The sequence below is a fragment of the Brevibacterium sp. 239c genome, from assembly GCF_900169365.1.
Taxonomy (GTDB): Bacteria; Actinomycetota; Actinomycetes; order Actinomycetales; family Brevibacteriaceae; genus Brevibacterium.
Genome location: NZ_FXZH01000002.1, coordinates 171,112 through 345,851 on the forward strand (window position 1 = coordinate 171,112; position 174,740 = coordinate 345,851).

Genomic DNA, 174,740 nt, shown 5'->3' on the forward strand with positions numbered 1-174,740 from the left:
TCTCGCTCCATCAGAGTCCGCTGATCAACGTCGGTTCCGAGGGCTCGGAGCTCCGAGATCATCGCGGTGAACTCCTCGCGGCGGGTGGCCTCGAGGTTGGCGGCCGCCTTGCGTGCGGCGATGGGTTCGAGGACTTCGCGCATCTCGGAGATCGTGCTCAGGTCGGTGAGATCGACGTTCGAGGCGAAGGTGCCGCGGCGCGGGAACGAGACGACGAGGTGATCGCTCTCCAGGCGTTTGAGCGCTTCGCGGATCGGGGTGCGACCGACATCGAGCTCATCGCTGAGCGTGGCCTCGTTGATAGCGTCGCCGGGTGCGATGTCGAGCATGATGAGCCGATGACGGAGAGTCTCGTAGGCGTAGTCGGAGAGAGACCCTCGGTTCGACTTCGGGGCTGCCGATGTGCGCATGGCTCAACTCCTGAAAAAGCTGTTGCATTCGGTGACTGACACTGCTTAGAATACAGGAAGACAACTGATATATTAGTTGATGATCAATGATCGAAGGAGATCACATGACACAGCAGATTGCAGAACGAGTCGAGCCCTCAGGTGTCTCCGTCGGCAACGCCGACGCCGGTTTCCCCAGCCGGGAGCCCGTCGAGCTGAGTACGTCCATCGCCGAACTCGATCCTGAGATCGCCGGCTTCATCGACGCCGAGCTCGGTCGTCAGCGCGGGGGCCTCGAGATGATTGCCTCCGAGAATCACACCGCGGCCGCAGTCATGGCCGCGCAGGGTTCGGTGTTGACGAACAAGTACGCGGAGGGGTATCCCGGTCGTCGCTACTACGGCGGCTGCGAGCATGTCGACGAGATCGAACGCATCGCAATCGCCCGGGTCAAAGGGCTGTTCGGAGCCGAGTTCGCGAACGTCCAGCCGCACTCCGGGGCGCAGGCCAACGCCTCGGTGATGCACGCACTCATCCGCCCCGGCGACACGGTGCTCGGCCTCGATCTCGCCCACGGAGGTCACCTCACCCACGGGATGAAGATCAACTTCTCCGGACGCCTCTACGACATCGTCGCCTACGGCGTGCGCGATGACACCCATCGTGTCGACATGGCCGAAGTCGATCGTCTGGCCCAGGAGCACCGCCCCCAGCTCATCGTCGCGGGCTGGTCGGCCTACTCACGTCAGCTCGACTTCGCCGAATTCCGTCGCATCGCCGACTCCATCGGCGCCTACCTGATGGTCGACATGGCCCACTTCGCCGGTCTCGTCGCCGCCGGTCTGCACCCTTCGCCCGTGCCGCATGCCCACGTCGTGACGTCGACGACGCACAAGACCCTCGGCGGGCCGCGTGGCGGAATCATCCTGTCGAATGACGCCGCCATCGCCAAGAAGATCAATTCCGCGGTCTTCCCCGGCCAGCAGGGCGGGCCCCTCGAACACGTCATCGCGGGCAAGGCCGTGGCCTTCGGACTCGCCGCCACAGAGAACTTCGCCGACAAGCAGCGTCGCACGCTGGCCGGTGCGGCGGAACTCGCCCGCCGCCTCGGCGAGTCCGACGTCTCCGAGCGGGGCATCTCGATCGTCACAGGGGGCACCGACGTCCATCTCGTTCTCGTCGACCTGCGCAACTCCGTGCTCGACGGCGGACAGGCCGAGGACCTCCTCGCCGAGGTCGGCATCACCGTCAACCGCAACGCCGTGCCCAACGACCCGCGACCGCCGATGGTGACGTCGGGCCTGCGCATCGGCACTCCGGCCCTGGCCAGCCGCGGATTCGGCTCGGACGCGTTCGCGGAGGTCGCCGACATCATCGCAGAGACCCTCATCGCCGGAACCGCAGAGAGCGGAGCCGCCGCCGAGACCATCGCTGAACTCGGCGCCCGTGTCTCCACGCTCGCCGCCGCCCACGCCTTGTATCCCACCATCGCAGAGATCGGAGCACCCTGATGGCCGACCAACTCCCCGAACATCCGGACTTCCTCTGGCGCAACCCCGAGCCTAAGGCTTCGTACGACGCGATCATCATCGGCGGCGGCGGCCACGGTCTCGCGACGGCCTACTACCTCGCGAAGGATCACGGCATGACGAACATCGCCATCCTCGAACGCGGATGGCTGGCCGGGGGCAATATGGCCCGAAACACGACGATCATCCGCTCGAACTACCTCTGGGACGAGTCCGCCGCGATGTACGAGAAGTCCCTCAAGCTCTGGGAGCAGCTGCCCGAGGAACTCGACTACGACTTCCTGTTCTCCCAGCGCGGAGTCCTCAACCTCGCCCACACCCTGCAGGATGTGCGCGAGTCCCAGAGGCGTGTGAATGCGAACGCGCTCAACGGCGTCGACGCCGAATGGCTCGACCCCGAGCAGGTCAAGGAAGTCTGCCCGATCATCAACATCGGCGATGACCTGCGATATCCGGTCATGGGCGGGACCTACCAGCCGCGTGCTGGCATCGCCAAGCATGACCACGTCGCCTGGGCCTTCGCCCGCAAGTGTGACGAAATGGGCGTCGACATCATCCAGAACTGCGAGGTCACCGGCATCGAGCGCATCGGCGACAAGGTCATCGGGGTCCAGACCACTCGCGGCAACATCGCCACCGAGAAGGTGGCCATGTGCGTGGCCGGCGACTCCTCGGTCCTGGCCGACATGGCCGGGATCCGACTGCCGATCCAGTCCCATCCGCTGCAGGCGCTGGTGTCCGAACTCTTCGAACCCGTCCACCCGACCGTCGTGATGTCCAACCACGTCCACGTCTATGTCTCCCAGGCGCACAAGGGCGAGCTGGTCATGGGCGCCGGGGTCGACTCGTACAACGGATACGGACAACGAGGCGGCTTCCACGTCATCGAAGAGCAGCTCGCCGCCGCGGTCGAACTCTTCCCGATCTTCGCCCGCGCTCATGTGCTGCGCACCTGGGGCGGCATCGTCGACGTCACCCTCGACGCCTCACCGATCGTGTCGAAGACCGAAGTCGCAGGACTCTACGCCAACTGCGGATGGGGCACCGGAGGCTTCAAGGGAACACCTGCCGCCGGCTACACCTTCGCCCACACCATCGCGAACGACGAACCGCACCCGCTCAACGCCCCCTACGCCCTCGACCGGTTCGAAACCGGCCACCTCATCGACGAGCACGGCGCGGCCGCTGTGGCCCACTGACCGGATCGACTCAGGAAGGACGACCATGCTTCTCATCGACTGCCCGCACTGCGGGCCACGCGACGAAACCGAATTCCACTACGGCGGACAGGCTCACGTTGCCTACCCAGCCGACCCTCACGCACTGAGCGACCGGGAGTGGGCCGAGTTCCTCTTCTATCGCGACAACGACCGCGGCCTCTACGCCGAGCGGTGGAGCCACAGCCTCGGCTGCCGCAAGTGGTTCAACGCCGTCCGCGACACCGTGACCTATGATTTCACGGCCATCTATCCCATGGGTGCTCCACGCCCGACTCCAGCAGAAGGCGAGGCCGCACGATGAACTCCCTACATACGAGCTCCGCGGACGCCGGCGCACGGCGCCTGCCGCAGGCCACCGGGATCGACTCCTCGCGTCCTTTGCGCTTCACCGTCGATGGGCGGGCCTACGCGGGCTTCGCCGGCGACACGATTGCCAGCGCGCTCATCGCCGCGGGCCGCATCGACTGCGGTGCTTCGACGTACCTGGGACGATCTCGCGGGATCCTCAGCGCCGGCATCGAGGAGTCCAACGCCCTCGTCCGCGTCCATCCGCGCGTGGCCGGCGACGTCAGCGAATCAATGCTTCCGGCCACCCGTGTGCCTATCACGGACGGTCTCGAGGCCGATTATCTCTCGGGTCTGGGCATCCTCGACCCCGGTCAGGACGAACTTGTCTATGAGCACAAGCACGTCCATGTCGATGTTCTCATCGTCGGTGCCGGGCCCGCTGGTCTGGCCGCCGCGCGTGAGGCCGGCCGCTCCGGAGCCAGGACGCTCCTGCTCGATGACCGGTCCGCTCCCGGCGGGTCGCTGCTGGCAAGCTCGGGACGCACCGTCGAGGGAGCCCTCGACGAGTCCATCGACGATGTCCCCGCGGCGGAGTGGATCGAGACCACTGTCAACGGCTTCGCCGAGGCGGAGGAAACCACTTACCGTCCGAACACGACCGTCTTCGGCAGCTACGATTCGAACTTCTTCGTCGCTCTCGAAGACCGGACACGCGAACACGTCGAGACCGAGGGCTCGGGCGCGAGCGTCGGCTCTGCGGACAGCGACCGCGACGGCACCGCCTCCCGCGCGGGCACCCGGCAGCGGGTGTGGCACATCCGAGCCAAGCAGGTCGTGCTCGCCACGGGAGCACATGAGCGCCCCATCGTGTTCGCCGACAATGACCGACCGGGCATCATGCTCGCCTCGGCCGTGAGGACCTATCTCAACCGCTTCGGCGTCGTCGCCGGTCAGCGCATCGCGATTGCGGCGACGAACGATTCGGCCTACGAACTGCTGGCCGATCTGCACGCGGCCGGAATCGACGTTCCGGCGATCATCGACTCCCGGACCACAGCCTCGGCGATGGCAGAGAGGGTCGTCGGCAGGACGGGAACCCGACTCATCCTCGGCTCCACGGTCACCGGCACCGCAGGCGAGGGCCCGGCGGGGCGCATCAGCCGGGTCACCGTCGCACCCCTCGATGAGGATGCTGTGGCGGCCGAGTACGGCGAAGACATCGACGTCGACCTGCTCGCCGTGGCCGGAGGGTTCTCCCCGGTCATCCACCTGCACGGACAGCGCAGGGGCCCAATCGTTTGGCGCAGCGACATCGCCGCCTTCGTTCCGAGAACACCGGTGCGCGACCAGTTCACCGTCGGCGCGATCAATGGTGACTACGCTCTCGAAACGGCTCTCAAGGACGGTGCCGAGGCGGGCAATGCGGCAGCCGACCGCACCGGCTTCGCCGCCGCGCTCACCGTTCCCAAAGCCGCGGCGATGACCTACGCACCGGCGCGCCCACTGTGGCTGGTCACCTCGGCCGAGGCCGATCACACGGCGCTGACCACGCACTTCATCGACTTCCAGCGCGATCAGAGTGTGGCAGACGTGCAGCGGGCGATGAACGCGGGCATGCGCTCGGTCGAGCACGTCAAGCGCTACACCTCGATCTCGACAGGAGGCGACCAGGGCAAGACGAGTGCGGTCAATGCCATCGGCGCCATCGCCAGCATCCTCGGCGAGACCGACCTGGGCGCGGTCGGGCACACGACCTTCCGCGCTCCCTTCGCCCCAGTGCCCTTCGCAGCATTGGCTGGCCGCAGGAAGGGTGAGCTGTTCGATCCGGCACGCATCACCGCGATCCACCCCTGGCACGTTGCCCACGGAGCCGAGTTCGAAGACGTCGGACAGTGGAAGCGGCCCTGGTACTACCCCCTGCCGGGCGAGGACATGGAGGCAGCGGTGCTGCGCGAGGGCAAGGCCGTGCGTGAATCGGTCGGCTTCCAGGATGCCTCGACGCTGGGCAAGATCGAGATCCGGGGAACCGACGCCGGCGAGTTCCTCGGCCAGATCTACACGAACGGCTTCAAGAAGCTCAAGGTAGGCAAGGGCCGCTACGGTCTCATGTGCAAACCCGACGGCATGATCTTCGACGACGGCGTCACCCTGCGCGTGGCCGAGGACCGCTACTACATGACCACGACCACCGGCGGTGCCGCGACCGTGCTCGAATGGCTCGAGGAATGGCACCAGACCGAATGGCCCGAACTCGACGTCGTCTTCACCTCGGTGACGGAGCAGTGGTCGACAGTCGCGGTCGCCGGCCCGAAGTCGCGAGACGTCATCGCCAAGATCGCCCCGAACCTCGACGTGTCCAATGAGAACTTCGAGTTCATGGGCTTCCGCGAGACGACCCTGGCCAACGGGATCCCGGCGCGCGTCTGCCGGATCTCCTTCTCCGGTGAACTGGCCTTCGAGATCAATGTCGAGAACTACTACGGCCTGGCCGTGTGGGAAGCCGTCGCCGAGGCGGGAGCCGAGTTCGACATCACCCCCTACGGCACCGAGGTCATGCACGTCCTGCGTGCCGAGAAGGGCTTCATCATCGTCGGTCAGGACACCGACGGGACCGTGACCCCGCAGGATGCGGGCATGGAGTGGATCGTCTCGAAATTCAAGGACTTCATCGGCAAACGCTCCTACTCACGGATCGACACGGCCCGCGAGGACCGCAAACACCTCGTCGGGGTCCTTCCCGTCGACGGCACGACCCGGCTGGCCGAAGGCGCGCAGCTCATCACCTCGGGCACCCCGGTGACTCCGGAGGCCGGGCCCGTGCCGATGATCGGCCACGTCACCTCCTCCTACATGTCGCCGAGCCTCGATCGCCCGATCGGTCTCGCCTTCGTCGAGAACGGCCGGAACCGGACGGGTGAGATCATCCAATCTCCGGTTGCCGGCTGCCTCGTCGACGTCGAGATCACCTCGCCCGTCTTCTACGATCCAGAAGGGAACCGCCGTGATGGCTGAAACCACCCACACCACCGAGCAGCGCCAGACTCAGCTGCGCAACGTCGAGTCCTCCGCTGAGGCACTCGATGCCCTCCGCGTCTCACCCGGTGCCCACCTCGCCGAGGAGATGGCCACCGCCACCGCTGTCGGCGGAGACGCCGTGGGGCTGCGGGAGCGAGCGTTCGCCGTCCAGCTCGGGCTGCGAGCCGCGCCGGGAACCGCCTCGGCCGAGGCGCTCGAGTCTGCTCTCGGGATCACCTTGCCCAAGCAGGTCGGCGAGGTCACCGGTGACGAAGCGGGACTGTATGCGCTCTGGCTGGGTCCCGACGAGTTCCTCGTCGTCGACGTCTCCCGGCGTCAGCGGCCCGGGGAGACACTCATCGCCGAAGCCTCTCTCGAGGGGTTGCCGGGACAGGCCGTGGATCTGTCCGCGAACCGCACGATCCTCGAACTGACCGGGTCGAAAGCCCGTGAGGTCCTCGAGAAGAGCGTGCGTACCGACCTCCACCCGCGGGCTTTCGGCGTCGGCACGGCGATATCGGCCCAACTGGGGCCGGTGCCTGTCATCGTGCACCACTGTGCGGCGCTGACGTACCGCATCTACCCGCGGGCGAGCTTCGCGGACTTCACGGTCCGCTGGCTGCTTGACGGAATGGCGGAGTTTCTCGCCGACGGTAGTGCCGTGGGAGTCGTCGGCAGCGCGAGTGCCGAGGCCGAGAGCAGCGACTGATGGCACTCGGTGTTCTCGACCTCTTCTCCATCGGCATCGGCCCTTCCTCCTCACATACGGTGGGTCCGATGCGGGCGGCGGCCCGGTTCCTGACCGACCTCGACGAATCCGGGGACCTCGATCGAGTTGAGAGGGTCCGGGTCGGACTCTACGGATCTCTGGGTGCCACCGGCATCGGCCACGGCTCCGACTCCGCAGTGCTGGCCGGGCTGTCGGGTCACGAACCCGAGACCCTCGACCCGGACATCATGGCACCGCTGGTCGCCGAGGTGAGCGCTCAGAGATCGCTCAACCTCGGCGGGCGGAGGCCGATCGTCTTCGACCCGGAGACCGACTTGGTTCTGCATCTGCGCGAATCGCTGCCCGGTCATCCCAACGGGATGCGTCTGAGCGCCGAGGTTGCCGGCTCCGTGATCGAACGCGACTACTATTCGATCGGGGGCGGCTTCGTCCTCACCGCCGACGAGATGGGAGGCGATTCCGACGTCTCACGCGACCGCTTCCACTTCTCGTCGGCCGATGAGCTATTGGCGCTCTGCCGGGACAACGAGCTGAGCATCGCCGAGCTCATGGCGCTCAATGAGCGGGAGCGACAGGCCGAGAGCGAACTGCGCCGGCAGGTGCTCGAGATCTGGGCTGTCATGCGCGATTGCGTCGATAACGGGTGCTCCCGCACCGAGAGGCAGCTTCCGGGTGGGCTGAAGGTCAGGCGTCGTGCTCCCGAACTGCGCGCCACGCTCGAAGCGGCCGAGTACCGGGCGTCGGGGTCCCTCGACGCTCTCGAATGGGTCAACCTCTACGCGCTGGCCGTCAACGAGGAGAACGCGTCCGGAGGGCGCATCGTCACCGCTCCGACGAACGGTGCTGCGGGGATCATTCCCGCAGTGCTGCACTACATGGACCGGTTCGTGATCAGCGATGACGAGTCACAGCAGTTCAGAGACGAGGCTGTGGTGACGTTCCTGCTCACCGCCGGCGCGATCGGGATCCTGTTCAAACGCAATGCCTCGATCTCCGGGGCAGAAGTCGGCTGCCAGGGTGAAGTCGGCTCCGCCTGCGCGATGGCCGCCGCAGGGCTGTGCGCCGTGCTCGGCGGGAGTCCCGAACAGGTTGAGAACGCCGCGGAGATCGGCCTCGAACACAATCTGGGCCTGACCTGCGATCCGGTCGGGGGACTCGTCCAGGTCCCGTGCATCGAACGCAACGCTATCGCCGCAGTGAAGGCGATCAACGGCGCTCGGCTGTCGATGCACGGCGACGGCAGCCACCGGGTCAGCCTCGACCAGGCGATCGAGACCATGCGTCAGACCGGTGCGGACATGAAGTCGAAGTACAAGGAGACCTCACGGGGCGGACTCGCCGTCAACGTCGTCGAATGCTGAGTCGCGGACTGGCGAACGGTGATAGCTGCGAGGGGCGGCTGCGAGGCCTGACGACCTGCGTGAAGTTGACCAGCACGACCAACCCGCCAATGATTGAAGACACCCACCGAGTAAGGAAGCAGCGGACATGCAGGACTACATCTTCACCCTTGAATGCGACGAACGACCGGGCATTCTCCATTCCGTCACCGGTGCGCTGCTGACTCATGGGGGTGACATCAAGGAACTCAAGCAGTTCGACGATCAGTACACGCAGCGCCTGTTCTTGCGCATTGATTTCAGCGTCGAGGACGAATCGAGCGCGGCGATCGATGGTCTGCGCAGCGACTTCGAGGCCATCGGCACCGAGTTCGGCGCCAGCTGGCAGCTGTGGCCGCAGGGAGAGAAGCGTCGGGTCCTCATCATGGTCTCGAAGTTCGAACACTGCCTCAACGATCTGCTCTTCCGCGCCCAGATCGGCGAACTGCCCATCGAGATCGCGGCCGTGGTGTCCAACCACCCCGACCACCGCGAACTCGTCGAATGGCACCACATCCCGTTCTTCCGCATCCCGGTGACCAAGGAGACGAAGCCCGAGGCCGAAGCGAAGCTGCTCGAACTCGTCGACCGCTTCGAGATCGACCTCGTCGTCCTCGCCCGCTACATGCAGGTCCTCTCCGATGACCTGGCCCGCGAGCTGACAGGCAAGGCCATCAACATCCACCACTCGTTCCTGCCCTCGTTCAAGGGCGCCAAGCCCTACCACCAGGCATGGGAACGGGGAGTCAAGACCGTCGGGGCGACCGCACACTTCGTCGACAGCGAACTCGACGAGGGCCCGATCATTGCCCAGCAGCTCGTCGAGGTCGACCACTCCTTCGGCCCCAAAGACCTTGTTGCCGCTGGTCGTGACGCTGAGTGCAAGGCCCTGTCCAATGCGGTGAAGTGGCACTGCGACGGTCGCGTGTTCCTCTCAGGGAAGCGGACCGTCGTCCTGCGCTGAGTGAGCGGGGCCGGGGGCGCCGGGGCCGAGGCACGGTCGCGGTGCCGCTGCATTTCATCGCGGGGCTACCTTAGCTTCGAGGGCAGAGAGTAGAGAGTGCGCGCTCGAAGCTAACCTGCACTCTCGGCGATCTGGCGATCACGGCGCTGGGCGACCACGGCGCGCTCAGCCGGCCGCAGGTTTCTCGGCCACGACGCTGAAGGTGTCCATCCTCGAATCCTGTGCTCCGCGGACATACCCGGAGGGAGCAGCGGCAGTGGCACGAAGGAAATCGACGACCTCTGCGCTGAGTACCTCACCGGGCAGAACGTTGGGCACACCGGGCGGGTACGCGGCCAGAGCATCGGCCGAGACTTGGCCGACCGCCTCGGCGAAGGGGACGGTCTGCGGCGTTGCAAAATAAGCATCGCTGATCTCCAGGTGCTTCTCGCAGCTGCCCGGAAGAACGATGGGACGCTCCGGCTCGGCCTCCGAGCGCGGCAGTTCCTGCAGCGCCGTCCAGAAGCGATCGACGTCGACGGGCGAGGTGGCGCCGATGAGCAGCAGCAGCGCCGAGGGCGTGGCCAGCTCGCAATAGATCCGGTGATCCCGAATCAGCTGATACTGGGCCTCGGCGCCTGTGATTCCCGCACCCCGGGTGTCGATGACGACCTTGAACGGATCGTTGCCGATCGCATCATGCCCGCCGAGGATGTCAGGAGTCGCGTCGCGGAATCGGGTGTCGTTCTTGACCCGGGTGCGGATCTCCTCGGCAGTGGCCAGCGCCTGGTCGATCGCCTCCGGATGGGTGACCAGGTGGCGGCGCGCCTCGTCGAGGGAGGACAGCAGGATCGCACTCGATGACGTCGACTGATAGGACTTCACGACTCGATCGACCAGGGTCTCGATGCGTCTGGCCTGCGTGCCGTGGCCCAGGTGGATCATCGCGGACTGCGCGAGCGAGCCGGCGCCCTTATGGGTGCTGGAGATGACGAGGTCGGCGCCCAGGCGTACAGCGTTGACTGGCAGCTGCGGGTGCAAGCCGAAATGGGAGCCCCAGGCCTCATCGACGATGAGGGGAACATCGTGAGCGTGGGCCACCTCGGCGATGGCGGCGATATCGGACACGGCACCGAAGTAGCTGGGGGAAACGAGGTAGACGGCGGCGGACTCCGGATGCTCGGTCAGGGCGTACTCGACCTGGGCCGGAGTCACGCCGTGGGAGGAACCGAGTCCAGGATCGACGCGACCGTGGATGAAGTGGGGGCGCAGTTCGGCGTGGGTGACACCGTCGATGACCGAGGAGTGGACGCTGCGTTGGAGCACGAACTCACGGCCCAAACCGCGTACGACGGTGGTGGCGATGTGATTGCCGCCCGATGCTCCGTTGGTGATGAACCAGGTGCGGGACGCTCCCCAGGCCTCGGCGGCGAGCTGCTGCGCGGCCATGATCGGGGTGACGCGATCGTGGTTGATCATGCGCCAGTTCTCTTGGTCGACGCCGCTGAAGAGCATGGGGAAGTCGATGCTCATGCCGGCCTCACCGACGACCTCGGCGAGTCCGGGAGCATGCGAGCGGCTGCCCTGATGGGCGGGCACGTGCAGTCGCTGCCAGTCCTCGGCGGCCAAGGACCGCAGGGCCTCGGCATAGGGCGCGGTGTGCTGACGGGGGTCGATAGCGGAGTCTGCCTGTGCAGGCGCGGAGCCGATCGCGGTGGAGGACGCTGGGTCTGGCGCGGACGTTGAGTCGGCGTTCGCAGGGCGGGTCGCGGTGTCTGGGTGCAGATGGGTTTCGGCGAGCATGTGTCCCACACTAGGGATCACAGGCCGCCTAGGATATAGCAAGAAATCGTCCACAGTGTCATAGTGTCTATACTATGATGAATCTGCAGCAGTTCCGGGTGCTTCTGGCCATTCGGGACGAGGGAAGTCTCAATCGGGCCGCCGAGGTGCTCGAGCATGGAGTCCCGACCGTGACCCATCATCTGCGCACCCTCGAATCCCATCTGCGGGTCAAGCTCGTCGACCGCTCCCGAAACGGAACCCGTCTGACGCCTCTGGGCGAGTCCTTCGCCGAAGAGATCGAACCGGTCCTTGCCCGCATCGACCGGGCCGAGCAGCTCGTCACAGCCCAGCGCGATGCCGGTGTCGTCTCCCTGCGCATCGGGTCGTTCTCCTCGATCGGTTCGCGCCTCCTGCCGGCCGCGATCGCCGAGCTCCAGCAGCGGACGTCCGTGCGCGTCGAGGTCATCGAGGCCGAACCCAGTGAGGTGGTGAGGATGCTTCACAGCGGTGAGGTCCACGCCGGCCTCATCTATGACATTCCCGAACTGCCCGAGTTCGCGGGACCTGAACTGCGTCTGCGCACCCTCCTCGACGAGCCCTACCGGGTGATGGTCGCCCGCGACGGTGAGCTCGCGAGGCATGAGGTCCTCGACTTCGCGACGATGAGCGAGGTCGATTGGGTGCTCAGCCACAACGAATCCGAGGCTTCGGTGCGAGTGCTGCGACGGATCTCCCGCGGCCTCGGCTATGAGCTGCGCGAACTCATGCGCAGCGACGATCTTTACATGATCCATGGGCTCGTGGCCGAAGGCCTCGGATGCGCCCTGACCACCGAGGTGGCCGTGGACACCGACTTCGACGTGGTCTTGCGTCCGGCGAAGCAGGACCTCGGCCAGCGTCGAGTCTCCTTCGTCACCAGGCCGGGAGCAAACCCCGCAGCCGTGGGCTGGCTGGGCGAGATCCTGAGCTCGGTGGCGGCGCGACTGGGGGCCGCCTCGGCGAGGTGATCAGGGATCTGCCTGCGTGCTCAGCGCCTCGGTGATGGCGTTGGCTTCGCGGCGGAGTAAGGCGACGAGGCGTTCGACGCGGGATCCGGTGACACGATCGGCGATGCTCGCGATCGACAGGGCTGCGCGGGGTCGGCTGCCGCGGATCTTCAGTGGCACGCCTACAGCCCAGGAGCCTTGGGCGAAGAGGCCGGGATTGTGCACGAAACCGTCGACGCGGGCCCGGTCGATGATGTCGCGCAGGGCCGCGACGGAGACCTTGGGGTAGCGTTCGGCGAAGATCTGGGCGTTGGCCTCGAAGTGGGCATCCACCTCGGCGGGGGAGAGTTCGGAGAGGATCGCGAGGCTGCCGGCGCCGATGCCCAAGGGGTGGCGATCGCCTACCGACAGAGCGTTGTTCAGTATTTCGCCGAAGCCCTCTTCGCGCCGGGCACAGATTGAATAGCTGCCGGTGCGCAGGGTGAGGAAGGCCGTGTCCTGGCTGAGCTCGGCCAGGCGCAGCAGGCTCGATTCCGACTCTGTGACCAGGGGGTCCACGGATTTCTGCGCCAGCTGGCCCAATATCTGCGACTGCACGCCGAGTCGATATCCGCCTTCGTCGAGGCGTTCGACGTAACCCATGGCGATGAGCGCTTGGAGCATGCGGTGGACGCTGGCCTTAGGGCGTCCGCTGATCGAGGCGACCTCGGAGAGGCTGGCACCGGTTCCGCGCTCGCCGGCGATGAGTCCGACGAGGTTGAGCAGGGACAATGCACGCTGGATGCTCTGGGCGCCCGTGCCGGGTTCGAGATCATCGACGGCATGAGCGACGTTGAAGGACGCCGAACGGCGCAGGATCTTCCCCCGCATCTTCATCCGGTGTTCGTCTTGAGGATCGGCGCCGTTGTACATGCCTCTATTATGGTCCCGCTCGATGGCCGCAGCTGCAACGGGTCTGGTCATCATCGGCGACTGGGCGCACACTGAGTGCACCGCCTGAGTGCACCGCATCCGCTCTGGGAGGAGCAATCATGACTGCCACCTATACCTTCGACGTGTTCTCCAGCTTCGATGGGTTCGCATCGGTCGGCGCCGATGGCGACTGGGGAGGCTACTGGGGCAAGCAAGGTCCCGAACTCCTTGAACATCGGCTCGGACTCTACAGTGGCGAGAACCGCCTCGTCCTCGGCGCAAACACCTATCGCGATTTCGCCTCTATGCTCGCTGACTCCGAGGTCTACTCCGACGTGCTCGATCCGTGGGTCACTGCAATGCGCAACTGCCCGACCACGGTCGTCTCGAACTCGCTGACAGAGCCGCTCGACTGGCCCGACGCGACGCCGGCTGCCGGTGACGCTCTCGAGGTGGTGGCGCGGATGAAAGAGGAATCCGATGTGCCGATCCGCTCGCATGGAAGCCTGTCGATGAACCGCGCCCTCATGGATGCAGGGCTCGTCGATCGCCTGCAGGTCACGGTCTACCCGGTCATCACCGGCCGCACAGGCACCCAACCCATCTTCGCCGGAACACAGGACTTCGACCTCGAGCTGCTCGAATCCACACTGCTCGACGGGAGAACTCAAGAGCTTATCTATCGACCGAGACTGCACTGAATCCAGGATGTGGAACATGGTTCTGCCGGGCCAGGTCCACCTTCGCGACACCGGGACCTAGAATCGACAACGGCTCCGTACGGGAGTCGGCCCCGAGTGGAGCCGAGCGACCTTGACCTGGTCGGCCGAGTGGCCTCGACGTGGAAAGAGAGTGTGGACGACGTGGGAACGACTGTCCTGAAACTGGACGAAGTGACCTTCCGACGTGGGGAGACGAAGATCCTCCACGGCATCGATCTGGAGATCGGGCAGGGCGAGCACTGGGTCCTCATCGGCCCCAACGGCGCCGGGAAGTCGACGATCCTCAGCTTCGCTTCCGCACAGGTCTTTCCCACCTCCGGAACGGTCGACATCCTCGGACAGCGCATGGGCCGGGTCGAACTCCAGGCCCTGCGCCGCCACATCGGACACGTCAACCCACGCCACCCCCTGCGCTCGAACCTGTCCGTGCGCGAGGTCGTCCTCACCGGCCTGACCGGAACGATCGAACGGCCACTGCGATGGGAGCCGACCCCGGACGAGATTGCGAAAGCCGATGATCTCATCGCCGAGGTGGGTCTGAGTTCCCGTGCGGACGCAGGCTGGAAGGTGCTGTCCCAGGGTGAACGGGGGCGCGCACTCGTGGCCCGATCTCTCATCGCTGATCCCCAGCTCCTCCTGTTCGACGAGCCGACCACTGGTCTCGATGTGGCCGCCCGCGAGCAGCTGCTCGAGACCATCGACTCGCTCTCGGTCACCTCGCCGCAGCTGACGACGCTGCTGGTCACGCACCATCTCGAGGAGATTCCGGAGTCGACGTCCCACGCGATGCTGATCTCCCACGGCCGGCTCACCGCGGCAGGTGAGATCGCCGAGGTGCTCAGCACCGAGCAGGTCAGCGCCGCCTTCGAACACCCCATCGACGTCGGTTTCGCCGACGGTCGCTGGTCGGCCCGCGCGATCCGGCAGCGTCAGGCTGCGGTGCTCTAGTCTGCGAGCAGGCCCACCAGGTCATCGGCGATCGCCGTCATCCCTGCCTGATTCGGGTGAAACGATCCGCCGATCTTGTCGAGAGCGGTGTGCAGAGGCTGAACCCACGGATCCGCTGAACCGAGGCTATGACCTCGGCCCAGCTCGGACGCGAGCAGCAGATCGACGTCTCTGAGTGCGGCGGCCTCGGCGAAGACGCGCTCAATCGCTGACTGGAGTGCCAGCAGTTTCGACAGCTCTTCAACTGTGAACGGCGTCGCTTCGGGCGTGGAGATGTCTGCTTCCAGCACGGTGAGATAGTCGACGAGAACGACCCGAGCAGTGGGTGCCTGTGCCCGAATCCCATCGATGACGGCGACGAGACTTCGGGTCGCCTCGGCGATGACATCTTCTGAAGCCGGCGGAATCCCGTTGGGGAACATGAGCCCCATCATCTCCAGGAGCGGACTGCTGGGTTCTGCGTGTTTCAGCGCCGTGTAGAGCATCGACCCTGAGAATTGGAGATCGTTGCCGCCAACCGTCACGGTCACCACATCCGCGTTGCCGGGCAGCCCCTCCAGTTGGGGCGGAAACTGACCCGGTCCGATCTGTGACTGCTGCGGGGTGTCGACAACATTGGCCGATGTCGCACCGCTAACGCTGAGGTCGCTCAGCTGCCAGCCGAGTCGCCGAGCCAGCTGATGAGCGTAGTTGTTCGACGATCGCATCGCCTGGACGTCGGCGACCGGTTCGATGCCGGGACCAGCGGCGAAGGAGCTTCCGAGCGCGACGAGGTGCTTTGCCGTGGTCATGGGCTCATCTTCCCATGGTGAGACTGCGCAGCGGGGGTGATGCAATCGATGATTGCGCGCCCACTCCGCGCGGCTTAGTCTTGAGGTATGAAGATGAGTACCGTATGGAGCATCATTGGCGCAATCATCGCCATCATCATCGCGTGGTGGGTGGTCAACGTCGCGTTCTCGATCGCGTGGTTCCTCGTCAAAGCCATCATCGCCGTCATCGTCGCGGCCGCAATCTTCGGCCTCATCAAGGCCTCGCTGAAGTCCAAGGACAAGCAGCGCGGCTAGGGCAGCTTGCTGAGTCCTACAGGGTTGGTTGCTGCGTATTACACGGCTGGCTTCTGAGTTCTTCAGAGATCGCCGAGGCTGGTGTTCGCCCCGCACAGAACGACGCACACCTTCTCATCCGGTCCGGGAACGTAGCTCGCGGGACTGCCAGAACCTGAACTTGAACCTGAACCACCTGAGCCGTGGATTCCGGCCAGCGCCGTTGCCGCTGCATGTTCAACCGCCAAACGATGCTCGCTCCACAGGTGCTGGCGAGCGGAGATGATCTGCTCATCGGCGACGAACACCGAGGTGACAAGGTCACTCTGCGCGGCCGCCACCGCCAAGGACGTGGCTCGCCTGGCACCCAGAGAATCGGCGGCCACCGAATCGACCGGAACATCGACAGGCTCACCCGCAGCCAACGCAGCATTCAACGCCCGACAGTTCGCAGGCTCCACCACGACGGTGCGCACCCCGTGGAAGGTCGCGGCCGTCGCCACTCCGGCGAACAGGCCCCCTCCTCCGGCAGAGACGACGATCGTGTCGAGGTCGGGAATCTGGGACAAGATCTCGGTCATCAACGTGCCGGCGCCAGCGGCGATGAGCGGATTGTCATAGGCGTGTGAAGCCAAGGCACCGGAGGCTTTGACGAATTCCTCGCAGGCCAGGGCCGCCTCGGCGAATTCGGAGCCGATCAGGCGCACCTGCGCACCATAGCCGCGCAGTCGCTCGACCTTGACGGCCGGCGCATTGGTGGGCAGGAACACGGTTGCCGGAACGCCGGCGTCGCGGGCCGCCCACGCGCACGCCAAGCCCGCGTTGCCACCTGATGCGATCGTGACTCCGGCTTCGGGGAAGGTGCCCTCTGCCAGATGTGTCTGGATGAAGTTCTGCGCGCCCCGAGCCTTGAATGAGCCGGTGTACTGCATGAACTCGAGGGCGAAGTGGACCCCTGAGCCAGCCGGGTCATGAGCAGGTGAGGCAGACCACGTCGCGGCCGTCGGCGTCGGTGCGGCGGGTGCCTGACCGGGCTGGGCGGAGGCCACCGTCACCGGACGCACCCGCCCGGAGATCCTGGTCGCCGCCGCTTCGATATCGGGGTAGGACAACTGCGTCACTGGAGCCTCCTCAAATTGTGCACTCTCAGTTGTTGAGACTGGACAGGCTGATCACTTTTGATGCACCGAGCCAGTCTGCAGACTGGTCTGCTGCACCAAAAGTGATCGGTTCCGACTCCACCCTACGGGCGTGCGCCTACGGGCGTGCGCGTTCAGCTCGTGTGCTTGAGAATTCCCAGTGGTGCGCCCTTGGGCTCCTTGACCAGGCTGACGGCGACGAGGGAGATGATGCAGACGACGATCATGTAGGCCGCGATCGACAGTGAGTTGCCGGTCCGGGCCAGCAGCGTTTCGGCGATCGTGGGGGCGAAAGCCCCGCCGAGGATCGCGCCGAGGGCGTAGCCGATCGAGACTCCCGAGTAGCGGACCTGCGGTGGGAACATCTCCGCATACATCGCCGACATCGGGCCGTAGGACAGGCCCATGCCGACTGTGAGGATGAAGATGCCGATGCCGTACAGCCAGATGTTGGCCTGATCGATCATGATGAATGTCGGGATGAGCCACACGATGAGGAGGACGTAGCCGATCTGGAAGGTGCGCACCCGACCCAGCTTGTCCGAGAGCGCGCCACCCCACATCGTGAAGACCAGCCAGCCGAAGCTCGCCAGGGTCGTGGCCAGAAGCACGGGGGCGCGGTCGAGGCCGACGGAGCCGCCCTGATCGAGAGGCCTGGAGGCGTAGGCAGCGAAGAAGGCGATGATCATGTAGCCCACTGCATTGTTGCCGATGAAGATGAGGGCCGAGAGGACGACCTCCTTGGTGTTCTTCTTGAACAGGGTGCCCAGCGGAGCGGAGGACTCGGCGCGGCGTTCGGCGAGTTCGGCGAAGACCGGGGACTCCTCGACCTGGCGGCGGATGTAATAGCCGACGATGACGAGCACGACGGAGAACAGGAACGGAATCCTCCAGCCGAAGCTCGCGAACTGGTCGGGGGTGAGGATGGTGGTCAGGATCCAGATCACGCCGGTGGCGAGGATCATGCCCACCGGAACGCCGATCTGTGGGTAGGCACCGAAGAGTCCCCGTTTGTTCACCGGGGCGTGTTCGACCGAGAGCAGTGCGGCACCGCCCCATTCGCCGCCGGCGGAGAAGCCCTGCAGGATGCGCAGCAGCGTGAGCAGGATGGGCGCACCGATTCCGATGGCCGCATAGTTGGGCAGGAGCCCGATGAGCGAGGTCGCGGCACCCATGAGGATGAGCGTGAGGACCAGCATCTTCTTGCGTCCGATGCGGTCGCCGAGGTGGCCGGCGATGATCGCGCCCAAGGGCCTGAACAGGAACGAGATCCCGAGCGAGGCCCACGCCATGATCTGACCGAGCGCCGGGTTGTCAGACGCCAGGGGGCCGAAGTACTGGACAGAGAGGATGAGCCCTGCCGCCTGGGCGTAGATGAAGAAGTCGTACCACTCGATGGTGGTGCCGACGAGGGTCCCGGCCAGGACTCTGCGTTCCTCGCGGGTGATCGAAGCCGGCACGGGTGCCGCGGGTGATGTTGTGGACATGAGTGGATCTTCCTTGGATGGCTGTCTGCAGGAGCCGATCTGCAGGTGACGTATCTGCGTTCGCAGGTCGAGCTGCGTGCGGCGAACGCGGTGGTCCTCGACTCTGAGTGATCGCCGGTGCGTACGCGCAAGTGACTGAATGGTCAGTAATTACTTTCGAGCATAGTGCAGATGGTGATCGCTGTCACTCGGGCGGCAGCTCAATGACAATAACCGACCAATTGGTTAGTATTGCCTTCAGGAAGCGGCAGCGGTGCCGATGTCGGCCGCCGTGCACCGGGAGACAGAGTTCGACCAGGGAGAGACGATATGACCGAAATTCTCAGTTCGTATGTGGCAGGCGACTGGCACACCCCCAGCGGAGACACGAGCAGTGCCCGAGCCGTCCATGATGCGACCAACGGGCAGCTCCTCCATCACGTCTCTTCGTCCGGCATCGACTTCAAGGCCGTTGACGATTACGCCAAGATCACAGGCATCGCCGAACTGCAGAAGCTGACCTTTCACCAGCGCGGCGTCATCCTTAAGAAGCTCGGCGCCTACCTCATGGAGCGCGCCAAGAACTATCACGAGATCTCGTTTTCCACCGGCACCACGAAACGCGACGGCTTCGTCGACATCGAGGGCGGCATCGGCACCCTCTTCACCTACTCTGGTGTGGCCCGTCGGCAGATGCCCAACTCCACGGTCCACCTCGACGGGGGAATCGAGCGCCTGTCGAAGAACGGCACCTTCGTCGGCCGCCACATCCTGACCTCCCGGCAGGGCCTGGCGCTCCAGATCAACGCCTTCAACTTCCCCGTCTGGGGCATGCTGGAGAAGTTCGGCCCCATGTTCGTGGCCGGCATCCCCGTCGTCGTCAAGCCCGCCACCGACACCGCCCACCTGACCCGCGCCGTTGTCGCGGATATGATCGAATCCGGACTGCTGCCCGACGGTGCCCTCCAGCTCATCAGTGGTGATGTCACCCCACTCTTCGACCACCTGGCAGAGCAGGACGCGATCGCCTTCACCGGCTCCGCGAACACAGCCAAGCACCTCGGCGGCCTGGACTGCGTACGCGATCGCGGCACCCGCTTCTTCGCCGAGGCGGACTCGCTCAACTTCTCACTGCTCGGTCCCGATGCCGGACCAGGCACCGAGGAATTCGACCTCTTCGTCTCCGGCGTCGTGGCCGAGATGACCGTCAAGGCCGGGCAGAAGTGCACTGCGATCCGCCGTACCTTCGTCCCCGAGCAGCACAAGCAGGCAGTCGCCGAGGCGCTCGTCACGAAACTCGAGACGCAGGGTGTCGGCGATCCTCGTGAGAAGGCGACGCGGCTGGGGCCGGTCGTCTCTGTCAAACAGCGTTCCGACGTTCTCGACGCCATCGACACGATCACCTCGGCGGGGGCACGCGTCCTCACAGGCGGACGCGAAGCCTCGGACGAACTGGCGAAGAACCTCGGCGGAGCCTATGTCGCGGCCACCGTGCTCGAGGTCGACGACCCCTGGGTCGACGCCGTTCACGACATCGAGGCCTTCGGCCCGGTGACCTCGCTGATCACCTATTCCTCCACCGAGGAGGCTGTGCGTCTGGCCGCCCGCGGACGCGGTTCCCTGGTCGGCTCGGTCATCACCCACGATGCCGAGTTCGCCACCGAATTCGTCCGTCAGGTCGCCCCCTGGCACGGACGCATCCTCGTCCTTGACCGCGATGACGCCGGGGAATCGACCGGACACGGCTCACCCCTGCCCACCCTCATCCACGGCGGGCCGGGACGTGCCGGCGGCGGCGAGGAGATGGGCGGCCTGCGCGGCGTCGAGCACTTCATGCAGCGCACCGCGATCCAGGCCTCCCCAGACATGCTCACCGCCATCGGCGGCGAGTGGGTGAACGGAGCCCAGCGCCGGGCCGGTCAGCACCCGTTCACGAAAACCTTGGCGGACCTGCGCGTGGGCGACGCCCTCGAATCCGAATGGCGTGAAGTCACGCTCGAGGATATCTCGCACTTCGCAGAGTTCACCGGCGACACCTTCTACGCCCACACCGACGAGGAGGCGGCGGCCGCGAACCCGTTCTTCCCGGGACGCGTGGCTCACGGCTACCTCATCGTGTCCTTCGCCGCAGGACTCTTCGTCCAGCCGGACCCCGGCCCGGTGCTCGCAAACTACGGTCTCGAAGGCCTGACCTTCATCACCCCGGTCTCACCAGGTGATTCGCTCAAGGTCACACTGACCGCCAAGCGCATCACTCCGCGTGAGACCGATGAGTACGGCGAGGTCCGCTGGGACGCTCAGGTCGTCAACCAGAACGACGAACCCGTCGCGAACTACGACGTGCTGACCCTGGTCGCGAAGGAATAATCGCCGGCGTAATTGTGTCGGGCCGGGCCGTGCTTCGGGCGTGTCCCGGCTGGGCTCAGTCCGGCAGACCCTCGGCAGATCAGCGCGGAACGCGGACCCGCAGCGCCGCTGGTCGGATCGAGAGTGTGGCGGGGGTGTGTGCGACGGCATCACCGTCGGCGACGATCTCGACCGGCGCGGCTCCCTCGCGGGCCGCAATGGACACCTCACGGGCGTGACGAAACGTGATATGCGGGTGGAAGGCGCGCAGTCCCAGCGAGAACGCTACGAGCTCGACGGCCAACCGCGGCAGCCACACGTCCCTGAGCAGCACCACATCGATGAGACCGTCGTCGATCTTCGCTCCCGGAGAGAGCTTCAGTCCACCTCCGTAGCGGCCGGAGTTGGCGAAGCCTGCCGTGTATCCGCGGAAGTCGACCTCTTCGCCATCGAGGATCAGTGACAGATCAATGCGCTGCGGCGCCAGGATTGCGCGGATGATGCCGTACAGATAGACCCAGTGTCCCTTGATTCGGTGCACCGAATCGGCATAGACCTGGACTGCGGAGTCCAGTCCGAGACAGACATTGCCCACCGATATCCGCCCGTTGAGGTCGATGACATCGATGGAGCGGTCGCGTCCCTCAGCGATGATGGCGACGGCGGCTTCGATTCCCTTCGGAATGCCGAGCTTGCCGATGAGGTCATTGCCTCGCCCTCCAGCGACGATGCCCAGAGCGGTCTGTGTGCCGATCAGTCCGGCAGCGACAGCGCGAACCATTCCATCTCCACCCAGAGAGACGACGAGTGCTGCATTCTGCGCCGCATAGTGTGCGGCCAGCTCTCCGGCGTGCTGTTCGCTGGTGGATTCGATCAGCTGCGCTGTCATCCCATTAGCGGCGAAGGCTGCTTTGACCGGTTCGATCCGCTTCCAGACTGCTCCATGACGGGCTGCCGGGTTGAGGATGACGGGCACCGACAGCGGCGGCGGTGCGGTGGTCATAGTTCCGTCGGTCCGTGCATGAGCTTTCCCGGATTCATGATTCCTTCCGGGTCCACTTCGGCTTTCGCTGCGCGCAGCATCTGCAACCACAGATCGCCGGTTTCCTGGGGCAGCCACGGTGCATGGTCTGCTCCGGTGCCATGGTGGTGGGTGATCGTGCCGCCGTTATTGACCGCAGCATCACTGGCCGCTGTCTTCAGCGCCTTCCACTGCTCCATCTCCTGGCCCTCCTGCTGCTGAGCGAACACGGTGTAATAGAGCGAGCAGCCGGAGGTGTAGAGGTGAGAAATATGGCACAGCACCAGAGCCGGCGTGCCGCGCTCGGCCGGTGATTTCTCGATGTCCTGCTTGATCGTCTCGTGCAGGTCCTCGATCCTGCTCCAGGGTGCGGCCGTCTCCATCGTCTCGACGATGATGCCTTCGGTCAGCAGCTGATCGCGCAGATATGGGGTCGAGAAGCGGTGCTTCTCCCACATGGTCTCGGGACTGCCGCCGACGCTGACGCCCCGGTGCCTCTTCGCGATTTCACGCCCGGTGGACCGGCGCACCCTCGCCTCCGCTTTGGGGCCGTCGTAACGCAGCACCAGCATGCAGGGGGTGGTGACTCCTCGAGCGCGAAGATAGGCCAGGAGGCCCTTGCGTTGGACGTCGCTGCCGAGCTGCGCCAGACCGAACGCAGTCTCGTTGACATCGGAGAGTCGCGCAATGTCGGGACGCAGTCCCTGTTGTTCCAGCTCACGCAGTGCCGTGGCACCCGAGTGGAAGTCGCGGAAGAACCAGGCATCCGGCAGCATCGCCTCGGGCAGAGACTTGATTCGCAACGTGGCCTGGGTGATGATTCCGAACGTGCCCTCGGACCCGACGAACATCTGACGAGGGTTGGGCCCGGCCGCTGTGGCGGGTGTCGAACGCAGTGTGATCGGGCCGCTTGGAGTCGAGGCACGCAGACCGAACACGTTGTCATCGATGCGACCGTAGCCGCTCGACTGCTGACCAGCCGATCGTGTGGCGACCCAGCCACCGACGGTGCTGAACTCGAACGACTGCGGGAAGTGGCCGAGTGTGAAGCCCTCAGACTGCAGCTTCTCCTCGAGGTCCGGGCCGAAGACTCCGGCTTGGGCAGTCACCGTCAAGGATTCCTCATCGATATCGAGGACCTCCTCGAGGCGAGCCAGACTGATGCACACGCAGCTGCGGAAGTTGGGGCGGAACGCGGCGATACCTCCGACGACGCTTGTGCCGCCACCGAAGGGCACGACCGCTATGCGCTCCGCCTGACAGATGGCCAACAGCTCGTCGACCTCGGTCTCGGATTCCGGGTAGAGCACGGCATCGGGGGCGAAGGGCATGGTGCCCCTGCGCAGGCGCAGCAGGTCCGGCAGGCTGCGTCCGGCGGCATGGGAGACGCGGGTCGCATGATCCTCGCGAACGTAGTCGGCACCCAGCAGCTCGATGAATTGAGCACGCGCCCGCCCAGGAAGATCGGGTTCGGGCAGCTGTACGGCGTCGAGATCGATCGGCGTGTGGTTGACACCTTTGGGCCAGCCGCAGGTTGCGGTCAGCATCTTCTTGGCGCCGGGCTTGACCGGGTCGTCATGGCCGTCCTCGCCCCAGCCCCACCAGCGCATCCTCGGTTGAGTCTTCTCCATGGGGGTCATCCTTCGTCCTGTGTGGTTCGTATGGGTCGTGTGGGCTGTGCGAGCCGCGCATTCTGTCCGGTCTCGGTCGGCTCGCTGGTTTCGAGAAGCTCTGGGGCGTGCTTGCGCACGGCAGCGGCAAGGTCGGCCCGATCAGCGTCGACGAGGCCCCAGCGGGTTCTGCGGTCGATGACGTCCTCAACGGTGACGGCGAGTTCGTGCTCGACGGCGAACCTGATCTCCGCGCGACTGAGCGGAATTCCGGCTCTGACCGGTTCACTCAGCGCAGGGTCATCGGCACTGTAGGAGGCGACCGCCTCGGCGTCGGTACCGTAGCGGCGGACCAGATGGCTGGGAAGACCTGCTCTCGGTGTGCCGGCGCCGACGAGGCTGAGCGTCGTGGTGCGGCACGGTCTGGCTGTCAACCCGCCGGCCTCGACCGCCGCATCCACGGCGTCTTCGGCCATGCGCCGATAGGCCGTGAGCTTGCCGCCGACGATGGTGAGGAGGTTGGTGGCTGAGTCTCGCAGCAGCGCGTGTTTGCGTGAGAGGTCGGCACCGGAGTCGGCCTTGCCCTTGAGCAGTGGCCTGAACCCGGCAAAGCTGCCCACCACGTCCTCGGGTGTGAGCGGGTTCTCCAGCACGGCGTTGATGGTGTCGAGCAGGAATGTCCGCTCCTCGGCGTCCGGGCGGGCTCGCTCGGGAATCTGACCAGTGTGTGGATCATCGGTCAGGCCGATCATGACGAGTCCGTCGTCCCAGGGCACCGCGAAGACGAACCTGCCGAAGTGACCGGGGACCGGCGCGGTCACGGCAGCGGTCGGATTGCCCATGCTCTCGGCCCGAACCAGCAGGTGCGAGCCCTTGGACGGAGCGAGCTCGACATCCTCGGAGAGTGAATCGGCCCAGACGCCGGCGGCGTTGATGATCTGCTTCGCACGAATGGTGTGAGGCTTCCCGGTGAGCCGATCGGTGACCTGGACTCGTCCGGATTCGACACGGGATTCGACGCCGGATTCGACCCCTGTGGCGGTGGCATAGGTGATGATGCGCGCCCCATGGGCCGCAGCCGTGCGAGCCATGGTCACCACGAGCCGGGCATCGTCGACGATCTGGCCGTCCCAGCTGAGCAGTCCACCGCGCAGCCCGCTGGAAGCCGTGGCCGGAGCGAGTCGGCAGACCTCGCCAGGCGAGATCCGGTGGGGGTGGGGCAGCAGTGATTTCGGGGTGCGCGCCAGCATTCTCAGCACATCTCCCGCGAAGAATCCGGTCCCCGTCAGTGCGGCATCAAAATGGCTGACGTGGGTGTGCAGCGGGAAGAGCATCTTGACCGGCCGGATCAGATGCGGCGCGATCCGGCGCATCAGATGGCCACGTTCTACCGCGGATTCCCACGCGATCGGAACGTCGAGCTTCGCCAGATAGCGCAGACCACCGTGGGCCAGCTTCGAACTCCAGCCACTGGTGCCCGACGCGAGATCCCCGCGCTCAACGAGCACGACGCTCAGGCCACGGGAGGCCGCATCGAGTGCAACACCTGTACCGGTGATCCCGCCACCGATCACCACGAGGTCGAAGGGTTCAGCGCCCGAGGCCTCCGTCTCTGCGAGTTCCGCGAGGTCCCGCGCCCGCCGTTCGGCGTTGAGCGCGGTGTTGCCTGGCGAGCTGGATGTCATTCCTGGCCTTTCTGGTACGGAGTCGTACCAGTTTGCGTTCGCTGGGCTTTGTTGTCAAGATCACATTGTGAGTGATCAGGGACGACCGTATGCCGGGGCCAGCCGGGAAGCGCGTGAGAGTGCACGTCGTGAGCAGCTCGTCACGGCTGGGATCTCGCTCTTCGGCACTCAAGGCTATCGGGCTGCAACGGTCGGTGCGGTCTGTGCGGAAGCTGGTCTCAACAAGCGCTACTTCTACGAGTCGTTCGCCACTCTGGAGGACCTCCTCTGCGAGGTCTATGAGCGAGTGGTCGCCGACCTGCGCGCCTCCGTCCTCGCCGGCGGCGGTGAGGATGCCGCGGCGGTGCTGCGAGGATTCATGGGCGGTTTCCTCGCCTGGGCCCAGGCCAACCCGGTGCAGGCCCGAGTCCACCTCTTCGAGGTTCTGGGAGTCAGTGCGCGCGTCGACGAACTCTATCGACGACAGGGTCGAACGATCGGTGATGAGCTCGCAAGTCGCCTGTCCGCGACGGCTGCCGGCCCCCAGCTGACCGCTGGCCAGCAGAGAATCCTCGGTGACATGCTCGTCGGCGCCGGCGTGCAGATGGTCGTCGACTGGGTTATCAGCGACTATCAGCCCCCGCGCGATGAGCTGCTCGGTCAGATGGACGCGACCTTGGGGTGGATCCTCGTGGCAGGCCTGGCAACCCTGGGCGAAAATCGAGGCGACTGAGTGTTCCTGCGGAGAACATCACCGTCGACAACCAGCCTCGTGCTGACGCGGTAGCGTGGGTGGCAGCAGTCCGTCGACAGGAGAGCACATTGAACGCACACCTCATCATCTTCGGAGCCACCGGTGACCTGGCAGGACGGTTCCTGCTCCCGGCTCTGGCGGAGCTCGCCGCCGTCGACGCGCTGCCGCAGGGCTTCTCGCTCATGGCGTCCGCCACTCGGGATATGAGCGAGGACGACTACCGCGACCACGCGGAGGCGAAGCTGAACGAGCACGGCGCCGACCATCCGGAATGCGCCCGCCGGTGGATCCTCGACCGAACGCGATACCGGTCCGCCGATGTCACCGACCCGGCCGATATGGCCGATCTTCTGGCAGAAACCGGCCGCGGACAGGATTCGCCGGTGACCGTCTACCTCGCACTGCCCACAGGACTCATGCCTGATGCGCTGCGTGCCCTGGCCGCCGCTGACCTTCCAACAGGCAGCCGGATTGCGATGGAGAAGCCCTTCGGAGATGACCTCGACGGTGCGCAGGAACTCGACGACCTCCTCGGCGAGCTCTTCGGTGACGATGCCGCTTCGATCGTCTTCAACGTCGACCATGCGCTCGGCATGGCTCCTGTGCAGGCGATGCTGGCGCTTCGATTCGCCAATCCGCTGCCCGAGGCCGTCTGGAACAGTGAACATATCGAGGAGTTCCGGGTGCTGTGGGATGAAGCCATCGCGCTCGAGGGCCGGGCCCGGTTCTACGACAGCACAGGAGCGCTCAAGGACGTCCTGCAGAACCATATGATGCAGGTGCTGACGATGAGCGCCATGGACCGGCCAGACGGGATCGAATCCGGATGGCCGAATGCGGCAGAGCTGCGAGAACGCAAGACCCAGCTCCTGTCTGCCGTCCGGCCGCTGTCTGCCGCTGACGTTGCGACCTCCACTCGCCGCGCCCGCTACACCGCGGGGACGCTGGCCGATGAGCCGGAGGCCGCGGCGAAGGCGGTGCCCGACTACATCGACGAGGACGGTGTCGATGGGACCCGCAATACCGAGACCTTCGCCGAGGCTGTCCTGCACATCGATTCTCCCCGCTGGGCTGGCACCCGGTTCCGTCTGCGCACGGGAAAGGCGCTCGCCCACTCGCGCAAGGGCCTTGAGATCCTCTTCCGCCCGGTCGGGTCCGCTCAGCAGGGCGCGCGACTGTGGATCGGCCTCGACGGACCGTTCGACGTTGAACTCGACCTCAATTCGAGCAGCTCCCGCGACAGGATGACTCCGATGAGTCTGACCGGTGAGCAGCCGCGGCCGGACTTCTCCCCGTACGGACACGTGCTCAAGAGCGCCCTCGAAGGAGAGTCAGATCTGGCGGCAGGCCCGGAGGAGTCGAAGCTGGCCTGGCAGATCCTCACCCCGGTCCTCGAAGCTTGGGAGGCAGGAACCGTGCCGATGGAGAACTATCCTGCGGGCAGCGCCGGCCCGGATTCGCAGCCGCCGGCAGGGCAGCAAACAAGTTCAGCGCACCAGTCGGAAGGAGCACAGTCATGAGGGCCGAACAGGTCACCGATCCGATCGTCTACCACGGCGAGGGGCCCGCGTGGTCGCCGTCCTGGGGCGGTCTGCGCTGGGTCGACATGCTCGCCGGTGACATCCTGACCTTGCGTGATGACGACGTCGAACGCCGTCACGTCGCCGAGGTCGCCGCGGCGGTCCGACCTCGCCGAGGCGGTGGCGCGGTCATCGGAATCGAGCGCGGTTTCGCCCTCGAAGGTCCCGATGGGCAGGTCACTGCTCTGCCTGAGGTCTGGGCTTCGCCGAGCATCCGCATGAATGAGGGCGGCTGCGATCCGCAGGGGAACTTCTGGTGCGGATCGATGGCCTACGACCAGAGTCCCGGTGCTGCCTCGCTCTATCGTCTCAGCCCCGAAGGCCGGGTCGACGTCATGCTCGAGGGAGTGACCGTATCCAACGGTCTGGAGTGGAGCCCTGACGGTTCACTCGCCTACTACAACGACACACCCACAGGGCAGGTTGGCGTCTTCGCCTTCGATCCCGATCAGGGACTGCTCAACCATCGGGTCCTCGTCGAACTCCCTGACGGCGGTCGCCCCGATGGACTCACCGTCGACAGCGAAGGCTGCGTATGGACGGCCGTGGTCAACAGGGGAGCGGTTCACCGCTACCGACCGGATGGCACCTTGGACGCAGTCATCGACGTTCCGGCCGGCAAGGTCACCGCCTGCACCTTCGGCGGGGAGAGCCTCGATCGGCTCTTCATCACCACATCGCAGGAGAACGTGGACACCGCTGAGGATCCCTTGGCGGGTGCCCTCTTCGTCGCCGAGGTGGGCGTGAGAGGACTGCCGCTGCGCGACTTCGCAGGGTAGAGCTGTCAGGCTTCGAGGCCGTTGAAGGCCATTGAGGTGACCGCGTCGGCGATCTTCTCAGGGGCGGCGGGGTAGCTGGGCCGATACCACTCGGTGATGGAGTTGACCATGCCGAAGAGCAGACGCGTGATCAGACCGGGTGTGAAGTCCGAACGCAGCCCGCCCTCCTCGATCGCCGCAGCGACGAGAACCCGGATCTTATCGTCGATCCTCCGTCGTGCCTCGAGGGCCCTGCGCTCGATGTCCGAATTTCCGCGGACCCGCAGAAGCAGGGTCACCGAGTGGTGGTATTCGATGAGGATGACCACGCTGGCATGGACGGCGGAGCGCAGACGTGTGAGGGCGTCCGACCCCGTCCGCTGGCTTTCGGCCTCGACCGCGGAATCAAGGGCGCGAATGCCGCGGTTGATCGCCAGGTGCAGCAGCTCTTCCTTCGACTTCACATGGTGATAGATCGCGGACTTCGTGATGCCGAGCTCACGTGCCACCGTGTCCATGGACGTACCGTCGTATCCGCGAGAGACGAAGACCTCTGTGGCCTTGTTGATCAGCGTCTCCCGGTCGTAACCGGGCCGTCCACGACGGGTGCGCTTGGGCTGGTCCGATGCGCCCGCCTCGGCGTCGGTGGGCTTCGTCGCTGCGTCCACGGCCGGATCGACACAGGACTCGAGGTCGGGTGTCGGCGCAGGTGAAGTCGTTTTCGGCATGCGCACCAGTCTAACCAGCCTGGACCGCGGCTGCCGCGTACGGCACCGCAGCCCGCCTCATGGGGGAGCTCATCTGAGGCCCTCACGGCGGTCGATGATGCGCTTGATCTTGCCCACCGAGCGAGGCAGCTCGCCCGGTTTGAGCACGGATACGGTCGAGGAGACACCGAGGCGTTCCTTGATCCGCGCGGCCACGAGCTTGTTCAGACCTTCGACTTCCGCGGCTCCGACGCCTTCACGGCACTCGACCTCGACGGTGACCTCATCCATCCGGCCGGGGCGAGTGAGCACCAGCTGGAAGTGGGGGCTGAGGTGTGCGAATTCGAAGAGCACGGACTCGACGTTGGCCGGGTAGACGTTGACGCCGCGGATGATGATGAGGTCATCGGAGCGGCCGGTGATGCGTGAGATGCGACGGAAGTTCGGGTTCGCGGTGCCCGGCAGCAGGCTCGCCAGATCGTGTGTGCGGTAGCGGATGATCGGCAGGGCCTCCTTCGTCAGCGAGGTGAAGACGAGTTCGCCTTCCTCACCATCGGGCAGGACCTCGCCGGTGTAGGGATCGACGATCTCCGGGTAGAAGTGGTCCTCCCAGATCGTGGGTCCGTCCTTGGTGTCCACCGACTCGCAGGCCACGCCCGGGCCCATGACCTCGGAGAGGCCGTAGATGTCGACGGCGTTGATGTTGAAGGACTTCTCGATCTCCTTGCGCATCTCATCCGTCCACGGTTCGGCGCCGCAGATCGCGGTCTGCAGGCTCGTTGTGGTGGGGTCGACGCCCTGTTTGTGGAATTCGTCGAGGATCGTGAGCAGATAGGTCGGGGTCGCCGTGATGATGTCGGGCTTGAAGTCCTGGATCAGCTGGACCTGACGCTGCGTCTGACCGCCGGAGATCGGGACGACTGTGAACCCGTGACGCTCGGCGCCATGGACGCCGAGGCCACCGGTGAAGAGTCCGTAGCCGTAGGCATTGTGCATCATCTGCCCGCGTTTGCCGCCGGCACCGAGGATGGAGCGTGCGATGAGGCTGCCCCACGAGTCGAGGTCGCCCAGTGTGTAGCCCACAACCGTCGGCAGCCCGGTCGTGCCCGAAGACGCGTGGATGCGAGCGACCTCTTCACGCGGAACTGCGAACATGCCGAATGGGTAGTTGTCGCGCAGATCCTGCTTGTTGGTGAATGGCAGCTTCGCAATGTCGTCGAGACTGGTGATGTCCGCCGGAGTCACGCCGAGGTCGTCGAAAGCCTTCTTGTAGAACGGCACCTTCTCGTACACCTTGGTGACGCTCGACTTGAGGTTGGCGAGCTGATCTGCGCGCAGCTCATCGAGGCTCATACGCTGTCCGGCGTCGCGATCATTGGCAGTCATCGTTGTCTCCTTGGTGAATCTTGTTGTGCTGAGCAATCTGTGGGGCGCCGAGGTGGGGCGCCGTGTCAGGGCCGTACCAGGGCCGCGGTGGGACCTCGTGTCAGGAAGTCGCGGGCTTTCGTGCGGGCAGCGTGCGGGAGCGGCCGCGGTAGGTCGCAACGATCTCGTCTCCGCGAGTGACTTCGATGTCGTAGATGCCCGAGCGGCCCTGTTTGACGATCTCTTTGCCGCGGGCGACGAGTGTGTCGCCGACGTAGGTGGGTTTGAGGAAGTCGATGTCTCCTCCCGAGGCGACGGTGATCGAGCCGGGATAGTTGCAGGCCATCGCGAAGGTGGTGTCGGCGAAGAGGAAGATGTAGCCGCCGTGGGTGATGTCGTGCCCGTTGGCCATGATCTCGGTGATCGTCATCGAGCACCGTGCCCAGCCGGGGCCGTGATCGTCGACCGTGATGCCCAGGTGCTGAGAGGCGCGGTCATTGGCGAACATCGCCGCGGCGCCGGTTTCGGGCTTAACGGCGGCACCAGTTTCGGGATCAACGTTCGCGCTGTCCGCAGACGCCGCCGTGCGAGCGGTTGTCGTTGCCTCGGGACTGGGCTCTCCCATGTCAGGCTCCTCTTCGAGTCGCTGATTGCTGTGGCGATCACTTGCCGGGCAGTGGTGAGCGCATGTGGACGATGGCTGTCAGCAGCCCGAAGCTCCCGGTCGCGGCACCTTCGAAGAATAAACGACCATCTGGTCAATAAATATGGTTGTGATCGGCGTCGCTGTCAAGTCGGACCACGGTATCGCGTCGCCTGCGGCCCGGTGGTGGCAGGTCAGTCTAGCCTCGCCGCGGACCGCGCGTTGCACCGAGACTCGGGGGCGCACGGGAGTGTCTCGGGGCAGCGTGCGGTTCTCGGTGAGGCCGCTGCGAGGCGAGTCTCGACGCGCGACCCGAGTGCCGATGGGTCATCCGCGGCCCGGAGACGACCTGGTGCTCCGGCGTTGCACCTCGGCGTGGGGTGTGCCACACTGATAGTGAACAATACAGAACAAACGGTCAGTAAATGGTTGTCCCGGGTCGACGGTCGTACGATGGTCGACCCGAACGCACAGTCCTCAGCGGTGCAGAATTTGAAACAGCGCACCGCCAGGAAGGGCGCATCCAAGGGTGGAGTGGTCATGACGACGCAAATCAACGAATCAGAACTCGAGGCACAGTTCGCCGCGACGATCGGAGCCAAGGACCGAATCGAACCGCGCGACTGGATGCCGGAGAAGTATCGCAAGACCGTCGTGAGGCAGGTTGCTCAGCACGCTCATTCGGAGATCATCGGCATGCAGCCCGAAGGCAACTGGATCTCCCGTGCGCCCTCACTGCGTCGCAAGGCGATCCTGCTGGCCAAGGTCCAGGACGAAGCCGGTCACGGCCTCTACCTCTACTCGGCCGCTGAGACCCTGGGCGCCTCCCGCGATGAGCTCACCGAGAAGCTCATCGCCGGCAAGCAGAAGTACTCCTCGATCTTCAACTACCCGACGCTGGCCTACACCGACGTCGGCACGATCGGCTGGCTCGTCGATGGTGCCGCGATCGTCAACCAGGTGCCCCTGTGTCGGACCTCCTTCGGTCCTTATGGTCGCGCCATGATCCGCGTCTGCAAGGAAGAATCCTTCCACCAGCGTCAGGGCTACGAGCTGCTGATGACGATGATGCGCGGCACCGATGAGCAGCGGGCCTCGGTTCAGGAGTCGGTCAACCGCTTCTGGTGGCCGGCACTTATGATGTTCGGCCCACCCGATGACGACTCGCCGAACACCGAACAGTCGATGGAATGGGGCATCAAGACCCACACCAACGATGAGCTGCGTCAGAAGTTCGTCGACATGTCCGTCCCGCAGGCCGAGGCCCTGGGCGTGACCTTCCCCGACGAGGGACTGAAGTGGAACGAAGAACGCGGCCACTACGACTTCTCGACCCCGGACTGGGACGAGTTCTGGTCCGTCGTCAAGGGCAATGGTCCCTGCAATGATCAGCGCGTTGCCCACCGCAAGCGTGCCTGGGACGAGGGGGCCTGGGTCCGCGACGCAGCACTGGCCTTCGCCGAGAACTCCGCCGTGGACTCCGCTCCCACCGATTCGCCCGAAACGCCGACAGCCGACACAGCTGACACCACCGCCGAGGAGGCCGCCAAATGAGCGCAGAGACCACACCGGGCACCGGCGCCGGATCCGCAGAGACCCGCACCCCGAGCGTCCGCGGCGAATGGCCCCTCTACGAGGTCTTCGTGCGCGGCAAGCGCGGACTCAACCATGTCCACGTCGGATCGTTGCACGCCCCCGATGACCAGATGGCCCTGCGTCACGCCCGCGATGTCTACACCCGCCGCAATGAAGGCGTGAGCCTGTGGGTCGTACGCTCCTCGTCGATCACGGCCTCCAGCCCCGACGAGAAGGACCCCATGTTCGCCCCTGCCGGCGACAAGGTCTACCGCCACCCCACCTTCTACGACATCCCCGACGATGTCCCCCACATGTGAGGAGACGGCGATCATGACGAACGAACCTTCCATCCACGTCGACCACGACGAAGCCGGAGCCAACATCGAGCACGGCGACCACGAGAACGCCTACTCCGGCCTGCTCATCAATGACGAGCACTGGGCCTTCGGCACCGACTTCGAGGACCCACTGGCCGGAGTCGACACGACCGTTCCCGAGGGCGTCAATGCTCAGGATCTCGCGGTCTACTGCCAGATGCTCGGCGACGACGCGCTGATCTTCTCCCAGCGGATCTCCGAGTGGTGCTCCAATGCGCCTGACCTCGAAGAGGACATCGCGTTGGCCAACATCGCCCTGGACCTGCTGGGCCAGTCCCGGTTGCTGCTCGCCCGCACGGCTGCCGCTGATCCGAGTCTGGTGCCCGAGCTGCCCGAGGGCTCACCGGTTCCCGATGAGGACCGTCTCGCGTTCTTCCGCGAGGATCTGGCGTTCCGCAACGTCCGTCTTGCCGAGGTGCCCAACGGTGACTTCGCCGAGGCGGTCGCGAAGATCCTCATCTACTCCACCTGGCGCCTGGCGATCTTCGAACGCCTCCAGTCCAGCCGAGACACCGTGCTTTCGGCCATTGCGGTCAAGGGTGTCAAGGAGATGTCCTATCACCGTGACTTCGCTGGTCGCTGGGTCCTCACCCTGGCCCGCGGCACCGAGGAGTCGAAGTCTCGCCTGCTCACCGCACTCGAAGGACTCTGGCCGCTGTGGGACGAACTCTTCGAAACCCACCCGGTCGAAGCCTCGGTGGCGGCGGCAGGCATCGGAGTCGATCCCGCCGAGGTGGCCGATGAGGCAGGAGTCATCCTCGACCAGGTCTTCGCGGCAGCCGGAATCGAGCGCCCCGAACGCGGCGCTCTGGCCGGTGTCCGAGGACAGAAGGGCCGCGACGGACTGCACACCGAAGCACTCTCGAAGATGCTCGCCGACATGCAGGTAGTCGCTCGCCAATACCCGAAAGGACAATGGTGACCGCAACACTTCAGCCCCACGCTTCCACCGTCCACGGAGACCGTGAGCACACTTCCGCCCGGTCGAACGGCACCGACGCCGAGGCGCTCGATCGTGCCCGCATAGCCGCGGCTCGCGTCACGGACCCGGAGATGCCGATGCTCACGCTCGTCGACCTCGGCGTGCTCCGTGACGTCGCGATCGAAGACGGACGCGTCGTCACGACCATCACCCCTACCTACTCGGGCTGCCCGGCGATGGCGACGATGCGCGATGATCTGCAGCGCGAACTCCAGGACGCGGGCTTCCCCGACGCCGAGGTGCGGGTGTCCCTGACGCCGGCCTGGACGAGTGACTGGATCACCGAGGAAGGGCGGAAAGCACTCAAGGGTGCCGGAATCTCCCCACCCGGGCAGGCGCCTCGGCATACGGGGCCGGTGGCTCTGACCCTGATGCCCACGAAGCGGGCCCTGGTCTGCACCTTGTGCGGGTCGGCGAATGTGAAGCTGTCCTCGGAGTTCGGGCCGACCGCGTGCAAGGCGATGTACCAGTGCAACGACTGCCTCGAACCGTTCGAACATGTGAAGGAGATCTGAGATGACCGAAACGATCAATCAGAGCGCCGAGGTGGCTTCCACGACCCAGCCGACCGACCCGGCCGTCAAGGGCGAAGGCGCCTCCCGATCGAGCTTCTACCCGCTGACCGTGAAGTCCGTCGACCACCTCACCGACGACTCAGCGGCAGTGACCTTCGACGTCCCGGACGAATACGCTGAGATCTTCGACTTCGCCGCAGGGCAGTCCCTGACTCTGCGCCGGATGATCGACGGAGCAGAACACCGCCGCTCCTACTCCATCTGCGCACCGGCCGGAACGAATCCGCGCATCGGCGTCCGCGAGATCCCCGACGGACTCTTCTCCAATTGGCTCGTCCGTGACGTTCGCCCTGGTGAGACCATCGAGGTTCAGCCACCCAGCGGAAGTTTCCAGGCCGACCCTGAGCTCGGCGGCCGGCACCTGTGCATCGCCGCAGGCTCGGGCATCACCCCGATGCTCTCGATCGCCACGACCGTTCTGTCGAACCCCGCCGCCTCGGTCACGATGCTCTACGGCAACCGGAACACGAACACCGTGATGTTCGCCGAGGAGCTCGCCGACCTCAAGGACTCCCGCAACCAGCAGCTCGACCTCATCCACGTCCTGTCCCGCGAGCCCCGGGAAGTCGATCTCTTCTCCGGTCGCCTCGACGAGGAGAAGCTGCGCCAACTCCTGACGAACCTGGTGCCCATCGGCGATATGGACCACGTGTGGCTGTGCGGGCCCTTCGGCATGCTCAGCGACGCCCGCGCGGTGCTCGCCGAGTTCGGTGTGCCCAAGGACAAGATCCACTTCGAACTCTTCTACGTCGACGAACCGCCACCAGAGGTCGTCCACGCGGACAAGATCGTCGAGGGTGCCACCAGTGACGTCACGATCGTCCTCGACGGACGACGGACCACCTCGGCGATGTCGCAGGGCAAGACGATCCTCGACTCCGCACAGGAATCGCGTTCGGATCTGCCTTTCGCCTGCAAGGGCGGAGTCTGCGGAACCTGCCGCGCCAAGATCTGCGGCGGCGAGGTCGACATGGTGCGCAACTATGCCCTCGAAGACGCCGAGGTGGAGGCGAACTTCGTCCTCACCTGCCAGACTTTCCCCGTCAGCGCCGAGGTCACGGTCGACTACGACTCGTGATCGCTGGGATCCTCAAGCGTCGATCTCTGTTCGAGATTAGGCTTGAGGATCATCGACGCGCCACCACACACCACACCTGAGGAGACCCATGCCCGAGGCATTCATCCTGGACGGACTGCGCACACCCATCGGCCGCTACGGCGGAGTACTCGCTGATCAGCGACCCGATGATCTGGTTGCGGCCACGCTCAAAGCCGTTGTCGAGCGGTCAGGCGTCGACCCGACCGACATCGACGAGGTGATCCTCGGCTCGGCGAACCAGGCCGGAGAGGACAACCGCAACGTCGCCCGCATGGCCGTGCTGCTGGCCGGTCTGCCCGAATCCGTGCCCGGCTTCACCGTCAACCGCCTCTGCGCCTCAGGACTGACCGCGATCACGACGGCCCGGCAGATGATCGCATCCGGCGACGCCGATGTGGTCGTGGCCGGTGGCGTCGAATCGATGACCCGTGCCCCATGGGTGACCGAAAAGCCTCAGCGGGCCTGGTCGAAGCCGGGCAGGTCCTGGGACACCTCGATCGGTTGGCGCTTCACCAACCCCGCCTTCGGCGAGGACACCACCCTGTCGATGCCCCAGACCGCTGAACGTGTGGCCGAGCAGTGGAAACTGGGCCGCGAAGAGCTCGATGCCTTCGCCTACGCCTCCCACCAGAAGGCGCTGGCCGCCCAGGAGGCAGGCAAGTTCGATCCCGAGATCCTGCCCATCGGCGATATCAGCGCCGATGAGGGACCACGTGCGGACACTACCCCGGAGAAGCTCGCGAAGCTGCGGGCGATCCACGGACCCGGGGGAGTCATCACCGCCGGCAACTCCTCCTCGCTCAACGACGGTGCCGCCGTCACGATCCTCGTCAGCGAACGCTATGCCCAGAAGCACGGTCTGAGCCCCAGGGCACGCGTAGTCAGCGGTGCCAGTGCTGGTGTCTCCCCGGAGATCATGGGCATCGGACCCGTCCCGGCCACCCGCAAGGTCCTTGACCGTGTGGGCTGGAACGTCGACCAGCTCGAGGCCGTCGAACTCAACGAGGCCTTCGCCTCCCAGTCCCTGGCCTGCATGGGCGATCTGGGGCTTGATCCGGAGACGGTCAACGGCTTCGGCGGAGCGATCGCGCTGGGCCACCCCCTGGGCTGCTCGGGCGCACGCATCACCCTGACCCTGCTCAACCGTCTCGAACAGGCCGATGCCAAGCGCGGACTGGCGACGATGTGCGTCGGTGTCGGCCAGGGCTCGGCACTCCTGTTGGAGCGAGTATGAGCGCCGGCGGCGGGGGCGCAGCGACCGACCCGGCCAGCGGTGCCGGCGGCGGGAATTCCCCGCTTGTCGTCGAACGCCTCCCGGATCGCGTCATCATCCGACTCAGCCGGCCAGAGGTGCGCAACGCCATCGACCAGGACATGGTCGATGCCCTCCATGAGGTGTGCGCCGAGCTTGAGGTCGAGCCGAAGGTCGCCATCCTCACCGGCTCGAACGGCGTCTTCGCCGCAGGGGCCGATATCGGGCAGCTGAGAAATCGCGGCCGCCAAGAGGCACTGGCCGGCATCAACTCGAAGGTCTTCACTCGGATTCAGGAACTGCCGATGCCCGTCATCGCTCTCGTCGAGGGCTTCGCTCTGGGCGGCGGTGCGGAACTCGCCTTCGCCTGTGACTTCCGGATCGGGACACCCACGACGAAGATCGGCAACCCCGAGACCGGACTCGGCATCCTCGCCGCGGCCGGCGCTGCGTGGCGTCTGCGCGAACTTGTGGGCGAGCCTCGGGCCAAGGAGATTCTGCTGGCCGGGCGCACGCTGCAGGCCGATGAAGCCAAATCGATCGGACTGCTCAACGACGTCGTCGACCCCGAAGACCTCGAACTCGCGGGTCAGGCTCTTGCCGATCGGATCGCGAGCTTCGCACCGCTGGCAGTGCGGCTCTCGAAGTCGGCGTTCCATGCTCCACGCGAAGCGCACCCGCTCATCGACAATCTGGCCCAGGCCGTGCTGTTCGAAACCGAAGAGAAGTACACCCGCATGGATGCATTCCTGGCCAAACGGGAAGCGAAGAAGCGGAAGAAGGCCGAAGCCGTGGCGACCCAGGCCATGGACGAACAGGCAGGACCGCGCACCGATCAGGCAGGACCGCGCACCGATCAGGAAGGCACCACCGAATGAGCGAGCAGACGCCGCAGCAGACTGAGGCTGCACACGAACCTGACGCCGTGCACACCCCGGAGGTGAAAAACTCCGCCCAGGTTCCAGAGACCGTCGGCGTCTACGGCGGCGGCCGAATGGGTGCAGGCATCGCCCACGCATTCGCCACCGCTGGGTCTCGCGTCATCATCATCGAGAACACCGATGAGACCGTGGCCGCAGCAAAGGAACGCGTCGACGCCTCGATCGAGAAATCGAAGTCCAAGGGCCTCGAGGTCAAGGGCAGCGTCGAGGTCGTACGAGATCCCACACTGCTCGATCAGGCACTGCTCGTCGTCGAAGCGGTCCCGGAGATCGTCGAACTCAAGCAGGAGATCCTGGCCGCCATCGCGAAGCACGCGCCCGCCGCGAGCATCGCCACGAACACGAGCGCTTTGTCCATCGACGAGCTCGCCGCCGGCCTGCCACGGCCCCAGGCGCTCATCGGACTGCACTTCTTCAATCCCGTCCCCGTGTCCGACCTCGTCGAGGTCGTCGTCGGCACCCACACCCGGCCGGAACTCGTCGACGTCGCAAAGTCATGGGTCGAGGGGCTGGGGAAGACGGCGATCACGGTCAAGGATTCGCCCGGATTCGCCTCCAGCCGCCTCGGCGTGGCTCTGGCTCTCGAAGCGGTGCGGATGGTCGAGGAAGGAGTCGCGAGTGCCGAGGACATCGACAACGCGATGACCCTGGGCTACCGCCACCCGGCGGGGCCGCTGAAGACCACGGACATCGTCGGTCTCGACATCCGCCTCGGCATCGCCGAGCATCTCGAAGCGGAGCTGGGACCCAGGTTTGCACCGCCACAGCTGCTCAAGGACAAGGTCGCAGCAGGTGAGCTGGGCCGAAAGTCCGGCCAGGGATTCTATACTTGGTGACCAGCTAGGCACCAAGCCTGCCTGCCGTTTTCATCTGCACCATTGTCATCTGCGAAGGAGCACACGTGACCGAGATCCGACTGTCCAACCGGGGAAACATCGCCGAGATCGTCCTCGACGGAGCCGAATCCCGCAACGCCTTGGATGCTGACAACCTCCGCGACCTCGCGGCGGCAGTGTCCAAGGTCGCCGAAGCGATCCCGAGCGTTCGCGCGCTCCTGATCAGGGGAGAGGGCAAGGTCTTCAGCTCAGGTCGCGACATCTCGGCCGTCGACGTCGAAACAGATGACGCGCACGCGTTCCTCGCCGAGATCTTCACCCCCGTCTTCCAGGCGATCCGTGCGCTGCCGATCCCCGTGATCTCGCAGGTCCAGGGTGCGGCGCTGGGGCTGGGCTTCGGGGTCGCGGCGGCTGCGGACATCATCATCGCAGCCGACAACGCTAAGTTCGGTTCGCCCTTCGCCGCGATCGGCGCGATGCTCGACTCGGGCGCCCACCATGTGTTCCTCGACCGCGTGGGGTATCACCGGACGATGGACCTCATCATCACCGGTGATTTCATGACCGGCGCCGAGGCTGCAGCCGCGGGCGTCGTGTCCCGCGCGGTTCCAGCCGAGGAACTGAGTGAGTTCGTCGAAGCGAAGCTGGCGAAGATCGTGAGTGGTCCGGCTGAGGCCTTCGCGATGGAAAAGGGCTTCGTGCAGAAGATCGCCGATGAGCGCCCGACTCTGGCGCAGGTGTTTGCCGAAGAGGCCAACCTCCAAGAGACCGCTCGTCAGACCCCGGACTATGCAGAAGGATTCAAGGCCTTCCAGGAGCGTCGGGCACCGAATTTCGGGTGACCCAAGGCCGGCGTTGAGCGGCTGAGCTGTGCCATAAGCTCAGCTGTTCGAGGCGTCTTCGCCTGTGTCAGTCCGGTCCGTCGGCTCAGCCTGTTTCCCCGGCTCTGACTGCTCAGCCTGCTGTGACTGCTCAGGTTGCGCTGACTTGGACGTCGAGTCCTTCTGCTCCGTCGAGCCCTTCTGCTCCGACTTCCAGCGGCGGAAGGTGAGGATCGTGAGCACGATGACCAGTGCCCACGAAATGGCGACGGCAGTGCCGGTGAAGACACCGGGGTTCCCGATGAATGCGCCGACGGCGACAAGGGACAGCTGGCCCGGCAGCGCTGAGACGATGGTGGCGATGAGGAACGTGCGGCTCCTGATGCCCAGCGCTCCGCTGCCGTAGTTCACCGGCCAGTAGGGGAAGCCGGGCATTAGGCGAAGCATGCACACCGCGTAGAAACCGCCGTTTGTCAGACGTGATTCGACGGCCTCGGCGTGATTGCCCAGCAGCCTCATCACGGTTTCTCGTCCCAGGCCGCGGGAGATCCAATAGCCTCCGAAACAGCCGGCCAGGACACCGATCATCGACAGGATTGTGCCGAATACGAGGCCGAACGCCAGGCCGCCTGCCACGGCCATGATGGTGACGGGGATCGGTGTGGCCGCGACGACCGCGTAGAGCAGAATGAAGATGCCGAAGCCCCAGAAACCGGCGTCGGCGATCTGCTTCTGGATTCCGTCGAGTGAGGGCAGGTGCACATTGAACACCAGCCACAGTCCCGCGAGCACGGCCAGGGCCAATGCCACATTGCGCAGAATCGATCCCCAGGGCACTCGAGATCCGCCGTGAGAGCTCTGGTGTGGTGCGGAGTTCTCGTCATTCGGCATGGAACGATCCTACGTGCCCGGACCAGCGGGCAATGAATCGGAGGGCCGCCTCGGGGAGGGTGCGGGTGGTTCTCAGCCGGTGAAGATTGCCACGGCCTTGATCACGGTCAGCGCCAGGCCCCAGAGGAGACCGCCGACCACGACGACCGTCAGGGTCGAACCGACCGCCTTGTATGTACTGCCGACGGGTGACTGCGGTGAGCCCTCGAGCGGGACGTGTGCAGTGGGTGTGGATTCGCTCATGGTCTTCCTCCCAGCCTTTCAGTTGTCGCCTTCGAGGGCGGCGGCCTGTTTGGCCTTGACGTCCTCTTCGCGTTCGAAGAATTTCTCCTTGACCGGACGGACGAGGATGTTGGCGATGAAGCCGATGGCCAGCGCGCCGACCATGATGTACATGCCCGGCGTGTAGAGCTCGGGCCCTGTCTTGCCGGCCTTCTCTCCGGCCTCGACGACGGAGTTGACGATGAGGGGGCCGGCCACGCCTGCCGCAGACCATGCGGTGAGGAGGGCGCCGTGGATCGCGCCGACCTGATAGACCCCGAACAGGTCCTTGAGGTAGGCGGGAATTGTTGAAAAGCCACCGCCGTAGAACGAGATGATGACCAGCGTCGCAAGGATGAACAGGACGATGGAGCTGCCACCGAAGAGCGCGACGATCAGGTAGAGCAGCAGCCCGAGGCCGAGGTACATCATGTAGTTGTTCTTCCGGCCCAGGTAGTCCGAGGTCGTCGACCAGATGAAGCGACCGCCCATGTTGCCGATCGAGAGGAGACCGACGAATCCTGCTGCGGCCGCGGCGGTGATGCCGAAGTAGGCCTGGATCATCGGCGCGGCATTCTCGAGGATGCCGATGCCGGCGGTGACGTTGAGGAAGAGGACCACCCACAGGAACCAGAACTGCGGGGTGCGGATCGCATTGCGAACGGAGACGTTGCCCTTGGTCTGCATGGGCTTGGTCGTCGCCTTGGCAGGATCGAAGCCCTTCGGCGACCACTCGGGGTGAGGGACTCGGATGACGAAGGCACCGGCGGCGATGACCACGGCGTAGACGATGCCGAGGGTGATGAAGGTCGGGGTCAGGCCTGCGACCAGGTTCTCCGGTTCCGTGCCGCCGCCGTACATGCTCATCAGCTGATTCGACATGGGGCTGGCGATGAGTGCGCCGCCGCCGAAGCCCATGATGGCCAGGCCGGTGGCCAGACCTGGGCGGTCGGGGAACCACTTCATCAGCGTCGAGACCGGCGAGATGTAGCCGATGCCCAGACCGATGCCGCCGATCACGCCGTAGCCGAGGTAGACGAGCCACAGCTGACCGGTCAGAATCCCCATCGACGCGATGAAGAATCCGACGACCCAGCAGGTGCCTGCGGCGACCATCGATGCGCGGGGGCCGTTCTTCTCCACCCACGGGCCGAAGACGGCCGAGGAGATGCCGAGCATGAGGATCGCGATGGAGAAGATCCAGCCGATGGAGACCTCACCGGCGTCGAAGTGCGACATGAAGGGGATCTTGAACACGCTGAACGCGTAGACCTGGCCGATGCACAGATGGATCGCCAGAGCGGCAGGCGGGATCAGCCATCGGTTGAAGTTCTTCGGCGCGACGATCGCTGACCGCGTGAGGACGGAAGCCATGCAGGAATCCTTAGATTGGTGTGCTCTGCGTGCGACCATCATTGGTCGCACGTGCTGTGAGGACGAACGTGTCTCGATAACACGCTTCTGTTCCCCTACACATTAGAGCGCACGCAGGGATTTGGCGAGGAACACTCCGAAATTCCCCAAGAATGAGACTCGGGCCGGTGCGCCCGAGTCTATTCAGCCGAAATCGGTGATCGTGCGGATCAGAGGTTGACCTTGACGTCGCCCTGCTTGCGAAGCTTCTTCGCGTACTTCTGAGTCGCCTCGGTCGACTTCTGGCTCTTCACCTGCTCCTCGAGCTGCGGACGCATCTCCTCAAGCGGTGGGACTTCCTGAGCCTGCTGGCCGCCCTGCTGGGCCATCTGCTCCTGCTGGCTCTTCGCCTGCTCATAGGCCTGGCCGATCTCTTCGCCGCTGGCCTTGAACTCGCCGTACTCATCCTTGATGAGGCCTTCGATGGACAGCTGGGTCTTCAGCTCGGAATGGACCTTCTTCTCGTCCATGCCCTGCTTCTTCATGGCGGCGAGGAAGTCCTTCTTGCTCATCTGGCTGGACTTGGCGGATTCTTCGAGCCCTTTGTCGACGTCCTTGTCCGAGACCTTGATGCCGCGCTTGTCGGCTTCCTGGCTGAGCAGCTCGGTGCTCACCAGGTTCTCAGCCGTCTGCGTCTTGAGCTGCTTCTCATCGACCTGCTGACCCGACTGCTGCGACTGCATCTGCATCTGCTGGTACTGGGTCTCATAGAGGGGGACGAAGTCCTTTTTGGTGATCTTCTCACCATTGACCTCGGCGACGACGTCAGGGATGCCCTTGGTGTCCGGCTTGCCTTCTTGTCCCTGGTCTTGTCCTTGTCCGGACGCGTCGCTTCCGGCCTCCTGCTTCGCCGAGGCGGATGTCTCTTGGGCTTTCGGCTCTTCCTCGGGGGAGCCGCAGGCTGCCAGTGATCCCACTGCTGTCGCGACGACGAGGCCCAATAACCATTTGCTCTTCTGCACACTCACTCCTGCTTTCGGCATCAGCCCGTCAGGCTAACAGGTTGACGTTGCCGCCGGCTGAGTGGACCTTGACCGTCGCTTGGCAAGACAGGACACTTGGATAACCCAAGCGGCAAAGGAGCCCGATCATGACTGCACGGTTCAGGGGAGTCTTTCTGACATGTCAGGACAGCGCGAAGACCGCGGCGTTCTATCGAGACCTGGCTGGTGTGCCGCTGGAGGAAGAGGGCAATGACGAGTACACGTACTTCGTACTTGAGGTCGAGGGAGTTCAGGTCGCCCTCCACGACGCACATGGCTTCGCGGACTACAGTTTTCCGCCGAACAGCGAGTCGAACCTCACTCACCTGTACTTCCGGATTGAGGATCAGGAGGCGTTCCTCGCCGATGTCGAGAGCGTGGGGGCGCCGCTGATCGATGTCGATGAGGTCGTCGTCACCGTTCAGGACCCCGATGGGCGGAAGGTGATGTTCGGTACGGCCTGAGGTGCCTCAGGTGAGCGGACTGTAGGCCGAGTAGACGACCCCACTGGGAAATGACTTCGACTCGAGCAGATGCAGCCTCGGTGCGGGAGCGCCCTCGGGAAAGAAGCCACGCCCGCGGCCCTGCCACACGGGATAGGTGAACATCCGGAACTCATCGACCACCTCGGCGGTGATGAGCGCATGCGCCAGGGTGATGCTGCCGGTGAGGATGACATCGCGGCCCGGTGCATCGCGCAGAGCTGTAACGGCTCGAACGGGATCGCTGCTGATCAGTGTTGTGTTCTGCCAGCCCGGATCACTCAGTGTCGTCGACACCACTCGTTTGTCGACCTGGTTGAGATGTTCGGCGACTCCGGTGGTGTCATCCGTCTGCAGCGGCCAATAGCCGCGGAAGTCCTCGAAGGTCTGTCGCCCGAGCAGCAGCACATCCTCGTGGGCTGATTGGCGCATGAGCTCGGCGGACAGTTCCTCATCCTGAGCCTGTGGGTCGAACCAGTCGTCGAGCATCTCAACTCGGCCGTCGAGGGTCATGTTCTGGGTGATGATGATGCGCACAGCGGTCTCCTCATCGAGTGGTCGCGTCACCGACCACGGTACGCATGCCGACGCCCGAGGTCCATGGCTCGAGGCCAGAGACCTCGGGCGTCGGGAACGATCAGGCGTGGGACTCGGCGTTCTCCGGGGTCTCGACGACATGCGATTCCGGCTTGCTGCGCTTGATCAGCAGCACGACGAGGGCTCCGGCCAATGCGGCCGCGGCACCGATGATGAAGCAGGTGCGGAAGGCCGCCTCGGCGGGGATCTGGGCTCCACCCACCGACACGGTCTGGCTCGTGAGCACGATCGCCATCACCGCGCCGGCCAGGGTTGTGCCCATCGACCGCATGAGGGCGTTGACGCCGACCCCGGCACCAGCCTCGGCGGCGGGGGAGTTCTCGAGGATGAGCGTCGGCATCGCTGCGTACCCGATGCCGACCCCCGCCGAGGCGATGCAGGTGGCGATCATGAGCTGCCAGGGTGCCCCGTCGAGGAAGACGGCGAATACATAGCCGCCGGCAATCACCGTGGCTCCGAGCGCAAGCGTCGGACGCCCGCCGATGGTTGAGAGGAGGCGACTCGAGATCGGGGTGAAGGCCAGCATCATCAGACCGGCCGGAGCCATCCACAGTCCGGCTTGGAGGATCGACTGGCCGAGTCCGTAGCCGGTGGCCTCGGGCATCTGGAGGAGCTGGGGGACGACGATCGACTGCGCCATCATGCCGAAGCCGATGAGGATTCCCGCGATGTTCGTCAGGAGGATCGGGCGTCGGACGGTGGTGCGCAGATCGACGAGCGGGTGGGGGTGTCGCACTTCGAAGAAGCCCCAGGCGATGAGGACGATGACTCCGCCGATGATCGCCAGCAGAGTTGAGGGGGCACTCCATCCCCAGTCATTGCCCTTCGAGATTCCAGCGAGAACGCCGACGATGCCGACCGCGAGCCCCACAGCGCCGAGGACGTCGAACCGTCCGGGATCCACTGGCGAGGTGTGCGGGAGAACGACGAGTGAGAGCACGACCATCGCCGCGGCGAGCACGGCCGAGAGCCAGAACAGCATATGCCAGTCGAAGTCCTGAGCGATCCAGGCCGCGATCGGCAGGCCGAGGGCGCCGCCGACTCCGAGCGTGGCGCTGATGCCCGCGACCGCTGAGTTGCGCATGGCAGGCGGAGTGATTTCGCGGACGAAGCTGATCGCCACCGGGATGTATCCCATGGCGAACCCCTGCAGGACGCGTCCGATGAGAACCGGGCCGATGGTCGAGAACATGGCGCAGATGACGGAGCCCACGAGCAGAATGATGGCCGAGGCGACGAGGACTGGCTTGCGGCCGTAGATGTCGGCGAGGCGACCGGCCACAGGCATGGCTACGCCTCCACCGAGCAGGGTGGCGGTGACGACCCAGGCCGCGTTGCTCGCCGAGGTGTTGAGCAGGTGCGGCAGCTCCGGCTGGATCGGGATCACCAGGGACTGCATGAGCGCGGCGCACAGGCTGGAGAAGCCGAGGACCATGACGATGAGCAGCGGTTTGGCGGCTGGGGCCGCTGGAGCTGCGGAGGCCGTGGTCGGATCGCCAGGGCTGTTGTGCTGATGGTTCAAACGAGTCTTCTTCCTGTCCCGTGCCGCGAGCTCCGCCCGAGGGGGATTATGTATGATACATATCGATCTTCTGTATAAACTATATAGCTATGAGGCCTCGACCAAAAACCGACTGGACAACCACTCGGAGTTCACGCGAGGAAGCAACCCTTCCCCTCGATTCAGACCTTCCTGATGATCGTAAGGTTGCCGCCCTCATCTCCCGACTCGATCGCGCTCAGCGGGAGCAATCGCGCACAATGGAGCTGGGCACGGCGGACCTGCGGATTCTGTGGATGTTCGCCGATGGGAAGTCTCGCACGCTCAAGGAGATCGCGGCTGAACTGTCTCTCGAGCAGTCAACCGTGAATCGGCAGATCAATGCGGCGATGGCCGAAGGGCTCCTGCAGCGTTCGCGGCGTTCAGGGGATTCCGCCCATGAGATCTCGCGAACGGAGAAGGGGGCGCGGATCTTCGAAGACGACGTCGCGACAGCCCTCACCGCGTTCGCCTCCGGCCTGGACGCCCTCGGTGATCGGGTCGATGACTTCCTTGAGGATTTCACCCGGTTCGTCGCCGCCTATGGCTCTGCGGTCAGGCCCGATGACTCTGCAGTCGGATCCGATACACAGTAGGGACTGTCATTCAGCTCGGCTCGAAGCTCAGTAGAGTCGGACGCACCGCTCATTTGGCTCGAAGGAGAACCGCTCTCATGTCCGCATCACCATCCGGCTCCACCCCAGATTTCCGCACCGAGGCTCAGGGTCTGCAGGACGACCTCGTGACCTTGCGTCGCACCCTGCACGCCCATCCCGAGCTCGGCTACCAGCTGCCGTTCACGCAGAGAACCGTCCTCGACGAACTCGCTGGCTTGGGCCTTGAGATCACCACGGGGGAGTCGCTGACCTCGATCGTCGCTGTGCTCAAGGGGGGACGAACCGGACCTGCGGTGCTGCTGCGCGGGGACATGGACGCACTGCCGGTGGCCGAGGACACCGGTCTCGAATACGCGTCGACCAACGGCAACATGCATGCGTGCGGCCATGACATGCACACCGCCGGACTCGTCGGTGCCGCCCGACTGCTCGCCGCTCACCGGGACGAGCTGCCCGGCTCCATCGTGTTCATGTTCCAGCCCGCCGAGGAGGTTGAGGGCGGGGCCGAGCCGATGATCGACGAAGGCCTCCTCGAAGCGGCCGGTGTGCCGGTCGTCGCCGCGTACGGCATCCACGTCGAAGCCGACGAGCGTGGGAGGTTCACCACCAAAGGCGGGCCGCTCATGGCAGGCTTCGCCGATCTCAACCTGAAGATCCACGGCGCCGGCGGCCACAGCTCCCAGCCGCAGGCCACGCGCGACCCAGTACCGGCAGTTGCCGAAATCGCGCTCGCCTTGAACACAATGGTCTCCCGGTCCTTCGACATCTTCGATCCCGTCGTGGTCTCCGTGACGCAGCTCGAGGGCGCACAGGCCAGCAACGTCATCCCGGACTCCGCGAAGCTCACCGCTTCTATTCGCTACCTCTCTGCCGAATCCATCGCGCTGGTCAAGGAACGGGTGCACGAGATCGCGGAGAGCATCGCCCGCGCGCACCGATGCACCGCCGAGGTGGACCTGCGTCTCGGTTTCCCCGTGACCATGAATAACCCTGCCGAGTCCCAGCTGGTCATCGACCGCCTCGGCGAGGTCTTCGGTTCCGAACGCGTCGAGGAGATGGCAGTACCGCGGATGGGATCCGAGGACTTCTCCTATGTGCTCCAGAAAGTGCCCGGCACCTTCGTGTTCCTCGGAGCCACACCAGAGGGTGTGGACCCGAACGCGGAAACCAACCACTCGCCCAGGGTGGTCTTCGATGATGGACTCCTCGGCGACCAGGCCGCAGCGCTCGCCCACCTGGCGTTCGCGCGCTTGATGGACGAAGTGGGCTGAGGGGCGGGCTGGTTCAATGCTGTGCTGGTCGCGGATTGTTGGCAGCGGCTGGCTGGTCGCGGGGCGCTGGTTGCTCGCCGAGACATGGGCGTTGCGCCGAGACGCGGGCGCTGGCTGCTGACTGCTCACCGAAACTCGGCCGCTACGTCGAAGTACGAGTGTGCAACTGAGGGTCTCGACGTAGCGGCCGAGTTTCGGTGAGAGCTGCTGTTGGTGCAAGGCGCTGCTTCAGGCGCTGAGCAGGCCCTGAGTTGGCGTTGACTCAGGCCCTGATCATGCCGTGGGGATCGAGGACGAACTTCTTTGCGACACCGGAGTCGAAGTCGGCGTAACCCTGTGGGGCGTCGTCGAGTGCGATCGGGGTGGCGTTGACGTTCTTCGCGATCGTCACCTTGTCGTTGAGGATCGCGTGCATCAGGCCGCGGTTGTACTTCATGACTGGGCACTGTCCGGTGACGAAGACGTGGGACTTCGCGAAGCCGAGGCCGAAGCGCATCGACAGTGAACCCTGCTGCGCTGCTTCGTCGGCCGCCCCCGGATCGCCGGTGACGTAGAGGCCCGGAATGCCCAGGCTGCCGCCGGCACGGGTGATGTCCATGAGCGAGTTGAGCACGGTCGCCGGGGCTTCCGTGGCCGCATCCTTGCCATGGCCGCGCGCCTCGAAGCCCACCGCGTCGATGCCGCAGTCGACCTCGGGAGTGCCGAGGATCTGCTCGATCTGGTCCTTCGGGTCACCCTTGGACACATCGACGGTCTCGCATCCGAAGGCCCGTGCCTGTGCCAGACGGTCCTCGTTGAGGTCACCGACGATGACGACCGAGGCACCGAGGAGCTGCGCCGAGGTGGCCGCAGCGATTCCGACCGGGCCTGCACCGGCGACGTAGACCGTCGAACCGATCGTGACGCCGGCCCCGACCGCACCGTGGAATCCGGTGGGGAATATATCGGAGAGCATGGCCAAGTCGAGGATCTTCTCCATCGCCTGGTCCTTGTCCGGGAACTTCAGAACGTTCCAATCGGCATAGGGCACGAGGACGTACTCGGCCTGGCCGCCGACCCAGCCGCCCATGTCGACGTAGCCGTAGGCAGAGCCTGGACGGTCGGGGTTGACGTTGAGGCAGATGCCGGTCTGGCGTTCGATGCAGTTCCGGCACCGACCGCAGGAGATGTTGAACGGCACAGAGACGAGATCGCCGACCTTGACGAACTCGACATCGCGACCGACTTCGACCACTTCGCCGGTGATCTCGTGGCCGAGGACGAGCCCTTCGGGTGCGGTGGTGCGGCCGCGGACCATGTGCTGGTCGGAGCCGCAGATGTTCGTGGCTACGGTCTTGAGGATGACGCCGTGATCGACCTTGCGGCCGACATTGGCGGGATGGACGCCGGGCCCGTCCTTGAGGACGAACTCGGGATATTCGGTGTCGATGACCTCGACCTTGCCGGGGCCTGCGTAGCTGATTGCCTTGTTGCTCATCGTTGAGTCTCCATCTGTGTCGCACCGCTGTCGATGTCCAAGAAGCGTCGTCGTCCCATGGTCGGTGGGCGAAAAGGCGGTCAGGAAGCGCCGACGGTTCCTGAAATATCAGTCTGTTATCAGACGTACGAGCAGTCTCGCGGTCACGGGAGACTTCTGTCAATAGGTCCGGTCCTGTACCTCGAGACCACCCACGTCAGGCCGTCGCGGCCGTCCCGCAGCCCGAGACTACCCACGTCAGGCCGTCGCGGGCGTCTCATCGAGGCGGGTTGAGAGGATGTGCCGCGAGGTCGTTCGCAGGTGCGCCAGTGATTCTTTGATGAATGGCGAGTCCCGGCTGCCCGCTCGGACGGCGGCGATGATCTTCCGACTCAGCCTCCCGGAGCCGCTGAGTCGAACTCGTGTCACATTCGCCTCACCCAGTGAACTGGCCAGCCGCGGAATGAGGCTGACTCCGACTCCCGCACCGACGAGTGCGGCAGACGTCTCCCACTCGATCGTCTCGTGGGCGACGGTCGGGGTGACGCCGGCCGCAGTGAACGCCGCAACGAACAGCGCGTGATACGGCGAGCCGGGTCCGGCACTGATCCATTCCTCCCCGGCGAGCTCCGCGAGTGAGACCGACTCACGCTCAGCCACCTCGTGGTCGGAAGGGACCATGACGTCGAGCGGATCGTCGAGGAGATCGATCTTGTCGAAACGCGGGTCTTCCTCGACCTGAACCTCACCCTGCATCGCGACCACCACCGCGAGGTCGATGCGTTCAGCCACGAGGAGCTCGAAGCAGCGTGCCGGGCTGGCCTCGATCACGTGGACTCCGACATCAGGGTGAGCCCCACGCAGCTTCGCAGCCAATGGGGCGAGGAGGTTCGACGAGGCGGTTGAGAACCCGCCGATGCCGAAATGTGAGGGGGTGTGGTCGCCGGCAGTCAGGGACGAGGCTCGAATCTCCTCCCACTCGGCGATGAGTCGGTCGGAGCGGCGGACAAGATGCCGACCCGTTGCGGTCAGGCGCAACCCTCGCCCGTCCTTGACGAGCAGCGTCATTCCCAGTGAGTGCTGGAGTTCGCGCAGCTGTCCGGAGACGGCCGAAGGCGAGTAGCCGGTGAGCTCGGCCGTGGCGGCGACGGTACCGCAGGCGGCGAATGTGCGAAGCGTGATGAGACGCGGATCGATCATGACACCATTGTGCCCCGAACCATGCGGATAAACCGCATATAATTCATCAGAATCTCCCGCTTTTCCTGCAGTGTTCAGATCGCTAGTGTCGTTTGTGACAGCACGGATCGAGGCACTGTGCTCCGAGCAGGGAGCCGAAGCCGACGCGCTGTGCAGCACAGCAGCAGACATCAAGGGAGATGGAATTGACCGCAGTGAATCTGGCGCCGACGAAGAAGGGATTCCCTGCTGGCTTCAGCGCAGAGAGACTCGATGAGCTCCGCCGACTGCTCGACACGCGACGCACCGGATTCTCTCTCGAGGCTCCTTTCTACACCGACGACCATCTCTTCAATCTCGATATGCAGGCCATCTTCGGGCAGAACTGGATCTTCGCCTGCAGCGTCGCCGAGATCCCAGAGCCCGGGGACTACGTCACCCTCGACTATGGTCCGTACTCGCTCCTTGTCCTGCGCACCGACGACGGGGGCGTCAACGTCCTCCACAACGTGTGCCGCCACCGCGGGGCCCGCGTTCTCACCGAGGCGGCCGGCACCACGAGCAACCTGGTCTGCGGATACCACTCGTGGACCTATTCACCCGACGGGCACCTCATCCACGCCTCGGCGCCGGGTGAGATGGAATTCGACAAGGCCTGCTATTCGCTCAAACGAGCCCACGGGAAGATCGCTGCTGGCCTCGTCTTCCTGTGCCTGGCCGATGAACCCCCAGCTGATTTCGATGACACCGCAGCGATCTTCGCCCCCTATGTCGCCCCGCACGAACTCGCGAAGACGAAGGTGGCCTATCAGCAGAACATCATCGAGGAAGCCAACTGGAAACTCGTGATGGAGAACAACCGCGAGTGCTACCACTGTGATGGGCACCCGGAACTGGCCTGCGCCCTGTTCCCGACCTGGGGGCTGACCGACGACACGATCCCACCGCACCTCGAGGACGTCTGGGACCGCAACCAGCAGGCACAGGCCTCGCTGGAATACCGGTGCCGCCGCTACGGACTGCCCTACGAGGTCGTCGAAGAACTCGACACCCGCATCGCCGGTATCCGGATCTCGCGCGAATCTCTCGACGGGCAGGGGGAGTCATTCTCAGCCCACGGGCGACGGTTGGTGAAGAAGCTCCTCGGCGATCTTCCCGATTTTCGTTTGGGTCGCTGCTCCATGCACCTGCAGCCCAACAGCTGGTTCCACCTCCTCGGCGATCATGTCGTGACGTTCACGGTGCTTCCGATCAATGCTCACCAGACTCAGGTGCGGACCACGTGGCTCGTCGCCGACGATGCGGTTGAAGGCGTCGACTACGACCTCGAGACGCTGACGCACACGTGGAAGCAGACGAACCTGCAGGACAAGGACTTCGTCGAACTCTGCCAACGTGGTGCGAGTAGCCCGTTCTACGAGCAGGGTCCCTATATGAAGAGCGAATATCAGGTCGAGGCCTTCATCAATTGGTACGTGCAGCGGATGCGGGAGCACGTGGGATGAAGCGCATCGACGACCCGATGATTCCGTTGGCGCAGCGGGTCCGGGGCCTCGAGATGCCGTGGAACCGGGTCCTCTCGTCCACCACCGGGCCCGCCGGTGCCGCCACGGCTTTGGGCCCGTGGCACCCCCAGGAATTCTCCGCCGAGTGTGTGGAGACCATCCCCGAGGCGGGCGACATGATGGTCTTCGTGTTCCGCCGGATGGACGGTGCCCCACTGGCATTTCGGTCCGGTCAGTACATCAACATCGACTTCCCCGTGCATGGTTCGGACGCCGAGCCGGTGTCTCGCAGCTACTCGATCTCGAGTGCGCCGACGGAACCGTGGACGTTCTCCATCACGATCAAACGCGACCCGAAGGGGCTCGTCTCGACCTGGGCGCATGAGTCTCTGCGGGTCGGCGCCGTCCTGGAGATGCTGGGTCCGGTGGGCGCCTTCCATCTCGCCGACTATGATCGGCGAGCCCGGTACCTGCTGCTTGCGGCCGGAGCAGGGATCACCCCGCTCATGTCGATGGTGCGCACGATCCATTCCCTTCCAGGTCAGGCCGACGTCGTCCTGCTCTATCACGGCTCCGCACCGGATCGCTTCGCGTTTGCCGAAGAGCTGGACTTCCTGGCCCGCGCCGATTTCCGGATTGAGGTCATCTACACCCTGGGGGACCGGGCACAGGGGGACCGGACGCTGGCAGACGAGTCGGCCGGCGCCGGAAGCGTCTGGGTCGGGAAGACCGGCCGCCTCTCGACCGCGCTCCTCGAAGAGGTCGTCCCTGATGCCAATGGGCGGCAGGTGTTCGCCTGTGGTCCCGAGGGCTATCTCAACACGGCGACGCAGTGTCTGCGCGAGGTCGGCGTGGACGACACCTCGGTGTTCATGGAGTTCTTTTCCGGAGACCGTGCGACCAGACGCGAATACGCCGAGGAGGTCGCCCTGGCTGGGGAGATCGCCGAAGAGATCGCGTCATCGACCGAGGAGTACTACGAACAGCAGCCGGCTGCGCTGGAGATGTACGAACCGGAGTACACCGCCGACGGGCCCGTCGAAACCACCGGGGATCCGGTGGAGGCTGTCGACGCCCTGGCCGAGGTTCCCTTCGAGCCCGAGGTTGAGGTGGTCGTGGCGGACGCCGAAGCGGTTGCGACGGTCGAGACCGACCCGGGCACAGCCTCGGCGGGGGACGTTATGAGCGCAGATGTCGAGTCAGATGACGAAACCACGGTCGTCGACCCGGCGACCTTCGCTACTGTCGGCGAAGGGGAGCACACGATGGCGTTCGTGCGCAGCGAGCTCAACGTTCGCGTCGCCTCGGACGAATTCGTCCTCGACGCTGCCAGGGCCGCGGGTGTGAAGATCGGGGCGAACTGCCAGGAAGGCATGTGCGGTTCGTGCAAGGTCGTCAAGCTCGACGGTGACGTCGACATGAACCACCAGGGCGGCATCCGCGCACGAGAGATCGAGGCCGGGAAGTTCCTGCCCTGCTGTTCGACCGCGTTGAGCGACCTGATCATCGACGCCTGATCCGAGGGGGCACCTGCTCTGAGGGTGACCTGATCCGAGGGGGAGGGGTCGCCGCCCGCTCCGACCGCACCATTCGCCAGCACAGCCTTTCGCACCAACCCAGATTTTCCCTGCACCACAAAGGAGTACACAGTGCCGATTTCCTCACCCCGAGTCGTCATCATCGGAGCCGGCATCGTCGGAGCTAACCTCGCGGACGAACTCGCCCAGCTGGGCTGGACAAACACCCTCGTCCTCGAACAGGGCCCGCTGAACATCCCCGGCGGCTCGACTTCGCATGCACCGGGTCTCGTCTTCTCCTCCAACGGCTCGAAGTCGATGACCGAGTTCGCCCAGTACACGATCGAGAAGCTGACCTCCCTGACCGGTCCCGATGGTCGCGGATCATTCCTACCCGTCGGCGGTCTGGAGATCGCCACCCAGGAAGATCGGCTCCAAGACCTGCACCGCCGTGCCGGATGGAACCGATCCTGGGGCGTCGACGCCGAGGTGGTCGATGCGAAGGAATGCCTTCGTCTGTTCCCGTTGCTCAACCCGGACAAGGTCCTCGGCGGTCTGGTGACCCCCGGCGACGGGTTGGCGCTCGCCGCCCGCGGAACCCAGCTGGTCATGGATCGAGCCCGGGCCGCCGGTGTCGAATTCCGCGACCGCACCGCTGTCACCGGCATCGAACAGTCCGGGGGTAAGGTCACCGCAGTGCTCGCAGGAGAGGACCGGTTTCCGGCCGATGTCGTCGTCTCCTGTGCCGGATTCTGGGGCCCGAACATCGGAGAGATGGTCGGAACCACGATCCCGCTGCTGCCGCTGGGCCACCAGTTCGCCTGGACCACCGAAGTACCCAGCCTGGCCGGGAAGAACGAACAGCCCGCAGGAGCCTCGGCGCCCATCCTGCGCTACCAGGACAAGGACCTCTACTACCGTGAATGGGGAGACCGGATCGGCATCGGCTCCTACGCCCACCGGCCGATGCCCGTCGACCTCGACACCTTGCGGACCTACTCACCCGATGAGATCACCGACGAGGTCATGCCCTCGAGCCTGGACTTCACCCCGGAGGACTTCGCCCGTGAATGGGAGGCCACGCAGGAGCTGCTGCCCGAACTGCGCCAGACCGAAGTCCAGCGCGGCTTCAACGGCATCTTCTCTTTCACCCCCGACGGCGGATCACTCGTGGGACAGTCCCGAGAGGTCGACGGATTCTTCGTCGCCGAGGCGGTCTGGGTCACCCACGGTGCCGGCATCGCGAAGGCCGTCGCCGAACTCATCTCGCTCGGGCGTTCGAACACGGACCTGTCCGGCATCGACCTCAACCGCTTCGAGGACGCACTGACAACGCTCGAATATGTCAGCGAAACCTCGCAGCAGAACTTCGTCGAGATCTACGACGTCATCCACCCCCTGCAGCCACGCGTCTCACCCCGGGATCTGCGGCTGAGCCCATTCAACGAGCAGCAGAAGGCACTCGGCGCATTCTTCCTCGAGACGAATGGGTGGGAACGTCCTCACTGGTACGAAGCCAATTCGTCTTTGCTCGAGGAGCTGCCCGAGGAGTGGAAGGCGCCTGAGCGTGAGGGCTGGGCGGACATGTTCCATTCGCCGATCGCGGCCGTCGAAGCGTGGAAGACGCGGACGAATGTCGCCATGTATGACATGACTGCGCTGAAGCGTTTCGAGGTCAAAGGGCCGGGTGCCGGCGAACTGCTGCACGGACTGACCACCTCGTCGATGCTGCGCAAACCCGGGGCAGTCAGCTACACCCTTCTGCTCGATGATGAGGGCGGCATCACCAGCGACATCACTGTCGCGATCCTCGACGAGCAGACCTATCAGGTGGGGGCGAACTCGAACATCGACTTCGCCTACATCACCCGCGCGGCCAGGGAACAGTCGGCGGCGGATCCGGCGAAGTGGGCCACCGTTCGTGAAACGACGCAGGGAACGTGCTGCATCGGCCTGTGGGGTCCGCTGGCGCGGGAAGTCATCGGCCGGGTCAGCAACGACGACCTCAGCAACGATGGACTCAAATACTTCCGTACCAAGCAGATCACCATCGGCGGCATCCCCGTCACAGCGATGCGCCTGTCCTACGTCGGCGAGCTCGGTTGGGAGCTCTACACCTCGGCGGATCTGGGGCATCGACTCTGGGATGTGCTGTGGGAGGCAGGTCGCGAGTTCGGGCTCATCGCCGGCGGTCGCGAGGCCTTCAATTCGATGCGTCTGGAGAAGGGCTTCCGCTCCTTCGGCTCGGATATGACCAGCGAGCACGAGCCCGTGCAGGCGGGGCTCGGCTTCGCGGTCAAGGCTTCGAAGACCGATGACTTCCGGGGCAAAGCTGCGCTGGCGGACCGGGCCGCAGCTGCGACTCAGAAGCTGACGTGCCTGACGCTCGACCGTCGGGAAGACGTCGTGCTCGGCAGCGAACCCGTGTATGTGAAAGGGGGCGCTGGAGCCGGGGTTGGTGCTGAGGGCGAGGCGAACGGAGCGGGCAAGGCTGACGGCTATGTCACCTCGGCGTCCTATGGGTACTCGATCGGGCAGACCATCGCCTACGCCTGGCTGCCGAACACCATGAGCGTCGGAGACGGCGTCGAGATCGAGTACCTGGGTCGTCGGCTTCCGGCGACGGTCACCGCGGAGCCGATCTTCGACCCGGAGATGACACGGCTCAAGGGGTGAGGGGCTTACGGCCGAGCTGCTGAAGGGTGAAGCGCATAGAGATTCGGACCTCATCGACTGAGCGGTCGGGGTGGGTTGCGCGCTGCCGCTACTCCGCTGTCATCGAAACTCCGCCGTCGCGTCGAGACCATTAGGCACGCATACGTGCCTTGGCGCTCCTGCGGTGTCGCGACTGGGCGGTTGCACCTCCATCCGCTGTTGAGACAATCGAGTGATGAAGCCGGATACCTCTGACCCGACACTGCCCGAACGTGACCGACAGGAATTGATCAGATGGACGGTGGCATGCGCCGAGAGGCTGTTGCCAGTGTTCTCTGCTGCTCGCCCGGACGATCCGCGACCGGGGGAAGCACTCGACGGCGCAGTGCAGTTCGCAGATGGACAACTGGCGGTCGGGAAAATGCGAAAACTCGCATTCGGCTGCCATGCGGCCGCGCGGGAGGCGTCTGAGGATGCGAGTACTGCCGTTGCACGAGCCTGCGGTCAAGCTGTGGCAGTTGCACATATGGCCGGTCATAGCCGCGAATTGGCGCGCTATACGAAGAAGGCGCTCGCCGGAACCGAGCTGGCACGTGAACTCGAGTGGCAGAGAGCCCACGTGCCTGAGCGGTTTCGAGAATATGTGTATTCCAACCTTGAGTGATGACGGCCGATGACAGGTTGATGACTGCTGGTGACCGATGAGACACACGGGATCGACAACTGGTGCCACTCCTTGTTCCATATGGTGGATTCGTGTTGACCAATAACTGGGACTGACGAAAGTATGACAGCAGGAGTTACTGTCGACTGCCCCACCTCGGTGGCGGACCCGAAGGAGTGTCCATGTCCAAGCCTGCGATCATCGGCTGGTCCCACGGAAAGTTTGGGCGCTCCGAATTACCGCTTCCCGAGATGATGGGCGACGTCGCACGGGGTGCCATTGCCGATGCGGGACTCGAGCCATCCGACATCGACGTCATCCACGTCGGGGTCTACAACAACGGTCTGTCCAAGCAGGGATTCGAAGCCGCACTTCCCGGCGTCGTCTTCCCCGAACTCGCACTGACTCCAGCCCATCGGCATGAGAATGCTTGTGCCACAGGCTCCACCGCGGTCTTCGCCGCTCATGACTCCATCGCCGCAGGCAGGCACAAGACCGCCCTGGTCATCGGAGCCGAACGCATGACACAGGCCTCGGGCCATGAGGTCAACGAGGTCCTGCTCAGTGCCAGTTACCGGGAAGAGGAAGAGCACTTCAAATCCTTCGCCGGCGTTTTCGGAGAGATCGCCCGCCGGTACTTCGACCGCTACGGTGACCACTCGGAAACCCTGGCCAAGATCGCCACGAAGAATCACGCCAACGGCTCCCACAATCCGTTGGCCCACATGCAGAAGGACCTCGGCTACGAGTTCTGCAACATGGTCTCGGAGAAGAACCCCTACGTCGCAGAACCCCTGCGCCGCACTGACTGCTCGTTGGTCTCCGACGGGGCCGTTGCTCTGGTCATGGCCGCCGAGGATGTTGCGGTCTCGGCTCCACAGGCCGTGACCTGGCGTGGCATGGGCAGCGCCAACGACGTCATGCCCCTGTCCCAGCGCGATCCTCTGGCGATGGCCGGCGCCCGCCACGCCATGTACCAGGCCCTCGACGTAGCCGGAATCGGGATCTTTGATCTCGACCTGCTTGAGACCCACGACTGCTTCACCATCGCCGAACTCCTCGAATACGAGGCCTTCGGTCTCGCCGAACCAGGTCAGGGCCACCGGCTCCTCGAAGACGGGACCACTGCCGTCGGCGGCAGACTCCCGGTCAACCCCTCCGGCGGGCTCAAAGCCAAGGGCCACCCCATCGGTGCCACCGGAGTCTCCATGCATGCGCTCGCAGCAGCCCAGCTCACGGGCCGCTCACCAGGCATCCAGATCAAAGATCCGCAACTGGCCGGAATCTTCAACATGGGCGGAGCCGCCGTATCCAACTTCGCCTCGATCCTCGAGCGCACACGCTGATGCGCGCCATCTCCCAGACCTCACCGGCCAAGGACTTCACACCCACACCTCGCCGCGGCGTCAACGTCTCCCGCTTCCTCACCCAGACAGCACGGCGGATCCCGGACCACACCGCCGTCATCGACGACGATCACTCGGTGCGCTGGACCTGGAGCGAACTCGATGCCCGAGCCGAGGCACTCGCCCGCACCCTCCAAGCCAGTGGTGTGGGCAGGCGGGACAGTGTCCTCCTCGTTTCGGCCAATCACGCCGAGGTGGTCCAGTCCTTCTGGGGCATCATCCGTGCCGGAGCCGTCATCGCCCCACCGAACGCCGCACTGTCGACCGAAGAGCTGCTGAGCATCAGCGCCGATGTCATCCCCGCCGCGATCGTCGTCGACCGCGCCCATGCCGACTTCGTCGAAACACTGAAACAGACAGGCTTCACTGGCGCCGTTCTGTGGATAGGTGAGCTGCCAGATGGATCACCCTCATCGAGCGGACCAGTTAGCGGCGATGGCGCAGGCTATAAAGGGTCCTCTCGACGCGAAGTGGTCCGCTCGACGGAAGCGGCAGATGGCGCCGAGGATGGCATTGGGGACTTCGCGGTCGAAGAGGACGACCCCTGCTGGTACTTCTTCACCTCCGGATCGACGGGCAAACCGAAGGCGGCCACGTTCACGCACCGCCACCTCGGCGCCGTGCTTATGAATCATCGTTGCGATCTCTTTCCCAACGAGACCGAAGACGGAGCTTCGTTGGTGCTCGCCCCGCTCTCGCACGGGGCGGGGATTCACATGCTCGCGCAGGTCTTCGGCGGTACGCCCTCGGTCATCCACCCTGGTGGCAAGGCTGATCCGAGCACCCTGTGGGAGTCGATCGACGGCTATGAAATCACCAACGCCTTCACCGTCCCGACCATTCTCAACCGCATCGTCGCCGGCTACCCGGTTGATCGCGGGCCCGCCGACCACAGTCTCAATCGAGTCATCTACGCAGGTGCCCCGATGCTCGCAGCCGACCAGTCTCGTGCCCTCGACAGGCTCGGGGCCTGCCTCGTGCAGTACTTCGGCCTCGCCGAGGTGACGGGTGCGATCACTGTCCTGCGACCGGAAGAGCATGGACAGATTTCGGTCGACTCCGCTGGCATCGGCACCTGTGGCAGAGCCCGCACCGGTGTCGACATCGTCATCCTCGACGAGTCAGGCACCGAGCTGCCAGATGGAGAGCAGGGCGAGGTCTGCGTGGGCGGGCCCACCGTCTACGCCGGCTACCTGGGGCGCGCCGACGCCAATGCCGAGGCCTTCGCCCACGGTGTCTTCCACACCGGCGACGTCGGCTACCTCGACGAGTCGGGCTTCCTGTTCCTCACCGGACGAAAGTCCGATATGTACATCTCAGGTGGGTCAAACGTGTACCCGCGTGAGATCGAGGAGCTTCTTCTCACCGACGCCGAGGTGGCCCAGGCGGTTGTCGTGGGCGTGCCCGATGCGCAGTGGGGAGAGATCGGAATCGCGATCATCGAACCAGCGTCGAGTGGCGCGGCGAATGCCAGCGACGGCTCAAGCACTGACCCAGGTGCGAGCGCCGGAACTGACCCGAGCGAGCGACTGCGTGCGCTGTGCAAGTCCACGCTGGCGGCGTATAAGGTGCCCAAGGAGATCCATTTCGTCGCGGCGATGCCCGTCACCGCCTACGGGAAGCTGGCTCGTAAGGAACTCAAAGCCGAATACTCACAAGGGCGGGGGAGCGCACGATGAACGATCTCAAGGACAAGGTCGTCATGGCCATCGGCTGCGGCACGCCGGACGGGCAGGTCAACAATGGGTTCGCTGCAGCGAAGGCGTTCCTCGCTGCGGGTGCGAAAGTGTGCATCGTCGACCGCGACCGGGCGGCCCTCAACCACGCACGGGCGGCCCTCGGGGAGTCCAGCGCCTCGGGTGACGGGGCCAGTTCACCGGACCACCTCGGTGAGGCCGAGTCCCCTGGTGACACGGACTCCCATATGACCACGGTCGTCGCCGACGTCGGCGACGAGGACTCCTTGTCCGCGGCCTTCGACCACTGTGCAAGCAGCCTCGGCGAACCCACGGTGTTGCATTACAACGTCGGCATAGTCGTCAACGGCGGACTCGATACCTTGGAAACGGCTGCCTTCACCAAGGCCCTCGGCATCAACCTCACCGGAGCCTTCGCCGCGATGAAGCAGGCACTGCCCTATATGCGCAGGGCCGGAGGCGGATCGATCATCACGGTCTCCTCGGTGGGCGGAATGCGCTACATGGGCTACGACTACCCCGCCTATGCCGCATCGAAGGCGGGACTCATCGAACTCACGAAGGTCGTCGGCGCCCAATACGCAGCTGAGGGCATCCGCGCGAACTCGATCGCTCCGGGACTTATCGAGACGCCGCTCATCCACAACTCGATCAGCGGCCATTACGATTCGGTCGAGGACATGCTCGCCGCTCGACACGCACTGTCCCCAACGGGGCGGATGGGCCAGCCAGAGGACATTGCGAAGCTTGCTGTGTTCCTCGCCTCGGAGGATTCGAGCTATATCAACTCCACACTCATCCCCGTCGACGGCGGACTCGTCCACTTCGCGGGCACCCCGAAGACCTGATCAGATCCCGGGCCTGAACAGACCTAGACAACCAGCCGTGACGAAGCAGTTGCGACGATGAAGACAGACAGGAACAACTCAATGATGGAGGCAAGGGTGCCGACAACACCGACGAAGAGGACCATGCTCGCCTGGTTCGCTGTGCTGGTGACGCTCGTGCTGCTGGTCAGCGGGTGCGGAACGAACTTCGGCACGACCGACGACGGGAAGCAGAAGTACCGGTGGAAGATGACGGTCACGACCGGTTCCACGAGCACCTGGTACATCGCGGCCGAGAAGTTCGCGAAGGACCTCGAAGAGGAGACGAACGGCCGCATCACCCTGAAGGTCTTCGGCAACGAACGTCTCTCCGCCGGTGAGGCCACAGCTGGCGTCGAACAGCTCATGGACGGGGCGAAGGACTTCTCCTACAACTCGCCGATCATCTACTCGGCCGTCGACCCCCGCTTCGGCACCGTCACCGCACCTTTCATCTTCGACACCGTCGAAGACGGACAGAAAGCGCTGGAGGGCAAGGGCGGAGACGTCTACTCCGACTACCTGTCCGAACACGGCGTTCACCTCCTGGGTTTCGGCGAATCGGGAATGCGTCAGCTCACCAACACACACCATCCGATCCACACCCCGGATGACCTGCACGGACTCAAATTTCGCATCCCAGGCTTCGGTCTCTACACCGACCTCTACCGCGCACTGGGCTCCAACCCGACGACCATGCCCTTCGGCGAGGTGTTCACCGCGCTGCAGCAGGGTGCCATCGACGGTCAGGAGAACCCGATCGACGTGATCTACTCCTCGAATCTGCAGGAGGTCCAGCCCTACCTGACACTGTGGAACTACTCCTACGACCCGCTGATCTTAGGCGTCAACGAGAAGCTCTTCGACTCCCTCGACGGCGAGGACCAGGAGCTTGTGAGCCGGCTGGCCGATGACACCAACAAGTTCCAGATCAAGAAGAACCGTGATGGCGAACAGAAGCTGATCAAGGAACTCAAGGACGGCGGCATGGAAGTCAACGAACTCACCGACTCCGAGAAGGACGAGTTCCGCACCACCCTGGAGCCGCTGTACGCGCAATACCGCAAGATCTGGGGCAAGGACATGTCCGAAGCGTTCATTCCGGAAGGACTCTGAGATGAAAATCGTCAAATGGTTCGAAGACTGGGTCGTCATCGCCTCGTTCATGGTGATCGTGCTCGTCACCTTCGTCAACGTAGTCTCCCGCTACACCTTCCAAGCATCCCTGGCCTTCAGTGAGGAGATCACGATCAACCTCCTCGTCGTGCTCACGATGATGGGAGCGGTCGTGGGCATCCGCCTCGGCGCGCACCTGGGTTTCACCTACCTGGTGGAGAACGCGAAGCCGAAGATCCGCAGATCCCTCATCATCATCGGCGCGGCACTGATGATCGTCTTCCTCGCCGTCCTCCTCATCTGGGGCTCCGAGATGATGGTCCACCAGGCCATCCGCGGCCGCGCGACCCCATCGCTGGGCATTCCACAGTGGCTGTTCACACTGTCCATCCCGATGGCCGGGCTGCTAGGCATCGTCCGCACCTTGCAGGCCGCGCGGGTGTCCTTGCACGAGGACACCTCTGCCGAGGCGGTTGCTGAGCGTCTGGCTCAGGAAGCCGCACCTGTCATCGACGATGCAGAGCTGCTGAGCAGGTCGGTACACAAGGCTGACGCCAATCACACCACTGACTCTCAGGGAGGCCGCAAATGATCACGCTGCTGCTGTTCGGAAGCTTCTTCCTGTTCCTTGCCCTGGGTATCCCGGTGGCGTTCGCCCTCGGCCTGTCTGCCGTCACCGTGCTCATCACCACCGACGGACTCCAGGTACTGGACGTGGTGCCCTCGGTGATGTTCCCGTCGATGAGTTCGGGCACGCTGCTGGCGATCCCGTTCTTCGTCCTCGCCGGCATCGTCATGCAGTACACCGGCATCTCCCAGCGCCTCGTCGACCTCGCGTTCTTGGTCTTCGGCCGCTTCAGCCACGGGCTGGCCGCGGTGACGATCATCTCCGCGTTCTTCTTCTCTGCGATCTCCGGATCCGGACCGGCCACGGTGGCCGCGATCGGTGCGATTCTCATCCCCGCACTGATCCGCAACGGATACCAGAAGAAGCACGCGGTCTCCCTCGTCGCGGCCTCCGGCTCGATGGGCATCGTCGTCCCACCCTCGATCGCGTTCATCATCTTCGCCGTCGTCGCCTCCGAGTTCGGGTCGATCTCGATCACGCGTCTGTTCATCGCCGGCATCGTGCCCGGCGTGATCATGGCTCTGGCCTTCTTCATCGCCGCGCTCTTCGTCCCCCGTGTTCGTGAGCTCGCGGGCCTGCCCGTGAAATCGGGCAAGGGGCTGCTGGCTGCAGGCCGTGAGCCCGCAACCACCACCGGCGCCGAGGCAGCCGTGTCCTCGGACTCGACTGCATCGTCGACGCCGGCGTCGGCCTTGGCGGCAGGAACCGACGGCAATGGTGCGACGAAGACTCGTCTGCTGAAAGCCGACAAGGCTGGAACGTCCGTCTCCACGAGCGGCCCGGCCACCTCGGCGGACATTGGTGTGACGACCGGGTCCGGAAACGGAACCGGGGGTGTGACCGGCCCGAGCGCTCCCGCAGAAGGCAGCTTCGCTGAATTCCTCGCGGCCCTGGTCAAGGCCATCCCCGGTCTGCTCATCCCGGTCATCATCCTCGGCGGCATCTACGGTGGCATCTTCACTCCTACTGAGGCGGGTGCTGTGGCTTCGGTGTTTGCCCTGTTGGTCGGTGTCTTCGTCTACCGCGAACTCAAGCTGCCGGACCTGCCGAAGGTGTTCCTGGAGTCGGGAGTCTCGACGGCTGTCATCATGTTCATCGTCGGTGTGGCCAGCCTCTTCTCCTATGTCATCACGGTCGAAGGCATTGCCGATACGGTGTCGAGCGCGGTGCTGGGGGTCACGGACAACAAGTTCGTCATCCTCGCGGTGATCACGATCATCCTGCTCATCGTCGGCGCCTTCGTCGACGCGATCAGCGCGTTCTACCTGTTCATCCCGATCCTCGTGCCCATTCTGCTCGAAGTCGGTGTGGACATGACGACGATCGGTGTGTTCATGACCGTCAACCTCGCCATCGGCCTGTTCACTCCGCCCGTGGGGCTCAACCTCTACGTCGGAGCCGGTATCGGCAAGGTCAGACTCGAGGAAGTGGTGCGCGGCATCATGCCATTCCTCATCTGCGCAATCATCGCCCTGCTCTTCATCACCTACGTCCCGGCGATCTCGAACTGGCTGCCCGACCTCCTCGGCGTCGGCTAGGACTCCGGTCCCGGCAACTGCCTGTCGTTCACTACTTGAAGGAAAACCATGGAACCCTATCTGCTGAGCAACAAATCGGCCCTGGTCACAGGGGCCGCCCAGGGTATCGGCTTGGCCATCGCGACATCTTTGGCCCAGCGTGGAGCGTCTGTCGGAATTGTTGACATTAAGGGTGCCGAGGCGGCCGCGGACAGTCTGTCTGGGCAGTTTCCCGAGCAGACGTTCACCGGTTTCGAACTCGACGTCCGCGACGCCGAGGCGGTCACCGCTGCCGTCGGATCTTTCGTCGGAGTTTCCGGCGGGATCGACATGCTCGTCAACAATGCGGGCACGGCGGCCCGGATCGGGATCGACGAGATCACAGCCGAGCAGTGGCAGCGTGACCTGGACACCAACCTCGGCGGGACCTTCAACTTCATCAAGGCCGCCGTGCACCCGCACATGATCAACGCCGGCGCAGGGTCGATCGTCAACATCTCCTCGATCTCGGGAATCAACGGCGGTGCCATGTCCGATGGTGAGGCAGGTGCCCGGTCCGGGCCAGCCTATGCGGCGAGCAAGGGCGGCATCATTGCGCTGACGAAGTGGGTGGCTAAGGAGTACGGGCGGCAGGGAATCCGCTGCAACTCGGTGGCTCCGGGCCCCGTGGAATCCGCTCTCACCGCGGGTCAGGACTACGACACTTCGAACCAGGCCCTGGATCGTATGGGCACACCCGGTGAGATCGCCGAGGCGGTCGCCTATCTCGCCAGCGATGGTGCGGCATTCACCACCGGTCAGATCCTGCGCATCGACGGTGGGGCCGTGATGTCGTGAGCACTTCCGGTTCACCTTCGCCATCAGCTTCGCTCCCGGACGACGCTTTTGATGTTCGCTCCATCGGATTCACACCGATCAAGGGGACTCGGCACCAGTCGCAGTCGGGCGCCGAGTTCGATGAGCACGGGCCTGTGGGCGACCGGCGCTACTGCCTCGTCGACGCCCGGAATCAACAGGTGCTGCGGACGGTGCAGAACCCGTCGCTGGTCGCGGTCCTCGCGACGCTTTACGGTGCTGAACTCGAGGTCAGGCTGCCCGATGGGCGGTCGGTCTGCGCCGTAGCAGAGGTATCAGGTGAGAGGTTGACCTGCTATTACTGGGGTAGGCCGGTCGCAGCGGAGCTGATCAAGGGACCACACGATGAGCTGCTCTCATCCTGGCTGGGCAAGCCCGTGCGGCTGGCGCAGGTCCCGCGGGGAGACGTCGTCTACGGGGATCCGATTGCGATCGTGGGTACGGCCTCCATCCGTGACCTCGGCGAGCGACTCCGTCATCCGGGCCTGCTTGCCGAAGCCGCGAGGTTTCGGGCGACTGTCCTTGTCGAGACCGATACTCCTTATATAGAGGAGACTTGGTCCGGACACGAGATTTCATTGGGTGTCGGGATGCGTGTGCGGATCGGTGAGGCGATTCCACGATGCGCGGTCATCGACCTCGATCCCCTCACTGGTGTGCGTGGCCCGCGGGTGCTGAAGACTTTGGCCGAATATCGTGCCGACAATGACAAGGGCGAGCCGTTCTTCGGTGTCTTCGCGCAGGTTGTGAGTGCGTCGCAGAGCTGAGCGCGCTGCTCGGCAGTTGGTGCCTGTAGAGTTTGAGACATGTCGAGTCCTGAATCAGACAAGTCAGGGGCTGTCGGTCACACTGCCAGCCCCTTGAACCACTAGTTACGACGCCCACAATCTCTGTGGGCGCGCGTCCGGCGTACCCAGGGCTGACCGTAGTGACGAGAAGAACCAATTCTTGATCTCTCACTTCGGAGTATTCGATGCCTTTTGCTCTCTACATGCTTGCCTTGGCGGTTTTCGTCATGGGCACTTCAGAATTCATGCTGGTGGGACTGCTTCCCGCCATTGCGACCGAAATTGACGTCTCGGTCGGCGCTGCGGGCCTGCTGACCTCGGCCTTCGCAGTCGGAATGGTCATCGGTGCGCCAGTCATGGCAGCGTTTGCTCGCCGTTGGCCGCCGCGGTTCACTTTGGTGATCTGTCTCCTTGTGTTCGCGGGAGGCCACGTCATAGGAGCGATGACTTCCGTCTTCTCTCTACTCCTGATCACCCGGGCACTCAGCGCTCTTGCCAATGCCGGCTTCCTGGCCGTAGCACTGAGTACGGCCACCACTCTCGTGCCTGCGAACCGGAAGGGGCGGGCACTGTCGATCCTTCTTGCCGGCACAACGATCGCGACCGTCGCCGGTGTTCCCGCCGGTTCTCTGCTCGGCACGGCGCTGGGCTGGCGAACGACATTCTGGGCGATCGCCATTCTCTGCCTTCCGGCGGTCTTCGGAGTCATTCGAGGCACCGGGAACTCTGCCGATCAGACAGAATCCAGCTCGCCTTCGCCAAGCCTGCGTGCGGAGCTTGGTCAGTTGGCCGAGCCGCGACTCATTCTGGCAATGGTGCTTGGAGCACTGATCAATGGAGGGACATTTGCGGTCTTCACGTTCCTCGCACCGGTCGTGACCGAGACCGCGGGTCTGGCCGAAGTTTGGGTGTCTATAGCGCTGGTGCTGTTCGGCATCGGATCATTTCTAGGCGTCGCGACTGCTGGGCGCCTGTCCGATCAACGACCTGGTCTTGTGTTTGCAGTCGGTGGACCGCTGCTGCTGACGGGGTGGATCGTGTTGACCGTGCTCGCATCGCATCCAGTTGCGCTTCTCGTCCTTGTCCTGGCTCAGGGTTTCCTGTCATTCGGTGTTGGCAGCACCCTGATCACTCGTGTGCTGTATGCAGCATCAAGAGCGCCCACGATGAGTGGTTCGTACGCGACAGCAGCATTGAATATCGGAGCTGCTGCGGGGCCCGTCCTCGGCGCGTTCGGGCTTGCGAGCGGGTTGGGGTTGCTGGCTCCGGTGTGGGTCGCCTCGGCGCTGACAGCGCTTGCTCTTGTCGTCATGCTTCTTTCCGGACGCACTCTCGCTTCACCTGTCACAATGGGGGAATGAGCGAGCAGTCATACCCTGGTGAGGTTGAACTCAGAATTCGTTCCTGCCGGGGGCCAGCAGACTATCCGCCGCTCGTAGCAATCTGGCGAAGCGCGGTGAACGCCACCCACGATTTCCTTTCCGAGGGGGACCGAAGAGAGATCGAATCCAAGTTGGAGACCGACTACTTCCCCTCCGTTTCACTCTCCATCGCAGAGCTAGACGGTCGTCCAGCGGGATTCTCCGGAGTCTTCGACGGACAGTTGGAAATGCTGTTTATCGACGCGCGACAACGCGGCAGTGGCATTGGTGCAAAACTTCTGAACCACGCGATCAAGGAACACGGCATCAAGAGTGTCGACGTCAACGAACAGAATGTCCAAGCTGTGGAGTTCTATACTCATCGCGGATTCCACGTGGCAGGCCGTAGCGAAACCGACGATGCGGGACGCCCCTACCCGCTGCTGCATTTGCAGCTGGCCTAAATCGTGAGGCCCCGAGCGGAACTGTCACTCGCTCTTTTTCGAGACGGGCCGATCGCGTGAAACGTAGATAAGTCTCGCCGATCGACAGTCGAAAGGTTCAGCAACAAACCCTACATCTGTCGGACGAAGAGCTCGAAGGTCACCGCCACCGGATTCGCCCCGGCAGCGAGAACTCCGGAATGCACGTCTCCGGCGACATCGACGACTTCAGCCGTGAGTCTCACCTGGGGGTCTTCGCCCAGAGCGTCGTCGACCGTACCCGTCAGATGTGTGAACTCCACCGCCGGCCACGGTGCTGTACTCGCGGTGAACACGGCTCCGGTGGTGCTGCCGAGACTGGCCCGCACCTCGGCGGCGTCGAAGCCGGCGTTACGGCAGATGGACACAATCGCGTCGTCGATGAGCTCCCCTGGGCGCACGCGGGAGATGACGGCGTTGCCTGGAGCCGATTCCGGGGTGGGGGAGCGCACCGCCTTCGGCGCGAACGCGAAGAACCCCGTCTCCGGATCCGCCTCACTGAGCTGTTGCGCATCGGTGAGGGCGAAGACACGGATCCGCAAACCCCTAGGCCCGATGAGCGTGCCGGGCAGCAGATGACCGCCCTTGGCTTGGCCCTCCTCGGTGGTCCATGAGGCGTGGATATGGGTGAACGGAGCGCCGTCCTTCGTCCCCACCGTCGCCGAGGCATGTTGCAGCGCAGCGGGTCCCTCATAGTCGAATTCAGAAGTGAAGGACATGGGGTGCTCGGCATCGGGGCCATAGGCCGGATAGACGAAATTGATCCGACCGAACTCTCCGCCGACGAACTCCACCATCAGCCCCGAGACACTGAGTGATTCGAGGAAGCCGGTCACGGATTCGAAGAGGTCATCGCCCTCCGCGAGCTCAACGAGATGCTCACTGTGGCGGGTCGGCACCGAGATGATCCGAGGGCTCTGCCGGGGTCCGGCATGGATGACGATGTCACCAGGCTCGCCGAGGTGAAAGTCAGGTTTCGTCACGACTGGTCCTCCGTGCTGGCTACGGCATCGGCGATCTGCTGAGCTTCATGCTGGAGCAGGCCGGCAAGCTCGTACACGCGTGTCCCGGTCATCCGTTCCTGGATGCTGGCGACCGAGAGTGACGCTCGCGGTTTTCTGCCCTTGATCCGCACCGGCACGCCGATCGCCCATGAGCCCTGGGCGAACAGGCCCGGGTTGTGGACGAAGCCGTCATGGCGACCACGACGGATCATCTCCTTGAGCCCGGACACAGAGATTTCGGGGTAACGGTCCGCGAATATTCGCGTGTTGGCGTCGAAGGTGGCGTCCACCTCGGCGTCGGTGAATTGGGTCATGATGGCAAGACTTCCGGCGCCGATACCCAGCGGGTGACGATCACCCACAGCTAGGGCGTTGTTGAAGATCGGGCCGAAGCCATCTTCGCGGCGGGCACAGATCGAGTAGCTGCCGGTGCGCAGCGTGAGGAAGGCGGTGTCCTGGGTGAGCTCGGCGAGCCTGAGCAGACTCGACTCGGATTCCTCCAGAGCGGGGTCGGCGGTCTTCTGCGCCAGCTGTCCCATGATCTGGGACTGCACGCCGAGGCGGTAGCCGCCGTCTTCGCAGCGCTCGACGTATCCCATGGCGATGAGGGCGTTGAGCATGCGATGCACGCTGGCTTTCGGTCGGCCGCTGATGGCCACGATCTCACTCAGGGGTGCGCCATCGGGGTTCTCGCTGCTGATGATTCCGACGAGTCCCAGTAGGGACAGGGCACGCTGAATGCTCTGGGCGCCGGTGCCCGGACCCAGATCGTCCACGACGTGTGCGACGTTGAAAGAGGCGGACCGGCGCATGATCCGCCCGCGCATCTTCATCCGGTCGAGATCGTGTGTCTGCGCTTCATTGCCCATGCTTCGATTATCGGTTGTCGCCGGTCAGGGGCAGAAGGCGGATCCATGATGTGGACCGGAGAAGGGTCAGTCGGTTCCCGTGCGGCGAACTACCTCGGGGCTAGCTGCCTGCGCAGGGCTTGGATCATCAGGTCCAGACCGTCTGATTCTCGCTGCGGATCGGCGGCCAGGATCTGGATGAAGCGGGCGTCGAGGCCGGGGTCGTCGAGTTCCACGGCAGTGCACCCCGCCTCGGCGAGGTTGGGCGGGATGGTCCGCTCGGCCATCATTGCGATCATCTTCGTTCCCGTGACGGCTCTCATCGTGAGCACTGGGCAGGTGGCTTCGATCGTCGGTGAGAACACCTGTCCCTGAGCGCGAACGGCCTGCTCGATCCTCATCCGAGCGGTGTTGCCGGCGGACAGTGTGGCGATCGGGTAGTCGGCCAGGTCGCGGATGCGCAGACTGGACCGGCGGGCGAGCGGGTGCTTCTTGTCGAGGACCGCGAAGTTCCGGGCCTGAATCTGATCGATCTGCCTGACGCCGGGTATCGCGTCAGTGTGCTGGTCGGACACGGAGAAGTTCACACACAGATCCGCCTCCCTGTTCTTCAGCACCTGCAGAGCCCCGAGCGAGCCGCGGTCGATGACCGAGACCTGCACCTGATCGGTGGTGGTCATGACCTGATTGATGGCATCGGCGACAACGGTCTGACCCAGACCTGTGCTGGTGACGATGGTGATGGTCTCCACCGCTTGGGAATAGGTGCCGAACGAATCGGTGAGCAGCTCCGATTCGGCCACCATCCGCCGTGCGAAGTCGGCGACCGCCAGACCCGGACCGGTGGGAACCACGCCGGTCACCGAGCGTTCGAAGAGCGTCGTCCCGTAATGGTCTTCGAGTGATTTGATCTGACGGCTGGCGGTCGAATGAGAGACGAACAGTGCTCGCGCAGCGAGGTGGATCGAACCGTATTCGACCAGCGCCAGGAGAGTATTGAGGCTGCGCATATCGGTCATTCCGTCATTTTAAGCACGGTTGTGCATAACATGCACGCTTGCCGTGCGGAATTCGCACCAGCTCCCGGACCGATCCGTCTTTTCATCCGAACCAGACTCAGCCAGTCTGCAATCATGACCTCAGAACACAGCACCGACCGCGCCGAGGCGGCACCGAACCAACCAGGATCATCCAACGCATGCACCGTGGATCGTGCGACCGTCACCCGACTGGCCGGAGACGTCGTTCGCAGCGAGGCCTTCTTCGAACTGTTGGCCGCTCGAGTCGCCCGCCGCACCGAAAGCCAGGCGACCGGCAACGGCGCAGCCGCACAGGCCTACCTCGCCGAGGAGATCGTCCCGGAGCTCGCGGAACTGGGCTTCGACACGACGATCCATGACAATCCCGAATCCGATGAACACCCGCTGCTCATCGCCTCACGCCTCGAAGATCCCACCCTGCCCACCGTCCTCCTCTACGGACACGGCGACGTGCAGTTCGCCCACGATTCGTAATGGGCGCAAGGCCTCGACCCATGGGTGCTCACCCGCGACGGCGACCGACTCTACGGGCGAGGCAGCGCCGACAACAAAGGTCAGCACACCGTGAATTCCCTGGCGCTCACAACCGTTCTCGAATCACTTGACACCAGCGCCGGTGGGGACATTGGGCCTGGCGCTGGTGCGTTGGGCTATAACGTGAAGATCCTCATGGAGACCGCCGAGGAAGCCGGGTCTCTGGGTCTCAAGGCCTTCGCCGCCGCTCACCGGGCCGAGCTCGACGCCGACCTCTTCCTCGCCTCCGATGGTCCCCGGATCGCCGCCGAATACCCGACCCTCTTCCTCGGCTCGCGTGGGGCCCTGAACTTCAGGCTCATCGTCCATGACCGTGACGGCGACCATCACTCCGGCAACTGGGGCGGGAAGCTGCGCAACTCCGCCACCGTCCTCGCCGCCGCGATCAACTCCCTCGTCGATGGCAGCGGAGTCATCCGGATCCCCGCACTGCGCCCCGAAGATCCACCAGTCTCGGTGCTCGAGGCGGTTGCGAAACTGCCCGAAGTGGTCGAAGACGGATCACCCGAAGTCGACTCGGACTGGGGGGAGCCCGGACTCACCTCGGCGGAGAAGGTCTTCGCGTTCAACGTCATCGAAGTACTCGCACTCAAAGCGGGGAATCCGGACCAGGTGGTCAACGCGATCCCCGGCGCAGCAGAGGCCCATCTGCAGCTGCGCTTCGTCGTCGGCACCGACATCGACGACTTCGAGACGACGGTGCGCACGCACCTGGAGAGCCAGGGAATCCACGGTGTCGAGGTCATCGCCGAGCACTGCATGCCGGCCACCCGACTCGACCCGAATGCCCGTGTCGTCGCGGCGGCCGCGGAGTCGATCAGGGCAACGACCGGGCTTGAGGCCGCGATCGAACCGAACCTGGGCGGAACCATCCCCAACGATGTCTTCGCCGAGGTGCTCGGCCTGCCCACCGTGTGGGTGCCCCATTCCTACCCCGGCTGCAATCAGCACGCCCCCGACGAACACGCCCTGACCTCGATCCTTGAGCAGGGTGCCGAAATCATGGCCGGCATGTTCTGGGACATGCGAGCCAGGCCCGATGACTGGTTCACCTCGAAAGAGACGAGGCCCGGTGCGTCGCAAGAGATGCTGGGCGAAGCAACGGTGACCACAGAGAGCACGGGAGCCGCGCAATGAGCGAGCACGCGGTATCCGGGACAGCCGCCTCGGCCACTCAGCCTGTGCGACCGTGGAAAGTGATTGCCGCAGCCTCGATCGGGAATGCACTGGAATGGTATGACATCTCGATCTACGCCTACTTCTCGGTCTACATCTCCGTCGCCTTCTTCCCCGCCGAGAGACACTCTGTCTCGATCATGTTGGCACTGGGCACCTTCGCCCTGTCCTTCTTCATCCGTCCCGTCGGGGCAATCGTGCTCGGCAGCTTTGCCGACCGCAAGGGCCGCAAACCGGCGCTGACGCTGACGATCTGGCTCATGTTCCTGGGCACGCTGATGATCGTCATCATGCCTCCGGCTCACGTCATCGGCCTGGCTGCCCCGCTGCTCATCCTGCTGGCCCGCCTGATCCAGGGGTTCGCAGCAGGAGGGGAGTTCGGATCAGCGACTTCGCTCATGGTCGAGCACCTGCCCAACCGGAAGGGGTTTGCCGCCAGCTGGCAGTTCACCTCGCAGGCCATGTCGACCGTGCTGGCCTCCATCATCGGCGTGAGCCTGACGACTGGACTGAGCCAGGAACAGCTCGAGACCTGGGGCTTCCGACTGCCCTTCATCGTGGGCCTGCTGGTCGGACCTGTCGGCCTCTACATCCGCCGTCATGTCCCCGAATCCCCGGAATTCACGGCTGCAGCGGCCGAGGTGCCGGAGAAGTCGGCGGCGATCGGCGGGATTCTGCGCCATCACAAGCTGGCCGTGGTCTTGGCCATCGGGGCCATCGCCGTCTCGACCTGCCTCAACTACTTCATCACCTACGTTCCCACCTACGCCATGGACAACCTGGGTATGACCTCCTCGGCAGGATTCTGGGCGACCCTGGTCTCCGGGATCGTCCTGCTCCTCTTCACTCCGGTGGCCGGGCACTTCTGCGACAAGGTCGGACGGCTGACGTTCATGATTCCGGCCGCCCTGGCTGTGATGGTGCTGACCTGGGTGCTCTTCACCTGGGTGGTCGCGGCCAATGCGCTGAGCGTGCTCATCGTGGTCGTCGCCATCTTCTCGCTGTTCAAGGCCGCCTACTACGGACCACTGGCAAGCGTCATGGGCGACATCTTCCCGACCGAGGTCCGCGGCACGGGGCTCTCTCTGGGCTACAACGTCGGGGTCGCGATCTTCGGTGGGCTGACACCACTGGTCGCCGCATGGCTGATCGGCGTCACCGGTGATGCCAAGGCTCCCGCCTACTGGGTGCTGCTGGCCGGTGCGCTCAGCGTGGCCGCGATCCTCGTGGTGTGGAAGAAGCTCGGCGTGCGCTGATTCCACGCCGGCGGGGAGGTGCGGTTCGTCGAAAAACGGGATTGCACGTCGAGACACTGATGCGCACATGCGTGTCTTGACGTGCATCCCGTGTTTCGGTGCTGGAACCAGGCGGCTGATCGAACTGATTGCCGCGGGGTCACCTGGAGGGTGACTACATCGACGAGGTCCGGGGTCAGTGGGACACGATCTTCCCCGGACTCGACACCTCGATGGTGACGCTCATGGGGAGAATCTCCCGTATCGCGCAGGTCGTCCAAGCCCGAAGCGATGCGGTCCGTGCCGCCCAGGGAATTGCCTGCCGCGAGTTCGACGTCATCTCCCTGCTCGCTCGACATGGCGGCACCCTGTCGCCGACAAGGGTGTCGACGGAACTGATCATCTCCGGTGCCGGCGTGACCAAAAGACTCAAGCGCCCGTCCAGTGCAGGGTTCATCATCAGGATCCCCGATCCAGCCGACGGGCGCGGTTCACTCGTGCGGCTGGCCGCCGAGGCAATGGATCTGCTGCGTCCGATCCTCGAGTCCGTGCTCGGCTTCGTCGGCAGACTCCGGGCACGCCGGAGAGAGCCTGATCAGCAGCTGACGGAGGCACCACTCCCGCCGTGGTCGCGAGTCTTCGCGCTTGCCGGACGGTACGTCGTGGCTCTCGGTATGGCCGGTTCCATCGGTGTCATGTCGGGCCTGGGGCATCACTATTGGGCCATGGTCGCCGCCGCATGGCCTGGCAATTCTGATTGCGGCCCTCCAATTTGCCGGTGAGGTCGTCGTCATCGCCGATCGTGCTCTGGAGACGACGATCGGCGCAGGCATCGCCTTCCTCGTCATCCTGCTCACCACGCGCAGGCAGCGTGCTCGCGAACGTGAGATGGTGCTGGCGCGCGAGCCGAGGCGTCAGACGAGAGTGCCTGAAACTCGCTGATGCACGGCAGTGAACAGGTGCGCACGGCAGTGATCAGACATGCGCGGGGGAGGCGGCCGCCTCGGCGAGGGCGCGCTTCTTCGCACCCCTGTGGCCGATGACGGTCACGACGGCGATCGCGACCGCGACAAGGGCGATGCCGATCCACTGATTGATCATCAGCGTCGCAGCACCGGCGATGGCTCCGATCAAGATGAGCAGGACGGCCAGCGCACGACGAATCCAGCGGACGCTGTCGCCGCCGGCCAGCCGTGAATCAGATGCCAAGCCGACGATCGTCGAAGTGACGACGACGGTGGTGACGTCGGCGATCTTCATCCGCCGGGCAGCGGCCGCCTGGGCGCCCATAAGTGCCGAGAGCACCGAGGTGAAGATCGTTCCGGCCACTCCCACTTCAGGGTTGGGCATGAGCGCGACATAGACGGCCAGACCGGCACAGCCGATGGCCACTCCGGTGAAGATGATCGTGGTGCGCTGGTGCCATTCCTCGCCGATCCGCCCGAGAGTGCGTCCGCCCAGAGCTGCGCCCAGCATGAAGAATACGAGGGCCAAGGCGGGACGCAGGACCGGAGTGTCCTCGGCTCCGGCCAAGCCCATGCCGAGGATGACGACGTTGCCCGTCATGTTCCCGGTGAAGACCTTATCGAAGCCCAAGTAGCCGATCGCATCGACCATGCCGGTCGAGAATGTCAGCACCAGCAGCATGGCCAGATCGAGTCGACGTGTCATTGCGCCCCTTTCGTCGAGCTCGCCTGCGAACTCTGGTGGTCTCGGAACCCGAATCATCTCCGGTCGCCAGACCGACTCAGCGGCCCGGGATCCCAGGATTCGGAATCTCCTGGAAGTTTGTATACAAAACCATAATCACCCGCTAGATTGTATGCAAATATCAATGCTGAATGTGATGCTCACACAGGAGTGCGCGTGAAAAAACGGATAACGGCGGTGCTTGCCAGCGTCGTCCTGCTGGCCGGATGCGTGCCGGTTCAACCGCTCGGTGAACCGCCTGAGCGGCCCGACGTGAAGTCGGTCGATGCCGACGAGGGAGCTTTCAGGGAAGGTGGCGATCTCGTCATGGCGCTGTCGTCGGAACCGGATCGCCTCGACCCGACGACGTCGTCCTCCCTCTACACCCGCTACGTGATGCAGACGATGTGTCAGAAGCTCTACGACATCGATGCCGACGGTGAGATCACACCCATGCTCGCAACCTCGCTGCCGAAAATCTCCAAAGACGGAAAGACCGTACGTATCCCGGTCAAGGACGGTGTGCGATTCGCAGATGGCACCGACTTCGACGCCGAGGCGGTCAAGACGACCATCGAACGCGGGCTCAATCTCGAAGACTCCTCCCGGTCTGCCGAACTCGGCCCGATCAACGATGTGAGCGCCGTTGACGACCACACCCTCGAAGTCACCTTCGACGAGCCCTTCGCGCCCTTCACCGCGGCCCTGGCCGATCGTGCCGGGATGATCATGTCGCCGACAGCCCTCGACGAAGCGGGCGAGGACTTCGGCGACAACCCGGTATGCGTGGGGCCGTTCAAGTTCGAGAAACGCATCGCACAGACCTCGATCAAGGTCGTCAAAGATCCCAACTACTACGATGCAGACAAGGTGCACCTCGACTCGATCACTTATCAGATCATGTCGGATGCGAACATTCGCGCCGCGAACATCCGCTCCGGCGATGTGCAAGTCGCGGACACGATCTCGCCCCAGGACATCGACGCCCTCAAGGAGGAGTCCGGCATCGGTCTCCTGCAGTCGAACTCCCTGGGATACCAGGGGCTGACCGTGAACATGGGGTTCGGCGACAATCCGGAGAACTTTGAGACACCACTGGGCCAGGACCCGAAGGTGCGCAAGGCGCTGTCGATGGCTATCGATCGCAAGGCCCTGGTCAACACTGTCTTCAACGGATGGTTCTCACCAGCTTGTTCAGGCATCTCCCCGGACAGCCCCTTCGCCACTGAAGCAAGCAACGAGTGTGTCGACTACGATCCCGAAGCCGCGAAGAAGCTTCTCGAAGATGCCGGAGTCGAGCTTCCGCTCAAGGTGAATATGAAGGTCTCGAACACTCAGGACACCCTTCGCTTCGCCCAAGCCGTCCAAGCCGCAACCAAAGAGGCAGGATTTGACATCAAGGTCCAGCCGATGGAATACACGGCACTGCTCGATGCCCAGGACCGCGGCGATTACGAGCTCCTCCAACTGGGCTGGTCCGGCCGCGTCGACCCGCATGGAAACCTCTACACCTTCCATTACCCAGGAGCCGCCAACAACGTCACTGGAGTCGACGACGATGAGCTCAGCGGACTGCTCACCCGCGCCAGCGAGGCCACAGATATGGATGAGCGCAAGAAACTCTACGGTGAAGCCTCGCAGCGCACCGCTGAGCTCAACTCGATCATCTACCTCTACCGGCAGAAGAACCTCACGGCCTACACCGATGACGTGGCAGGCATAGATGTGTACTCCGACGGCGTCGTCCATCTCTCCGAAGCTGGATTTCTGAAGAAGGAAGGTCAGCGATGACTCGATTCGTACTCACCAAGATCTTCCACGCCTTCATCACGTTCGTGCTCTCAGGCATCGTCATCTTCTTCGGTGTGCGCATGCTGCCCGGCGACCCTGCACTGGCCATGGCCGGCGAAGAGGCGACACCCGAACGACTCGACGCGATCCGGGCCGACCTCGGACTCGACCAGCCGCTGCTCGTCCAATTCGTGAAATTCCTCGGCTCGATCGTCACCGGCGACCTCGGAGAATCCACGCGCACCGGGCTGGCCGTGACCGAGATGATCGCGACCACCCTGCCCGTGACCCTGTGGCTGTCGCTCTACGCGATCGTCGTCGCCGTCATCGTCGGCATCACCCTGGGCATGATTGCAGAACGCTTCCGCGGGAAATGGCCCGAGCTGGGCAGCAACTTCATTGCTCTCCTCGGGCTCTCGGTCCCGAACTTCTGGCTCGGACTCTTAGCGATCATGGGCTTGGCCGTCATCCTCGGCTGGTTCCCCGCCTCGGGGTACGTCGACGTCCTCTCCGACCCGATCCGCGGCATCTACTACCTCACTCTGCCGGCAGTGATCCTGGGCACCAGCCTGGCCGCGGTCATTACCCGCCAGACCAGAGCGTCGATGATCGAGAGCATGGGCACCGACTATGTGCGCATGGCACGAGCCAAGGGGCTGTCCAGGCCACGGGTGCTCTTCCGCTACGGACTGCGCAACTCACTCATCGTCCTCGTCACGATCATCGGCCTGCAACTGGGCGGTCTGATCTCCGGAGCCGTTGTCACAGAGAGGATCTTCGCGCTGCCAGGCCTAGGCAAACTCACCCTAGATGCGGTGTTCTCCCGTGACTATCCGGTGATCCAAGCGGTCGTCCTCGTCATCACCGCCTCCTACATTCTCATCAACCTGGCCGTCGACATCCTCTATTCGGTCATCAACCCACAGATCCGAGTCAGCGAGGACGCCTCATGACCACCCCAATCGTCACGAACACCGACAAGAACACACAGGGACTCGACCCCGAATTCCAGGCCTCGAACAACCGGGTCTGGTGGCTGCTGCGCTCAATCCTGTCCAACCCGATGGGGCTCATCGGCTCCGTCATGGTCGCCGTCGTCGTACTCATCGGACTCTTCGCACCACTGATCGCCCCGTACGGGTTCGCGCAGACCAACTTCCAAGCTCCATTCCAAGTGCCGGGCACGATCGGCTATGTCTTCGGCACCGACGATCTGGGACGCGACATCCTCTCCAGACTCGCCTTCGGCGTCCGCGCCTCCTTGCAGGTCGGACTCCTGGCGGTGGCTCTGGCCGTGATCGTCGGCACGCCCCTGGGGCTGCTGGCCGGATACTTCCGGGGCCTCGACTCGGTCATCTCCAGGCTGACCGACGTCACCCTGGCGTTTCCGTTCCTCATCATCGCAGTCGGACTCGCGGCCATCTCCGGGCCCAGCCTGGCCAATGCGGCTATCGCCCTGGGCATCTCGCAAGTGCCCACGATGATCCGAGTCGTCAGAGGCGAGACGATGCGCTTGAAATCGGCCGACTTCGTCAAGGCCGCAATCGCCACCGACGCATCGAAGGCACGTATTCTGGGCATGCACATTCTGCCCAACATCGCCTCGGCAATCATCGTGCAGGCCACTGTCATCATTCCGACTGCCGTGATTGGAGAATCGATCCTCTCCTTCCTCGGTTTGGGCATCCAACCGCCCTCACCCAGCTTGGGCATCATGCTCTCCGACGCGCAGCAGTACATCTTCCGTGCGCCGTCGACCGCCCTATTCCCTGGACTGGCGATCCTGGTCATCTGCTTGGCCTTCAATCTCTTCGGGGACGCCCTGCGCGACGCCCTCGACCCCAACTCGAAGAAGGGACACTGACGTGTCGTTCACCCCACCCGCAGTCTTCACAACCCGGCCCACCCTGGAAGGTCATTTCGGAATGGCCGCCTCCACCCATTGGTTGGCGACAGCAGCTTCACAGGCGGTTCTCGAACGAGGTGGAAACGCCTTCGACGCGGCCGTGGCGGGAGCCTTCCTCCTCCACGTCGTCGAACCTCACCTCAACGGCCCCGGTGGCGACATGACGGGGATCTTCGCCACCGCCGAAGACCCGGCCAACCCGAAGATCATGATGGGGCAGGGCCCCGCGCCGGCCGCTGCCACCATTGAGCACTACCGCAGTGAGGGCCTCGACATGATTCCCGGGGCAGGAGCGCTCGCCTCTGCGGTGCCCGGGGCCGTCGATTCCTGGCTCAACCTGCTCGAACACCACGGCACCTGGGAACTCGCCGACGTCCTCGAATTCGCTATCGACTACGCCGAGAACGGTCACCCCGTCCTCAGCCGGGTCGTCGGCACCATCGAACGTGTGCAGGAGCTCTTCACCGAACACTGGCCCACGTCGGCAGCTCAGTGGATGCCACAAGGTCAGATCCCGAAGACGGGCGACCTCGTCTACAACCGTCCCTATGCTGAAGTCTTGAAGAAGCTCATTGCCGCAGGTGAAGGCGTAGAAGGGCGTGCCGCCAGAGTCTCCGCGGCACGTCAGGAATGGAAGTCCGGGTTCGTCGCCGAGTCGTTCGCGAATTTCATCTCGACTCCGCACCGACATTCGACCGGCGGTGACCACGCGGGAGTCTTGACAGCTGAGGACTTCGCAGGATTCGACGCACACTTCGAAACGCCGGTGACGATCGACTTCCGCGGCTATTCGATTGCGAAGATCGGAGCCTGGGGCCAGGGCCCGGTGCTGCTGCAGACGCTGAAGATCCTCGACGGCCTCGACGACGAACGACTCGACCCCTCGACCGAGATCGGTGCACACACGATCCTCGAGGCACTCAAACTGGCGATGGCCGACCGCGATACCTACTACGGGGACGGAGATGTCGACCTCGACTGGCTGCTCAGCGAAGACTACGCGGCCAGCCGTCGCGAACTCATCACCGATCAGGCTTCACTCGAATTCCGACCGGGTGCCGACCGTGCAGGGACCGCTTCTACATTCACCCCGCCACTCGTGCTCGAAGGTGCGGACAAGGAGTCCATGGCGAAAGCCGGCATCGGCGAGCCGACTGTGCAGAAAAACGGCGTCAATAACGGCGACACCTGCCACATCGATGTTGTTGACCGCTGGGGCAACATCATCTCCGCCACTCCTTCTGGTGGGTGGCTGCAGTCCTCACCGATCGTCCCGGAACTCGGATTCTGCCTGGGTACTCGGCTGCAGATGATGTGGCTTGATGACACAGCGCCCTCGGCGCTGACCCCGGGCAAGCGTCCCCGCACCACACTGACTCCGACCCTGATCTCGAAGGACGGGCAGCCGGTCATCGCCCTCGGCTCCCCCGGAGGTGACCAGCAGGAACAGTGGCAGCTGCTGCTGATTCTGCGCATGCTCGTCGGCGGCTACGCACCTCAGCAGGCAATCGACGCACCGGCACTGCACACGACCGCTCTGGCAGGGTCATTCTGGCCGCGCACCTGGGTTCCCGGCGGTGCGGTCGTCGAGGACCGCCTCGGCGAAGACGTCATCAACGGGCTCATCGCACGCGGCCATGTCGTGACCAAGGCCGGCGACTGGGAACTGGGCAGGCTCTCCTGCGTGACACGGGACCCGGCCACCGGACGTCTCACCGCAGGGGCCAACCCGCGCGGTGCTCAGGGATACGCGGCAGGAAGATGATGAGCACAGAGACCAGCGGCGGTGTGGAACTGTCCGATTTCGTCCTCGAGGTCTCCGGCCTCGAAGTCTCCTATGAGGCGCCTGTGCTCCACGATGTGGGCTTCACCTTGGCGCCGGGGGAGCGCTTGGCTCTCGTCGGTCAGTCAGGGTCAGGCAAGTCCACGACGATCAGCGCGATCCTCGGGCTCCTGCCGGGAACGGGTCATGTCAGCTCCGGGGCCGTGAAGTACCGCGGCGAGGACCTGGTTCGAGCAGATCGGGCGCGACTCCAGACTTTGCGCGGCCGATCGATCGCCCTGGTGCCGCAGGACCCCATGGCCAGCCTCAATCCGAGCATGCGCGTGGGTGATCAGATCGCTGACGCGCTGCGGACATACGGAATGTCGAACTCCGCCGAGGTGACCCATAATGTCGTACGCCTGATGACCGAAGCCGGAATCCCGGATGCGGAGAACAGGCGACGGTCATATCCGCACGAATTCTCCGGCGGTATGCGGCAGAGGATCCTCATCGCAATCGCCCTGTCCGGCGAACCGGATCTCATCATCGCCGACGAACCGACCTCCGCTCTCGACGTGACAGTGCAGAAGCAGATCCTCGACCACCTGCAGAAACTCGTCACCGAGCGCGGGACTTCGCTGCTCTTCGTCACTCACGACCTGGGTGTTGCGGGGGAGCGAACCGACACCATCCTCGTCATGAACGACGGACGCGTTGTCGAACGTGGAACACCGCAGCAGGTCCTCGGAGACCCCCAGGATGAGTACACAAAAGCCCTGGTCAAGGCCGCACCCAGCATTGTGGTCGGCCGGGAGCCGAGTCGTGCTCTCGGGGCCGCGGGGTCAACTCCTGCAGTGGGAGTCGGCGAAGGCAGAGTCGACGGAGAGGCCATCTCGGCGAATGTGCTCGAGGTCAACGATCTGCACAAGATCTACAAGCTGCACGGGCGCGGCAAGGAAGTCCATGCCCTCAACGGGGTGAGCTTCACGGCCAAGCGCGGGCAGACGACCGCAGTGATCGGAGAATCCGGGTCAGGGAAGTCGACGATCGCGAAGATCGTGCTCGGCCTGGAGAGGGGCACCAGCGGCGAGATCCTCGCCGGGGGACGCAACGTCGACGCGAGTTCACGCGCCGAACGCAGCATTCTGCGGCGCTTCAGCCAGCCGGTGTTCCAGGACCCGTTCTCCTCTCTCAATCCGATGTGGGGCATCGAACGGATCATCCGCGAGCCCCTCGACGTGTTCAAGGTCGGTACGCAGGTCGAGCGGAAACGCAAGGTCGCCGAGGTGCTCGATCAGGTGGCTCTGCCCGCGTCGATGCTCGAGCGTCGGCCTGCTGAGCTCTCCGGTGGGCAGCGGCAGAGGATTGCGATCGCGCGTGCCCTGATCAGCGAACCTGAGCTCCTCATCTGTGACGAAGCGGTGTCTGCCCTCGACGTTCTGGTCCAGGAGCAGATTCTCGAGCTTTTTCGTCAGCTGCAGTCGGGGCTTGGCGTGAGCTGCCTGTTCATCACGCACGATCTTGCAGTTGTTGCGAACTTGGCCGACGATGTTGTTGTGATGAAGAACGGGGAAGTCGTCGAGGCAGGCGCAACGAGAGATGTCATCGACCGTCCGACTGCGGAGTACACGCAGAAGCTCCTGGCTGCCGTGCCCGGGTCGGGTCTGCTCAATGCCTGAGCCTGGTTCCACTTCAGAGTCCGCTGCAGGCCTCGCCTCGGTGTCTGGCTCTGCCTCGGCCCACGAGTCCGCACCGACCGCTTCTTCGACATCGAGCAGCGTCAGCGTCGGGGCGCAGATCCGCTTCGACATCATCAGGGGTGTGCACCCGCCCGGCGGCAAACTCCGCGAGGCTGCTTTGGCGACGCAGTACGCGGTCTCCCGGATCCCGATTCGTGAGGCGCTGCGTTCTCTCGAGGCCGAGGGGCTCGTCGAGTCCCGGCCCTACAGCGGCAGCATGGTCGCGCCCTCACCGACCGAGGATGCCGAGGACCTGTTCGAGATCCGCATCGTCCTCGAATCCGCGACCGCCAAGCGAGCAGCGAAGCGCGCTGGGCAGCAGAGCAACGGTGAGGCACCCGACGAACGGTGGCGGACGATCCGCAAGGAGATCAATGAGATCCTCGCCGCCGGCGACATCGTCATCGGCCAGGAACGCTACGAGGACCTCGCGGTGCTCAACATGCGGTTCCACTTCGCCATCGCCGAACTCAGCGGCAGCCTCTCCTTCGTCAGCCTCCTGCGCCAGATCTCGGGCAAGATCGAATGGCTGTACTCACTCAACGTGACCCGCCGCGGCCCTCAGGCCTGGCCGGAGCACCGCGACATCATCGCGGCCATCGATGCAGGGCAGGAAGCCAAAGCCGCCGAGGTGATGGGCCAGCACGTTCGTCGCAGCCGCGACTCGTACTTCGCCATGATGGCCGAGAAAGCGACCTAAGGGTCCTTTGCCGCGAAGGACTCTCAGGCTTCGACGATCATCTCGATCTCGACCGGGACATTCAGAGGCAGGACTGCCACGCCCACTGCGCTGCGGGCGTGGATCCCGGCGTCGCCGAAGACCTCGCCGAGAAGCTCGCTGGCACCATTGATGACCTGCGGCTGAGCGGTGAAGTCCGGGGCGCTGGCGACGAAGCCCGTGACCTTGACGATGCGGGTGATCGTCGAGAGTTCACCGGTGATCGCGCGAATGGCAGCCAGGGCATTGAGGGTGCACTGACGAGCCGCGGCCTGCGCTTCTTCGAGAGTGACCTCGGCGCCGACCTTTCCCCTGTGGATCGGCTGCCCGTTCTGTACGGGAAGCTGGCCTGAGGTGTAGATGTGGCCTCCGGTGCGCACCGCCGGAACGTAGGCAGCCACAGGAGCGGCGACTGCGGGGATCTCCAGGCCGAGGTTGTGGAGACGGGCTTCGGGTGTGGTGGTTGATTCGCTGCTCATCAGAGGACTCCTGTCGTCATGAATTCTTCGAGGCGGGTGCGGTAGCCGGTGGTGTCGAGGTCGGCTTCGGCCAGCCACCGCTCGGAATAGTATTTGTCGAGGTAGCGCTCGCCGGGGTCGCAGATCAGGGACACCAGGCTGCCCGTCTCTCCTGCCGCCTTCATCTGCGACACGATGCGGAACGCGGCCCACAGGCCGGTGCCGGTTGACGCTCCGGCGCGACGTCCCATCAGTGTCTCAAGAAGCTGGATGGAGGCGATGGCGGCAGCGTCCGGGACATGCATCATCCGGTCGATGCTCGAAGGGATGAAGCTCGCTTCGACCCGTTGCCGCCCGATGCCCTCGATGCGGGATCCTTGATCAGTCGTCGCCGACGGGTCCTGGTCCCGCCATCCGGCGAAGAAGGCCGAATTGTCCGGGTCGGCCACACAGATTCCGGTGGCCCGGCCGGTGTAGCGAACGTATCTGGCCAGGGTCGCCGAGGTGCCGCCTGTGCCAGCGGTGGCGATGATCCAGGACGGCTCGGGATGAGTCTCACTCGCCATCTGGTCGAAGATCGACTCGGCGATGTTGTTGTTGCCGCGCCAATCCGTAGCGCGTTCGGCATAGGTGAACTGGTCCATGTAGTGACCACCGGACTCCGCGGCAAGATCGGCTGCGACCTCATAGACCTCATTGGCGTTGTCGACGAAATGGCAGGTGCCGCCGTAGAACTCGATGAGGGAGATCTTCTGAGCACTCGTCGACCGAGCCATTACTGCAATGAACGGGACACCGATGAGCTGGGCGAAATACGCTTCGGAGACCGCGGTCGAACCGCTGGAAGCCTCCACCACCGGGCGACCGGGCTTGATCCACCCGTTGCAGAGTGCGTGGAGGAAGAGCGAGCGGGCCAAACGGTGTTTGAGGGACCCGGTGGGATGGCTCGACTCGTCCTTGAGATAGAGATCGATTCCCCAATCGGAAGGCAACGGCACATGCAGCAGATGCGTGTCCGACGACCTGTTGGCATCAGACTTCACCGCCCTGATGGCTCCGGCCAGCCACTGGCGGGCTTGCGGATCGTAGCGGTCGATGTCGTCTTCGACTGGGGCGAACGCGTGATCGTGGGTATCGGTCATGACTGTCCTTCCGGGGCTCTGCCTTGGAGCTCGTTGATGTAGTTGTAGATCGTGTATCGGGTGACGTCCAGCGCCGAGGCGACTCCGGCCACAGCCTCTTTGACCTGGAAGACTCCACGGCGGTCGAGTTCAGCGACGACCTCGAGCTTGTGGGGTTTCTTCATCAGTTCGACGGGGACATCGGCGCTGGAGATCACCTCGGCGACGATCTGCGCGGTCAGTTCGCTGACGGTGTGGGGGAAGACCTCACCGGTGTCGGGCTCCTCGCTGGTTTCGGCGACCGGCGGAGGCGTCGCGAGCAGCGAGCCGAGCATGTCGTGGGCCAACTTGACGTTGGTGACGTCGATGTTGAGGCACAGCGCGGCCATCGGTGTGCCCGATTCCGGTTCGCGGATGATGATCGTGCTCGACCGGCCGGTGCGCCCGTCGGGCAGCGACGTCGGATAGCCGATGACATCGCCCTGCGCCCCGCTGAGAACGTGCTGCAGAAGCAGGTTGGTCGGTGGGGCGCCCACCTCACGGCCGGTGACCTCTCCGGCGATGGCGTAGACCGAGTTGTCGAGATTGGTGAGATCGTGGATGACGACCTCGCAGCCTTCGCCCAGGGCCCGAGCGAGAGGCTCGCTGATCCCCGCCAGAAGCTCGAGGGTCTCCCGAACCTTCTGGTCGTAGCGATCCGAATTGAGCGCTGTCACTGGCCTTCTCCTCTGCGCGATGAGCCTATTTCAACTTCTAGTGGAAGTCTTGCACATCACTTCATTATGTGCGAATGTGGGCTCGCTCACATAGATTTCCACGCACAGTTGAAATCTTCAAATAATTAGGAGAACCATGTCAGTGCTTGGCAATGACGCCACGGCCTCAGGCAATCTCAAGAGGTGCTGGCGACCGGGACGACCTATCGCACACTTGGCGTGCCGGGTGAGGAGGCGCTGCTGGGGAGTCGAATCCACTTCTGCTCGACATGCGACGGACCGGGCTATATCTGCACCGGCGCCGATCACAGGACATCCATGGATCGCGTCTACGCCGCCGGTGATGTGCGGCGAGGCAGCACGAAGCAGCTCGTCTCAGCCGCAGGCGATGCCGTCTCCTGTTTCCTTGCAATCCGCGACCGAGTCCTCGCAGAGAAGGAAAAGGTCAAGAGCCGCGAAGCGGTCTGATCATCGGACTGCGCGGCCTGGGACCATGCCCAGGCCGCGCAGCTCCTGCGTCTCAGCGGGAGCGTCAGGCCTCACTGATCTTCTGCGAGCATCTTCTCGAGTTTGTCGTAGCCCTCGCGAATGCCGTGTTCCATGCCTGAGGCGACCATGCCGTCCCGGGATTCGAGAGAGTCGAAGACCGAGGTCGAGGCCAGGCGGGTCCGTCCATCGCCGAGGTCGGTGAGTGTGAGGATCTCAAGGTTCACGGCATCTGGGAAGCCCTCGAAGGTGAAGGTCTGGACGATGCGTTCGTTCTCCCGCACCTCGTGGAAAGACCCGAAGAAGCCGTACTCGCCGTTGTCATCGGTGGAGAGGTAGCTCCAGTTCCCGCCGGTCTGCGGGTCCCATTCCCGGATCGTGTTCGTGATCGTGTCGGGTCCGCACCATTTCACGAAGAGTTCGGGGTCGATGTGGGCGCGGAACACCTTGTCCGGTGTGGCCGCGAAATCGCGAGTGATCGAAACGGTCTGAGTCCCCTCAGGCACCTCGAGTTTCAGGGTTGAGTAGTCGGTGTCGTTGGTGGTGGTCATGTCATGCTCCTTTGCGTGAGTGTTGCGTGGATTCCTTCGCCGAGGCGGCTGCGGAGTCCATCTGGTGTGCGTCCTCGTGTGCGTCCATCGTTTCCAGGACTGCGTCGAGGCGTTGGTAGCGGTCTTCGGCTTGGCGCCTATATCTCTCGATCCATTTCGTCATCAGATCGAACACATTGTCTTCGAGGTGGACTGGTCTGCGCTGGGCGTCCCGGGTGCGAGTGACCAGTCCGGAGTCCTCGAGGACCTTGAGATGTTTCGACACGGCCTGGACGCTGACCTCATAAGGTTCGGCGAGTTCATTGACCGTGGCATCGGCGATGGACAGCCTGGCCACCATGTCTCGTCGAGTGGGGTCGGCCAGGGCCGAAAACACCTTCGTCAGCTGATCGTCCACTGACCCTCCATTCTGTATTCAACTAGTAGGTTAAAGACAACTGTAGGCCGATGCCCTCACGTATTCAACCGTTTTGTTGAATAGGATTTTCGTTGGACACGGACAAGCGTTCTGACCAGTGCCGATAGTCTCAGGCTCCGATTCTGACTGTCCCGAACGACCGATTTCGCACCCATGATTTCAACTTCGGACCACCTCGGCGAGGCAGGACTGTCGTAAGGTCGCAGTATCGAAAGTGCCGGATCAGGGCTGGCGGTCATCGGCGATGATCGACAGTTCCGGTGCTCATGCTCAGTAGGACGACGATGTCTGGGGAATGACAATGGCGACTTTGCGACAGCAGCTCTTCCGGGTGAAGCCGGTCCCACAGCAGGGCGAGGAGACGGAGAGCGACCTCAAGCGCACGATCGGGCTGTTCTCTCTGACGATGATCGGCGTCGGGTCGACCATCGGCACCGGCATCTTCTTCATCCTGTCGGAATCCGTTCCTGTGGCCGGACCCGCAGTCATCTGGTCCTTCGTCATCGCCGGCCTCGTCGCTGGCCTCGCGGTCATCTGCTATGCGGAGCTGGCCGGCAGCGTGCCCGTCTCCGGTTCCTCCTATTCCTACGCCTACGCCACACTCGGCGAGCTGCCGGCGATGGGAGTCGCGGCCTGTCTGCTCCTCGAGTACGGCGTCGCGGGAGCCGCGGTCGCCGTGGGCTGGTCACAGTACGTCAACCAACTGCTGTTCAACCTCTTCGGGTTCGAGATCCCGCACGCCCTGGCCTACGCCCCAGAAGAAGGTGGGATCGTCAACCTGCCCGCAATCCTGCTGCTGGCCATGTGCTGCTTCCTCTTGGTGCGCGGCACGGGCGAATCGGTCGTCATCAACACCGTCATGGTGTGCACGAAGATCGGCGTGCTCCTGTTCTTCGTGTGTGTGGGAGTCACCGGCTGGAACGTCGACAACTTCGCCGACTTCGCACCCTTCGGATTCTCCGGGGTGGTGGCAGGCTCCGGCCTGATCTTCTTCAGCTACGTCGGCATGGACGCAGTGGCCACAGCCGGCGACGAGACGAAGAACCCGAAGAAGACCATGCCCCGGGCCCTCATCGCCGCCCTCATCATCGTCACCAGCGTGTATGTGCTCGTCGCTGTCGCGGCACTGTCGGCCCAGCCCTGGCAGGACTTCGACGGTCAGACGGCTGGCCTATCGGCGATCCTCGAGAATATCGTGGGAGCCCAGTGGCCGGGCACCGTCGTCGCCGCCGGTGCCGTGATCTCGATCTTCTCCGTGACCCTCGTCTCGATCTACGGCCAGACACGCATCCTCTTCACGATGTCACGTGACGGGATGATGCCCAAGTTCTTCGGCGACGTCAATCCGCGCACGCTCACCCCGGTCAAAGGCACGATCGTCGTGACCGTGGTCATCGCCATCCTGGCCGGTTTCATCCCCCTGAACTTCCTCGCCGAGATGACGAGCATCGGCACCCTCGTCGCCTTCATCGTGGTGTCCCTGGCCGTCATCATCCTGCGGGTACGCGAACCCGACCTCGAGCGCGGCTTCAAGGTGCCCTTCTACCCGGTCCTGCCGGTGCTCGCAATCATCGGCTGCCTCTGGATCATCAGCAATCTGCAGATCATCACGATCGTCGTCTTCCTCATCTGGACCGCGGTCGTCCTCGGCCTGTACTTCATCTTCGGCCGCAGATCCTCTGTCCTCGGCAAGCAACGGGCAGCACGTGACAGCATTGAGGGATCCGATCCCGCAGGAGGGAAATAATGAGCATCGTCGTCGGTATTGCGCCAGGTCAGGACAATAGGCCCGCAGTTGAGTTGGGAATCGTGCTCGCGCGGTCCTATGGGCATCGGCTCGTCGCGGTGGCCATCGATTCCGCGGCCTGGCCGATGTCTCCCGTGCTCTTCGAGAGCGAATACCAGAAGAAGCTGCGCAGTGTCGCCGAGGCTGCCCTGGACGATGTTCGGGCGCTCCTTCCCGATGACATCGACTTCACCTGCCTCGTCCACAGTGCCCGATCATCACGACGTGGACTGCTCGAGATGTGCCAAAGGGAGAATGCCTTTCGCCTCGTCGTCGGTCCCTCCGCAGACGGAAAGTCGGGCCGGATCGCATTGGGGTCCGTATCGACCGGACTGCTGCACAGCGCCGGCCTGCCGGTGGCGTTGGCACCCGTGGGATACCGAGCTGCATCGGGGGCTCGCCTACGCAGGATCACTGCCGCGTACAGCGGTTCGTCCACCTCGGCGGACCTCATTCTGGGGGCCGCGACGGTCTCTGCCGAGTCCGGTGTGCCTTTCCGCATCGCGTCCTTCGCTCCCAGATCGCGTGTGATCGGGGCGGCGGGGGTGGGGCTCGACGTCGAATCCAGTGTCATCGACGAATGGTCCAAGGTGATCCGGCGCGACACAGACGAGATCCTGTGCTCGATCGATCGACTCCAGATCAAGCCCGGCGAAACCGACGTGGCGATCGGGACGGGGCCGGACTGGGCGAGTGCGCTGACCGCAGTGGAGTGGAAGGATCCTGAGGTCATGATGCTCGGCTCCTCCGGTCTCGGGGCGCTCAAGCGGGTCTCGCTGGGCAGTCACGCGATGAGGATTCTCCAGCATTCACCGGTGCCCATCGTCGTTGTGCCCAGGCGTGCGAAATCCGATTACACCTCGGCGGCATTCGGTTCGGCGGAGTAGAAAGGCGCGAGGTCTGGGGCGGAAGAGTAGAAAAGGGCGCCGATTCGGACTGACCGGCTGCATTTCCGCAGTGCGGAAATAATTGTGCGAACGTCCACAAAAGACGTGTCCAATACTTGAACGATTCCAACTTAGGATGCGAGACGACACTACCGTGGGGCCACAGGCTTGCACTGTGCATGCGTCCAACGACGGCCGGATGCGCAAGCCTGACGAACACGAAAGGAACCGCATGGAATTGCTGCGTTTGGGCCCCATCGGCCATGAGATCCCGGTAGTGCGTGACAAGGACATCCACTACGATCTGCGCCCCCTGACCACCGACATCAACCCAGAATTCTTTGCCGACGACGGCGTCGGACGAGTTCGTGCTGCACTGGACAAAGGAGGACTCGAAACCCTCGATGGAGCGGAGAGGCTGCGCATCGGAGCGCCCGTCTCACGCCCCTCGGCGGTGGTGTGCGTGGGGATGAACTATGCGGCGCATGCTCGAGAGGCAGGAGCAGAACCGCCGAAGGCGCCCGTCGTCTTCTTCAAGATGCCCTCGACGATTGCCGGCCCCTACGACAACTTGGAGCTGCCGCCCTACGCCACGAAGGCCGACTGGGAGGTCGAGCTGGGACTGGTCATCGGCACCCGAGCCTTCAGAGTCGCCTCGGCGGAGGACGCGTACTCGCATGTGGCTGGCTACCTGCTGGCCAACGACCTGTCCGAGCGTCGGTTCCAGATCGAGGAATCCGGCGGCCAATGGTCGAAGGGCAAGAACCTTCCCGGCTTCACGCCTCTGGGGCCGTGGATCAGGCCCGCCGCCGAGGTGGATCCCGGGTCCCTGCGACTGCGCAGCTGGGTCAATGGTGAGGCACGACAGGATTCGTCGACGAGCGACCTGATCTTCGATGTCGGGCAGATCGTCCATCAGCTCAGCCAGACGATGCCCTTGGAACCGGGGGACGTGATCCTGACCGGAACACCTCAGGGCGTGGCCCTGTCCGGGAAGTTTCCGTTCTTGGTCGCTGAGGATGTCATCGAGATGGAGATCGAGGGCCTCGGCCGGCATAGGCAGGCCGTGACCGTTACCCAGTGACGACAGCATAGGTTCGTCCGCTTGGTGACGCTGCAGAGCCACACAAGAGGGGCGGTACTCCCGATCGGGAGTACCGCCCCTCTTCAGTTACTGCGTGAGGCCGAGAGGATCAGCGCTGCTGGTCGAAGCCGCCCTGCTGACCACCGGGTCCACCCTGGCCACCCTGCTGGCTGCCCTGGTTACCCTGCGACTGTCCGCCGGGTCCACCCTGTTGACCGCCCTGCTGGCCGCCCTGGGACTGGTTGCCCTGACCGGTGTTGGACTGCTGTCCACCGCCCTGCTGACCACCAGGTCCGCCCTGGCCACCCTGCTGGCTGCCCTGGTTGCCCTGCGACTGTCCGCCGCCCTGCTGGCCGCCGGGTCCACCCTGGCCGCCCTGGTTGCCCTGAGACTGTCCGCCGCTTTGGTTGTCTCCTCCGCCGACGAAATCGCCTGCTGCTTCGCGGCCCTGGTCAACCTGGTCGGAGAATTTTCCACCGGTCGCGCTGTTAGCTGCGTCCGCGGCTTTGTCGAGGCCCTGATTGGCCACATTTTGTCCCTGTTCAGAGTTGACGGCGTCTTTGGCCTTGTCTGCGAAATCTCCGATTCCCACGGTGAACTCCTTTTCAGTAGCGTAACGCCGCTGTCTGCGGCCGTTCCCCTAGTCTTAGATAACAGCGGGGATGAGGCAAGGACGAACAAGGAATATTGCGTGATGTTGGCTCAAGTCTCAGCGCTTGTTCATATACCGCCGAGATTCACCGACAATCCTCTGCTGATGTTTCCCCGCAGTAATGTTTCCATACGGTAGGGTCTGCGCTGACCAGGAGCACACAACTGCCTTCAGCCAGTGAAGCCGGTCTCCGTTCCTTCGTCCAGCCAGGCGAACGTCTTCCCAGCCAGCTGCGACTCACAGGCACCACGGTCGTACACGAGTGTCCGTGTCCGTCCGCAAACGCCGACACCTGTCACCATTGAGGTACCAATGTGACCAGGATGATCGCCATCACGGCAATGACATCCAGACGAACAGGAGCATCGACATGACAACGCGCCGTCTTCCCCTGACAGGTGTGCGAGTCCTCGAACTCGGCAACTACATCGCCGCGCCGACGGCAGGACGCATGCTGGCTGACTTCGGGGCGGAGGTCATCAAGATCGAACGCCCCGGCACGGGCGACGAGCTCCGCAACTGGCGCCTCAAGCAGGGCACCACTTCGATGCTCTACCGCACCATCAACCGGAACAAGAAGTCTGTTGTGCTCGACCTCCGCTCAGACGAGGGTCGGGCCTCGGCGCTCGAGCTGGTGCGCCGGTCCGATATCGTGCTCGAGAACTTTCGTCCCGGCACCATCGAGAAATGGGGGCTCGGGCCCGAGGTCCTCGAAGAGGCCAACCCCGACATCATCTTGGTCCGTATCTCCGCCTTCGGCCAGACCGGACCCATGTCCGAACGCCCGGGCTTCGCCGCCGTCGCCGAAGGCTACTCCGGGTTCCGCGAACTCGTCGGCGATCCCGACCGGCCCCCGGTGCGCGTGGGCGTCTCGATCGGTGACTCCATTGCCGGAATGCAGGCAGCCTTCGGTGCAGTGATGATGCTCTTCGATCGTCAGCGACAGAAGATCGCCGGAGCCGCCGAGGCGGTCGTCGGCTCCGACCACAGCTTCGAGGGCAGGGGATCCCTGGCCGATCGCACTGTGGACGTCGCCCTGAACGAAGCCATGTTCTCCGTCATGGAATCCCTCGTCCCCGACTACTCCGCCTTCGGTGAGACCCGCACACGCACCGGTGGCCGGATGGAGGGCATCGCGCCGTCGAACGGGTACCTCTGCGCGGGCGGAAAGTCCGTGGTCATCGCCGGCAACGGGGACGGCATCTACAGACGGCTCATGGACGCAATCGCCCGCCCGGATCTGGGAGAAGACCCCGGTCTGCAGACCAATGCCGAACGGTGGGAGCGACGCGAGGAACTCGACGAGGCCATCGGTGCCTGGTGCGCGCAGCGTGATGTCGCCGAGGTGGTCGACACTTTGGAGGCCGCGGGCGTTCCCGCAGGACCGATCTACACCGCCGAAGACCTTGTTGCCGACGAACAATTGGCCGCACGTGGCATGATCCAACACCTCGACGTCTCGACCGGTGAAGAGACCAAGACCGATGTCGCCTTCCCAGGAATTACCCCGGTCATCGGCGGCTCATCGATTCCGATCGACCACCTCGGCCCCGACCTGGGCGAGCACACCGACGAGGTGCTCGCCCAGCTCGGCGGGAAACGGCCTGAACAGGATTGAGCGCCGGCTGAGCCAGGGCTGACCACACGCATCCGAGCTGGCAAAACCGGGAGTCCCATTAATCGGGAGTGATGACCTTCACTTCACGAGCACTTCTCATATGGCGAACAATTCGCCGCCGCGCCCACCGCAGCTTTGCCACGAGCGGCTATGTTGATGGCAGACGGCTGAGCGCAAAGGTGCGTGATGCCGATCTCGTCCCGCTCTTCGGGACTGAGGCAGGTCAAAGAAGGAGCTCTCACCATGGTTCGGCCAACATCGGTCACGATTCTCGACACGACGCTGCGCGACGGTCTCCAGATCGAAGACGCCATCGTTCCCACCGACGTCAAAGTCGCTTTGGGCCAACAGCTCATCACGGCAGGGCTGAAGGAGATCGAGGTCGGATCCTTCGTCAATCCGAAGAAGGTCCCGCAGATGGCCGACACCGGCGAGGTCCTGCAGCGCCTCCAGTCTCATGAGGCCGCGGGAGTCGACTTCTTCACTCTTGTCTTCAACCTCAAGGGCGCAAAGCGCGCCGTCGATGCTGGAGCGAAGAACATCAAGCTCGTCCTCTCCGCTTCCGAGGGCCATTCGTAGGCGAACTCCGATGCTCCGATCGTCCAGGCCACCGACCGCCTCCTCGAAGCCGCGGCCTTCGCCCGCGATCATGGTGTTCGCTTCGACATCACCACCGCAGTCAGTTTCATCTGCCCCTTCGACGGAATCACCGATGCCGGCCACCTCGTCGAGGTGCTGCGTCCCTTCGTCGATGCCGGAGCGCACGGCATCGGGATTGCCGACACCATCGGAAACGCCAACCCCTCATTGGTGTCCAGGAACACCTCGGCGGTCTTGGAAGCCTTCCCCAAGCGACCGGTGAACCTGCACGTTCATGACACATATAACTTCGGCATGGCCAACGTCATCGCCGCCCTCGACCTGGGAATCTCGCATTTCGATGCAGCCATGGGCGGTTTGGGCGGCTGCCCCTTCGCCCCGGGAGCGGCCGGAAACATCGGCACCGATGATCTCGTCCACCTCCTGCACCGCGAGGGTGTGGCCACCGGTGTCGACGTCGAAGCGCTCTCAGCTGTCAGGGAGCCGCTGAGCGCCGCGGTCGGCCACGAACTGACCTCCAGCCTGTCGGCCATCCCCGCTGTCCCGGCGGCGTTCCATGCGTGAGCAGGACGAATCCTCGACCGTGGACTCCCAGACGCTGCCGCTGGCGGGCATCCGTGTCATCGAGTTCTCCCATATGGTCATGGGCCCCAGCTGCGGGATGATCCTCGCCGACTTGGGCGCCGAGGTGATCAAGGTCGAACCGCGCGGACCCGGCGACAAGACCCGGTACCTGCCCGGTTCGGGTGCGGGGCTGTTCCCCGCCTTCAACCGCAACAAGCAGTCTGTCCAGCTCGATCTCGCCGAGGCGGCCGACCGTGACGTCGCCCTGTCCCTCATCGATTCCGCCGATGTTCTCCTCGAGAACTTCCGGGTGGGGAAGATGGAGTCCATGGGCTACGGCTACGAGGAACTCGCCGAACGCAATCCCCGCCTCATCTACTGCTCCCTCAAGGGCTTCCTCGCCGGACCCTACGGACAGCGCACCGCGCTTGATGAGGTCGTGCAGATGCTCGGCGGCCTCGCCTATATGACCGGTCCGCCCGGCCAGCCGCTGCGTGCAGGGGCCAGCGTCAACGACATCATGGGCGGCATGTTCGGTGTCATCGGAGTGCTCTCGGCACTGCGTGTGCGCGAACGCACTGGGGAGGGACAGGTCATCAACTCCGCCCTGTTCGAGAACAACGCCTTCCTCGTCGGCACGCACATGGCGCAGGCTCAGCTCAGCGGTGAGCCCCTGCGCCCGATGCCCACACGCCGGGCCACCTGGGCCGTCTATGACATCTTCCGCGATCAGCACGATGACCAGATCTTCGTCGCCGCCGTCAGCGACGGCCAATGGCATGATCTCTGTGACGAGTTCGATCTCACCGAGCTCGCCGGGGACCCCGACCTGGAGACGAATCAGGGTCGCGTGGACCACCGCGATCTCATCCACGCTGAACTGCAGGCGGCTCTGTCTCAGCTCGACCTCGCCCAGATCGAGGAGAAGTGCACCCGTCGCGGGCTGCCGGTCGCCCCGGTCAACACCCCGGCCGATCTCACCACCGACGCCCACCTCGTGGCCTCCGGAGCATTGGCGAGCACGGGTCTGCCCAGCGGGGACCACGTCGATGTTCCCCTGCTGCCGCTGACCTTCGGTGGTCGGCGATTGGGACTGCGCAGCGATGTGCCTACCCCCGGTGAGCACAACGCCCGCTACCGGGACGGTCCAGCCGAAGCCGGGGCACGAGACGATGACCGAGAAGTCGATGTCGGCGAGTCGAAGACCCAGTCTCAGTAACACCCCGGCCTCACCAGCACGGACATTCCACATAACAGATATCAGTTGCATTCGAAGGAGAAGCAATGCGGTCACCGGTGATCACACGACAAGGACGGACCACCTCTGCGATGCGGAAGAGTCGGGCGTTGAAGCCCGCTCTCAAGGTCGGGGCGGTGCTCGCGTCGCTGGCGCTCGTCGCCACAGGCTGCGGCAACAAAGCCCAGGCACCGGGGGAGGGCGGCGACTATCCGAAGGGGCCGGTCACGGTCACCGCGCCGGCCGAACCGGGATCCGGCTGGGACACCACTGCACGCGCCCTCGTCGAAGCCCTGCAGAAGGAAGATATCGTCTCCACCCCGTTGCCGGTGCAGAACCGCCCCGGCGGCACCGGCTGCTCATGGATCACCTCGATGATGCAGCAGGAGAAGGGCAAGGACGACCAGATCGCGGTCACCTCGCTGGCCAGCCAGACGATGAAGGCGCGCGGGCTGTGCGAGTACGGCCCCCAGGACACGACGCTCATCGCCACCCTCTACGTCGAGGACTTCATGGTCGTCACCCCGAAGGGCGGCGATTTCTCGAACATCGACGACCTGGTCAAAGCGCTCAAGGATGATCCGCAGAAGGTCACCGTCGCGGCGGCCGGTGACGATACCCTTCCGTTCGCGCTCTTCGCCAAGGAGGCAGGGGTCGACCCCGGCGACATCAACTTCGTCAATTACGACGGCGGCGGCGAACAGACCACGGCCATGCTCAACGGGGATGCGAAGGTCGCGATTGCGGGCATGAGCGAATTCCGCTCCGTGCTCGAATCCGGCGACATCGAACCGCTCGTGACGTTCGCGGAGGAGCCGCTTGCCGCGCCTTTCGACTCGGTGCCGACTGCGAAGGATTCCGGCTATGACGTGACCCTGGGCAATTGGCGCGGAGTCTTCGGTCCCGCAGAGATGCCGCAGCAGGCCGTCGACTACTGGGCGAAGGCGCTCGAAGACGTCAGCAAGTCCGCCACCTGGAAGGACACACTGAAGAAGAACCAGTGGTCCGAAGAGTTCAGCACGGGCGATGACGCGCAGAAGTACGTCGAAGAGGCAGCCGCCACCGTTGAGGAGGGCGTCAAGGAGACCGATCTGGGCAACAGCAAATGAGGTCGATGAGTCCGGCGCTGAGAGGCGATGTCATCACTGGTCTCGCCGTCACGCTCATCGGCGTCGTCTACTATATCGCCACATTCTGGATCCAGGAGACGAACAACATCGTCACCCCGCGAACCTTTCCCGCGATCGTCGGCATCGCCCTCATCGTGCTCGGTGTCTTCCTTGTGGGACAGGCACTCTACCGCGGGCGGAAGCTTGCCGAGGCGGCCCCCAGCGCCGCGGACAGCGCCACGGGCAGAGCCGTCGGCTCCGGCGGGGAGGACGGGTCGGCCAGCGGCGGCGCCTCGGCGGTAGTCCTCGAGGCACCGGAGGATCCGCCCTCGAAGAAGGTCGTGCTGCAGTTCGTGCTCTTCTTCGTCTACTTAGCGATTCTCATCCCGATCGGCTTCCTGCTCTCCACGACGGCCTTCCTCATGACGATGACCAGCATCTACGCACCTCACAGATGGATCCGCAACCTCATCTTCTCGGTGCTGTTCGCCCTCGTCGTCTACGTCGCCTTCGTCTACGGGCTGGCCGTGTATCTGCCCGTCGGAATCTTGGGCTAGGAGGCAGACATGGACACACTCATCGACCTGGGCGGAGGCTTCGCCTCGGCCCTCGAACCCCTCAGCCTCGCGTTCGCCCTCCTCGGCGTGCTGCTGGGCACCGTCGTCGGCGTGCTGCCGGGCATCGGACCGATCTCAGCCATCGCGATCCTCATCCCCGTCTCCTTCGGGATGGAGCCCGTGCACGGTCTGATCCTGCTGTGCGGCATCTACTACGGCTCGATGTACGGCGGCTCGATCACCGCCACACTCATCAAGACCCCGGGTGAGGTCGCCAGCGCGGTGACCGCCATCGAAGGCTACGAGATGGCTCGCCAAGGTCGGGGCAAGGCCGCGCTCGCGACCGCCGCGATCGGCTCCTTCCTCGCCGGGACGTTGGCGATCATCGGACTGACCTTCCTCTCGCCTGTGCTGGTGAAGCTCGCGAACGTCTTCGGTGCCACCGAGTACTTTCTGCTCATGGCCACTGCCCTGCTGCTGGCCTCGACGATGTCGTCTGGCTCCCGGGCCAAGGCACTCATCTCGATCTTCATCGGTCTGGCCGTCGGCCTCGTGGGTCTCGATTTCCAGACGGGTCTGCCGCGCCAGACCTTCGGCCTCAACCTGCTCTCCGACGGCATCGACTTCACGATCTTCGCCATGGCCCTCTTCGCCATCCCTGAGGCGATCCGAAACCTCGCCCTGGGCCGTGGAGCCAAGGAGGAGATCCAGAGCTTCGGCGAAGACAAGTGGATGACGAAGCAGGACTGGCAGCGCTCGACGATGCCCTGGGCACGAGGATCAGTCCTCGGCTTCATCATCGGCATTCTGCCCGGGGTCGGCCCGTCTTTGGCTTCGTTCATGTCCTACATCATGGAGAAGCGGATCTCGAAGCGGAAGGACGAGTTCGGCCATGGCGCCATCGAGGGCGTTGCCGGGCCCGAGGCCGCGAACAATGCTGGAGTGGGCGGGGCCATGATTCCGCTCTTCAGCCTCGGCATCCCCGGATCCGCGACGACAGCCCTGCTGCTCTTCGTCTTCACGATGTACGGCCTACAGCCAGGGCCGCTGATCTTCCGCGACGACTCGGGGCTGATCTGGACGATCATCGCCAGCATGTACATCGGCAACGTCGCCCTGATCATCCTCAACCTGCCGCTGGTCGGGGTCTTCGTGAAGCTGCTGAAGATGCCGAAGGAGATCCTCTTCTCCTCGATTCTCGTGCTCGTCGTCATCGGCGCCTACGCGATCGAGTTCAGCCTCTTCGGCCTGATGATGCTCGGCATCTTCGGCGTCATCGGCTACCTGATGGAGAAGGGCGGCATCCCGCTGGCCCCTTCCATCTTGGCTCTGGTCCTGGTCCCGCTGCTGGAAGACAATTTCCGCCGCATGCTTCAGATTTCGGGCGGGTCGTTCATGCCGCTGCTGACCCGGCCCGTGTCCTTGTCGATCATCGTGCTCATGATCTTAGGCATCGTCGGACCCATCATCTTCCGCTGGTGGGTGCGCCGCCGCCAGCTGTTGGCCGATGTGAGTATGGAATGAAAGAGAACTCCATGACTAATAACTCCGCGACCACTGGCAGCTCCGAGGTCTCTTCCGGTGCGTCCGCCTCGCCTGGCGGCACCGCCTCGGCGAAGGAGATCGGCGTCATCGACCGCAGTGCCGCGATCCTCACAGCACTGCAGGACACTCCGTTGACGGCCGCCGAGGTGTGCCGTCGTCTGGGGTACTCTAAGTCCACGACCTACCGGCTGCTGGCGGATCTGCGCACCCATCGATTCATCGTCCGTGACAACAATGGCCTGCTGCGTCTGGGGCCGTTCCCGGGCAGACGCAGCATCGCAACAACGAACTCGGTGCTCGAGCATCTGCGAACCCTGACCAGTGAATCGGTGCAGCTCTGGGTCCGTGTCGGGGAGGACCGGGTGTGCGTGCGCAACGTCGAAGCCGACCACGAACTCCGCGTCTCCCGCAGCGTCGGCACCGTCCTCCCACTCGTCGACGGCGGATCTGCCGCGCTGGCGCTGTGCGGGCCGAGCAATCCACAGGAGTTCTACGCCACGAAGCAGGCACGGGTGAAGGGAACCGCCTCGGCGAGTGTGGCCTTCACTGTCGGTGGAGCCATCCTCGCACTCTGCGTGTCCTATCCTCTGACCCGGGAACCTGACAATGTCGCCGGCGCCTACCGGGCCGTGCTGGGCCAAGCTGCGGTCGAGCTCAAAGGGCTGCTCGAGGACAGTGAGGAGTTCGCAGTGCTCAGGGATATCGCGCGGTTGGCGCTGGGGGTGAAGGCCCGGGAGCGGTAGGGCGGAGCCCAGCGGTCCACTCGCGTACCCAGACTGTGGACTGCGCACTCCTCACGAACCCAGTACTTCCTACCGAGCCTGTAGTTTCGCGGGAACAGAACAGTGATATCCGACCGAAATTTCAAGGTCATGTTCCCGCGAAATGTCGGGTGATCTGGACGAATGGTGGGTAACTGTGGGGGATATGGCAGAAGTTCACTCGTGCGCTGACGTGCTGTGGGCAAGTTCGGACTAGTGAGTGGGTGCACTGTGGACATCTGCTGACTTTCCACAGGGCAGGTTTCGGCTGATGCGGATAAAATCGCCGGTCGACATGCTTAGCCACCATGGGTATGCGCATAGAGAACCGAATGTATCCCTCGCTGTTCAGAACCAGCGAGGCTGAATCGCTGGGGATCAGTAAGCACCGCCTGCTTCACGATCCCCGATTCCGCGCCGTCATCGACGGCATCCATCGTGATGAGTTGAAGCTCGTTGAGCATCCGACTCCGAGTTGGGCAGACGACGCGTGGATGAACGAGAGTCTCAAACTCAGGGCGATGACGATGGCCGTTCCTGGAATCGCCGCCGGAGGGGCATCGGCTGCGCGGCTGTTCGGGCTGCCATTGCCTCGCAGACTGATCGATAGCCATCTGCACCTGGTCACATTCGATCCTGGCCGCAAGGTCTCGCGCAAGGGGATCAGCCTGAGACGCCACAATCTTGCAGAAGGCGACTATTGGCTTGGGATGCCGATGCACTCGCCCGTCGGTGTCTTCCTTGACCTGAGTGCTGTGCTGACTCGGGACGAACTCGTGGCACTCGGCGACTCGATAGTCGGACGGTGGCATGGGCCCCCGCTGTGCAGCCTTGAGTTCCTGCGAACGAAGATTGCGGAGCGAAGGTACCTGCGAAATCGGAAGAGAGTCGAGGCCGCGATGTCGCTGGTTCGGGAATCAGTCGATTCTCCGCAGGAGACTGATCTGCGTCTGTGGGCAATCAATTGCGGATTGCCGGAACCGGTTGTTCATCCGCCCGTGCGCTGCCCTCTGCTGAACCGAACTGTGGAACCGGATCTGGGCTATCCCCACGCAAAGCTGGCCCTTGAGTACGAAGGCGACCACCATCGGGCCTTACGATCACAATGGAACAGCGACATCACCAGGGATGAGGCGCTGCGCCAGCAGGGGTGGGAAGTTCTGAAGGTGACCAGCCAGACGAATCGGATTCGCCTTGAGCACAAGATCCGGTATTACCTCGAACGGCGCAGCGGCCTAGCCGGTCGAGACAGCCTGAAACAGTGTTGAAGGCCAGCCTAAAGGTGGGGCGGAGACGGCGAGGTGCCAGGCGAAGTTTGGGGCGGTGACTGTATCTGGTGGTTGGGCTGGCAATTGAGCGGGAACAGAAGTGCGATCTGAGGCTCGGATATCGGACTTCTGTTCCCGCGAATTTGGCGGCGGGTTCGCGTTACATGGCCCTGGGTGGCGCTCACTCTGGGTCAGTGACCTTTGAGATGCAAGGGGCCGGCGGTTGAGGCACGGTGGATGACCTTGGTGTCGACCACCTCGGCGAGCTGGACTTCTCGGGGCGAGTCGAGCGAATGTGAGGAGTCCGCAGGTGGACCCGAGGTCTCCAGGGCTTTGGAGAGCAGATTCATGCAGGCACGGCCGAACTCTCGGGGGCGCAGGTCGACTGCGGTCACCGGCGGATCCATGTAGCCGAGGACTGGGGAGTCGACCGCTGCGGCAACGAGCAGGTCGGCGCCGAGCCTGCGGCCATGGTTCGCGGCAGAGGTGAGGACGGTGAGCACGGATCCATCGGTAAGAGCCAGAATCGCATCGACGTCCCCGGAATCGAGCAGTCTCTTCGTCGCCTGCCGCGTTGCTTCGGCCATCCCTTCCAGTGAGGCGGTCTCGACGCGTGCTTCGACTTCATTCTCGGCGCACCACTGTTGGTAAGCGTCCTCGACGGCCATAGACCACGACATTCGCTCCTCGGGAGCGATGATGGCGGGTGCGCGTGCTCCCGCCGCAGCGAAGGCGTCGAGGACCTCCCGTGTCGAGGCGATATGATCCGAGGTCACGGTGCCGGCCACGGCAGAGGTGCCGACCACCGCAGGGGTGCTGACCATTTCAGGAGTGCCAGCCACCTTGGTAGTGGCCGGAGGCATCGGCGAGGAGAGCTTCTGAGGCATCTGCTCGCCGCTGATGACGGGCAGGCCGAGTTCGAGCAGCCGCGGGACGATAGGGTCACCGAGCGTCGGGTCGAGGACGATGATCCCATCGGCGCGAAGGTGCTCGGCCGCTGTCGCGGTGTGGGGGACGATCGTGACGGTGTGACCAGATGCTTCTGCTTCATCGACGATGCCGAAGGTCGCCTCCATGTAATAGCTGAGTGCGCTCACGTCCTTCGGCGAATACACCGCAACGATCCCGGTCCGTGAGGAGCGCAGGTTCTGAGCCGTTCGGTTCGGCGAGTAGCCGAGCTCGGCAGCGATGGAGAGCACCTTCGAACGGGTCGCCTCAGAGACGCCGGGACGACCGGAGAGTGCGAATGATGCCGCTGACCTGGACACCTGCGCCTGGTCAGCAACCTGCTGCAGGGTCACTGGCCGCGAAGTTGTCATGAGCCGACCGTAGCAGAATCTTCAATCACTGTTGCGCACATCACTAAACCGATTTAGTATTAAGGTCGACGCCGGCGCCGAGGTGGTCCTCTACGGATCCGATCCGGCGCCGACCCAGACGCAGTACGACTCGAAGGAGAGCACCGTGGCTCAGGAATCGCCCCCACAGTTGAGACGAGCCCTCGGGCTCGTCGGACTCACTCTCTTCGGACTGTCCTACATGGCAGTCGCCACGGTGTTCACCACCTACGGAATCGTCAACCAGGTCACCGACGGGCACCTTCCGCTGGCCTACGTCGTCGCGCTCATCACCATGATCTTCACAGCCCTGAGCTATGCAGCGATGGTGCACCGATTTCCAGTCGCAGGCTCGGCCTACACCTTCGTCCAGCAGTCATTCGGTGGCACAGCCGGATTCCTCACCGGCTGGCTCTTGCTGCTCGACTACCTCTTCATCCCGATGATCAACTTCATGATCCTCGGCCTCTACGTCGGCACCCAGTTCCCGAGCATCCCCACTCAGGTGTTCTCCTTGGCTGCTGTGATCATCATCTATGTCTTCAACGTGCTCGGCATCAAGATGGCCAACCGCTTCAACATCGCCACCATTGCAATCTCCGTGGCCACGGTCATCGTGTTCGCGATCCTCGCGCTGAAGACTGCCATCAACGACCCCTCGGCACCCGGACTCCTCGAACCCTTCACCTTCGGTGCCGAGGGCTTCAGTCCGATCCTCACTGGCGCCGGCATCCTCGCATTGTCGTTCCTCGGCTTCGACGCCGTGTCTACGCTGTCCGAAGAAGCCAAGCACCCTAAGCGTGATATCCCGCGCGCCATCATCCTCACCACACTGCTGGGCGGGGGCATCTTCATCCTCGTGTCCTGGGTGGGTGCGCTTGCCTACCATCCCGACGACTGGAGCAGCGTCCCGCAGCAGCTCCTCGACGCGGCTGGTGTGGTCCTCGCCGATCACGTCGGTGGACAGGCACTTGCGATCGTCATGGTCATCTCCTCGATCGCCGGCTGCCTGGGTTCCGGACTGGCCGGGCAAGTATCGGTGTCACGGATCCTGTACTCCATGGGCCGCGACGGCACTCTGCCCAGAGTTCTGGGCAAGCTGTCACCACGTTTCAAGACCCCGGCAGTGGCGACCACCGCAGTCTCGATTGTGGCTTTGTCCTGCCTGTTCCTATCCCTCGACCAGGCCGCGTTCATGATCAGCTTCGGTGCGCTCGCCGCCTTCAGCATGGTCAACCTCTCCGTCATCCGCGCCTACATCTTCCCCGCGTCCGGCGAGGCATATCGGAGTCCATGGGGCATCATCCGTTTTGGGGTCATGCCGCTCATCGGCTTCGGACTCAGCATCTGGCTGTGGACATCGCTGGAGCCCTTCACCTGGGTGATCGGTGGCATCTGGGCCGTGATCGGTGTGGCGATCCTGCTGTTCAGGACCAGCTTCTTCCGTCGTCCGGTGCCGATCTTGAATTTTGCCGAAGACGACCCGAGCGACAGCGTAGAAACACCAATGACGAAAGAGGAGCAGAAGTGACAGCAGGAACGCTTCCGGAGATCATCGTCCGCGCAGACAATGTGCACACGATGAACCCGGCTGCAGGCAACGACAGCGAGAACGACGCCTGCGAACGTGTCTCGGCGATTGCTGTGGCAGGCGGACTCATCACGGCGATGGGCACACGGTCTGAGATCGAGGATCTGGCCACCTCGGCGACTGAGATCATCGACGTTCCGGGGACGATCGTGCCCGGCTTCACCGATGCGCATGCTCACCCGATCATGAGCCTGTCGATGACCCGAGGTGCCGATCTCTCCTTCTGCAGAGACCAAGACCAGGTCGCTGAGGCGCTCCGGGAGGAGGCCGCCGGCCGGGATCCGGATGAGTGGGTGCTGGGCTGGGGGCTCGACCCCAATGTCTTCGCTGATGAGGCCATCACGAATGCTCTTGTTCACCGTGTTCTCGGCGCCGAGAAGAAGACCTTCCTGTCCCTCTTCGACGCTCACTCGGCAATCGCTTCCGGAGCTGCACTGGCGGAAGCCGGCATCGCCGAGGCGCGAAGCTATCCCGGAAATTCCTCGGTTGTAGTCGATGAGTCGGGGAGCCCCACAGGGCATCTGCTGGAATTCGGGGCAATGGAGGAGATTCGCTCGGTCATCCCCGCACTGAGCTTCAATGAGCAGGTAGATGCCCTGAATGACCTGCTGAAGGCGATGGCGGCACAGGGGATTGCCGCCATGCACGTGATGGACATGAACGACCCGGACACGTTCGAGCTGCTCGCCGCCGCCGAGGTGAGAGGGCCGTTGCCGGTGAAACTGAGGCTTTCGCCCTGGTGCGCTCCGACAACGACCGACGCCGAGCTTGCCAAGCTCATTGAGTCCCAGGGCGAGGGCGGCGACCGCTGGCACATCGGGGGAGCGAAGCTCTTCATCGACGGCACCGTCGAAGGCGGAACCGCCTGGCTCGAAACGCCTGACTCCAAAGGAGAGTCGACCACCTCGGCGTGGGGCGCCACCGAGGACTACGCCGCACGCGTGCGCGAACTCAACGCGGCAGGAGTGCCCACCGCGACCCACGCGATCGGAGAGCGCGGAATCCGCGAGGTCGTCGAAACGCTGGCGGCACTGCCCGACACCGGAGTGCAACACCGCATCGAGCACATCGAATCAGTGCCCAAGGACATCATCAACCAGCTGGGCGCGGCGGGAATCGCTGCGAGCATGCAGCCGACTCACTGCACCCACTACACGGCCGCCGACGGCAGCGACGACTGGTCGCAGCGCCTCGGAGAGGTGCGCGCCGCCCGTGCGTGGTGCACCCGCGACGTCATCGACGCTGGGGGAGTGCTGGCATTGGGTTCGGACTACCCGGTCGCCCCGTTTGCGGCACTGCCGATCATGGCCGACGCCCAACTGCGCCGCCCGGTCGAGGACGCCGGCGTTGCTCCTGTGCTGCCGGAACAGGGGCTGAGTCCCGCCGAGGTGCTGGCCGGGTACACGACCGAGCCATATGCCGCGATCGGAGAAGAAGCCGGGTACCTTGCCGTGGGAGGACCGGCAACCTTCACGGTCCTCGACGTCGACCCACTCGCCGTCGACCCAGAAGAGTTGGGGCAGGGCCGGGTATTGCTGACGGTCTCCGACGGGGTCATCACGCACCGCCAGGACTGATTTGGGGCGGTTCGTGCTGGTCAACGAAGTGAGCATCCGTAAGGTAGTGGAGGACATCCCCGAACCTCGGGCGCCGAAGAGGGAGACTCACCTTGCCACGCACCGTCTACTACACTGTGACGACTCTGGACGGGTACATTGCGGATCCAAGTGACTCCCTCGATTGGCTGCTGAGGCAGCCCAGCGATGAGACTGATGACACCTTCTTTGCTGGCATCGGAGCGACGGTCATGGGCGCGACGACCTATGAATGGCTGCTGCGCAATCTTGAGGGGCCATGGCCGTACTCCATGCCGACCTGGGTGATGACCCATCGGGAACTGCCGATGCCCTCGAAGGACGAGGACTCTGAGGATCCCGACATCCGTTTTGCAAAAGGCTCGGTCGCGGATCACTACGTGGAGATGTGCATGGCGACAGGCGACCATGACCTGTGGATCATGGGCGGCGGTGACCTGGCCGGACAGTTCGTCGACGAGGGGCTCCTCGATGAGATCATCACCTGGACAGCGCCGGTGACCCTGGGATCAGGACGTCCGCTGCTGCCACGCCGACTGGATCTTGAACTCCTCGAAGTGGATCGAAAGGGACCGTTCGTGGTGTCGCGGCACAAGGTCATCGGGGCACTGGCAGAGGACCAGTAGGGGGTTCATCCGGATGCCGGGCATCCCTGGCAACGGCGAGCCGCGTGTGATTCGATGCACATATGACTGAAGCACTGGAAACGCACCGCGCTCGCCTCGCCGCCGGAGAGATCTACAACGGACTCTGGATGATGTCGACGAGCCAGGAGCTCGCGAAGATCGGATCGGCCGTCGGCTACGACTACGTGTGTCTCGACATGCAGCACGGCTTCGCCCGCCCGACTGACGTTCTGCGCCTGACCGATGCCATCCGGGCCAGTGGATCCGCCCTGGTGACGGCTCGAGTCTCTGCGAACCGCTTCACCGAGATCGGCATGCTCGCCGACGCCGGCGTCGAAGCCGTCATCGTGCCGCTCGTGTCCACGGTCGCCGAGGCCGAAGCTGCCGTTTCCGCACTCGACTACCCTAGCCGCGGCGGCGACCGCTCCTGGGGTCCGACCGCTGAACTCATGCACGACGCGGTCCAGGACACCCGTGACGAGCGCCCTCTGCTCTTCGTGATGATCGAGAACAAGGAAGGTCTGGCGAACGTCGAGAAAATCTGCGAAGTTCCCGGAATCGACGGCGTCTACGTCGGACCTGCTGATCTCGCATTCGCAGTCGACGCACTTCCTGGTCAGCCAAATGATGCCCACGCCGAGGCGGTCGCCCGGATCCGCACGGCAGCTGACGCAGCCGGCGTCATACCTGGCATCCACTGCGGTGATGGTGCGGAAGCCAAAACTCGCAAAGAACAAGGGTTCCGCTTCATCACCTCGGCGGGAGATATCGGTGCCGCTGGACGTGCTTTCCGCGAGGATCTGGAGACGGCTCGGGGCTAGGGATTGAGGGACGCTAAGGCGAGAGCGCACATGCTGCGATCTCGTCCGTTGGAGAGATCAATACCCAACTTGTTCTCGAGCTCAGCACGACGGTAACGGGCAGTGTTTCGGTGGATCCTCAGCGCGGCCGCGGCCTGCGCCACCGACGTTGTCTCGATGAAGGCGGCCAAGGATTCGAGCAGAGCTTGCGAGTCCGGGGCAGTGAGGACAGGCCTGAGCACTGCTGCGGAGATGGCCGAGGAATAGGACATGGGGATGAGTGCGACGACATCTGAGAGTTCGGGCGGCCCTGTGAAACGAACACCTTGGTCTGTTGCAGGGCGATTGCGCCTCGCCGAATAGATGGCCGTGAAGAGACTCAGCTCCGAAATGTGTTCCAGCGGTTCGCTGATGTACATGCTGTCGCCGGCCTCTGCATTGACCGTCTGTGGGATTTGGTCGAGGTACGGTTCCTGACTGGCCCCGTCACCCATCTCCGGACAGACCGTCTCCGAGCGGAGTCCGGTGCGTGGTGCGATGAGGACTAGAACGGAGTTCGTCAGATCCATGGGAATCGCTGTCGCAGTGGTTTCCACCAGTTCGGTGAGCCTCCAGGCCAGCATGTGGAGCCGGATGGGGGAGTTGGCACGGATGCTGATGAGACGCAGTCCCACGGTCGAATCGATGCCGTGGTCATGCAATGCCTGCTTGATCGCTCCGTCTGCCTGTTCGTCAGTGCGCTGCAGGGCAGTCAGCAGACCTGCTGAATCACCGGAGGCCCACAGGCCTGAACTCAGATTGTGCGACAGGGTCATTCCCAGGACGGCGGCGGCAGGAGACAGCACCGTCCGCAGCCGGCTGATGTGAGTGTTCGCTCGGCGGCCGCTGCCACCACGGTTCTGTCCTTGCAGAGTTCTGTCATTCGGCAGGCATTCCAGTTCCCACCGGTCCCCGTCTCCTACGCTGAGAGGCAGTGAGAACGTGCCCTGTCCGAGAGCCCAAGCATCGTCCGTGACGTCATGTCCGCCCAGAGCGAAGACTGCTTGAGCATCGTCGACAACCCTGAGTGCAACGCTGGTGCGCTCTGCGACGTGGTCGAGGAGCTTACCGAATGATGCCCCTTGGGTGGCGAGATCGGTGCATTCCTCAGCGATGCTCCATGCCTGGTGAGAAGCCTGGAATTCTTCCTCTGCCAGTGCTCTGACCACCAGGTTCTGCAGCTGCAGGAAGGGAACATCCCCCGGCACGATGAGAATCGGCAGTTTGTGGTCGCGGGCAGCCGCCAGCAGTCCATGAGGGACTGAGATGTGCGGTTTGCCCACCCCGAATGCCAGGGCAGGAACGCCCGCGGAAACCAGCCTTTCGATGTATGCGTCCCAGATCCTCGGATCATCGAAATTCAGTGCCATTCCGGTCGTGAGGATCAGAGTTCCCGGACTCAGATATGCGGCAGGATCAATGGACTCTGTCGCCACAGCTGAGATGATCGGAGACTCGAGCTCGATGTGATGGCTGGGTGTCGCCAACTCCAATCGGAGCTGAGGATCTGTGATGAGGTCGAGGATGCGCATAGCGACAACTTACGAGAAATAGTGCAAAATGCACAACGAAGATGCCGATATTTCATCCATCTGGTGAGGCCCATCACTCCGCACTTCCCTAGGCTGAGAGTCGGAGGTGCATAATGACAATCACAATCAATGCAGATTTGGGCGAGGGCCTCGGGCTGCATGAATTCGGCAATGACGCTCAGCTGATGGAGCTCATCGACGTGGCAAACGTGGCGTGCGGATTCCACGCCGCGGATCCTCATATCATGAACCGCACCGTCGAACTGGCCGCAGCCAATAATGTCATGGTCGGCGCCCATCCCGGGCTGCCGGATTTGGCGGGCTTCGGTCGGCGAGAGATGTCGATGAGCGCAGCAGAGGTAGAGGACATCGTGACCTACCAGGTCGGTGCCCTCAGCGCGTTCCTGACACGGTACGGACTTGCGCTCAGCCACATCAAGCCGCACGGTGCCCTGTACGGAATGATCTCCAGGGAGGCGGACCTCATGGCTGCGGTTGCACGTGTCGCGAAGGTCCACGGCGTGCCGATCTTCGGCCTGGCCAACACTCTTCACAAACAGGTGTGTGATGAGGTCGGAGTGCCATTCGTCGGTGAGATCTACGTCGATCTCGGCTACGACGGCGAGGGGAAATTGGTCATCGAGCGATCACCCAAACCCGCTGAACCCAGCGCTGCTGCTGACCGCATCACGTCCGCTCTGACGACAGGGACGATCGTAGCCAACGATGGCAACACGCTTCCGATCGAATTCGACAGTGTGTGCGTTCACTCCGACCCCTCAAACGCCGCCGAGGTGGTGCGCGCCGTTCGTGCGGCGATCAACTCGGCTGAATCGGGCAAGTGACTTCAACCGCCTCACTCAGCGACTACCGGCGGCACACCTGAGTGCCAAGCTCGACCACTGTCCGAGGACCACCTGGGTCAGTGCCAATCAATCAAAGGATGAATAATGGCAGACATCATTTCCACGCTTCCCGGAATCTTCTACCGCAAGCCGGCTCCGGGGAAAGACGATTTCGTCTCCGTCGGTGACGCAGTCGAGGTCGGTCAGACCGTCGGCATCGTTGAGATCATGAAGCAGTTCAGTGAGGTCAAAGCAGACGTCGCTGGCACAGTCCGTGAGTTCAAGGTGGACAACGAAGGCATGGTCAACCCTGGCGATGTCATCGCAGTCATTGACGAAGCCTGAGTCAGGAGGACATGAAAATGCACAGGCTATTCATCGCCAATCGCGGCGAAATCGCAGCACGCATCATCAAAACCGCCCAGGCCTTGGGTGTGGAAACCGTCCTGGCAGTCAGCGAGGCTGACACCCGATCGCTAGCCACCGAGCTGGCAGACAAGACAACTCTCGTCGGACCCGCACCAGCCACCGCGTCCTACCTCAACAAGGACGCAGTGCTCAAAGCCGCCGTCGAGTCCAAAGCGGACGCACTTCACCCGGGATTCGGATTCCTCTCCGAAAACGCTGAATTCGCCCAGATGGTCATCGACGCTGGAATCACCTGGGTGGGCCCGGTCCCCGAATCGATCAGACTGATGGGAAACAAGGCCCAGGCAAGGAACGCAGCAGTAGCTGCTGGTGTGCCGACTCTGAAAGGGTCGGAAGGTGTCTTGGACCCGGACGGCGACACTCGTGCGCTGGCGGAAGACATCGGCTTTCCCCTCGTCGTCAAAGCCTCTGCCGGCGGTGGAGGGCGCGGAATCCGACTTGTCGAGTCAGCGGACGAGCTTCTCGAAACCATCGACATCGCTCGGGCAGAAGCCGGCGCAGCATTCGGCGACGACGCACTGTACATGGAACGATTCGTCACCCACGCTCGTCACGTCGAAGTCCAGATCCTCGGTGATGGAAACACCTACATCCACCTCGGCGATCGCGACTGTTCGATGCAGAGGCGACAGCAGAAGGTCATCGAAGAAGCCCCAGCACCGAGCATTCCGGAACATGTGCGCGAGGTGATCCATAGCTCGTCGGTCGAACTGGCCCGGCGCACAGGCTATAAGGGCGCTGGGACTGTGGAGTTTCTCTACGACCCAGCACAGGAGACCGCTGCGTTCATCGAGATGAACACGCGGCTGCAGGTTGAACACCCGGTCACCGAGTTCATCACCGGCATCGATATCGTCGCCGAGCAACTCCGCATCGCTGACGGAAAGGGACTGTCGCTGACCCAGGACGATGTCTCCTTCGACGGACACGCGATCGAAGTTCGTGTCAACGCCGAGGACCCGGCGAACAACTTCATGCCCTCGCCAGGCACAATCACCGGACTGCACTGGCCGACCGGTGGTGGAATCCGTGTAGACACGGGATTCGCGCAAGGCGGAGTCGTAGCACCCTTCTACGATTCGATGCTCGCGAAGCTCATCGTTCACGCCCCAGATAGGGCATCGGCAATCGAGAAGATGAGCAGCGCACTCTCGGAATTGGAGATCACCGGAGTGAAGACGACGGTTCCATTGCTTCGGCTGTTGATCGAACGCAGCGAGTTCGCCAGCGTCGAGCACTATTCCGCATTCATTGAAAACACCGATCTGGAAATGGAGAAGCTATGACAACGAAGTCCACCACCACGCTTCCAGAGGCGAGGTACACCTTCGGCGGGGATGAGTTCCTCTTCGTCGAAATCTCGGAAGAGATGAGCCTCGAGGCAAACTTTCGGGCCATGCTCATCGGCAGAGGGCTTGCGGAGAAGAAACTCGACGGAATCATCGAGCTGTGCCCGGCGAACGCCTCGCTGCTCGTTCGATTTGATCCCGATGTCATCGCTCCGAACTCACTGGAGACGATCATCCGCGACATCGAGGAAGGTGTCGTTCACTCCGACACGACAACCCTGGAGACTCGGATCGTCGAAGTCCCCGTCTGGTATTCGGATCCGTTCACGGCCGAAGTCGTCGAGAGATTCCGCGAGGGCTACCACCAAAATCCCAGCGGCACCGACCTCGACTATGCAGCGGCAGTGAACGAGCTCGAAAGTGCAGAAGCATTCATTGAGGCCCACCATTCCTCACCATGGTTGGTCACGATGGTCGGATTCGTCGCCGGACTGCCATTCATGTACCAACTTGTGGACCGCGAGCACCAACTCCAGGTTCCGAAATACCTGACACCTCGCACCGATACTCCCAAACTCACGATCGGGCACGGTGGATGCTTCTGCGCGCTCTATTCGGTACGCGGTGCAGGTGGATACCAGATGTTCGGAGTTGCCGCGGCGCCCATCTTCGATCCGCAGCAGCAGGGACCGGACTTTGCTGACTTTATGATCTTCTTCAAGCCAGGAGACATCGTGAAATTCAGGTCGATCGAAGAGGCCGAATACTACGAGATTCAGGAACAGGTGGAGCAGGGTACCTTCTCCTTCAAACAGACTCCGGTGACCTTCGATCTGAAGCGAGCTCTGGACGAGGGATCTGCCTACAACAACGTGCTCATGGAGGCGCTCAATGTCGATTGAAGTTCTCACACCAGGGTTGTCCACAACGGTCCAAGATCAGGGGCGCTTCGGCTACTACAACGTGGGGCTTCCGCAAGGCGGTTCCTTGGACGCCTACTCTTCGCAGGCCGCGAATATGCTCGTGGCCAACACCGTCGATGAGGCCGTCCTCGAATGTGCGTACATGGGATCGAACCTCAGCTTCGATGCGGAATCTGTGATCGCTGTGACAGGCGCCGAGGTGAGCATCACGATCAATGGTGAGTCGGCTCCCATGTGGGAGACTCTGACCGTTCCTTCTGGTGGAACAGTCGAATTCGGCATGATGACGCAGGGAGCACGGTTCTACATTGCGGTTCACGGTGGAATCGATGTGCCGGTTGTGCTCGGATCGCGCTCGACCTACCCGCTGGGCAGACTGGGTGGTTTCGACGGTCGAAAGCTCGAAGCCGGTGATGTTCTGCCCGTCGGACCAGCCACCGCAGACTTGAATGCGGTGCCGCAGAAATCGGTGCCCGTCGAGGCACGTCCGGAGTTCTCGAAACAGCAGGAGCTGCGAGTGCTCATGGGACTGTATGATTTTCGGCTGACCGACAAGGGCAAGAGGAACCTGGTCGAGGAAGAGTGGTCACTCACGCCTGTGGCGGATCGGGCAGGGCTTCGGTACAAGGGCCCCGGAGTCGAATGGCGGGAGCGAGAGCAGCCCTTCGGTGCTGGTTCAGATCCGTCCAACATCGTCGACGCCGGCTATTCCGTCGGTTCGATTCAGATTCCTGGTGGTACGCAGCCGATCATTCTGCACCGAGATGCGGTGTCAGGAGGCGGATATGCCATGGTCGGCACCGTCATCAGCGCGGATATGGATGTGGTCGCTCGGGCGACTCCCGGGACGGTCACCCGTTTCGTCGAGGTGACCATGGATGAGGCACTTGCGGCTCGCAAGGTGTACAAGGAGGCGCTGGCAAGCCTCTGGGCCTAGACGAGTCGCTCTCGTCGCTGGATTCTGAATGTGAATACTCATGTGACCTGTCGAACTCGGACTTCCCCTGGTTCGACAGGTCACATGAGTTCACTGCCCGATCTTCACCACGGTTCGCAGCCCCGGACTCGGCTCTGCAAACTCCTGAGCCAGTTCGGCCAGTTCGATCGGGCCGCCGAGGATGTTCTCCCACGGCATGTTCCCGCCGTCAGCAGCCAGGAAGTCGACGGCTTCCTGCAGGTGGTGGGGTTCGAAGTTGTGTACACCGGTGATGGTGCGCCAACCTCGCACGAGCTGTTCGGGGCTGATCTCGATGTTCGGCCCCGGGCTCACGCTTCCGGCGAGAACTGCGGTACCGCCGATTCCCAGGCTGGCAACACAGGTCTCTACGCCCGAGGTGGTGCCGGAGAGCTCGAGAGCAACATCGGCATCCGCAGGCATCTCCTCTTCCACGATCGTGCTCGCTCCGGCGAAGAGAGCAAGGTCCTGGCGCCGCGGCGTCGGGTCAAAGGCGAGCACCTCGGCGGCGCCGCGGGACTGGGAGGCAGCTACCGCGGTGAGCCCCAGCATCCCCAGACCGTTGACGAACACACGCTTTCCCTTCAGATCTCCCGCGGCCTCCACCATCGCCATGACGGTCGCGACGGCGCACCCTGCCGTGGCGGCCACGGCGTCGGGCACCGAATCCGGCACCGGGACGATTGCCACGCCGGCAGGAAGGTGGATGTGTGAGGCGTAGGTGCCGGACAAGGCCCAGCCGCTGTCGGTGGATTCGTGACCGACCTTGGCCACCGACTGACATTTTGCGCTGAGTCCGCGCCTGCAGTTCTCGCACTTCCCGCAGACCGAGGTGACCGAGAAGACCACGCGCTGTCCGAGCGCGATCCCACCCCGCGAATCCTCGACCACGCCGACACCCTCGTGTCCGAGCACCGAGGGGTATGCTCCGGGGCGACGCCCGCGCACGGTGTGCCTATCTGAGCCGCAGACGGTAGCGGTGGTCAGCCGGATGAGGCTCTCACCCTCGGCCAGTTCCTGGAGGACGAAGGGCTGAGTCTCGAACTGATCACCACCGAGCCAGACGACGGCCTGGGCTGTCTCCGCGGGGCCCTCAGCATCCGCCGAGGCCTTCGTACCCGCCGAGGTATCGGCCGGGGAAGCCTCATCCTGAGACTGTGGCTGAACCCGCGTCTGAACCTGCGCCGTCACTGGTTCACCGGAACTGAGGCTGCAATCGGCAGGTCGGCCAGAGCATCGGGGAGCACCGCAACGGACTCGAGCACCAGGTGCGCACCCTCGGCCTCGAAATCGTCCCTGCTCAGGTGCCCGGTGAGCACACCCACCGAGGCCACACCGGCGCGCAGGGCCGACTGCACATCCGCCGAGGTGTCGCCGACGCTGACGACGGCCGCCGTGTCCTCGACACCGAGTTTTTCCATGACGGTCTCGATCATGTGAGGTGCTGGCCGCCCGGCCTCGACCTCATCACCACAGGACGAAGCGTCGAAGGTCTCGCTTTGCTTCCATCCCATGGATGCGAAGATGAGATCGGCGATCTCCCGAGCGAACCCAGTCGTCAGTCCGACCTTGATGCCCTGCTCGCGCAGGGTCGTCAGCGCCTCTTCGATGCCGGGCAGCGGCTTCGGCGGATTGTCGGTATAGGTGCGGCGCAGCTCCTGCCGGAACCATTCCCAGGCCCGCTCATGAAGCTCTGCATCGACTTCGACCCCGCCGAGGCGGAGCAGATTTTCGATCGCCCACTTCTTCTCCGTGCCCATCCACTTCTGGAACACCTCGTCCGAGTAGTCCGCACCTTCACGTTCCGTGGCCTCCCGCAGAACACGGTAGACCTCGTCTCGGTCGTCGATGGTGGTGCTGGCCATGTCGAAGATGGCGAGTTCAATCATGATGTTTCTCCTTCTATCTGGAACACAGTGTGTGGGTTATCAGGAACAGGGTGTGTGAGGCCGAAGTGTGTGGAATAGGGGTATGCAATCGGTTGTGTGAAATGGCCTGGACGTCAGCGAACGACCCTGCGCAGCCACATCGACAGTGCTTCGACTGCGAGGACGACAGCGACCATGAGGATGAGCACCATGGTGACGACGTCGAACTGGTTGACCCGTGAGGCGTTGAGCAGCAGGAATCCGATGCCTCCGGCACCGACGACTCCGAGCAGCGTGGCCGAGCGGATGTTGTTGTCCAGCAGATACATCGTGTGGGCAACGAAGGCCGGGGCCGCCTGGCGCAGCGTGGCGGAGAAGAACACCTGGGCGTCACTGGCACCGGTGGCCCGCATCGCTTCCTGCACCTGGGTGTCGGTCTCCTCCAGGGAATCGGCGATGAGCTTCGAGAGCAGGCCGATCGCGCCGATCGACAGAGCCAGCGTTCCTGCAACCTCACCCAGGCCGGAGATGACGACGAAGATGATCGCGAGGATCAGCTCGGGAATGCCGCGCACAATAACGATGACCACGCGAAAAGTCTGGTGCACATAGGCATTCGCCACGACATTGCGGGCGGCGAGGATGCCGATCGGCAAGGCCAGAACGGCGCCGATGAGAGTGGCCGCGAGCGAGATCTGAACGGTGACCAGCAGCTGTTCGAAGAGGTTGGACATGGACTCGCCGGACGAAGGTGGGAAGAACAGCGCCAAGGTCTTCGGCAGGTCGAGAAGCCCCTGCATGAGCGCCGACCAGGACACATCCACGCGCCACAGGGCCGTAACGGTGAAGACCGCGATCAGTACGACAGAGAGGAAGCGTTTGAGGCGGGCCGAACTCCACGGAGGTGTCAGGTGGAGATCGTTGACCCCGGGCTCGCGGCCGTGGTTGAGCAGGCGATCGACCCACGTGCCGCCGGTGATCCTCTGCCCGGCTGACTTCATCAGCGCAGCGCGGATAGCGCCGGAGAGGAGTTCGATGCCGATGCACAGGAGCAGGACGAGCACCGCGAGAGCCATGCCCCGCTGATAGTCCAGCGTGCGCAGGGAATCAGCGATCGCCAGACCGATGCCTCCGACACCGACGTAACCCAGCAGCACAGAAGTGCGCAGATTGATGTCGAAGCGGTGCAGGGCCGTCGCGATGAGCTGGGGCATCAGCGTCTGGGGGATGGCCGCCATGATCTGCTGAGCACGGCTGCCGCCGAGGGATTCCACGGATTCGCGGGGGCCGTCGTCGAGTTCCTCGATAGCATCGGCGTAGAGCTTGGCGATCATGCCCACCGAATGGATGCCCATGGCGATGATGCCGGCAGTGGCTCCGAGGCCGAACATGCGCAGGAAGATGATCGCGAGCACCAGGTCAGGTACTGCACGTGCCAGCACCGTCAGCCCACGAGCGATCCACTGCGAGGTGACTCCCCAGCGAGTGGCTCGGGCAGCGGCCAGGGCCACCGGGATGGACAGGGCAGCCGAAAGCAGAGTCGCGAGGAAGACGATCGCCAAGGTCTCGAACACCAACGACAGGGTCTCTGCCAACGGTGGGAAGTCGAGAGGGAACATGCGGGCGAAGAAGTCTGCCGCATTGTCGACGGAATCGACGATCGTGCCGATATCGATGCCCAGTGCGCCGACGGACCAGACGCCGCAGATGACCAAGGCGATCATCACGATCGTGGCGGCGATGCGCGACCCGGCCGGACGTGGACGTGCCGGCGCCTCGCGAACCTCGGATGGGGCCTCGATGAGGGTGGACATCAGCGGGTGACACCACTCGACATCGGGGTGCGCACAACACCGGTGGCGGTCGTCGCGGAACCGGGCCCAGCCTCGGCGATGTCCATGCCGGAGACGCTCGAATAGATCGTCGACGCTTCCTCGGCGCTCAGGCCCTGGGTTGTGCGGTCGAGAACCGCCTGACCGCTGCGCAGCCCGATGATCCGATCGGCGAAGTCGATGGCGAGCTGAACCTGGTGAAGTGAGGCGATGACCGTGAGATCGTCCTCCTCGGCGATCTGGCGCAGCAGGTTGATCACGTCGAGTGCGGAGACCGGATCGAGAGAGGCCACAGGCTCATCGGCCAGCAGCACCGTGGGGTGCTGCATGAGCGCCCTGGCGATGGCCACGCGCTGCTGCTGACCTCCCGACAGCGTGTCCGCACGCTGGTAGGCGCGATCGGCCAGGCCGACGCGGTCGAGCTTTTCGATGGCTTCCCGGCGCACGGACTTCGGGTACATCATCAGCGAGATGCGCGGTCCCTTCAACGAGCCGAGCTGTCCTGCGCAGACGTTCTCCAGCACAGACATCGGACCGACGAGGTTGAAGGATTGGAAGATCACGCCGATGTTGCGGCGCAGCTCCCGTAGCCCTCGTTTCCCGACCGAGCCCACGTCCTGGCCCAGGACACGCACCGTGCCCGAGGTGGGGGTGTGCAGACCGTTGATGTGGCGCAGCAACGTCGACTTACCCGATCCCGACAGGCCGAGCAGAACGGTGACCCTGCCGGTGCGGAACCCGATATTGACGTCATCGAGTCCGAGGGCTCCACCGCCGAAATCCTTGGTCACGTGGTCGAGCTGGACCGAGTAGATATCGTCGATCTCTCGCTGGAGCTCAGCGGTCTTGGTGCTGGTGGTGTGTCGATGGATGCTCATGGGTGCTTCTCCTAGCCGATGCTCTTGCAGGCGTCTGCCTTGGTGGCGTCGCAGATGTCGCGGATGGAATCGAAGTCGGAGTCGTCGACCTCGGCGTAGCCGTATTCGATCTCTTCGGGCAGGACGCAGTCATCTTCGGAGGAGCAGACGCCGGCGTCGATCATCGCTGGGATGTTGGCCTTTTCGCGCAGAACAGTGGTGATCTGCTTGGCCAGCTCGGGATCGAGGGATTCGTTGTTGACTGCAATGGGGTCCTCGGTGATCGGGTCGGATTCCCACACGGCCTCCAGGCTGCCCGCCTTCACCTGGTCGGAGTCTTCAAGTGTCTTCAGCATGGTGTCGTGGGCGAAGGCCGCATCGCATTCCCCGGAGTCCAGAGACAGCAGCGAGGCGTCATGGCCACCGGTCAGCGTCTGCTTCATGTCCTTGTCCATGTCGAGGCCCTCGTCCATGATTCCCTTCATCGGCACGAGGTAGCCCGAGGTGGAGGCCTTGTCGACGAAGCAGACGTTCTTGCCCTTGAGGTCGCTCAGACCTTTGATGCCCGAGCCCTTCTTGGCATAGGCAAGCGAGGTGTAGGCCGGGGCCTTGTCGGCGTCGTGAGTCGGAGCCGCGGCAGCGTCCATGTCGATGCCGGAGTCTTTGGCGATGACATAGGCGAAGGGGCCGAATGAGGCCGCATCGATCTGGCCGGCTCGCATCCCTTCGATCACCGCCGCGTAATCGGAGGCGTTCTCGAACTCAACCTTCTTACCGGTCTCCTCTTCCAACAGAGCTGTGACATCGTCGAAGGATGATTCCAGAGTGGAGGAGGACTCGGCCGGGACTGCGGCGAAGGTGATGGTGTCGTCATCGCCGCCGGCCGAGCCGCAGGCGGCGAGCAGGGGAAGTGCGAGTGCTGCGGCCGTGAGAGACCGGACGGTGCGGGCACGCGCAGTGCGAGATCGGATCGGACGGGCGCCGAAGCGTGGGAACAGAGCCATGGGCGGCTTGCCTTTCGAGTGGTCGGGGTGATCGTTTGGTTTCATTCTTCGACAACCCGAAACGACATGTCTATACAATTCGCGCCTGTTCATCGGGCGGACATGACAACTTCATCGGCGGTTGGGGTGCTCGTCGTGAATGTGGCTGGCGTCTCAGCGAGAGGTTCGGATTCTGCGGACGCTCCAGTTCCGGCACCACTGTCGAGTGGGAGGTCGTTGAGGATGCGTCCTGCGATGCCGAATGACAGGGTCATTCCCACCCCCGAGGTGACCGCGGCGACCGTTGTCTGGTCGTCGGGGCGCTCAAGGATGAGATTGGTGTTGGTGCTGTTCGTGTACTGCCCGAGCCAGCGCTGGAGAACGACAGGTTCCTCGATGCCCAGGAGGGTGGTGGCCCTGTCCAGCAGGAGGTTCGCGATGCCTTCGTCGATGAAGGGCTCGGGGCTTAAGTCATACGCGTGCGAGTCCCCGATGAGCAGTCCGCCCGGTATGTCGGTGACCATGAGATTGGCGATCGCGTCGACGAGTTCCGGCTCACGCTGGGCGAGATCCTCACGCAGGGCGGCGGCTCCCGGCATCGCGGCGAAGCCGTCGTAGCGGGCCATTGAGGTGCCTGTGAACATTGCGAACCCAGAGGGCAGGTGCTGCGGGCGGTCGATGAGCGACATGACCAGGGTGCAGATCCGCACCTCATGGGCGTCGGCGATGGCGGGAAACAGGGCGGACAGGCCAAGGCCGGGGCATGCGACGACCTGATCGGCGTGGAAGTCCCCGCGGTTGGTGGACACGGTGCCTCCGGCCACCTCGGTGACGGTGGTGCTCCAACCGAACTCGACGCCCTCGCGGGCCAGCCACGTCGCGAGCGCAGGTGCGGCCTCACGCGGGTTCACGCGCATGTCCAGGGGCAGGTGAGCCCCGCCGATGGCGTGAAGATCAGGATTGCCGATGGCGTCGGCGACCTCCCCGGCATCGAGCATCTGCACCTGATCCGAGCCTCGGTGGGCGGCGAATTCCTGCAGGATGTGAAGCTCGGGCTCGGTCATGGCGGGGGCGAATGTGCCGGTTTCGGCGGCCCAGATCCCGGTTGCTGCGGCAGCTTCCTGCCAGCCGGCACGAGATGCCATGGCTAAGGGTTGGATTTCATCGGCCTGCCCGGTGAAGCAGGCGTGACCGAAGTTCTGGATGGAGGAGCCGACAGGTCGCGCAGAGCGGTCGATGATGCGGACGGTACGGCCCTGTCGGTATGCGAGGAATGCGGTGGCCAGGCCCAGGATTCCTGAGCCGACGATGATGAGATCAGTTTTCGGCATGTCCCCATCCTGTCCGCTTGTTGCCGTACGCTGAGTACATGTATGTACAAGTTCGGTGATTGTTCACCTGAAGTTGACGTTGTTCCCTGCGGGCGGCGTTCCCGGTTCATCCGAGACGGATAGGAAGTAGGAGATGCCGCCGCCCGAGCAGCACAGCAATACAGGCACAGCAATACAGTTGGAAGCACTTGTCCTCATCCCCGACGCAGACGAGACCTGTACAGATGACACAGCAACGCACGCGACAGCAATACGACGAGATCGCCCACTATCTGCGAACAGCCATTCGCGAAGGGTATTTCCAGCCCGGCGACGAGCTGCCCTCAGAGGCGGAGCTGACCCGCAAATTCACCACCTCCCGCGGCCCCGTCCGGCAGGCCATGTCGACCCTGCGGACCGAGGGGCTGATCTCCTCCGGGAGAGGGCGTCGGACGGTCGTCCTCGACAATGTGCCCACCCAGTCCTTCGACGACATCATCTCCTTCTCCCAGTGGTGCCACAATGCTGATATCGTTCCAGGTCAGCGCACCCAGTGGGTCACCCGCAGGCCCGCCGAGAAGTCACTGGCCGCGAGCCTGAGGATCTCAGACGGAGACCCGGTCGTCTCAGTCTTCAGGCTCCGCCTCATGGACGATGTGCCCACCATGGTCGAGCGATTGAACTATCCACTGGAAGTCGGCCGTCATGTGCTCGCCTTCGACACCGACTCCGGCTCGATCTACCAGGAGCTCATCGACCAGGGTGTCGACATCAGCCGAACGTCGCGGACCATCGATGCGATCGGAGCCAATGAGGACGACGCCGCTCTGCTCGAGGTCCCCGTCGGCACGCCGCTGCTGCGGGTTCGACGTCGCGCATTCACGAGCACCGGCGACCTGATCGAGTCCTCGGATGACCGTTACCTCCCGTGGAAGGCCAGCTTCACGATGAACTCCACCCGCGGCAATCCCAGCTCGATGGCCCTGACATCGAGTCACCTCGGCGAGTTTTGAGCTTTACCTGGCCGGAGTAGTCTGGCCAGACCGAATCATCTGCTGGAAGGAACCGATCATGGTCGAGAACACAGTTGATCAGCACGAACACGTAGACCTCCTCGTCATCGGATGGGGCAAGGGCGGAAAGACTCTCGCCGGCACCATGGCCCGAGCCGGAAAGCGCGTCGCAGTCGTCGAGCAGTCCGATGCCATGATCGGCGGATCCTGCATCAACATCGCATGCATCCCCACGAAGATCCTCGTCCACGACGCGGAGAACAAACGCGATGGCGATGACACCGACGAATATTTCGCCAAGGCCGTCGAACGCCGCGACACCCTGACCGGGGCGATGCGGAAGAAGAACTTCTCCATGTTGAACGACCTCGACTCGGTCCTGCTGGTCTCCGGACGTGCCGAGTTCACCGGCGAACGCGAAGTCCTCGTCACCGGCGGTGAGGATACGATGACGATCACCGCCGACACCGTCGTCGTCAACACCGGTTCGATCGCGAACATCCCACCGATCGACGGGGCGACGCTCGGCGGACGCATCTATGACTCCGAAGCCCTGCAGCACGTCTCGCCATTTCCCAAGCGCCTGGTCGTCGTCGGCGGTGGCTACATCGGACTCGAGTTCGCGTCGATGTTCACCCACTTCGGATCCCAGGTCACCGTCCTCGACCGGGGCGAACGTCCCCTGGCCAGCGAGGACGCCGATGTCGCCGAGGTGGTTGCCAAGGCCCTGGCCGATGACGGCGTCACCATCGTCAACGAGGCCTCCGTGACTGCCGTCGCCGATGGCCCCGACAAGGCCACCGTGACGTATGAGGTCGGAGGTGAAGAGAAGACCATCGACGCTGAGGCTGTCCTCCTGGCCGTCGGTCGTGCGTCGGGAACCGAGGGCCTCAACCTGGACAAGGCAGGCATCGAAACCGACAAGCGCGGCTTCATCACCGTCGACGAGCACCTGCGCACCTCAGCCGAGGATGTGTTCGCCGCTGGCGACGTCAACGGCGGACCCATGTTCACCTACATCTCCCTCGACGACAACCGCATCCTTGCTGATCAGCTGCTCGGCGAGGGCAAGCGCACGACCGAAGACCGGTCTGCCGTGCCGTTTACGATGTTCCTCACCCCGCCCGTGGCACGTGTGGGGCTGAGCGAGGACGCCGCCCGCGAGCAGGGCTATGACGTCATGGTCGGGGCGAAGGCGATGGCCGACATCGCGGCGGCACCGAGGGCGAAGATCGAAGGTGACCCCCGCGGCATCGTGAAGTTCGTCGTCGACGGAAAGACTGACCGCATCCTCGGCGCGGCCCTCGTCCATGTGCATTCGCAGGAGGTCATCAACACCGTGGCCCTGGCGATGCGCCACGACGTCACCGCGACTGAGCTGCGCGACACGATCTACACCCACCCCTCGGCGACGGAAGCACTCAATGAGGTGCTCGGGGTCGTGAAGTAAAGAGGGAAAAGCTGGGCCCATGGGCTCACACTGCGCGTAGTGTGAGCCCATGGCACATCCGCAGATGTTCGATCCTGACGACCCACTGCTGGAGCGGGTTCGCAGGGCCGCATTGAGTCTTCCCGATGCTCAGGAGAAGGTCTCGCATGGACGGCCCGCGTTCTTCACGAAGAAGGTCTTCGCCCATTATGGCGGCACCCGGAAGCACGTGACCGGGGAGATGGAACAGCATCCGCAGGCGGTGCTCATCCTGCCCGAACCTATGCACGCCGAGGTGCTGATGGAGCGACCTGATGCCTTCGTGCCCATGTACCTGGGTCCCGCGGGGTGGATCGGTCTGGAAGTTGCTGAACTCTCCGAAGAAGAGCTCCTTGAGCTGCTCACCGACTCCTACCGGAACACCGCGCCTGCAAGGCTGGTCCGACAGCTGTCCACGGACGACTAGGGGCTCCTGACGCAGGATCTTCTTTTGCGAAGTCAACACCGGGGCTTCTGCATGCTACTGAATGTGACAGGGCAGAAAGTTGGGGTAATTGAACCCGATTAGGACTCACGAAACCACGCCGCATTGGTCAGAAACTCTGTGACATCGTCTATCGAGGAGTCGGCGAAAGAAGCGCGTGGCGAGTGATTTGTTTCACTTGCTTTTTCTTCCGGCTCTGCTCCGATGAGGGCAAATGTACCTGGAACTTCGGCCAGGACATGAGCAAAGTCTTCCGATGCGGAAAGCGGTTCGACGAGCTCACGGGCTCGGTCCGGTCCGAAGACTGATTGGATGACTGTCCGAGAGTAGATGGCCTCTCTCTCATCGTTTACTGTGACCGGATAATCAGGCATGACTTCGATTTCCGCTTTCAGGCCATAGGCCTCGGCAGTCGAATGAGCGAGTTGCTGAACTGCTTCGAGCAGGCGGTGCTTCACCTCGGGCGAAAAGCTCCGTAACGAGATACGCATTTCTGCAGTTTCGGGAATTATCACTGAACTGTTGCCTGCTTGAAGAGATCCAAGGGTTGCTACAACTGGTTCAAAAGGTCCGAATTTTCTTGCAACGATGGTGTTGAGGCCCAGTCCGATTTCACAAGCCACAGGTACTGGGTCAAGGGTTTGATGTGGGAGGGAACCATGGCCCCAATACCTCGGATGACTATTCTCACTTCGTCGCAACCAGCCATGACCGTGCCAGGTCGAATGTACCAGGTTCGGGGTTCCAGCGTTCCTGAGAACACATGCACGCCAAAAGCCGCTGAAATCGGCCGCCCTGCGCTCCTAAGTACACCATCTTCGATCATCCATTTCGCGCCCACATATTCTTCTTCGGCAGGCTGAAACATGAAGACGACGTCACATTTCAGTTCTCTCCGGTTCGCATGAAGTAGATGAGCTGCGCCGACTAGGCCTGCAGTGTGAACGTCATGTCCACAAGCGTGCATCAATCCTTGAATTCGAGATGCATACCCAATTTCGACCTTTTCTTCTACAGGCAAAGCGTCCATGTCAGCTCTCAATAATATGACTGGCGCGTCAGGATTCGAACGGGGGGACCGCAGAACCGCAACAATTGAAGACTGGCGAGTGCCCGTAGATACTTCAAGCGATTCGAGCCCGTTGATCGACTTGAGAACGCTTGCTTGGGTTGCGGGGAGGTCGGTGCCAATTTCGGGATTCTGGTGAATTTCATGTCGAAGTTCACGAGTGATCTTTTGTACTTCCGGGGTCACACGTAGCGGGTCAGTCAATTCGGCTCCTTTGGTTTTAGCCCGGTGCTGGTTTTCATCTCAGCGGGATCAATTGAGCAGATAGGTTCTATTGGGGTCTGTCCGATTTGACTCGTCAGTTCACAGAGTGCTCATTAGTACGGAGGCAACTACAACCGATCCCGTCGTCACGGTGGTGAAGCCGCCAATCAATAAGGGTGGGAAGATGTGGTTGAGAAGAGCTTGCCGCTCTGTTTTATTGCAGGTGACAGCTTCGGAAACTTCCTTGCAGATGATGAAATCTCCTGGGAAGCCGAAAAGTGCAGTCAGAGCGACCGGTGTGGCCAAATTTCGATCCAGCCGAAGTAGCTTGGCGGTAGCGGAGCCGCCAATCATGATGCCAATCGGGCCAAGGACCAAGATCACGAGAGTCGGCAGCAAAGCTTGAAGCAAATTTTGCGGGGTAACAGTGCCGACGGCAACGATGACCACCAGCGTCACAGTCGTAGTCGCAAAACCGAAGCTTCCTGCCTTATCGAGCGAACGCGCGGGAAGTATCCGGAAAGCTCTGAGCGCGAAGCCTATAACGAGGCACCACAGCGTGTAGCTGATGCCTGTAGTTTCCCCAATCCATGTGGCTGCCAGCGTTCCGGCCACCAAAATCGCGAGTATCACCGCGGGTGAGTACATTTGGTTTGGGAAAAGTGGCGATGGCCCGTCATCCTCCACGTCTGGTTCAGTTGGGGGCGAACTAAGAGGAGTCGGCGCAGAACCGCCAGAGCTGGTGGTTGCGCCCGCCAGTGCGGTGACATGTGCTGATTGGCTTCTAGATTGGGCGATCCATTTGATGGCGTATCGACGGAGAAATAGCATCGCGATTGGTAGGCCGATCAACTGTTGCAGCGCGAGGATCAGCGCGGGGATTGGCACCAAGTTTTCCAATCCGATTTCGGTCAGTTTGTTGGTGGATATCAAAGTGGCAATGAATCCTCCGGCTACAGGGCCAGCTCCAGCTACCGAAGCATGATAGCCAATGATGAAAGAACCAACTCCGACTACCAGCAGCACCGCCCCGAGCATGCCGGAAAGTGCGACAAGCACGTACTTGTACTGAACCTTAAGGGTTGATAGCGGCATCATCGTTCCAAGATGCATGATCAACAGTCCCGTCAGGAGATTTCCGACAGCAACTAGCGTGTGCTGGTCAACGGAATCTTGGCTGAAAACCCCACACCAAACTGCCGCTAGGTACAAGCCCATGCTTATCAGTAGAGAGGGAACGCGGGCGCGTGTAATAGTTGCGAGGACTTCTCCGACTGCCATGCAGGCGAGTAGGCCGAGGGCGACAACGAGCGGTTCGTACATGGCACTCCTTCGTGTTGGTACGTGGTCGGGCCCAATCCTGTGGGAAGTGATGCTCTGTTCTCAAACGCAATTCTCATCCGCTGGGAACGATCTGTTGCCTCCGAGGTTTTCGGCGTCTTCCCCAGGCGGAGCGCGGTGGCTCCTCGGGGTTGATGCCGTGGCGTTCTTATGTGTTTCAGCTCCCCGTAAACGCAAATTCGTAGCGACTATCTATTGAACTGAGTGAATGCGAGCGCAATGAAATCGAGGCGATAGCGCACCACATGGCGACCGGGCCCGCCATGTGGTGCCTGCCTCTGTGTTCGCAAAACTCATTGAGCTATTCGTCCTTGGCTGAGGTCGTGGCAGCAAAGCGTTCACCCTCCCGATGGCCAGGGCGGGTATGGAGTTCGTCTATGTAGGACGAGGTCGGTCTGCAGATATGATCACTTTGGCGGTTAGCGCCGTACCTGAACGCCCCAATTGACTCGAGGTCCCGATGGCAGAGCTGCCAGATCCAAGCAAGAGAATTCGCCCAGCAAATCGTTCTAGCTTTGATCCCGACACGGCGGGACGCGACACCGCACTGGAACGCGGACTGCGGATTCTTTCGGCCGTTGCAGAAACAGGTGAGACCAACGCGAAAAGCCTCGCTGCAACTCTCAGCCTTCCACTGTCGACGACCTATCGATACCTCAAGACACTGCGCGAATTCGACCTCGTCGAAGAATTTGGAGGACGATACTTACCCAGCGCCCGCTTGAGCTCATGGTCGGGTGCCGCGACAACCCGATCGTATTTGCTTGACGTCGGCAACAAGTTCCTCCGCGAATTGAGCGAACGCAGCGGCAGAACTTCAGTCCTGGCAGTGAGAGAAGGGCGCAGAGCAGTGTGTCTGAGGCAAGTTGCCCCCGACGAAGACGCGGAAATTGCCTTTCGCACCTACGAGGTCCTTCCTCTGGACAGCGGTGCCGGACAACGAGTATTGCTTGCTCACGCTCCCACACAGATTATCGCTGAGGTTGTCGACGGATCTCACCATTCAGAGGAAGCTCTTTTAGCCTCGCTTCGTCGGATCTGCACCGATGGGTTCGCCTACTCTCAATCCGAAATGGGCACCGGCGCGAACGCCCTTTCATATCCGGTTACCGTCCGTGGTGAAGTCCTGTGCTCCCTGACGCTGGCAGGACGCTCCGAACGCTTCGGCAATGTGACGGCAGCATCGCTCAAACCGGTCCTTCTCGAGGCAGTCGAAGCGTTAAGGGCCGAGCTACTTGAGGTGTGCTGACCTCCGAGTCCGGATTCCCACCACGTGAGAATTCGATTCGCCGGAAGATGTCCGACTTCCTAATCTGAAGGGAAGAAGACCGTACAACCCTGTGCCGCGACGTCGGGCGACAGGGCCCGGTTCGGTTCGCTGGAGAACGAGCAATGGAGGTCATCCATGGTGAACACATCGACGGAATCAACTTCAACAGAGTCCACTGCAGTGGACACTCGAAGCAATGAGATTCGGATTTCAGATATCCCCGTCCTCAATGAAGACCCCTATTCGCTGGAAAACCTCGCCGACCCCTATCCGTTCATGAGCCGCTTGCGAGCACGAGGTCCCGCCGCCTGGTTGAGTGAATATGAGGTGCCTGCTTTCGGCCGGGATTCCGAAGTGCGCGAAATTCTTGAAGATCATCGCACATTTATTTCCGGGGCAGGAGTTGGCAGCGTCAACATCCATCACAACCCGCCCCTTCGCAAACCCGGAATCCTTGAAGTCGATCCGCCCCTGCACACTCGAATGCGGATGGCGATGGACGGTGTCATCACGCCGCGAAAACTGCGGCCGAGGCGGAAGGACTTCTCCACTTACGCGAAGACCGCCATCGACGAGATCCTGTCAACCGAGAATGGTGAATTCGACGCCGCCCGTCTGGCTGAGCAATACGTGCTGCGTGTCTTCGGCGATGCGGTCGGCATTCCCCGTGAGGGCAGAGCAGAGAACCTCCTAGTCCAGGGAGCGGCGAACTTCGCCACCTTCGGACCCCAGAATGAGGTCGCCAAGAGGTGGATCGCCGAGGCTGAAGGAACCTATGACTGGGTGCTGGCGAACTGTGCCCGCGAGGTCCTCGACCCCTCCGGCATGGGAGCTCAGCTGTGGGAATTCGCCGACTCTGGAGAGATCTCCCCCGAAGAGGCCACACTGCTGGTCAGGGCGCTTCTGTCGGCCGGTTTGGACACGACCATCTATGCGATCACGAATACGCTGAATACTCTGGCTCGTCACCCCGACCAATATGCGAAGATCCATGCTGATCCGCGACGAATGCGCTTCGCCATCGACGAGTCTTTTCGGCTCGAAAGTCCCTTCTATGCTTTTTACCGCACCACGTCGAGAGACACGGTGCTCTCCGGTGTCGAAATACCTGCCGAGACAAAGGTTCTCGTGTTTCCCGGTAGCGCAAACAGGGACGAGACCAAATGGGGAGATGACGCCGACGTCTACCGGTACGACCGAGACTCGAGCGGACACCTGACCTTCGGCATGGGGATCCACCAGTGCGTGGGCCAGCCAATCTCACGTATGGAGATGGAAGCCTTTCTTTCCGCATTCGTTACCCGTATTGCGAGTCTCGAGCAAACAGGGCCCACCGAACGGCTTATCCATACGACGTTGCAGAGCTATGCGACGGTGCCGCTAAAGGCACATGCGGCCTGAACCGCGACCGGCGCACTGAGACCCCAGCGATCAAAACCCAACGTTCACGCACCCAGCACCCGAAACAGACCACCCCTATGAGAGGATCCGACTTGATCGATACCGCCGCTGCCTGCACCCGTGACGAATTTCCCGGAGAGGATCTCGTCCTCGGCCTCGAACCTGCCACTTTGGAAGAGCTTATCGATGTGGCTCGGTTCCGGCGCCGCATCCGGCTGGCTCCCGAGATCGAGGCCCACTGTGCCAAATCACGAGCATGGCTCGATGACGTCATCGCTCGCATGCGCGCCGGTGAACCTGTCGAGGCGATCTACTCGGTCAATACCGGTTTCGGTTCGCTTGCCGGTCGACAGGCCTTCCCCTCGGCAGATGATGCTGCCGAGCTCTCCAGACGCCTCATTCTGGCGGATGCCTCAGGCGTGGGGCGGGTCGTCGATGAAGAGGTTGTGAGGGCGACTATGTTCATCCGGGTCGTCTCCCTCACGCAGGGGTACTCGGCGATCCAGTGGGCACTCGTTGAGGGCCTCGTCGCCATGCTCAATGCCGATGTGTGGCCAGCCGTTCCCGAATACGGCTCGCTCGGAGCCTCGGGCGACCTCATTCCGCTGGCCCATATCGCACTCGTGCTCACTACCGCCCCTGACGGCAGCGACGAACCTGAGAATTCCGGGGAAGCGATCGTCGACGGCCGGATTGTGTCGGGACATGAGGCGATGTCCATGGCCGGACTCAAACGCATCCCCGTCGGCGCGAAGGACGGTCTCGCCCTCCTCAACGGCACGTCGTTCTCGCTCGCCCAGGCCGCACTCGCTGTTTGGGACGTGCAGGGCGCACTGCATACCGCTGAGGTAACAGCTTGCATGTCGATCGAAGCGCTGTTGGGATTCGGCGATGCCTTCATCTCCGAGCTTCATGAAGCTCGCGGCCAGAAGGGGCAAATCGAGGTCGCCGAGCGCATGCGCGAATACATGCACGACTCGCATCTGACGACGGGGGACAGAGACAATGACCCCCAGCGTCAACCGCCCCAGGACGCCTACTCCCTTCGGTGCGTGCCCCAAGTGTTCGGTCCGATTGCCGACACTCTCGACTTCGCGTTCGGGATCATCGAGCGGGAGATCAATGCAGCCACGGACAACCCGCTGGTGTTCCCGGATCTCAACCGTGATCTAAAAGCCGTCTCGGGCGGAAACTTCCACGCTGAATACGTTGCCTTCGCCGCGGACTTCCTCTCCATCGCAGCCACCGAGATCGGCAACATCACCGAACGTCGCATCTTCCGGCTCGATGACGGCACTCTCAACCGAGGCCTGCCGGACATGCTCGTCGACTCCGAACAGGTAGGACTCGACTGCGGTTTCATGCTCCCGCAATATCTGGCCGCCGCTCTTGTCTCCGACTGCAAGACCTTGGCACATCCTGATTCCGTGGACTCGATCCCCACCTCGGCGAATCAGGAGGACCACGTGTCTATGGCGAACAACGCCGGACGGCACCTGCGGCAAATCGTGGCCAACGTCGAAGTCGTCGTCGGCGTCGAACTTCTCATGTCGGTGCAGGCACTCGAACTGCGGGTGCAGGCAGGACGGCCCGATGGCACTCCGGTGTCTGAATCAGAATTGTCGGCGACAGCACGGAATGTCTCGGCGATGCTGCGGTCGACCTCGGACAAGCAGGGGAAGACCATCGCCCACCTGACCCGCGACGTCGTTCTTTACCCGCAGGTGCGCACGGCAGCGGAGCTGGTCAAGCAGCGCGCAGTATTGACGGCAGCTCGCGGCTGAGATTCCCGGTGCCCGGTGACAGTTGCCGACTGCAACTGTCACCGGACCCTACTCTGTAGAATTCCGAATCGACGCCTCAGAGGTCCAAGGCGATGCGCTTCCCACAGGCTCGGGAGACACAGATCATCATCGTCTCCTGCGCCGCGTGCTCTTCATCCGAGAGCACGGAGTCCCGGTGGTCGGCGCGTCCGTCGAGAATGGCGGTCTCACAAGTGCCGCAGGTGCCCTTCTGACAGGAACTCAGGGTGTGCACACCGGCTCGGTTAAGGGCGTCGATGATTGTGCATTCGCTCGGCACCTCGACCTCGGAACCGTCCCCGAGCTCAACGATGAAGGCCTCATCTATTCCTACGGACTCCGTGCCGGTCGCTCCGTTGGTGGCTGAATCCGATCTGGAAACGCTCGACGCGGCACTGCTGAGACCTGAACCCACCTGCGTCGAAGCACCCGCCTCGTTGTCTTCGTCGAAAGCCTCGCTGATCACGGAAATGCTCGGGTGCTGTTCGAACCCGACTTCGAGGGCTCGCATCAGGGGCACCGGGCCGCAGGTAAACACAGTGGTCGGCTCGTTCCTTGAGGAAGCCCAATCCTCCACCGCGGATACGACATCTGGTCGTCCGGCTGCCTCGGTGATGTGGACCGTCACACGACTCGAATCGAATTCTGTAACAAGGTCATCAGCGAAAGCCATCGATTCCTGCTGACGGCCGACGTAGAGCAGATGCCAGTCCCGACCTGACGAAGCGGCTGCGGAGATCATCGCGGTCAGTGGGGTGATGCCGATGCCGCCGGCGACGAAGTACGCCGGGCCGGTGCCGCCGTAGCCAAAGGTGTCGCGGGGACCACGGATGAGCAGAGACGTGCACGAATCGAGATTCTCGTGCAGCCAGGCGGACGCGCCGCGGCCGTGGCGTTCCCGTAGCACAGCGACCCGCAGGCGATTGGCTGCGCCCGCCAGTAGCGAGTAATGACGGATCGCAGGGCCGTCGGGTAGGGGAACTGCGACCTCGACATGTGAGCCTGGAACGGAAGCTGGGGCCACTTCGCCGGGGATGAGATCGATGCCGAGCACCTCGGAAGCGAGCGTTCGAATGCGGTCGACCGGCACAGGGCGAAACCCCTGGCGGATGAGCATATCGAGGTCGATGCCGTCGAAATCACCGATTGCCGGGCTGCCGAGTAGGGTCACCGTCATTGGTCCTCCAGACTTCAGGGCCTTTCAGCTTTGTCGCTTGGGCCATGTACAAGACACCAGTGTGGACAGGTTAAAGAGAGACCCGCGATCTCAATTCTCACGTGCCGGGAATCATGGTTGTCTCGATCACTGTGGTCGCAGAAGAGTAGCCGTCAACCGTCAGCGGTGAATGCGGCGACGCAAAGGAGCCTCCGCCTCTCTGCTCACGGTGACAAAACTGTCTGCGGAAGGAAACAACGATGTCTCCCTTTTGGCTCATGGGCGCGCTCGCCGCCTACTTTCTCATACTTCTCGGTGTCTCCTTGTATAAGAGGCGCACCGGCAATGAAAACGATTATTTCCTCGGTGGGAATACGATGCCCGCTTGGATGCTGGCGATGGCGTTCGTCGCCACCTGGTACGGCGGCAACTCGGCGCTCATCTCCGTCGACGCGGCGAACACCGAGGGGATGGGTTCGTGGTGGGTCCTTGGCGGACCCACTGTAATCGCTGTTATCGCACTCTTCTTCCTCGGGCCGATCATCCGTCGTGCGGGAATGCTGTCCCAAGATGGGATCATGACTGCACGGTACAACAAGGTGGCGGGGACTGTGCTCTCCATCGTCACCGCGATCTACCTGATCGTGTGGGGTGCGAGTCAGATGGTGGCCCTTGGCCTGTTCTTCATGGTGTTTTTCGAGATCAGCTTCATCTGGGGAGTCGCCATTGCCATTGCGTTCTCGCTCGCTTACGCGATGATCGGTGGATTCCGGGCCGTCGTGCTTACTGAGACAGCACAATTCGGATTCTTCATGCTCGGACTCATCGTCACCTTCGTGGGTGCCGTTATCGTCTCAGGTGGTCCAGATGCGATTATCCAGACGATCGAAACGAAGCGTGATGCGGCATTTCTCAACCTTTGGGAGGGCTTCGGCCCGAACCTCGGGTACGTCATCGCCTTCGGTCTGGCATTCACGATTGACCCGGCGGCTTGGCAGCGTCTGCAGGCGACGAAATCCCCAAAGGAAGCGAGAAGCGTCACGGTACATGCGATGGTGTACTTTCTTCCGCTGTATTTCCTCGTTGTCTTTGCCGGCATCGCTTCGATCGCCGCATTCAATGAACCGCCTGAGCAGGGGGTCGTTGCCACGCTGGCCACCAGCCACTTCCTACCGATCTTCGGAGTTCTGGTCTTTATTGGCATCGCCGCAGCGATCATGTCTACGATCTGCACCACTCTCAACTTGTCCTCGCTTTACCTCACCGAGCTGACGACGAAGGCTTTGCACCGCGATATCGAGGACAAGCAGAAGGTGTGGATCGCTCGGGGCGCAACATTGGTTGCGGCGATCGTCGGCTTCGTCGTCGCTGTCCAGCTGCCGAGCGCGCTGACTCTGCTGGCTCTTGCTTCCGAGATGCTGGCGGCTGGCGTCTTCTTCCCACTTGTTCTCGGGTTTTTCTGGCGCCGTGCGAACTCGGCCGGAGCTATTGCCTCGATCATCGGCGGCGGGGGATTCATCCTCTATGGGTTCCTTATCGAACTCGGCATCCCTCTGCCGTCTTTCTGGGGTGAAGGATCGGTGACCAGGGTGCTCATCGGTTTGGGCGCAAGCCTAGTCCTCTATGTAGGAGTGTCGCTGTTGACCCCGGCCGAATTCGCGAAAGCTGATGCCTTCGTTAACCGGAGCCGGAAGACTCTAGTTCGCTCGACGATTGGAGGAACTGATCCCAACGGCGCGGGGCGGGGAGGAACGAACGGAAACGGAAGAGAACCCGAGGCCGACGAACTTGATGCCGTGAATAACAACTGATTGCATTCGTCTCACTCTGGTGTGATCGGGCCCGATCGGTTCTTCTGGTCGGGCCCGTACTCTGGCCGGAACCACCTCGGCGGTCATAGGGTTGGGGCATGTCTACCTCAGAGCACAGCTCAGCGATTCCGACCCTTGAACTCAACGACGGCGCGAGCATCCCTCAGCTCGGCCTCGGCACCTACGCCATGCATGATGCCGAGGGAGTCGGCGCGATCATCGCCGGCATCGACAACGGCTACCGTCTGCTCGACACTGCGGTCAACTACGAGAACGAGCGCGAGGTCGGCCAGGCCGTCATCGACTCCAAAGTCGGTCGCGATGAACTCTTCATCACCAGCAAGATTCCGGGCCGACACCACGGTTTCGACGAAGCCATCGCCAGCACCGAGGAATCCCTAGCTAGGCTCGAACTCGAGCGTCTCGACCTGCACCTCATCCACTGGCCCAACCCGAGTGTGGGCAAGTACGTCGACACCTGGCGCGGCCTCATCGAGCTGCGCGAGCGCGGACTGGTGACCTCGATCGGAGTCTCGAACTTCACCGAGGCGATGCTGCAGGAGCTCATCGACGAAACCGGAGTCACCCCGGCGGTGAACCAGATCGAACTCCACCCCTATTTCCCGCAGAGCAAGCTCATCGACTTCCACAAATCCATCGGCGTCCAGACCGAATCCTGGTCACCGCTGTATCGCGACCAAGGACTGTTCGATGAGGCTCCCATCGCCGAGGCGGCGGCTGCTCACGGGGTCGAACCGGCCCAGGTTGTCCTCCGCTGGCACCTCGAGGTGGGCAGCCTGCCGATCCCGAAGTCCGCGACGCCTGAGAGGCAGAAGCTCAACGCCGACATCTTCGGCTTCGAACTCACCCCCGCCGAGGTGGCCGCCATCTCCGGTCTCGAGCGCGGCCGGATGAAGGACCGTGACCCCCTGAGTCACGAAGAGATGTGAGACCTCAGAGCTGACCGGCGGCCGTGGTTCCTGCCGACCTGTGCCCGTCCCTGCCGACCTGTGTCCGTCCCTGCCGAGTAACCGCCGACTGGTCACGCGGAGGGGAGGACCTCGTGCAGACCCATGGTGCTCGGTCGCGGCAGAGGAGACTGGGGGCGCGCGGCATCGGTGGCGAAGATGCGCAGCAGGTAGGCGACGAGCCGTCGTGAGAGATCGGGGGCGTGCTCTTCCGGTGCTTGGCTGAGGCCGCCATTGGCGAGCAGAATCATCGTGATGTCGCTGGGAGCGAAGTCGGGGCGGAGCTGTCCGCAGTTCTGAGCGCGACGGACGATCTGTGCGAATCCCGCCTCAGCTTCCGTGCGCTTACCTGCGATGTCGACTCCGTCGGCGGCCGCGGAGAGGAACGCCTGAGTGAAACCGCGGTCCTCGATCTGCATTCGGCACACCACCTCGATGAGGGTGCAGAAGCCATGCCAAGGATCGGGGTCGGCGATCGCTTCTTCGAGGACGGATTCGCAGCGGTCGAACTGAGTGGCGAAGACCTCAGCGATGAGTGCCTGACGGTCGCCGAAACGACGGAACAGTGTCGCCGCTCCAACCTCTGCGCGACGAGCGATCGCTGTCATAGGCACGTCGATACCGCGCTCCGTAAAGAGCTCGTGGGCGGCGGTGATGATGCGATCGCGGTTGCGGGCGGCATCCGAGCGCAGCCTTGAGCGGTCGATCTGAGTGGGTTCGGCCATATCTTCTCTCACTTCCAGAAATACGGAATGTCTCTTCCGCTTTCCTGCTTAGTCTAAGTGAAAAGCACCTTCCGTTTCAGGGAGGTTGAGTCACTGTCCGGCGCACTGCCGGAGAAGAGAGGGATGCAGATGAAGATTCTCATGTTCGGGCGCGGAGTGATCGCGACGCAGTACGGCTGGGCGCTGGAGAGGGCTGGCCACGATGTTGACTTCTATGTCCGTCCCGGCCGATCGGCCGACTTCGGTCCCTACGTTGACCTCGAGATCAGAGATGGGCGACAGCGACGGGTCAATCGGCAGGTCAGGCAACGCTGGGCCATTACGATGCGCGAGGAGCTCAGCGCTGACAACGATTACGACCTCGTCATCCTCAGCGTCAATCACGACCAGCTGGCCGGCGCGGTTGAGTTCCTCGCCCCGCGCCTCGGGGATGCGACCCTACTCGTCTTCAACAACATCTGGGTCGAGCCCACACAGGCGGTAGCCGGCATTCCGCGGGATCAGATCGTGTGGGGATTCCCTGGAGCCGGTGGTGGGTACTACGGCAGCACTCTGCGCGGCGGCATGGTCAAGAGTGTCTTCCTTGGCCTCATCGATTCCGACGTACCCTCGGAGCGACACAAGGCGGTGCGGAGGCTCTTCGCCGGTGCCGGCTTCTCGATCTCAGATGTAGCGGACTTCAGGAGTTGGCTGTGGTTCCACTTCATCCTCGACGCCGCCATCATGGTCGGAATCCTCCGCATGGGCGGCTTCAGTCAATACGCACGATCGCGTTCGGCCATCAAGGAGTCGGTGCTCCAGATTCGCGAGATGATCGCCGTCCTCGAAGCGAAGGGTGGGACTCCGCGGCTGGGAGCAACCGCCATGCGCCGACTGCCGGCCGGACTCATCGCCTTCGGCTTACAGAAGGTGCTCGGCGGGAACAATGACTTCAGCTATCTCATGGAGCAGGTGATAGACAGCGGGCACGGCAGCTACGACATGACGAGCATCTATCCCCGTGACGTTCTCAGAGACGCCAGGCGGCTAGGAGTCTCGGTGCCGCGTTTGACCGCTCTGGAGCCCGTGTTCAAGTGACTGCGGTCTGACAGAGACCCTGACGAAGTCCTTCATGAGGTGCAGCGCCGTCGTTCGGGATATGAGCGGATCCCGAGCGGCGATGCGATAGCCCAGATAGTCCTCCATCGACATCAGGGTCATCGCAATGTCTCGTGCTTCCTGCTGCAGGTCGAAGTCGCCCGCGCGAGCGCCCGCCGCAAGGAGGGACTCGTAGAGACCGACTTGGCGATGGTAGATGGCTTGAACATCGGAACGGTTCTTGAGATCGAAGCCCGCATCGAGAATTGCCATCCAGATGACTCGCCATTCAGCGTCCTCGGGGCCTGTTGGCAATCCGGCCTCGATCACGGCTACCAGCTTCTTCTCGTGTTCGGCGATCGTGTCGATGAGCGTGAGGCGGTCTTCGTAGAAGCGGACGTTTGAACGCGCCGCGAGTTCGGCGGTGAGACTCTCGATGTCGGAGTAGTAGTACCTGATCGCATTGGAGGTCACGCCGAGCCTGTCTGCCACCTGGGCGAGGCTCAGCTGTGCAAGATCCGTCTCCCCGACGAGTGAGATCGCTGCCCGGAGGATATCCTCCCGACGTTGCGCTTGAGTGATAGGCCGCGCCATTGTGCCTCCCCGCTCTCCTCGTTCGGCTGCTGAGTCTCCAGGTTACCGACTGCGCAATGAAATTCCGGTCGAGGGGTTGTGCTCCACGCCATATTCAGCCATTATTTTCACAATAGGAAAATAACTGGAGGATAATTGTGAGAGCTCGTGATCTCGGCATTGTGGTCGGCACCCATCGGACCGGCACGCTCAATGCAATCACCGATGTGCCCGGGGTCAAGCTCGGTTATGCCACCCTCGGGGGAGCCCCCTCCGATGGGGAGAAGACGACCGTGAACACCGGAGTGACGACGATCATCCCTCACGAGGACATCTGGACGGAGCCCGTCTTCGCCGGAGCTCATCGGCTCAACGGCAGCGGTGAGATGACCGGACTCGAATGGATCAGGGAGGCCGGAGAATTGACGTCGCCGATCGCCCTGACCAACACTCACAGCGTCGGACTCGTTCGCGATGCGCTGGTCAAGGAGCAGGTGGCACACCGAGGTCCGGGACCGTACTGGTGCCTGCCTGTCGTAGCGGAGACCTATGACGGGTTGCTCAATGACATCAATGGTCATCATGTTCGTGAGGAGCACGTATTCGACGCACTGCGTACCGCCTCATCCGAGTTGCCGGCGGAAGGCAATATGGGCGGCGGCACCGGGATGATCTGCCACGAATTCAAGGGTGGATCGGGAACGTCGTCCCGCGTCCTCGACACCGCCGCCAGCAGCTACACGGTGGGGGTGTTCGTGCAGGCGAACCACGGCAGGCGAGAGCGACTGAGCGTTGAGGGTGTTCCGGTCGGGCGACGCATCGGCGCCGAAGTGGCCCCAACTCCGGACGCCCCGACCAGTTTCGAACGTGGATCGGGATCGATCGTCGTCATCGTTGCCACCGATGCGCCCCTGCTCCCGCATCAATGCACCCGACTGGCCCAGCGCGCCGCGCTTGGGGTCGGCCGAATGGGCGGGACCGGTGAACAGTACAGCGGTGACCTGATGCTCGCATTCTCGACTGGAAATCGTGGCATCCCGCCTTATCTGTGGGACGAGAACCCGCAGGTCGAGCGGGCAACGGTCGAGCTGTCGATGATCGCTCCGCAGCTCATGACCAGCTTCTTCGACCTCGTGATCGAAGCGACAGAGGAGGCCATTCTCAACTGCCTCGTGTCCGCTGAAACCGTCACTGGGCCGACCGGAATCACAGCACATGCCATCGACCATGACCTGCTGAAGACAGCCATGGCCAACTGACCGAATGCTGAATCGAATCAACCATTGAGCATCTAGGAGGTCGCCATGGGAAGCACCGATTCGAAGAACACCCATCAACCGGCACAGCTGACGGGTCGACTGGGAACCATGGGCATCGTCTTCATGGTTGTCGCCGCGGCAGCACCATTGACGGTCATCGGTGGCAATATGCCGCTGGGGATCGGACTCGGCAACGGGGCGGGTGCTCCCGTCGGATTCCTCATTGCGGCCTTGATCCTGCTCCTCTTCTCGGTCGGATTCGTCACGATGGCCCCTCATGTTCGTGAGGCCGGGGCCTTCTTCTCCTATGTGACGCTCGGACTCGGCAAACGGGCGGGAATGGGCATCGCTGTCGTGGCCCTTGTCGCCTACACGGCAATCCAGGCCGGCATCTACGGGTACATCGGATGGGCGATCGATGACACCGTGCGCTTCTACGGCGGACCGTCCATCCCGTGGCCCCTCTATGCCCTGTTCACCCTGGCGATCGTCGCATTCCTCGGATATCGTCATATCGATCTCAGCGCAAAGGTCCTCGGTGTTGCGCTCGTGGCCGAGATCGGGATCGTCCTCGTCTTGGACTTCGCCATTCTCATCAACCCCGGCCCGGCCGGGATCACGGTCGAGTCGTTTGCCCCAGACACGTTCCTCGACGGCGCCATCGGCGTTGCCATCCTCTTCGCCCTCACCGGTTTCATCGGTTTCGAATCCACGGCTGTCTTCCGCAATGAGGCGCGGTCACCGGAGCGCACTGTTCCTCGTGCCACCTACATCGCCGTGCTCATCATCGGCGGGTTCTATGCCTTCACCTGCTGGGCATTCGTCGTGGCCATCGGCCCTGACACTATCGCCGAGGTGGCGCAGCGGACCCTCGATGGTGAAGCGAACATGCTGCTCGATACAACGAATGATCAGTTGGGCCATGTCGGTCGGGACCTTGTCAACGTTCTGCTTCTCACCAGTCTCTTCGCCTGCGTCCTCTCCTTCCACAACGTGATCGCCCGCTACCAGTTCGTGTTGGCAGGAATGAGGGTCCTGCCCAAACCTCTCGCCAGGGTGCATCCGAAACATCACTCCCCATCGGTGTCCTCCCTTGTTCAGACAGGGACGGTCATCATCCTCGTTGCAATCTTCGCCATCTTCGGTGTGGATCCGCTGGTGGGTGTCTTCGGTTCGATGGCTGGAGTCGCGACCGTTGGGATGACTGTTCTCATGTTGTCGACTTCGATCGCCGTGATCGTCTTCTTTGTCCGCAATCCTGCGGCCCGCGCCGGTCGAAGGGGGCGGACGATTCTCATTCCGATACTTGCCTCTGTGGGGCTTCTTGCCGGCATGGGTCTCGTTCTGTCGAACTTCACTCTTGTCACCGGCGGCAGCGCCCAATTGAGCGCCGGTCTCGCTGCGGTTCCATTCGCCGCACTCATTGTGGGGTGGTTCATCGGAAGGGATCGCCGAGGTGCAGCCGAAGCGCCGTCGAATGTGAGCTGAGTTCCGCCGGGCCGTCGGACTGCCGAGCCGCCGGGCCGTCGGCCGGCCTCGGCCGGCTCAGCTCGGTGAGAACGCTCCGATGAGCTCGTTGACGCCGAGGGCGAGGAACATCGCGGCGATGAGTCCGAGGATGATGTTGAGCACCCAGCCGTTGCGCCACCCCTTCGGCATGTGCCGACCGTTGAGGAGCAGTAAGAGGGTGATGGCGAGGAAGGGCATGAAGAACGATCCGAGCACGCCGTAGGCGATGATGATGCTCACTGGTTTTCCGAGCAGGAGCAGCAGCATCGGTGGGAAGGTGAGCCAGAGGACGTAGAACTTGTAGTACTTTCCGCCCGAGGCGCGATCAGGGTGGTCTTCATCCTTCTTCCGCAGCCGACCCCAGAAGTCGGCGAACATGATCGATACACCGTTCCACACGCCGAGGACGGAGGAGAACGAGGCCGCCCAGAATCCGAGGAGGAAGAGGTTGCCGACGAATCCGCCGTAGCGATCGGTGAGGACGTCGGAGAGCTGGACGAGGCCTTCGTCTCCGGCGTCGATGGCGATGTTCGCCGAGTACAGGAGCTCGGCGCCGATGATGAGCATCGAGACGACGAAAACGCCGGAGAGCACGTAGGCGACAGTGTTGTCGATGCGCATGACGCGCATCCACTTCGGCTGGTACCAGCCCTTCTCCTTGAGCCAGTAGCCGTAGGCGGCGAGCGTGATCGTACCGCCGACCCCGCCGGCGATGCTCAGAGTATTGATGAGGCCGCCCTTGGGAATGAGAGGAACGAGTCCTTTGACTGCTTCCAGGAGATTCGGCGCAGCGAATGCGGCGGAGCCCACCACCGTGACGAACATCAGACCGACGAAGAAGGCGACGAGCTTTTCGAGCGTGTGGTATCTGCCCACCCAGACGAGGGCGGCGCCGACGAGCCCGGAGAAGATCGCGTAGACGATGAAGGGGATCTGCGGGAACACGGTGTAGATCGGCAATGCAGACGCGGACATCGCCGTTGCGCCGTAGACGAACCCCCAGACCAGGATGTAGGGGCCGAAGTAGATCGACGTCCATACGCCGAGTCTGCGCCAGCCTTCGAAGATCGAATGTCCTGTCGCCAGCGACCACCGTCCGGCACCCTCGACGAGGAAGATCTTGATGACCACGCCCGCGATGACCGCCCAGAGCAGGGCATATCCGAATTTGGAACCGGCGACGAGGGTGGCGACCAGGTCGCCTGCGCCGATTCCGGTGGCTGCGACGATGAGGCCAGGCCCCAGGAGCCTCCACTTGGGCGGCGCTTCATCGGTTGTGTTGCCCTCGGCGCTGGGGCCGTCCGGGCGGTCGTTCGGGGTCTGCTCTTCGTCCATGAGAGTCATCCTCGGAGTAGTGATCACGGTCACGATCTCGTGTCCACTACCTTACATGGGGTCGGGGTTGTTGCTCCCAATCGTCGGGTTCGATAGGTCGACGACGCTCTCGGAGACCCCGGCTAGGAATTCTTCGCCGAGTGTCGTCAGCGAGAGTTTCTTGCGCTTGGCCCCGGTCCGCGGGGCGCTTGTGTCTGCGCTGGCCAGAAGTCCCGAGCCCTGGAATCTCTTGATGGTCGGCGAGGAGGCTGAGGATGACCGGGGTGAGCATCGACTTCTTGTGATTTCTGCGGGGGTGGTATCCATACAAGTGCTGCACCAATGGTTCACTGCCTGGTCCAGAGGCCCTCAGGGTGAGGCAATCGTGTGAGAATAGTCGTGTGAAGATGGAGGCCCGACAGCGGCGTGCCCTGAGGGGCAGTGCGGCCGCATCATTCGCGACCTTCGTGGCTCTGACCTCCCACGTCATCGGCGGCGGCTCACTGCCCACCATCATGGGGCTCATCGTTCCGCTGGTGCTCTCGATCCTCGTCTGTGTTCTCCTCGCCGGACGGCGACTCTCGCTGTGGCGACTCTGTGTTTCGGTCTCAGCCAGCCAGGCTCTGTTCCACCTTCTGTTCTCGGTGTTCGCCCCCACCGCCTCGGCGCCGGGGGCGGTCAACGCCATCGAACGGCACGGTATGCACCATGGGGGAGCCGGCGGACTGATGCCGGGTCCGATGGCTGACTCCGTGGCCCCCGGCCACGCGATGCACTCCCACGCCTCACTGCCGATGCTCCTGGCCCACCTTGTCGCGGCCGTGCTCACCATCGCGATGATCTACTGGGCCGAGCAGCTGCCGGCAGCACTCGCCGAGTTCGCCCGCCTGGTCATCCGCGCGCTCGTGCCGGTCCTCGCCGTCATCCGCAGCATTCCCGATGGCCCGCTATCTCAACCTGCCATCGCCGAGGTGGTTCCCCGTACCCTGGGGGTCCTCCGTTCACCGGTCCTTCGGCGCGGACCACCACAACCAGCTTTCTGACACTCATCACCCCCGCATCAGCGAATCGACGCTGGTGTGGGCTTTGCTGACCATTCTTCACAGAAAGCTTCACCATGACCATTCCTTCTTCGCCCCTGCCCGAAGCCTCGGGCGGCAGCCCCAAACCAAGCAGCCTCAAACTCGACAGTGCCGGCAGTCGGCACTCCAGCAGTTCTGAAGGCCGGCATCCCGACAGCCCCAGCGTCCCTGACGTGAGCAGGGCACCAGGGTCCAGGTGGTTCACCCAGCTTCTGCGCCGGCTGCACTTCTATGCCGGCATCTTCGTCGGCCCCTTCATCCTCATCGCCGCACTCAGCGGCGCCCTGTATGCGATCAGCCCTGAGATCGAACAGCTCGTCTACGCCGATGAACTCACCGCCTCGGCGAGCGATCCCGCCCTGCCGTTGGCCGATCAGGTCACGGCCGCGACGGCCTACACCGGGGGAGGGGAGACTATCAGTGCGGTGCGCCCGGCACCGGAGCCCGGGACGACGACCCGGGTGATGTTCGATGACCCGAACCTGGGCGAGAGCGAGTCCCGGGCGATCTTCATCGATCCCGCCACCGCCGAGGTGAAGGGTGACCTGACCGTGTACGGGACCTCGGGATCCCTGCCGTTGAGAACCTGGGTCGATCAGCTGCATCGCAGCCTTCACCTCGGCGATGTCGGTCGGTACTACAGCGAGCTCGCCGCGTCCTGGCTGGGCATCATCGCCGTCGCGGGATTGTGTCTGTGGGTGCTCCGTGCTCGTCGGGCGCGGAAGGCATCGTCACTGCTGCGGCCGTCGCGGAAACACAAGGGCCTTCGACGCACCTTCTCCTGGCACGCCTCGGTTGGAGTGTGGGCCGCGATCGGGATGCTGTTCCTGTCCGCCACCGGCATCACCTGGTCCCAGCTGGGCGGAGACAATGTGACGAAGCTGCGCGCGGCGCTGGACTGGTCGACGCCTGCGGTTTCCACGGAGCTCGGCGGGGAGTCTGCCGCGGGTACGAGGAACGGAGGCGGAAGGGACAGCCACGCCGAGCACGAAGGCCACGCCGGTGGCTCGGGGCATGAGGGCCATGCCGGGCACACAGGGCAGGCCGATGCGGCCGAGGCTTCCGGGCCCGATCCGGCGGACTTCGACATGATGCTGGCGATGGCGCAGGACGTCAACGTCAACACCGGACTCGTCGAGATCTTGCCGCCCGCCGATGAGGACTCGGCGTGGGTGGTCCAAGAGATCCAACGCAGCTTTCCTACCGAGATCGACGCTGTGGCAATCGACGCCGAGACCATGGAGATCACCGACCGTGTCGACTTCTCCGACTATGGGCTGGTCTCGAAACTTGCCCGGTGGGGCATCGACCTGCACATGGGGTCCATGTTCGGCCTGGCCAACCAGATCGTGCTCGTTGTGCTCGCAGTTGGGATCGCTTCGATGGTCGTGTGGGGTTACGTGATGTGGTGGCAGCGGCGACCGAAGCATGATCCGACCAGGAGGTTCGGACGGGCACCGGTTCGAGGTGCGCTGGCGGCGGCTCCCTGGTGGGCGTTTGTTGCAGTGGCGCTCGTCGCCGGGGGAATCGGGGTGTTCCTGCCGCTGGTGGGGATCAGCCTGCTCGGGTTCCTCATCATCGACGCGGTGCTCGGTCGTCTCGCCGTGCTGCGCGGGCGTCGACGATCTCGATTCCCGCGACAGCGCACGCGAGACCACGGTGCGAACAGGTGGTGAAGACCATGATGAAGGTGGCCAGGACCAGCCCGGTGAGGATGAGTCCCGAACCGGGGAATGGCCATTGGGTCAGGAGCATGTAGCCGCCGATGCCGAAGAGGAAACGCAGCGGTCTGGAGATCGCCGCTGGGAGGCGCGTCTGTGCGGCGCAGATGAGCACCAGACGCTCTCCCAGGGCGACTCCGCCCGACAGCACTGTTATCAGCTGTGCGAAGGGCGGAAGCAGGAATGCGATGTTCACGACGGAGTCGCCGGGTTCGGCGATCTCGCCGTCTCCCCGGAGCGTGGTGACGAAGACCCTGTACGCGGATCCATAGAGGCCCCAGATGCCCGAGAGCTGAATGAACTCGATGAAGGAGGAGATGGCGAATCCGGTGATGGTCGCCATGACGATCCCGCGACCGGCCAATTGGCGGAGGAACCATCCCAAGGGAGCGAAGAGGACGATGTTGAGAGTCGCCTGAAGCACCGCCGGGTTCGACATGAGAGCACTGATGCCGCTGGTGTCGAACCCGAGGATATCGTCGACGAACGGGAACGGTCGCAGCTGAATCGGTGAATATTCCACGTCTGAGCGCTGCGGGAACGGCGCGAGGGTGTAGGTCCACAGACCCATCGCGTAGATCGCTGCAGCAAACCACGATGCGGTGTGTCAGAAAGTCATCCCACCGAGTCGTCGGAAGCTGATGGCGACGAATGGCACGAAGGCCAGGACAGCTGCCCCGCATCCGACGAAGACAGCAATGATGGCGGGTGCGACGAAACTACTCACCGGAGCAGTCTATTGGTTCGCCGAAGTGGAACGTCGGTTCAACCGATGAGTGATGAGGCGATCGTTGGTCAGTCGAAGCTCACCGAGTTCCTGACCTGCCTCGCTCATGAGAACACCTGTGTACTCACTCTCGAACCACGGTGGTGAAAGATCAAGCAATCGGCCCAGCACCCCGCTCACCTTCACAGACACCAGTCATCGCGGGCGCAACGACGGGCGTAGAGTTGAAGAATGTCTCGCCACCTGTTGTCAACGACTCCACCAGACGGGCCCGACGGCGACGTCACGATCCAGGAACCGGGCGGAGGAAGATCGGCCGCCCCCGTCCGCGCCCGTCGTTCCCTCATCGCCCTCTTCGCCGTCCTTCTTGTCGCGTGGGTGGGCATCGCTGGGGTCGGTGGCCCTTATTTCGGCAAGATCTCGGAGGTGGCCACGAACGACCGGTCGACCTTCCTTCCCGAATCGGCCGAGTCGACGAAGGCGCAGTCGCTCATTGACGGCTTCAGCGATGATGACGACGTCCCCGCGATCGTCGTCCTGGAGAACCGGGACGGCGTCACGGAGCAGGACGCCACGAAACTCGATGGCCTGACGACAGCGCTTGATGATGAAGGTTTGCTGGCCTCCGAGGCGTCACCGGTCATCCCGGCCGACGACGGCGACGCGCTCGAACTCATCCTCCCGGTCTCATCGGAGACCACTGCCGACGATGTCGAAGCCATCCGGACCATCATCAGTGATGAGTTCTCCGACAGCACCGGCGCGGACAGCGAGAGCGGGACTGCGGTCACCGTCCACGTCACGGGTCCGGCCGGGTTCTCCGCCGACCTCTCCGAAGCCTTCGCCGGCATCGACGGCATCCTCCTGCTCGTCGCGCTGATCGCGGTCTTCGTCATCCTCGTCATCGTCTACCGTTCGCCGCTGTTGCCGGTGATCGTGCTCTTCACCTCGGTGGCGGCGCTCTCAGCCTCGATCTTTGTCATCTGGCACCTCGCCGATGCCGGAATCCTGCTCATCAACGGCCAGGTCCAAGGGATCCTGTTCATCCTCGTCGTCGGTGCCACCACCGACTACTCCCTCCTCGTCGTCGCCCGCTTCCGCGACGCGCTTCTCACCGAACGCGACAGACTCAGAGCCGGCTTGGCTGCGCTCAAGGGCGTGCTCGAACCGATCGCGGCCTCGGGTGGCACCGTCATCGCCGGCCTCCTCGTCCTGCTCCTGACGGACCTGGCCTCGACGCGGGCGCTCGGCCCCGTGGCCGCGATCGGCATCCTCGTGGCGATGTGTGCCGCACTCACCTTCCTGCCTGCGGCCCTGATCATCATCGGTCGGGCCGTCTTCTGGCCGTTCCTGCCGAAGGTCCGCCCGGCCAGTGCTGGTGCGAAGCAGGGCCTGTGGTCACGCATCGCCGAGGTGGTCGCCCGGCGTCCGCGTGTGATCTGGATCGGTCTCGTCGTCCTCCTCGCGCTGCCGCTGCTGGCCTTCCCGCAGTTCAAGGCCTCCGGTGTGGCGCAGAGCGACTTCGTTCTGGGCGAGTCCGAAGCCCGCGACGGCCAGGACGTCCTGGCCGAGCATTTCCCCGGTGGCTCAGGTTCGCCGACTCAGATCGTCGTGGCCGACGACCAGCTCAAGGATGCGGCGAAAGCCGTCGGCAGCCTCGGCGGGGTTGAGTCGATGACTGTCGTCGCGAACGACTCCCCGAGCGGGACCGTTGCCATCGACGACGAAGGCACTCTCCAGTCACCCCAGGGCGGGGGAGGACCGGACGCGGCCGAGGTGCCGCAGTCGTCCCCACCGGCACCCACCGAGGTCGACGGGCAGGTCCTGCTCGAGGTCACCCTGTCCGATGCGGCCGACTCACTCGCGGCCGAGGACACCGTCACCTCGATCCGCGACGCCGTCCATGATGTCGACGTCCAGGCCCTCGTGGGTGGGGAGACAGCCGTCGACCTCGACACGAACACCACCGCCGAGGCGGATCGGGCCTTGGCGATCCCGCTCATCCTCCTCGTCATCACCGTCATCCTCATCCTGCTGCTGAGGTCCCTCCTCGCTCCGCTGCTGCTGGTGGCGCTGACGGTTCTGTCCTTCGGCACCGCACTCGGCGTCTCCGCCTTGGTGTTCAACCACATCATCGGATTCTCCGGAGCCGACCCTTCGGTGCCGCTGTACGCGTTCGTCTTCCTCGTGGCGCTGGGCATCGATTACAACATCTTCCTCATGTCCAGGGTCCGTGAGGAATCGCTGCGATTCGGCACCCGCAAGGGCGTGCTCTCCGGGCTCGTCGCGACCGGCGGGGTCATCACTTCGGCGGGGATCGTCCTCGCCGCGACCTTCGCGGCACTCGCGGTCATTCCGGTCATGTTCCTGTTCCAGCTCGCCTTCATCGTCACCTTCGGAGTCCTGCTCGACGCGATCCTCGTGCGTTCGCTCGTGGTCCCGGCACTCGTCCACGACATCGGGCGAAGCGTCTGGTGGCCGTGGCGGAAGCGCATTCCGATCGACGACGCGTAGGCGAGCCCGAAGTGGTTCCCGTAGGGGGATGGGCAGGGCCGCCTCGTGCATGCACAATGGAAGTGATGCCGATCGAGGAGGCTGGAACATGTCTGAAACAGTGCAGGATTCCACCGGTGCCAGAGTCAGAGTGGAACACGATGAGCAGAACTCGGCGTTTGTGGTCAGAGACGACTCAGGCGAGGTGGCCGGGCGGGCCCGTTACCTCGTCGGTCCCGGATCGGAGGCCGAGAGGATCATGTATCACACGGAAGTCGGCGAGGAATTCTCCGGTCGCGGCCTGGCGAAGATCCTCGTCTCCCACGCGCTCAAGGAGAGCAGCAACAGCATGAAGACTGTGGTGCCTGTCTGTCCGCTGTTCGCCGAACGCCTCAAAGAGCACGGCAACGACTTTCTCGCCATCGGCGGCCGTTTCCGCTGGGCGACTGAGGCTGACCTGGAGTTCGTGAAGCAGAACGTCTGACCCGGTCACACCCGGCCCTCGCCGTTCATTGCTGCGGCCGGAATGACCCTGGACTTCGGCATCCGACTGTGGAATTGTTGTTGATGCAACAAATTGTGCAGATGCGCCGAGCCGAACCGTCGGTTCGACCGCGATTCATGATGGGTGCCGAGATGACCAGGGGAGGATCCATGGAGCTGTCTGGCGCCATCGGGGTCTGGCGACGCATGCTGGAGACGCACGCGGACCTCGTCGACGCCTTGGAGGCCCGGTTCCGAGCCGATCACGGCCTCACCGCCACCGAGTTCGACGTCCTCGTCAACATTCCCTCGACGACCACGATCCGTCACCGTGAGCTGCTGGATGAGATCGTGCTCAGCCGCAGCGCACTCTCACGCCTGCTGCGCCGCCTGGAGACGCGAGGACTGGTCAGCCAGTCAGCCGATTCCGCCGATCAGCGCGGTGTGTGCGTAGCGCTGACACCCGAAGGGCTGAGACTGAAACGCGAATCCGCGCGCACCAATGCCGAAGTCGTCAGGACCGCCTTTTCCGCACTCACGGAGGACAACCTCGGCGAGCTTCTTCGACTGATCGACAGGATCCATCCGCAACCGGCAGAACCGATCGAGCAATGACGGCAAAACAGGCAATGATCGCCGAGGTGGTTCGACAGTGAGAAGGAGACCGCAATGAGCAACGTCGAAGCCCAACCGGACCAAGTGGTCTGCCGGGCAGGCGGCCTGCCCGGACCGCAATGCGATGTGCAGGGCCGAGCCCCGGTCGAGATCATCACGGCCAGGGACGTCCCCCTCGGCGGGCCGCGGGCGATGACCGTGCGCCGGACTCTGCCGCAGCGGCAACGGTCGCTCATCGGCCCGTGGTGTTTCGTCGACCACTACGGTCCCGACGACGTGGGGCTTTCGGGCGGCATGGACGTCGCCCCTCACCCGCATACGGGTCTGCAGACCGTGAGCTGGCTCTTCGACGGTGCCATCGAGCACATCGACTCCGGTGGGCACACCGGGCTCGTGCTGCCCGGAGAGGTCAACCTCATGACCGCCGGTCGAGGCATCTGCCACTCCGAGGTCTCGACGGAGTCCACCGCGACCCTCCACGGTGTGCAGCTGTGGCTGGCCCTGCCCGAGAGCTCCCGCCATCAGGAAGCACGCGAATTCGAGCACTTCGCGCCCGAGGCCACTCGTTTCGACGGCGGCGAATTCCTCGTCTTTCTCGGTGAGCTGTGGGGCTCATCCTCTCCGGTGAGCACCCATTCGCCCCTCCTCGGCGCGGAGATCCGCCTGGACCCCGGCGCGAGCATCGACCTGCCCATCGATGAGACCTTCGAACACGGCGTCCTCGTCGACTCAGGTGACATCGCCGTCGAGAACGTTCCGCTGCCGGTCAACGCCATCGGATACACCGGGGTCGGGCTCACAGAGATGCGGATCAGCAACCGCGGAGAGTCCATGGCCAGGACCGTCCTCCTCGGCGGGGAACCCTTCCCCGAACAGATCGTCATGTGGTGGAACTTCGTCGGCCGCACCCACGAGGAGATCCAGCAGTACCGCGAGGAATGGCAGGTAGAAGGGGACCGGTTCGGCGAAGTCGAAGGATACGTCGGCAAAGGCGGGCCCGGAGCCAACGCCAACGGGCTCGGACGACTCCCCGCGCCGAGGTTGCCCGACGTCGTCATCAAAGCGCGGAAGAACCCGCCACCGCATGTCCAAGGCGGACCCGAGACCACAGCAAAGAAGGAGACAGAACAATGAGCGAAGCACTCAAGGATTCGACCGGCGCACCCGTGCGCGTGGACCTCGACGAACAGGGCCAGTCCTACGTCATCACCGTCGAGGACGAGAAAGTCGCCGGGCACGCCTACTTCCTGCCCGGACCGGAGGCCGAGACCGAGCGGATCTTCTACCACACGGTCGTCGACGAAGCCTTCGGCGGACGTGGACTCTCCAAGGTCCTCGTCGCCCAGGCCTTGGCTGACAGCCGAGAGAAAGGCGTGACGGTCGTGCCGGTCTGCCCCCTGTTCGTCAAGAAGCTCAACGAGACCGGCGACGACTACGTGGCCGAAGGCGGTAGTTTCCGCAAGGCCACCGGCGCCGACATCGACCTCGTCCAACGGGAGGCCTGAAGAGTGTCACGAGCCAACGTCAATCGTCCCTACATCGACAAGATCCACCCCGAGGTCTACAAGTCCATGGTCCAGGCCGCGACCGCCTCGCGGAAGGTCGCCCGAGCAGCAGGCTTGAGCGATGGACTCCTCGAGCTGGTCAACACGCGAGTCTCCCAGATCAACGGATGCCGCACCTGCCTGAGCATCCACGCTCCGGCAGCCCGGAAAGCAGGGGTCGAGGAGATCAAGCTCGACCTGCTGCCGACCTGGCGTGAGGCAGAGATCTTCGACGATCAGGAAAAGGCCGCACTGCTGTTGGCGGAGACGCTGACCATCATCGACAAGACGGCCGATCGCGACGCGATCGCCACCGAAGCCGGTGAGTTCCTCTCGGCCGAACAGATTTCCGCAGTCGAATGGACCGTGATCCTCATCAACTCGTTCAACCGCATCTCGATTGCCAGCAACCACCCCGTCGCCCGCCCCCGAACCGCGGAGAACTGAGCACATGAACGCAACAGATGGTCCGCGGGTTGATTTCCGCTCCGATACTGTCACCAAGCCCAGTGCGGGAATGCGCAAGGCCATGGCCGACGCCGAGGTGGGCGACGCGGTCTACGACGAAGATCCGACGACCAACCGGCTCGAGGCCATGACCGCCGAGCTCCTCGGGAAGGAAGCGGGGCTGTTCTTCCCATCGGCCACGCAGGCCAACCTCGCCGGGATCATGGCTCACTGCGGACGCGGCGACGAATTCATCGTCGGCCAGACCGCGCACGCCTACCGCGATGAGGGAGGGGGAGCGGCGGTCCTGGGGTCGATCCAGCCGCAGCCATTGCCCAACGAACCCGACGGCATCATCGATCTCGATGCCATCACCTCGGCGATCAAACCCGATGACTTCCACAATCCGATCACCCGGCTGCTGACGCTGGAGAACACCTTCAACGGTCGCCCCCTTCCCGAGGACTACGTGAAGGAGGCGACCGAATTGGCGCGCAGCCGTGGTCTGGCCACTCATCTCGATGCGGCACGGATCATGAATGCTGCCGTGGCCATCGGCCGCGAAGCCTCGGAACTGACGGGTCGATTCGACTCGATCTCACTGTGTCTGTCCAAGGGTCTCGGCGCCCCAGTGGGTGCGCTGCTGGTCGGGGCCAAGGAGCTGGTGGGTCGGGCCAAGCGCATCCGCAAGACGCTCGGCGGAGGTATGCGCCAGACCGGTGTCCTCGCCGCGGCCGGAATCTACGCGCTCGAGAACAACGTCCAGCGTCTGCGTGAGGACCATGACCGTGCGACCCGCCTGGCAGAGGTCTTCGCAGACTTCCCGGAGCTCGGCGCCGGTGAAGCACGGACCAACATGGTCTTTCTGTCCCCGGACGGTGTCGACATGTCCGCGTTCTCCGAGTTCCTGAGCGAACGCGGCATCATCACCGGCGGTGCACACGGCAAGCTGCGCTGGGTCACGCACCTCGACATCGACGACGAGGCGATCGAGAACGTCCGTCGAGCGTGCAAGGAGTTCTTCGGACGGTAGGTTCGTCGGCTCAGCTCAACTCAGTTCAACTCAGCGCAGCTCAGCTCTTGCGCGGACCCGCGTAGATGCGGCGGCTGACCACGATGGATACGGTGAGCACGAGGCCGACGGCGCACGTGATCGCGAACAGCAGCGTCCATTGATTCTTGTCGCCGAGTCCACCGCCGAACGCGGCACCGACTGCGCTTCCGGCGAAGAGGGTGCCTGCGAAGAATGAGACGACGGTCCCGCGGGCCTGCGGCAGAACACCGGTCGCCCAGGTCTGCAGGGATGAGTGCTGGAAGGACCAGGTCGCGCCGAGCAGGAGTGCGGCGATGATGACCGTGGTGATCGACAGGTGCGCGGCGAGGAGTCCGAAGGCGAGCACCGTCGCACTGCCGCCGATTGCGATGAGCCGCGGCATTGACAGACGAGAACTGAGGGCCTTGACCATGCGACTGGTGATGATGACGCCGACACCGTAGGCGGCGGTGGCCAGGCCGGCGATCGCCGCGCCGGTGCCTTGGGACTGCAGGGCCGGGGCGAGCAGGGTGAGGACCCCGAGGACCACGGCGCCTTCGATGAAGGCCAGGCCGATGACGATGAGCACCCACCGGTGGGTGATCGCGGCACGGATGGTGGCAACGACGCTACCCGGCTGCTCCCGGGGCGGTTCAGGCAGTCGGCGCAGACCGAAGGCGCATCCGACGGCGAGGACGGCCGGGATGGCGAAGACCACTCGCCAGTCGATGAAATGTGCGAGGACCCCGGCCAACGCTGTGGCACTCGCGGTTCCGACGGCGATGGCGGCCATGAGATCGGTGAGTGCGGGCTGACGATTCGCCTCGTCGACGGTATCGCCGACATAGGTCATCGAGGTCGGGACGATGGCTCCGTAGAACGCACCGGACAGAGCGCGAGCGATGACGAGGATGCTCAGCGTCGGGGCGAAGGTCGCTGCCACGCCTGTCAGGGCCGCGGCGAGGAGTGTCCACTTCATCAGGCGAACCCGCCCGAGCCTGTCGGAGAGGATCCCCCATACGGGTTGGCTGACGCCGTAGGCCAGGAAGTAGGCGCTGGCGATCGTCAGCGCTTCGGCAAGGGTCGCGCCGAGATCGTGGGCCACGAGAACGATGAGCGGACTGATCGCGAAACGGTCGAAGCTGGAGACGAATGCGGCCAGCGAAATCGACAGCGGGGGACGCGTCGGCGCGCGAGGGGCATCGTCGGGGCTCACGCTCGACTACTGTACTCCGAGCCGAGAACTTCTTCGGCGGTTGACGGCATTTGGGCAGTTCAAAACGCTCAGTTGATGATCTTCGCAGCGGGGTCGGCGTGGAGTTTCGCCAGTTTGTCCCGCCAGTCCTGAAGCTCTTCCGGGGTCAGGCGTTTGAAGTCGGTGACCTCACGGACGACTCGCAAGGGTTCGGTGCTGCGATAGGACCGGGTGGGGTTTCCCGGTAACTTCTTGTCGGTGACATTGGGGTCGTTCTCGAATTCGCCCAAAGGTTCGACTTCATACACGTGAGGGACGGAGTCGAGCGCGGCGATCTCGGCCGCAAGCCCGGCGCCATCGGGCAGCGCGGTGAAGTAGATGTGATTCATGACGATCTCGGGACGATAGTTCGAGTTGAACCCTGGGCCCAGCAGTTCCCCAGGGTGTAGCTGCGCCTTAGTGCCATGGAAGAACGGACCCTCATCAAGTGCATCAGTCATGGCGTCGAATATACGCCCGGAGCCTGGAAACGGCCCTCAGGTGTGGAGGTTAGAATGGAACCCAGCGGCCCTCTTCTTCGGCTTTAAGCCAGGGCTCCTTCCCGGGTTATGAGACTTCCATCCCGACATGTGACGGTCTCGTCCATACTCATCTGAGCGAACGACACCACCGTGCACGGCGTCCGTGCGAATGAAGCTCATTCGGACGACGCACGTACCTTCGTCGACGAACTCATGTGAAGGAGCCCCACCCCACCCATGTCCGCCGAAACGACTCCGCAGACAACCGACACCACCACCTCGGCGCCGGGAACATTGGCCGGAAGACTGCGCCTGGTCGGCCCGGGCATCGTTCTGGCACTGGCCAGCGTCGGAGCCTCGGACATGATCACGACGATGAACTCCGGTGCCGAATACGGGCTCGCCCTCATCTGGGTCTTCACCGTGGGCATCCTTCTCAAATTCGTGCTCTCCGAGGCGGTGTCTCGCCTGCAGATGAGCGGTGACCGATCACTGCAGTCCCACCTGACCCGATTCGGCGGACGATTGTTCCCCACTCTGTTCCTCATCGCAGAGCTGCTTGTCGGACTGTTCTTCGGCGCCGGGGTCATCGCCGTGACGACGAACATTCTGCAGGCGCTCTTCCCGGTGCTGCCGTTCTGGCCGACCGCGGTCGTCGTGCTGCTTTCGGCCGCGATCCTCGTCGGCATCGGACGCTATGGTTTGGTGGAGAAGGCGATGATCGGCTTCGGCATCATCATGTTCTTCGGAATCGTTGCGCTGGCGATCTCAGTGTTCCAGGGTCAGGAAGCTCAGGCGGTGGCTGTGGAGACCGTGGCCCCGACCTTCCCGAACGGGTCGATCATCACCGTCATGTCACTCATCGGCGGGGTCGGCGGAGCCACCGGAATACTGGCCTACTCATACTGGATCCGCGAGAAGTCCTGGCGCGCCGCCGAATGGAAACCTGTCGTGCGCATCGACCTGTTCATCAGCTACGCACTGGTGTTCGTCTTCGCCGTGGCGATGAGTGCCGTTGGCGCCTTCATCCTATATGGCCAGGGCTTCACGATCGCTGATAACGACTCACTGTTCGCCATCGCCGACAGCCTGGTCTCACGCATCGGCGAACTAGGACGAATCGTCTTCCTCATCAGCTTCCTCGCCGTCGTCTACACCAGCGTGCTCGGCGGATTCTCCGGCATCACCTACGTCACCGCCGACTGCATACGCGTGCTGCGACGCTACCCGCACCAGGACAAGCCCGAACACGAGATGTCGGCAAAGTCGGTCGAGTTCCGCGGCGCACTCGTCTACCTCTCCATTGCCACCCTGGCAATCATGAGTCTGGGCCAGCCCGTGACCCTGGTCCTCATCTACGCCGCGATCAGTGCCTTCATCCTCCCGGTGCTCGCGATCGCGCTCCTCGTCATCCTTAATCGAACCTCGGTGCCGACAGCACTGCGGAACAAGGGGCTGTCCAACGTACTGCTCACGGTCTGCTTCCTGCTGTTCGGATTCCTAGCCGTGCTGCAGGTGCGGGAGTCGTTGATAGGGCTGCTGGGGTAGAACGCCCCTGTCGCCTTGAAATGCGCAACGAGGAGGATTGCAGCGCCTGTTCGTTACTGGGTGCGATGGGGATGCTCAGCATCAGACTTGGCGAGGTAATGATCGAGCAGGCGAGCACCCAAGTGGGCTGCCTCGTCAGGATCCAGGTCCGCAAGTTGAAGCGATAGGCCGTCAATGACAGCCTGCAGGATTGCTGTCTCCGGGAAGTCAGACTGAATGGCCTCCGGGGGAGCATCGTCAACCATGCTGGGGGATGCTGCCTTCCTGGCTCGGAGGAGTCGCTGGTACATTTCCCCGAGTCGGGTTGAAAAGATGTGCTTGAGTTCTGTCAGCGCGGGGTTCGTGTCGGCATGGGTAGTGAAGGCGAGCCAGACCTTGAACTCGCGCTGTCGCTCTGCAGTGAGAGGGAGCAGTTCCAGCAGGATCGCCCGCGTCCACTCGTGCGTCGGCCCGGTCCGCGGCATGGCAGTGATCCGCTGCGTGAAACGGTCTGCGAGTAACTCCATGGCGTCGTGCACCATTTGAGCCCGCGTAGGGAAATAGTGCTGGACTGTTCCCCCCTTTACGCCGGCCTCGGCGGCTACGGTCCGCACGCTGACTCCCGTCATGCCATCCCGGGCAACAACGCGCCACAATGCCTCGGCCACCAGACGCTTTCCATCCCCTATTGCTTGTCCCATGGGATCATCTTACACTCGTAAGAGGAGTTAATACGAGTGTAAGAGAGCAGTGAGATGATGCACATCGCGACTGATGTAAGTACGACGCCCGAACTGCCCACCCAGAAACGCCTTGCAGTCTTCTGGGCGGCGACTATTGTCGCTTTGGCGTTGCATAATGCTGAGGAATGGCTGCTGGGTCTGACGGGTTGGATAGCTGCACACCCCTGGCTGCCGGGACGGTCACTTCACGGAGACCAGGAGCAGTTCGGTCTCGCGCTCGTGATCGTCACTGCGGCGATTCTCACGGTCGCCGTGATCGCGGTGTCGACCCGGGCGAAATGGAGCGCCGAGGCGTTGGTGTGCGTTGCCTACGCCCTGATCGCCAACGCTGCTGGCCACCTCGCCATCAGTGTGGCGTCATGGAGCCTGATGCCCGGGGCGCTCAGCGGCATTCTCATATTGCTTCCACTGAGCGTGATCATTGTGCGAACGCTGCCGCCCGTGCGGTGGACTATGTCCATAACCGTGATGACGGTGATCGCTGCCGTGGCGATTGTGATTGGAGCACTCCTTGTCGCTGCAGTCCTTGCACCAATCATCTCTGCGCTCTGATGACCTCTTCGAGAACCTCCCGGCCTCGGACCCGGCAGCACTGACTGTCAGAACCCCAGGCTCACTCCCGCCCAGAGCTGATCCAAGTCGGATTGTCGACGATGTTCCGAGTACCCTCGACCAGTGACCGAATCGAATCGAGCTGTGTCATGTCATCGGCGTCGAGAGATACCTCCACGGCCCCGAGGTTCTCAAGCGCACGTTCGGGTTTGCGCGATCCCGGGATCGGAACCGCGGAGACACCCATCCGGTCAGCGCGGTGGAGGAGCCAAGCTAACGCCACCTGAGCGTTGGTGGCGTTGTGGCGGCGGGCCACCTCGGCGATGATATCGACGATCTTCTGGTTGGCGTCCCACGCCTCGCCCATGCGGGTGGTGCCGCCGCGGAAGTCACCGGCGACCTGCTCCTTGGTCAGTGTGCCGGTGAGGAACCCGCGGCCCAGGGGGCTGTAGGGCACGAATCCGACGCCCAGCTCGGCGCAGGCCGGTACGACATGGTCCTCGACGTCGCGGGACCACAGGCTCCACTCGGACTGGAGTGCGGCGATCGGGTGGGTGGCCTGGGCCCGCCGCAGTTCCTCGGAGGTGACCTCAGAGAGACCGATGTGGCGAATCTTTCCCGCTTCGATGAGTTCGGCCATGGCACCGACGGTCTCTTCGATGGGCACATCGGGATCCGGGCGGTGGTGATAGTAGAGATCGATCGTCTCCACGCCGAGGCGGGCCAACGAAGCATCGCAGGCAGAGCGTGCGTATTCCGGGCGTCCATCGGTGCGTTTGTCCGAATCGTTGGCTCCGGTGCGGCCGGCGGTGATGCCGAACTTCGTGGCCAACTGGACCTCGTCGCGGCGCTTGGCCAGGAACGGTGCGAGCATCTCTTCATTGGTGCCGGCCGGGCCGGTGGCACCCTCGCGGGGTTCGCCGTAGACATCTGACGTGTCGAGGAAGGTGATGCCGGCATCGACTGCGGTGTTCAATGTGTCCCGTGCTGCGTCGTCGGTGGTGCCGCCGTAGACGTGGGACAAAGCCATGCAGCCGAAGCCGATGGGGGAGACGCTGAGCTCTCCGAGGTGGGTGGTGGTCATGATGGATCTCCTTCTTGGTGGTGGGAGCTCGGTGAGGTATCTGCCGGTGCGCGGTCGTCATCGGGAACCCCGCCGTATTTGGCGATTTTGTAGTCAGTTGTGAGGAGGGCCAGTTCCAGCTCGTGAAGTTGGGAGACGATGCGCTCGCGCTGGTCGAGCATGATCTGCAGACGCTGCCCGGTCGTCGCCTCTCCGACGCGGACCAGGTCGACATATCGACGGAGTTCGCTGATGCCCATCCCGGAGGTCCGCATGCGAACGAGGAAGTCGAGGCGAGCGACGGCCTTCTGATCATAGATTCTGTGTCCCGAGTGGTTCCGAGGCACCTCGAGGAGCCCGGCGCGTTCATAGTAGCGGGCGGTGTGTGCGTTGATGTCGAGGAGCGCACAGACGTCTGAGATCGAGAGCTCCACATCGTCATCGACCGAAAGCGCTCGCTGGAGACTTTCAGGGCGTTGAAGGTTTGTGGTGTGCCGAGTCATGGAAGCCAACCTACGACTGTGAGTGCACTCTAAGTCAAGGGGTGGGATGAAACTGATTGTGAACGCAAGGCCGCAGTGCCTGAGTGTTGCCGATTTTCCTTGATCGTTCTCGCTCGCAGCAGACATACTTGATCCTGTGTCCACAGTGCAGAAGCCTCTCCGTGCAGTCGTCTTTCTCGGGTTGAGTGTCGATGGCCGCATTGCGCGGCCGGACGGGGACTTGGAGTGGCTGACCAGCCGCGGCGAGGCCGCCGGAGATGCGGGTTTCACACCGTTCGTTGAGTCGGTTGACGCGGTGGTGATGGGCCGGAAGACCTACGAGGCCATCGCATCCGTCCAAGAGTGGCCCTACCTCGGTCGCCCGATCCATGTGATCAGTACGACCCTTGCCGCAGATGCTGACCCTCGAATCATCGTGCACCGCTCGCCCGAGGCGGCCGTTGACGCACTGCAGCGGGATGGTCGCCGCCGCGTCTACGTCGACGGTGGGGCGACCGTCCGGTGGTTCCTTGCTGCCAAACTTGTCGACGAGCTCACCCTCTCCCAAGTGCCTGTGCTCATCGGCGATGGGCCGTCACTGTTCGGCTCGCTTGGCGGAGATGTGGACCTCGAGCACGTGCGGACCACAGTCCTCGAGGGCGGGATGGTTCAGACGACCTACCGCGTCGTGGACGGACCAACTCCTCAGGCGTTTGCATATTGACTGAGAGGCCGACGCGACCGGGCCGTAGGGAGATCCCAAGTGAACATCGGAGAGTCCCAGCGTGCATGTCGAACAGGGCCACCGACGAATCGGCAGAGCTCCACCCATTGGTTGATGCCCAATGGATAGATCGGGTGTCCCTTCGGATGGTTCGCTGAGCAAGCCTCCGACGCGGACGAGCGATCCAGGCTCAAGGATCGCCGAGTTGGTGAACCCTAGAATCCGGCACTGCGACTGCTGGCATCGTCTGCCGCGAGCAGATAGCTGAGCACGTCGGTGACCGTGACCACCGTATGGCCGAAGCTCAGACCGACCGCGGCTCAGGCCGACCAGGCCGTGCGAGCAAGCGATTTGCAACTAAAGTATGCATCTTCGCAGTGCGCCCTTTTGGGTCTGGAGGCAATGCTCCCGATCTCCATAGCATCAATGCATGACCTTTGAAGCTGATGAAACCAAAACCAAAACCGAAACCATGCCACGACCACGCACTTCACCGCCTGCAGGAAAGCTCATAGGCCTGGTGAAGCAGCGACCATTGCTCAGCTTCTTCATTCTGGTGAACGCACTGAGCTGGCTTGCCTGGGCCCCTTATATCCTCTCGCAGAACGGGCTTGGACTGTGGGACTTCAGCTTTCCCGAGCTTCTCGGAACCAGCCAGCTTCTCGGCGTTCTGCCTGGCGCCTACCTGGGTCCGATCGGCTCGGCCTTCCTGCTGACGGCACTTGTCGACGGACGACCCGGGCTGAAGGCGTGGGTAAGGCGATTGCTGCGATGGAAAGCGGCGCCCAGGTGGTATCTCATCGCCTTGCTGGCCGTCCCCGCCGGAATGGTCCTCACCGGGGCCATGTTCGTCGGAACAGACATTGCCACGCCCTCGATGACTGCGCTCATCGCCTATGTCCCGATGCTGCTCATCCAATTCGTCACGACGGGTCTTGCCGAAGAACCTGGATGGCGTGATTACGCCTTGCCTCGCCTGCAGCGCATGCACTCTCCGATGAAGTCGGCGTTCGTCCTCGGCCCGATCTGGGCAGTATGGCACCTGCCGCTGTTCCTGACGGAATGGGGCGGATATCCAGACTCCTCCTGGACGCGTCTGATCGCTTGCATGGTCTTCTGCATTGCCTTCAACATCGTCATGTCCTGGGTGTTCAACCGCACCGGAGAAAGCCTCCCGTTGTCCATGCTGATGCACGTGAGTGTGAACAACTTCGCCACCGTCATGTGGGCCGAGGTCTTTCCTACCCTGGATGGCGAGGGTGACGTGATTTGGATCGCCATGGCACTGGGCTCCGTTGTCGCCGCGACCCTGATCGTCATTGCGACTCGGGGAAGGCTGGGGCACCCGGCAGTCGCGAGCGAATCGCTGCGGAATGTTTCATGAGAACGGTCCTGGTCATGGTCTCGAGACCTTCACGTATGATCGGAACATGGTGCCAGTGAAGCTTCCGCGATGGAGATCGGCACTGATCATCGCCTTCTCGACCGCGGTCGTCTCCCTCGCCCTTCTGGCTCTCACAGCCTCGCTCTTCTCTCATGATCCGTCGTTGCACGACGAGCCCATGTCGGACGCAGACTGGATTGTCACGGGAGCGACTCTCGTAGTGCAGGCGATTGCACTTGTCCTCAGGGTCCGCTGGCCCGTTGCATCAATGCTCCTCATCGCTGTTCTGCCGTTGGGCTTGGCATCTGTGCAGCCGAGCTCGGCTTTTACTCTCACAGTCCTGCCGATCATCGTCAGTGTGTTCCTCACCGGCCTCAGCAATACGGTGTCGCGGTTGAGCATATGGGCGCTCTTCACCGCGGTGATCGTCGCCTCGGGGCAGTGGGTCAACAGCCTCGGCGCTGGCGAGGAGAACATGATCGCGTCGGCCTTTGGCGCACTGGGTCAGGCTGCGATCGTCGTTCTTCTGCCGCTCATGCCGGCGGTGTTCATTGCCTCCCAGCGAGCGTTGTCTGCGGCTCAGCGAGAGACCGTCAATGCCCTCACTCGCGAGCGGGATGCCCAGATCGGAGAGGCCCTGGCTCGTGAACGATCGACAATGGCACGCGAGTTGCATGACATCGCCGCACACCACCTGTCCGGCATCTCACTGATGGCCGGAGCCATCGCACGTCAGATCGGTACCGATCCCGAGGTTGCACGGGACGGTGCACTGCAGATTCGGGAACAGAGTCGAGCGATCCTCGACGACCTGCGCCGGCTCGTCGGGCTCTTGCGTGACGATGACGACCAAGGTCTCAAAACACTGGCCACCATCGCCGACCTCGTCACCGCAGTTCGGTCGAGTGGTGCCGAGGTTGAACTGCAGATCCAGGCCGGAGAAGGAACGGACCCCGGCCGAAGGGTGGGACCGTTGGCCCAGCTCGCTGGATACAGAATGGTCCAGGAGTCTTTGACCAACGCTCTCCGTCACGCCCCCGGTTCGTCCTGCACAGTCGTGATTGACGGGGCGGACCCGGAAGCGTTGCATTTGACCGTGTGTAATACTGCGCGAGACTCCACCGGCGAAGCGCAAACGACCAGAAGCGGCGAAACACATACCAGTGGAAGCGGCCTTGGAATACTCGGCATGGTGGAACGTGCGGCACTCATCGGCGGAACCTGTGAAGCAGGGCCAGATGAGAATGGCGGATGGGTCGTGCAGATGACCATCCCACGTGACCCAGATCGAGGAATCTCATGATCCGTGTACTTCTCGCCGACGATCAGCCACTCGTACGAGGGGGACTGATCGCATTGCTGGACGCAGAACCCGATATCGAGATCATAGGCGCAGCTGCAGACGGGGGTGAGGCGCTGGAGCTCGCGCTCGAACTGCGTCCGGATGTCGCCTGCCTCGACATTCGAATGCCCGTGATGGATGGCATCGAGGTCGCCGCCCGAATCTCACCCCCACAGCTGGATCCGCCTATTCCCGTCCTCATGCTGACGACCTTCGATATCGACGACTACATGTTCCGTGCTCTTGAGACCGGTGTCTCGGGGTTCCTGCTCAAGGACTCCGACCCCGAGGAGATTCTCCGTGCGGTCCGGCATGTGGCGGGCGGTTACGGCACACTCGACCGCTCACTGACTCGGCGGGTCGTCAGCGAATACGTTCAACGTCGTCGGCTGCAGCCGGTGACTCCCTCTCGTGCTCTCTCTGTGATCACCACCCGCGAGCGTGAGATCCTCATGCTGCTTGCGCAGGGAATGACCAATAGTGAGATTGCCGAACAGTTGACCGTCGAGGTGGCGACGGTCAAATCCCACCTGGCACGAATCCTTCCCAAACTCGGAGTGCGCTCGCGCCTTCAGGCCGTGGTCTGGGCATACCAGAACCACATTGTTGAGATTGAATAGTGCATCCGAATCACTCCAGAAGGTCCTTCCGACTACGACCCAACGAAGGCCGTCGCGAAGAACGGCACGAACGTCACCAGCGCCAGAGCAGTCAGCAGCACCAGTGCGCTCGGGATTGCGGCCTTGGCCACGCGCATGACGCTCATGCCCGACATCCCGGAGGCGACGAATAGGTTGAGTCCCAGTGGCGGCGTGATCATGCCGATCTCCAGGTTCATCACGACGATGATGCCGAAGTGGATCGGGTCGATGCCCAGCTCGATCGCGATCGGCAGCAGAATCGGTGCCAGGATCAGGATCGCCGAGGAGGTCTCCATCACACAGCCCACGAACAGCAGCAGGATGTTGACGAGGATGAGAAACTGCCACGGCTGCAGGTCCCAGTTGGTGATCGTCTCCGAGACCGATCCTGGAATCCGCTCGCTGGCGAGCACGAAGGTGAAGAGGATGCCGTTGGCGATGATGAACATGACCATCGCCGAGGTCTTCACCGATGACAGCGTGACCTCCCAGAGCTGCGAGATCTTGATCTCGCGGTAGATGACCAGGGAGACCACCAGGGAGTAGGCGACGGCGACGGCCGCGGCCTCGGTGGGGGTGAACCAGCCTGAGTAGATTCCGCCCAACACCAGGAACGGCAGTGCCAGGGCCAGGATCGCGTCGCGGAAAGCCTTGAGCTTGTCCGCGTTCGAGAGTTTGAAGCCGGCTCCGGCGTGACCATAGCCCTTCCTCCACGCCACGAACACGGCCATGCCCAGCAGCATGACGCCGGCGAGTACACCCGGCAGAATGCCGGCGAGGAACAGGTCACCGATATTCTGCTCGGTGGCGATGCCGAAGACGATGAGCGGAATCGACGGCGGGATGAGGATGCCCAAGGATCCCGAGGTGGCCACGAGTCCCGTGGAGAACTCCTTCGGATAGCCGTTTCGCATCATGGCAGGGATCATCAGCGCACCGACGGCCACGACCGTGGCAGGAGATGAGCCGGAGACTGCGGCGAAGAACATGCAGGCCAGCACCGTGGTGATCGCCATGCCGCCGCGCAGGTGCCCGACCATGGCTGCACCGAAGTCCGTCAAGCGCCGCGAGATCCCGCCGCGGGACATGATGTTGGCCGCGAGGATGAAGAACGGGATCGCCATGAGCGGGAACGAGTTCAGCGCGTTGAAGAGACGTTCCGAGACCTGGGTCATCGGAGTCAGCGTGAAGTAGTAGAAGTAGACGAGGCTGGTCAGGCCCAGGGCCACCGCGATGGGCGCCGAGGTGATGAGCAGCAGGAGGAGGACAGCAATGAGGACGAACGTTGCTTCGAGCATCAGCGATCCCCTTCCTTCGTATCGTCGTCATCGATGGCGATGTCGTTCACGTCGATGCCGACGGCCGCGGCTTCCTCAGCGAATGCATCCTTGTCGAGTGCTTCGGGTGGAGCCTTCACCGCACGGATGAGCATCTCGGCTGCGCGGATGAAGAACAGGGTCATGCCCACAGCTAGGGAGAGTTCGACGGCCCACAGCGGCAGCTTCAGTGCTGGTGTGATGGTGGTGCGGGAGAAAGGCTCGCTGATCAGAGCCCACGACAGGTAGGCGATGAACCCCGCGTAGATCAGGGTCATGAGCCCGCCCAGGACGACGAAGAACTTCTTCTTCCGTCCCTTGAGCAGCGTCGGCATGATGTCGACCGCGACGTGTTCGTTGTGTCGCAGGGTCACGACAGCGCCGAAGAACGTCGAGCAGACGATGAGGTAGATGATGGCTTCCTCTGACCAGAAGAGCACGTCACCCGTGATGTTGCGCAGGAGGACCGCGAAGACGGCCAGCACTGTCGCAGCGATGAGACTGCCGCCGGCGAGGAAATTCTCTACCTGGCAGAGATATTTGTCGAAGGTTCGCATGCTCAGCCCCTTTCCTTATCGCGTTGGAGGAGCTCGTCGACGACCTCGGGTCCGATGACGTCCCGGTACTTCTCGTACTCGGAGGGCACGACCATGTCCTTGAACGACTGTCGCTGCTTCTTCGTCGGAATGACGATCTCCGTGTTGCCGGTCTCTTCGATGGTCTTCTTGGACTCGGCGTTGACCTTCTGGGCTTCCTTGCGGTTGAACTCGGAAGCCTCATCGGCGGATTCGTCGACGACGGCCTGCAGGTCATCCGGCAGTTCGTCGTACCAGCGTTTGTTCACGGTGAGGATGTAGCCGATGTACCCATGATCGAGTTCGGTCACGTACTTCTGGACCGTGTGCATGTTCTGGGACTGGATGTTCGAGTAGGTGTTCTCACCACCGTCGATGAGCCCCTGCTGCAGTCCGTTGTAGACCTCGGCGAAGGCCAGCGGAGAGGGGATTCCACCCCAGGTCTCAAACTGGGTGCGCAGCACATCGGAGGGTTGGATCCGGTACTTCTTGCCCTTCATGTCCTTGGGCGACAAGGTGGGGTTGTTCGAGTGGATCTGCTTCATTCCCGAGTCCCACAGGCCCAACACCTTGACCCCATTGGCTTCGAGGTCGGGGTTGGCGTAGATCGCCTTGCCGATTTCGGTGTCGGGGCTGACGATGTCCGGGATCTCATCGGGTTCGTCGAAGATGAACGGCAGGTCAAGGACCTGCAGGCTCGGTGCGATCGTGGTGAACTTGGCGCTCGCCGGGGCGAGCATCTGCACGGCATTGGACTGCAGCGCCTGCATCTCGTCCTTGTCGCCGTAGAGCTCCGAGTTCGGGAATACCTCGACCTGGATGCGGCCGTCGGATTTCTCCTCGATCTGTTTCGCGAAGTAGTCGGCGGCAAGTCCCTTCGGCGTACCTGTCGACGTCACATGGGCAAAGCGCAGTTCGAACTTCTCGTGCTTGCCGCTGCGCGCGGGATTGCAGCCGCTCAGAGCGAGCAGGCAGATCGACAGGCAGGCAACCAGCGGCTTCCACCTCGGTCGTCGTATCGACGTCATCGTCAGCTCCAGTTATTGAGACCAGTGTCGTGTCAGTCTCCGAAGTGACAAGTGCAGATGTCGCAGTCTGCTGCACTGTGCACGACAACGTGCACGTGACCAGGTAGTCGCTCTCGGAGCCAAACGATCTTGAGCTTAGACGAGAATCAGACGATTTCCAATATTATCTGTAAAAGAATGCATTATTTCTTGAGATGTGGGAATCGTGCGGTCCATGGATGCAGAGCGTGGGGAAGTCGGGTTGCTCAGTCCGCGTCGAAGTCGAAGGGATCGGCGATCGGCTCGCCCGTTGTTGACTCGGCCAAGCGCAGGAACCCGTTCGTGATGTGATCGCCGAGGTGGGTCGCCGCCGCGTCGGGGTCGATCCGTTTGACGGCATCGACGATGGCCTGGTGTTCGCTGTGGACCTGGTTGAGTCGGTCAGAGCTGTCGAGGGTGAGATCCCAGGGGAAGGCTCGCCACCGGGTGGCGATGTCATCGCGCAGGGCAGGCAGTCCGCATCGGTCGTAGAAGAAGAAGTGGAACTCCTCGTTGCGGGAATTGCGTCCCATGGCATCGCCCCTGTCGCTGGCGACGTCAAGGGCTTCGAGGAGCTTCTCGGCTTGTCGCAGCTCATGCCGGGAGATCCTAGTTGTGGCGCGGGCGATCGCGAAGGTCTCGGTCAGTCTGCGGGTGACGAAGAGCGATTTGAGACGCTCGACATCGACGCCGGCCACGCGGACACCGCGATGAGCCTCTGAGGAGACGAGGCCTTCGGATTCGAGGATGCGCAGGGCCTCTCGGACGGGGGTGATCGAGGCCTTGAACCATTCGGCGACTTCGTCCTGGCGCAGGCGCTCACCGCGCTCGAGCTCACGCCCAAGGATCTTCCGGCGCAGTCCCAGGACGATCTTGTCCCGCTTCGTCGATGCCGATTCCTGGTCCACTTCACAGCCTTCCGTTGCCGCTCGTTGCCTATCGTTGATGATCTGTGCTCAGTGAAGTGTATCCCGGCAGTGGGTTTGTGAGTGAAGAATGCATCATCAGTAGGATGATGTATTATATCGGGGAAAGCTTAAAAAATCTCGTTGTGGAGGCCCCTTGCACGCTGAACTTCCCTTGTCCGGGATCACCGTCATCAGCTGTGAGCAGGCTGTGGCAGCGCCCTTCGCCTCCAGGCAGCTCGCCGATCTGGGCGCGCGTGTGATCAAGATCGAACGCCCCGGAACCGGGGACTTCGCTCGCGGCTATGACACCACGGTCAACGGAATGGCGAGCCATTTCGTGTGGCTCAACCGCAACAAGGAGAGCCTCAGCCTCGACCTCAAGCACCCACAGGGCAAAGCGATCCTCAAGGATCTTGTCGCCGAGGCCGACGTGTTCATCCAGAACTTCGCCCCCGGCGCGGCCGAGCGACTGGGCTTTGGTGCCGAAGAGCTGCGCGGCATGAACGATCGACTCATCTACGCCTCGATCTCCGGATACGGACCAGACGGACCGTACAAGGATGCCAAGGCATACGATGCACTTGTGCAGGCCGAGGCAGGTTTGGTCTCCGTGACGGGGACCGAGGATCAACCCGCGAAGACGGGAATCTCAACGGCGGACATCTCCGCCGGAATGTACACGTACTCCGGCATACTGACCGCCCTGTTCAATCGGGAGAAGACAGGCAAAGGCGCCACCTTGCAGATCAGCCTTTTCGACTCCCTCGTCGAATGGATGGGCTACCCCCTTTACTTCACCTCCGGCAGCGGGACCCGCCCCACGAGAGCTGGAACCTCGCATGCGGCGATCGCCCCCTATGGTGCCTTCACCTGCGGTGACGGCACCCAGATCATGCTCGCGATTCAGAATGAGCGCGAATGGAAGAGCTTCGCCACCCAGGTTCTGGGCCGTGACGACATGGTCACCGACGAACGCTTCGATCGGGCAGCCCACCGCTACGCCCACCGCGGCGAGCTGCAGACAATCATCGAAGGTGTCTTCGCTGACTTCACCGGCGCGCAGTGCGACGAGCTCCTCGAAGCCGCCAAGGTCGCTCACTCGCGGCAGCGGGACATGACCGAGATCGCCGATCACCCCCAGCTGGTCGAACGCGAGCGCTGGCAGGACGTCGGTTCCCCGGTCGGGCCGATCCCGATGCTTCTGCCTCCGGTCGAAATGTCCGGGGTCGAACCTCGAATGGACCCGATTCCTGGAGTCGGTGACCATACGGAGTCCATCCTCGGCGGCCTGGGATTCAGTCCCACGCAGATCGCCGAACTCCATCGTGAAGGAGCCATCTGATCACCATGTCCGATCAATCCACGGCCTCAACTCCTGCCTTCGCGTACACCTCTCTTCTGCCCACTGACGGTGACGGTCCGGCCATGCGTCGTCTCGACATCGACGGTGTCGAGACGGTCCACGCCGAGGTGGCCGGCCAGTCCAGGTCATTCCTGCAGGTGGCGCCGTCAACGTTGACCGGCCTTGCCGAGGTGGCCTTCAAAGAGGTCTCGCACTACCTGCGCACCGACCACCTGGCCAGCCTGCGCGCCATCATCGACGATCCGGAGGCCAGCGCCAACGACGTCTTCGTCGCCCTCGACCTGCTGCAGAACGCTTCGGTCTCAGCCGGGGAGATCCTGCCGATGTGCCAAGACACCGGCACCGCCATCGTCTCCGCCAAACGCGGACCCAATGTGCTCACCGATGGTGACGATGCGAGGCACCTCTCGGCCGGCATCCACAAGGCGTACGAGGAACTCAACCTTCGCTACTCACAGTTGGCTCCGGTCAGCCTGTTCGAGGAGAAGAATACGGGCACCAACCTGCCCGCGCAGATCGAAGTGGGCCTCAGCCCGGACGATGACTATGAGCTGCTGTTCATGGCCAAGGGTGGGGGAAGCGCGAACAAGTCCTTCCTGTATCAGGAGACGAAGGCCGTGCTCAACGAGGCTTCGATGCTCGACTTCCTGGCGGAGAAGATCTCGACCCTCGGCACCGCGGCCTGCCCGCCATACCACTTGGCTGTGGTCATCGGCGGACCCTCTGCCGAGTTCACGCTCAAGACCGCAAAGCTCGCCAGCGCCCACTACCTCGACGACCTGCCCACCACCGGCGACGAAACCGGCCACGGGTTCCGGGACACGGACTTCGAAGACACCGTGTTCAAGCTGACGCAGACGCTCGGGTTCGGCGCCCAGTTCGGGGGTAAGTACTTCTGCCACGACGTGCGCGTCGTCAGGCTCCCACGCCACAACGGATCACTGCCGATCGCCATCGCTGTGAGCTGCTCGGCCGACCGGCAGATCATCGCCCGGATCAATGCCGAGGGTGTCTTCATCGAAGAGCTCGAGCACGATCCGGCACGATTCCTGCCGTCCATGGGTCGCGTCGAGGAGATCGAATCGGGCAATGTCACCGAGGTGGATCTCGACCGTCCCATGCCAGAACTCCAGTCCCAGCTGAGCCAACTGGCCGTAGGGGACAGGCTTTCGCTGTCGGGCACCGTGATCGTGGCCCGTGATATCGTCCACGCGAATCTGCGACAGCGACTGGGCGAGGGCGGCGAACTTCCCGAGTACTTCAAGGACCACCCGATCTATTACGCGGGACCGGCCAAGACTCCCGAAGGAATGCCCTCGGGATCGTTCGGGCCGACCACCGCCTCGCGGATGGACACCTACGTGCGCGAGTTCCAGGAAGCCGGCGGGTCGATGATCATGTTGGCCAAGGGCAACCGCTCCAAGCAGGTCAAGGACTCCTGCGCGGAATTCGGCGGGTTCTACCTCGGCTCCATCGGTGGGCCCGCGGCCCGTCTGGCCCAGGACTGCATCACCGAAGTCGAAGTCCTCGACATGGAAGACCTCGGGATGGAAGCGGTATGGCGAATCAGGGTGGAAGACTTCCCAGCCTTCATCATCACCGACGACAAGGGCAACGACTTCTTCGACGCCACGGGGCCCGACACGACGATCGGACTCGGGCGGACGAGAACTGCCAAGGACGGCGCCCAGCTGGACTGAACCGACCACGGACACGGCCACGTCGGGCCACCTCGGCGAGGCAGACAATCACAACTTCAGCAGCAGAGGAAAAGGAATTCGAGATGGCAGTCAGCAGCGAAGAGCAGATGATGATCGATACGGTCGCCGAGTTCATCGACCACGACGTCAAACCCCACGTCAACCGGGTCGAACACGCCGACGAATACCCGGAAAAGTGGATCCAGACCATGAAAGACATGGGTATCTACGGACTTGCGATCGACGAACCCTGGGGGATGGGCAAGGTCTCGACCGAGGCCTATGCGCTGATCACGCAGGAACTGGCCCGCGGGTGGATGTCCCTGGCTGGAGCCATGGGCGGGCACACCGTCGTGGCCAAGCTCATCGCCGAATACGGCACCGCCGAGCAGAAGGACAAGTACCTGCCGCGCATGGCCACCGGTGAACTGCGCGCGACCATGGCCCTGACCGAACCCGGCGGCGGCTCCGACCTGCAGGCCCTGCGCACGGTCGCGGCCAAGGACGGCGAGGACTACGTCATCAACGGGTCGAAGACCTGGATCACCAACGCCCGCAAGTCCGACCTCATCGCCCTGCTGTGCAAGACCGACCCGACGGCCGAACCGCGTCACAAGGGGATCTCGATCATCCTCGTCGAGAAGGGCGAGGGCTTCACGGTGTCGAAGAACCTCTCGAAGCTCGGCTACAAGGGTGTCGAGACTTGTGAGCTCGTATTCGAGAACCTGCGTCAGCCGCAGTCCCAGCTGCTCGGCTCGGTCGAGGGTGTGGGCTTCAAGCAGATGATGAAGGGCCTGGAGATCGGCCGTATCCAGGTCGCCTCACGCTCGCTCGGCGTGGCCCAGGCTGCGCTGAACGACGCGGTGAAGTACTCGCAGGAGCGCGAGTCCATGGGCAAGCCGATTTGGCGTCACCAGGCCGTGGGCAATCAGTTGGCGAAGATGGCCACGAAGCTCGAGGCTGCTCGGCAGCTCGTCCTCCACGCGGCTCGCACCTATGACTCGGGTGAGCGCGTGGATATGGAGGCCGGTATGGCCAAGTATTACGCCTCAGAGATGGCCGCCGAGGTGGCCCTTGACGCCATCCGTGTCCATGGCGGTTACGGATACTCCACCGAGTACGACGTCGAACGCTACTACCGTGACGCACCGCTGATGATCGTCGGCGAGGGCACCAACGAAATCCAGCTGGGCGTCATCGCCAAGCAGCTCATCGGCCGCAACAAGGCCTGACGTCGGACAAGTCTGAGAGGGAGACGCACCATGACGCATAAGCCGAGGCCGAGGCCTGACACCCCGCATTTCATGACCGAGGAGCGGTTGGAGATCCAGGCGCTCGCCCGCGAGTTCGCCCACGATGTCGTCCTTCCGCTGGCCAATGAGCTTGACCCGCTCGAGGGGCAGTTCCCCGATTGGTTCATCAAGCAGATGGCCGATATGGGGTTCTTCGGCATTTTGATCCCCGAAGAATACGGAGGCCTGGGACTCGGCGTCTTCGAGTACTGCCTCGTGGCCGAAGAACTCTCTAGAGCCTGGATGTCCGTCGGTGGACTGCTGGCTCGGGGCAATGGCATGGGCGGTGGCTTCTCACCCGAACAGGAAGCCCGGCTGCTGCCGAAGGTCGCCACCGGCGAATACTTAGGTGCCTTCGCCCTGTCCGAGGCAGAAGCCGGATCCGATGTCGCGAACATTCGGTGCAAGGCCACTCGTGCCGATGACGGCGGCTGGGTCATCAACGGCACGAAGATGTGGTGCACGTTCGCCGATCAGGCCGACTATTTGATTCTCTTCGCCCGCACCTCGACCGATGAGGCCAAGCGGCATCGTGGGATCTCGGCATTCTTGGTTGAGAAGAACCGTGGTGAGTTCCCCGAGGGGATGTCGGGGACGGCGGTGAAGAAGATCGGGTACTTCGGATGGAAGACCTGGGATCTGAACTTCGACGACTTCCACCTGCCCGCCGATGCTCTGTTGGGTGAGGAAGACAAGGGCTTCTACCAGGCTGTGTCCGGTCTCGAAGTCGGACGTGCGCATACGGCTGCCCGGTCGATCGGTTTGGCGCAGGCGGCACTGGAGGACTCGATTGCCTATTTGAAGCAGCGGGTCCAGTTCGGACACCCGCTGGCTGACTTCCAGCATCTGCGATTCAAGGTTGCTGACATGGCCGCCCAGATTGAGGCGTGCCGGGCGCTGATGTATCACGTGTGCACCGAGATCGATTCGGGTCGAAGGTGTGACAAGGAGGCCGCGATGGTCAAATATTTGGCGGCGGAGATGGCGGAGAAGGTCACGTCGGAGGGGGTCCAGATCCATGGTGGTGCCGGATATACGAAGGACTTCGCGGTCGAACGCCATTGGCGGGATGCGCGGTTGACGAAGATCTTCGAAGGCTCCTCGGAGATCCAGATGCGCATCATCTCCGATGAACTGTTAGGGCGTTGAAATGACTGAGATCAATCTGCAGGGCTGGGTCGGCCGATCCAGTATCGAAGAAGACATTGCTTCGGGCGTCAATGCGGCACGCTTGGCTACGCTGCTCGAGCAGGACGTTCCGGAAGGTTCAGGCCCGCAGACGCTCTTCCCCGTCGGCCACTGGCTGCACTTCAGCGAGGACGACGTCCCGATGAGCGAGCTCGGTGCCGACGGACACGCGAAACTCGGCGGTTTCATGCCACCTGTGGACCTGCCTCGGCGGATGTGGGCCGGCAGCGATCTCGAATTCCACGCGCCGATCACCGCAGGGCAGGCTCTGAAACGGACCACGACGATCGAATCGATCACGGAGAAGACCGGCGGCAGCGGTCGCCTCTGCTTTGTCATCCTCCGTCACGAAGTGGCCGCCGATGGAGTCCTGGCGACGACCGACCGGCACACGATCGTCTACCGGGAAGCGACCACCTCGGGCAATGTGGGGTCTGCCGCCAAGCCGCCTCGCGAGGACACACCGGCACCCGAAGGATGGGAATGGGTGCGCTCGGTGCGGCCCAACGAGGTCATGCTCTTCCGCTACTCGGCGCTGACGTTCAATTCCCACCGGATCCACTACGACTACCCGTACGTGACGGGCGTCGAAGGCTACCCGGGACTCGTCACCCACGGCCCGCTGACGGCGACGCTGCTGCTCGACGCGTTCATGAAGAACTACCCGGAGGCCACGGTCGCCGGGTACACGTTCACGGCGAAGTCGCCGCTGTTCGCGAACGAGCAGATCCACCTCGTCGGCCGTCGCATCGATGCGACCACGCACGAGGTTGCGGCCATCGCCCCAGGTGGGAAGACCGCAATCGCCGCCACCGTCACCACCGCGCCCTGAGGAGAATCCCTATGCCCGATACACGCCCAGCGCCACTGGCCGGACTCAAAATCATCGAAATCTCTGCCTTCGTCGCAGCCCCCTTGGGTGCGATGACCCTGGCACAGCTGGGTGCGGACGTCATCCGCATCGACCCCATCGGCGGCAACATCGACGCCAACCGGTGGCCGATCAGTGATGACGGGACGTCGATCTATTGGGCGAGCCTGAACAAAGGCAAGCGCTCGGTCACCCTCGATCTCAAGTCCGAAGAGGGACAGAAGATTGCGACCGACCTCATCGCCGAGGCGGGCACCCTGGTGACGAACCTGCCCGCCCGTGGATGGTTGAGCTACGACAACCTCGTCCAGCACCGTGAGGATCTGGTCATGCTGCGGCTCAACGGGTCCCATGACGGGAAGCCGGCCGTGGACTACACAATCAATGCGGCTAGTGGCTTCCCGATCATCACCGGTGATGACGAGCGCCCGGTCAACAATGCTCTGCCGGCGTGGGACGCCGCCGCGGGTCTCTATATTGCGAACGGGATCATGGCTGCTGAGCTGGATCGCCGATCCTCGGGGAAGGGTCAGGAGATCACCCTCGCCCTGTCTGACGTCATGCTCGCGACTGTCGGCAACCTCGGCTACATCGCCGAGGTGCAGGCGACAGGGAAGACGCGTGGCCCGTTGGGCAACGGCCTCTATGGGGCGTATGGGCAGTCATTTACGACCTCGGACGGTCGCGAGATCATGGTCGCCGTCATCTCGAACAAGCACTGGCGGGGGCTGGGTACCGCGACTGGTTTGAGCGAGAAGCTTGAGATGATCGGGCCTCTCTTGGACGTCGATCTGTCCACAGAAGGTGGGCGCTTCGAGGCTCGCGAGGCTATCGACGCTGTCGTACGCCCGTGGTTCGCCGCGCACACTGCTGCCGAGGCTGCAGAGGCGTTGAGCGGTGCGGGTGTCCTGCAGGGGGAGTTCCAAACATTTGAGGAACTCGTTAACAACGATCCGTGGTGCTCATTGGATAACCCGCTGTTCGGTGAGATTGATCAGCCGGGGGTTGGGACTGTGTTGGCGCCGCGGGTGCCGTTGTCGTTCTCAGGGACCCCGGTGGCTGATGCTGTTCCTGCTCCGCGGCTGGGTGGGGATACAGAGAGCGTGTTGAAGGACCTATCGGGCTGACATTTTGGAATTCTAAAAGTGGTCGTCCGTGATCAGAAAGTGTGAGCAGTGCCCTATTTGTGGTGGTCTAGGGGGCACCGACGGCCCTCACAGTCGAAAAGCCGTCATCGAGGTCGCCGGGGGGAGGAAGCCCGGTCATCAATTTGATGCTCGGACCGTGGATAGATGCATCTTCATTGCGTTTCATGCGTGTATTGGGGCGGATCGGTTAGCTAACGCCCAATCCTAGAAATTGGTCCGGGGGGCGAAAGTCTGGGTAACGAAGCGCCTTGCGCAATGCATTTGCAACATGGTAGGCCAATACCGGAGGGACCGCGTTTCCAATCTGCCGGTACCTGGCGCTTTGTTTCCCGCTCCAATTCATGCTCGGGGGAAACGTCTGAATTGCCGCCGCTTCTTCAACCGTAATCCTGCGCATCCGATTCGGAACTGCTGACACGGTTGATCCGCCGTCAAGCAGTTGTCTATGATAATCCACAATCCAGTTAGAGGAGCCTTGAGCTAGTTGATCCTGGTCAATAATGGGAGTTCGGTTTCCGCCCATGGAAGCAGGCAGGGTAGGAGCCGGACGTTCTAGATCCATGGGCCTGCCTTGCCCGTTAAAGAGCATTCCAGCGAACGGGGACCGTCTAAGTACCGGCTTTTTTGCGGGAGTAACGCGGGCAGTGCAAATTGTGTCGTTGCCCGGCGTGTTCCACTGAGGCACCGTCTTTACTGCTTCCCGAAGTGTCGGCGGATTATCCGCTGTTATAGGAGACGGGGCGGGCATAGGGTCGCCTGGCTTCTCGATGCCGACTAGGAACATTCTTAAACGAGATTGTGGAGCGTTGAAGTGGCTCGCATTCAAAACGAAAAGTGAAGTGGCATAGCCTAGTGAATCGGATTCTCTCAGAAGGTCCTCTCGTAAACCGGCCCAACGTTTATTCACAGCAAGGGCCTGCACGTTTTCCATGACAAAAGCTTTTGGTTTAACCCGGTTGACCACAGCAAGAAAATTCCAGACCTGCCTCGAGCGAGGGTCATCTGGATTCATTTTTCCGGCGACTGAGAATCCTTGACACGGAGGGCCTCCGATAACAATTTCTGCGTCTCCTTCTCCGGGTAGATCATCAACTTGAGTGATGTCGCCCGGCACCAGGCGATGGTTGGAGGCATTCAAATGTGGTAGTTGTTCTCTCGCGAGGTCCATCCAACTGCGATAGCTATCTAACGCAACCGGGTCAATATCATTGGCGAAAATTGGATTGAACCCAGCGAGAGTGAACCCGAGATCCATGCCGCCGGCGCCGCTGAACAAGGACACCACGCGTGGAGCTGCCATATCCACCTTCCCAGGTCTATACGAGTCAAATTGAGCATTTTGCAAGAGCCCGAGCTAAATCTTATCAGCTCCGGCGCGTGGATGCTTTACGGAATCGCGGTTCGCGTAACGTGGATGAGAGTCTGTTTATTCTGAAAGGACACTCATGAATCTCGGCGTGACTGCGGGGCGGGAGATTCAGCGCTTGAGAGAGGAGAGTGGACTATCCCAGCGTGACCTGGCCGAACAAGTCGAGCTTGATCCTTCCACCCTTTCGAGACTGGAATCTGGCCGAAGTAGGTGGACGATTGACTTGTTTGTAGCGTGTTGCCACGTTCTAGGTGTGAACCCCGGTGAGGTCCTAGCTGACTGCGTCGAGAAGTCCGAATTTAAGAATACTAGTCTCTGGGAGAAATAATGGAGGGGCTGCAGACCGTCGCTCACGTGATGAGCCAGCTACTACTGCCGATATCACAGAAAAACAGCGCACAAGCGGTCGAGCGTGCTCAGTATTGGCTGGGCGCGACGGATTTAGAAGAGGAAACAGCGAGAGCCGACTACTTGAGATTTGAGATCACAAAGTGGCGAGATGGAGCTCGGGCCAGTGTGTTGTTGCGAAATGTGGTAACCGATTCTTTGCTCGTCGAAAAGGTTCTTGGCGAACAATTCCCAGGCAAGTACTTCTTGGTGCACGAAAAATTGCAAGACTCAGGAAATCTCAGCTTCGAAGACGCTTCGGCGCTGCTCAGCCACTCTAATTTGATCGCCCAGCTGCTGATCGATGAAAGGCTATCTTGTGCACAGGTTGCTGGGGTTCTAAGTGCTCGGAGAGGTGGCTTTGAGTACAACTGGAACCAACTCCAGATTATAGCCGCAGCGTTGGGAGTGCGACCAGTTCTTTCTGAGGAGCAAATGTTCAGGCAGTCGGAGCTTGACGTGGCGGCAAGCCAGGAAAAATTTGGCGATGCGACGCCAGAGGAATGTATTGGTTTGATATCTGAAGTCGCTGCGAGTCTAGGGTATTCGGGGGATCTTTCTGCGCACTTAGTTAGATTCTTTCCTGGTAGAGAGGAATTCGTTCCGCAGTATTCGGTGATTTTGAACACGAATCTCTTGATCGTCGAGGAGTATGATCACCCGGTTTCGGCCGCATATGAATTTGCACCGCGCAGCGGGACTGCCAAGAGACTGCAACGGAAGCGGCACCCGTCATACACTGCGGTTGAGAGCGCTTACCTGAACAACTCGAAGGGTGCATCATTCTTCGACAGAAACTGGGCGTGGTCTCGAATGACGACCGGCCGTAGCCAGGCCCTGGCGCTCGCTGACATATTTTCCGGTCTTAACCAGATGGCCTATCCGGCGCGGCGTGAACTCGCTTCTTGGATACGTCCATGGTTGATGCGCATCGAGGACTCCTATACCGAACATTTGACTGAAGTGTATGATCCTGACTTGGAGGGGATTCGAAACTTCTTTTCGGGGTTGTCCGTGGGGAACTCGCACACCTTCGGGATTCTTGAGCAGCGCGCAGTTGATTTCCTGGCTACAGCAATGCTGATCTCGAGCGAATACGATTTCGAAGTTCGTGGCCGTGGTGACTCTGTGTCGGCTTCAAATACTTCGAAACTGAAAATGGGTGATGTTGAATTTAAGTCTCGCGACTCCAAGTCAGTTATTGCTTTCGAGGCGCATGGCGGTTCGCTTTCGGATTTTTACGTCAATATTCACGCCGATTCATTGGCAAAAATTCTTAAAAAGCGAAAAGTAGAGCTTGAGCAGCTCGGAAATTCGGGCGATTGGAATATTGAGGTTAGGTTCGTTGCGCACGATATTACTGAGATGTACTCTCTCGGGTTGCCTTCAAATATTTCTGGATATACAGTAGCGTGGAGTTTTACGACTTTCAATCAATCTTGGAATGATGTTTTGGAAAATGTTAGCGATGATTTGATTTCGACCTTATTTAAGCAATATGTCCGAGATCCTGTAGCTGGCAGGTGGGTCTCTGACGGCAACAAGGCAAAATTTAATCAATTAATCGATGGCGGTGTGAGTTCGTAGCTCGGTGCCGCATTTTTGATATTTAAATTGCGAAACACCCAACCTTCGTTGGATTCGCCTTCACTTGGGAGAACCAATGGGGCTCATCGTAATCGAGAGTGTAAAACCGGTCTGAAACCACCGGACTCAAGTAAGCACCTCGCGATGTAATGAGTCAGGTTGCGAAACCCGAGTGCCGATCCTCGAAGGTGCTCGAGCCGACCATTGATCGATTCGGTGGGCCCATTCGACGTTCCTGGCCTCGTGAAGAACGCCAACACATCCGCTGCGCGTCGCTTCAGCGTTCTCCCCAACCGCCTCAACTCCGTCAACCCAGCAGGCAGTCCTGCCGACAAGACATCGATGACAGCCTGCAAGAGCCTCTTGCCTTCACTGCGGTCCTCGGCCCGGTAAGCAGCCACGATGTCTTGGTAGAGCGCCCAGGTGACTTCGACTTCGG

The 174,740-nt window shown here is 63.1% G+C and carries 162 protein-coding genes and 2 pseudogenes (1 of these 164 running past the window's edge); 106 read left to right on the plus strand and 58 right to left on the minus strand.

Going from position 1 to position 174,740, the window contains the following annotated elements; genetic code table 11:
* Positions 1-410, minus strand: partial view of a GntR family transcriptional regulator gene (locus BSP239C_RS02600; protein WP_101570058.1) — the 5' portion only. 253 nt of this gene lie to the left of the window's left edge; the window shows 410 of its 663 coding nt (coding positions 1-410); it begins with the start codon at positions 408-410; its stop codon lies off the left edge, out of view.
* Between the two features lie 104 nt (positions 411-514).
* Between BSP239C_RS02600 and glyA the strand changes: the two genes are divergently transcribed.
* The 7 genes from glyA (at position 515) to purU (ending at position 9,514) form a co-directional block, all read left to right on the plus strand.
* Positions 515-1,900: a serine hydroxymethyltransferase gene (gene glyA, locus BSP239C_RS02605; protein ID WP_101570211.1), complete on the plus strand. Its 1,386-nt coding sequence runs from the start codon at positions 515-517 to the stop codon at positions 1,898-1,900.
* Positions 1,900-3,117, plus strand: coding sequence for a sarcosine oxidase subunit beta family protein (locus BSP239C_RS02610; protein ID WP_101570059.1), 1,218 nt, complete (start codon positions 1,900-1,902; stop codon positions 3,115-3,117). Before glyA ends, BSP239C_RS02610 begins: the two co-directional genes overlap by 1 nt.
* Positions 3,118-3,142: 25 nt before the next feature.
* On the plus strand, positions 3,143-3,439 hold the full coding sequence (locus BSP239C_RS02615; RefSeq protein WP_101570060.1) for a sarcosine oxidase subunit delta: 297 nt from the start codon (positions 3,143-3,145) through the stop codon (positions 3,437-3,439).
* Positions 3,436-6,438: a glycine cleavage T C-terminal barrel domain-containing protein gene (locus BSP239C_RS02620; protein WP_180958896.1), complete on the plus strand. Its 3,003-nt coding sequence runs from the start codon at positions 3,436-3,438 to the stop codon at positions 6,436-6,438. Before BSP239C_RS02615 ends, BSP239C_RS02620 begins: the two co-directional genes overlap by 4 nt.
* Positions 6,431-7,150: a sarcosine oxidase subunit gamma gene (locus BSP239C_RS02625; RefSeq protein WP_101570061.1), complete on the plus strand. Its 720-nt coding sequence runs from the start codon at positions 6,431-6,433 to the stop codon at positions 7,148-7,150. The genes BSP239C_RS02620 and BSP239C_RS02625 overlap by 8 nt, the downstream gene beginning before the upstream one ends.
* Complete coding sequence (locus BSP239C_RS02630; RefSeq protein ID WP_101570062.1) at positions 7,150-8,532, plus strand: L-serine ammonia-lyase; 1,383 nt, start codon at positions 7,150-7,152, stop codon at positions 8,530-8,532. The genes BSP239C_RS02625 and BSP239C_RS02630 overlap by 1 nt, the downstream gene beginning before the upstream one ends.
* Before the next feature lie 127 nt (positions 8,533-8,659).
* Positions 8,660-9,514 (plus strand): formyltetrahydrofolate deformylase, encoded by an 855-nt coding sequence (gene purU / locus BSP239C_RS02635; protein WP_101570063.1) that lies wholly within the window; start codon positions 8,660-8,662, stop codon positions 9,512-9,514.
* Positions 9,515-9,679: 165 nt separating this feature from the next.
* Here purU and BSP239C_RS02640 read toward each other — a convergent pair whose 3' ends face one another.
* Complete coding sequence (locus BSP239C_RS02640) at positions 9,680-11,296, minus strand: aminotransferase class I/II-fold pyridoxal phosphate-dependent enzyme (RefSeq protein ID WP_257930043.1); 1,617 nt, start codon at positions 11,294-11,296, stop codon at positions 9,680-9,682.
* 74 nt (positions 11,297-11,370) lie between these two features.
* Here BSP239C_RS02640 and BSP239C_RS02645 point away from each other — a divergent pair, with 74 nt between their 5' ends.
* Entirely contained in the window at positions 11,371-12,285 is a 915-nt protein-coding gene (locus BSP239C_RS02645; protein ID WP_101570065.1) for a LysR family transcriptional regulator, read from the plus strand.
* On the opposite strand, the gene BSP239C_RS02650 is transcribed toward BSP239C_RS02645, so the two are convergent.
* Positions 12,286-13,176 (minus strand): IclR family transcriptional regulator, encoded by an 891-nt coding sequence (locus BSP239C_RS02650; RefSeq protein WP_101570066.1) that lies wholly within the window; start codon positions 13,174-13,176, stop codon positions 12,286-12,288.
* 119 nt (positions 13,177-13,295) lie between these two features.
* Here BSP239C_RS02650 and BSP239C_RS02655 point away from each other — a divergent pair, with 119 nt between their 5' ends.
* Both BSP239C_RS02655 and BSP239C_RS02660 read left to right on the plus strand, forming a co-directional pair.
* On the plus strand, positions 13,296-13,877 hold the full coding sequence (locus BSP239C_RS02655; protein ID WP_101570067.1) for a dihydrofolate reductase family protein: 582 nt from the start codon (positions 13,296-13,298) through the stop codon (positions 13,875-13,877).
* A 162-nt stretch (positions 13,878-14,039) separates the two neighbouring features.
* Positions 14,040-14,846 carry an ABC transporter ATP-binding protein gene (locus BSP239C_RS02660; protein ID WP_101570213.1) on the plus strand — a complete coding sequence of 269 codons (807 nt, stop codon included), beginning with the start codon at positions 14,040-14,042 and terminating at the stop codon, positions 14,844-14,846.
* Here BSP239C_RS02660 and BSP239C_RS02665 read toward each other — a convergent pair.
* Positions 14,843-15,637, minus strand: a complete 795-nt coding sequence (locus BSP239C_RS02665; RefSeq protein WP_101570068.1) for an SGNH/GDSL hydrolase family protein — start codon at positions 15,635-15,637, stop codon at positions 14,843-14,845. The two genes, BSP239C_RS02660 and BSP239C_RS02665, sit on opposite strands and share 4 nt — an antisense overlap.
* Positions 15,638-15,724: 87 nt before the next feature.
* On the opposite strand from BSP239C_RS02665, the gene BSP239C_RS02670 reads away from it, so the two are divergent.
* Positions 15,725-15,913, plus strand: coding sequence for a hypothetical protein (locus tag BSP239C_RS02670; RefSeq protein ID WP_101570069.1), 189 nt, complete (start codon positions 15,725-15,727; stop codon positions 15,911-15,913).
* A 62-nt stretch (positions 15,914-15,975) separates the two neighbouring features.
* On the opposite strand, the gene BSP239C_RS02675 is transcribed toward BSP239C_RS02670, so the two are convergent.
* Together BSP239C_RS02675 and BSP239C_RS02680 are read right to left on the minus strand one after the other, a co-directional pair.
* The gene (locus tag BSP239C_RS02675; RefSeq protein WP_101570070.1) at positions 15,976-17,013 is read right to left on the minus strand and encodes a threonine/serine dehydratase; all 1,038 of its coding nucleotides are present in this window, start codon (positions 17,011-17,013) and stop codon (positions 15,976-15,978) included.
* A gap of 152 nt (positions 17,014-17,165) precedes the next feature.
* On the minus strand, positions 17,166-18,518 hold the full coding sequence (locus BSP239C_RS02680; RefSeq protein ID WP_101570071.1) for an MFS transporter: 1,353 nt from the start codon (positions 18,516-18,518) through the stop codon (positions 17,166-17,168).
* Between the two features lie 309 nt (positions 18,519-18,827).
* Here BSP239C_RS02680 and paaZ point away from each other — a divergent pair, with 309 nt between their 5' ends.
* Positions 18,828-20,864, plus strand: coding sequence for a phenylacetic acid degradation bifunctional protein PaaZ (gene paaZ, locus BSP239C_RS02685; RefSeq protein ID WP_101570072.1), 2,037 nt, complete (start codon positions 18,828-18,830; stop codon positions 20,862-20,864).
* Positions 20,865-20,943: 79 nt separating this feature from the next.
* Here the strand turns inward: paaZ and BSP239C_RS02690 are convergent, their stop codons facing one another.
* Genes BSP239C_RS02690 through BSP239C_RS02700 form a run of 3 tightly spaced genes read right to left on the minus strand, consistent with a single transcriptional unit; the run spans position 20,944 to position 25,159 of the window.
* On the minus strand, positions 20,944-21,846 hold the full coding sequence (locus BSP239C_RS02690) for a diacylglycerol kinase family protein (protein WP_101570073.1): 903 nt from the start codon (positions 21,844-21,846) through the stop codon (positions 20,944-20,946).
* The gene (locus BSP239C_RS02695; RefSeq protein ID WP_101570074.1) at positions 21,843-23,495 is read right to left on the minus strand and encodes an FAD-binding oxidoreductase; all 1,653 of its coding nucleotides are present in this window, start codon (positions 23,493-23,495) and stop codon (positions 21,843-21,845) included. The genes BSP239C_RS02690 and BSP239C_RS02695 overlap by 4 nt, the downstream gene beginning before the upstream one ends.
* 5 nt (positions 23,496-23,500) lie before the next feature.
* Positions 23,501-25,159 carry a glycerol-3-phosphate dehydrogenase/oxidase gene (locus BSP239C_RS02700; protein ID WP_101570075.1) on the minus strand — a complete coding sequence of 553 codons (1,659 nt, stop codon included), beginning with the start codon at positions 25,157-25,159 and terminating at the stop codon, positions 23,501-23,503.
* Positions 25,160-25,226: 67 nt separating this feature from the next.
* Between BSP239C_RS02700 and BSP239C_RS02705 the strand changes: the two genes are divergently transcribed.
* From BSP239C_RS02705 to BSP239C_RS02715, 3 genes are all read left to right on the plus strand, one after another.
* Positions 25,227-25,871, plus strand: coding sequence for a TetR/AcrR family transcriptional regulator (locus BSP239C_RS02705; protein ID WP_180958897.1), 645 nt, complete (start codon positions 25,227-25,229; stop codon positions 25,869-25,871).
* A gap of 89 nt (positions 25,872-25,960) precedes the next feature.
* Positions 25,961-27,412, plus strand: coding sequence for a glucose-6-phosphate dehydrogenase (locus tag BSP239C_RS02710; protein ID WP_180958898.1), 1,452 nt, complete (start codon positions 25,961-25,963; stop codon positions 27,410-27,412).
* Positions 27,409-28,251, plus strand: a complete 843-nt coding sequence (locus tag BSP239C_RS02715; protein WP_101570077.1) for an SMP-30/gluconolactonase/LRE family protein — start codon at positions 27,409-27,411, stop codon at positions 28,249-28,251. Before BSP239C_RS02710 ends, BSP239C_RS02715 begins: the two co-directional genes overlap by 4 nt.
* Before the next feature lie 5 nt (positions 28,252-28,256).
* Here BSP239C_RS02715 and BSP239C_RS02720 read toward each other — a convergent pair whose 3' ends face one another.
* From BSP239C_RS02720 to paaI, 3 genes are all read right to left on the minus strand, one after another.
* Complete coding sequence (locus BSP239C_RS02720) at positions 28,257-28,958, minus strand: TetR/AcrR family transcriptional regulator (RefSeq protein WP_101570078.1); 702 nt, start codon at positions 28,956-28,958, stop codon at positions 28,257-28,259.
* 69 nt (positions 28,959-29,027) lie between these two features.
* On the minus strand, positions 29,028-30,323 hold the full coding sequence (gene paaK / locus BSP239C_RS02725; protein ID WP_101570079.1) for a phenylacetate--CoA ligase PaaK: 1,296 nt from the start codon (positions 30,321-30,323) through the stop codon (positions 29,028-29,030).
* A 100-nt stretch (positions 30,324-30,423) separates the two neighbouring features.
* Positions 30,424-30,927 (minus strand): hydroxyphenylacetyl-CoA thioesterase PaaI, encoded by a 504-nt coding sequence (gene paaI, locus BSP239C_RS02730; protein WP_101570080.1) that lies wholly within the window; start codon positions 30,925-30,927, stop codon positions 30,424-30,426.
* 558 nt (positions 30,928-31,485) lie between these two features.
* On the opposite strand from paaI, the gene paaA reads away from it, so the two are divergent.
* The 9 genes from paaA to BSP239C_RS02775 all read left to right on the plus strand — a co-directional run bounded on the left by paaA (position 31,486) and on the right by BSP239C_RS02775 (position 39,427).
* Complete coding sequence (gene paaA / locus BSP239C_RS02735) at positions 31,486-32,499, plus strand: 1,2-phenylacetyl-CoA epoxidase subunit PaaA (protein ID WP_101570215.1); 1,014 nt, start codon at positions 31,486-31,488, stop codon at positions 32,497-32,499.
* On the plus strand, positions 32,496-32,840 hold the full coding sequence (paaB, locus tag BSP239C_RS02740) for a 1,2-phenylacetyl-CoA epoxidase subunit PaaB (RefSeq protein ID WP_101570081.1): 345 nt from the start codon (positions 32,496-32,498) through the stop codon (positions 32,838-32,840). Before paaA ends, paaB begins: the two co-directional genes overlap by 4 nt.
* 13 nt (positions 32,841-32,853) lie before the next feature.
* Positions 32,854-33,822 (plus strand): 1,2-phenylacetyl-CoA epoxidase subunit PaaC, encoded by a 969-nt coding sequence (gene paaC / locus BSP239C_RS02745; protein WP_101570082.1) that lies wholly within the window; start codon positions 32,854-32,856, stop codon positions 33,820-33,822.
* Positions 33,816-34,397, plus strand: a complete 582-nt coding sequence (paaD, locus tag BSP239C_RS02750) for a 1,2-phenylacetyl-CoA epoxidase subunit PaaD (RefSeq protein WP_374701011.1) — start codon at positions 33,816-33,818, stop codon at positions 34,395-34,397. Before paaC ends, paaD begins: the two co-directional genes overlap by 7 nt.
* A 1-nt stretch (position 34,398) precedes the next feature.
* Positions 34,399-35,535: a 1,2-phenylacetyl-CoA epoxidase subunit PaaE gene (gene paaE / locus BSP239C_RS02755; protein ID WP_219618830.1), complete on the plus strand. Its 1,137-nt coding sequence runs from the start codon at positions 34,399-34,401 to the stop codon at positions 35,533-35,535.
* A gap of 88 nt (positions 35,536-35,623) precedes the next feature.
* Complete coding sequence (locus BSP239C_RS02760; RefSeq protein ID WP_101570083.1) at positions 35,624-36,790, plus strand: thiolase family protein; 1,167 nt, start codon at positions 35,624-35,626, stop codon at positions 36,788-36,790.
* Positions 36,787-37,686, plus strand: a complete 900-nt coding sequence (locus tag BSP239C_RS02765; RefSeq protein ID WP_226841626.1) for an enoyl-CoA hydratase/isomerase family protein — start codon at positions 36,787-36,789, stop codon at positions 37,684-37,686. The genes BSP239C_RS02760 and BSP239C_RS02765 overlap by 4 nt, the downstream gene beginning before the upstream one ends.
* On the plus strand, positions 37,683-38,585 hold the full coding sequence (locus tag BSP239C_RS02770; protein WP_101570084.1) for a 3-hydroxyacyl-CoA dehydrogenase family protein: 903 nt from the start codon (positions 37,683-37,685) through the stop codon (positions 38,583-38,585). The genes BSP239C_RS02765 and BSP239C_RS02770 overlap by 4 nt, the downstream gene beginning before the upstream one ends.
* A gap of 65 nt (positions 38,586-38,650) precedes the next feature.
* Entirely contained in the window at positions 38,651-39,427 is a 777-nt protein-coding gene (locus BSP239C_RS02775; protein WP_101570085.1) for an enoyl-CoA hydratase/isomerase family protein, read from the plus strand.
* A 39-nt stretch (positions 39,428-39,466) separates the two neighbouring features.
* On the opposite strand, the gene BSP239C_RS02780 is transcribed toward BSP239C_RS02775, so the two are convergent.
* The 4 genes from BSP239C_RS02780 to BSP239C_RS02790 form a co-directional block, all read right to left on the minus strand.
* On the minus strand, positions 39,467-40,297 hold the full coding sequence (locus BSP239C_RS02780; protein WP_101570086.1) for a TVP38/TMEM64 family protein: 831 nt from the start codon (positions 40,295-40,297) through the stop codon (positions 39,467-39,469).
* A 72-nt stretch (positions 40,298-40,369) separates the two neighbouring features.
* Entirely contained in the window at positions 40,370-40,540 is a 171-nt protein-coding gene (locus BSP239C_RS20660) for a hypothetical protein (RefSeq protein WP_180958899.1), read from the minus strand.
* Positions 40,541-40,558: 18 nt separating this feature from the next.
* Positions 40,559-41,932, minus strand: a complete 1,374-nt coding sequence (locus tag BSP239C_RS02785) for an OFA family MFS transporter (protein WP_101570087.1) — start codon at positions 41,930-41,932, stop codon at positions 40,559-40,561.
* 209 nt (positions 41,933-42,141) lie between these two features.
* On the minus strand, positions 42,142-42,933 hold the full coding sequence (locus tag BSP239C_RS02790; protein WP_257930047.1) for a SurA N-terminal domain-containing protein: 792 nt from the start codon (positions 42,931-42,933) through the stop codon (positions 42,142-42,144).
* A 128-nt stretch (positions 42,934-43,061) separates the two neighbouring features.
* Here BSP239C_RS02790 and BSP239C_RS02795 point away from each other — a divergent pair, with 128 nt between their 5' ends.
* A complete protein-coding gene (locus BSP239C_RS02795) occupies positions 43,062-43,418 on the plus strand; it encodes a VOC family protein (protein WP_101570088.1) in 357 nt (118 codons plus the stop codon).
* Between the two features lie 6 nt (positions 43,419-43,424).
* Here the strand turns inward: BSP239C_RS02795 and BSP239C_RS02800 are convergent, their stop codons facing one another.
* Positions 43,425-43,973, minus strand: coding sequence for a dihydrofolate reductase family protein (locus tag BSP239C_RS02800; protein WP_219618839.1), 549 nt, complete (start codon positions 43,971-43,973; stop codon positions 43,425-43,427).
* A 100-nt stretch (positions 43,974-44,073) separates the two neighbouring features.
* Entirely contained in the window at positions 44,074-45,555 is a 1,482-nt protein-coding gene (locus BSP239C_RS02805; protein WP_101570090.1) for an MFS transporter, read from the minus strand.
* A gap of 89 nt (positions 45,556-45,644) precedes the next feature.
* On the opposite strand from BSP239C_RS02805, the gene BSP239C_RS02810 reads away from it, so the two are divergent.
* Together BSP239C_RS02810 and BSP239C_RS02815 are read left to right on the plus strand one after the other, a co-directional pair.
* Positions 45,645-46,169, plus strand: coding sequence for a MarR family winged helix-turn-helix transcriptional regulator (locus BSP239C_RS02810; RefSeq protein WP_219618831.1), 525 nt, complete (start codon positions 45,645-45,647; stop codon positions 46,167-46,169).
* 77 nt (positions 46,170-46,246) lie between these two features.
* Positions 46,247-47,461 (plus strand): M20 family metallopeptidase, encoded by a 1,215-nt coding sequence (locus BSP239C_RS02815; RefSeq protein ID WP_101570092.1) that lies wholly within the window; start codon positions 46,247-46,249, stop codon positions 47,459-47,461.
* Between the two features lie 262 nt (positions 47,462-47,723).
* Here BSP239C_RS02815 and fdhA read toward each other — a convergent pair whose 3' ends face one another.
* On the minus strand, positions 47,724-48,938 hold the full coding sequence (gene fdhA, locus BSP239C_RS02820; RefSeq protein WP_101570093.1) for a formaldehyde dehydrogenase, glutathione-independent: 1,215 nt from the start codon (positions 48,936-48,938) through the stop codon (positions 47,724-47,726).
* A gap of 237 nt (positions 48,939-49,175) precedes the next feature.
* Entirely contained in the window at positions 49,176-50,117 is a 942-nt protein-coding gene (locus BSP239C_RS02825) for a LysR family transcriptional regulator (RefSeq protein WP_101570094.1), read from the minus strand.
* 185 nt (positions 50,118-50,302) lie between these two features.
* On the opposite strand from BSP239C_RS02825, the gene BSP239C_RS02830 reads away from it, so the two are divergent.
* The 14 genes from BSP239C_RS02830 (at position 50,303) to BSP239C_RS02895 (ending at position 67,135) form a co-directional block, all read left to right on the plus strand.
* Positions 50,303-51,601: an SRPBCC family protein gene (locus BSP239C_RS02830; RefSeq protein WP_374701012.1), complete on the plus strand. Its 1,299-nt coding sequence runs from the start codon at positions 50,303-50,305 to the stop codon at positions 51,599-51,601.
* Positions 51,598-53,118: a flavin reductase family protein gene (locus BSP239C_RS02835; RefSeq protein ID WP_101570096.1), complete on the plus strand. Its 1,521-nt coding sequence runs from the start codon at positions 51,598-51,600 to the stop codon at positions 53,116-53,118. Before BSP239C_RS02830 ends, BSP239C_RS02835 begins: the two co-directional genes overlap by 4 nt.
* 132 nt (positions 53,119-53,250) lie before the next feature.
* Positions 53,251-55,794, plus strand: a complete 2,544-nt coding sequence (locus tag BSP239C_RS02840) for an FAD-dependent oxidoreductase (RefSeq protein WP_101570097.1) — start codon at positions 53,251-53,253, stop codon at positions 55,792-55,794.
* 214 nt (positions 55,795-56,008) lie between these two features.
* Positions 56,009-56,437, plus strand: a complete 429-nt coding sequence (locus BSP239C_RS02845) for a putative immunity protein (protein WP_101570098.1) — start codon at positions 56,009-56,011, stop codon at positions 56,435-56,437.
* Positions 56,438-56,619: 182 nt separating this feature from the next.
* Positions 56,620-57,783, plus strand: coding sequence for a thiolase domain-containing protein (locus BSP239C_RS02850; RefSeq protein WP_101570099.1), 1,164 nt, complete (start codon positions 56,620-56,622; stop codon positions 57,781-57,783).
* Complete coding sequence (locus tag BSP239C_RS02855; protein WP_101570100.1) at positions 57,783-59,522, plus strand: AMP-binding protein; 1,740 nt, start codon at positions 57,783-57,785, stop codon at positions 59,520-59,522. Before BSP239C_RS02850 ends, BSP239C_RS02855 begins: the two co-directional genes overlap by 1 nt.
* Positions 59,519-60,388: an SDR family NAD(P)-dependent oxidoreductase gene (locus tag BSP239C_RS02860; RefSeq protein ID WP_101570101.1), complete on the plus strand. Its 870-nt coding sequence runs from the start codon at positions 59,519-59,521 to the stop codon at positions 60,386-60,388. The genes BSP239C_RS02855 and BSP239C_RS02860 overlap by 4 nt, the downstream gene beginning before the upstream one ends.
* Positions 60,389-60,469: 81 nt before the next feature.
* Entirely contained in the window at positions 60,470-61,522 is a 1,053-nt protein-coding gene (locus tag BSP239C_RS02865; protein ID WP_226830786.1) for a DctP family TRAP transporter solute-binding subunit, read from the plus strand.
* Position 61,523: 1 nt separating this feature from the next.
* Positions 61,524-62,114, plus strand: coding sequence for a TRAP transporter small permease (locus BSP239C_RS02870; RefSeq protein WP_257930048.1), 591 nt, complete (start codon positions 61,524-61,526; stop codon positions 62,112-62,114).
* Positions 62,111-63,688, plus strand: coding sequence for a TRAP transporter large permease (locus BSP239C_RS02875; RefSeq protein ID WP_101570103.1), 1,578 nt, complete (start codon positions 62,111-62,113; stop codon positions 63,686-63,688). Before BSP239C_RS02870 ends, BSP239C_RS02875 begins: the two co-directional genes overlap by 4 nt.
* 48 nt (positions 63,689-63,736) lie before the next feature.
* Positions 63,737-64,504: an SDR family NAD(P)-dependent oxidoreductase gene (locus tag BSP239C_RS02880; protein ID WP_101570104.1), complete on the plus strand. Its 768-nt coding sequence runs from the start codon at positions 63,737-63,739 to the stop codon at positions 64,502-64,504.
* Positions 64,501-65,289, plus strand: a complete 789-nt coding sequence (locus BSP239C_RS02885; protein ID WP_101570105.1) for an MOSC domain-containing protein — start codon at positions 64,501-64,503, stop codon at positions 65,287-65,289. Before BSP239C_RS02880 ends, BSP239C_RS02885 begins: the two co-directional genes overlap by 4 nt.
* Before the next feature lie 206 nt (positions 65,290-65,495).
* Positions 65,496-66,671 carry a Cmx/CmrA family chloramphenicol efflux MFS transporter gene (locus BSP239C_RS02890; RefSeq protein WP_101570106.1) on the plus strand — a complete coding sequence of 392 codons (1,176 nt, stop codon included), beginning with the start codon at positions 65,496-65,498 and terminating at the stop codon, positions 66,669-66,671.
* The gene (locus BSP239C_RS02895; RefSeq protein WP_101570107.1) at positions 66,668-67,135 is read left to right on the plus strand and encodes an acetyltransferase; all 468 of its coding nucleotides are present in this window, start codon (positions 66,668-66,670) and stop codon (positions 67,133-67,135) included. Before BSP239C_RS02890 ends, BSP239C_RS02895 begins: the two co-directional genes overlap by 4 nt.
* Positions 67,136-67,245: 110 nt before the next feature.
* Here BSP239C_RS02895 and BSP239C_RS02900 read toward each other — a convergent pair whose 3' ends face one another.
* The 3 genes from BSP239C_RS02900 to BSP239C_RS02910 form a co-directional block, all read right to left on the minus strand.
* Positions 67,246-68,136 (minus strand): PCC domain-containing protein, encoded by an 891-nt coding sequence (locus BSP239C_RS02900; RefSeq protein ID WP_101570108.1) that lies wholly within the window; start codon positions 68,134-68,136, stop codon positions 67,246-67,248.
* A complete protein-coding gene (locus BSP239C_RS02905) occupies positions 68,133-69,026 on the minus strand; it encodes an IclR family transcriptional regulator (protein ID WP_101570109.1) in 894 nt (297 codons plus the stop codon). The genes BSP239C_RS02900 and BSP239C_RS02905 overlap by 4 nt, the downstream gene beginning before the upstream one ends.
* 89 nt (positions 69,027-69,115) lie before the next feature.
* Positions 69,116-70,024 (minus strand): LysR family transcriptional regulator, encoded by a 909-nt coding sequence (locus BSP239C_RS02910; protein WP_101570110.1) that lies wholly within the window; start codon positions 70,022-70,024, stop codon positions 69,116-69,118.
* Between the two features lie 114 nt (positions 70,025-70,138).
* On the opposite strand from BSP239C_RS02910, the gene BSP239C_RS20905 reads away from it, so the two are divergent.
* From BSP239C_RS20905 to BSP239C_RS02925, 4 genes and pseudogenes are all read left to right on the plus strand, one after another.
* The gene (locus BSP239C_RS20905; protein WP_219618832.1) at positions 70,139-70,519 is read left to right on the plus strand and encodes a hypothetical protein; all 381 of its coding nucleotides are present in this window, start codon (positions 70,139-70,141) and stop codon (positions 70,517-70,519) included.
* Positions 70,520-70,531: 12 nt separating this feature from the next.
* A pseudogene (locus tag BSP239C_RS02915) lies at positions 70,532-71,716 on the plus strand (M20/M25/M40 family metallo-hydrolase); the annotation flags it as partial.
* Positions 71,713-73,011 (plus strand): MFS transporter, encoded by a 1,299-nt coding sequence (locus BSP239C_RS02920; protein WP_101570111.1) that lies wholly within the window; start codon positions 71,713-71,715, stop codon positions 73,009-73,011. The pseudogene BSP239C_RS02915 and the gene BSP239C_RS02920, both read left to right, overlap by 4 nt.
* A 128-nt stretch (positions 73,012-73,139) precedes the next feature.
* The gene (locus tag BSP239C_RS02925) at positions 73,140-73,772 is read left to right on the plus strand and encodes a MarR family winged helix-turn-helix transcriptional regulator (protein WP_101570112.1); all 633 of its coding nucleotides are present in this window, start codon (positions 73,140-73,142) and stop codon (positions 73,770-73,772) included.
* 193 nt (positions 73,773-73,965) lie between these two features.
* Here the strand turns inward: BSP239C_RS02925 and BSP239C_RS02930 are convergent, their stop codons facing one another.
* The gene (locus BSP239C_RS02930; RefSeq protein WP_101570113.1) at positions 73,966-74,661 is read right to left on the minus strand and encodes a YoaK family protein; all 696 of its coding nucleotides are present in this window, start codon (positions 74,659-74,661) and stop codon (positions 73,966-73,968) included.
* Between the two features lie 195 nt (positions 74,662-74,856).
* Between BSP239C_RS02930 and BSP239C_RS02935 the strand changes: the two genes are divergently transcribed.
* Genes BSP239C_RS02935 through BSP239C_RS02960 form a run of 6 tightly spaced genes read left to right on the plus strand, consistent with a single transcriptional unit; the run spans position 74,857 to position 82,580 of the window.
* Entirely contained in the window at positions 74,857-76,470 is a 1,614-nt protein-coding gene (locus BSP239C_RS02935) for an ABC transporter substrate-binding protein (RefSeq protein ID WP_257930049.1), read from the plus strand.
* Entirely contained in the window at positions 76,467-77,423 is a 957-nt protein-coding gene (locus BSP239C_RS02940; RefSeq protein ID WP_101570114.1) for an ABC transporter permease, read from the plus strand. Before BSP239C_RS02935 ends, BSP239C_RS02940 begins: the two co-directional genes overlap by 4 nt.
* Positions 77,420-78,334 carry an ABC transporter permease gene (locus tag BSP239C_RS02945; RefSeq protein ID WP_101570115.1) on the plus strand — a complete coding sequence of 305 codons (915 nt, stop codon included), beginning with the start codon at positions 77,420-77,422 and terminating at the stop codon, positions 78,332-78,334. Before BSP239C_RS02940 ends, BSP239C_RS02945 begins: the two co-directional genes overlap by 4 nt.
* 1 nt (position 78,335) lies before the next feature.
* The gene (locus BSP239C_RS02950) at positions 78,336-80,141 is read left to right on the plus strand and encodes a gamma-glutamyltransferase family protein (RefSeq protein ID WP_101570116.1); all 1,806 of its coding nucleotides are present in this window, start codon (positions 78,336-78,338) and stop codon (positions 80,139-80,141) included.
* A complete protein-coding gene (locus BSP239C_RS02955) occupies positions 80,141-81,820 on the plus strand; it encodes an ABC transporter ATP-binding protein (protein WP_180958900.1) in 1,680 nt (559 codons plus the stop codon). The genes BSP239C_RS02950 and BSP239C_RS02955 overlap by 1 nt, the downstream gene beginning before the upstream one ends.
* A complete protein-coding gene (locus tag BSP239C_RS02960) occupies positions 81,813-82,580 on the plus strand; it encodes a GntR family transcriptional regulator (protein ID WP_257930050.1) in 768 nt (255 codons plus the stop codon). Before BSP239C_RS02955 ends, BSP239C_RS02960 begins: the two co-directional genes overlap by 8 nt.
* A gap of 23 nt (positions 82,581-82,603) precedes the next feature.
* On the opposite strand, the gene BSP239C_RS02965 is transcribed toward BSP239C_RS02960, so the two are convergent.
* Genes BSP239C_RS02965 through BSP239C_RS02975 form a run of 3 tightly spaced genes read right to left on the minus strand, consistent with a single transcriptional unit; the run spans position 82,604 to position 84,893 of the window.
* Complete coding sequence (locus BSP239C_RS02965) at positions 82,604-83,077, minus strand: RidA family protein (protein ID WP_101570118.1); 474 nt, start codon at positions 83,075-83,077, stop codon at positions 82,604-82,606.
* On the minus strand, positions 83,077-84,198 hold the full coding sequence (locus BSP239C_RS02970; RefSeq protein ID WP_101570119.1) for a PLP-dependent cysteine synthase family protein: 1,122 nt from the start codon (positions 84,196-84,198) through the stop codon (positions 83,077-83,079). The genes BSP239C_RS02965 and BSP239C_RS02970 overlap by 1 nt, the downstream gene beginning before the upstream one ends.
* Positions 84,195-84,893, minus strand: coding sequence for a transcriptional regulator (locus BSP239C_RS02975; RefSeq protein WP_101570120.1), 699 nt, complete (start codon positions 84,891-84,893; stop codon positions 84,195-84,197). The genes BSP239C_RS02970 and BSP239C_RS02975 overlap by 4 nt, the downstream gene beginning before the upstream one ends.
* A 318-nt stretch (positions 84,894-85,211) precedes the next feature.
* Between BSP239C_RS02975 and BSP239C_RS20665 the strand changes: the two genes are divergently transcribed.
* Positions 85,212-85,361, plus strand: a complete 150-nt coding sequence (locus BSP239C_RS20665; protein WP_180958901.1) for a hypothetical protein — start codon at positions 85,212-85,214, stop codon at positions 85,359-85,361.
* A gap of 71 nt (positions 85,362-85,432) precedes the next feature.
* Here the strand turns inward: BSP239C_RS20665 and BSP239C_RS02985 are convergent, their stop codons facing one another.
* Both BSP239C_RS02985 and BSP239C_RS02990 read right to left on the minus strand, forming a co-directional pair.
* Entirely contained in the window at positions 85,433-85,930 is a 498-nt protein-coding gene (locus BSP239C_RS02985; RefSeq protein ID WP_101570122.1) for an SRPBCC family protein, read from the minus strand.
* A 1-nt stretch (position 85,931) separates the two neighbouring features.
* Positions 85,932-86,327: a helix-turn-helix transcriptional regulator gene (locus tag BSP239C_RS02990; RefSeq protein ID WP_101570123.1), complete on the minus strand. Its 396-nt coding sequence runs from the start codon at positions 86,325-86,327 to the stop codon at positions 85,932-85,934.
* Between the two features lie 322 nt (positions 86,328-86,649).
* Between BSP239C_RS02990 and BSP239C_RS02995 the strand changes: the two genes are divergently transcribed.
* The 3 genes from BSP239C_RS02995 (at position 86,650) to BSP239C_RS03005 (ending at position 90,105) form a co-directional block, all read left to right on the plus strand.
* Entirely contained in the window at positions 86,650-88,095 is a 1,446-nt protein-coding gene (locus BSP239C_RS02995; protein WP_101570124.1) for an APC family permease, read from the plus strand.
* The gene (locus tag BSP239C_RS03000; protein ID WP_101570125.1) at positions 88,095-89,021 is read left to right on the plus strand and encodes a universal stress protein; all 927 of its coding nucleotides are present in this window, start codon (positions 88,095-88,097) and stop codon (positions 89,019-89,021) included. The genes BSP239C_RS02995 and BSP239C_RS03000 overlap by 1 nt, the downstream gene beginning before the upstream one ends.
* A gap of 232 nt (positions 89,022-89,253) precedes the next feature.
* Positions 89,254-90,105: a fumarylacetoacetate hydrolase family protein gene (locus BSP239C_RS03005; protein ID WP_101570126.1), complete on the plus strand. Its 852-nt coding sequence runs from the start codon at positions 89,254-89,256 to the stop codon at positions 90,103-90,105.
* A 109-nt stretch (positions 90,106-90,214) separates the two neighbouring features.
* Here the strand turns inward: BSP239C_RS03005 and BSP239C_RS03010 are convergent, their stop codons facing one another.
* Positions 90,215-90,697, minus strand: a complete 483-nt coding sequence (locus tag BSP239C_RS03010; RefSeq protein WP_101570127.1) for an antitoxin — start codon at positions 90,695-90,697, stop codon at positions 90,215-90,217.
* Positions 90,698-91,127: 430 nt separating this feature from the next.
* On the opposite strand from BSP239C_RS03010, the gene BSP239C_RS03015 reads away from it, so the two are divergent.
* The 8 genes and pseudogenes from BSP239C_RS03015 to BSP239C_RS03050 all read left to right on the plus strand — a co-directional run bounded on the left by BSP239C_RS03015 (position 91,128) and on the right by BSP239C_RS03050 (position 100,016).
* Complete coding sequence (locus BSP239C_RS03015; RefSeq protein WP_101570128.1) at positions 91,128-92,375, plus strand: CaiB/BaiF CoA-transferase family protein; 1,248 nt, start codon at positions 91,128-91,130, stop codon at positions 92,373-92,375.
* 243 nt (positions 92,376-92,618) lie between these two features.
* A pseudogene (locus BSP239C_RS03020) lies at positions 92,619-93,539 on the plus strand (hydroxymethylglutaryl-CoA lyase).
* The gene (locus BSP239C_RS03025) at positions 93,532-94,758 is read left to right on the plus strand and encodes a CaiB/BaiF CoA-transferase family protein (RefSeq protein ID WP_101570129.1); all 1,227 of its coding nucleotides are present in this window, start codon (positions 93,532-93,534) and stop codon (positions 94,756-94,758) included. Before BSP239C_RS03020 ends, BSP239C_RS03025 begins: the two are co-directional and overlap by 8 nt.
* Positions 94,759-94,823: 65 nt before the next feature.
* Entirely contained in the window at positions 94,824-95,885 is a 1,062-nt protein-coding gene (locus tag BSP239C_RS03030) for a tripartite tricarboxylate transporter substrate binding protein (RefSeq protein WP_101570130.1), read from the plus strand.
* A 5-nt stretch (positions 95,886-95,890) separates the two neighbouring features.
* On the plus strand, positions 95,891-96,442 hold the full coding sequence (locus tag BSP239C_RS03035; protein WP_257930051.1) for a tripartite tricarboxylate transporter TctB family protein: 552 nt from the start codon (positions 95,891-95,893) through the stop codon (positions 96,440-96,442).
* 9 nt (positions 96,443-96,451) lie between these two features.
* A complete protein-coding gene (locus tag BSP239C_RS03040) occupies positions 96,452-97,966 on the plus strand; it encodes a tripartite tricarboxylate transporter permease (RefSeq protein ID WP_101570132.1) in 1,515 nt (504 codons plus the stop codon).
* A gap of 11 nt (positions 97,967-97,977) precedes the next feature.
* Positions 97,978-98,730: a helix-turn-helix domain-containing protein gene (locus BSP239C_RS03045; RefSeq protein WP_257930052.1), complete on the plus strand. Its 753-nt coding sequence runs from the start codon at positions 97,978-97,980 to the stop codon at positions 98,728-98,730.
* 326 nt (positions 98,731-99,056) lie between these two features.
* The gene (locus BSP239C_RS03050; RefSeq protein WP_180958902.1) at positions 99,057-100,016 is read left to right on the plus strand and encodes a hypothetical protein; all 960 of its coding nucleotides are present in this window, start codon (positions 99,057-99,059) and stop codon (positions 100,014-100,016) included.
* Positions 100,017-100,207: 191 nt separating this feature from the next.
* Here BSP239C_RS03050 and BSP239C_RS03055 read toward each other — a convergent pair whose 3' ends face one another.
* Complete coding sequence (locus BSP239C_RS03055) at positions 100,208-101,335, minus strand: LacI family DNA-binding transcriptional regulator (RefSeq protein WP_101570135.1); 1,128 nt, start codon at positions 101,333-101,335, stop codon at positions 100,208-100,210.
* A gap of 31 nt (positions 101,336-101,366) precedes the next feature.
* On the opposite strand from BSP239C_RS03055, the gene BSP239C_RS03060 reads away from it, so the two are divergent.
* The 4 genes from BSP239C_RS03060 to BSP239C_RS03075 all read left to right on the plus strand — a co-directional run bounded on the left by BSP239C_RS03060 (position 101,367) and on the right by BSP239C_RS03075 (position 105,986).
* Complete coding sequence (locus BSP239C_RS03060) at positions 101,367-102,884, plus strand: APC family permease (RefSeq protein ID WP_308298053.1); 1,518 nt, start codon at positions 101,367-101,369, stop codon at positions 102,882-102,884.
* Positions 102,881-104,521 (plus strand): amidohydrolase, encoded by a 1,641-nt coding sequence (locus tag BSP239C_RS03065; protein ID WP_101570136.1) that lies wholly within the window; start codon positions 102,881-102,883, stop codon positions 104,519-104,521. The genes BSP239C_RS03060 and BSP239C_RS03065 overlap by 4 nt, the downstream gene beginning before the upstream one ends.
* Positions 104,522-104,613: 92 nt before the next feature.
* Positions 104,614-105,165 carry a dihydrofolate reductase family protein gene (locus BSP239C_RS03070; RefSeq protein WP_101570137.1) on the plus strand — a complete coding sequence of 184 codons (552 nt, stop codon included), beginning with the start codon at positions 104,614-104,616 and terminating at the stop codon, positions 105,163-105,165.
* A 62-nt stretch (positions 105,166-105,227) separates the two neighbouring features.
* The gene (locus tag BSP239C_RS03075) at positions 105,228-105,986 is read left to right on the plus strand and encodes an HpcH/HpaI aldolase/citrate lyase family protein (RefSeq protein WP_180958903.1); all 759 of its coding nucleotides are present in this window, start codon (positions 105,228-105,230) and stop codon (positions 105,984-105,986) included.
* Here BSP239C_RS03075 and BSP239C_RS03080 read toward each other — a convergent pair.
* Entirely contained in the window at positions 105,983-107,536 is a 1,554-nt protein-coding gene (locus tag BSP239C_RS03080) for a PucR family transcriptional regulator (protein ID WP_101570138.1), read from the minus strand. The two genes, BSP239C_RS03075 and BSP239C_RS03080, sit on opposite strands and share 4 nt — an antisense overlap.
* A gap of 113 nt (positions 107,537-107,649) precedes the next feature.
* Between BSP239C_RS03080 and pxpA the strand changes: the two genes are divergently transcribed.
* The 5 genes from pxpA to BSP239C_RS03105 all read left to right on the plus strand — a co-directional run bounded on the left by pxpA (position 107,650) and on the right by BSP239C_RS03105 (position 111,959).
* Positions 107,650-108,381, plus strand: a complete 732-nt coding sequence (pxpA, locus tag BSP239C_RS03085; protein ID WP_101570139.1) for a 5-oxoprolinase subunit PxpA — start codon at positions 107,650-107,652, stop codon at positions 108,379-108,381.
* Positions 108,382-108,486: 105 nt separating this feature from the next.
* Positions 108,487-108,726, plus strand: coding sequence for an acetyl-CoA carboxylase (locus tag BSP239C_RS03090; protein ID WP_101570140.1), 240 nt, complete (start codon positions 108,487-108,489; stop codon positions 108,724-108,726).
* 11 nt (positions 108,727-108,737) lie between these two features.
* A complete protein-coding gene (locus BSP239C_RS03095) occupies positions 108,738-110,096 on the plus strand; it encodes an acetyl/propionyl/methylcrotonyl-CoA carboxylase subunit alpha (protein WP_257930053.1) in 1,359 nt (452 codons plus the stop codon).
* Positions 110,093-111,001, plus strand: coding sequence for an allophanate hydrolase subunit 1 (locus BSP239C_RS03100; RefSeq protein WP_101570141.1), 909 nt, complete (start codon positions 110,093-110,095; stop codon positions 110,999-111,001). Before BSP239C_RS03095 ends, BSP239C_RS03100 begins: the two co-directional genes overlap by 4 nt.
* On the plus strand, positions 110,991-111,959 hold the full coding sequence (locus BSP239C_RS03105) for a biotin-dependent carboxyltransferase family protein (RefSeq protein WP_101570142.1): 969 nt from the start codon (positions 110,991-110,993) through the stop codon (positions 111,957-111,959). Before BSP239C_RS03100 ends, BSP239C_RS03105 begins: the two co-directional genes overlap by 11 nt.
* 90 nt (positions 111,960-112,049) lie before the next feature.
* Here the strand turns inward: BSP239C_RS03105 and BSP239C_RS03110 are convergent, their stop codons facing one another.
* From BSP239C_RS03110 to BSP239C_RS03135, 6 genes are all read right to left on the minus strand, one after another.
* A complete protein-coding gene (locus tag BSP239C_RS03110; protein WP_101570143.1) occupies positions 112,050-113,168 on the minus strand; it encodes an alcohol dehydrogenase catalytic domain-containing protein in 1,119 nt (372 codons plus the stop codon).
* On the minus strand, positions 113,165-113,866 hold the full coding sequence (locus BSP239C_RS03115; RefSeq protein ID WP_101570144.1) for a phosphonatase-like hydrolase: 702 nt from the start codon (positions 113,864-113,866) through the stop codon (positions 113,165-113,167). The genes BSP239C_RS03110 and BSP239C_RS03115 overlap by 4 nt, the downstream gene beginning before the upstream one ends.
* A gap of 113 nt (positions 113,867-113,979) precedes the next feature.
* Positions 113,980-115,659, minus strand: coding sequence for a phosphonate ABC transporter, permease protein PhnE (gene phnE, locus BSP239C_RS03120; RefSeq protein WP_101570145.1), 1,680 nt, complete (start codon positions 115,657-115,659; stop codon positions 113,980-113,982).
* The gene (phnC, locus tag BSP239C_RS03125) at positions 115,659-116,555 is read right to left on the minus strand and encodes a phosphonate ABC transporter ATP-binding protein (protein ID WP_101570146.1); all 897 of its coding nucleotides are present in this window, start codon (positions 116,553-116,555) and stop codon (positions 115,659-115,661) included. Before phnC ends, phnE begins: the two co-directional genes overlap by 1 nt.
* 11 nt (positions 116,556-116,566) lie before the next feature.
* On the minus strand, positions 116,567-117,538 hold the full coding sequence (locus BSP239C_RS03130; RefSeq protein ID WP_101570224.1) for a phosphate/phosphite/phosphonate ABC transporter substrate-binding protein: 972 nt from the start codon (positions 117,536-117,538) through the stop codon (positions 116,567-116,569).
* An 89-nt stretch (positions 117,539-117,627) separates the two neighbouring features.
* Positions 117,628-118,848, minus strand: a complete 1,221-nt coding sequence (locus tag BSP239C_RS03135; protein ID WP_101570147.1) for a TIGR03364 family FAD-dependent oxidoreductase — start codon at positions 118,846-118,848, stop codon at positions 117,628-117,630.
* A 224-nt stretch (positions 118,849-119,072) separates the two neighbouring features.
* Here BSP239C_RS03135 and BSP239C_RS03140 point away from each other — a divergent pair, with 224 nt between their 5' ends.
* Genes BSP239C_RS03140 through BSP239C_RS03150 form a run of 3 tightly spaced genes read left to right on the plus strand, consistent with a single transcriptional unit; the run spans position 119,073 to position 121,735 of the window.
* Positions 119,073-119,840, plus strand: coding sequence for a GntR family transcriptional regulator (locus BSP239C_RS03140; RefSeq protein WP_101570148.1), 768 nt, complete (start codon positions 119,073-119,075; stop codon positions 119,838-119,840).
* A 58-nt stretch (positions 119,841-119,898) separates the two neighbouring features.
* Positions 119,899-121,290, plus strand: coding sequence for an FAD-dependent oxidoreductase (locus BSP239C_RS03145; RefSeq protein ID WP_101570149.1), 1,392 nt, complete (start codon positions 119,899-119,901; stop codon positions 121,288-121,290).
* Between the two features lie 49 nt (positions 121,291-121,339).
* Positions 121,340-121,735 (plus strand): MmcQ/YjbR family DNA-binding protein, encoded by a 396-nt coding sequence (locus BSP239C_RS03150; RefSeq protein WP_101570150.1) that lies wholly within the window; start codon positions 121,340-121,342, stop codon positions 121,733-121,735.
* A gap of 98 nt (positions 121,736-121,833) precedes the next feature.
* Here the strand turns inward: BSP239C_RS03150 and BSP239C_RS03155 are convergent, their stop codons facing one another.
* The 3 genes from BSP239C_RS03155 to BSP239C_RS03165 form a co-directional block, all read right to left on the minus strand.
* Positions 121,834-122,376, minus strand: coding sequence for a M20/M25/M40 family metallo-hydrolase (locus BSP239C_RS03155; RefSeq protein ID WP_145997400.1), 543 nt, complete (start codon positions 122,374-122,376; stop codon positions 121,834-121,836).
* Positions 122,304-123,026 carry a M20 family metallopeptidase gene (locus BSP239C_RS03160; RefSeq protein WP_145997401.1) on the minus strand — a complete coding sequence of 241 codons (723 nt, stop codon included), beginning with the start codon at positions 123,024-123,026 and terminating at the stop codon, positions 122,304-122,306. Before BSP239C_RS03160 ends, BSP239C_RS03155 begins: the two co-directional genes overlap by 73 nt.
* A 99-nt stretch (positions 123,027-123,125) precedes the next feature.
* Positions 123,126-124,349: a hypothetical protein gene (locus tag BSP239C_RS03165; RefSeq protein WP_101570153.1), complete on the minus strand. Its 1,224-nt coding sequence runs from the start codon at positions 124,347-124,349 to the stop codon at positions 123,126-123,128.
* A gap of 478 nt (positions 124,350-124,827) precedes the next feature.
* Between BSP239C_RS03165 and BSP239C_RS03170 the strand changes: the two genes are divergently transcribed.
* The 3 genes from BSP239C_RS03170 to hutH all read left to right on the plus strand — a co-directional run bounded on the left by BSP239C_RS03170 (position 124,828) and on the right by hutH (position 128,822).
* Positions 124,828-125,616: an IclR family transcriptional regulator gene (locus BSP239C_RS03170; RefSeq protein WP_101570154.1), complete on the plus strand. Its 789-nt coding sequence runs from the start codon at positions 124,828-124,830 to the stop codon at positions 125,614-125,616.
* A gap of 201 nt (positions 125,617-125,817) precedes the next feature.
* Positions 125,818-127,038 (plus strand): cytochrome P450, encoded by a 1,221-nt coding sequence (locus BSP239C_RS03175; protein ID WP_257930054.1) that lies wholly within the window; start codon positions 125,818-125,820, stop codon positions 127,036-127,038.
* 92 nt (positions 127,039-127,130) lie between these two features.
* Positions 127,131-128,822 (plus strand): histidine ammonia-lyase, encoded by a 1,692-nt coding sequence (gene hutH / locus BSP239C_RS03180; RefSeq protein ID WP_257930055.1) that lies wholly within the window; start codon positions 127,131-127,133, stop codon positions 128,820-128,822.
* 76 nt (positions 128,823-128,898) lie between these two features.
* Here hutH and BSP239C_RS03185 read toward each other — a convergent pair whose 3' ends face one another.
* Positions 128,899-130,017 (minus strand): PDR/VanB family oxidoreductase, encoded by a 1,119-nt coding sequence (locus tag BSP239C_RS03185; protein ID WP_101570157.1) that lies wholly within the window; start codon positions 130,015-130,017, stop codon positions 128,899-128,901.
* A gap of 239 nt (positions 130,018-130,256) precedes the next feature.
* On the opposite strand from BSP239C_RS03185, the gene BSP239C_RS03190 reads away from it, so the two are divergent.
* Both BSP239C_RS03190 and BSP239C_RS03195 read left to right on the plus strand, forming a co-directional pair.
* On the plus strand, positions 130,257-131,807 hold the full coding sequence (locus BSP239C_RS03190) for a sodium:solute symporter (protein WP_101570158.1): 1,551 nt from the start codon (positions 130,257-130,259) through the stop codon (positions 131,805-131,807).
* A gap of 98 nt (positions 131,808-131,905) precedes the next feature.
* Complete coding sequence (locus BSP239C_RS03195) at positions 131,906-132,757, plus strand: aldo/keto reductase (RefSeq protein WP_101570159.1); 852 nt, start codon at positions 131,906-131,908, stop codon at positions 132,755-132,757.
* Between the two features lie 92 nt (positions 132,758-132,849).
* On the opposite strand, the gene BSP239C_RS03200 is transcribed toward BSP239C_RS03195, so the two are convergent.
* The gene (locus BSP239C_RS03200) at positions 132,850-133,500 is read right to left on the minus strand and encodes a TetR/AcrR family transcriptional regulator (protein WP_101570160.1); all 651 of its coding nucleotides are present in this window, start codon (positions 133,498-133,500) and stop codon (positions 132,850-132,852) included.
* Positions 133,501-133,629: 129 nt separating this feature from the next.
* On the opposite strand from BSP239C_RS03200, the gene BSP239C_RS03205 reads away from it, so the two are divergent.
* Complete coding sequence (locus BSP239C_RS03205; protein WP_101570225.1) at positions 133,630-134,577, plus strand: ketopantoate reductase family protein; 948 nt, start codon at positions 133,630-133,632, stop codon at positions 134,575-134,577.
* On the opposite strand, the gene BSP239C_RS03210 is transcribed toward BSP239C_RS03205, so the two are convergent.
* A complete protein-coding gene (locus BSP239C_RS03210; protein ID WP_101570161.1) occupies positions 134,527-135,171 on the minus strand; it encodes a TetR/AcrR family transcriptional regulator in 645 nt (214 codons plus the stop codon). The genes BSP239C_RS03205 and BSP239C_RS03210 overlap by 51 nt on opposite strands.
* Positions 135,172-135,308: 137 nt before the next feature.
* On the opposite strand from BSP239C_RS03210, the gene BSP239C_RS03215 reads away from it, so the two are divergent.
* Together BSP239C_RS03215 and BSP239C_RS03220 are read left to right on the plus strand one after the other, a co-directional pair.
* The gene (locus BSP239C_RS03215; protein ID WP_101570162.1) at positions 135,309-136,409 is read left to right on the plus strand and encodes a P1 family peptidase; all 1,101 of its coding nucleotides are present in this window, start codon (positions 135,309-135,311) and stop codon (positions 136,407-136,409) included.
* A gap of 45 nt (positions 136,410-136,454) precedes the next feature.
* The gene (locus tag BSP239C_RS03220; RefSeq protein ID WP_101570163.1) at positions 136,455-137,897 is read left to right on the plus strand and encodes an APC family permease; all 1,443 of its coding nucleotides are present in this window, start codon (positions 136,455-136,457) and stop codon (positions 137,895-137,897) included.
* 57 nt (positions 137,898-137,954) lie between these two features.
* On the opposite strand, the gene BSP239C_RS03225 is transcribed toward BSP239C_RS03220, so the two are convergent.
* Positions 137,955-139,253, minus strand: a complete 1,299-nt coding sequence (locus tag BSP239C_RS03225) for an Nramp family divalent metal transporter (RefSeq protein WP_101570164.1) — start codon at positions 139,251-139,253, stop codon at positions 137,955-137,957.
* Between the two features lie 51 nt (positions 139,254-139,304).
* Positions 139,305-139,559, minus strand: coding sequence for a hypothetical protein (locus tag BSP239C_RS20425; protein WP_145997402.1), 255 nt, complete (start codon positions 139,557-139,559; stop codon positions 139,305-139,307).
* 80 nt (positions 139,560-139,639) lie between these two features.
* Between BSP239C_RS20425 and BSP239C_RS03235 the strand changes: the two genes are divergently transcribed.
* Together BSP239C_RS03235 and BSP239C_RS03240 are read left to right on the plus strand one after the other, a co-directional pair.
* On the plus strand, positions 139,640-140,275 hold the full coding sequence (locus BSP239C_RS03235; protein WP_101570166.1) for a hypothetical protein: 636 nt from the start codon (positions 139,640-139,642) through the stop codon (positions 140,273-140,275).
* A 74-nt stretch (positions 140,276-140,349) separates the two neighbouring features.
* Positions 140,350-141,990 carry a PepSY domain-containing protein gene (locus BSP239C_RS03240; protein WP_101570167.1) on the plus strand — a complete coding sequence of 547 codons (1,641 nt, stop codon included), beginning with the start codon at positions 140,350-140,352 and terminating at the stop codon, positions 141,988-141,990.
* Here the strand turns inward: BSP239C_RS03240 and BSP239C_RS03245 are convergent.
* Positions 141,890-142,606, minus strand: coding sequence for a VanZ family protein (locus BSP239C_RS03245; RefSeq protein ID WP_101570168.1), 717 nt, complete (start codon positions 142,604-142,606; stop codon positions 141,890-141,892). The two genes, BSP239C_RS03240 and BSP239C_RS03245, sit on opposite strands and share 101 nt — an antisense overlap.
* Positions 142,607-142,993: 387 nt before the next feature.
* Here BSP239C_RS03245 and BSP239C_RS03250 point away from each other — a divergent pair, with 387 nt between their 5' ends.
* From BSP239C_RS03250 to ltaE, 7 genes are all read left to right on the plus strand, one after another.
* Positions 142,994-145,276, plus strand: a complete 2,283-nt coding sequence (locus BSP239C_RS03250) for an MMPL family transporter (RefSeq protein ID WP_101570169.1) — start codon at positions 142,994-142,996, stop codon at positions 145,274-145,276.
* Positions 145,277-145,364: 88 nt separating this feature from the next.
* A complete protein-coding gene (locus tag BSP239C_RS03255; protein ID WP_101570170.1) occupies positions 145,365-145,739 on the plus strand; it encodes a GNAT family N-acetyltransferase in 375 nt (124 codons plus the stop codon).
* A gap of 170 nt (positions 145,740-145,909) precedes the next feature.
* Positions 145,910-146,353: a MarR family winged helix-turn-helix transcriptional regulator gene (locus BSP239C_RS03260; RefSeq protein WP_180958905.1), complete on the plus strand. Its 444-nt coding sequence runs from the start codon at positions 145,910-145,912 to the stop codon at positions 146,351-146,353.
* Between the two features lie 54 nt (positions 146,354-146,407).
* Complete coding sequence (locus tag BSP239C_RS03265; RefSeq protein ID WP_101570172.1) at positions 146,408-147,487, plus strand: pirin family protein; 1,080 nt, start codon at positions 146,408-146,410, stop codon at positions 147,485-147,487.
* A complete protein-coding gene (locus tag BSP239C_RS03270; protein WP_101570173.1) occupies positions 147,484-147,858 on the plus strand; it encodes a GNAT family N-acetyltransferase in 375 nt (124 codons plus the stop codon). Before BSP239C_RS03265 ends, BSP239C_RS03270 begins: the two co-directional genes overlap by 4 nt.
* A gap of 3 nt (positions 147,859-147,861) precedes the next feature.
* Positions 147,862-148,344, plus strand: a complete 483-nt coding sequence (locus tag BSP239C_RS03275) for a carboxymuconolactone decarboxylase family protein (protein ID WP_101570174.1) — start codon at positions 147,862-147,864, stop codon at positions 148,342-148,344.
* Between the two features lie 4 nt (positions 148,345-148,348).
* Positions 148,349-149,377, plus strand: coding sequence for a low-specificity L-threonine aldolase (gene ltaE, locus BSP239C_RS03280; protein WP_101570175.1), 1,029 nt, complete (start codon positions 148,349-148,351; stop codon positions 149,375-149,377).
* A 40-nt stretch (positions 149,378-149,417) separates the two neighbouring features.
* Here ltaE and BSP239C_RS03285 read toward each other — a convergent pair whose 3' ends face one another.
* Together BSP239C_RS03285 and arr are read right to left on the minus strand one after the other, a co-directional pair.
* On the minus strand, positions 149,418-150,593 hold the full coding sequence (locus BSP239C_RS03285; protein WP_257930056.1) for an MFS transporter: 1,176 nt from the start codon (positions 150,591-150,593) through the stop codon (positions 149,418-149,420).
* A gap of 68 nt (positions 150,594-150,661) precedes the next feature.
* The gene (arr, locus tag BSP239C_RS03290; RefSeq protein WP_101570176.1) at positions 150,662-151,072 is read right to left on the minus strand and encodes an NAD(+)--rifampin ADP-ribosyltransferase; all 411 of its coding nucleotides are present in this window, start codon (positions 151,070-151,072) and stop codon (positions 150,662-150,664) included.
* 258 nt (positions 151,073-151,330) lie between these two features.
* On the opposite strand from arr, the gene BSP239C_RS03295 reads away from it, so the two are divergent.
* On the plus strand, positions 151,331-152,641 hold the full coding sequence (locus BSP239C_RS03295) for an Nramp family divalent metal transporter (protein ID WP_101570177.1): 1,311 nt from the start codon (positions 151,331-151,333) through the stop codon (positions 152,639-152,641).
* Positions 152,642-152,694: 53 nt separating this feature from the next.
* Here the strand turns inward: BSP239C_RS03295 and BSP239C_RS03300 are convergent, their stop codons facing one another.
* On the minus strand, positions 152,695-153,321 hold the full coding sequence (locus tag BSP239C_RS03300) for a TetR/AcrR family transcriptional regulator (RefSeq protein ID WP_101570178.1): 627 nt from the start codon (positions 153,319-153,321) through the stop codon (positions 152,695-152,697).
* A gap of 57 nt (positions 153,322-153,378) precedes the next feature.
* Between BSP239C_RS03300 and BSP239C_RS03305 the strand changes: the two genes are divergently transcribed.
* Positions 153,379-153,915 carry an HXXEE domain-containing protein gene (locus BSP239C_RS03305; RefSeq protein WP_219618835.1) on the plus strand — a complete coding sequence of 179 codons (537 nt, stop codon included), beginning with the start codon at positions 153,379-153,381 and terminating at the stop codon, positions 153,913-153,915.
* 61 nt (positions 153,916-153,976) lie between these two features.
* Here the strand turns inward: BSP239C_RS03305 and BSP239C_RS03310 are convergent, their stop codons facing one another.
* Both BSP239C_RS03310 and BSP239C_RS03315 read right to left on the minus strand, forming a co-directional pair.
* Positions 153,977-154,999 (minus strand): aldo/keto reductase, encoded by a 1,023-nt coding sequence (locus BSP239C_RS03310; RefSeq protein ID WP_101570180.1) that lies wholly within the window; start codon positions 154,997-154,999, stop codon positions 153,977-153,979.
* A complete protein-coding gene (locus BSP239C_RS03315; protein WP_180958906.1) occupies positions 154,996-155,481 on the minus strand; it encodes a MerR family transcriptional regulator in 486 nt (161 codons plus the stop codon). The genes BSP239C_RS03310 and BSP239C_RS03315 overlap by 4 nt, the downstream gene beginning before the upstream one ends.
* A 136-nt stretch (positions 155,482-155,617) precedes the next feature.
* On the opposite strand from BSP239C_RS03315, the gene BSP239C_RS03320 reads away from it, so the two are divergent.
* The 4 genes from BSP239C_RS03320 to BSP239C_RS03335 all read left to right on the plus strand — a co-directional run bounded on the left by BSP239C_RS03320 (position 155,618) and on the right by BSP239C_RS03335 (position 159,530).
* Complete coding sequence (locus tag BSP239C_RS03320) at positions 155,618-156,184, plus strand: dihydrofolate reductase family protein (RefSeq protein ID WP_101570181.1); 567 nt, start codon at positions 155,618-155,620, stop codon at positions 156,182-156,184.
* Positions 156,185-156,614: 430 nt separating this feature from the next.
* Positions 156,615-157,568 carry a CPBP family intramembrane glutamic endopeptidase gene (locus BSP239C_RS03325; RefSeq protein WP_257930057.1) on the plus strand — a complete coding sequence of 318 codons (954 nt, stop codon included), beginning with the start codon at positions 156,615-156,617 and terminating at the stop codon, positions 157,566-157,568.
* 46 nt (positions 157,569-157,614) lie between these two features.
* Complete coding sequence (locus BSP239C_RS03330; RefSeq protein WP_101570229.1) at positions 157,615-158,871, plus strand: sensor histidine kinase; 1,257 nt, start codon at positions 157,615-157,617, stop codon at positions 158,869-158,871.
* A complete protein-coding gene (locus BSP239C_RS03335) occupies positions 158,868-159,530 on the plus strand; it encodes a response regulator transcription factor (RefSeq protein WP_101570182.1) in 663 nt (220 codons plus the stop codon). The genes BSP239C_RS03330 and BSP239C_RS03335 overlap by 4 nt, the downstream gene beginning before the upstream one ends.
* A gap of 32 nt (positions 159,531-159,562) precedes the next feature.
* Here BSP239C_RS03335 and BSP239C_RS03340 read toward each other — a convergent pair whose 3' ends face one another.
* From BSP239C_RS03340 to BSP239C_RS03355, 4 genes are all read right to left on the minus strand, one after another.
* Positions 159,563-160,849 carry a TRAP transporter large permease gene (locus tag BSP239C_RS03340; RefSeq protein ID WP_101570183.1) on the minus strand — a complete coding sequence of 429 codons (1,287 nt, stop codon included), beginning with the start codon at positions 160,847-160,849 and terminating at the stop codon, positions 159,563-159,565.
* Positions 160,849-161,424, minus strand: coding sequence for a TRAP transporter small permease (locus tag BSP239C_RS03345; protein ID WP_101570184.1), 576 nt, complete (start codon positions 161,422-161,424; stop codon positions 160,849-160,851). Before BSP239C_RS03345 ends, BSP239C_RS03340 begins: the two co-directional genes overlap by 1 nt.
* Positions 161,425-161,426: 2 nt before the next feature.
* Positions 161,427-162,470 (minus strand): TRAP transporter substrate-binding protein, encoded by a 1,044-nt coding sequence (locus BSP239C_RS03350; RefSeq protein ID WP_101570185.1) that lies wholly within the window; start codon positions 162,468-162,470, stop codon positions 161,427-161,429.
* 245 nt (positions 162,471-162,715) lie between these two features.
* Complete coding sequence (locus BSP239C_RS03355; protein ID WP_101570186.1) at positions 162,716-163,396, minus strand: GntR family transcriptional regulator; 681 nt, start codon at positions 163,394-163,396, stop codon at positions 162,716-162,718.
* A gap of 154 nt (positions 163,397-163,550) precedes the next feature.
* Between BSP239C_RS03355 and BSP239C_RS03360 the strand changes: the two genes are divergently transcribed.
* The 6 genes from BSP239C_RS03360 (at position 163,551) to BSP239C_RS03385 (ending at position 170,937) form a co-directional block, all read left to right on the plus strand.
* A complete protein-coding gene (locus tag BSP239C_RS03360) occupies positions 163,551-164,738 on the plus strand; it encodes a CaiB/BaiF CoA-transferase family protein (RefSeq protein ID WP_101570187.1) in 1,188 nt (395 codons plus the stop codon).
* Positions 164,739-164,743: 5 nt separating this feature from the next.
* Positions 164,744-166,459 (plus strand): FumA C-terminus/TtdB family hydratase beta subunit, encoded by a 1,716-nt coding sequence (locus BSP239C_RS03365; protein ID WP_101570188.1) that lies wholly within the window; start codon positions 164,744-164,746, stop codon positions 166,457-166,459.
* Positions 166,460-166,542: 83 nt separating this feature from the next.
* Entirely contained in the window at positions 166,543-167,691 is a 1,149-nt protein-coding gene (locus BSP239C_RS03370) for an acyl-CoA dehydrogenase family protein (RefSeq protein WP_101570189.1), read from the plus strand.
* Between the two features lie 30 nt (positions 167,692-167,721).
* The gene (locus BSP239C_RS03375; protein ID WP_101570190.1) at positions 167,722-168,900 is read left to right on the plus strand and encodes an acyl-CoA dehydrogenase family protein; all 1,179 of its coding nucleotides are present in this window, start codon (positions 167,722-167,724) and stop codon (positions 168,898-168,900) included.
* 1 nt (position 168,901) lies between these two features.
* Positions 168,902-169,771 carry a MaoC family dehydratase N-terminal domain-containing protein gene (locus BSP239C_RS03380; protein WP_101570191.1) on the plus strand — a complete coding sequence of 290 codons (870 nt, stop codon included), beginning with the start codon at positions 168,902-168,904 and terminating at the stop codon, positions 169,769-169,771.
* A gap of 11 nt (positions 169,772-169,782) precedes the next feature.
* On the plus strand, positions 169,783-170,937 hold the full coding sequence (locus tag BSP239C_RS03385) for a CoA transferase (RefSeq protein WP_101570192.1): 1,155 nt from the start codon (positions 169,783-169,785) through the stop codon (positions 170,935-170,937).
* Positions 170,938-171,145: 208 nt separating this feature from the next.
* Here BSP239C_RS03385 and BSP239C_RS03390 read toward each other — a convergent pair whose 3' ends face one another.
* Complete coding sequence (locus tag BSP239C_RS03390; RefSeq protein ID WP_101570193.1) at positions 171,146-172,258, minus strand: DNA cytosine methyltransferase; 1,113 nt, start codon at positions 172,256-172,258, stop codon at positions 171,146-171,148.
* 145 nt (positions 172,259-172,403) lie between these two features.
* Between BSP239C_RS03390 and BSP239C_RS21320 the strand changes: the two genes are divergently transcribed.
* Together BSP239C_RS21320 and BSP239C_RS03400 are read left to right on the plus strand one after the other, a co-directional pair.
* The gene (locus tag BSP239C_RS21320; protein WP_101570194.1) at positions 172,404-172,655 is read left to right on the plus strand and encodes a helix-turn-helix domain-containing protein; all 252 of its coding nucleotides are present in this window, start codon (positions 172,404-172,406) and stop codon (positions 172,653-172,655) included.
* Entirely contained in the window at positions 172,655-174,301 is a 1,647-nt protein-coding gene (locus tag BSP239C_RS03400; RefSeq protein ID WP_101570195.1) for a hypothetical protein, read from the plus strand. Before BSP239C_RS21320 ends, BSP239C_RS03400 begins: the two co-directional genes overlap by 1 nt.
* Positions 174,302-174,384: 83 nt before the next feature.
* Here the strand turns inward: BSP239C_RS03400 and BSP239C_RS03405 are convergent.
* Positions 174,385-174,740: transposase (locus tag BSP239C_RS03405; protein WP_145997403.1), on the minus strand; the 356-nt coding region annotated here is incomplete at its 5' end.

What these genes read in the sequence shown, in the direction of transcription:
- glyA (WP_101570211.1), top strand. Translation starts at nt 515, where the DNA reads ATGACACAGCAGATTGCAGAACGAGTCGAGCCCTCAGGTGTCTCCGTC.
- BSP239C_RS02610 (WP_101570059.1), top strand. Translation starts at nt 1,900, where the DNA reads ATGGCCGACCAACTCCCCGAACATCCGGACTTCCTCTGGCGCAACCCC.
- BSP239C_RS02615 (WP_101570060.1), top strand. Translation starts at nt 3,143, where the DNA reads ATGCTTCTCATCGACTGCCCGCACTGCGGGCCACGCGACGAAACCGAA.
- BSP239C_RS02620 (WP_180958896.1), top strand. Translation starts at nt 3,436, where the DNA reads ATGAACTCCCTACATACGAGCTCCGCGGACGCCGGCGCACGGCGCCTG.
- BSP239C_RS02625 (WP_101570061.1), top strand. Translation starts at nt 6,431, where the DNA reads ATGGCTGAAACCACCCACACCACCGAGCAGCGCCAGACTCAGCTGCGC.
- BSP239C_RS02630 (WP_101570062.1), top strand. Translation starts at nt 7,150, where the DNA reads ATGGCACTCGGTGTTCTCGACCTCTTCTCCATCGGCATCGGCCCTTCC.
- purU (WP_101570063.1), top strand. Translation starts at nt 8,660, where the DNA reads ATGCAGGACTACATCTTCACCCTTGAATGCGACGAACGACCGGGCATT.
- BSP239C_RS02640 (WP_257930043.1), bottom strand. Translation starts at nt 11,296, where the DNA reads ATGCTCGCCGAAACCCATCTGCACCCAGACACCGCGACCCGCCCTGCG.
- BSP239C_RS02645 (WP_101570065.1), top strand. Translation starts at nt 11,371, where the DNA reads ATGATGAATCTGCAGCAGTTCCGGGTGCTTCTGGCCATTCGGGACGAG.
- BSP239C_RS02650 (WP_101570066.1), bottom strand. Translation starts at nt 13,176, where the DNA reads ATGTACAACGGCGCCGATCCTCAAGACGAACACCGGATGAAGATGCGG.
- BSP239C_RS02655 (WP_101570067.1), top strand. Translation starts at nt 13,296, where the DNA reads ATGACTGCCACCTATACCTTCGACGTGTTCTCCAGCTTCGATGGGTTC.
- BSP239C_RS02665 (WP_101570068.1), bottom strand. Translation starts at nt 15,637, where the DNA reads ATGACCACGGCAAAGCACCTCGTCGCGCTCGGAAGCTCCTTCGCCGCT.
- BSP239C_RS02670 (WP_101570069.1), top strand. Translation starts at nt 15,725, where the DNA reads ATGAAGATGAGTACCGTATGGAGCATCATTGGCGCAATCATCGCCATC.
- BSP239C_RS02680 (WP_101570071.1), bottom strand. Translation starts at nt 18,518, where the DNA reads ATGTCCACAACATCACCCGCGGCACCCGTGCCGGCTTCGATCACCCGC.
- paaZ (WP_101570072.1), top strand. Translation starts at nt 18,828, where the DNA reads ATGACCGAAATTCTCAGTTCGTATGTGGCAGGCGACTGGCACACCCCC.
- BSP239C_RS02690 (WP_101570073.1), bottom strand. Translation starts at nt 21,846, where the DNA reads ATGACCACCGCACCGCCGCCGCTGTCGGTGCCCGTCATCCTCAACCCG.
- BSP239C_RS02695 (WP_101570074.1), bottom strand. Translation starts at nt 23,495, where the DNA reads ATGGAGAAGACTCAACCGAGGATGCGCTGGTGGGGCTGGGGCGAGGAC.
- BSP239C_RS02700 (WP_101570075.1), bottom strand. Translation starts at nt 25,159, where the DNA reads ATGACATCCAGCTCGCCAGGCAACACCGCGCTCAACGCCGAACGGCGG.
- BSP239C_RS02715 (WP_101570077.1), top strand. Translation starts at nt 27,409, where the DNA reads ATGAGGGCCGAACAGGTCACCGATCCGATCGTCTACCACGGCGAGGGG.
- BSP239C_RS02720 (WP_101570078.1), bottom strand. Translation starts at nt 28,958, where the DNA reads ATGCCGAAAACGACTTCACCTGCGCCGACACCCGACCTCGAGTCCTGT.
- paaK (WP_101570079.1), bottom strand. Translation starts at nt 30,323, where the DNA reads ATGACTGCCAATGATCGCGACGCCGGACAGCGTATGAGCCTCGATGAG.
- paaI (WP_101570080.1), bottom strand. Translation starts at nt 30,927, where the DNA reads ATGGGAGAGCCCAGTCCCGAGGCAACGACAACCGCTCGCACGGCGGCG.
- paaA (WP_101570215.1), top strand. Translation starts at nt 31,486, where the DNA reads ATGACGACGCAAATCAACGAATCAGAACTCGAGGCACAGTTCGCCGCG.
- paaB (WP_101570081.1), top strand. Translation starts at nt 32,496, where the DNA reads ATGAGCGCAGAGACCACACCGGGCACCGGCGCCGGATCCGCAGAGACC.
- paaC (WP_101570082.1), top strand. Translation starts at nt 32,854, where the DNA reads ATGACGAACGAACCTTCCATCCACGTCGACCACGACGAAGCCGGAGCC.
- paaD (WP_374701011.1), top strand. Translation starts at nt 33,816, where the DNA reads ATGGTGACCGCAACACTTCAGCCCCACGCTTCCACCGTCCACGGAGAC.
- paaE (WP_219618830.1), top strand. Translation starts at nt 34,399, where the DNA reads ATGACCGAAACGATCAATCAGAGCGCCGAGGTGGCTTCCACGACCCAG.
- BSP239C_RS02760 (WP_101570083.1), top strand. Translation starts at nt 35,624, where the DNA reads ATGCCCGAGGCATTCATCCTGGACGGACTGCGCACACCCATCGGCCGC.
- BSP239C_RS02765 (WP_226841626.1), top strand. Translation starts at nt 36,787, where the DNA reads ATGAGCGCCGGCGGCGGGGGCGCAGCGACCGACCCGGCCAGCGGTGCC.
- BSP239C_RS02770 (WP_101570084.1), top strand. Translation starts at nt 37,683, where the DNA reads ATGAGCGAGCAGACGCCGCAGCAGACTGAGGCTGCACACGAACCTGAC.
- BSP239C_RS02780 (WP_101570086.1), bottom strand. Translation starts at nt 40,297, where the DNA reads ATGCCGAATGACGAGAACTCCGCACCACACCAGAGCTCTCACGGCGGA.
- BSP239C_RS20660 (WP_180958899.1), bottom strand. Translation starts at nt 40,540, where the DNA reads ATGAGCGAATCCACACCCACTGCACACGTCCCGCTCGAGGGCTCACCG.
- BSP239C_RS02785 (WP_101570087.1), bottom strand. Translation starts at nt 41,932, where the DNA reads ATGGCTTCCGTCCTCACGCGGTCAGCGATCGTCGCGCCGAAGAACTTC.
- BSP239C_RS02795 (WP_101570088.1), top strand. Translation starts at nt 43,062, where the DNA reads ATGACTGCACGGTTCAGGGGAGTCTTTCTGACATGTCAGGACAGCGCG.
- BSP239C_RS02810 (WP_219618831.1), top strand. Translation starts at nt 45,645, where the DNA reads ATGAGGCCTCGACCAAAAACCGACTGGACAACCACTCGGAGTTCACGC.
- BSP239C_RS02815 (WP_101570092.1), top strand. Translation starts at nt 46,247, where the DNA reads ATGTCCGCATCACCATCCGGCTCCACCCCAGATTTCCGCACCGAGGCT.
- fdhA (WP_101570093.1), bottom strand. Translation starts at nt 48,938, where the DNA reads ATGAGCAACAAGGCAATCAGCTACGCAGGCCCCGGCAAGGTCGAGGTC.
- BSP239C_RS02825 (WP_101570094.1), bottom strand. Translation starts at nt 50,117, where the DNA reads ATGATCGATCCGCGTCTCATCACGCTTCGCACATTCGCCGCCTGCGGT.
- BSP239C_RS02835 (WP_101570096.1), top strand. Translation starts at nt 51,598, where the DNA reads ATGAAGCGCATCGACGACCCGATGATTCCGTTGGCGCAGCGGGTCCGG.
- BSP239C_RS02845 (WP_101570098.1), top strand. Translation starts at nt 56,009, where the DNA reads ATGAAGCCGGATACCTCTGACCCGACACTGCCCGAACGTGACCGACAG.
- BSP239C_RS02850 (WP_101570099.1), top strand. Translation starts at nt 56,620, where the DNA reads ATGTCCAAGCCTGCGATCATCGGCTGGTCCCACGGAAAGTTTGGGCGC.
- BSP239C_RS02855 (WP_101570100.1), top strand. Translation starts at nt 57,783, where the DNA reads ATGCGCGCCATCTCCCAGACCTCACCGGCCAAGGACTTCACACCCACA.
- BSP239C_RS02860 (WP_101570101.1), top strand. Translation starts at nt 59,519, where the DNA reads ATGAACGATCTCAAGGACAAGGTCGTCATGGCCATCGGCTGCGGCACG.
- BSP239C_RS02865 (WP_226830786.1), top strand. Translation starts at nt 60,470, where the DNA reads ATGATGGAGGCAAGGGTGCCGACAACACCGACGAAGAGGACCATGCTC.
- BSP239C_RS02870 (WP_257930048.1), top strand. Translation starts at nt 61,524, where the DNA reads ATGAAAATCGTCAAATGGTTCGAAGACTGGGTCGTCATCGCCTCGTTC.
- BSP239C_RS02875 (WP_101570103.1), top strand. Translation starts at nt 62,111, where the DNA reads ATGATCACGCTGCTGCTGTTCGGAAGCTTCTTCCTGTTCCTTGCCCTG.
- BSP239C_RS02880 (WP_101570104.1), top strand. Translation starts at nt 63,737, where the DNA reads ATGGAACCCTATCTGCTGAGCAACAAATCGGCCCTGGTCACAGGGGCC.
- BSP239C_RS02890 (WP_101570106.1), top strand. Translation starts at nt 65,496, where the DNA reads ATGCCTTTTGCTCTCTACATGCTTGCCTTGGCGGTTTTCGTCATGGGC.
- BSP239C_RS02895 (WP_101570107.1), top strand. Translation starts at nt 66,668, where the DNA reads ATGAGCGAGCAGTCATACCCTGGTGAGGTTGAACTCAGAATTCGTTCC.
- BSP239C_RS02905 (WP_101570109.1), bottom strand. Translation starts at nt 69,026, where the DNA reads ATGGGCAATGAAGCGCAGACACACGATCTCGACCGGATGAAGATGCGC.
- BSP239C_RS02910 (WP_101570110.1), bottom strand. Translation starts at nt 70,024, where the DNA reads ATGACCGATATGCGCAGCCTCAATACTCTCCTGGCGCTGGTCGAATAC.
- BSP239C_RS20905 (WP_219618832.1), top strand. Translation starts at nt 70,139, where the DNA reads ATGACCTCAGAACACAGCACCGACCGCGCCGAGGCGGCACCGAACCAA.
- BSP239C_RS02920 (WP_101570111.1), top strand. Translation starts at nt 71,713, where the DNA reads ATGAGCGAGCACGCGGTATCCGGGACAGCCGCCTCGGCCACTCAGCCT.
- BSP239C_RS02930 (WP_101570113.1), bottom strand. Translation starts at nt 74,661, where the DNA reads ATGACACGTCGACTCGATCTGGCCATGCTGCTGGTGCTGACATTCTCG.
- BSP239C_RS02940 (WP_101570114.1), top strand. Translation starts at nt 76,467, where the DNA reads ATGACTCGATTCGTACTCACCAAGATCTTCCACGCCTTCATCACGTTC.
- BSP239C_RS02945 (WP_101570115.1), top strand. Translation starts at nt 77,420, where the DNA reads ATGACCACCCCAATCGTCACGAACACCGACAAGAACACACAGGGACTC.
- BSP239C_RS02955 (WP_180958900.1), top strand. Translation starts at nt 80,141, where the DNA reads ATGAGCACAGAGACCAGCGGCGGTGTGGAACTGTCCGATTTCGTCCTC.
- BSP239C_RS02960 (WP_257930050.1), top strand. Translation starts at nt 81,813, where the DNA reads ATGCCTGAGCCTGGTTCCACTTCAGAGTCCGCTGCAGGCCTCGCCTCG.
- BSP239C_RS02965 (WP_101570118.1), bottom strand. Translation starts at nt 83,077, where the DNA reads ATGAGCAGCGAATCAACCACCACACCCGAAGCCCGTCTCCACAACCTC.
- BSP239C_RS02970 (WP_101570119.1), bottom strand. Translation starts at nt 84,198, where the DNA reads ATGACCGATACCCACGATCACGCGTTCGCCCCAGTCGAAGACGACATC.
- BSP239C_RS20665 (WP_180958901.1), top strand. Translation starts at nt 85,212, where the DNA reads ATGGATCGCGTCTACGCCGCCGGTGATGTGCGGCGAGGCAGCACGAAG.
- BSP239C_RS02985 (WP_101570122.1), bottom strand. Translation starts at nt 85,930, where the DNA reads ATGACCACCACCAACGACACCGACTACTCAACCCTGAAACTCGAGGTG.
- BSP239C_RS02995 (WP_101570124.1), top strand. Translation starts at nt 86,650, where the DNA reads ATGGCGACTTTGCGACAGCAGCTCTTCCGGGTGAAGCCGGTCCCACAG.
- BSP239C_RS03000 (WP_101570125.1), top strand. Translation starts at nt 88,095, where the DNA reads ATGAGCATCGTCGTCGGTATTGCGCCAGGTCAGGACAATAGGCCCGCA.
- BSP239C_RS03005 (WP_101570126.1), top strand. Translation starts at nt 89,254, where the DNA reads ATGGAATTGCTGCGTTTGGGCCCCATCGGCCATGAGATCCCGGTAGTG.
- BSP239C_RS03015 (WP_101570128.1), top strand. Translation starts at nt 91,128, where the DNA reads ATGACAACGCGCCGTCTTCCCCTGACAGGTGTGCGAGTCCTCGAACTC.
- BSP239C_RS03025 (WP_101570129.1), top strand. Translation starts at nt 93,532, where the DNA reads ATGCGTGAGCAGGACGAATCCTCGACCGTGGACTCCCAGACGCTGCCG.
- BSP239C_RS03030 (WP_101570130.1), top strand. Translation starts at nt 94,824, where the DNA reads ATGCGGTCACCGGTGATCACACGACAAGGACGGACCACCTCTGCGATG.
- BSP239C_RS03035 (WP_257930051.1), top strand. Translation starts at nt 95,891, where the DNA reads ATGAGTCCGGCGCTGAGAGGCGATGTCATCACTGGTCTCGCCGTCACG.
- BSP239C_RS03040 (WP_101570132.1), top strand. Translation starts at nt 96,452, where the DNA reads ATGGACACACTCATCGACCTGGGCGGAGGCTTCGCCTCGGCCCTCGAA.
- BSP239C_RS03045 (WP_257930052.1), top strand. Translation starts at nt 97,978, where the DNA reads ATGACTAATAACTCCGCGACCACTGGCAGCTCCGAGGTCTCTTCCGGT.
- BSP239C_RS03050 (WP_180958902.1), top strand. Translation starts at nt 99,057, where the DNA reads ATGGGTATGCGCATAGAGAACCGAATGTATCCCTCGCTGTTCAGAACC.
- BSP239C_RS03055 (WP_101570135.1), bottom strand. Translation starts at nt 101,335, where the DNA reads ATGACAACTTCGCGGCCAGTGACCCTGCAGCAGGTTGCTGACCAGGCG.
- BSP239C_RS03075 (WP_180958903.1), top strand. Translation starts at nt 105,228, where the DNA reads ATGACTGAAGCACTGGAAACGCACCGCGCTCGCCTCGCCGCCGGAGAG.
- BSP239C_RS03080 (WP_101570138.1), bottom strand. Translation starts at nt 107,536, where the DNA reads ATGCGCATCCTCGACCTCATCACAGATCCTCAGCTCCGATTGGAGTTG.
- pxpA (WP_101570139.1), top strand. Translation starts at nt 107,650, where the DNA reads ATGACAATCACAATCAATGCAGATTTGGGCGAGGGCCTCGGGCTGCAT.
- BSP239C_RS03090 (WP_101570140.1), top strand. Translation starts at nt 108,487, where the DNA reads ATGGCAGACATCATTTCCACGCTTCCCGGAATCTTCTACCGCAAGCCG.
- BSP239C_RS03095 (WP_257930053.1), top strand. Translation starts at nt 108,738, where the DNA reads ATGAAAATGCACAGGCTATTCATCGCCAATCGCGGCGAAATCGCAGCA.
- BSP239C_RS03100 (WP_101570141.1), top strand. Translation starts at nt 110,093, where the DNA reads ATGACAACGAAGTCCACCACCACGCTTCCAGAGGCGAGGTACACCTTC.
- BSP239C_RS03105 (WP_101570142.1), top strand. Translation starts at nt 110,991, where the DNA reads ATGTCGATTGAAGTTCTCACACCAGGGTTGTCCACAACGGTCCAAGAT.
- BSP239C_RS03115 (WP_101570144.1), bottom strand. Translation starts at nt 113,866, where the DNA reads ATGATTGAACTCGCCATCTTCGACATGGCCAGCACCACCATCGACGAC.
- phnE (WP_101570145.1), bottom strand. Translation starts at nt 115,659, where the DNA reads ATGTCCACCCTCATCGAGGCCCCATCCGAGGTTCGCGAGGCGCCGGCA.
- phnC (WP_101570146.1), bottom strand. Translation starts at nt 116,555, where the DNA reads ATGAGCATCCATCGACACACCACCAGCACCAAGACCGCTGAGCTCCAG.
- BSP239C_RS03130 (WP_101570224.1), bottom strand. Translation starts at nt 117,538, where the DNA reads ATGGCTCTGTTCCCACGCTTCGGCGCCCGTCCGATCCGATCTCGCACT.
- BSP239C_RS03135 (WP_101570147.1), bottom strand. Translation starts at nt 118,848, where the DNA reads ATGCCGAAAACTGATCTCATCATCGTCGGCTCAGGAATCCTGGGCCTG.
- BSP239C_RS03140 (WP_101570148.1), top strand. Translation starts at nt 119,073, where the DNA reads ATGACACAGCAACGCACGCGACAGCAATACGACGAGATCGCCCACTAT.
- BSP239C_RS03145 (WP_101570149.1), top strand. Translation starts at nt 119,899, where the DNA reads ATGGTCGAGAACACAGTTGATCAGCACGAACACGTAGACCTCCTCGTC.
- BSP239C_RS03150 (WP_101570150.1), top strand. Translation starts at nt 121,340, where the DNA reads ATGGCACATCCGCAGATGTTCGATCCTGACGACCCACTGCTGGAGCGG.
- BSP239C_RS03165 (WP_101570153.1), bottom strand. Translation starts at nt 124,349, where the DNA reads ATGTACGAACCGCTCGTTGTCGCCCTCGGCCTACTCGCCTGCATGGCA.
- BSP239C_RS03170 (WP_101570154.1), top strand. Translation starts at nt 124,828, where the DNA reads ATGGCAGAGCTGCCAGATCCAAGCAAGAGAATTCGCCCAGCAAATCGT.
- BSP239C_RS03185 (WP_101570157.1), bottom strand. Translation starts at nt 130,017, where the DNA reads ATGACGGTGACCCTACTCGGCAGCCCGGCAATCGGTGATTTCGACGGC.
- BSP239C_RS03190 (WP_101570158.1), top strand. Translation starts at nt 130,257, where the DNA reads ATGTCTCCCTTTTGGCTCATGGGCGCGCTCGCCGCCTACTTTCTCATA.
- BSP239C_RS03195 (WP_101570159.1), top strand. Translation starts at nt 131,906, where the DNA reads ATGTCTACCTCAGAGCACAGCTCAGCGATTCCGACCCTTGAACTCAAC.
- BSP239C_RS03200 (WP_101570160.1), bottom strand. Translation starts at nt 133,500, where the DNA reads ATGGCCGAACCCACTCAGATCGACCGCTCAAGGCTGCGCTCGGATGCC.
- BSP239C_RS03205 (WP_101570225.1), top strand. Translation starts at nt 133,630, where the DNA reads ATGAAGATTCTCATGTTCGGGCGCGGAGTGATCGCGACGCAGTACGGC.
- BSP239C_RS03210 (WP_101570161.1), bottom strand. Translation starts at nt 135,171, where the DNA reads ATGGCGCGGCCTATCACTCAAGCGCAACGTCGGGAGGATATCCTCCGG.
- BSP239C_RS03220 (WP_101570163.1), top strand. Translation starts at nt 136,455, where the DNA reads ATGGGAAGCACCGATTCGAAGAACACCCATCAACCGGCACAGCTGACG.
- BSP239C_RS03225 (WP_101570164.1), bottom strand. Translation starts at nt 139,253, where the DNA reads ATGGACGAAGAGCAGACCCCGAACGACCGCCCGGACGGCCCCAGCGCC.
- BSP239C_RS20425 (WP_145997402.1), bottom strand. Translation starts at nt 139,559, where the DNA reads ATGGATACCACCCCCGCAGAAATCACAAGAAGTCGATGCTCACCCCGG.
- BSP239C_RS03235 (WP_101570166.1), top strand. Translation starts at nt 139,640, where the DNA reads ATGGAGGCCCGACAGCGGCGTGCCCTGAGGGGCAGTGCGGCCGCATCA.
- BSP239C_RS03240 (WP_101570167.1), top strand. Translation starts at nt 140,350, where the DNA reads ATGACCATTCCTTCTTCGCCCCTGCCCGAAGCCTCGGGCGGCAGCCCC.
- BSP239C_RS03245 (WP_101570168.1), bottom strand. Translation starts at nt 142,606, where the DNA reads ATGGGTCTGTGGACCTACACCCTCGCGCCGTTCCCGCAGCGCTCAGAC.
- BSP239C_RS03250 (WP_101570169.1), top strand. Translation starts at nt 142,994, where the DNA reads ATGTCTCGCCACCTGTTGTCAACGACTCCACCAGACGGGCCCGACGGC.
- BSP239C_RS03255 (WP_101570170.1), top strand. Translation starts at nt 145,365, where the DNA reads ATGTCTGAAACAGTGCAGGATTCCACCGGTGCCAGAGTCAGAGTGGAA.
- BSP239C_RS03260 (WP_180958905.1), top strand. Translation starts at nt 145,910, where the DNA reads ATGGAGCTGTCTGGCGCCATCGGGGTCTGGCGACGCATGCTGGAGACG.
- BSP239C_RS03265 (WP_101570172.1), top strand. Translation starts at nt 146,408, where the DNA reads ATGAGCAACGTCGAAGCCCAACCGGACCAAGTGGTCTGCCGGGCAGGC.
- BSP239C_RS03270 (WP_101570173.1), top strand. Translation starts at nt 147,484, where the DNA reads ATGAGCGAAGCACTCAAGGATTCGACCGGCGCACCCGTGCGCGTGGAC.
- ltaE (WP_101570175.1), top strand. Translation starts at nt 148,349, where the DNA reads ATGAACGCAACAGATGGTCCGCGGGTTGATTTCCGCTCCGATACTGTC.
- arr (WP_101570176.1), bottom strand. Translation starts at nt 151,072, where the DNA reads ATGACTGATGCACTTGATGAGGGTCCGTTCTTCCATGGCACTAAGGCG.
- BSP239C_RS03295 (WP_101570177.1), top strand. Translation starts at nt 151,331, where the DNA reads ATGTCCGCCGAAACGACTCCGCAGACAACCGACACCACCACCTCGGCG.
- BSP239C_RS03300 (WP_101570178.1), bottom strand. Translation starts at nt 153,321, where the DNA reads ATGGGACAAGCAATAGGGGATGGAAAGCGTCTGGTGGCCGAGGCATTG.
- BSP239C_RS03305 (WP_219618835.1), top strand. Translation starts at nt 153,379, where the DNA reads ATGCACATCGCGACTGATGTAAGTACGACGCCCGAACTGCCCACCCAG.
- BSP239C_RS03310 (WP_101570180.1), bottom strand. Translation starts at nt 154,999, where the DNA reads ATGACCACCACCCACCTCGGAGAGCTCAGCGTCTCCCCCATCGGCTTC.
- BSP239C_RS03315 (WP_180958906.1), bottom strand. Translation starts at nt 155,481, where the DNA reads ATGACTCGGCACACCACAAACCTTCAACGCCCTGAAAGTCTCCAGCGA.
- BSP239C_RS03325 (WP_257930057.1), top strand. Translation starts at nt 156,615, where the DNA reads ATGACCTTTGAAGCTGATGAAACCAAAACCAAAACCGAAACCATGCCA.
- BSP239C_RS03330 (WP_101570229.1), top strand. Translation starts at nt 157,615, where the DNA reads ATGGTGCCAGTGAAGCTTCCGCGATGGAGATCGGCACTGATCATCGCC.
- BSP239C_RS03335 (WP_101570182.1), top strand. Translation starts at nt 158,868, where the DNA reads ATGATCCGTGTACTTCTCGCCGACGATCAGCCACTCGTACGAGGGGGA.
- BSP239C_RS03340 (WP_101570183.1), bottom strand. Translation starts at nt 160,849, where the DNA reads ATGCTCGAAGCAACGTTCGTCCTCATTGCTGTCCTCCTCCTGCTGCTC.
- BSP239C_RS03345 (WP_101570184.1), bottom strand. Translation starts at nt 161,424, where the DNA reads ATGCGAACCTTCGACAAATATCTCTGCCAGGTAGAGAATTTCCTCGCC.
- BSP239C_RS03350 (WP_101570185.1), bottom strand. Translation starts at nt 162,470, where the DNA reads ATGACGTCGATACGACGACCGAGGTGGAAGCCGCTGGTTGCCTGCCTG.
- BSP239C_RS03365 (WP_101570188.1), top strand. Translation starts at nt 164,744, where the DNA reads ATGTCCGATCAATCCACGGCCTCAACTCCTGCCTTCGCGTACACCTCT.
- BSP239C_RS03370 (WP_101570189.1), top strand. Translation starts at nt 166,543, where the DNA reads ATGGCAGTCAGCAGCGAAGAGCAGATGATGATCGATACGGTCGCCGAG.
- BSP239C_RS03375 (WP_101570190.1), top strand. Translation starts at nt 167,722, where the DNA reads ATGACGCATAAGCCGAGGCCGAGGCCTGACACCCCGCATTTCATGACC.
- BSP239C_RS03380 (WP_101570191.1), top strand. Translation starts at nt 168,902, where the DNA reads ATGACTGAGATCAATCTGCAGGGCTGGGTCGGCCGATCCAGTATCGAA.
- BSP239C_RS03385 (WP_101570192.1), top strand. Translation starts at nt 169,783, where the DNA reads ATGCCCGATACACGCCCAGCGCCACTGGCCGGACTCAAAATCATCGAA.
- BSP239C_RS03390 (WP_101570193.1), bottom strand. Translation starts at nt 172,258, where the DNA reads ATGGCAGCTCCACGCGTGGTGTCCTTGTTCAGCGGCGCCGGCGGCATG.
- BSP239C_RS21320 (WP_101570194.1), top strand. Translation starts at nt 172,404, where the DNA reads ATGAATCTCGGCGTGACTGCGGGGCGGGAGATTCAGCGCTTGAGAGAG.
- BSP239C_RS03400 (WP_101570195.1), top strand. Translation starts at nt 172,655, where the DNA reads ATGGAGGGGCTGCAGACCGTCGCTCACGTGATGAGCCAGCTACTACTG.